The sequence below is a fragment of the Microbacterium sp. B35-30 genome, assembly GCF_010634855.1.
Classification (GTDB): Bacteria; Actinomycetota; Actinomycetes; order Actinomycetales; family Microbacteriaceae; genus Microbacterium.
Genome location: NZ_MWLQ01000011.1, coordinates 342766 through 559761, shown reverse-complemented (window position 1 = coordinate 559761; position 216996 = coordinate 342766). Strand labels below are relative to the sequence as shown.

Genomic DNA, 216996 nt, shown 5'->3' with positions numbered 1-216996 from the left:
CTCGCCAGCTCGGCAGGCAGCGCGTCGTCACCGGGAACACCGGGGGAGGCGAACGCAGGGGTGGCAGACATCACGACTCGCAGACCAGAGCGGAACAGAAAACGGGAGATCCCGGCGCCCCAGCGCCGCGCACCCTGCCACCATCCCCGCGGCTCCGGCCGCACCCACTCCACCGCCCCGATCACTCGGAGCCCACCCGCCTCATCGAATCTCTGAACTACACACTATCGCTGAAGTGAGTAGCAAGCAAGAACAAAGATACGAAGATTCGGACTGATTCAGTCGATCGACTTCTGTTCACGTTCCGGATCGACCTCGTCCACCGGCGTGACCGGGATCACGATCGCTTCGACACTGCCGCCGTTGAACTCTGGCAGCCCGATGGTCCCCAGACCGCCCAGATCGATGGGTGCGGCATCCGGAAGTCTCTCCGCGCCCGACTCCGTGCGCGCCGGCTCGGACGGCAGACCCGCCCATTCGGTGGGTTCTTCGGGACGATGGCTGAACAGACCCATACCGCCATTCTCCCCCCGCGGCGCGGCCACCGGGTCACATGCCGAACCTCCAGAGATACTCCTCGCCGTCGTCGGGACGGAGCCAGGCGATCGTGACGACGGCGCAGCCGGGCTCGGCGTCGCAGAGGCACAGTTCGGCCGTGTCCCCCGGTGGCATCAGCCCCCAGTGCTCGGTCAGGGAGGCCGCACCGGCGTCGACGAAGACACGCACGACATCGAGCGGCAGTCGGCTGGCGTTGGTGACGAGCGGATGCCTGTCGTAGACCTCGTCGACACGCCAGGGCACCCGATAGGCGTGCGGCGGAGGGGGTTCGTCTGAATCGAGCGCGCGAAGCATGACCGTCACGGTAGGAGCCGGCCCCGACGCGCAGGGAGCGATATACCGGCCACGACGGTCTCGCTGTGAAGAACCCTGCGAAGTGCCGCTCGGCGAGGTGCGGGGGAGGAGCCTCAGTCGGCGGAAGGAGGCTCGATCTCGCGCTTCCTGCGCCGGACGACACTTCCGACTGCCGCCGTCGAGCGTGTCACGCCGCCGACCACGACCTCGCCGGCGCGACGGATGCCGCGTCCTGCGATTCGCTCGACGCGGTCAGCGCCCGGTCGAGGCTCCAACTCGGCCGGCAGCTGAAGCGGCGGCAGGCCGAACGCGCGCCGCGATCCGACGAGCACGCGCCGCCCCAGGATGTTGTTGCCCACGCCGCCGATGGCCGCACCGATCCCGAAGGGTAGCGCTTTGCCGATCCAGGACGCCCCGCCGCGAGCTGCGAACTGACGGATGAACGTTGACTTGAGTCGATCGACGAGCGGCCCGACGGCGGCACGCGGGAGGGACGAGGTGATGAGCTCGCCCCAGTAGCCGGAGCGAGTCGGGCCGCGTCCGGCTGCCTGACCGGCGAGCTGCGCGACGAGGTCGACGCCTTCTTTGCCGAGCATGAGGGTCAGCACGAGCGCACGTGCGCGGTCGGGATCCGCGACCGGGATGCCGTGGACCTCCGCGACCGACTGTGCGAACAGCGTCGTCGCCTCGAGGAACGCCACCGTCTCGACACCGCTGAGCGCCAGGGTGACGCCTGTGCCGATCCCCGGCACCACGGCGGTCGCGCCCACAGCAGCGCCGCCGGACGTGACGGCAGCGAGATACCGTCGCTCGAGGATGCGGACGATGTCGGCCGCTGAGGCATCGGGATGCCGCAGCCGGACGCTGCGCAGATGCGCGAGCACGACGGGCCGCTGGATCGAGAGCACCCGATCGAGCGCCCGGATGGTGAACGGGTGCTCGTCCGAGCCCGTGGGCGGCAGACCCCCCTGCCACGGCGAGTCGCCGGGCAGGGAGTGGATGCGGTGAACCTTCTCGCTCATCGCGCCGAGTCTATGCGTCCCCGGCCTGACGTCGGCTCAGGGTTGACACACCTGCGCGCAGGGGTCAGACGTAGAGATTCGCGCGCTCGAGGTCTTCGGCGAAGTCCACCTCGACGGCGTACAGGTCCGAGATGTCGAGCGGCTGGAGCAGCACGCCGTCTTCGGCGATCGCGAGCTCGAGACCGCGCTCGAAGTAGTCCTGATCGTCGACGCGCGTCAGGTGGCGCATGAACGCCTTCTTGTCGCGGCTCGAGATGTAGTTGATGCCGACGGCCTCGCCGATCCCGCCCTTGACGGTCTTCGACAACTCGTTGATGAAGCCCTCAGCCGTGACGGTGTACTTGACCTCTTCGTCGCTGACCTTGGAGGTGTTGACGGTGACGAACGACTGGTCGCGCTCGATGAGTTCGATGGCGCGACCGAGGACACGCGGGTCGAAGACCACGTCGCCGTTCATCCAGAGCACGCCGCCCTTACCGGTCTTCGCGAGGGCGCGCAGCAGGCTCTTGGAGGTGTTGGTCTGGTCGTAGCGGTCGTTGTAGACGTAGTCCACGTCCGGGAAGGCCTCGACCACGGTCTCTGCGCGATAGCCCACCACAGTGGTGATCCTGGCGTCGCTGCCGAAGGCGGCACGAATGTTGTCGTGCTGCTGCTGCATGATGCTGCGGCCGTCGCTCAGCTCAGTGAGCGGTTTGGGAAGGCTGCGGCCGAGGCGCGAGCCCATTCCGGCTGCGAGGATGACGGTCTGAAGGGTCAAAAGTCTTCTCCTGAAGTGCGTGATTCACTGCCGGTTCACCGGCGCGACACCCCTTCGTGCCGGGACCATGCTATCCATGACCCCTGGGAAGGCGCATAATGTCGGGCTCCCGTTGCCGATTCGTGACATAACGCGATTGCCCGCGACGCGGCGACACGAACTGCCCCGGGATCAGACCCGCTTGATACGTTGGTCAGGTGACAGCCTCCCTCCCGGTGCCGAATGACATCGATCCGGATGAGCCGGACCGTCACTCCGATGCGCACGCCGTGCGCCTCGCGGACACGGTACTGCCGGCCACGGACAAGCCCCGCCGCCCGCCCCGCAAGCCGCGCTCGGACAAGGGCACGCCGCGCACGCCGCGCACCCCCGCGCGAAAGGCCGAGCCGCAGACCGATCCGGGTCCGCCGCCGCCCTTGCCGAGCGATCTCGAACTCGCCGCGAGCGCCGCCGCGCGCATCGTCGTCCCGCCGCGCCCGCCCCTCCCGCCGACCACGGACACACCGCCCGCCGACGCAGCTCCCGTACGCCCCCGCGAGACCGACCCCGAACTCGAATCCGGGCCGCCGGAAGCCCGGGGCGCATCCTCCGCAGAACCCGCACGCGACGCTGCCAGCCCGCCGGAGTCCGCGGTCCATCCCGCACCCGGTTCCGAACCGCAGGAAATCTCGAAGATCACGCCTCTTGCCGATTCCGCCGCGGTGGTCGATGCTGAGCCCGTGGTCGAGTCTGCGCCGGTGGCCGAGCCCGCGGCGCCGGTCGAGTCCGCGCCCGAGCGCGTTTCCGCGCCTGCGTCCGAGGCAGCGGCCTCCATCGCGCCCGCACCTACGCCTGCCCCGGACCTCGACCCCGGGACCCGGCGCGGCGTCCCGCCCGTAGCCGCGCCTCAGCCGTCGTCGGTCCCGCCCGTGGTCGAGAGCACCCCGGCCGTGGCGGGCACGGCGGCTGCGGCATCCGTCATTCCCGGCACCGCGGCGCTGCCCGTCACAGGCGGCGATGCGCTCGTGCTGCGCGGCGTCACCAAGCGGTTCGGCAGCACTCACGCGGTCGACGGCATCGATCTCACCGTGCCCGCCGGGACGTTCTACGGCCTGGTCGGCCCGAACGGCGCCGGCAAGACCACGACGCTCTCGATGATCGCCGGCCTCCTCGAACCCGATCGCGGCACGATCCACATCGGCGGGGTGGATGCCGCGGCCAAGCCGCTCGCAGCCAAGCGGCTGATGGGCGTCCTGCCCGATCGGCTGCGCACCTTCGACCGTCTGACGGGGCGCCAGCTGCTCTACTACTACGGAGTGCTGCGCAAGCTCCCTCCGGCCGTCGTCGAGAGTCGAACCGCGGACCTGGCGCGCGCATTCGATCTCGAGGACGCGCTCGGCCGGAGCGTGTCGGACTACTCGGCCGGCATGCTCAAGAAGGTCATGCTCGCCGGGGCGCTCATCCATTCGCCGCGCCTGCTCGTGCTGGACGAGCCGTTCGAGGCGGTCGATCCCGTCTCGAGCTCGATCATCCTCGACATCCTCTCGGCGTACGTGGCGCACGGCGGCACGGTGATCCTGTCGAGTCACGGCATGGACCTCGTCGAGCGGGTCTGCACCCGCGTGGCGGTCATCGTCGCGGGTCAGGTGCTCGCCGAGGGCACCGTCGCCGAGGTGCGGGGCGAGCTCACGCTCGAGCAGCGCTTCGTCGAACTGGCCGGAGGCCTCAGCGACGTGGAGGGCCTCGAGTGGCTGCACACGTTCTCCGACTGAGGATCGCGCTGCTCTTCGGCGCGCTCCGCGGGGACGCGGGGCACGTCGTCCGCGTCGTCGGCGCGCTGGTCCTCCTCCTCGCCGCGACGGTGGCGGCCTGCTGGGGCCTGCTGACGCTGCGGGATGCCGCCACCGAGGAGGTGCTGGCGGTCACCGTGCTCGGCGGCTCCGCGGTCACGCTCGGCTTCGCGCTCGCGCCCCTGTTCGGCGCGGTGGACGATCCGCTGGATCCGCGGCGGTTCGCGCTCTTCGGCCTGCCGCGGGGTGGGCTCGCAGCAGTGCTCGCCGTCGCCGGACTCATCAGCGTGCCGATCATGGTGCTGGTTGCCGTCGCCGTGTGCGCCGCGATCGTCTGGGCCGACCACGGCGTGCCGGTCGCTGTCGGCATCGTAAGCGTGGTCCTGGGAGTCCTGACCTGTGCGCTGCTCGCGCGCCTGTGCATGGCGCTGGCGTCGCTGTTCCTGCGCGAGCGGCGATCGCGCGAGCTGTCGGGGGTGTTCGTGCTCGTGGTGCTGGTGGTGGTGGTGCCGGTGGGCGTGTTCCTGGCATCCCTCGAGTGGCAGGGCGCCGTGCCGCCGCAGCTGCTCGCGGCCGTGGACGCGCTGACCTTGACGCCGCTCGGGGCGGCCTGGGCGCTTCCGGGCGTGGTGGCCGTCCGCGGCGACGCCTGGCTGCCCGCACTCGTCGCCGTGGCGACCATCGTGGTGCTCGCCCTGCTCTGGGCCTGGGCTGTTCGTCGGCTGCTCACGACGACCGAGCGGCCCACGACGGGCCGTGCGCGCGGCGGTCTGGGGTGGTTCGGCGTGGCGCCGGGAACGCCGGGAGGCGCCGTCGCGGCGCGCAGCCTCGTCTACTGGTTCGGCGATCGCCGCTACGTCGTCAACGGTCTGGTGATCCCGTTCGCGGCGGCGATCACGGTGGTGCCGCTGCTCATCGCCGGCGTTCCTCCCGAGCTCGTCGCGCTGGTGCCTGTGCCGTTCGCGGCGCTCTTCCTCGGGTGGCTGCCGCACGACGACCTCGCCTACGACTCCACGGCGGTGTGGATGCACATCGCAAGCGGCGTCCGGGGTGTCTCCGACCGCGTCGGGCGACTGGTGCCGGTGCTCCTCGTCGGCGTGCCGCTGCTGGCGGTGGCAATTCCCGTCGCGACGACGCTTCACGGGCGGTGGGCGGTGCTGCCGGCGCTCACCGGTGTGTGTGCCGCGCTGTTCCTGTCCGGTCTGGGGCTGTCGAGCATCTCGTCGGTGGTCGCGCCCTATGCGGTCTCGCGGCCCGGCGAAAGCCCCTTCCAGCAGCCGCAGCGCACGAGCGCGGTCGGCGCGCTCTCGCAGGGTTCCGTCATGCTCGGCGCGCTCCTCCTGTCGACGCCGGTGCTCTGGTGCGGCTGGCTCGCGCTGCAGGGAGACACGGATGCCGCGGACATGGCGCTGTGGGGCGGCCTCGCCATCGGACTCGGCGTGCTGGTCGTCGGCATCACCATCGGGGCGATCGCGTTCGAGCGTCGCGGCGGGCGCCTGATGGAGTTCGCCGAGTCGACCTGACTCGTCCCGACGGACCCGACACCGGTCGGCCCCGACTACACTGACAGACCATGAGCACCCCGCTGGACAGCCCTGATCAGGGCGGCATCGCGACCCTCGATCGCGAGCTCGAAGAGCTCCTCAAAGAAGAGAACATCGAGCCGGGTGACCACGAGCGCTTCTCGCATTATGTGAAGAAGGACAAGATCCTCGAGTCCGCGATCACCGGCAAGCCGGTGCGTGCGCTGTGTGGCAAGAAGTGGACGCCCGGCCGCGACCCCGAGAAGTTCCCGGTCTGCCCGACCTGCAAAGAGATCTACGAGTCCCTCGGCGCCTGACACCGGCCGTCGGATCGCGCAGGTGCGAGCCCGCGCCGCGCGTGAGCGTCACTCTGCGTCGGCGTAGACCGTCGGGATGGCCGGGTCGGAGCGGCTGAGGGCGAGCGCGCGCACCGGAAGCTCCTCGCGCACGCGCGCGTGATGCGCCCGGGCGGCTTCCACGCCGTCGGTGCCCTCGAACGCGGCATCCGGTGCGCCGTCGGTCACGAGCGGCACCTGCAACGGCCGCGCCCGCGGGTGCGACGCCCCCGTGTCGAGGGCTTCGAAGCCATCGGACACGACGATGAGCTCGCTCGTGGCCGTGCCGTCGTCCAGCGTGCGGAACGCCGCCTTGCGCCCGCCCTTCGAACCCTTGTCGGTCGACGCCTTCGCCACGCCGACCCACCCGGCGTCGCCCTGCCGGGCGACCAGCTTGTACACCATCCCGGCGGTCGGGGTTCCGGACCCGGTCACCACCGAGGTGCCTACCCCGTACGAGTCGACGGGGGATGCCGCGAGGGCAGCGATCGCGTACTCGTCGAGGTCGCTCGTCACCGTGATGCGGGTGCCGGTCGCTCCAAGCTCGTCGAGCTGAGCGCGCACCTCGGCCGCGACGGTGGGAAGGTCTCCGGAATCGATGCGCACGCCCCCGAGCCCGGGGCCGGCGATGCGCACGGCCGTCTCGACGCCGCGGCGGATGTCGTACGTGTCGACGAGCAGCGTGGTGCCCACGCCCAGCGCCTCGATCTGGGCGCGGAAGGCGTCCTCTTCGGTGTCGTGCAGCAGCGTCCACGAGTGCGCGGCGGTGCCCATCGTGGGGATGCCCCACCGCCGGCCGGCTTCGAGGTTGGAGGTCGCGGCGAAGCCGACGATGTATGCCGCGCGTGCGGCGGCGACCGCCGACCCCTCCGCCGCCCGGCGTGAGCCCATCTCGGCGAGGGGCCGGTCGCCCGCCGCCACACTCATGCGCGCGGCCGCGGTCGCGATGGCGGAGTCGTGGTTGAGCACGCTCAGCGCGAGCGTCTCGAGCACGACGGCCTCGGCGAACGTGCCCTCGATGGTCAGGATGGGGGAGCCGGGGAAGTACAGCTCGCCCTCGCGGTAGCCGGTGATCGAGCCGGTGAAGCGGTAACCCTCGAGGAAGTCGAGGGTCGCGGCATCCACCACCTTCTCGTCACGGAGGAACCGCAGCTCTTCGTCGGCGAAGCGGAAGTCGCGGATCAGCGACAGCAGCCGGCCGGTGCCCGCGACCACGCCGAAGCGCCTGCCCGCCGACAGCCGCCGGCCGAACAGCTCGAACACGCAGCGGCGGTCGGCCGTGCCGTCGCGGAGGGCCGCGTCGACCATGGTGAGCTCGTAGCGGTCCGTCAGCAGGGCGGTCGAGGCGCCCTCTCGCGAAGCGTGCCCGTGGGTCATGCGGGCCAGCCTAGTGAGCGGCTGGCGTAGGCTGGGGCATCGTGAACGACGCGCCGATCGGAATCTTCGACTCCGGAGTCGGCGGACTCACCGTCGCGCGGGCCGTCTCGGCCCAGCTGCCGCAGGAGTCGATCCTCTACATCGGCGACACCGCACGTTCGCCTTACGGGCCGAAGCCCATCGCGGATGTGCGCCGCTACGCGCTCGAGGTGCTCGACGACCTGGTGGCGCAGGGCGTCAAGATGCTCGTGATCGCGTGCAACACCGCGTCGGCCGCCATGCTGCGCGACGCGCGAGAGCGCTATGACGTTCCGGTCGTCGAGGTGATCAACCCCGCCGTGCGGACCGCGATGTCGACGACCCGCAACGGGCGCGTCGGCGTCATCGGCACCGCCGGCACCATCAGCTCGGGCGCCTACCAGGACATGCTCGGGGTGAACGAACGGCTCACGGTCTTCGCCCAGGCCTGCCCGCGGTTCGTGGAGTTCGTCGAGGCCGGCATCACCGGCTCGCCCGAGGTGCTCGCGGTCGCCGAGGAGTATCTGGCGCCACTTCGCCACGCCGGCGTCGACACCTTGGTGCTCGGCTGCACGCACTATCCGTTCCTCGAGGGCGCGATCAGCTATGTCATGGGGCCCGAGGTCAGCCTGGTGTCGAGCGATACCGAGACCGCGAAGGATGTCTACCGTCAGCTGGTCTCCCGCGACCTGCTCGCGGGTCCGGATGCCGAACCCCAGCACGTCTACGAAGCCACTGGCGCGTCCGCCGACGAGTTCCTGCGCCTCGCCCACCGGCTCATGGGCCGCGAGGTCAGCTCGGTGCGGCTGGTCCAGACCGGCGCCATCGATCTGCCGACGCGACTCGGCTGAGGCATCCGTGTCCCACAATTCCCGCACCATGTCCCGAAAACCACCGCTCCCGGCATCCGGAAGCGATCGAATTCGGGACATGCGCACCGTCAGAGGAGAGAAATGACCGACATCACCCGCGCCGATGGCCGCACCGTCGACCAGCTGCGTCCCGTCACCATCGAGCGGGGCTGGTCGAGCCAGGCAGAAGGCTCGGCCCTGATTTCGTTCGGCAACACGAAGGTGCTGTGCACCGCGTCGTTCACCAACGGCGTGCCGCGCTGGCTCTCGGGCAAGGGCAAGGGCTGGATCACCGCGGAGTACGCGATGCTGCCGCGCGCGACGAACGAGCGCAACGACCGCGAGAGCGTCAAGGGCAAGATCGGCGGCCGCACGCATGAGATCTCGCGCCTGATCGGCCGGGCACTGCGCGCCGTCGTCGACACCAAGGCGCTGGGTGAGAACACGATCGTGATCGACTGCGACGTGCTGCAGGCCGACGGAGGCACGCGCACGGCGGCCATCACGGGCGCATACGTCGCGCTGGCGGACGCGATCGAGTGGGGCCGGCGCAAGAAGTTCATCGGGCAGAAGGCGCAGGTGCTGTTCGACTCGGTGTCGGCCGTGTCTGTCGGCATCATCGACGGCGAGCCGATGCTCGACCTGGCCTATGTCGAGGACGTCCGCGCCGAGACCGACATGAACATCGTGGTCACCGGTCGCGGTCTGTTCGTCGAGGTGCAGGGCACCGCCGAGGGCGCGCCCTTCGACAAGCGCGAACTCGACGCCCTCCTCGAGCTCGGCGTCAACGGCTGCGTCGACCTGCGCACGCGCCAGCTCGCCGCGCTCGGCGAGGGTGTCGCCGGGGGCGCGGCATGACCGCCCACCCGGACGACATGGCGGATGCCATCGCCGAGGCGGAGGCCCAGACTGCCGCCGATGCGGACGGCGTCGTGCGCCAGATCGTGCTCGCGACCCACAATCGCCACAAGGTCGAGGAGTTCCAGGCGATCGTCGCGATCACGCGGCCGGATCTCGTGGTCGTGGCCTACAACGGCCCTGAGCCGGTCGAGGACGGTGTCACGTTCGCCGAGAACGCGCTGATCAAGGCGCGTGCCGCGGCGGAGTACACCGGCCTGCCTGCTCTCGCGGACGACTCGGGCATCTGCGTCGATGTGCTCGGCGGCGCGCCCGGGGTGTTCTCGGCCTACTGGGCAGGACACGCGAAGGATGCCGCGGCCAACCTGAATCTGCTGCTCGACCAGCTGTCCGACATCCGCGATCCGCACCGCACGGCGCAGTTCGTCTCGACGATCGCGTTCGTGGTGCCGGGGGACGCCTCGCGCGAGAGCGTGGTGGAGGGCGTGTGGCCCGGTCGCCTGGCGGAGGCGGCCGCGGGCGAGGGGGGCTTCGGCTACGATCCCATCTTCATCCCCGACGGGCAGGCGCCCGACGCCGAGCGGACGGTCGGCGAGTGGAACGCCCTCGAGAAGAATGCGGCATCCCATCGCGCTCGCGCCTTCGAGGCGCTCGCACCGCTGCTCGCCGAGCTCTGACCCGTCGCCGGCGGTGCTGCGACTGAAAATCACGATCATTCCCGACTAGCCGGATCGGGCCGTTCCGGGCCGGTCGCGGGCTTAGCCTGGGCGCATGCACGATCACGCGCCGACCGGGATCCGGGGGGCCGGCAACCGCCGCCTCCTCACGATCTCGCTGGCGATCACCGCCACCGTCATGGTGGTGCAGATCGTCGGGGCGGCGCTGTCGGGATCCCTTGCGCTCTTCGCCGACGCGGCGCACATGTTCACGGATGCCGCAGCCCTCGTGATCGCCCTCGTCGCGAGCACGGTCGCCGCGCGGCCGGCCAACGACCGCCGCACCTTCGGCTATCAGCGGGCCGAGGTCTTCGGCGCCCTGGTCAACGGCATCATCCTCATCCTGCTGTCAGCGTGGGTGGCGTATGAAGGCGTCTCGCGGCTGCTGAATCCCGGCGAGGCCGAGGTCGCCGGCGGTCTCATGCTGGTCGTCGCCGTGATCGGACTCGTCGCGAACGCCGTCGCGATGTGGCTGCTCGGCGCGGCGCAGCGGCACAGCATCAACGTGCGTGGTGCGTATCTCGAGGTGCTCGGCGACCTGGTCGGGTCGGCTGCCGTCATCGTCGCGGCGATCGTCGTGCTCACCACGGGGTGGAATCAGGCCGACGCGATCGCGTCGCTCTTCATCGCGGCGATGATCGTGCCGCGCGCGATCGGGCTGCTCCGCGAGGTTGTGTCGGTGCTCGCCGAATCGGCGCCCGAGGGCACGCACGTCACGGAGATCCGCGAACACATCCTCGCCACGCCCGGTGTCGTCGACGTGCACGACGTCCACGTGTGGCAGCTGACCCGCGGCGCACCGGTGTTCACGGCCCACGTCGTCGTCGACGATGCCGCGCTCGCGGACGGCCGGGCAGCCGGCATCCTGAGCGGTCTGCAGACCTGTCTGTCGCAGCACTTCGACGTGGAGCACTCGACCTTCCAGCTCGAGCCCGCCGGCCACGTCGAGCACGAAGCCCACGCCTGAGCACGAACCCCACGCCTGAGCGGGAAGCCGGTCAGTCCTCGCGGCGCACCTCCTCGGGCTGCTTGTCGGGACGCAGCCCCCGCCACCGCGGATGGCGGAGGATGCCGCCCGGCGTGAACTCGCCGTACTCCACCTCTCCGACGAGCTCCGGGCGCACCCACAGGGCGTCGCGGGCGTCGAGCGGAGGCACGCCGGTCAGGGGATTGTCGTCGGTGCGCAGGGGCAGCAGCTTCTTCATGAGCGTCGCGAGCGTCGAGTCGCTGAAGCCGGACCCGACGCGGCCGGCGTACCGCAGGCCCCCCTCGTCCGGGATGCCGAGCAGCAGCGATCCGAAGGTGCTGCTGCGCCCGCCCTTGCCGGGACGGATGCCCGCGATCACCACCTCCTGCGTGCGGGTGATCTTGACCTTCAGCCAGGATTCGGAGCGGCCGCCGCGCAGGTAGCGCGAGCTCGGGTCTTTGACGACGATCCCCTCGAGCCGCAGCTGCACGCTCGTATCGAGGGCCGCGTCGACATCGTCGAACACCGGCGGCACGGCGATCGCATCGACGGTCCCCACGTTCCCTCCACGCGGCGCTGGCACGCCGCGCGGAGCCTCTGAACGCGTGGGCCCAGCCGCCGCCACTGCTTCGAGCACATCGCGCCGTTCGCGCAGCGGGAGGTCGACGAGATCGTCGCCGTCGTGGGCGAGGATGTCGAACAGGTAGTAGCGCACCGGCGTGCGCCGGGCCTCCCGCGCGATGTCGCCGGCCCGCTCGAGGTTCATGCGCGTCTGCAGCAGCGGGAAGCTGGGACGACCATCGGGCTCGAGCGCCACCAGCTCACCGTCCAGCACGGCCGGCTCGCGGCCGAGTCCGGCGTCGACCGCCGTCAGCTCGGGGTACCGGTGAGTCACCTCGTTGCCGCTGCGCGCGAAGAGCCGCAGTCGGCGACCGTCCCACGCGCCGACGGCACGGATGCCGTCCCATTTCATCTCGACCCACGCGGGTGCGCCCCAGCGCTCCGAGGCGGCGCGGGCGACGGCGGGGGTCGCCGTCGTCGACAGCATCGGGCGCAGTTCCTCACCGTGGGGGAGCGGCGCCGCCGACGGTTCGGCCCCTGCGTCGTCGCCCGGATCAGGTCTTCTGCCGACGACAGGACGCTTCACGCCGGTTCGTCCTGTCTGCGCCGGACCTCCTGTTCCGGATGCCGTCGGCCGGAATTCCGCCCCGGGGGACGACGCATGCCGCTCGTGGCCGGTGCGGGCGGCCTGGCGCGGCTCGTCGGCTTGGGGAGTGGGCTCCACGACGGTGCCGTCCGGCTGCGGCCCGCCGTCGGCATCCGTCTTCATCCGGTGCAGCAGCCAGCTCGACTTCTCGCCCTCGCCCTCCGTGCGGATGAGCGCGAGGCGGACGCGGCCGAGCGGCCCACCGGGGCGCCCTTCGAGCGTCGCGATGATCTCGTCGTCGCGCCACTTCTCGAGGTCGTAGCGGCCGTCATCCCAGATGGTCACCGTGCCGCCGCCGTACTCGCCGGCGGGGATCGTGCCCTCGAAGGTCGCGTACTCCATGGGGTGGTCCTCGGTCATGACGGCGAGGTTGTTCCGCTTGTACGAGTGCGGGACGCCGCGCGGCACCGCCCAGCTCACCAGCACGCCGTCGCGCTCGAGTCGGAAATCCCAGTGCAGGCGGCTGGCGTGGTGCTCCTGGATCACGAAGCGCGGCCGCTCGCCCGAAGGGGTCGCGCCCAGCGGGTTCGCCGGCACGGGCTCGGGTGTGCGCTGCGCGCTGCGCTTGGAGATGTAGGCCGACAGCGGTCCGGACTCCGCCTCGCGCCCGCCGGCGTGGAAGCCGAGGGCCGCCATGGGATCGCCGATGGTCTCGATGCGCTCGAGGACCTCGGTGAACTCGAGGTGGCGCAGCTCGGGGTCGTCGAGCTCGTCCCACGTGCGGGGCGCCGCAACCGTCGGATGTGCGCGGCCGCGGAGCGAGTACGGGGCGATCGTCGTCTTCGACCCGTTGTTCTGACTCCAGTCGATGAGCACCTTCCCGTGGCGCTCGCTCTTCTTCATGCTGCTGACGACGAGGTCGCGGTGGTCAGCCTCGATCGCTCGGGCGAGCTCGTTCGCCAACGTGGACGCCTCCTCGGTCGACTGGCCGGGCGGTAGGGCGGTGTAGAGATGGATGCCCTTGCTGCCGCTCGTGACCGGATACGGCTCCAGCCCCATGCCGCGAAGGATGTCGCGCGCCCAGCCCGCGACGACGGCGCACTCCTGCAGACCGGCGCCGGGGCCCGGATCCAGGTCGAGGACGAGCCGGTCGGCGGGGCCGCGACCGCCGTCCGGCGCGAAGCGCCACTGCGGCACATGCAGCTCGAGGCTGGCCACCTGCGCCAGGTAGACGAGCGTCGGGATGTCGCCGACCAGCGGATACTCCTTGGTTCCCGTGGAGTGGGGGATCGGCATCCGTCTCACCCATGACGGTGCACCCCGCTCGAGGTCCTTCGCGAAGAAGACCATGCCCGGGTCGTCCTCGGTGCCGACGCCGTCGGGCCACCTCTTGCGGGTCACGGGACGCCCGATGACGTGGGGGATCAGCACCTCGCCGATGCGCGAGTAGTAGTCGATGACCTCGCCCTTGGTGGTGCCCGACTCGGGGTAGAGCACCTTGTCGAGGTTGGTGATGCGCAGGCGCCGGCCGCCGATGCGCACCAGCTGCTCGTCGCCCGCCATGTGCACAGATTATCGGCGACGTCGCCCGCAAGGGGGTGGTCCGGTGTCGCCGCCCTGGTGTTCACTGGTGTGATGAGGGCGATCTGGAAGGGTGCACTGACGTTCGGGCTCGTCAACGTGCCGGTGAAGGTGTACTCGGCGACCGAGGACCATGACGTGTCGCTGCATCAGGTGCACAACAAGGACGGCGGGCGCATCCGCTACCAGCGGGTGTGCGAGATCGACGGCGAGGTCGTGCCGTACTCCGACATCGACAAGGCGTACGACGACGGCGACAAGACCGTCGTCCTCACCAAAGACGATCTCGGCGCGCTTCCGGCCGAGAAGAGTCGTGAGATCGACGTCGTCGAGTTCGTGCCGAGCGAGCAGATCGATCTGCTGACGCTCGATCGCGCCTACTACCTCGAGCCGGACTCGAGCTCGCCCAAGGCGTACGTGCTGCTGCGCAAGACGCTCGAGCAGACCGACCGCACGGCGATCGTCCGGTTCTCGCTGCGGCAGAAGACGCGGCTGGCCGCCCTCCGCGTGCGCGGCGACGTGCTCGTGCTGCAGACCCTGCTGTGGGCCGACGAGGTGCGCGAAGCAGCGTTCCCGGCGCTGGATGAGAGCGTGCGGATCTCGGCGAAGGAGCTCGAGCTGTCGGCATCCCTCGTCGAGAGCTTCTCGAGCGACTTCGATCCCGAGGAGTTCACCGACGAGTACCAGCAGGAGCTGCGCACCCTGATCGAGGCGAAGCTCGAGCAGGGCGACGCGCTCGACACCTCCGAGACGTTCGGCGAGCAGGAGGAAGAGGCGGCGGGCGGGGAGGTCATCGACCTCATGGCCGCGCTCCGCGCGAGCGTCGAGAAGTCGCGCGCTGCTCGGGAAGGCGGCGGATCGAAGGCGTCGGGCAAGAAGGATGCCGGGGCGGACGAGAAGCCGGCGGCGAAGGCATCCGCCAAGAAGCCCGCGGCGAAGTCGCCGGCCAAGAAGCCCGCCGCCAAGAAGAAGGCCTCCTGACGGCCTGAGCCACGGCTCGCCGTCGGGTCAGGCCATCGGGGCTCAGGCTCGCGGAGCGCCGCCCTCGTGGTGCTCGGGGCCGCGGTCGAACACCTCGGGATCGAGCACGAGCGCCTCGGCCTCACCGTGGTCGGTGACGACATCCTCACCGGCTGCGGCGGCCTTCTTGGCCTTGCTGCGTTCGCGGAAGTAGTGCCACAGCGTCACGAGCGCCGTGCCGCCGACCGCGGCGAGCAGGATCAGGTCGATGTAGTTCTCGACGAAGGTGGCGACCGGCGGGATGAACCCGATGGCGTAGCCGAACATGGTGAGGCCGAAGCCCCACAGGACCGCGCCGATGAAGTTGTAGAGCGTGTACTTCCACTTGTTCATGTGCCCGACGCCCGCCGCCACGGGGGCGAAGGTGCGCACGATCGGCACGAAGCGGGCGAGGATGATCGTCAGTCCGCCAAACCGCTCGAAGAACGCGTTCGTGCGCTCGACGTTCTTCACGCTGAACAGGCCGGATTCCTTCTTCTCGAAGACCGCCGGGCCGCCCTTGTGGCCGATGTAGTAGCCCACCTCCCCGCCGAGGAAGGCGGCGAGACCGATCAACAGCGCCACCCACCACACGCTGATGCCGAACACGCCGTTGGGGGCATACGACTGCGGGTGCGACAGCAGGCCGGAGATGACGAGGAGCGTGTCGCCGGGGAGGAGGAATCCGATGAGCAGGCCCGTCTCGGCGAAGACGATGAAGCACACGGCGACGAGCGCCCAGGGGCCCGCCCATTCGATGATGGCGGCCGGATCCAGCCAGGGGATCAAGGCGGTGGGAACAGCGTGCACGATGGGTTTCCCGTCGTCAGTCGGCGGAGGATGCGAGAACTCGCGTGCGGAAGGTGGGACTTGAACCCACACGCCCGAAGGCACAGGAACCTAAATCCTGCGTGTCTGCCGATTTCACCACTCCCGCAAGTGGCTCTCAGTCTACTGAGGGGACTGGGGGTCGGCGGTGGGGCTGGCCCCCGGCTTCGGGCGCGCGGATCAGCGGCGGATGCCGAACAGGAAGTAGCTCGCCGGGCCGATCCAGTTCACGAGGATCGCTGGGACCCACGCCGCCTTGGGCCCGCGCACCTCGTCGGCCTCGCGGTGGGACAGATCCCAGAACGCCAGGAACGCGAACACGACCTGCACGAGGCCGAGGACGCCGAGGCCTGCCTTCGCCGCCGGCGCCAGTTCCGTCTTCGTCATCATCGTCGTCCTTTCGTCGGTGGCTCCATCCTGCCCCTCGAGGGCGGCGGCCGCATCTGTGGATAACTTTCGGCTGGCTCCGCGACGAATTGCGAGGATGCTGACGTGACCTCCTCCACCGCTCCCGTCGCGACCCTCGTGGCGGAACGGGTGCGCGAGAGGCTGCGTGCCGAGCGGTCGGATCCGACCCGTGATCCCGAGTTCGCGGCGCAGGTGGCCCGGGCCGAGGTGCGCCGTCACAATGACTTCGCCCTGGCTCGTGGGATGGCGCCGGTCGACGACGAGACGGCGTGCGTACGGGAGGTCCTGGCCGCCGTCGCCGGCTTCGGACCGCTGCAGGCCTACCTCGACGATCCGACGGTGGAGGAGGTGTGGATCAATGCTCCCGACCGGATCTTCGTGGCGCGGGCGGGTGTCGCCGAGCGGGTGCCTCTCATGCTCACCGACACCGCCGTGCGAGACCTGGTGGAACGGATGCTGCAGTCCAGCGGCCGTCGCGTCGACCTGAGCCAGCCGTTCGTGGACGCCTCCCTCCCCGATGGCAGCCGGCTCCACGTGGTGATCCCCGACATCACCCGCCGGCACTGGGCTGTCAACATCCGCAAGTTCCTTCCGGCGTACCGTGATCTCGGCCGTCTGGTCGCGGCCGGCTCGATCGCCCCGGAAGCCGCCACTCTGCTGCGCGACGCGATGATCGCCGGGCGGTCGGTACTGGTGTCGGGGGCGACGCACGCGGGCAAGACGACGCTGCTGGGCGCGCTCATCGCGGCGTGCCCGCCCGAGCATCGGATCGTGACGGTGGAGGAGACGTTCGAGCTCGCCGTCGCCGCGGCCGACCTCGTGTCGCTGCAAGGACGACAGCCCAGCCTCGAAGGCACCGGCGAGGTGACGCTGCGACGGCTCGTCAAAGAAGCGCTGCGCATGCGCCCCGACCGCCTGGTCGTCGGTGAGGTGCGCGACGCCGAGGCCCTCGATCTGCTGCTGGCGCTCAACACCGGCGTGCCGGGCGCGGCCACCATCCACGCCAACTCTGCACGCGAGGCTCTCGCCAAGCTCGCGGCGCTGCCGCTCCTTGCCGGGCGCAACATCGACGCGAGCTTCGTGCAGCCGGCGGTGGCGGCATCCGTCCAGCTCGTGGCGCACTGCGAACGAGACGCCTCGGGCGCACGGCGCGTGGTCGAGATCGTCGCGCCGACCGGCGTGGCCGACGGCGTGATCACGGCGCGCACCCTCTACCGGGCGGACGCCCCGTGACCTTCTTGTGGGGTGCCGTGCTCGCGGCGGGGCTGCTGCTGGTGGCGTCGCCGTGGCTGTGGCCAGCCGGCTCCCGTACGAGAGCCGAGTCGGTGCACCGAGGTCGGATCGCCCGGCTGCTCGAAGATGCGGGGATGGCCCGCGTCTCCGTGGCGTCGATGGTGGTCGTCGCGGGCCTCTGTGCCGTGGTGGCGGCAGCGATCGCGTGGCTCGTCGCGCCGGTCGCCGCGCTCGCGCTCGTCGCCGCGGCGGCGGGGGCGATCGCCCCGTTCGCCTGGCTGCGAGCGCGGCGCTCCAAGCTCCTGCGCACCCGCCGAGGACTCTGGCCCGATGTGTGCGACCTGCTCATCGCCTCGGTGCGTGCCGGGATGTCGCTTCCCGACGCGGTGGGGAGCCTCGCCGACTCGGCACCCGCCGAGCTGCGACCGGCGTTCGCCGGGTTCGCGCGCGACGTCGCGGCGTCCGGCCACTTCGACTCCAGCATCCAGCGCCTGAAGACCGCCCTCGCAGACCCCGTGTCCGATCGGATCGTCGAGACACTGCGGATGGCGCGACAGGTCGGGGGCACCGAGCTCACCTCCGTCCTTCGAGCATTGGCCTCGTCGGTGCGCGCGGATGCGGCGCTGCGCGCCGAGGTCGAGTCGCGGCAGTCGTGGGTCCGCGGCGCAGCGGTGCTGGGCGTGGTCGCCCCGTGGGTGATCCTCGCACTGCTTGCGATGCGCCCGGAGGGAGCGAGCGCCTACGCCAGCCCGGGCGGGATCGCCCTGATCCTCGTCGGCGCGGCGGTCTCGCTGGTCGCCTATCGGCTCATGATCCGGCTCGGCCGCCTGCCCGAGCCGCGGCGGTGGTTCGGATGATCGTCACCGGCGTGAGCGACGTCGCCTTCGCCGTCGTGCTCGGCACGGCACTCGGCGTCGGCGTGTGCCTGCTGATCTCGCTCGCGCCGCGCTGGGGTGCACCGAGCCTGGCGCGCCGCATCGCGCCGTACATCCGGGACATCACGGACCCACGCGGCCTCGACGTCGCGGGAGCCGGCGGCGGGGGATCGCCCTTCGCCTGGAGCACCTCCACCTGGTCCCTGCTGGCGCGGGGAAGGCTCGCCCGCCTGGCGGGCGGTGACGCGATCCTCGCACGACGCCTGCACCGCGCGGCATGGACCATCGACCCCGCGAGATTCCGCAGCCGCCAGCTCGGCTGGGCGATCGTGGGCCTCGGCGTCGGCGGGTGCGTCGTCGTCGCGCTCGTGCTCGCCGGGCGCGGATCGCCGGTGCTCGGTCTGCTGCCACCGGTCGCGGCCGTCGCCGCCGGGCTCGCGTACGACGCCTGGCTGACCAACGCCGCCCGCGCTCGCGCGGCGCGGATCGAGGAGGAACTGCCCACGGTGCTGGAGTTCCTCGCGCTGTGCCTGTCTGCCGGCGAGGGCATCCTCGACTCGCTCCGGCGCGTGAGCGAGGTGGGTGCGGGGGAGCTCACGACGGAGCTGAGAGGCGTGATCGTCGCCGTCGGCACCGGTTCGTCGCTGTCGGAGTCGCTCACGCGCCTGGCGGCCGGACTCGAGATTCCGGCTCTGACCCGTTCGATCGATCAGCTCGTCGCCGCGATCGAGCGCGGCGCCCCGCTCGCACATGTGCTGCAGGCACAGGCGCTGGACGCCCGCGAGGACGCCAAGCGCGCCCTCATCGAGCGCGCCGGGCGGAAGGAGATCTACATGCTCTTCCCGCTGGTCTTCCTGATCCTGCCGCTGAGCGTGCTGTTCGCGGTCTTCCCCGGGATCTTCATGCTTCGACTCGGACTCGGCTGACCGGCCGGAAGGAGAAATGATGAGAACACGGATGCAGCGCCTCACGGCTCGGGTTCGCGGTGCCTGGCACGACCTCGCCGACGACGACCGGGGTGACGTGCCCGGCTGGGTCCTGATCACCCTGATGACGGCCGGCCTGGTCGTCGTGATCTGGGCCATGGCGGGGCCGGCGCTCGCCGACCTGTTCGAGCAGGCGATCAGCCGCGTCTCCGGACTCTGACGCCGTGCGCGTCGCCCCGAGCCGCGTGATGTCGGGTCTGCGCGCCCGGCTCGCTGCGGAACACCGCGACGAGACGGGTGCCAGTCCGGTCGAGTTCGTGCTCGTCGGCACGCTGCTCACCGTCCTCACGCTCGGCGTGCTGCAGTTCGGCCTCGCGGTATACGTACGCAACGTCGTGCACGACGCGGCCGTCGAGGGCGCCTACCACGCGGCGCTCGCCGACACGACGCTCGCGGACGGGGCGCAGCGCACCCGCGACATCGTGGGTCGCACGATCGGCCGGGAGTACGCCACCGAAGTCAGCGTGCGGGAGGAGTCATCGCTCGGTCGGGAGACCATCGAGATCCGGGTGGCCGCGACGCTGCCGCTGGTGGGTCTCCTCGGTGCTCCGCGCTCGCTGGAGGTGACGGCGCATGCGCCCGTCGAATCGTTCGACTGAGCTCGTCGCCGCTGCCGGCGAGGGCGACGACGGCGACGGCGACGGCGACGGAGAGCGTGGCTCTGCGGCGCTCGAGTTCATTCTCGTGGGGCTGCTGATGCTGGTGCCCCTGGTTTACCTCATCGTCTCGCTGGGACTCATCCAGGGGCAGAGCCTCGGCGCCGAAGCGGCGGCGCGTCACATCGCCCGCGCCGTGTCGACCGCGACCGACGCGACCGACGCGCGCGGCCGCGCCGACGCGGTGCTCGCTGCGGTGGCGGAGGAGTACGGCCTCGACGACGTCGACCTGGCGATCGGCTGCACCCCGGCGGGAGCGTCCTGCCCGCGGGCTGGAGCGACCCTGCACGTCACGGTGCGCACCGCGGTGACCTTGCCGCTGGTCCCGCCGGTTCTCGGACTCGAGAACATCGCGGCGGTCCCGATCGAGGCGACGGGCGCGCACAAGGTGTCGCGGTTCTGGAGCGGAGAATGAGGTTCCGCCCGCGGGCAGGCGGCGGCGCGCGGCGACCTGTGGTGGAGGCCGATGATGAGGGCAGCGTGCTGATCCTGACGCTCGGCTATGCGGTGCTCGCGATCGCGGTGATCCTCGTGTGCAGCGCGGCGACGAGCCTGTATCTCGCGCAGAAGCAGCTCGATGCGGTGGCGGATGCCGCAGCCCTCGCCGCCGCGGACGGCTTCGAGCTCTCCGTCGCCGCCGGCGAGCCCGTCGCCACGCTCACCGATGCCGGGGTGCGCCGGGAGGCGGTCGCGATGGTGGACGCCATCGGAGACCGGGCACGACTCGTCTCTGCTACGAGCCCCGACGGCGTCTCCGCGCGGGTCACGGTGGCCGGGCAGTGGCATCCGCCGATCGTCACCGTGTTCGTGCCCGACGGTGTGTCGCTCGAATCCACGGCGACGAGCCGCACCGCGCTGCGCTGACCCCGCCCGGGGGCCGTCGCCGAGCGCTGTCGGCGCACAAGGGAGGATTCGGGGTGGCCGCCGCTCCCGTGCCCCGCTACAGTGAAGCGAGTCGGTGCCGCGGCACCCTGACCGGAAGGAGGAACGACGATGGCTGTCTTTGCCACGCCCTGTGTCCTGTTCCCTTCCCTCGAGGTCGCCCGCACCCACTGATCCGGTGACCTCCCATCCTGGAGTGTCCACCCGATGTCATCCGCACGCTTCGACGCGTCCGCATCCCTTCTCTCGCCGGAACTCGAACCCGGCACCGATCAGCGCTGGTCCACCTGGCCGGCGTCTTCTCCCACCCAGCGCGGCCCGCTGCCGCATCCACACTGGCTCGTCACCGCCTCGGCGGCCTTCGACACCGAACTCGGCGTCGTCAAGACCGGCAAGGAGGCAGACGTGCACCTCATCGAGCGCGCCGTCCCCGGCACCGCCGGCGTGCTGCTCGCCGCGAAGCGGTATCGCAACACGCATCACAGCGATTTCCACCGCTCGGGCAGCTACGAAGAGGGCCGCACGATGCGCAACACCCGCGACGCGCGGGCGGTGGGCCGCAAGTCGGCGCACGGCCGCTCCGTGGCCGCCGGGCACTGGGCGCACAGCGAGTTCGCCGCGCTGTGCCGCGCTTGGCAGGCCGGCGTTCCCGTGCCTTATCCGGTGCAGGTGAGCGACACCGAGGTGCTCATGGAGTTCGTCGGTGACGGCCGCGCCGCGGCACCGCGGCTCGCTCAGAGCAGGCTGCACGGCGAGGAGCTGCAGGATGCCTTCGCCCAGGTCGTCGGCATCCTCGAGGCGTTCGCCGGCGCCGGATTCGCGCACGGCGATCTGTCGCCGTACAACCTGCTGGATCACCACGGTCGCATCGTCGTGATCGACCTGCCCCAGATCGTCGACGTCGCCGCCAACCCTCAGGGACTCGACTTCCTGCACCGCGACGTCGTGAACGTGTCGACGTGGTTCGCGCGGCGCGGTCTCGACAACGATCCGGAGGACCTGTTCGCCCACCTGATTGGGATGCTGTGGTGAGCGGTTGCCGCGCTGCAAGAGTCACGGGAACGGATCGCCGACGCGGCGGCGCCGGCATCGCGTCGTCCTGGGTTCAGAGGTGTCAGGTCGACGAACGCACGTTGAGAGTGGGCGTCAGCTGCACGCGCTGGGCCGGCGCGAGGTCCCGTTGCTCCAAGCGCATCAAGCACGTCTCGAGCGCCCGACGCCCGACAGCGAGCTTGGGTGGGGCGATAGCCGTGAGCGGCACATTGGCGAAGGATGCGATCTCGTCGTCGTAGGCGACGATGGCGAAGTCCTCGGGAACCCGGAGCCCGCGTCCTTCGGCGATGCCGAGAAGTCCCACCGCCAGGTCGTCGGGCAAGACGATGGCAGATCGGATGCCGGCGGCCAGGCAGTCGTCCAGGAACTCCCTCAGCACATCCGACGTGGAGCCGTCGCCCCACCTCGGCGACGGTGCCGTGACCACCGGCGCCTGCTTCATCTGCAGTCTGCGGGCGGCGCGGGCGTGTCCGCGCGCGATCCACGGCGCCGTCGCCGTCTCGCGGAGGAGGAGTCCGACGCCGTCGTGGCCGCGTTCGGCGAGGTGATCGACCGCGAGCTCCGCCCCGAATCCGTGGTCTGAGCGCACCGAGTCGATGCGGAGGGTGGTCGGCGCCCCGTCGACGGACCGTTCCACCAGCACGACCGGTGTGCGTATGCCAGCGATCGCCTGCCAGGTCATGGTGTCGTCGACGCCAGGACGGGCGGTGACCAGCATGATCGCGTCCACGCCGCCCGCGTCCAGCCGTGCGAGCTGATGGATCTCCTCGCGCGGGTCGTAGTTCGTCGTGCCGAGGACGATCCGGATCCCTGCGCCGTGGGCTGCGCCGCTCACCCCGCGGATGACGGGCGGGAAGTAGTACGCGGCGTCCGGCACGATGAGCCCGATCGTGGCGACCGGTCGCGACGACGTGCCGATACCGCGTACGCCGACGGCGGGCGCGTCGGCGGACTCGGGGAGCACGGCGCCGCCGTGCACACGACGGACGAGCCCGCGTTCGGCAAGAACGGACAGGTCGCGCCGGATGGTCATGCCGCTCAACTCGGTGCGTTCCGCGAAGTCCGTCACCTCGATACGACCGCGCAGCACGATCTCCCGCAGGATGCGTTCTCGGCGTTCCTCGGCGATCATCGGCTCACCCTAACGTCTCGGTTTTCATCGTGTGCGGTCGCGTCGGAGCGTGCGGCCGGCACCCGGCCCACCGACGGTGGGGGCGGCGCATGCGCACGCCACCACCGTCAGCGCTGCGATCAGCGGCAGTCGATCCCGGTGTACGGCACCGTCGCGGTGGTGCGGGCGCCGTCGCCGCCCGTCGCCACCACGACGGCCTCGCCACCGGCGAGTGCACCCGGAATCTTGAACGAAGAGCGGGTGTCCTTGCCCGGGTCGAGGTTGACTTTCACATCGTCGCCGAGTGCCGTGTCGACCGTCACAGTGATGCGTGAGTAGTGCTCGTTCGCCACGGTGACGTGCACCCACGCAAAGGGTCCCCGGCACTCTGTGAGCACCGTCGTGGCGGTCGGCACGGCGCTGCCCGCGAGCTCCACGGCGAACAGGCTCAGCCCATCGCCGGTGACCGGGCTGCCGTCGGGCAAGGTGACGCTCGCCACCGGCTTGCCGGACAGCCGGATCCGCTGCGCGAAGACGGATCCGGGTGCAGTCACCGTCGAGATCGTGCCGCCGAGATACGGCCTGGTGCGCTGCAGATGCGACGCCGCGCTGCCGAGCAGCACCGTGTCGGCGGAATCCGTCGACCCGTCGCTCCACAGCGGCAGCCGGACTCGCACCTGCTCGCTGGTGCCGTCTTGATAGTGCACCGTCGCGGTCCCATCGGTGACTGTGCCCGCTGAGAAACCGGCGACGATGAGCTCGTCACCCTCTCCCTCGAGCGCGACGTGCTGGCCGGCCGCTTTCACCGCATCGGGCGTGCCGACCGCGGTGGGGTGCCAATCCAGTTCGGCGCCGAACGCCCGGACCTTCGCGCCGACGGCGAGATCCGCACCGGCCAGCGCCTCTGCCGACAGCACGCGGAGGTCTGCAGTGATCGCGCCGTTGCGGGGGTTGGCGGTCGACGCGACGGCGGTCTGGTTCACGAGCGCATCGAACGGCAGCGGGCCTGATTCCACCCCGTCGCCCTGGTATGCACCGATATTGGGCGTGGCGGGGATCGGGTTGCCGAAGAAGTCGCGATCGCCCGCGTCTGCTATCGGCGTGCCCGCTCCGAGCAGAGGCGAGCCGACAGCCAGCTGGTACCCCGGCAGCGCCCGGGTCAGCTGGCCGCTGCCCGCCGCGATGAGCTTCGGGTCGCCGACGACGGCGCCCGTCTCGGCGGCGGGAGGCTGGATGCCGCCGAAGTACGCGTTGTTGGCGTAGACGCCGTTCGCCGTCTTCAGGCTGCCGCCCTGCGCGATGATGATGTTGTTCTTCACCTCGCGCGGTGCCGTCATATCGTCCTCGAACGGCCGGTTGAGGCAGGAGAACGTGTTGTTGTAGATCAAGTGCAGGCCCGGTCCGCCGCTCGCACCGGCGAGACGGCAGTCATCCTGCGAGACGTTGTAGCGCAGGATCGTGTTCGCCGTCGTGGAGGCCGTGCCGCAGCCCGAGATGCAGTCCAGGTAGAACCCGCCGGCGTTGCCGTACGAGTAGTTGTACTGGAAGGTGCAGCTGCCCTTGATCTTCATGTCGCAGTCCCACGCGGTGGAGTCGTAGGTCGAGGCGACGCTGTTGCCCACCACGTTGTACTGGAACAGCGGGTCGGCTGAGTTGTACGGCCACATGCCGGCGAAGTTGCCCTTGAGGAACGGATACTCGCCGTGCCCGAGGTCGATCGCCGAGTTGTATTCGATGACGGGTTTGTCGGAGTTGTGGATCACGATGCCGTCGCCGCCGACCGCGCGGATGTCGTTGCGCGCGACGTAGACGTTCGTGTTGTAGTGGCGAGTGGTGTCGGGAGCGGAGAGTTTGATGCCGCCGGCCGCGGTGTCGTTCACGACGTTGTCGGTGACGGTGATGCCGTCGAACCAGCCGATGCCGTCGCCGAGAACCGAGATGCCCGCCGAGCGTGAGAACGCGTTGCCCAGGCTCGTCTTGTCGGACCAGCCGGCGACCTTCTCGACGTGGTTGCGAGTGAGGACGACTCCGCTGCGCTTGGTGCCGTCGTTGATCTCGTACAGGATGCCAACGCGTCGCTGATCGGGCGCGCCCGGGTTGGTCACGTGCATGCCGTCGACGGTCCAGTTGCTCACGTTGAGGAGATGGATGCCGGCGAGCCGACCGTCGCCGTTGATCGTGGCGGGCGCGTCCCCGTCGCCGTACGGCGACACCGTGATCGGTGCGCTGGCGAGTCCGGAGCCGGTGGGAGCGAACGTGCCGGTGCATTCCACGCCGCGCTTGAAGCGCACGGCCTGCCCGGGCTGGAACGGCTGGACGACCGAGAGCTGCTCGAGCGACGCGAAGGGCGTGGCCTCCGAGCCGTCGCCCGCGGCGGTCGCTGAGCAGTCGACGAAGTACACCGTGTCGGAGACCGCCACCACGTGCGCCGCGATCTGGCCCTCGGCGATCGCGCCGAAGAGCGACTCGGCACGGGCGGTGATGGAGTACTCGCCGGCGGCGATGCCGGCGGGCACGACGAACGTGGCGACCGCCCGACCGTGGTCGTCGGCGTTCACGACGACCTCCGTGCCGGCGAAGCCGACGGTCACCGGCGCCTGCGGGTTCGCGCCGTCGATCGTGACCTCGACAGGCGACCCGGAGGCCAGGAGCGACAAGTCGACATCCATCGGCGTGATGGTGAGCGGCTGCGCGAGGTAGCCGTCCGTGCAGTTGATCCGGAGGTCGGCCCAGTCCGCGTGGTCGTTGCCGTTGCCTTCCGGTCCGGGCTCGGCGATGAGCTCGATGGTGCTCGCGCCGCGGAGGTCCAGGTTGAGTCGACCCGCCGGATCAGTGCCCGTCCGCACCATCCGGAACTGCTCCGTGCCGTCGACCTTCACCACGAAGTCGACACGACCCTTGCCGGACTGGCTGTCGTCGATGCCGACGTAGCCGAGAAGCTGGGTGCATTGCTGCGCGACGTCGTACACGATCCGCGCGGGGGCGTGTGTCCCCAGACCCTTCGGGTACTGCACGCCACGGATCGACTGTATGGCTCGCGACGTGTCGGGCACGCCTCGTGCGCCGTTGTTGTAGTCGCGCTCGACGGGCCCCCAACCGTTGTCGGCCGAGATCCAATCCACATCGCTGGCATAGTGCACGCTGCCGGCCAGGCCGTCGTCGGCCGCGGCAGCCGCGGCAGCCGCGGCAGGGGCGCCGGCGAGGCAGAGCACGCTGATCGTCGCTGCGGCGAGCAGCGTCATCCGTCTTCTGGTCAAGGGATTCCTCCTCGAATCTCACGGTCCGCGAGCCCCGTGGCGGCGGACGCAGGTCATCGTTTCAGCATCCAGGGTGTGCGGACGATCGAACTGAACAGATATGAACATCGCCCGACCGTCGGAGGCGGCTTCGCGCCGCGGGCGCAGCACGAAGGGCTCCGACGCGGGTGCGTCGGAGCCCTTCGTGGTGCGCTGCGCTTAGCGGACGCCCTTGGCCGGGGTGGCCTCGAACGCGCGCTCGATCTCCTGCGAGAACGTGTTGCCCTCGGCATCCGTTGCGGTCACCCGCAGGTCGACCCAGCCGCCCTTGTCGGGCACCGGGATCTGGGCGGAGAGTCCGCTGACCCAGGCGCGGGACTCGACGAAGATGCCACCGTCGTGCTCGACCGCGCCGGTCGGGGCATCCGTCTCAGCAGAGGCCAGGGCCACCGGCGCCCAGTCGCCGCCCGCGGTGCGGGCCTCGAGCGTGGCGTCGGTGATCGCGCCGGCGGGCGAGGTGCCCGCGACGTGGCCGAGCTCCAGGCCCAGCGTGACGCCCGAGCCCTTCTTGCGGCCTTCGCCGACGAGGTTCTGCGCGTTCACGTCGACGTCGTAGTACGCCTGGATCAGGGGGAGCAGCCGGTACTCCCAATCGCCCAGCTTGCCGGTGGCGCGGAACGTCCAGTCGCTGACGGTCTTCGTGGATCCGGCCAGGTGCGATCCGTCGTGGGTCGCGGTGCTCACCACGCGCCAGTCGTGCTCGCCGTCGGGCAGGTCGAACACGTTCGCACCCTGATGCTCGGTCTGGCGGATCAGCTCGCCGTCGAGGTAGACGTCGGTCAGCTGCTGCACCGTCGACGGCTCGCTCCACGTGTCGAACGCGCCGGTGTGCCCGGAGTCGCCGCCGTCCGCCCAGCTCGGGATGTTGATCTGGGCGTAGTCGGATACGAGATTGGGCACCCAGTACCCGGTCCCGACGTACGGGCGCACGATGCCGCCGTAGTACTCTGCCTCGGTGCGCTCGCCCGGCTCGTAGGTGCGCATGATGTCGCGCATCTCCCAGCGGACCGACGAGATCCCCAGGCTCTGGTACCAGCGGAGCCCGTCGGTGTTGACCCACTCAGCCCGCTCGGTCCCGCGCTGCGTGCGCATCGGGAAGCCGCTGCCGTACTCCGCACCGGGCACGAAGTCGTAGCGGAACTCGCCGATCTCCTCCGTCTGGCCGTGGAAGCGCGTGTCGATGCGGGCGAGGTCGTCCCCGGTGTGCACGTACGAGAGGTCCGACGGGATCTCGCCGTCGCCGAACTCGGCGATGTCGTACACGACATCCGAGGTCGGAACCCCGACGGCCGCGATCGTCACCTTCTTGGTCACCAGCTGAGCGAGCAGCTGACGGCCTTCGACGCCGCTGATCCCGGCGACCGGGATGCCGACATCCGTCGTGTAGTCCTCGGATCCCACCCACTCGTTGAACTCGCCGTCGCCGTCGTTCACGACGACAAGCAGCTTCGCTCCAGCGGCGGCGGCGTTGGCTGCCCGCTGGGATGCCGAGACCTCCGCGGACCGGGTCACCACGGCGATCTTGCCGGCGGCACCCGCGGCGGCGAACTCTTCGACGCTGCCCTTGCCCGCGTCCACCGCGGTCGCCTTGAACGAGCCGTCGAGGAGTGTGGACCCGATCTGCTCGATGAGGTCGAGCGGCTGCTTGCCCACCTTGAGCGTCAGCAGCGGCGTCTGCAGGCGCCACCGCGTCGTGAAGCCGAAGCCGGCATCGTCGACGGTCTGCGGCTGCGCCCACATCTCATCCGTCCAGACGGGCATCATCACGCTCGCGCCGAAGTCGTCGACCGTCACGTCCATCCTGCGGAAGACGGGGTCGAGCCCCTCCTGACCGACGTCGACCGTGATCTGCTCGGCGGTACGGGCGTCGAGCGCGACCGAGCGGTTCTGGTCCAGTTCGAGCGTGGGCTCTCCGACCAGCACGGTTGCGATGGTGTCGGGCGTGCGCGCGAGCTCCATGAACGACATGACCGTGTAGTCGCCCTTCATGAGCCGCAGCGTGGTCTCGCCGTCGACGAGCACGGGCTCCGCCCACTGGGTCGCCGGGTCGTACAGCATCGCGTACGCCGTGGTCGGGTTGCCGTCGAAGTCGGTGGCCGTGATCGTGAGGTCGTAGCGCTCCGCCTCCGCGATGGTGCCGAGCGCGGTCCGCGTCACGGGTTCCCCGTCGACGGACCCGATCAGCACGCCCGATAGCTGCGTGCCCGCGGGCACCCTCGCCGGGTCGACCGTCAACGTCGCCGAGCCGGTCTCACCGGCCGGGATCGTGAGCGAGTCTGTGTCGAGCGTCAGCGCGTCGAACGCGATGCCCGCCGACGGGCCGCCGGCGCCCGGCGTGGTGTCGCCGAGCGTCGCGGTGAGGGCGACGGTGATCTCGGCATCCGTCCGGTTCGTGTACTCGACGGTGCGCTCGACCGGGGTCGGCTCCTCGCCCCACATCAGCATGCCGAAGTCGCCCGAGCCCGACGCCACGACGGGCGCCTCGAGCGCGGCATCGACGTCGATGACGCCCGAGCCGCCCTGGTACGCGGTGTAGCCGACGTCGACAGCGGTGCTCGCGATGGCCGCCTTCAGCTGGTCGGTGGTGTAGTCCGGGTTCGCGCCGAGGAGGATCGCGGCGGCTCCCGCCACGTGCGGCGTCGCCATCGACGTGCCGCTCATCCCGATGTATGCGCCCTCGCCACCGGAGTCGGCCGAACGTGCCGCGGTGACGTCGTTGCCCGGACCGGTGACGTCGGGCTTCAGCGCGCCCGAACGGGAGAGCGGTCCCTGGCTCGTGAACCACGACAGTGCGCCGGACGGGTCGTCGACCGAGCCGACGGTGAACGCCTCTTCGGCCGACCCCGGTGCGCCGATCGTCTCGGCCGCACCGGCATTGCCCGCGGCGACGACGAAGAGGGCGCCGGTCTGCTCGGCGATCTGGTCGAGCGACTCGGCCATGAGGTCCTTGCCGTCGGACGGCACGGGGGATCCGAGGCTCATCGACACGATCGGGGCGTTCTGGCCGGCCCACTCCATCGCGTCGATGATCCACGAGTCCTGGCCCCAGCCGCTGGCGTCGAGCACCTTTCCGACCAGCAGCTGCGCGCCGTCGGCGACGCCGCGGTGGGTGCCGTCGCTCGCGGCGCCCGTGCCGGCGATCGTCGAGGCGACGTGGGTGCCGTGGCCGTTCGGATCGGCGGCGACCTCTTCACCGGGTACGAAGCTCTTCGAGCCGTCGAGCACGCGGCCCTCGAGGTCGGGGTGGGTGTCGTCGTAGCCGGTGTCGAGCACCGCCACCGTGACGCCTGCGCCGGTGTAGCCGTCGGCCCATGCCTCGGGTGCGTCGATGTAGCCGACGCTCGAGTCGAGCGTGGCCTGCACCTTGCCGTCGAGGTGGATCGCCTCGATGCCTCCGGCGAGCGCGGGCGGCGCCGAGAAGCTGCGCGCGGTCGGTGCGGTCAATGTCTGCCATGCGGAAGCCGCCGCGTCGTGGCCGATGGTCGCGGCCGAAGCGCCGATGCTCTCGAGCGCCGTCTGCACCTCGAGCCCGGGCACCGGGGCGGCGAAGGAGCGGGCGGATCCGGCATCCTGCTCGACGATGACCGGGGTAGCGTCCACCGACGCGTCGTCGTAGCCGTAGTCGATGAGCAGCGAGACGTTGAACAGGTCCTCGTCGAGCGCGCCCGCTGCCAGGTACGGCATCGCGGCGTCGGGTACGACGTGGAGGTCGCCGGCCGTTTCGTACGTGCGGATACCGGCACCCTCGACGGCGGTGTCGACCGAGACGGCGTGGGTCCCGTCCGACAGGTCCGTGACCGTCACGTGGTCGCCGGTGAGGAGGGTGACGGTGTGGCTGCTGACGGCGGCTGCATCGGGCGTGGCTGAGGCGGGGGAGACCTCAGGGGCGGGCGATGCCGCAGCCGGCAGGGTGGCGAGGCCGACGCCTGCGATCGCGATCGCGATGCCGCTCGTGGCGGCGACGATCGGACGCAGGCGGCGTCCGGAGGGGTGGGGTCGTGACATGCGCGAGCCTCTCGGTTGGGGATTCCGTACTGCCCACCTTCGTCGGCCGTGTGCCTAAAGTGGTGGCGGAGAAATGCCATGGCCACCATCCGCCAGGCTCGGCGGGTGACGATGGTCGACATGGGGAAGGTCACCGTGCTTGACGCGCTGGGTCTCGACGAGGCACACACCGCTGTGTACCGGTGCGTGCTGCAGCAGCCGTCGGCATCGATGGCCGAGATCGCGGCGGCCCTCAGCATGTCGCTGCCGCGCGTGCGCCCGATGGCCGCTGAGCTGGAACGGCTCGGTCTGCTGGCGAGACAGGCATCGAGCAGCGACCGGTTCGTCGCGTCCCCGCCGTCGATCTCCCTGCGCCCGCTGCTGCTCGAGCGGGAGCGGGGGCTGACCCGCGCGCACGAGGCGCTCGTCGAGCTGAGCGACCTGTACCGGCGATCCGTCGAGCGCCGCAGCGTCGCCGACGTGGTCGACGTCGTGATCGGCGACGACGCCGTGCGGCAGCGGGTCGCGCAGCTGCAGGCCGCGTCGATCGAGCAGGTGCGCGTGCTCGTGCTGCACGAGATCGCCCTGCTCAGCGGCGAGGACAACATCGAGGAGGACCGGGCGCTCGCCCGTGGGGTGCGCTACCGCGTGATCGTCGAGAACGCGGTGCTCGAGCGGCCGGGGTTCCTTGCAGCGGCGCGGGAGATGGCCCAGATCGGAGAGGAGATCCGCGTGCTTCCGGCACTGCCCACGCGGATGTTCATCGCCGACGATCAGATGGCGCTGGTGCCCATGCACTCGCAGGGTGAGGACCGCGGTTTCGGTGCGCTGCTCATCCACCCGAGCGGCCTGCTCGACCTCGTGAGCTCGATCTTCGAGGACTACTGGCGCGCCGCCACCGAGTTCCTCCCGACCGCGGCGCCGCCCACGACCGATGACATCGACCACGACCTGCTGCACCTGCTTCTCATGGGCGTGACGGATGCCGCGGCCGCCGCGCAGCTCGGGATCTCGCTGCGGACGGTGCAGCGCCGGATCGCCGAGCTCATGGACACCGCCGGCGTCACCACGCGCATGCAGTTGGGCGCGGAGGCGGTTCGCCGAGCCTGGGTCTGACGCAGGCACAGGAAGACGGCGTCCCTACCAGCCGTGGACGTTGAACCACTCCTGACGGCGCCGGGTCTCGGCATCCGTCTCGCTCTCGTCCGTCGTGTCGTGGCGGACGAGCCGGGCGTCCGCATCGAGCGGGACGAAACGGTGACACACCGGGCACATCGCGCGCCCGTCCGGGAAGCCGTCGGCGAGCGGAGCGGCGGGCGTGCCGGGCTCGCCGGAGCCTGAACAGAGTGCGGGGTCGGCCGCGGCATCCGCCCACATGACCGTGCGATGGCGATGCAGACCCGCGTGGCCCAGGGGGCGCGTGCACCGCCGGCCGCCGTTGCGGCTGCGGCAGAATCGCACCACTTCGGTCATGCCCGCGTCCGCGGCACGTACCTCGGCACCCAGCGCACGAAGGCCAGAGCGCCCAGCAGCCCGACGGCGCCCATCACTCCCGTCGCGACGGCGAGCGAGCCCACCGCGGCGATGGCTGAGACCAGCAGGGGTGCGACTGCGCCGCCGGCGTCCGTGAGCGTGCGCCACGACCCCAGGAAGGCGGCCGGATCCGACTGCGGAGCGACGTCGGCGCCGAGGGTGAGCAGGATGCCGCTCGAGAGGCCGTTGCCCACCCCGAGCACGGCGGCGAACATGGCGAACCACATCGCCGCCTGCGGGAGGTCGTGCGTGAAGGCGAGGGCGATGAACCCCGCGCCCATCAGGATCATCGCGGGCAGGGCCGCCCACAGTCGCCCGAAGCGGTCCATCACCTGGCCGCTCGCGTAGAACAGCGCGAAGTCGATCGCACCCGAGATGCCGACCACGAGCGCGATCGTCTGCGCGTCGAGTCCGATCGACACGCCCCACAGCGGCAGCACGACCTGGCGCGCAGAGCGGACGGCGGAGAGGGATGCCGCGGCCAGCCCGAGCGTCGACAGCACGCGGCGGTGGCGCCACATCGTGCGCACCACGCCTGTGCCGGGGTCCGATCTCGCGCTCGCCGTGGGGGAGCCCGATCGCTGGGACCGTCGCAGCGGGATCGAACCGGTGACAGGCTCGCCCGTGTCTTCGGTGTCGACGTCCGCGCGGGCGGATGCGGAGGGAGCGAGCAGCTGCTTCTCGGGGTCGGGCCCCAGGAGCACCAGCAGGATCGTCGCCACGAGGCAGCCGCCGAAGAACCAGATCGTCGCGTGCTCGTCGCCGAGGAGGGCGAGCAGGGCGGCGGCGACGAAGGGGCCGATGAACATTCCGAGGCGGAAGGTGCCGCCCAGCAGCGACAGCGCGCGGGCGCGGAACGACAGCGGCACGCGCGTGGTCATGAAGGAGTGGCGTGCGAGCCCGAAGGCCGCCGCGCAGAACCCGATGAGGAACACCGCGATGGCGAAGATGCCGAGCGACGGCGCGAATGCCATGCCCACGATGCCACCGAGGGAGAGGAAGCCGGCGATCGCCATCGTGAGGCGTTCGCCGATGCGGGCGACCGCCCAGCCGGCGGGGATGTTGCCGCACAGCTGACCCACGACGAGCGCCGATGCGACGAGAGCGGCCGTCGGGACATCCGCTCCGAGCTGCGCCGCGATGACCGGGATCAACGGGATGACGGCACCCTCGCCGAGAGCGAAGAGCAGGGTGGGGCCGTAGACCATGGGGCCGAACCGCCACAGCACGTCCCGCGCGCTGGCGGAGTCGGCGTGATCGCTCATCGCTTCCACGTTAGTCTGGACTGTCATGCTCGACTTCGATCCCTCCGCCGATATCCAGGCCCTGCGCTCCACGTTCGCCGACATCAAGGCCGTGGTCGACGTCGAGGCACTCACGAAAGACATCGCGCGTCTCAGCGAGGAGGCCGGTGCCCCCAATCTGTGGGACGACGTCGAGAAGGCGCAGAAGGTCACCAGCGCCCTGAGCCATCGCCAGTCCGAGCTCAAGCGCGTGACCGACGTCGAGCAGCGTCTCGACGATCTCGACGTGCTGATCGAGCTGGCCAACGAGATGGACGACGAGGATGCCGCCGAAGAGGCGCGTCGCGAGATCGCCGAGCTGGAAGACATCGTCAGCCAGCTCGAGGTGCAGACGCTCCTCGACGGCGAGTACGACGAGCGCTCCGCCGTCGTCACGATCCGCTCCGGCGCGGGCGGCGACGACGCCACCGACTTCGCCGAGATGCTGCTGCGCATGTACCTGCGCTGGGCAGAGCGGCACAAGTACCCCGTGAAGCTCATGGACACCTCCTATGCGGAGGGCGCGGGCATCAAGTCCGCGACGTTCGAGGTCGACGCCCCGTATGCCTACGGCACGCTCTCGGTCGAGGCCGGCACCCACCGTCTCGCGCGCATCAGCCCGTTCGGCTCCGCCGACAAGCGGCAGACGTCGTTCGCGGCGGTCGAGGTCATCCCGGTGATGGAGGAGGCCGTCGAGGTCGAGATCCCCGAAGGGGATCTGCGGGTCGATGTCTTCCGCTCGTCCGGTCCCGGTGGCCAGTCGGTCAACACGACCGACTCCGCCGTGCGCCTCACGCACATCCCGTCGGGGATCGTCGTGTCGATGCAGAACGAGAAGTCGCAGATCCAGAACCGCGCCGCCGCCATGCGCGTGCTGCAGACGCGTCTGATGCTGCTGCAGCGCGAGGAGGAGGCGGCGAAGAAGAAGGAGCTCGCCGGCGTCATCACCGCGAGCTGGGGCGATCAAATGCGCTCGTACTTCCTCTACGGCCAGCAGCTCGTGAAGGACCTCCGCACCGGCCACGAGGTCGGAAACCCCGCTGTGGTCTTCGACGGTGACCTCGACGGCTTCATCTCGGCCGGCATCCGCTGGCGCAAGCGCAAAGACGTCGACGACTGATCCAGCCGGTCCCTGAGCATGCGAAGGGCGGATGCCGCAGCCGTGAGTGTCGCTGGACACGGTGACGCGGCGGCCGCATAGGCTCGTTAGGCCATGATCCGGTTCGAGAACGTCACGAAGCGCTTTCGAGGCACTTCCAAACCCGCCCTGAGTGATGTCGAATTCGAGGTGTTACGCGGGGAGTTCGTCTTCCTCGTCGGCGCCTCCGGATCCGGCAAGTCGTCGTGTCTGCGGTTGATCCTCCGCGAGGAGACGCCGTCGGAGGGCCGAGTGGTCGTGCTCGGCCGCGACCTACGGACGCTGTCGAACCGCAAGGTGCCGTACTTCCGCCGGCACATCGGCGCCGTCTTCCAGGACTTCCGGCTGCTGCCCACCAAGACGGTCTTCCAGAACGTCGCGTTCACGCTGCAGGTGATCGGCTCCTCCCGTGCGTTCATCCAGCAGGCCGTTCCCGAGGTGCTCGCCCTCGTCGGCCTCGCCGGCAAGGAGAAGAGATTCCCCCACGAGCTTTCGGGTGGTGAGCAGCAGCGCGTCGCCATCGCCCGCGCGCTGGTCAACCGCCCGCAGATCCTCCTCGCCGACGAGCCGACCGGAAACCTCGACCCCGCCACCTCCATCGACATCATGCAGCTGCTCTCGCGCATCAACGCCGGCGGCACGACCGTCGTCATGGCCACGCACGAGGCCGGCTTCGTCGACCAGATGCAGCGACGCGTGATCGAGCTGCGCCACGGTGAGATGGTCCGCGACGAGCGGCGCGGCGGCTACGGCGACCGGTCGGGACTCCCGAGCCTGGCGCCCGAGCCGGAGCGCGGTGCCGCCGCAGTCGCCGCCCTCACCGCGGTGCTCGAGGTGCAGCGCGAAGCCGCGATCGCCGCCGCCGCGGGGCTCGACCCCACGGCCGTGGCCGAAGATGAGTCGATCGCCGGCGAGACGGAGACGGTGTCTCCGGGCGTCGCGGTCGCCGCCGCTGCCGCAGTCGAGGCGGCCACCGTCGCAGCGCTCGCCGCCGACGAGTTCCGGAAGGCCGAGGCACTCGATCAGTCGGCCTCCGAGCCCAGCGTGCCGGCGGTGCCGATCGAGCCGGAGGCCGCGGCATCCGTGCCTCCGCAGCCCGCGCCGCCGCACACGCAGCCGATCCCCGTCGTCGACCTGGTCGAACTGGACGTAGAAGAACTCGGCCTCGCCGACCGGCTGGGCCTCGGTGAGACCGACCCCGACGACGAAGTGGGGCCCACCTCATGAGGTTCGGACTCATCATGTCGGAGGCCTTCACGGGCCTCCGCCGCAACCTGTCGATGGTCGTCTCGGTGGTGCTCGTCACATTCGTGTCGCTGACCTTCGTCGGCGCGGCGATCCTCATGCAGATGCAGATCGGCACGATGCGCGACTTCTGGGTGGAGCGCGCGCAGGTCGCCGTGTACATGTGCACGACCATCTCGACACCGGCGACGTGCTCGAACGGCGAGGCGACGCCCGAGCAGGTGGAAGAGGTGCGCGCCAAGCTCGAGGGCAGCGCGCTCGCACCGCTCATCCGCGAACTGACATTCCTCGATCACCAGCAGGCGTACGACGAGCTGCTGCAGATCGCCGGCGAAGAGAACGCCAGTGTGATCACGGCCGACCAGGTCAACGAGACGTTCCGCATCACGCTCGTCGACCCCGAGCAGTCCGACGTCATCATCGAGGCGTTCAGCGGCATGCAGGGGGTCGAACTGGTGAACGACCAGATGCAGTACCTCGATCCGCTCTTCTCGGCCCTCACCGTCGCGACCTACATCGCCGTCGGCATCGCGGTTCTCATGCTCATCGCCGCCGTACTCCTCATCGCGACGACGATCCGTCTGTCGGCCTACGCGCGAAGACGGGAGCTGGGGATCATGCGGCTGGTCGGGGCATCCAACCGGTTCATCCAGACCCCGTTCATCCTCGAGGGCGTGTTCGCGGCCTTGCTCGGATCGATTCTCGCGAGCGCCGCCGTGATCGCCGGAGTGCATTTCGGCGTCGACCAGTATCTGCGCAACCGCGTCGACTTCGTGACGACCTGGGTGGACATCGGCGACGCGTGGATCGTCGTGCCGGTCCTGATCCTGATCGGTGTGGCACTGGCGGCGCTGTCCGCCGGCTTCGCGATCCGGAGATGGCTGCGCGCGTGAGATCCCGCGCCGTCGCGGGGGTAGACTGACAGGCTGCCGTGCGCCCAGGACCTGCTCACGGACGGGCCGGACGCTCAGGAGCCGGCCGCACGGCTTCGACGAGGAGACATCATGCCCAGGGAACGCGGGGAGAAGGTCGTGGCGACCAATCGTCGCGCGCGCCACGAGTACGCGATCGAGAAGACGTACGAGGCCGGCCTCGTGCTGACCGGCACCGAGGTGAAGTCGCTGCGCGAAGGCCGTGCGAACCTCTCGGACGGCTACGCGTACATCGACAACGGCGAGGCCTACCTCGACGCCGTGCACATCCCCGAGTATTCGCAGGGACACTGGACGAATCACTCGTCCAAGCGCACGCGCAAGCTGCTCCTGCACAAGGAGGAGATCGTCAAGCTCTCGCACGCCATCTCGGCGGGCGGCTACACGCTGATTCCCCTGAAGCTCTACTTCTCGGACGGTCGCGCGAAGGTCGAGATCGCGGTCGCCAAGGGCAAGCGCGAGTTCGAGAAGCGCCAGACGATCCGTGAGCGTGAGGACAAGCGCGAGGCCGAGCGCGCCATGCGCTCGCGCAACCGCCTCGGCGACTAGCCCGATTCAGTCCCCGGCACGCATCGCGCGCGCCCCGACCGGTCGCTGAGCTTGTCGAAGCGCCTTGCGATGCCCGGTCGCTGAGCTTGTCGAAGCGCCCTTCGAGAGGCTCAGGGAACGAGCCTAACGGCGCTCGCTCATCGGGCGGCGAAGCGCGCCTCGACGGCGGCGGAGATGACGATGTCTTCGGGCTGGAGCTGCACCGCGGGTCCCGCGCCCGCCGCGTCGCCCGCGAAGGACGCCTTCGCGACCAGCATGCGCCCCGCCGGCGCCATCTCGGGCCGGTCCTGGCGTGCGAGCAGTCCCAGGTCTGCGAGTTCGAGCGCGGTGACGTCGGTGAGGCCGAGGGCTCCGGCGTACGCCGTCGCGCGAGCTACGGCCACGCCCACGGCCTGAGTCGCGACATCCCGTTCCGTCCGCGCCCGTGTCTCGGGCGTCAGCTTCCACTCGATCCAGCCGAGTTGGACGCCCTCGCGCTCGGCGACCTCACCGGCCCACCACGACAGCACGGCGAAGTCCGCGAAGGTGACGGAGAAATCGACGCTGGCATGGTGCACGGGGGCGAGACGCCTGCCCTCGGGATTCCAGGGTCGCTCCGACCACACCGACACGCGCTGGCTCGTCCACTCGACGATCGTGCCCGCCGACTTGCGGGCGGCGAGGTCATCGCGCACCGGCTCGGTGAACGCGGCCATGCGCTCGACGACAGTGCCGCGCTCGGGACCCTCCGCGCGGATCGTGAGGTGCGCGATGGCGCGTTCGGGGGCGATGCGGGTCTCGTGCTCCCCGCGGACCGTGATGACGACATCGCTCATGACGCCGACTCTACGCACCGCGGGGTCAAGATCAGAGACATCTTCATTCGGGTGCATCCAAATGCACTCCTCGGAGGGAATTACTTTCCGATGGGCGGCGACCGGCCGCCCCGACGAAGGAGGACCACCGTGCGAAACAAGATTCTCGCGGCCATCGCCGCCGGGGCCGTCGCAGGCCTCGGTCTGATGGTCGCGCCCGCCAGTGCCAGCACTGCAGACGGCGCCGTGCTCTCGGTACTACACGGCATCCCAGAGACGCCCGTCGACGTGTACGTCAACGGCGAGCTGACACTCGACGACTTCCAGCCCGGCGATCTCGCCGGCCCGCTCGACCTCCCGGCCGGCGACTACGAGGTCGCGCTCACCGCTCCGGATGCTGCGGATGCCAGCGCCCCGGTGCTCGGACCAGCAACCCTGACGCTCGCCGCCGGCACGAACTACACCGCGGTCGCGCACCTGAACGAGGCGGGCCAGCCGACGCTCACACCGTTCGTCAACGACACCTCGAGCACCGCCGCAGGGGAGGGGCGCCTGACCGTTCGCCACGTCGCGGCGGCCCCCGCCGTCGACGTCCTGGCCGGCGGCACCCCGGTCGTCGAAGACCTCGTCAATCCCAACGAGGCCAGTCTGAACCTCGCCGCGGGGACGATCTCAGCGTCCGTCGCGGCCGCGGGGACGACCGACCCTGTTCTGGGGCCGACCGATGTCACGGTCCAGGAGGGTGCTCTCACCATCGTCTACGCGTGGGGCAGCCTGGAAGAGGAGAGCTTGGCGGTCGCCGTCCAGACGGTCTCGGGGCTGCACTCGGCTCCCGACGGGGTCAACTCGGGCACGGGCGGTCAGCTGGCCGAACGCGACGCGATGATGCAGGCCATGTTCCTGGTCGCCGGGCTGACGCTCGCGACGGCGGTCGCGGCATCCGCTGTCGTCGTCGTCCGGGCGCGGGCGAACCGCTGAGGATCTGCGGCATGGCGAGGACGACCGCAGGGGCGCTGGCCGCCCTTGCGGTCGTGCTCGTGCTGGCGGGGTGCGGCTCGGAGCGACCCGAGAGCAGTCCGTCTGTGACGGCACCGACCACCACGGCGATCCCCACGCCGACCCCCACTCCGGTGGTCGAGGTGCCGGTCGCGGCGGCCACTCCGACACCGGCGCGCACCCCACAGCCGCCGGTGCGGGTGGTCGCCGCCTCGCTCGGTGTCGAGGTTCCGGTGGTGCCCGTCGGGGTCGAGCAGGGCGGATTCATGGAACTGCCCATCGACCCGGCCGTCGCCGGCTGGTACCGGTTCGGGTCCGATCCGACGAGCGCCGACGGCAACGTCGTGATCTCCGCACACGTCGACGCTCCCGGGTATCCGATCGGGCCGTTCAGCCGGCTCCGCGAGCTGGTCGCCGGCGACGTCGTGGAGGTGGCGGATGCCGCCGGCACGACGCACCGCTATGCCATCGCGTCCGTCACCTACTTTCCCAAGGCGGACCTTCCGGTCGCGGAGCTGTTCGCGCGCGCGGGCACGAAGGCCCTCGTGCTCATCACCTGTGGTGGGGCGTTCGACTCCACGACGGGCCGATACGCGGATAACGTGGTCGCCATGGCGACCCCGCTTCCCTGAGCCGGCGACGATGCCGGTCATGGCGAGGACGAGGACGAGAGGACGTAGCGTGGATGACGCGCACGAGCGGGAGCTGAGCGATCGCTTCCGAGGCGGCGACGAACGCGCACTCGAGGAGATCTACCGTCGGTGGTCGCCGGTCGTGTTCACCATGGCGCTGCGTTTCGTGGGCGATCGCGGCGACGCCGAGGATGTCACGCAGAAGACCTTCGTCTCGGCATGGACCTCGCGGGAGCGATTCGACCCGACGAAGGCGAAGCTCTCGACGTGGCTGATCGCCATCACCCGGCGTCGCATCGCCGACACGTTGGAGGCCCGCACGCGGGTGAGGGCGCTGCAGACCGAACTGCAGCGGTTCACCACGCCGGACGATGTCGTGGGCGCGGAGGTCGACCTGGGCGACCGGCTGCTGCTCGCCGACGAGATCGACCGGCTCGAGCCGGACGCCCGGCGCGTGGTACGACTGGCGTTCTACGACGATCTCACTCACGAGCAGATCTCCGAGCGACTGGGCATGCCGCTCGGTACCGTGAAGAGCCACATCAGGCGAAGTCTCACCCGTATGCGCAGCCGATTGGAGGTGGGCCATGCCGCACCTTGATGCCGACCGCCTGTCCCTGATCGCGCTCGGCGAGCCGGCGACCGACGAGGAGCGGGCGCACCTCGACGCGTGCGACGAGTGCGCGCTGGAGCTCGCCGAACTGGAGTACACCGTGATCGTCGGCCGCTCGACGGTCACGGTGGGCGACCTCGAGGCGCCGCCGGAGCGCGTGTGGGCGGGCATCGCCGACGAGCTGGGCCTCGGCGCCACGGGCATGACGTCGACCACGGGCGGGATGCCGACCGCTGGCGGGATGCCGACCGCGGGCGAGACTGAGCGGGCGGAGGCCGCGGCACCCGTCGCGGCCGACGAAGAAGCCCCCGCAGCTGCGGCGCCCGCGCGGAGGAGGCGCGGCATCAGAGTCGTGTTCGCTCTCGCGGCGAGCATCGCGCTGATCGTCGCTGTCGTCGGCACGTGGACGCTGGTGCGTGAGACGCAGCCGGTCGAGATCGCGGCGGCGACCCTGGATGCGTTCCCCGACCATCCCGATGCGTCGGGCACGGCGGTGGTCGTGGAGAAGGCGGACGGCGCGAGGCAGGTCGAGGTCGACCTCGACGACGGGGAGCCGAGCGACGGATTCCGCGAGGTCTGGCTGATCACCGAAGATGCGTCGGCGCTCGTGAGCCTGGGCGTGCTCGAGGGCAGCACCGGGGTCTTTCCCGTGCCCGACGACATCGACCTGAGCGAATACGTGCTCGTCGACGTCTCACAGGAACCCGCCGACGGCGATCCCACGCACTCGGGCGACTCGATCGTCCGCGGCGAACTCGGGTTCGCCTGACCGGAACCGGCAGGCGCCGCAGCGGTGCGCGGCGGGCGAGCCCGTGGCGGTCCTGCCACAGGCCAGGCCTCGACGCAACCCGCTCCAGCACGCCGGGAGCGCGGTCTAGCGTCGAACCCATCGATAGAACCCGAGATCGAGGGGGAGCCCATGTCCCGCAATGTGAGGGTGCTGCACTGCACACCCGAGGACGTGTTCGAGGTGCTGAGCGACGGATGGCTGTATCCGTCGTGGGTCGTCGGGGCGTCTCGTATGCGCGAGGTCGACGAGACGTGGCCGATGGCGGGCGCCGAGCTGCATCACTCGTTCGGAGTCTGGCCGGCGCTCATCGACGACAAGACGGTCGTCGAGGAGTTCATCCCGTCGCGGATGATGGTGATGCGGGCGCGCGGCTGGCCGATCGGCGAGGCCCGCGTGACCCTCGACGTCAAGACGCGCGGAGACGATTGCGTCGTGCGCATCCAGGAGGAGGCGATCGCAGGGCCGGGCCGCTTCATCCCGGCCCAGCTGCTCGACATCCCCCTGCACTGGCGCAACGACGAGACCCTGCACCGGCTCGCGTACCTCGCCGAAGGACGAGCCGCCGACCGCCGCGAGGCGACGACGGCCGAGAAGGAGATGGCCGATACCGGCGAGGAGCATCACACGGATGCCGGGGCTCCCGGCGCTGCGGGCGCTACGGCGAGTATCGACCCGACCGATGCTGCCAAACTGCAGGGAGACGAACTCGCCGACGCCGTGTCCGGCAGCGGCGGAACGGAGGATGCGATGGCCGGCAAAGCCACGGGGTCAGAGCCTGCTCCGGTCACGAGCACCGACGGCGTGGAGCAAGCCGACGCGACAGGACGGCCGCTCGACCTCGAGGACTCCTGGAACCCCCTCGCCGGCGCGGGGGAGTCTGAGCCCCTCGCTGCCGACACTCCGGATCCCGGTGGCGCCGCGGCGGACGCGGCATCCGACACCGCGCCGAAGCCGCCACGCAACGGCGTCGAGCCGACCGGAGCCAAGCCCGCCGGGAGCAAGCCCGCCGGAGCCCAGCCCACCGGGGGCCAGCCCGCGGGGAGCGAAGCCGCCGGAACCGAGGCACCGTCACCGTGAACACACGCCCCAGGCGCGGCGGCGGCGATCTCGATGCCGTCGTGGTGGGAGCAGGCCCCAACGGTCTCGCCGCAGCTGTGACCCTCGCCCGCGCCGGGTTGCGCGTGCGGGTGTACGAACGCGCCGATCAGGCGGGGGGCGGGGCGGCCACGCGGGAGTTGACGCTGCCGGGGTTCCACCACGACGTGTGCTCGGCGGTGCACCCGATGGCGTTCGAGTCGCGGTTCTTCCGCGAGTTCGGTCTGCGCGAGCGCGTGGAGTTCGTGACGCCCGACGTATCGTTCGCGCACCCGCTCGACGAACGCCATGCGGGTGTCGCATACCGGGATCTCGGGCGCACGGCGGAGGCGCTCGGCCCGGACGCGCTCGCCTACGCGCAGCTGATGCGTCCGCTCGTCGATCACTCGACGCGCGTCGCGGAATTCACCGGGTCGTCGCTGGTGCGCGTTCCGAGCGACATCCCGACGGCGCTGTCGTTCGGCCTGCGCGCGCTCGAGCAGGGGAGCCCCGCGTGGAATTTGCGCTTCCGCCAAGACGTCGCTCCCGCCATGCTGACCGGGGTCGCCGCGCACACCATCCTGTCGATGCCGAGCGTCCCCGCCGCCGGCGCGGGACTCGCGCTCACCGCCTATGCCCACGCGCGCGGCTGGCCGATCCCGATCGGCGGCAGCCAGGCGATCATCGAGGCGATGGTCGACGACCTGCGTGCGCACGGCGGCGAACTCGTCGTCGACCACGAGGTGACCTCACTCGCGGCGCTCCCCGACGCCACCGTCACGCTCCTCGACGTGACACCCAAGGCGCTCATCCGGCTGGCCGGCGACACGATCCCTGCCCGCTACCGACGCGCGCTGCAGCGCTTCCGGTACGGCGACGGTGTTGCCAAGGTCGACTTCGCGCTCAGCGACCCCGTCCCGTGGACGCACCCCGAGCTGCGTCGCGCGGGCACAGTCCACCTGGGCGGCACGCGTGCCGAGGTGGCGGATGCCGAGAACCAGGTGAGCCGCGGCCGCCTGCCCGAACGCCCCTACGTGCTGGTCTCGCAGCCCTCGCTGTTCGACACCACTCGAGCCCCGGCCGGCAAGCACACGCTGTGGACGTACACCCACGTGCCCGCCGGAAGTGCCGTCGACCGACGCGAAGCGGTCACCGCGCAGATCGAGAGGTTCGCCCCCGGCTTCCGGGACACGATCCTCGCGGTGAGCTCACGCACCGCGCGCGAGGTCGAGCGGCACAACCCGAACTATCCGGGCGGTGACATCGCGGCCGGCGCTCCCAGCTTGTGGCAGCTCGTTCGTCGCCCGGTGCTGAGCCCCGACCCCTGGCGTACGCCGATTCCCGGCGTCTACCTGGCGTCCGCGTCCGCGGCACCCGGTCCTGGTGTCACGGGCCTGCCCGGCTGGTTCGCCGCGCTGAGCGCGCTGCGCCATCAGTTCGGCATCGGGGCGCTTCCCGACCTGTCGCCGCGTGCGGCGGGCTCCGTGGGTGCAGCGCGGCCGTAGCATCATCGCCACTTGGCCTGCGCGGCGCGGGGATGTCAAGGGGGAGGACCGCAGGAACGGATGCCGCCTACCGTCGCTGCATGGACCCGCAACACGAGAATCCCGACGCCGCGTCATCACGGCCCGCCGAGTCGCGGCTGAGCCCGCTGTCGGAGCAGGAGTCGCTGCGCAAGGACATGAGCTACAGCCCCGCAAGTGAGAGCGAGACGCAGGAGAAGCAGGCCGATCCTCTGCCCGACACGGTCGATGCCGACATCGATCCCGGCGACGTGCGGGCTGTCCCCGGCACGGGCGGCCCTGACGATGCGGGAGACGTCGACGTCGATCCCGACGAGCTCAACCTCCCCGGTCGCTCGTCACCCGAAGCGCCATGAACGGCGCAGCCGCGCCCGTCGTGGTCATCACGGGCGCATCGAGCGGCATCGGCCGCGAGACGGCGCGGATGTACGCCAAGAAGGGCGCGCGGCTCGTGCTCGCGTCCCGCAGCAAGGACGCCCTCGAGACCGTCGCGGAGGAGTGCCGTGCGCTGGGCGCAGTGGCACTGGTCGTGCCGACCGACGTATCGCACGAAGGCCAGGTGCGCGCGCTCGCCGCCGCCGCCCACAGCGAGTACGGTGCATCGCTTCGCGCCGCCCGTCTACGACGGGATGGCGGGGTGGCTGATGGACAACGTGGAGCTGCGTGGCGAGGGCGCCGACGTGACGACGGGCACAGTATTCGACTCTCCGTCGTCGGCGAGCCCCGTGACCGGTGGTTTGGCGATCGCGCCGGGTTCGCGTGGCGCTCGGAGCGACCGCCGTCGGTCTGACGGCGATCATGTTGTCCCAGGGCCGCGGGTCGCCGGCCGCCTCGCTCAGGTCGTGACGCGGCGCCGGATTCAGCGGAAGCCCTCCATCTGCGTGCGCTCGTCCGCCACCCGCACACCGTAGTGATAGGCGAGCTTGCCGCCGAGCCATCCCGACACGCCGAGGGCTGCCAGGCCTGCGATGCTGAGGATGAATCCGACGGTGCTGACCTCGTCGTGGTCGTCGGCCGACAGCCGCACGAGGAGGTTGATGAGGTACAGCACCGTGACGCCGAGGTTCAGCGCCATGTGGATCGTGGCGGTCTTCCGGGCGTCTGTGCCGCGGCCGAGCTGCAGATAGTCGAGGAAGCCCCAGATCGCGGCGAGCACGGCGCCGATGAGGCCGATGACGATGAGCACCCAGGCGCCCTGCACGTACGGCGCGGGGTCGTCATAGACCAGCCCGATGATGTCGAAGACGAGGCTCGCCACCCATGCGCCGATCGGGATGGTCACGAGGATGGGGTGGAAGGGGTGCCCGTAGGGTCCGGCGAGAGCCGACCGGGGCTGCTTGGCGCGCTGCAGGGGGGTGTTCTGCGACATCTCGATCTCACTCCTTAGGTGGGTGGCCTCAGCCGACCACCACCGGCGCGGTCTCGCACGGGCCTTGACAACCAGGCACTGTCCGCCACGTGCCGAGAGGCCACCATCTCCTCCGGGAATGGCGGGGGAGCGGCATCCGTTGTATCCTGATGTGCTCGGATGCTTCGGCGCCCGGGTATTGGCAACTCCACAGTGTGACAGCGGCCCTTCGCGAGAAGGAACCACCTCGATTCGAGGACACGGGGATGATCGGTTTCGACATCGCCTGTGAATCTGCGTGAAGCGGGCCGAGGATGCAGGGTTATCTCGTAAACGCTCCTTGCAAACCAATAACTGCCGAAAAGAAGCAGTCCGCGTTCGCCCTCGCTGCCTGAGCAGCGAGCCCGACGCCGTCAATCCGTGACTGATCCCGTCACGGGTATTGGCGTCATCTAGGGATCTTGCTGCGTGACGTCGCCTGAGCGTCACGCGGGACTCTTATCAGGATGGGCTCGTCGACTTAGGTGTCTGTGACAAAGGTCGGAGCCGAGTAGAACGCTTTCACAGACTGCGCCCGGAGAAACCGCAGTTACTCAGCGATGGACGGGGGTTCGATTCCCCCCATCTCCACGTACCGCTGTCACAGAACAGGGCCCCAGGAACCGCGTAATTACGCGGATCTTGGGGCCTTTGTTCGTTGACTGTGCGGCAGCGGAGAACCTCATCGCCCACAGATCTTGTGCATGGCTGTCGGCCATTGCAGCTTGTGTTGAGCGAGACACTCGGGTGCGACTCTACCGGCGTGCAGCAGCCGCTACCTCTTCACCCCGTTGTCGCGGCGAACGCAAGCCGGTGCCCTCGCGGGCGACGAGCGAAAGCGGCACCGCTCGCGTGCATCGGCCTGCTCATCGGCCGGAGCAGCGCTGGTGACGGCTGGGATAGTCGCTCGGCATCGGCGGATGTATCCGCCTTCGGCGAGAGTACGCCGGCATCAGTTCACGCAGATGGGCTGATGTGTGCGCGGAGGGGTGCGATAGCGTGCGCCTTGGGGACCTGAGGAGGAAGACTATGACTGTCGATCGCCATGCCCGCACGATGATCCCGATTCCTGACCGGCCGCGGCCCGGGTTGACTACCTACGACGCGAAGGACCCCGCCACCTCGTATCCGCCGATCGAGCCGCTTCTTCCACCCGAGGGCGCGCCGAATGTGCTGGTCATCCTTCTGGACGATGTGGGGTTCGGCGCCTCGAGCGTGTTCGGTGGGCCGTGCCGCACGCCGGTCGCGGAGAGACTCGCGACCGGCGGCCTCCGATTCAACCGCTTTCACACGACAGCCCTGTGCGCGCCGACGCGGCAGGCGCTGCTGACCGGCCGCAACCATCACTCGGTGGGGATGGGCAGCATCACCGAGACCGCGACCTCGGCGCCGGGAAACAGCTCGCTGCGACCCAATACGAAGGCGCCGCTCGCGATGACGCTGAAGCTCAACGGCTACTCGACTGCCCAATTCGGGAAGTGCCATGAGGTGCCTGTGTGGCAGTCCTCGCCGATAGGCCCGTTCGACGCGTGGCCGTCGGGGGGTGGCGGGTTTGAGACGTTCTACGGCTTCATCGGCGGCGAGAACAACCAGTGGGAGCCCGCACTGTACGAGGGCACGACGCCCGTCGAACCGCCCGCGACACCGGAGGAGGGCTACCACCTCACCGAGGATCTCGCCGATCGGGCAATCGGCTGGATCCGCACACAGAAGGCACTGGCTCCCGACAAGCCCTTCTTCGTCTACTTCGCGCCGGGGGCCACTCACGCACCACATCACGTGCCGACCGAATGGGCAGACAGCTACAAGGGTGAGTTCGCCGACGGATGGGACGCGCAGCGCGAGAAGACCTTCGCGCGCCAGAAGGAGCTCGGCGTCATCCCGGCCGACGCTGAACTGACCCCGCGGCATGGCGAGATCCCGGCGTGGGCCGACATGCCCGACGATCTGAAGCCCGTGCTCGAGCGCGAGATGGAGGTGTACGCGGGGTTCCTCGAGCACACCGACCATCACGTCGGCAGAGTCCTCGACGCGGTCGAAGATCTCGGGATCCTCGACGACACCCTCGTCTACTACATCATCGGCGACAACGGCGCGTCGGCGGAGGGCACGGTCAACGGCGCCTTCAACGAGATGGCGAACTTCAACGGCATGGCCGCGCTCGAGACACCCGAGTTCATGCGATCCAAGATGGCGGAGTTCGGCTCGCCGACCTCCTACAACCACTACGCCGTCGGCTGGGCGTGGGCGATGGACACCCCGTTCCAGTGGACCAAGCAGGTCGCCTCGCACTGGGGTGGCACCCGCAACGGCACGATCGTGCACTGGCCGCGGGCGATCCACGACAAGGGCGGCATGCGGTCCCAGTTCACCCACGTCATCGACATCGCGCCGACGATTCTCGAGGCGGCCGGGCTTCCCGAGCCGACACAGGTCAACGGCGTGCAGCAGTCGCCCATGGAGGGCCGCAGCATGCTGTACGCCTTCGAGGACGCCGACGCCCCCGAGGCGCACGACCTGCAGTACTTCGAGATGTTCGGCAACCGCGGCATCTACCACCAGGGATGGAGCGCCGTCACCAAGCACCGGACACCCTGGGTCATGGTGGGAGGCGCACTGCCGGCTTTCGACGACGACGTCTGGGAGCTCTACGACGGACGACGGACTACAGCCAGGCACGGGATCTGGCGGGAGAGCACCCCGAGAAACTGCATCAACTGCAACGGCTCTGGCTGATCGAGGCGGTCAAGTACAACGTGCTGCCCCTCGACGACCGCACCGCCGAGCGCCTCGACCCCGGGATGGCGGGGCGACCGACTCTCATCCGCGGCGACTCGCAGCTGTTCTTTCCCGGCATGGGCCGACTTTCGGAGAACAGCGTCGTCAGCATCAAGAATCGATCCTTCTCCATCACCGCCGAGCTCGACGTCCCCGAAGACGGCGGACAGGGTGTCATCATCGCGCAGGGAGGCCGGTTCGGAGGATGGAGCCTGTACCTTCTCGACGGTGCCGCCCGCTTCGTCTACAACACGCTCGGCATCCGCCGCTTCACGATCGCAGCCGACCGTGCGGTCACCCCGGGCACCCACCAGGTGCGGGCGGAGTTCGCATACGACGGCGGCGGTCTCGCGAAAGGCGGTGACGTCACCCTCTACTACGACGGCACCCCGGTCGGCACCGGCCGCGTCGACGTGACCCAACCGATGGTTTTCTCAGCCGACGAGACAACGGACATCGGCTACGAGTCGGGCACACCAGTGAGCGACGACTACACACCGCAGACCAGCCGTTTCCGCGGCCGCATCAACTGGGTGCAGATCGACCTCGGCGGCGACGACCACGATCACCTGATCGACCCGGACGAGCGAGTGCGCATCGCAATGGCCCGCCAATAGCGACGAGCTCCCAGCGTGAGCCTGTGCATAGGCAGCGGACCGTACGTCGCTGACGGTCCAGGAGCCTGCGGACCTCTGAGACGTCGGCCCACGGGCGGTGCGCCGTCATTCACTCAGGACGACAGTTCGGAGTCTCGCTTCGTCGGCACCGTGATGGATGCCACCTCTTCGAGACGCGGATGCAATTCGTCACCGTCCTCGACCACACCCTTGTGCCAGGTCATGGTGAGTCCATCGGGTGCGTCCTGCAGCAGCGCGAGGTTGTTGTCGAACCACGGACCCTTCACTGTCTTCCAGCGGAAGGGCGGGTCGGGAACCTTCGCAGAACGCGCGGCTGCGGCACCCAGCGGCGTCGCTGCGCCGTAAGACATCACCACGGAGAACCAACGCAGGAAGCGGGGCAAGGGGTTCCGCACAGGTGAGCACACTGCCTGCACGATGCGGCTGCCCGTCTGGCGTTCGACCTCGGCCAGGTACGAGAAGTGCACATCACCGGACAGGAACATCACCGTCTGCGGCGACGGACCGCGGGCACCGTCTGCCAGCTCCGTCGCAATCCCGGCAACAGCCTGAAAGCTGTTCTGGAACGCCGCCCAGTGTTCCAGGTCGAAGGCCTGCCGCAGTCGTTCCCCGACCCACGCGGCCAGTCGGCCCCAAGCCCCCTGTGCGATCGCCTCATCCCATGCCTCGACATGGTGCAGACCCAACGGCAAGAGGAACGGGAGCGAGGTGGCGATCAGGACGTCGCGGAATCCACCCTGCATATGGTCGTCGAACCACGCGAGCTCATGACCGTTCAGCAGCCCCCGAGCCGACGGAGTGAGATCTCTCGCGACTCGTGAATCCAGGACGATCAGACGCGTTCCATCGAAGTCTCGGCAGTAGCTCCAGCGGTAGCTGTTCGGGTCCTTGTCGCAGCGGTCGGCGAACTCGTCCAACGCAGCACTGAGGTCGGGCGAACCGGCGTCGTCGCGCCCACTGACCTGCTGCCACATCTTGTCAGCGGCACGTTCGCGGGGGGACAGGTTGCCGAGGTGCTGGTACACCCAGTACGACGCCAAGCCGGCGACGATGCGTTCGTGCCACCAGGTGGTGGCCTCCATCTTCCTCTTCCAATCGAGCGAGGCGTTCCAGTCGTCGCGGATGTCGTGGTCATCGAAGATCATCGCGCTCGGCACACAGGAGAGCAGCCACCGATTCGCGTCATCCGACCATGCCAATCGGTAGAGGTGGGCGTACTCTTCGAAGTCTTTGAGCTCTTTGCCCGGTTCCTCATGAATGTCGCGGCGGCCGCGGATGAATTCCTGCATCTCCTTCGTGGTCGAGTCGGCGTACACCTGATCGCCGAGGAAGAGCAGCAGATCCGGTCGGACCTCGCGGCCGTCGGCCACCGCGAGTGCGAAGGCGCGCAAGGAGTCGACGCCGTGGGTCCGATTGCCTGACCGGTCGTGGGGGACGCTGGTACGGCATGATCCGTAGGCGATCCGCGACCGTTGCCCAGGCGCGCGCGTGGCGATCACCGATGGTGGATATTCGGAGTGTGGTTCCGGCCACACCGACACCCCGTCGATCTCGACCTCGTACGGCGAAACGCTGCCGGGCTCGAGCCGGTCGACTTCGACGAGGGCGAAATGGTGGCCGTGCACGGCGAAGCTGCGGGCCTGCCACGATCGCCCTTCGGCGTGGACGCTCACCAGACAGTCGGCTTGCGTCTCCACCCAGATGCTGGCCGACGTCTCATCGACGTAGCGCAGCATCGGCCCCAACACCAGCGGGGATTCCATGAGCCCGTTCTACCGCGAATGGCGCCACAGCGGCCAGAGGTGTCCGCAGTCCCGACTTTGTGTTATCGGAACGACAAGCTTGACGCCTCAGCCTCCTCGCGCCCAGCGGTCGAGCCGCTTCAGGTAGCGCCGGTGCTCGCCACGAACGTCACCACCAACCAGGTGGGTGCGTCCAGCACCACCGACGCGACTCCAGCGATAGCGGTCACGCCCACGAGGACAGCCGCCCCGACGGTCCACTGCACCCCCAACCATTGCTCAATCGGGAATCGCACAGCTAGACCTTTACACGAGATCGTGCGTCGAGGCGAACTCGGTCCGGGATCCGGGCCGGCGTGCGATCGGGGACGTCTGTCGAACACGAGCGTGCAGTGCGGAATGCGCTGAGCGAGTTCTGACCCGTCGCGCGCCTAAGCTCGCGATGTGGGGTTCATCGGTCGCATCTTCGGCGGAAGCGATAGTTCTCGAAATCGGAATGCCGCCGACGCGCTGTGGCACCCGGATCAGTACAGAGGAGAGAGCGCCGTCGCGGTCACCGCGACCCAGCTCGATCACAAGGTTGCGAGCCCTGGTGAGCGGCGGCGTATCTACGCGGCGTGGATCGACTTCTTCTCGTCACCGACACCGATCACGGTTCTCGACCTCCGCTCACGCGTGCCGCAAGAGCTCCTCGACTCGCTGAGGGGTCAGCCGCAGCTCGAAGCGCTCCACCTCAAGTGGGGGCCGTACCGGGACATCGGAGTGGTCGGGCAGCTACCGGCACTGGCGACTCTCGCATTGGGCGGAGCGACAGCTCTGGAGTCTGTGGAAGCGATCCGTGGCCGCGACGGTCTCATCGCCCTCACCGTCGAACAAGCGCACCGAGTGACCGACCCTTCTCCGATCTCGACCCTTCGAAACCTCCGCGACTTGGCTTACGGCGGCTACGTCGGATCCGACAAGCCGGTCGTCCTTGAGAACGTGCGGTGGATCGAGCCGCTGAAGGAGCTTCGGTCTCTGGACCTTCCTGGCACCCGTCTGCTCGATGCGGATGTGTCGCCGTTGCTCGAGCTGTCCAGCCTGGAGGAGCTCAATCTGCCGCTGCGGCGCACGTACCGCGCTCAAGTGTTCGAGTTCGCGGCGACCAGTCGAGCATTCGCGGGCCTCGCCGCGAAGTACACGGCCTACGACGAGTGGTCCTCGGAGATGAGGCGCGAGTCCTCGTAGGAGTCCCTGAGAGTCGGGGACCTTCAATTGGCGGCGACGCCTCGCCTCCATCGCTCGGGCGCACGCGCGGCGGCGCGATCACAGCGGCACGCGCCGAGGACCTGGCTTCGAGCCGTGACCAGCCCCGGAGTCAGAGCGAGACGTCGTTCTCGATTGCCTCGGCCAGGTCGTCGACCGCTTCGGGTGCCAGCGATACGCCCGCTGCTTCGAGCCGCTGGCCGAGCACGTGGCTCACGTCGTCCGACACCCTGCCGTGATGGATGTCGTCCTCCACATCGGCGACGACGTGCTCGATGGTCTCGACGCGATCGTCGTCGAGCGCGACGTGGAGGTTCTCGTTGTGGATGGCCATGCGCTCACCTTGGTGCGGCGACGATGTCGCGCGCACCCCCTTGACGTGACCGCCGATGTCGTGCGTTGCTCGCGGCGAATCGCCTCGAGGGCGCCCGCGCGAGCTCGGGCCCGCGCGCTGAGAGGATAGGGGAATGACGGCAACACTCGTGGCACGAGGCCTCGCCGGCGGTCACGGCCATCGCACGCTTTTCGACTCGCTCGATCTGACCGTGGCGCCGGGCGATGTCGTCGGGGTGGTCGGTGCCAACGGAGCGGGGAAGTCCACACTGTTGCGACTGCTCGCCGGCATCGACGAACCGCAGGCCGGCACCATCGCGCTCTCACCTTCCGACGCTTTCGTCGGCTGGCTGCCGCAGGAGCACGAACGCGTCGACGGTGAGACCGTCGCCGCCTACATCGCCCGTCGCACCGGCTGTGCACAGGCGACGAGGGACATGGATGCCGCGGCCGCCGCGCTGGGCGACACGTCGTCGTCCGAGTCAGGCGCGGATCCCGCCGACACCTACTCGACGGCACTGGATCGCTGGCTGGCGAGCGGCGCCGCCGACCTCGAGGAACGCATTCCGGTCGTACTTGCCGACCTGGGACTCGACCTCGGCGGGGCACCCGCCGAACAGGCGACCATGACCTCGCTGTCGGGCGGCCAGGCAGCCCGGGTCGGGCTCGCCGCGCTGCTGCTGTCACGGTTCGACATCGCACTGCTGGACGAACCCACGAACGATCTCGATCTCGATGGCCTCGAGCGGCTCGAGGCTTTCGTGCGGGGCCTGCGCGGCGGCGTCGTGCTGGTCAGCCACGACCGCGAGTTCCTCGCGCGCAGCGTGACGCGCGTCCTGGAGCTCGATCTGGCACAGCACTCCCACCGTGTGTACGGCGGCGGCTACGACGCGTACCTCGAGGAGCGGGCGACCGTCCGCCGCCATGCACGGGAGAAGTACGACGAGTTCGCCGAGAAGAAGGCCGATCTGGTCGCCCGGGCACGCAGGCAGCGGGAGTGGTCGAGCCAGGGTGTGCGCAATGCCATGAAGAAGGCGCCCGACAACGACAAGATCCGGCGCAAGGCCGCCACCGAGTCCAGCGAGAAGCAGGCGCAGAAGGTGCGCCAGATGGAGAGCCGGATCGCGCGCCTCGACGAGGTGGAGGAGCCGCGAAAGGAGTGGCAGCTCGAATTCACCATCGGCGCAGCACCGCGCTCGAGCACGGTGGTCTCGACGCTGAGCTCTGCGGTCTTCGAGCAGGGGTCCTTCACGCTCGGGCCGGTGTCTGTGCAGGTGAACGCGGGTGAGCGGATCGGCATCACGGGTCACAACGGCGCCGGCAAGTCGACGCTGCTCCGCGCGCTGCTGGGCAGGCAGGCGCCGAACGAGGGCACCGCCAGTGTCGGCGCGAATGTGGAGATCGGCGAGATCGACCAGGCTCGCTCGCTGCTGGTGGGATCACGGCCCCTCGCCGCAGCCTTCGAGGAACTCGTGCCGGCGATGGAGTCCGGCGAGGTGCGCACTCTGCTCGCCAAGTTCGGTCTGAAGGCCGATCATGTGAGTCGACCGGTGGACGAGCTCTCGCCGGGCGAGCGCACGCGCGCTGCCCTGGCACTGCTCCAGGCGCGCGGCGTGAACGTGCTGGTTCTCGATGAGCCCACCAACCACCTCGATCTTGCGGCGATCGAACAGCTCGAGCAGGCGCTCGAGTCCTATCGGGGCACGCTGCTGCTGGTGACCCATGATCGGCGCATGCTCGACACCGTGCTGCTCGACCGGCACTGGCGTGTCGACGCCGGGCGCGTCACCGAGGTTCACTGACCGGACCTTTGCCACCAGCCGGGACGCGCGCCGACAGGCGAGGGGGTGTATTCCACCGCCCCCGGGTGTATCGTGCGGCTGTCTGCGCCCCTCGTTGCTGACGACCCGGCGTCGGCGGGGAACTGGGGGGGTACGACATGGCTGCGAAATTGCCGTCGTCGGGAGCGCTGCCCGAAGGCCAGCACGCGGGCTGCGACACGTCGGGGTTGATTCTCGTGCACCGCATCCTGCGCTGGCTCTATCGAGAGCTGCCGCTGCTGATCCGCGAGGTGGATGCCGGAGATGTCGAGCGTGCGGCGATCGTAGGCCGGTATGCGCATCTCGACTTCTACGCGCTGCACATGCATCACGAGACCGAGGACATCGCGCTGTGGGACCGGCTCACCTCGCGCGACCCGGGGTGCGCGCTTCACGTCGACCAGATGCGCGCCCAGCATGCCGAGGTCGCGGCACAGCTCACCCGCATCGAGCCGCAGCTGGCGCCTTGGGTCGCCACCGCCGATCCAGGACTGCGAGATGCGCTCGCGGGTGACATCGAGACGCTGCGCGACACCTTGGCGGCGCATCTGCGGCAGGAGGAGGACGACATCATGCCGGTCGCCGGTGTCGTGATGTCGCAGCAGGAGTGGGACTGGATGGAGAAGCACACCCGCGAGACTCTGGCCGCCCATCGCAAGGAACTCGGCAAGGACGTCATGGCGCTGCAGGTCGGCCTGCTGATCGCGAGTGTGCCGGAGGACGAGCGGGAGGAGTGGATGCGCGAGAACATCCCCGCGCCGATCCGGCTTCTGTATCTCCTGCTGATGAAGCGCAAGTACGACCAGGCGATGCGGGAGCTCTACCCCGACCGCCCCGTACCCCAGATGGTGTGACGAAGATGTGGCGGCGCGTGAGCCTGGACGCACGGCTCTCTCATCCTCCGGTGCGGGTGTTTCCGTATCTCGCCGACCCGGCACGCTGGCCGGAGTTCGCACCGGCTGTCGAGTTCCGCCAGCGGATCGGCGAAGGGCTGCCCGGGATCGGGAGCCGCTGGTGGGCGGTCGACCGCATCTTCGGTCCCTTCAAAGTGCGTTTCGCCGACGTGCTCGAGGTCATCGAGCCCGAACGCCGCGTCGTCTGGCACTCCACGTCGCCGTGGAACTCGCGAGTCGAGTACGTGTGCGTGGCGGAAGACGAAGGCACGCGCGTTCTGGCCGACTACGAGGGCGATGTCGCGGGATGGCTCCGGCTGGTGGCTCTGCTGCCCACCTTCGTCCTCCGGCGAATCCTGCTTCGAGACTTCCGCGGACTGGGTCGTGTGCTCGAGGCGGAGGAGCGCGCGGCGGCCGCTGTCCCTCGCCGAGATCAGCTCAGCAGGGCGACGTCCAGCGTGAATCGGTGAGCCCGTAACCGCTCCGCCAGCTTCTCGCCCAAGGCGACCATCGGCGTCAGCACGCCCGCGCGATCGGGCAGTTCGTCGAGCGCGAGGCTCAGCGCCGACTCCGCCAGCATGATGCCGGTTCCGCCGTAGCCGGGATCGAACGGGGCCGCGACGCGAGCCCGCACCGGCTCGCCTTGGACGGGGTAGACGTCGACATCGAGTACGAAGCGCCCGTGGTCGACGGCATCCGCACCGGGGCCGGCGCCCGGTGCGGGGAGCACACGATCGAGGATCGTCCGGGTCGGCGCGAACGACATGCCGCCGACGAAGGCCGCCGTGCCGAGACCGATCGCCCCCGCCGAAACGAAGCCGGCGACGCCGCGTCCCGTCGTCACGACCTCGCGATATCGCATGAGCTGGCCATAGCTCCACCCCGTCAGGTAGCTGCTTCGCTGGACGATCTGCTGGTTGTAGGCCCCCATGATGAACGGCACCTGCCAGATGCCTCGTTCCTTGCCCCATCCGCTGCCGGCGTGACTCGGCAGGCGGACGGACGGCCCGGGCGTGAGGGCAAAGGGGTTCGCGATGAGGCGCCGGACGGAGGCATCCCTCTTCGCCTCTGTCATCTGCTGACGAAGCGAGTCGATCGTCCCACCGCTGATGCCGCCGCGCAGCGACCGCACCCGCAGTGTGGCCGCGACGATCGGCACACCGCCGGCTGCCCGATGGGCGAGCCCGACGCCGAGGTCGGAGGGGATCGAGTCGAAGCCGCACGAATGGACGATTCTGGCGCCGCTCTTCTCCGCGGCGTCGTGATTGCGCTGGATGCTGCGCGCGACGAAGATGCTCTCGCCCGACAAGTCTGCGTACGAGGTGCCCTGGCGTGCGCACGCGGCGGCGACCTCCGCGCCGTAGCGCAGGTAGGGTCCGACCGTCGTCGCGACGACGGATGTCGACGCCGGCAGCCGAGCGACGGCCGTCTCGTCCGTCGTGTCCACTTCGACGATCGGCCAGTCGACGCCCAGCTGCCGGCGCACGTCTTCCAGGCGGGAGCGCGATCGGCCGGCGAGCGCGATCCGCACGCCGTCGGGCGCCGATCGTGCCAGGTGCCGCGCGGTGAACCTGCCGACGAAGCCCGTGGCGCCGAGCAGGACGATGTCGTGGTCGCGGACGTTCTCGCTCATGTCACGCGAGCCTAGGTGCGCTCGAGCAACGCCGACACCGGGTTGTGCACGCGTGACGGACCGCCTACGACGGCGCGACGGGCTGCCGTGCCTGAGGAGTGGGCGTCAACGACCGAAGCGGGAGACCAGCCGGATCACCGTCGGCAGTCCACGAGAGGTCGCCCGCCTGCCGGTGATGCTCTCGAGCGCCGGGGTCGCGTGGCCTTCGCCCTCGACCTTGTTGCGGACGAGTGCCCACCCTGTTCCGGCGTCGACGATGGAGCAGCGATGTTCCGCGGCCCGGCTCACAACACGGGCATCGTGCGGGTCGATGATCGCGCCGCTGTACAGCGTGAGTTCGAATCGGCGCGGTTCCGGCGTGGCGCCGTGCGCGTCGACGACTGCAGCCAGCTCGGACAGCGGGATCCAGAGGATCTCCCGCTCGTGGCCCGACCGCGCCGCGATGGCGTCCGCCGCCTGTTCGACGACCGATGCGGGCTCGTCGGAGTCGAACAGGATGGTGCCGTTGCTCTGGAAGGTTCGGATCTCGGGCCGTCCGGCGTCGGCGAACCCCGCCACGATGTCGCTCGTCGAAGGATGGCCGCGCTGACCCTGGTTGACGTTCCTCATGAAGGCGACGCACCGCATGCCACGAGCCTAGAACCCGGCGGCGGACGGGATCAGGTGCAGGGAAGACGTGTCGACTCGACGGCGTAGATGCCGATCGCGATCAGCACGTCTCAGGGAGTGCCCGCCCCGTCGCCGGGCGGCTCGGCGATGTCGAGGATCGCCTCGGCGAACGCGTGCGGGGCCTCGGCGGGGAGATGGTGCCCGGCGCCGGGAACGCGTCGATGCTGCCGTGGACCGACGAAGAAGCGGTCATGCTGCGATCCGTCCGTGGCGGGGAAGTTGCCGTCGGCGGTCCCGTCGAGGGTGATCGCGGGCACGGTGATCGGCGGCAGCGCGGCGAGGCGTCGTTCGAGGTCGACGTATGCAGGTGCCCCGGGCTCGAGACCGAGACGATGGCGATACGAGTGGATGACCACGTCGACATAGTCGGGGTTGTCGAAGGCGGCGGCGGCACGGTCCAGGGTGGCGGCGTCGTATGCCCACGCGGGGGAGTTGCGGCGCCAGATCACGTCGGCGATGCCGCGCGCGTCGCGCGAGAGGCCGGCGCGGCCGCGCTCGGTCGCGAAGTACCAGAAGTACCAGAATCCGGCTTCGAGGTTCGGAGCGAGTGGGATGCCGGCTGCCGCGATGTCTTGGATCAGGTAGCCGTTGACTGACACGAGCCCTCCGACGCGCTCGGGCCAGAGCGCGGCCACGACGCAGGCGGCACGGGCGCCCCAGTCGTAGCCGGCGAGGATCGGCTGCTCGAGGGCGAGGGCGTCGATGAACGCGAGCAGGTCGGCACCGAGCGCGGCTTGCTGACCGGAGCGGATGCTGCGGGCGTCGCGGAACGACGTGGATCCGTGCCCGCGGAGGGAGGGGACGAGAACGCGGAAGCCGGCATCCGTCAGCAGCGGCAGCACGTCGACGTAGCTGTGGACGTCGTACGGGAATCCGTGGAGGAGCACGACCGGCTCGGCGGCGGGATCGCCCGCGTCGATGTAGGCGACGGACAGTTCGCCGGCGTCGATGGTGCGCAGCGGGGTGGGAAAGGAGGAAATGGGCATCGAGTGCTCCCTGGAACGGGGCGGCGCCCCGGAGATCGGACCGTGGATCCTGCGGTGTTGTGAACTACGACCGGGCGGGCGGCGGTGTTGTGACAGATGTCGGCGAGTCCTCGGCCGGGCCTTCCGCCGCCGGTCTTTTCTCCACCTCTTCGGGATTCGTGTCACAGATCGCTTCGTCATCCGGTCTCAGTTGGTGACGCGCGCGTTCCCGCGCGCGGCGAAGCGGAAAGGGGTCGTCATGCGAATCGCGGTCATCGGGGGAACGGGACTCATCGGCTCGAGGGTCGTGACCGCACTCGCGGCCACAGGGCATGAGGTCGTCGTCGTGGCGCGCGCGGTCGGCGTCGACTCGTTCACCGGGGAAGGACTCGAACGCGCCCTGGAGGCAGTCGAGACCATCGTCGACGTGTCGAACTCGTCGTACACCGACGAGGCAGGCGCCCGCGAGTTCTTCTCCGGCTCGACGCTCAACCTGCTCACGTACGGCGCCGCCGCGGGGGTGCGCCACCACGTCGTGCTGTCGGTCGTCGGCACCGACCGGCTGGCGCGCTCCGAGGGCGGGTACTTCCAGGCCAAAGCGGAGCAGGAGCGCTTGCTGACGACATCCGGTCGACCCTTCTCGATCGTTCATGCCACGCAGTTCTTCGAATTCATCCGCAGCATCACGGATGCCGCCACCCGCAGCGGCATCGCACACGTGGCCGACGCCCTCATCCAGCCGATGGCTGCCGACGACGTGGCCGCCGCTGTCGCGCGCGCCGCTCTTGCGCGCCCCACCGGTGCGACCACGGAGCATGGCGGGCCCGAGGTGTTCGAACTGGGCTTCCTCGCGCAGCGCGAGCTGCGGTTCCGTCGCGACGAGCGCGAGGTCGTCGCCGATCCGCTCGCCACCTACTTCGGGGCGCGGCTCGACCGCTGGGAACTGCTGCCCGCGGCCGACGCCATCATCGCGCCGACCCGCTTCCACGACTGGCAGGTGATGCCGCGCGACGCGGCGCCGATGCCCTCCGCCGCGGGCGTACGCTGAGCGCGGCGAGGGGAGAGGCAGGCGGAATGGGCGACACCACACGGCTCGGGAACGAGCAGGACGACATCACGCTGGCACTCGCCGTCTTCGACGAGCACCGGCGCCGGATCTTCGGCATCGCGTATCGCATGCTCGGCACGGTGGCCGACGCCGAGGACATCGTGCAGGAGACCTGGATCCGCTGGCAGAACGCCGATCGCGCCGACGTCCGCGAACCCGCCGCATTCCTCGCGACGGTCGCCACACGGCTCTCGATCAACGCGACGCAGTCCGCGCACGCGCGCCGCGAGACCTACATCGGCCCATGGCTGCCGGAGCCGGTCAACACCGACGACGACCCGGCTCTGGGCGCCGAGCGCGGCGAAGCGCTGCAGTTCGCCATCCTGCTCGTGCTCGAGAAGCTGACGCCGACCGAGCGCGCCGCGTACATCCTCCGCGAGGCGCTCGACTACCCGTATGAGCGCATCGCCGACGTCATCGGGGCCACCGTGGCGAGCGCGCGCCAGCTCGTCAGCCGCGCGCGCAAGCATCTGGAGTCGGCGCGCAGGGCCGAAGTGGCAGACGCCGCGCAGCGGCGCCTGCTCGAGGCATTCCTCGTCGCCGCGCAGAAGGGCGACGTGAGCGCCCTCGAGCAACTGTTCGCCGAGGACGTCGTGAGCACCACCGACGGCAACGGCGTCAAGCTCGCCGCGCGCATCCCGGTCGCCGGACGCAGTCGCGTCGCCAAGTTCATCGCCGCCTTCTCGAGTCACTTCTGGATCGGGAAGACGATCGACTGGGTCGAGCTCAACGGACAGCCCGCCGCGACGATCTCCGAAGGCGGGGTCGTCACGACCGTCGCGATGATCACGGCGACGGACGACGGCATCCGTCAGATTCACTGGATCATGAGCCCTGACAAGCTCGGCCATGTCGCTCCGGTGGGGGCGTGACCCGGCGGCACCGCGCGTCGTGGCTGCATTTCTCTCCGCGGGGCTCGCAGTCGAGCGCCGTGCAGCATGACCGCGTGGCGAAGGCGCTCGTCGCGGCTGCGGCATCCGCAGATCCGCGCGCCGTGGGGCGGATGCTGCACCCCGGTGTGGAGCTCACCGTCGACGCGGGCGGCAGGGTGCCGGCGCCGCGATCTGCGCTGAATGGTGCGTCGGAGGTGGGTCGGTACCTCTCCGGCGTGCTGCTCGATCCTGCGGCGTCGCTGCGGGTCGCGTCGGTGAACGGGGTGCCGGGCATCGTGGTGTGCCGTGGCGGCGAGGTGACCGGCGTCCTCGGCATTCGTCTGCGGCACCGCCGGATCGTGCAGGCGTGGCTCGTCGTGAACCCCGAGAAGCTCACGGGATGGAGCGTGGAGTGACCGGGGATGAGCGGCACCCGTGCGCGGACGGGGTGTCACAGATCCGGCCGCTGTCCTGTCGTAGCTGGTGAGCGCACCTCCTCGCGCTCCCTGAACGAAAGGCTCATCATGGCAAAGATCGTGGTCATCGGCGGTTCCGGACTGATCGGCTCGAAGGTCGTCGCGAAGCTCACCGAGCACGGGCACGAGGCCGTCCCGGCGTCGCCGAACTCCGGCGTCGACACGATCACCGGCGAGGGCCTCGCGGACGCGTTGCAGGGAGCGGATGTCGTCGTCGACGTGTCGAACTCGCCGTCGTTCGCGCCGGACGACGTGATGGAGTTCTTCACGACGTCGACGAAGAACCTCATCGCCGCTTCGCGCGCCGCCGGCGTGGGGCACTACGTCGCCCTCACCGTGGTCGGCACGAACCGCCCGAACACGATCTCGTACTTCGCGGCGAAGTCGGCGCAGGAGGAGCTGATCCGCGAGTCGGGCATCCCGTACTCGATCGTCCACGCGACGCAGTTCTTCGAGTTCATCACCGGCATCGCGGCGGTCTCGACGAACGGCGACGCGCTGCACCTTCCGGGGAACCTCGTTCAGCCGATCGCGGCGGAGGATGTCGCCACCGCCGTCGCGCGCACCGCGGCCGGTGCTCCGCTCAACGCCGATGTCGAGATCGCCGGCCCTGAGGTCATGGGGCTCGACGAGATGGTGCGGCGCGGGCTGACCTTCCGCGGCGACCAGCGCGAGGTCGTGACCGATCCCGAGGCGCCGTACTTCGGCGCGCGGATGGACGAGCGGACGCTGATGCCGGTGGGCGGCGCGCAGCACTTCGCGACGACGCTGGAGAAGTGGCTTCCGGCGAACCCGCCGCGGGGCTGACGAGCGATGAGGGCCCGGCGGCGCTGCTCGGCGCTCCGGGCCCTCTTGTCATGTGTCGCCGGCGGCTCACCGCTCGACGATCCGGCCGGGGAGGATCGCTTTATGATGGGCCACGTCCCCAGACTCCACCCGGAAGGCCGCGATGACTGCTGGCACGCTCACCCATCTCGACGCCGGCGCCGTCATCCCCTTCGGCGGCGACCGCTTCACCACGGTCCCTGCCGACCTGGCCGCCGCCTTCCAGCCCGGCGATCACCTCCACGTCGTGCAGACCACGGGCGCCCTGCTGCACGTCCCGGCGGCGGTGCGTGACGCCGTCGAACAGCAGGTGGATGCGGCCGTCGGGGCCTTTGAACGGCTCCGCGCGGCCGAGCGCGGGCCGGTGCACGCCTTCTATGTCGCGTTCGCCGACGCGCTGGCCGACGACGGCGTCTGGGCATGCGTCGCCGAGGCGAACGCGGCCGACGTCGCACGCGCGGAGTCGCTGGGCCGGTCGACGACCCGCCTTCGCGTGTCCGACCGCATGCGACAGGACATGATCGACGGACTGCGCGGCTGGGCGACGCACGTTCACAACGCGCCGGAGAGTGACGTCGTGTCCCGCGTCGAGCACGACGACTGGGCCGTCGAGACCGTCACGGCGCCACTCGGCGTGATCGCGTTCGTCTTCGAGGGCCGCCCCAACGTCTTCGCCGACGCCGCCGGCGTGCTCGCGACCGGCAACACGGCCGTCCTGCGCATCGGGGGCGACGCGCTGGGGACCGCTCAGGCCATCGAAGAGCACGCGCTGCGCCCCGCGCTGGAGAGCTCAGGCATGCCTGAGGGCGCCGTCTGCCTGGTTCCGGTCCGCGAACGCTCGGCCGGATGGGCGCTCTTCAGCGATGCGCGGCTGGCGCTCGCCGTCGTGCGCGGTTCCGGCTCGGCGGTGACCGAGTTGAGCAGCGTCGCCCGGCAGAGCGGCATCCCCGTCAGCTCCCATGGCACCGGTGGCGCCTGGCTGGTCGCCGACCGCACCGCCGACCCGCGCCGCCTCGCCGGCGCCGTGCGCAACTCGCTCGATCGCAAGGTGTGCAACACCCTCAACGTCGCCGCCGTGGTCCGCGAGCGAGCCGACGAGTTCGTCCCGCTGGTGCTCGCCGCGGCCGACGAGGCTGCCGCGGCACGCGGCGGCGTCGCCCGCGTCCATGTCGTCAACGGAAGTGAGTCCTGGTTGCCCGGCACCGACTTCGACCGCTCGATCCAGGTGCGGCGCGCGGAGGGAGTGGTCCTCGAGCCACGGGCGACGCTGCTCGACGCCGACCAGCTCGGCACAGAGTGGGAATGGGAGGACACCCCCGAGCTGAGCATCGTCGTGGTCGAGGACGCCGACGAGGCCGTGCGCCTCTTCAACGCCTACAGCCCGCAGTTCGTCGCGGCGCTGATCTCGGGGGACCCGGCTGCCCAGGCGCGCTTCCGCGAGACCGTGAACGCGCCGTTCGCCGGCGACGGCTTCACGCGCTGGGCTGACGGTCAATACGCGCTGCGCCAGCCGGAGCTGGGCCTGTCGAACTGGCAGAACGGGCGTCTCCTCGGCCGCGCGGGCATCCTCACCGGAGCAGACCTCACGACCCGGCGGATCTTCGCCCGACACGCGAACGGCGAGCAGCACCGCTGAGCGGATACACCGCCGCCGGTCACCGCCCCGCCGAGATCTCCTGCGTTCCGATCACCGACAGGAGCTGCAGTCGCTCGTAGCTCTCGGTGCCCGGCGTCGCGGTGAGCACGAGGAGAGTCTGGCCCTGCTCGGGATCGATCAGGAACTGGCACTGCATCTGCATCACACCGACCTCGGGGTGCTGCAGCCGCTTCTCGCGCGAGTGGGTTCCGCGCACCTCGTGCTCCTCCCACAACTCGGCGAACTCCGGGCTCTCGGCCAGCAGCGCGTCGACCATGGCGCCGGCGCGCGAACGTGCGCCGAACTTGGCGTACGCCGTGCGGATGTCTGCGGTGAACGCCCGCGAGTGCAGCGGGTGGTCTTCGGAGGGGTAGACATCGCGCGCCCGGAGATCCATGAACCACCGGTAGCCGACGCTGCGCATGAATCCGTCGAAGCGGGTCTCGTCGCCGAACAGGGCCCGCGCAGCGGGCGTCTGTGCGAGCGTCTCACCGAGCTCGGTCATGACCTGCGCGGGGGTGTCGGCGAGCCGGTCGAGCACCCGCATGAGACCCGGCGAGACGTGCTCGCTGCGCAGCGCGCGCGTCGGCGCCGTGTGTCCGGCGAGCCGGAACAGGTGGTCGCGCTCATCGAGCGTGAGCCGCAGGCCGCGGGCGATCGCGGCGAGCATCTGCTCCGACGGCTGCGGACCGCGGGACTGCTCTAGCCGGCTGTAGTAGTCGACCGACATGTCGCAGAGGGCGGCCACCTCCTCCCGGCGCAGACCCGAGGTGCGGCGCCGAGAGCCACGCCGCAGCCCCACATCCTCCGGCTGCAGCGCGGCTCGGCGGCGGCGCAGGAAGTCGGCCAGCTGAGCTCTGTCCATCACCCGAGTCTGCGGCATCCGTCATTCCTCAGCCAGGGATCCGAGATCCCTCCCTCGACGCACCCGCTCACGCCGGCACGCGTACGCCGGTCAACTGCTCCGAGAGTTCCCAGATCCGCCGGGCATCGGCCTCACTCTGCAGGCGGGAGTACACCGGCTGCTCGGCCGGCAGCCCGCCGAGATGACGAAGGCCCTTCGGTCCATAGAGGTGACCGCCCTGCGCGTCGCGGCTCGTCGCCGCGTACACCGCCGACAGGGCCGCCGACGACGGAGTGCCGACCAGGATGCCGAGCCGCGACATCGTTCGAATCAGCTTGACCGCGGTGGTGTCGTCGGGGCGGCCCATCCCCGGCTGTGCCGACAGCAGGTTGGTGGGAGTGATCCCGGGGTGGGAGAGGTTGCTGCGCATGCCCCAGCCTGCGGCATCCGATCGCCGTTGCAGCTCCATCGCGAAGAGGCCGAAGGCGATCTTCGACGAGCTGTACGCCTTCATCGGGTCGTACCCCTGGGCCCAGTCGAGGTCATCCCAGTTCACCGCGCCCTGATCGGCCGCGATGCTGACCTGGCTGGTCACGTGCGCGCGTCCTTCACGCAGGAGCGGCAGCAGCCGAGCCACGAGCGCGAAATGCCCCAGGTGGTTGGTCGCGAGCTGCAGCTCGAATCCGTCGGCGGAGAGCCGGCGCGTCGGCGGGTTCATCACTCCGGCATTCGCGATGAGGATGTCGATCGGCCGGCCTTCGCCCAAGAGCTGCTCGGCGAGGTTCGACACCGAATCGAGCGACGACAGATCCAGCGGAAGGACACGGATGGCGGCATCCGGAGTCCGCTCACGGATCATCGCAGCAGCGGTCTCGCCCTTCTGCGCATTGCGCACCGGCATGAGGATGTCGGCGCCGGCGCGCGCCAGACGTGCGGCGATCTCGATTCCCACGCCGTCGCTTGCGCCGGTGACGAGGGCGCGCTGTCCGGTGAGGTCGGGAACGGGGATGTCGAGGATCTTCGGCATGAGGGCGGCTCCTTGTTCGAGGGGATGCCTCCATCCTCGGGGGAGCGCGGCGGGGTATTCAGGGCGCGCTCATCCGGGGACCGCGGATCCCTGGATGTCGGGGCTGCGTGGCATCCTCCTCCGCGCCGTCCGATTCACCCCGGCGTTCAACAGGTCAACCGCGGTTCCCCAGGACGATGAAACGATTCGATCTCCTGTGGAAGGCCGGTTGACCTGTGGGCGGGGGGAAAGCGCCGCGCGCGGCGGCTCATGCGTGCGGCCGCAGGCCACCCGAAGCGGTTCGCGGTGGGCCCGGCGTTTCGCTAAGCGGCGGCGCGGGTGTGGTCGGTGACGGCGATGCGACCGCGCAGGAACGGCAGTGCCGGCGCCTTGTACAGGAGTGCGGGCGGATGCCCCGGCTCGAGGGCGAACTCGGCTTGACCGAACCGCCACACGCGATTGAAGAGGAACACCCCGATCACGACCGTCTGGTCGGCCGGAACCTGCCAGGTGCCGAGACCCCACTGCGCGGGCTGGCCACGACCCGCGATCACGAGCGTCGGCCTGATGCGGGCGTAGAGCGCGAACCAGGGCTTGTGCAGCGTCAGCTCGATGCGGCGCGTGGCGGTGCCGGTGGTGCTCATGCGGATCCCGTCGCGAACGCGCCGGCGTGCGTGCTGTCCTGGCTGTCGTACGTGCGCATCCCGGGTTGCCTCTCGTGGTCCGCTCCCAGGCTAACCGCCGGTGGGCCGACCGCAGACCGCGGGGCACCGCACCGACGCCCGATGTGCGAGGGGAATGCGTTCGGGGGATGCTGGGCTGTAACACCGAGTGGCGGCTCTCCCGGCGGCCCATGAATCTTGTGAGGAACACCACTGTGCGCGCACTCATCCACTCCACCTTCGGCGACGCGACCGACGTCCTCGAGGTCGCGGAGCGACCGCTCCCCGCGCCGGCTGCCGGTAAGGTGCGGGTGCGCACGGTGCTCTCGCCCATCCACAACCACGACCTCTGGACGATCCGCGGCACGTACGGCTTCAAGCCCGAGCTGCCGGCCGGATCCGGGACCGAGGCGTACGGCGTCGTCGACGCTCTCGGCGAGGGCGTCGACACGCTGCACGTCGGGCAGCGTGTCGCCACGGGCGGCACGTTCGGCGTGTGGAGCGAGTACTTCGTCACCAAGGCGGCAGGGCTCGTCCCGGTTCCGGACAGCATCGACGACGAGACGGCCGCACAGCTCATCTCCATGCCCTTCAGCGCGTTGAGCCTGCTCGACTTCCTCGATGTGCAGTCGGGCGACTGGATCGTGCAGAACACCGCCAACGGTGCCGTCGGCAAGCTCGTGGCGCAGTTCGCCACCGCCCGCGGCGTGCACGTGCTGGGCCTCGTGCGGCGTGACGCCGGTGTCGCGGAACTGGCCGGGCTCGGCATCCATGATGTCGTCTCGACCGAATCCGACGGCTGGCGCGAGCGCGTCGCGGACATCCTGGGAGAGAACGCGCCGCGCGCAGCCGTGGACTCGGTCGGCGGCACGGCGGCCGGCGACCTGCTGTCGCTCCTCGGAGAGGGCGGAACTCTCGTGTCGTTCGGCTCCATGGCGTCGAGCACCCTCATGCTGTCGGCGGGCGACCTGATCTTCAAACAGGCGACGGTGAAGGGCTTCTGGGGCAGTACAGTGAGCCGGACGATGGATGCCGCCGCCCGCGGTGCGCTGTTCGCCGAGCTGGTACAGCGCATCGGTTCGGGCGAAGTCAAGCTCCCCGTGGACGCGGTCTATCCCTTCGAGGAGGCCAGGGCCGCCGCCGCAGCGAGCGCAGTCCCCGGACGAGCCGGCAAGGTGCTGCTCCGCTTCTGACGTCACGGGCGCTGGGTCCGCAGTATCACCGTCGTCGTCGCGTGCCTCTTCCGGATATCGCCATGCGAAGGCGCACGACGGTCGAGTGACCTTCAGGGGGCTGCCATGACTCAGGTGGATCCGACGTCCGACACCACGACACCGCCCCGGCCGCTCGACATCGACGCGGTGCGGCACCCGGCGGAGCCATCCCGCTTCGCGCTCGCAGTGACCTGCGTCATCGCGGTGCTCATCGCACTGGTCGTGTGGCTGATCGTCGTGGATGTGTCGCTGCTCGTCTACGCGGTGCTCGTCCTCGTGGGGGCGCTTCTCGCGCTCTGGGTGGCGATTCAGTTCTGGCGACTGCGGCTCCTGGGGGATGCCGTCCTCGTGACCTCTCAGTCGCTGCCCGGGTTGCAGAGCGCCGTCGATCGCGTCAGGGCGACGCTCGGCTACCAGCGTCGGGTCGACATCTTCGTGGTTCCGAACCTGTCGCCGCGCATCCAGCTCACGAGCTACTTCGGCGTTCGTGCCCTGCTGATCGAGGGCGGCGCGGTCGCAGACATCACCGCCCCGGCGGCTCAGGGGCAGCTGCTCTTCCTGCTGGGCACCTACCTCGGTGCGTTCAAGGCGAAGCACGATCGCTGGGCGCTCGCGGAGCTCGTGCTCGACAACACCGGCGTCCGCACGCTCCTTGCGCCGTTCGTCGCGCCGTGGCTCCGGACCACGGTCTACACCGGTGATCAGATCGCCTATGCCTGCACCCGTGACTTCCGTCTGAGCCTCGCTGCGGTCTACCGCGTGCTGATCGGCCGTGAGCTCAGCGACCAGCTCGCAGCCCCCGGCCTCGTCTTGCAGTCCGAAAGGGTGGCGAGATCGCGTTATATGAGGATGGCGGAGATGTTCCGCCCGGTGCCCCACACCACCAATCGCTTCCTCAACCTGTTGCGCTTCGCGGACGAGGTCGATCCTGAGGCAGCACGCGCCTTCCGAGCCGAGCTTCCGGATGACGTCGCTCAGGTGCTCGATCGCGCACTCGCGCGGACCGCGCGTGGCGCGCGCCGGACCGCGAGCGTGGTCACCGTGACGGTTGCAGTGCCGGTTCTCAGCCTCGCGCTGCTGCTGGCCGTGACGCAGCCCGCCTTCACCGGGTGGCAGGGTTCGCCCGGTGCCTTCGAAGACCCCGTCGACACGAGCGAGGTCGACACGGTCGATGTCCCTCCGTCTCCGACGGAGGTGCTGACCGCCGCCCTGCCTGCGGAGTTCAGCGATTCCTGTGCGGACCTTTCGACTCCCACCGTAGAGCTGTCCATAGGCCTCGTCGCCGCGGTGGAGTGCTCGAGCACCGCCGTGGGTGGGGCGGATTGGGTCGAGGTCTACGCCTACGACTCGCCGGCGAGCCTGAAGGCCGCGACCGACGACTTCCTGATGTTCGTTTCGTACGGCGACTGCCTCGACGGCGCCCGGAGCGAGTGGCTCGATGGCGACGGTGCCGAACGCGGAGTGCTCGCCTGCTACTACACGGATGGCTATGAAGAGGTCGTCGCCGTGTGGACGTATGACGCCGATGGGGTCATGGTGCTCGCCGCGGATGCCGAGATGCTGCTGGACGAGATGTACGCGTGGTGGCAGACGGCGTCCCCGACGTTCGCATTCCAGTGAGTTCGCCGTGGGACGACCCGGGGTCTACGTCGAAGCAGCCCGGCGAGGCGCGGGCGGCGGGGGCACTTCCTTCGCCGCGATGATCGCGCCGCGCGGGATGCGCTCGACGCCGCGCTTGCCGTCGACGACGACGGTCTCGGCATCCGTACTCAGCAGCTCCCCGAGCGCATCCGTCGCCTGTCCGGTCGGCAGCAGGTACCGCACGACCACCCGGTGACCCGGTTCGGGCAGGTTCACCATGCGCCGGGGGCGTAGTCCTTGAGGAACACGCCGAACAGGTCTTCGCCTGCCTCGCCGCGCACGATCGGGTCGTAGACGCGTGCGGCGCCGTCGACGAGGTCGAGCGGGGCGTGGAAGCCCTCCTCGGCGAGGCGCACCTTGGTCGGGTGCGGGCGCTCGTCGGTGATCCAACCGGTGTCGACGCTCGTCATCAGGATGCGATCGGTCTCGAACAGCTCGCGCGCGCTGGTGCGCGTGAGCATGTTCACGGCGGCCTTGGCCATGTTGGTGTGCGGATGCCCCGGACCCTTGTACCCGCGATTGAAGACGCCCTCCATCGCGCTCACGTTCACGATGTACGTGCGACGGGCGCTGCTCGCGGCCATGGACGGTCGCAGCTTCGAGACGAGCAAGAACGGCGCCGTCGTGTTGGCCAGCTGCACCTCGAGCATCTCCAGTGGGTCGACCTCGTCGACGCTCTGCACCCACGAATTGGAGTGGTCGAGGTCGGGGAGGAGGCCGCCGGCGTCGATCGCCGTGCCCGCCGCGAGGCGCTCGAGCGAGCTGGACCCGGCGGTCATGGCTTGCTCGGTGAGCTCGTCGGCTCGGGCGGCCGCCGCGGCGAGGATCGGGTGGGCGGTCACCGAGCGCTCTAGCGCCTGCGGATGGCGGTCGTTGGTGTGACCGAACGTCACGAGCTCGGGCAGCGGCCCGTCGGGCAGCGGCGCCAGCTCGGCGTCGACGAGCGGCTGGTACGCGCCGGGGGAGCGGCGCACGGTCTGGGTGGCGTTGTTGATGAGGATGTCGAGCGGGCCGGCGGCCGCGACATCCTCCGCCAATCCGATCACCTGTGCGGGATCACGCAGGTCTATGCCGACGACCTTGAGGCGGTCGATCCACGCCGGAGCGTCCGGCAGGCTGCTGAAGCGGCGCACGGCGTCGCGTGGGAACCGGGTGGTGATCGTCGTGTGGGCCCCGTCGCGCAGCAGACGCAGTGCGATGTACATGCCGATCTTGGCGCGACCGCCGGTGAGCAGCGCGCGCTTGCCAGTGAGGTCGGTGCGGGCCTCGCGCTTGGCGTGGCTCATCGCCGCGCAGGTGGGGCACAGCTGGTGGTAGAAGGCATCGACGACGGTGTACGGCTGCTTGCAGATGTAGCAACCGCGCGCCTTGATCAAGGTGCCCGCGGTGGGCGCCGTCGTCGCGGTGGAGATCGGGATGCCGCGCGTCTCGTCGTCGATCCGGTCAGGCGCTCCGGTGGCCGTGGCCGCGACGACAGCGCGGTCCGCCTCGGCGATGGCCTCGCGAATCTCCCGACGGCGAACCTTCTTCACGGCCTTGAACATGGCAGCGGTCGCGCGCCGGACGGCCACGAAGTCGGGGTGCGTCTCGTCGAGCCCCGCCATGTTGTCGAGCACGCGCAGAGTGGTCGCGAGGTCGTCCGGGTCGATGCCGCTCGGCGGCAGGTCGGAGGGGGTGGGGGAATCGGGAAGCACACGTGATTCTACGCCGGGCGGAATGCGCGGCACCTGTTAGCGTGCCATCGTGACCACCTCGGACGCCGCCCCGGCCCGCAGTCGCAGCATCCATGTCTCTGCTGCAGTCATCGTGAACGAGCGGGGCCAGCTGCTGCTCGTGCGCAAGGCCGGCACGACGGCGTTCATGCAGCCAGGCGGCAAGCCCGAACCGGGGGAGTCACCGAGCCAGACGCTGAGCCGGGAGCTGCTCGAGGAGCTGGGCCTCTCGGTCGATGCCGAGGAGCTGCGTCCCCTCGGCTCGTACACCGCCGCTGCCGCGAACGAGCCCGGGTTCCTCGTGGTCGCCGACGTGTTCGCGACCGACATCGGTTCCCAGGAGCCGGTGATCGGGGCAGAGATCGAAGAGCTGCGGTGGATCACGCGGGCGGACGCCGAGCATCTCGAGGTCGCCCCGCTCGCGCGCGAGAACTTCCTGCCAGGCTGAGCCGCGCTACGCCCGGTCGGGTCAGGCGGCGGTCTGCGTGTGGATGTCGGTCTCGAAGCTCGTCGCGTTGAGGTCGAGGTAGATCCGCCGCTCCGTGATCGAGACGGTCATGGTATTCCGGCGAGCCAGTACGGCCGTGGCCGCGTCGACGAAGCCGGGGTCGAAGCTGTTCAGCAGGATCTCGTCGCCGCGGTGGATCCGCTTCCCGGCCCATGGCGCCGCGACCTTTCCCGGATCCCGGTGCGTGTAGACCCGGGTGCGCTCGGCCTGCATGCTTCCGGTGTGCAGCCGCGCGGCATCCGGAGCCCCCACCTCGATCCAGGCGACCAATGCACCCGTCATGTCGCGCACGAGAACGGCCGGCTCGTCGGTCGCCGAGACGCCCTCGCTGAAGGCGATGCCCTCCTCGTACTCGAGGCAGTAGGCGAGCACCCGGGTGAGCATGAAGGCGTCGGTCTCGGACGGATGCTGCGCCACGCGCACCGACAGATCCTCATAGACGCCCCGATCGACGTCGGCCAGCTGGATGTCGAAGGTGTACATCGTCACGCCGATTGCCATAGCGTTCGAGCCTACGCGGTCCGCGCGCGGTTCCTTGCCCTCTGCTCGGTCGCCCACCACCGGCGGACGTTACGCCACCGGTGTTACAGTCGGCGGATGCCGGACTGGGCGATCGCCGTACTGTCGGCGCTCGCCGGCCTCCTGGTGCTGTGGTCGGCGCTGCTCCTGATCCTGTGGGTGCAGGCCCGTCGCGCCGGGCGCGACGTCGACTGGCGTCAGATCATGTGGCTCGTCGCCGATGTCGTGGTGCTGCTGCGCCGACTGGTCGCCGATCCCGAGGTTCCACGGGGCACGCGATGGTGGCTGGGTGGCCTGCTCGTGTACCTGCTGCTGCCGATCGACCTCGTGCCCGACTTCATCCCGGTGCTCGGTTATGCCGACGACGCCATCATCGTCGCGATCGCGCTGCGCTACACGATCCGCACGGCCGGGCGGCCGGCGATCGAGCGGCATTGGCCTGGCGCACCTGAGGGCCTCGAGAGCCTGCTCACGCTCGCGGGCGTGCGGTGAGCCACGAGACAGCGCCGCGCGGCTTGATCGCCCCGGCGCCCGCAGGTCGTGTCAGCTCTTCGGCCACTCGATCAGCAGCAGGCCCTGCTTCGTGTCGGCCACCGTCACCTGCCCGTTCGCGAAGAAGTACGTCATGCCGTAGCCCTCGGCATCCGTCGCGATCGCCGTGTCGGCGCTCTCGGTGATGTAGACACCCTCAGGCGCCTCTTCGGGCACCCAGCCCTGGGCGATGAGTTCCTCCTGGGCGTCGGTGGCCTCGTCTTCCGAGAGCGCCGCCCAGCCGAACATCTGCCCGTGGTCACCGGCAGGACCCTCGAAGTCGGCCCACATGCACTGGAGGCCGTCCTCGATCTCGGTGCTGCCGATGTAGAGGGGTGACGCCTGCGAGGTCCAGCCGAGGCTCTCGAAGTTCGCGACCACCGATTCGCCGATGATCGTCTCGCACGTCGGGTCTTCGGCGGCGGCGGGCTCAGGGTCGGGGGTCGCCGAGGGCTCGGGGGCGGCCGTCGTCGGCGTCGCCGCGTTGCCCGTCTCTTCTGGGGCGGCCTCAGGGGTGCCGGCGCACGCCGACAGGAGAACCGTGAACAGGACGAGGGCGGCAGCGGCGCCGAGGATGCGAGGGGCGGGCATCGGGAGTCTCCGTGGGGGATGGGAGGCGGTCGGGGGGAGGTGGGTGGAGCGGAGCGAAGGTCAGGAGGAGTGGAGCAGGTCGAGATACGCGTCGTGGAGCACGCGGTTCGTCGCCAGTGAGGAGCCCTCCGACAGCGAGTCGCGGCCGTCGAACGACGTGAACCTGCCGCCCGCCTCGGTCACGATGGGCGCGAGCGCGGCGATGTCGTACTCCTTGACGCCGAACTCGGCGACGAATTCGAGGCGCCCCTCGGCCAGCAGCATGTACGGCCAGGCGTCGCCGTAGCCGCGGTCGCGCCACACCGACGACGTCAGGCGCTCGAGGGCGTCGAGCTTGCCGGCATCCCGCCACTGCCCGATGCTCTGGAAGCTCACGCTGGAGTCGGCGATCGCGTCCACGGTCGACACGCGGAGGCGTCGCGTCTCACCCGAGGGTGTGTTGGTCCAGGCGCCGAGGCCCGTGGCGGCCCACCAGCGCCGGCCGATCGCAGGCTGGCTGGCCACGCCGACGCGGGGCACGCCATCGATCGCGAGGGCGATGAGGGTCGTCCACATCGGGATGCCCTTGAGGTAGTTCGCCGTACCGTCGATCGGGTCGATGATCCACTGCCGGTTCGAATCGCCCGTGACGCCGTACTCCTCGCCGAAGATGCCGTCGGCGGGACGCTCGGTCTCGAGCACCGCGCGCAGAGCGCGCTCCGTGGCAAGATCGGCCTCGGTCACGTGAGTGCTGTCGGCCTTCACCTGGATGTCGAGATCCGCCGCATCGAAGCGGGACATGGATGCCGCATCCGCCGCGTCGGCGAGGCGCAGAGCGAGTTCGAGATCGCCGTGAAGGTCTCCCTCGAACGGCGTGTCGAACGTCGCTGCGGGGAGAGGGGTGGTCACACGATCCAGGATAGCGGCGGCGCTCCCGTCTCGATTTCACGAGACGCGATCGTGATGCTAATGTTGGTCCTCGGTTCGCCTCGTTGTGAACTGCGCACCTCTAGCTCAATCGGCAGAGCAACTGACTCTTAATCAGTGGGTTCTGGGTTCAAGTCCCAGGGGGTGCACCGATGAGAAACCCCCGGTCAGCGCTGGCAAGTGCGGCCGGGGGTTTCGTCGTAGGCGGTGACTCGCATGCCCCTCACCAGCTCATCGCCAACTGAGCCCGGAGATTCAGGGCGTCACGCGGTTGTGACGCCCCCTATCCACGGCGGTTAGTGGCGACTGGCGGGTCGCGCTCCACGCGAGCCATTTCGAGTCGGGCTCAGTCAGGTGGTGGAGGGTGGACGAAAACGTCCACGGTGTCCTTGCGGAGGTGGAGGCTGATGACGCTGCGGTCCGCGAGCCAATCACCGAAGCCGTCGGCCGCCTCCGCCACCACCCTCATATGGACGGCGAGCTCGATCCCGGGAGGTAGGCACTGAAACTCGAATCGACCGCCGCCACGGTCCCAGGCGATGAGGCAGATGTCGCCCACGCCGTTCTCGACGGACCAGACCTCTATGTCGCGGTAACGCTCGAAGTGGTGCAGTGTGGACATGTCCGGGTCGCCTACGTTGGCAGTCAGCGCTTGGACATCACTGCTCTCCGGGCCGGCCGCGGTCGCTTGCAGCGACGCCTCCGGGTGCGGTGAGAGGAGCCAGACAGCGGCGTAGATGAGGATCGCGACGACCACGATCGACCCGACCATGAACGATGCGCGGCTTCGCGTGAGCGTCGCACGCTGCCTCAGCGACCGCCCGGAGCCCATGTCCGAGGTCGCCGGGATCATCGGCTCCGCCCTCTGCGCCGTTGGGCTGACCGCGGTGTCTTCGAGGGCGGGAGCGGACGTCGGTGCAGCATCAGCCGTGCGGTGGTCGACAGAAGCGGTGGCGCCGACGGGGGGCCCCGCGGCGACATTGGCCGCTTCGAGTTCGATCAACCTCGCCACGGCGAAAGCGTCGGCCTCGATGTCGGCTTCAGGACCATACGCCCGTGCGCGCAGGTCGTTCAGCTCGCGCTCGACGCCATCAGCTGCAATGTCAGCATCCGGTCCGTATCCGCGTTGCCGCGAGCGCTCGAACTGATCCGATTCCTCGCGCCCGGCCGACCCCCGAGGGGCGTCCATGCTCTCATTATCCGCGCGACCGTGGCACGACGATAGGGACCGAGAGAGCCAAGGCCGAATCGAGATCGCTGCCACCCGACAGCGCCGGCGCCGGCCTCAGGCGGCGTCGCCGACGAGCACGGCTGCGGCCTCGTCGGCGGCATCCGCTTCGCGCTCGTCGATGCGGGCGAGTGCGCGGCGGCCGAAGAGGATCGTCGCGGTGGCGATGACGACGGATGCCGCGGCGAACACGTACGGCACGGTCGGTCCGTAGAGGTGCCACAGTAGAGCGGCGATCGGAGGAGCGGCCGCGCCGCCCAGGAACCGCACCGCGGAATACGACGACGACGCCACCGAGCGGGAGAGGTCGGTGGCTTCCATGACGGATTCGGTCAGCACGGTGTTCATGACGCCGAGCAGCAGTCCGCCGACGATGATGCAGACGACGAGTGCGGTGGCATCCTCGACGACGATGCCCGCGGCGACCAGGTCGATGGCGAGCAGCGGGAGGGTGATCAGCATGACGGTCGTGCGGGCCAGGTAGCGCATCATCAGCGGCGCCACCCATACGCTCGTGATGGCGAGGGCGACGCCCCAGCCGAAGAACGTGAAGCCGATGCCCATCGCGCCGAATCCGAGCGGGAACGGCGAGAACGCCAGCAGCACGAAGAAGCCGATGTTGTAGAACAGCGCGGTGCCGGCCAGCACGGCGAGCGACGGGATCCGAAGCGCCTTGAGAGGCGCTGACAGTGGCACGGGCGCGGGCTTCTCGCTCGGCCCGCGCAGGAGCACGAGCACCGCGAGGAACGCGATCGCCATGAGCACGACGACGCCGAAGAACGGGCCCCGCCAGCTCACCTCGCCGAGAAGCCCGCCGAGAAGGGGACCGATCGCGATGCCCAGGCCGAGAGCCGCCTCGTACAGGACGATGGCGGCGCCGCTCCCACCGGATGCCGCGCCGACGATGGTCGCCAGCGCCGTCGAGATGAACAGCGCATTGCCGAGGCCCCACCCGGCGCGGAAGCCGATGATCGCGTCGACGCTGCCGCTGAGCGCGCACAGCAGCGCGAATACGACAATGAGAGCAAGTCCGATGAGCAGGGTCGCCTTCGCGCCGATGCGGCTCGAGATCCAGCTGGTGACGAGCATCGCGAGGCCGGTGACGAGCAGATAGCTCGTGAACAGCAGTTCGGTCTGCACCGGGCTCGCCTGCAGCGACTCGGCGATCGCCGGGAGGATCGGGTCGACGAGACCGATGCCCATGAAAGCGATTACGCAGGCGAACGCGACCGCCCACACCTGCGCCGGCTGGCGCCAGACCGAGGCCGTGCTGTCGCCGTGCGCGCTCATCGTGTGGCCTCGGCGGTCGCGGTGGCGTCGCTGCGGGTGCGATCGAGCTTGCGGGTGAGGACGGCAGCCGTCGTGCGCAGTGCTTCCCATTCCTCGGGCTCGAGGTCGTGGAAGTGCGGCGCGAGGGCGGCGGTCAGCTGCAGCATCCAGGTCTGGAGTGCCTCGAGGCCCAGTGGGGTCACCTCGACGACCGTCGCACGTGAGTCCCCGGCATCCGTCGTCTTGGCCACCAGGCCGTGGTCGGCCATCTGGCCGACCAGACGCGTCATGCCCGGCTGCGTGACGCGGCTGAGGCGGGCGAGTTCACCGATCCGCAGTGACCCGTTCTCGCGCAGGATCGTGAGCGTGCGCCACTGTGCGGCGGGGGCGTCGTTGGCGGTCTCGAGCGCCGCGAGCCGGGTGAGTGCGTGCGCGGCGACGATGAGAGTCTCGATGTCTCGGTCGTGGGTCATTCGATAAGCATACCGCTAGTATATATCGCAGGTATGCAATCGCGCATCGTCCCGATTGGGTAACGACACTGTGAGGGCCGGCTTCTCGACTTGCGCGGAGGTCGGTGGTTCCTTAGATTGCAAGAACCTGAATCGGATCTCATGTTTGAGACGAAGCGCCGATTTGGGGCACCAGATCCTTCCAATGGGGAAAGGCACGCACATGCGGGTTACGAAGAAGTTGCTCCTGGGCTCCGTGGTCGTCACGGCAGCGCTGGCCCTGGCGGCATGCGCGCCGTCGGCCGAGCCGAGCAGTGAGGCCACCGACGGCGGCGGGCCCGAAGAGGTGACCGTCGGCATCGTCACGAGCGAGTCCGGTCCGCTCGCCGGTTACGGCAAGCAGTACCTCGATGGCTTCGAGGCCGGGCTCGACTACGCCACCGACGGCACAGGCGAGATCGACGGCACGACCATCACCATCGAGAACCGGGACGACGCGGGCGACCCCGACAAGGCGGTCACTGCTGTCAAGGAGCTCATCGGCGAAGGCGTGAACATCATCGCCGGAACGGCATCGTCGGGCGTCGCGCTCGCCGTCGCCGAGCAGGCCGAACAGAACAAGGTGCTCTACATCTCGGGTCCGGCGGCCGCCGACGCCGTCACCGGCATCAACGACTACACGTTCCGCTCCGGGCGCCAGAGCGCGCAGGACGTCGCCACCGCGGGAACCTTCCTCGAGGACATCGAGGGCAAGACCGTGACGGTGTTCGCGCAGGACAACGCCTTCGGCCAGGGCAACGTCGCGGCAGTCGACGCCATCCTCGGCGGCCAGGGCGCCACCGTCAACTCCGTGCTCGTCGCCGAAGACGCCACCGAGTTCACGCCGTTCGCGCAGCAGGTGCTCGCCGGCAGCCCCGACCTCGTCTTCGTGGCGTGGGCCGGCGCCACCTCGGGTGCGATGTGGCAGGCGATGAGCCAGCAGGGCGTGCTCGACGAGATTCCGGTCGTCACCGGGCTCGGCGACTCCGCGACGTTCGGCGCCTACGGCGAGGCATCCGAGAAGATCAACTTCCTCAACCACTACTTCCCGGGCGCGCCCGACAACGACGTGAACACCGCGATGGTCGAGGCGATCGAGGAGACCGGCGGCACCCCTGACCTGTTCAGCCCCGACGGGTTCAACGCGGCCATCATGATCGTCCAGGCCGTCAAGGAGGGCCAAGGCGACGTCGACGCCATGGTCTCGGCGCTCGAAGGCTTCGAGTTCGAGGGGCCGAAGGGCGCCATGACGGTCCGCGCGAGCGACCACGCCCTCATCCAGGAGATGTACCAGACGAAGCTCGTCGCGCAGGACGGCACGTTCGTGCCCGAGCTCGTCGACACGGTTGCGGCGGACGACGTCGCGCCGGCCGAAGTCGAGTAGCACCGGCCGTCCCGCGCAGCGACGGGTGATCGAGCGCAGCGAGACGACACGGCGCGCGACAGCGCGTTCCGTCCGCTCGCTGCGCTCGGCACCCGACCATCAGGCACTACGAGAGGCACTCAGCCCATGAGCACGTCCGTCCCGTCCGCGCCCGCCGCGGATGCCGCCCGCCGCGGCTCGCCGCTGCGCATCGAGGGTCTCGGCCTGCAGATCGGCGGCGCGACGATCCTCAAAGAGGTCGAACTCGACATCGCCGCCGGATCACTGGTGGGCGTCATCGGCCCGAACGGCGCCGGCAAGACCACGCTCTTCAACGTGATCTCGGGGCTGATGAAGCCCGCCGCCGGACGCGTCCTGCTCGACGGCCGCGACATCACGACGGCATCCGTGCCCGCGCGGGCTCGAGCGGGACTCGGGCGCACCTTCCAGACGGCCAGCCTCTTCCCGAAGCTCTCGGTGCTCGAGAACGTGCGTCTGGCGGCACAGGTGTCGCTGGGCGGGTCGGGGTCTCTGCTGCGCTTCCCGAGACGGACGGATGCCGCGACCGAGCTCGCGCTGGCGAAGCTCGACGTCGTCGGGCTCGGGCACATGCGCGACGCGTTCGCGGGCGACATCTCGCACGGCGACAAGCGCAAGCTCGAGATCGCGGTGCTGCTGGCGACGGAGTCGAGCATCGTCCTGCTCGACGAGCCGATGGCGGGCGTCGGCTCGGGCGACGTGCCGGGGCTCGTCGAGAACATCCGGGCGATGCAGCGGGAGAAGGGCTGCACCCTGCTCATGGTCGAGCACCACATCGACGTGCTGATGGGTCTCGTCGAGAAGGTCGCCGTCATGTACTTCGGCACGATCATCGCCTACGACACGCCACAGCGGATCATGGAGGACCCTCTCGTGCAGAGTGCATACCTCGGCACCGGATCGACGGGGACGGAGGCCGCATGAACGCGACACAGCCCGACGGCGCCCGAGCCTCGGCGTCGCCCGTCCTCACCGTGCGGAACCTCCGCTGCACCATCGCCGGTCAGCAGGTGGTCGAAGACGTCTCGTTCGACGTCCCCGCCACCGGCATCACCGCGGTGCTGGGGCGCAACGGCGTCGGCAAGACGTCGACCCTCCGCGGCATCCTTGGTCTCATCGCGCGCCGCGGCGAGGTGCGCCTGGCCGGCGAGCGCATCGACGGGCTGCCCACGCACAAGATCGTGCGCCGCGGCGTCGGCTACGTGCCCGAGGACCGCGAGGTCTTCGCGAAGCTCACCGTCGCCGAGAACCTGGCGCTCGCCGAACGGCAGCGCCAGCCCCGCCGAGACTTCGTGGCCGAACTCTTCCCCGACCTGGTCGCCCGGCGGGACCAGCAGGCGGGCACCCTCTCGGGCGGCCAGCAGCAGATGGTCTCGGTGGCGCGAGCGCTGATCAACGACAACATGCTGCTCCTCGTCGACGAACCCACCAAGGGCCTCGCGCCGAAGATCGTCGCCGAGGTCGCCGACGCGCTGCAGGAGGCGTCCAAGACCGTCCCGATCCTTCTCGTCGAGCAGAACCTCGAGGTCGTGCGACGCCTCGCCGACGATGCCATCGTCATCGCCGGCGGACGCGTGGCGCACGTCGGCCGGGCCCGCGCCATCCTCGACGACGAAGACCTCACCCGCCGTCTTCTCGGCGTCCACGTGGAGCACGCCGCATGAGCACCCTCGTCCTCACCCTCATCACCGGCGTCGGCCTCGGCGCCCTCTACTTCCTCGTCGCGAGCGGCCTCAGCCTCATCTACGGCCTGATGCACGTCCTGAACTTCGCGCACGGCGCCTTCCTCACGCTGAGCGCGTTCATGGGCTGGATGGTCGCGCAGGCGCTGGGCACGGATTCGTGGGGCTCGTTCCTGCTGTCGGTGCTCGCCGGCGCCGGTGTCGGCGCCGTCTTCGCGACGCTGACCGAGCTCGTGCTCATCCGCCCGCTGTACGAGCGGCACATCGAGCAGGTGCTGGTCACCGTCGGCCTGTCGTTCGCGGCCGTCGCGCTCTTCGAGGGGATCTGGGGCACCGATCCCATCCACATCGCAGGGCCGCCCTGGCTGAAGCAGACGACCGAGGTGCTCGGCGCCCGCATCCCGAACACCTACTGGGTGCTGATGATCGCCGCGGTGCTCGTGCTCGCCGCCCTCGTGCTGTTCCTGCAGAAGACGCGCTACGGCATGATCATCCGGGCGGGCGTCGAGAACCGCTCGATGGTGACGGCTCTCGGCATCGATGTGAGGCGCTCGTTCACCCTCGTCTTCGCGATCGGCGGTGCGGCTGCCGGCATCGGCGGGGTGCTGGCCATGCACTACTCCACGTTCGTCTCCGCCCACCTGGGGCAGACGCTCCTCATCTTCGCGTTCATCGTGACGGTCGTCGGCGGCCTCGGCTCGCTCACCGGCGCCGCCGTCGCGTCGGTGCTCGTGGCGGTGCTGCAGCAGTTCGCCAATTTCTACCTCGGCGGCACCGGCGACTTCATCGTCGTGATCCTCCTGGCGCTCGTGCTGCTGGTGCGCCCGGCCGGACTTCTCGGGAGGAAGGCGTGATGCGTCGCTACGTCCCTGCCATCGTCGGCGTGGCACTGGTGGTCTTCATGGCCGTGCTGCCGCTGCTGAACCTGTCGCTGCCGGGCATCCTCCCGACCCCGACGTACATGCCGGGCACGCTGGCGCTGCTGTCGCTCTGCATGGTGTTCGCCGCCCTCGCGCTGTCGTACAACCTGCTGCTCGGATCGGGCGGGATGCTGTCATTCGGCCATGCCCTCTACTTCGGGGCCGGCGCGTACGGGCTCGGGATCGCGCTCGAGCATTTCGGGGTGCCGCTGTGGCCGGGGGTCTTCATCGCCCTGATCGGCGGCATGGTGATCGCACTGGTCACGGGGGCGGTGTCCATGCGGGTCTCGGGCATCCCCTTCGCGATGGTCACGTTGGCGTTCGCGCAGGCCGGTTCCGTGCTCGTGCGCCGCAACTCGCAGGTCACCGGCGGTGAGGAGGGATTGAGCCTCAACACCGATCAGGTGCCGGACTTCCTCATCGGCGTCGTGAACACCCGCAATCTGTACTGGTTCGCCCTGGCGGTGCTCGTCGTCGTGTACCTCGTGACGCTGTGGGTCGACACCTCGCGGCTCGGCCACCTGGCCCGCGCGACGCGCGAGAACGAGCAGCGCGTCCGCGTGCTCGGCCTCTCGCCCTACCGCGTGCGGCTCATCGTCTTCGTCATCGCCGCCGGCCTGGCGAGCCTCGCCGGCGTCGCCTACATGCTGCTGCAGTCCGGCACGGTGCCGCGGTCGGTGTCGGCCGACCTGACGATCACCGTGCTCGTGATGGTCGTGCTGGGTGGCGTCGGATTCCGCTGGGGTGCGATCGTGGGCGGTGTGCTCTACACGCTGCTCGATCAGCGACTCACCGTGCTCGCCGGCTCCGATGCCATCGCCGGGCTTCCCGACTGGCTGCGCGTGCCGCTGTCGGAGCCGCTCTTCCTCTTCGGCGTGCTGTTCATCGTGGTGGTGATGTTCCTCCCCGGCGGGATCGCCGGCACGATCGACGCCGCCGCGCGCCGCCGTCGCGGCGAGAAGGTGCGCGGCGCGCTGCGGCAGCTCGACGACGCGGGCGAGACCCCCGAGGCGGCCGCCGCTGATGCCGCCGCGTCCGACAGGGTCCGCGCATGACCTGGAACGCCGACCCCGACATCGACGACGGACCCCACACGATCGGCCGCTGGATCGTCGACCGTGCGGCGCGCTCGCCGGAGCGCATCGCGATCGACGACCGCGGCGTGACGACCGACTACGCGACTCTCGCCGCCCGCGCGACCGAGCTCGCGGACGCACTGCGTCGGGCGGGCTACGGTCCGGGTGATCGCATCGCGACCGTGTCGGGCAACTCGACCGACCATGTCCTCGCCTTCTTCGCGTGCGCCATCGCGGGCATCGCGTTCGTGCCGCTGTCGTGGCGGCTCACGCCGCGCGAGCTGGCCGACGTGCTGACCCGTTCCGCGCCCGCGCTGGTGCTCATCGAAGACGAGCACGCCGCGCTTGCCGGCGAGGCCCTGCGCGTCGCCGACGGCCTCGCCGGCGCCCCTGTCGCCGTTCTCGGCACCACAGGCGTCGAGGTCGCCGTCCCCAGCGCTGCCCACCCACGGCCGCGGCGGCCGGTGCGCGACGACGACCCGCTGCTCGTGATCTTCACGTCCGGCAGCGAGGCGGCGCCGAAGGGCGTCGTGCTCACCCACGCGAACTGCTTCTGGAACAACCTCGCCCTCGCGCAGGCGCTGCCGCTCGGCCAGGACGACGTCGTGCTCGCGATGCTCCCGCAGTTCCATGTCGCTGCCTGGAACTGCCAGCCGCTGCTCGCCTGGTGGGTCGGTGCGACCGTGGTGCTCGAGCGGTCCTTCCACCCGACGCGCGTACTGCAGCTGATCGCCGACCGGCGGGTCACCGCGATGATGGGCGTGCCGACGCAGTACCGGATGCTCGCGGACGACCGCGAATGGGCGACGACCGATACGGCGTCCCTGCGGCTCGCGCTCGTCGGCGGCGCCACAATGCCCGTCGCGCTGCAGGACGCGTGGACGGCGCGAGGCATCGCGCTGACGCAGGGCTACGGGCTCACCGAGGCGGCGCCGAACGTGCTGCATCTTCCGGCGGCCGAGGCGGCGGGAGCGCCCGGCGCCGTGGGACGGCCCTACCCGCACGTGGCGGTGCGTGTCGTCGACCCCTCCTCGGAGCTCCCGCTCGAGGGCGAGGTCACCGGCGAGCTCTGGGTGCGCGGGCCCAGCGTGTTCGCCGGATACCTCGGTGACGACGCCGCGACGGCGCGGGCGATGAGCGGTGAGTGGCTGCGCACCGGCGACCTCGTGTCGCGCGACGCGGACGGCGTCTTCCGTGTGGTGGACCGTCTCAAGGACATCTTCATCTCCGGTGGTGAGAACGTCGCACCGGCGGAGGTCGAGTACGCGCTCTGCCTGCACCCGCTCGTGGAGGCAGCCGCGGTGGTCGGCGTGCCCGACGAGGTGTGGGGTGAGCGCGGTGTCGCGTTCGTCGTCCCCGTAGCCGGAGCTGCGCTGTCGGTGGACGAGCTGCTCGCGCACGCGCGCCGCAACCTCGCGGCGTTCAAGATCCCGGTGCACATCGAGCAGGTCGATGCGCTCCCGCGCTCGACGATCGAGAAGCTCGCCCGCTCGCGCCTGCGCGAGCGCGCCCGGAATCTGGTGAGCCGCTCGCCGCAGAGCGCGCACGGGGAGAGCGGTCGCGCCGTCAGCGGCGCACCCACGAAGGGGGAATCTCGATGAGCATGTCCGACGAACTTGTCGAACACGAGGAGGAGCTGGTCTCGTCCGCGACCGGGCGGCCACTCACCAAGCGCGGTGAGGCGACCCGGCGGCGCCTGCTCGAGGCAGCGGAGCTCGTGTTCGCAGAACAGGGCTACCACGAGGCATCCATCGTCAAGATCACCGAGCGAGCAGGCATCGGCCTCGGCACGTTCTACCTGTACTTCGACAGCAAGCAGGCGATCTTCGAAGCGCTCGTGCTCGATCTCAACCGCCGCGTGCGGCACTCGATGTCGGAGGCGATGACCGGAGCCTCGTCGCGGCTGGAGGCCGAACGGGCCGGCTTCGCGGGGTTCTTCCGGTTCACCGCGGAGCACCCGGCGCTGTATCGGGTGGTGCGCGAGGCCGAATTCGTCTCACCCGAGGTGCTGCGCACCCACTACACCCGCATCGTCGAGGGCTACGAAGCGGGGCTGCGCGCGGCGCAGTCGGCCGGCGACGTCGACCGCGGCCTCGATCCGGAGACGACGGCGTGGGCGCTCATGGGCATGGGCGAGCTCATCGGCATGAGGTTCCTGCTGTGGGAGCGCGACGCCGAGGGCAAGCCGCCGGCGCAGCTCGACCCGGTGGTGTTCGCCGGTATGACGCGGTTCATCGACAACGCGCTCGCACCGCGGGCGGGGGAGGACGACTGATGGCAGAGCAGGACCTCGCAGGCAGGCGCGCGCTGATCACGGGCGGTGCCAGCGGCATCGGGCTCGCCTGTGCTCACGAGTTCGCGGCCCGCGGCGCGCACGTCACCATCGCCGACCTGAACGCGGATGCCGCGACGGATGCCGCCACCGCGGTCGGCGGCGAGTCCTGGGTCGTCGACCTCGCCGACACCCGCGCGCTCGACGAGCTCACGCTCGATGTCGACATCCTCGTGAACAACGCCGGCATCCAGCGGGTGTCGCCGATCACGGAGTTCGATCCCGAGGCATTCCGGCTGCTGGTGCGCCTCATGCTCGAGTCGCCGTTCCTGTTGATCCGCGCGGCGCTGCCGGCGATGTACGAGCGGGGGTGGGGAAGGGTCATCAACATCTCGAGCGCCCACGGGCTGCGCGCGAGCGCGTTCAAGTCCGCCTACGTGTCGGCGAAGCACGGCCTCGAGGGACTGTCGAAGGTGACGGCGCTCGAGGGTGCTCCGCACGGCGTGACGAGCAATTGCATCAACCCCGCCTATGTGCGGACGCCCCTGGTCGAGAAGCAGATCGCCGACCAGGCGAAGGTGCACGGCATTCCGGAGAGTGAGGTGGTCGAGAAGATCATGCTCACCGAGAGCGCCGTCAAACGCCTCGTCGAGGCGGACGAGGTGGCGTCGCTCGCCGGGTGGCTGGCGTCGGAGAAGGCCGGCATGGTCACCGGCGCCTCGTACACGATGGACGGCGGATGGACGGCCCGATGAGCGACGGCAACGCAGGGCACCGCTATCGCGAGATCGACGTCCCCGTCCAGGGCGGCATGCTGCGTGCCGGTGTGTGGGAGCCTGCGGATGCCCAGGGCGAGGTGCCCACCGCGCTGGTGGTGCACGGGGTCACCGCCTCGCACCTCGCGTGGCCTTTCGTCGTGGACCGCCTGCCTGGAGTGCGCGTCGTGGCGCCCGACCTGCGGGGCCGCGGGCGGAGCAACGGCATCGCGGGTCCGGCAGGGATGGCCGCGCACGCCGACGACCTCGCCGCGCTGCTCGATGCGCTCGGGATCGAGCGGACCCTCGTGGTGGGGCACTCGATGGGTGGCTTCGTCTCCGTAGTCTTCGCCCACCGGCACCCGGAGCGCGTGTCGCGTCTGCTGCTCGTCGACGGCGGGCTGCCGCTCGACGTTCCGGCGGGGCTCAGTACCGACCAGCTTGTCGCCGGCATCCTCGGACCGACCGCCGCGCGGCTGTCCATGAGGTTCGCGAACGCGGGGGAGTACCTCGACTTCTGGCGGCGGCATCCCGCCTTCGAAGGCGCGTGGACCCCCGAGCTGGAGCGGTATCTCGCCTACGACCTCGTCGAGGACGGCTCGGGGGCATTCCGGCCCGCGACGAGCTACGAGACCACCGCCGACGACACCCTCGACATGAATGGCGGTACGGCGCTGCCCGATGCGTTGACCGGGCTGCAGCATCCTGCCCGTCTCCTCACGGTTCCCCGCGGACTGCAGAACGAGCCCCCCGGGCTGTACGCCCCCGCACACCTCGAGCGGCTGCTCGCCACCTACCCCGGCGTGCAGCACGAGCGGGTCGACGGCTTCAACCACTACACGATCGTGATGTCGCCGTCCGGCGCGGATGTCGTCGCCGCCGCCGCCCGCGAGGAGCTCGCTGCGGCGACCACGCCCACCAGGCCGTGAGTCGCTGCGGCGGATCGCTGCCCGCGATCCGCCGCAGCGGCGGACGATACCGCTACTTGATCTTGAACTGCGCGCTCAGCTGCGACCCGTCGGCGGTCGTCATCACGACCGTGTAGCACTTGCCGGCTGTCTTCGGGGTCTGCCAGTTCTGGATCCACTGATGCGCTGATGCGTCGTATCGCAGGGTGGTTCCACCGGTGGTGGCGAGCAGGTCGTCACTCGTGGCATCCGTGGGATCGCAACTGACGCCCTTCACGACGAAGCTCGCGTTGAGCGTCGCGAGGTCGGTGACCTCGGTGGTCCCCGCCAGCACCGTGAACTTGAGCGGCACCGTGGACCCGCCCTTCACGATGTTGATGACCGCACTTCCCATGTCGACCGGCTTGTAGAAGCCGTTCAGCGTCCACGCCTCGATCGCGAAGGTCGCCGAGCCGTTGCTGCCCAGGTGGTTCGCGTCCCCCGGATAGACGGCGGAAGCCGTCGCGGTGCCCACCGACGTGTTGTTCGCGTACACGACCGGGGTCACCGCCTGGTCGAGCCCACCAGCGCCGGTCACGCGCGCGGTGCACGGGGTGATCGCCGAACCGGTGAACGGGATCGCTGCTGTCGGGCACGTCACCACCGTGACCGAGGGTGCCCTGGCGATCTGGAAGCCACCGGAGACATTGCTTCCCACGTGGTTCTGGTCACCCGCCCACGCTGCGGAGGCAGAGGCGCTTCCGGCGTCCGTGTTGTCCGTGTAGCTCACGTCGGCCGCGAAGTCCGCGAGGCCGACCGCCGAGACGGTGGCCGTGCAGGGCGTGTGCGGCGCACCGGTGTACACGACCGACGCCGGGCAGGTGAGCGTGATCGACGAGGACGCCTTGTCGATCACGAAGGTCGTCGCGTCCTGGCTCGGCTCGTGATTGGCGTCGCCGGCGTACTGGAACGACACCGACGCGTTCCCCGCCCCGACGTTGTTCGCGTACGACGGCTGGAAGCTGGCGTCCAACCCGCCCGCACCCGTCACGCGGGCCGTGCACGGAGTGATCTCGCTGCCGGTGTAGGCGTTGGGCTCGGTGCACGTGATCTTCGTGGTGGTCGCCGCCTTCGCGATCTCGAACGTGGTGGATGCCTCGCTCGCCTTGTGGTTGATGTCGCCGCCGTAGATCGCCTTCGCGGTCGCGGTGCCCGCATCCGTGTTGGCGGTGTAGGTCACAACGACGTCCTCCGACAGCCCGCCGGCCCCGGTGACGGTCGCCGAGCACGTCTCCTGCGCGGCGCCGGTGTAGACGGTGTCGGAGCACAGGAGCGAGACGGAGGACGCGGCCTGGTCGATGCCGATCGTGACCGATCCCGACTGCGAGGCGTAGTTCGACAGGCCGAACGACCAGTAGGCGGTGCCGCCCGGCACGTCCGTGAAGGACGCGCCGAGGTCGAGCCCGGCGCTGACGTCTGCCCCGCCGATGCCGGTGCACGATCCGGTGGCCCCGTGGGCGTCACCGTCGTACTCCGCGGCGTAGCCCGTGACCTCGCAGCTCGCCGAGGCGGCCAGGATCTCGAACGTCGTCTCGTCTGTCGAGCCGGCGTGGTTCTCGTCGCCGCCGTAGATCGCCGAGGCCGTCGCCGTGCCGGCGTTCGTGTTGGCGATGTACGTCGGCGCGAGTTCCTGTGCCAGGGATGCGCCGGTCACGGTCGCGGTGCAGGGTGTGAGGGCCGAGCCGGTGTAGGTGACGGACGCCGGACACTCCACCGTCGTCCTGGACGACGCCTTGGTGATCTGGAATGTCGCATCCCCGCTACTCGGTTTGTGGGTCGCGTCACCGGCGAATGCGGCTGCCGCGCTGGCGGTGCCCACATTCGTGTTCGCGGCGTGCGTCACCGCGAGTGTCTGCGAGAACCCTCCCTCACCGGTCACGGTCGCCGTGCAGGGTGTGAGGGCAGAACCGGTGTAGACGATCGAGGCCGGACAAGAGACGGTCGTCGTGGTGGCGGTAGCGACGTTGCAGGGACCGACCTTCCAGCGGACGGTGAGCAGGACGGGACCGACCGAGATGCCGTTGCCGCCGCCGTTGACGCCTGTTCCGGAGAACGACACCGTGCCGGTGAAGTCGCCGGAGACGGAGGTGTTCGGTGCCAGGGTGGCAGTCGCACCGGTCGGCGTCAGGGTGTTGTTGGGATACGCCACCGTGCCTTGCCAGTTCGTCGGCACCTTTATGTCGCCGGCCGTGCCGGGGGCAACGGTCACCGACACCGGGGCGGAAGTGGTCGCGCCCACGTCCACGAAGCTGTCGTTCATGAAGACCTGTTGACCGGAGCCGGTGTGGCCGCTGCTCTTGACGTAGAGCGCCACTTGTCTCGTCGCGGTCGCGCCACAGGCGAGAGTGCCGAAGTCGATATCGGTCTGCGTCCCGATCGCTATGGTGTCGCCGTCGACCACGATGTCGTCCGCGAGCGCGGCTCCTCCGATCGACACGAGTATCGCGGTCACCGCTACAGCGACGGCGGACAGCACCGTTGAGCGCATTTTCATTTGTATCCCTCCCCAGGGGTACTGCAAGTGCCCGGCGCATCCCCATGAGCGACGGATGTCGCTCACCATAGCTGAGAGATGCCTCCGTCCAACAGGGAAACGGCATCCGAGTTCTGCGCGAGCGAGACGACTCAGCGACCCGCGGCGATGCGCGTGGTCAGCTGGTGGGCGTGGGCCAGGAGGGTGCGGCCGAGCTCGGGGAGGCGCTCGGGACCGAACCGGAACTCCACCCCTGTCAGGCTCAGCGCCCACTGGGGGTGGCCCTCGCGGGTGAAGACCGCGGCGCCGATGCCGTACGAGCCCTCGACGATGAGGCCGGGGTTGACGGCGTAGCCGCGTTCCTGCGTGTCGCGCAGCCGCGTCCGCAGCCGCCCTTCGCTGTGCGCGGCCCCCCATTCACGGGGCAGCTCCGGATGACGCTCGAAGTACGCGTCCACATCGTGGGGCGGCAGGAACGCGAGGATCGCGAGCCCGGCCGAGGCGACGCCGAGCGGGAAGCGCACGCCCTCGGACAGCACGAACGAACGGATCGGGAAGCTGCCCTCTTCGCGCAGCAGGCACACGGTTTCGTCGCCCCGGCGCACCGAGAGGAACGCGCTCTCCTCCGTCCGCACCGCGAGGGAGCGCACGATGTCGCGGGCGATCCCGGTCACGTCGTAGCGGGATGCCGCCACGGTGCCCATCAGGAACAGCTCTGGTCCCGGCATCCAGCGTCCGGTGCGGTCGTCCTGATCGACGAGTCCCTCGTGACGGAGGGCGGTGAGGAGCCGGTGCGTGGTGGGTCGAGTGAGGTCGGCGCGACGCGCGAGCTCGGCCGCCGGCATCCCGTCGCTCCCCGCCGACGTCACCAGCCGCAGCAACTGCGCGGCCCGCGCGATCGACTGGGCGCCCGGAACGGTGCGGTTGGCTGCAGTGTCCACAATATGGACGGTACGTCGCACAGTGGCCACATGGCAAGCGACGCCCTGGCGGGACGAGGGGATCGAGCGGAGGATCGTCTGCAGAACTCCACGCTCAGCGCGTCATTCGACGGCGATCACGCCAACTCGGTCACGTGGCGCGACGATCCCGTGGAGTTCTGCAGACGTCATCACGGCCGGTTCATGCGAAGGAGCAGAATGATCGACAAGACCTGGGGCTCGGCGGCCGAAGCGGTCGCCGACATCCCCGACGGGGCGTCTCTCGCGGTGGGAGGGTTCGGGCTCTCGGGCAACCCCATCGCGCTCATCGAGGCGCTGCTCGCGCAGGGCACGAGCGACCTCAGCATCGTGAGCAACAACTGCGGCGTGGATGACTGGGGCCTCGGCGTCCTGCTGAACGCCCAGCGGATCCGCAAGATGACGTCGTCGTACGTGGGCGAGAACAAGGAGTTCGAGCGGCAGTTCCTCTCCGGCGAGCTCGAGCTCGAGCTGACGCCGCAGGGCACCCTCGCTGAGAAGCTGCGGGCCGGCGGCGCGGGCATCGCGGCCTTTTACACGCAGACCGGCGTGGGCACCCAGGTCGCCGAGGGAGGGCTTCCCCGGCGCTACGCCGCGGACGGCAGCATCGCCGTCGCCTCACCCGTGAAGGACGTCCGCACCTTCGACGTCGCGGGCACGAGTCGCCCGTACGTCCTCGAAGAGGCGATCGTCACCGACTTCGCGCTCGTCCACGCGCTCAAGGGCGACCGCCACGGCAACCTCGTCTTCAACAAGGCGGCGCGCAACTTCAACCCGCTCGCCGCGATGGCGGGCCGCGTCTGCATCGCCCAGGTCGAGGAGCTCGTGGAACCGGGCGAACTCGACCCCGACAGCATCCACCTCCCCGGCATCTACGTGCACCGCATCGTGGAGGTCGGATCCGACATCGAGAAGCGCATCGAACGACGGACGGTCTCCGTGGCCCAGGCCGCCGCCCGCGAGATGCCCGAAGGAGCCTGACATGCCGCTCACCCGCAACGAGATGGCGGCGCGCGCCGCGCAGGAGCTCGCCGACGGCGCCTACGTGAACCTGGGCATCGGGCTGCCGACGCTGGTGCCCAACTTCGTGCCCGACGGCGTCACGGTGGTGCTGCAGTCCGAGAACGGCATACTCGGCGTCGGTCCGTACCCGACCGAGGAGAACGTCGACGCCGACCTCATCAACGCCGGCAAAGAGACCGTGACCACGCTCCCGGGCGCTGCGTTCTTCGACTCGGCCACGAGCTTCGGCATGATCCGCGGCGGCAAGATCGACGCCGCGATCCTCGGCGCCATGCAGGTCTCGGCGTCCGGCGACCTCGCCAACTGGATGATCCCCGGAAAGATGGTGAAGGGCCCGGGAGGCGCCATGGACCTCGTGCACGGCGCCGCGAAGGTGATCGTGCTCATGGAGCACGTCGCGAAGGACGGCTCCGCCAAGATCGTGAACGAGTGCTCGCTGCCCCTCACCGGCCGCGGTGTGGTCGACCGCATCATCACGGATCTCGCGGTCATCGATGTGACGGATGCCGGACTCGTGCTGGTCGAGACGGCTCCCGGTGTGACCGTGGCAGAGGTCGTCGCGGCGACCGAGCCGGAGCTTCTCGGCACACTCGAACTCAGCGACGAACTTAAGGTGGAAGCATGAACCACGACGACGTCGTCATCGTCGCCGCCGCGCGGACTCCGCAGGGGCGGCTGAAGGGCCAGCTGGCTTCGCTCACCGCGGTGCAGCTCGGCAGCGCCGCCATCCACGGCGCACTCGAGCAGGGCGGAATCCCGGCCGATGCCGTGGATGCGGTGCTCGTCGGCCAGGTGCTCGCCGCGGGCAGCGGGCAGAACCCCGCGCGCCAGGCGGCGGTCGGTGCCGGCATCCCGTGGGAGGTCCATTCCGGATCGGTCAACAAGGTCTGCCTCTCGGGCCTCACGGCGATCATCGACGGAGCGCGCATGCTCGCTGTCGGCGACGCGACCGTCGTTGTGGCCGCCGGCATGGAGTCGATGACCCGCTCGCCCCACCTCCTGATGGGCTCGCGCGACGGCTGGGCGTACGGCTCGATCGAGGTGCTCGACCACATGGCGTTCGACGGACTCACCGACGCCTACGACCGGGAGAGCATGGGCGCTTCGACCGAGCGGCACAACGAGCGGTTCGAGATCAGCCGCGAGGCACAGGATGCCGTGGCCGCACGTTCGCACCAGCGGGCCGCCGCGGCGCAGGCTGACGGTGTGTTCGACGCCGAGATCGTGCCCGTCGAGACCCCGCAGCGCAAGGGCGACCCGATCGTCGTGACGAAGGACGAGGGCGTCCGGCCCGAGACGACGGTCGAGACCCTCGCCGGCCTGCGGCCGGCCTTCTCGCAGGGCGGCTCGATCACGGCGGGCAACTCGTCGCAGATCTCGGACGGCGCCTCGGCCGTCGTGCTCACGACGCGGTCCCACGCCGACGAGAACGGCTGGAACGTCCTCGCCGTCGTCGGAGCGTCTGGTCAGGTCGCCGGCCCCGACAACTCGCTGCACGCGCAGCCGGCACGGGCGATCGAGAAGGCGCTGACGAAGCAGGGGATCGCGGCTTCCGACCTGGACCTCGTCGAGATCAACGAGGCCTTCGGCGCCGTGGTCGCGCGCTCTCAGGCCGAGCTCGGACTCTCCGACGACATCGTCAACCCGCATGGCGGCGGCATCGCGATCGGGCACCCGATCGGGGCATCCGGCAACCGCCTCGTCGTCCACGCGGTGCACGAGCTCGTCCGTCGGGGCGGGGGTACGGCCGCGGTCGCGCTCTGCGGCGGCGGCGGTCAGGGCGACGCGCTGATCCTCACCCGCTGACCCGAGGTCTCGGTCGTTGAGTGAGCTTGCGAGTCGAAACGCAGTTCACACGGCGCACCTGGGTGGCTCGAGCGCTTCGTCTCGGTCGCTGGCGCTCCCTCGCTCAACGACCGGAACTTTGCTCGCGGGGCGCTGACTGCGAGCGCGGGTCAGCGGTCGAGGCGGCGCTTGAGGAGCTTCTTCTCGCGGCCGTGGACGGGGGAGTCGTTCGCGATGACCCCGCCACGTGATGCCCGTCGCACGTCGACGATCGCGCCGATCGCGAGGGCCAGCGTGATGCCCCAGCTGAGCCACCCGAGTGCCATGCGCCAGGTGAAGGGCTCGTTCTCGCGGAGACCCCTCAACAGCGTCAGCCCGCCGGTGAACGCGGTGAGGATGCCGGTGCCGAAGACGTACTTGCGCATGAGGCCACGTTAGCGCGGCAGCCGTGGCGGGCGCGCCCCTTGACATGGGCACGCCTCGCACGTCAAGGGCGCTCGGGCCGGAGGGCGCGCTGTTAGCCTGGGCCCGTTGCCGAGTCCACGAACCGTCAGGAGCCCGCGTGACAGACCCCCACCCTCCGGCCGCGCCCGAACGCATCGCCGAACTGGTCGTCGTCGCCAACCGCCTTCCCGTCGATCGAGTCGTGGACGGCGACGGCGAGGCGGGATGGCGGCGCTCGCCCGGCGGGCTCGTGACCGCGCTCGAGCCGGTCATGCGACGTGCGGACGGCGCGTGGGTGGGATGGCCGGGCCAGCCCGACATCGAGGTCGGCCCGTTCGAGTTCGAGGGCACGCATCTCGTGCCGGTGATGCTCACTTCCGAGGACGTCGAGCTCTACTACGAGGGCATGTCGAACGACACCATCTGGCCGCTCTACCACGACGTCATCGCCGAGCCGCGGTATCGCCGGGTCTGGTGGGATGCGTACGTCAAGGTGAACCGGCGCTTCGCCGAAGCCGCCGCCGCGGTGGCCGCGGACGGCGCCACCGTGTGGGTGCAGGACTATCAGCTGCAGCTCGTCCCGCAGATGCTTCGCGAAGCGCGCCCCGACCTCACCATCGGCTACTTCCACCACATTCCCTTCCCGGCATACGGGCTGTACTCCCAGCTGCCGTGGCGCCGCCAGGTGCTCGAGGGGCTGCTGGGCGCGGACGTCATCGGGTTCCAGCGTGTCGCGGATGCCGGCAACTTCGCCCGCGCCGTGCGTCGTCAGCTGCGCTACGACACCAAGGCATCGGGCATCACCGTCCCCCGCCCGGACGGCACCAGCCGACGCGCGCTGGCGAAGGCGTTCCCCATCTCGATCGACGCCTCTTCGTACATCGAGCTCGCCCGGCGCGACGATGTGCGGGCGCGGGCGAAGGAGATCCGCGAGAGCCTGGGAAACCCGAGGAAGATCCTGCTGGGCGTCGACCGGCTCGACTACACCAAGGGCATCCGCCACCGGATGAAGGCCTTCGGCGAACTGCTGGAGGACGGCAAGATCGCCGTCGAGGACGTGACGCTCGTGCAGGTCGCGAGCCCGAGCCGGGAGCGCGTCGCGGCCTACATGCAGCTCCGCGACGAGATCGAGCTCACCGTCGGCCGCATCAACGGCGACCACGACACCATGGGCCACACCGCGATCCGCTACCTCCACCAGGCCTACCCCCGTGAAGAGATGGTGGCGCTGTTCCTCGCGGCCGACGTCATGCTGGTCACCGCGCTCCGCGACGGCATGAACCTCGTCGCCAAAGAGTACGTCGCCTCCCGCATCGACAACCGCGGCGTGCTGGTGCTGAGCGAGTTCGCCGGCGCCGCCGACGAGCTCCCGAGCGCGGTGCGCATCAATCCTCACGACATCGACGGCATGAAGGACGCGATCATGCGCGCCATCGAGATGCCGTCCGCGGAACAGGGCCGCCGCATGCGGGCACTGCGCCGGAAGGTGGTCGAGAACGACGTCGCCCGCTGGTCGCGGTCCTTCCTCGACGCCCTCGACGGCGCCCGCGAGCGCAACAGGTTCCCCGCCCTCAACCGGGCGGCGGAGGCGAACGCATGACGGTCGATCTCGCCGACGACGTGCGCGAAGCGATCACCGGCATTGCGGCATCCGATCTTCTGCTCGTCGCGCTGGACTTCGACGGCACCCTGTCACCGCTCGCGGACGACCCGATGGCGGCACGGATGCTGCCTGCCGCGCGCGACGCGGTGAGGGCCGTGGTCGCCGCACCCGACACCGTCGTGGCGCTGGTCTCGGGGCGCAGCCTCGTCGACCTGCGGGTGATCGCCGAGCACGACGACACGTCGCGCGTGCTGCTCGCGGGATCCCATGGTGCGGAGTTCTGGAGCCCGGACGAGGGGCTGCGGACCCATGGCGAGGACGAGGCCGATGTGGCGCTGCGCGACGCGATGCGGGCGCATGCCGAGGCTGCGACCGCGCACCTGGACGGCGTCTGGATCGAGCCGAAGACCTTCGGGTTCGGCGTGCACACCCGACGCGCCACCGCCGAGGCCGCCGCAGAGGCGAATCGCCTGGCCGATGAGATCGTCGCGGCGGAGGCCCCGCACTGGCGCCGGCGCACCGGACACAACATCGTCGAGTTCGCCTTCCGTCACGAGGGCAAGGACTCCGCGATCGCGGAACTGCGGGAGCTGATGGGCGCCACGGCCGTGCTCTTCGCCGGTGACGACGTCACAGATGAGGATGCCCTGGCGAGCCTGGGCGCCGATGATCTGGGCGTGCGGGTCGGTGACGGCCCGACAGCCGCCGCCGTGCGCGTGCCCGACATCGCCGCACTCGCCGACCTCCTGACGCTGCTCGCGTCAGAGCGTGTCCGCTTGCGCAGCTGAGCCTCGCGGCCAGCTGTCCCTCGGCCCGAGGCGGCGTGCACCCGGGAATCCGAAACCTCGGGAGGGCGATCCGCCGCGCGGCATAGAATCAGACAATGGCCCAGCCCCCTTCGCCCGCTGACAACACCATCGATATCAAGCCCCGCAGCCGCGTCGTCACCGACGGCATCGAAGCCACGACGTCGCGCGGCATGCTCCGCGCCGTCGGCATGGGGGATGCGGACTGGGACAAGCCGCAGATCGGCATCGCGTCGAGCTGGAACGAGATCACCCCCTGCAACCTGAGCCTCGACCGGCTCGCACAGGGCGCCAAGGAGGGTGTGCACGCCGGCGGCGGGTACCCGCTGCAGTTCGGCACGATCTCGGTGTCGGACGGCATCTCGATGGGCCACGAGGGCATGCACTTCTCGCTCGTCTCGCGTGAGGTCATCGCCGACTCGGTCGAGACGGTCATCATGGCCGAGCGCCTCGACGGCTCGGTGCTCCTCGCCGGCTGCGACAAGTCGATCCCCGGCATGCTGATGGCATCCGCCCGGCTGGACCTGTCGAGCGTCTTCCTCTACGCCGGCTCGATCGCGCCCGGCTGGGTCAAGCTGTCGGACGGCACCGAGAAGGACGTCACGATCATCGACTCGTTCGAGGCCGTCGGCGCCTGTCTCGCGGGCAAGATGAGCGAGGCCGACCTCAAGCGCATCGAGTGCGCGATCGCGCCGGGCGAGGGCGCGTGCGGTGGCATGTACACCGCGAACACGATGGCCTCGGTCGCCGAGGCGCTGGGCCTCAGCCTCCCCGGCTCCGCAGCGCCGCCCTCGGCGGACCGCCGCCGCGACTACTTCGCCCACCGGTCGGGCGAGGCCGTCGTCAACCTGCTGCGTCAGGGCATCACCACGCGCGACATCCTCACCAAGGAGGCGTTCGAGAACGCCATCGCCCTCGCGATGGCGCTCGGCGGCTCCACCAACGTGGTGCTGCACCTCCTCGCCATTGCCCGCGAGGCCGACGTCGACCTGAGCCTGCACGACTTCAACCGCATCGGCGACAAGGTCCCGCACGTGGCCGACATGAAGCCGTTCGGCAAGTACGTCATGAACGACGTCGACCGCCACGGCGGCATCCCGGTGATCATGAAGGCCATGCTCGACGAGGGCCTGCTGCACGGCGACGCGCTCACCGTCACCGGCAAAACCCTCGCCGAGAACCTCGCCGACCTCAACCCCGACCCGGTCGACGGCACCGTCATCCACACGTTCGACAACCCGATCCACGCGAGCGGCGGCATCACGATCCTGCACGGCTCGATCGCGCCGGAAGGCGCCGTCGTGAAGTCGGCCGGCTTCGACGCCGACGTGTTCGAGGGCCCCGCGCGTGTGTTCGAGCGCGAGCGCGCCGCCATGGACGCCCTGGAGGCCGGAGCCATCCAGGCGGGCGACGTCGTGGTGATCCGCTACGAGGGTCCCAAGGGCGGCCCCGGCATGCGCGAGATGCTCGCCATCACCGCCGCCATCAAGGGCGCTGGGCTCGGAAAAGATGTACTACTCTTGACGGACGGACGATTCTCAGGCGGCACAACCGGCCTGTGCATCGGCCACATAGCACCCGAAGCGGTGGACGCTGGTCCCATCGCCTTCGTGCGCGATGGTGATCTGATACGGGTCGATATCGCGGCTCGCACTCTCGACCTACTCGTCGACGAGGCTGAGCTTGACTCCCGCCGCTCTGGCTGGGAGCCGCTTCCTCCGCGCTATACCCGTGGCGTTCTTGCCAAGTACTCCCGACTCGTGCGCTCCGCTGCGGAGGGCGCGACCACCGGTTGAGCCTGGTTTCCGGCATCCCGTCCGACCCATCTGTGAGGAATCTCACCATGTCAGCCGACACCGCCGCGGCCGTTCCCCGGCCGCCCGCCCGCACCGCCTCGACGCCCGTGCTCACGGGCGCCGAAGCGGTCGTCCGCTCCCTCGACCTGTTGGGGGTGACCGACGTCTTCGGTCTTCCCGGCGGGGCGATCATGCCCGTCTACGACCCCCTGATGGACGACGAGTCGGTGCGTCACATCCTCGTCCGCCACGAGCAGGGCGCCGGTCACGCCGCCGAGGGCTATGCCGCGGCATCCGGTCGCGTCGGCGTCGCCATCGCGACCTCCGGCCCGGGTGCCACCAACCTCGTCACCGCGATCGCCGACGCCTACATGGACTCCGTGCCGATCGTCTGCATCACCGGGCAGGTGTTCTCGACCCTCATGGGGACGGATGCCTTCCAGGAGGCCGACATCGTCGGCATCACGATGCCGATCACCAAGCACTCGTTCCTGGTGAAGCGCGCCGCGGACATCCCCGGCGCGATCGCTGCGGCGTTCGAGATCGCGTCGACCGGTCGCCCCGGTCCCGTGCTCGTCGACATCACGAAGGACGCCCAGCAGGCCGAGGCGCCCTTCGTGTGGCCGCCGCAGATCGACCTCCCCGGCTACCGGCCGGTGACCAAGGCGCACGGCAAGCAGATCCAGGCGGCGGCGCAGTTGATCGCCGACGCCAAGAAGCCCGTGCTGTATGTCGGCGGCGGTGTGATCCGCTCGCGAGCGTCCGCCGAGCTGCGCTCGCTGGCCGAGACGACCGGCGCTCCCGTCGTGACCACGCTCATGGCGCGCGGCGCGTTCCCGGACTCGCACCCGCAGCACCTCGGCATGCCCGGCATGCACGGCACCGTCCCCGCGGTGCTCGCGCTGCAGGAGGCCGACCTGCTCGTCGCCCTCGGCGCGCGGTTCGACGACCGCGTCACCGGTAAGGCGGCGCTGTTCGCACCGAACGCCAAGGTCGTGCACGTCGACATCGACCCGGCCGAGATCTCGAAGATCCGCACCGCCGACGTCCCGATCGTCGGCGACCTGAAGGACGTGCTCGTCGACCTGGATGCCGCCTTCCGTGCGGTGAGCGACGGCTCCGCTCCCGACATCGGCGAGTGGTGGTCGTTCCTCGACGGCCTGCGCGACGAGTTCCCGCTCGGCTACACGCAGCCGACCGACGGACTCATGTCGCCGCAGTACGTGATCAAGCGCATCGGCGAGCTGACCGGGCCCGAGGGCATCTACGCCGCGGGCGTCGGTCAGCACCAGATGTGGGCTGCGCAGTTCATCAAGTACGAACGTCCGAACGCCTGGCTGAACTCGGGCGGCGCCGGCACCATGGGGTACTCGGTGCCCGCCGCCATGGGCGCGAAGGTCGCCGAGCCCGACCGCCACGTGTGGGCGATCGACGGCGACGGCTGCTTCCAGATGACCAATCAGGAGCTCGCCACCTGCGCGATCAACAAGATCCCGATCAAGGTCGCGATCATCAACAACTCGTCGCTGGGCATGGTGCGTCAGTGGCAGACGCTGTTCTACGACGGCCGCCACTCGCACACCGACCTCAACACGGGTCACGGCACCGTGCGCATCCCCGACTTCGTGAAGCTGGCCGAGGCCTACGGGTGCCTCGCGATCCGCGTCGAGAAGGAGGAGGACGTGGATGCCGCGATCCAGACCGCCCTCGAGACCAACGACCGCCCCGTCGTCATCGACTTCGTCGTGAGCGCCGACGCGATGGTGTGGCCGATGGTGCCCCAGGGCGTCAGCAACAGCTACGTCCAGTACGCGCGGGATCACTCGCCCGCCTTCGACGAGCAGGAGGACTGAGGCCATGACGAGTCACGTGCTGAGCCTCCTCGTGGAGGACAAGCCGGGTCTGCTGACCCGCGTCGCCGGGCTGTTCGCACGGCGCGGCTTCAACATCGAGTCCCTCGCGGTGGGCGTCACCGAGGTCCCCGGCCTCTCCCGCATCACCGTGGTGGTCGACGTCGACGAGCTGCCGCTCGAGCAGGTCACCAAGCAGCTCAACAAGCTCATCAACGTCATCAAGATCGTCGAGCTCGACCCTGTGGCATCCGTCCAGCGTGAGCACATGCTCGTGAAGGTGCGCGCCGACAACCAGACGCGCTCGAACGTGCTCGAAGTCGTGAACCTCTTCCGTGGACAGATCGTCGACTACGCGCCCGACGCGCTCGTCGTCGAGGTGACCGGCGACAAGGGCAAGGTCGACGCCTTCCTGCGGGCTCTCGAGCCGTTCGGCGTCAAGGAGCTGGCGCAGTCCGGCCTCGTCGCCATCGGCCGCGGCGGCAAGAGCATCACCGAGCGCGTCCTGCGCGGCTGACACAGACCACAACGACCACAACATCAAGGAGAAACACGAAGATGGCTGAGATCTTCTACGACGCCGATGCCGACCTGAGCATCGTCCAGGGCAAGAAGGTGGCGATCGTGGGCTACGGCTCGCAGGGCCACGCGCACGCCCAGAACCTTCGCGACTCGGGTGTCGAGGTCGTCATCGCGCTCAAGGACGGCTCGAAGTCGACCGAGAAGGCGCAGGACGAGGGCTTCGAGGTCAAGTCGGTCGCCGATGCGGCCGAGTGGGCCGACCTCATCATGATCCTGGCACCCGACCAGCACCAGCGCTCGATCTACAGCGAGAGCATCAAGGACAAGCTGACGCCGGGCAAGACGCTGGCCTTCGCGCACGGCTTCAACATCCGCTTCGGCTACATCGAGGCGCCCGAGGGCGTCGATGTGATCCTCGTCGCCCCGAAGGCCCCCGGCCACACCGTGCGTCGCGAGTACGTCGCCGGTCGCGGCATCCCCGACATCATCGCGGTGGAGCGGGATGCGTCGGGCAACGCGTGGGCGACCGCGCTCTCGTACGCGAAGGCCATCGGCGGCACGCGCGCGGGCGTCATCAAGACGACGTTCACCGAAGAGACCGAGACCGACCTGTTCGGTGAGCAGGCCGTCCTCTGCGGCGGTGTGTCGCAGCTCGTCCAGTACGGCTTCGAGACCCTGACCGAGGCGGGCTACCAGCCGCAGATCGCGTACTTCGAGGTGCTGCACGAGCTCAAGCTCATCGTCGACCTCATGTGGGAGGGCGGCATCGCCAAGCAGCGCTGGTCGGTGTCCGACACCGCCGAGTACGGCGACTACGTGTCTGGCCCGCGCGTGATCGACCCGCACGTCAAGGAGAACATGCAGGCCGTGCTCGCCGACATCCAGTCGGGCGCGTTCGCGCAGCGCTTCATCGACGACCAGGACAACGGTGCCGTCGAGTTCCTCGAGCTGCGCGAGAAGGCCGCCGCCCACCCGATCGAGACCGTCGGCCGGGACCTGCGCTCGCTCTTCGCCTGGAAGCAGCAGGACGAGGACTACGTCGAGGGCAACGCCGCGCGCTGACCCGAGGCGGAAGACCCGGCCCCCTTCGTCGGGGCCGGGTCTTCGGCGTCTGCGCCGCCTTCCACGGAAGCTGAGAGTTTCCTCATGAGCCGCTCCTTGTCGCAGGAGGCACGCGCGTGATGTGATCCTCGCCATGGCACAACACATGGCTGATCACGAACCCGACCACGACATGCCCCCTCTGGCGGACACCCCGCCACGGTCCGGCCTCAGCCGTCGGAACTTCCTCGTCGGCGCCTCGGCAGCCGGCGTGCTCGCCGCGGCGGGCTGGGTGCAGACGCCGCGGGCAGTGGCGGCCGGCGGAGGGAAGTCCGTCACCATCACGATCATGGGCACCTCCGACATCCATGCCAACGTGCTCAACTGGGACTACTACAAAGACGCGGCCTACGGCGACAGCGCCGGCAACACCATCGGCCTGGCGCGCGTGTCCAGCCTCGTCAACCAGATCCGCGCCGATCGCGGCCGCGAGCGCACGCTGCTTTTCGACGCCGGCGACACGATCCAGGGCTCTCCGCTCGGGTTCTACTACGCGACCGTCGACCCGGTGACCGAATCCGGCGCCGTCCACCCGGTCGCAGCGGGGTTCAACGCGATCGGGTACGACGCCGTGGCGCTCGGCAACCACGAGTTCAACTACGGGCTCGACTTCCTCGACTACTGGATCTCGCAGCTGGATGCCCCGGCGCTGGCCGCCAACGCCGTGCGTGCGGGCACCACCGAGCCGGCGTTCCAGCCCTACATCGTCAAGAAGATGCACGTGCCCGGGTACAAGCCGATCCGCGTCGGCGTCCTGGGGCTCACCAACCCCGGCGTGGTGATCTGGGACAAGAGCAACGTGAGCGGCCGGATCGACGTGCTCGACGTCGTCGAGACGGCGGCACGCTGGGTCGCCGTCATGCGCGCCGAGGGCGTGGACGTCGTGGTCGTGAGCGTGCATGCGGGCGACAGCGGTCTGTCGTCCTACGGCAGCGACATCCCGGTCGAGAATGCTGCGCGCATGCTGGCCGAGGAGGTGCCGGGCATCGATGCGATCCTGTTCGGGCATGCGCACGCCGACAAGCCCGAAGTGCGGGTGACGAACAAGGTCACCGGCAAAGAGGTCGTCATGAGTGAGCCGAAGAACTGGGGCCAGCGGCTCAGCGTGTTCGATCTGGAGCTCACGATGGAGCGGGGCCAGTGGGCGGTCACCACCGCGAGGTCGCTCACGCTGAACACCAACACCGTCGCCGACGATCCGGCACTGGTGCAGGTCGTCCAGGCGCAGCACGACGCCGTCGTCGCGTACGTGAACACGCCCGTCGCGACGTCCTCTGAGACGCTCGCGGCGGCCGAGTCCTGTTGGAAGGACACCGCGATCCTCGACTACGTGAACCACGTGCAGATCGACGTGGTCTCGAAGGCGATCGCGGGGACGGCCGAGGCATCGCTTCCGATCATCTCGCTCGCGGCGCCGTTCAACCGTGCGGCGACCTTCCCCGCGGGGCAGGTGACGATCAAGGATGTCGCGGGACTGTACATCTACGACAACACGCTGCTCGGATCGGTGCTGACCGGAGCCCAGATCAAGGATTACCTCGAGTACTCCGCGAAGTACTTCCTGACCGTCGCGCCGGGCGCGCCGGTGGCCCCGGCCACCTGGACCAACGCGCAGGGAACCCCGGACTACAACTTCGACCAGTTCTCGGGTGTGACCTACGACATCGACATCTCGCAGCCGCAGGGCTCGCGCATCGCGAACCTGGCGTGGGAGGGCACACCTGTGGCCGCCGACCAGCGGTTCGTGGTCGCCGTCAACAACTACCGGCAGTCCGGCGGTGGCGGCTTCCCGCACATCGCCGCCGCGCCGGTCGTGTACAACGCCCAGGTCGCCATCCGCGAGGCGATCGTGGCCTACGCGTCGGCGACGGGGGTGATCGACCCCGCGGACTTCCACGTCGTGAACTGGAGGCTCGTGCGGGCCGGTACGCCGGTCTTCTGACCCGGCGATGGCCCGGCTCCCTCGGGCGGGAGCCGGGCCATGGGGGTACCTCCCCGGCGGTGCACGGATAGGCTCGCGGCATGCGCGCACGTCGTCCGGTCGAGATCGCCGTCCAAGACCCCGCCGGCGCCCGCGCCGCCATCGGCGCGGGGGCGGCGCGACTCGAACTGTGCCAGGCGCTCGACGTCGGCGGGCTCACCCCGTCACTGGCGACCCTCGAGGGGGTCCTGGCCGCGGTCGACCCGTCGGCGGTGAACGTCCTCGTGCGTCCCCGGGGTGGCGGCTTCGTGTACAGCCCCGAGGAGGTCGCTCTGGTGGCCGCCGACATCCGCGCCTGCGTCGATCGCGGTGCGGGCGGCGTGGTCGTCGGCGCCCTGACGCCGGCCGGAGGCCTCGACGTCGACGCACTCCGCAGATGGCGGGATGCCGCGGGCCCCGCCACGCTCGTCTTCCACCGCGCCGTCGACGCCGCAGCCGACCCGGCCGCGGTCTTCGACGCGCTCGTGGCGGAGGGCGTGGACCGTGTGCTGACTTCCGGCGGCGCACCCCGGTCCATCGACGGCCTCGCCGCGCTCGCCGCGTTCAGCGCCCGGTCAGGGGCTGTCGAGGTCATGGCCGGCGGTGGTGTGCAGCCCGCCGACATCTCCGCGCTCTTCGCCGCCGGCGTCGACGCCGTGCACCTGTCGGCGCGTTCCCGCGCAGGCCGCGACGCGCCATCGGGACCAGGCGGCGGCTCGGCCGGACACGACGTCACCGACCCCGGGATCGTCGCAGAGGCTGTCGCAGCCGCCGGCTGAGCTTCCGTCCCGGCTTTTCGGGGCGGACGTATCACGGCGCGTCTGCGGCACCTCGGAATCGAGTGGGGCGCAAGCCCCGCATCGGACACCGATCAGAGGAGCCGTCATGAACGTCGAACCGTGGAGCACCGTCGGAGTGGGATCGTCTGCCGCGATCGTCCCCGGCATCCAGTACCTGCTGAGGGCACACGGCCATGCTGTGGCCGTGGACGGCGCGTACGGGCCTGCGACAGCCGCCGCCGTCAGCGCCTTCCAGACGGCGCAGGGTGTGCCGTCCGACGGCATCGTCGGGCCCATCACGTGGCCCCGCCTCGTCATCGCCGTGCAGCAGGGGTCGACCGGCGACGCCGTCCGGGCCGTCCAGCAGTTCGGGCTGCTGCGCTCGCCGGGGGAGGACCCGCTCGTCGTCGACGGCGACTTCGGCCCCATGACGAAGGAGCGGGTCGAGTTCTTCCAGGAGTCGTGGGGCCTCTCGCTCGACGGCGTCGCAGGACGCGAGACCTGGTCGTTCTTCAGCACTTTCGTGCCGGGCGAGCGTCCGTGGGCGCTCGTGAAGCAGGGATCGTCGCAGGCGACGAACTGGCGCGTGCTGGCGGCGCAGCATCTGCTGCGCGCGCACGGGGCGACGATCGCCGCGGACGGTGCATTCGGGCCGCTGAGCGGCCAGGCCGCGCGCGCCTTCCAGCAGACGCTGCGTGCCGTGGAGATCTCGACCACCCTCGGCCAGCTGGATTGGCCGAGCCTCATCATCACCGTGAAGCAGGGCGACGGTCCGGCGGGGGCGAAGGGCGAGGCGGTTCGTGCCGTGCAGACGCTGCTGGCCGGAGTGACCGTCGACGGGGACTTCGGCCCGCAGACCGACGCCGCGGTGCGGGAGTTCCAGGGCGTCTTCCTGCCGCCCGCCGACGGCATCGTCGGTCATGAGACCTGGCACACGCTGATGATGCGCCTGTTCGACTGAGCTCGGGATGCCGAGAGCCCGCCGCAGCGCCGGTCGGCTCTCGGCCGCCCCGCGCGGCGCACTACTCTGAGACCGTGACGACCGGACGCGACGACGACGCCCTCACCTGGGACGGTGACGACGACCCCACGCTCGATGTCGGAGCGGCTGCTGGAACCGACGTCGCGCCCGAGCACGCAGCTCCAGCCCCGGCGCCGGCCTCGGGGCAGGGGCTTCCGAAGGGCTACACCGCCGTCGGCAAGGGGAGTGACACGCTGGGCTCAGCGGCTGCGCCGCGTGCGGCATCCGTCGAAGAACCCGTGCCTGCCGACGGCGACACGATCGTGACTGAGCGGCGGCACCTCGGCAACGGCGCGCTCGTCGCCCTGGGCGTGCTGGGCGGCGTGTACGCGCTCTACGCGGTCGGCTGGATCATCGGCGGCCTGCGGCTGCAGGGCCGGGCGCAGTACCTCGTGCTCGACGTGATGTACCAGGGGAGCCTGTGGCTCGCCGTACTCGCACCGGTGCTGTGGTTCGTGACGACCCTGCTCCTCACCCGCCGCTCGCGCGCGTGGGTCAGATTCGCGTGGCTGGCGGTCGGCGCGGTCCTGCTGCTGCCCTGGCCCTTCGTGATGATCGGGGCGATCGGACAATGAGCGACGACGTCACGGCTGCCACGCCGTCTCCAGATGATGCCGGCCGGTCGCGCGAAGCCTCTGGCCGCGCAGTCCTCCCCGACGCGCCCGCGGCGCGGAGGGGAAAGACACCCACCTGGCTCGTGGCCGCGATCGCGGGCATCGTCGGTCTGTTCTACGCGTACGCCGTCTGGAATGCGATCGGCAACCTCGTCGCCACTCTCCAGGTGTTCGCCGGAGCGGGACTCACGCTCAACGCGTTCGGGTGGTTCATCTGGATCTTCGCTGCGCTGTTCCCGCTGATCGTGTGGGGCGCCGCCTTCGCGATCGGGTACCAGCGCGCGCCGCACGAGCTGCTGCTCGTGATGCTCACCGGCCTCGCGCTCGTCGCGGTGTTCTGGCTGAACGTCGTCGCCTACACGACGCTCAACTCGGCATCCTTCCTGGGCTGAGGCTCCCGCGGCTCGAGGCCACCGGGTCGAGCCCGACGGCCGTCACACGGTCGGGCGGGTCGCCGCACGGGCGGTAGGCTGTCACAGGCCTCGCCCCCGACGGCGTGCGGCGCGGCATCCGGTCTGCCCTGCTCCGCGCGCTCGCGCACCGCCCCCAAAGGAACCACCCGTGCCGAAGCCTGTCGTCCTCATCGCCGAAGAACTGTCTCCCGCCACGATCGACGCCCTGGGCCCCGATTTCGACGTGCGCCACGTCGACGGCACCGACCGCCCCGCGCTTCTGGCGGCCCTCGCCGACGCGAACGCGGTGCTGATCCGCTCGGCGACGAAGGTCGACGCCGAGGCGATCGCGGCCGCTCCCGTGCTCAAGGTCGTGGCCCGCGCCGGCGTCGGCCTCGACAACGTCGACATCAAGACCGCCACCACCGCGGGTGTCATGGTCGTGAACGCGCCGACCTCGAACATCATCTCGGCGGCCGAGCTCACCGTGGGGCACATCCTCAGCCTCTCCCGCCGCATCCCGGCCGCTCATGCGTCGCTCTCGGGCGGCGCCTGGAAGCGCAGCTCCTACACCGGCACCGAGCTGTTCGAGAAGACCGTCGGCATCATCGGCCTCGGCCGCATCGGCGCCCTCATCGCGGCGCGTCTGCAGGCGTTCGGCGTCTCGGTCGTCGCGTACGACCCCTACGTCACTCCGACCCGGGCGCAGCAGCTCGGCGTGCAGCTGCTCGAGCTCGACGAGCTGCTCGCGCAGAGCGATTTCGTCACGATCCACATGCCGAAGACGCCTGAGACGACCGGCATGATCGGCACCGAGCAGTTCCGCCTCATGAAGAAGACGGCGTTCGTCGTCAACGTCGCGCGCGGCGGCCTCATCGACGAAGCGGCGCTGTACACCGCACTGACCGAGGGCGAGATCGCGGGCGCCGGCCTCGACGTGTTCACGAGCGAGCCGCCGGCAGCCGACGGCACGGCCTTCCCGCTGCTGAGCCTGCCGAACGTCGTCGTCACGCCGCACCTCGGCGCCTCGACCGACGAGGCGCAGGAGAAGGCGGGCGTCTCGGTCGCGAAGTCGGTCAAGCTCGCCCTCGAGGGCGACCTCGTGCCCGACGCGGTCAACGTCGCCGGCGGTATCATCGACCCGTTCGTGCGCCCGGGGATCTCGCTCGTCGAGCAGCTCGGGCAGTTCTTCACCGGCCTCGCCCACAGCGCCCTCACGAGTCTCGACATCGAGGTGCGCGGCGAGCTCGCGGCGTACGACGTCAGCGTCTACCGCCTTGCGGCGCTCAAGGGCATCCTCGCCAACGTCGTCAGCGAGAACGTCTCGTACGTCAACGCGCCGCTGTTCGCCGAGCAGCGCGGCATCGAGACGCGACTGATCGTCGAGGCCGAGAGCCCGCTGTACCGCAACATCACGATCCTCCGCGGCACCCTCGCCGACGGGTCCGTGCTCACGATCGCCGGCACGCTCGCCGGCACGCGCATGGTGCCGAAGGTCGTCGGCATCAACGGCTACGAGATCGAGGTGCCGATCGAGCGGCACCACCTCGTGATGCGGTACGCCGACCGTCCCGGCATCGTCGCGATCTACGGCCAGAAGCTCGGCAGCGCCGGCATCAACATCGCCGGGCTGCAGGTGGCGCAGGCCGACGCCAGCGGCCGCGCCCTCTCGGTGCTCACGGTCGACTCGCCGGTGCCCGAGGACCTTCTCGACGAGATGCGCGAAGCGGTGGGCGCCGACCTGTTCCGCCGCATCGAGGTCACCGAGGACTGAGCGATGGCACCGGGGGAGGCATCCGTGCAGGCTGCCGCTCCCGTGCCCGCATCCGGCGGGAGCCCCGGCTTCCGCAGCCTCGCGTTCGAAGGTCTGTCGCGCTTCGACTACGGCGACGTGATCCTGGTGTCGAAGCCGCCGCGCAGCACCGACGACCCGCGCGTCTGGGCCGAGACCCTGTTCCGGCCGTCGTCCGCCCCCGCGTGGGTGAAGGTCGCGATGGGTATGCGCATGGCGCTCGCCCCGCTGCTCGCACTCGAGGCCGCGCCGCGCGGCGTCTTCGACGTGCGCCGGGTGGTCGGCGACGAGGCGCTCATCGAGTACGCCGACAAGCACCTGACCTTCCGCTGCGGAGTGGGGGTGGATACCGCGGCCGCCGTCGTGCGCGTCACCACGGTGGTCACCTTCAACGACTGGCGCGGCCGCGTGTACTTCACTCCGGTCTCGCTGGCGCACCCGCTCGTCGTCCACGCCATGCTGCGGCGTGCGCGCCGTGTCCTCGCCCGGCGCGGCTGAGAGACGGGCGCCAGCGCTGCACTTTCGTGCGAGCGCGGCGTCGCGCCGGCACGCGGTCGCCGCAATGTGCTGCGCTCGGAGGGTCTAGACCCGCGTCGCGCCCTCGACGAGGGCGATGAGCGCGTCGAGCGCAGGGCCGCGGGGGACCGGCCCCGGGATCGAGCCGCCCGAGAGCGCGTTGTTGAAGTAAAGCCCGTCGCTGACGAGCATGACCAGGTCGAGCGCCACCCCGTCTTTCGTGTGCGGTCGGAGGGCCGCGGCCCACTGCTCGCGCACGTCGCGCAGTGCGTCGCTGGCCACGGCGTCGCCGCCCTGCGCGAGGCGAGACGTGGCGAGGATGGCGCGGTCGATGGGGTCGTTCGCCATCACCGATGTGCGCAGGAAGTACGCGATCGGCCCCTCCGGGGCGGCGGACATCACAGCGACGTCGTCGGCCACCAGGGTCCGCAGGCGGTCGATGATCGCCGATTCGAGGGCCTCTTTGGTGCCGAAGTGGTAGAGCAGACCGCCCTTGGACACCCCGGCCGCCTTCGCGGTGGCATCCATCGTCGCAGCGCGCTCGCCCTCTTCGATGAGGATCTGCTCGAAGGCGTCGAGCACCTTCTCGCGGGCGAGGGGAGGGCGACTCATGGCGTCGATCGTATCGACAGGCGAGGCCGCATCCTGATACTATACCGGCTGGACGGTATAGAAATGATGACTCTCACTCAAGAACTCTCGCTCGCCGACGCCCAGGGACGGAAGGTCGGCTGGCGCGGCTGGGCCGCGCTCGTCGTGCTCATGCTGCCGGTGCTGCTCGTCTCGGTCGACAACACGGTGCTGAGCTTCGCGCTGCCGTCGATCGCGCTCGAGCTCGGGCCCTCGAGCGCCCAGCAGCTCTGGATCATCGACGCCTACCCGCTCGTGCTGGCGGGCCTGCTCGTCACCATGGGGACGCTGGGCGACCGGTTCGGGCGGCGACGGATGCTGCTCATCGGCGCCACCGGCTTCGCGGCGGTCTCCGTGCTCGCCGCCTTCGCCCCGAGCGCGGGGTGGCTCATCGTCGCGCGCGCCGCCATGGGCGTGTTCGGCGCGATGCTGATGCCCTCGACGCTGTCGCTGCTGCGGAGCATCTTCACCGACCGCGATCAGCGCCGTCTCGCGATCGCCGTGTGGGCGGCGATGTTCTCGGCCGGCGCGGCGCTCGGCCCGATCGTCGGGGGACTCCTGCTCGAGCACTTCTCGTGGGGATCCGTGTTCCTGCTGTCGGTGCCCGTGCTCATCCCGCTCCTGGTGCTGGCGCCCCTGCTCGTGCCCGAGAGCCGCGATCCGAAGCCGGGCCGCATCGACCCGCTCAGCATCGCGCTCTCGATGGCGACGATGATCCCCATCGTCTACGGCATCAAGGAGCTCGCGGTGCACGGGTTCGCGGTCGCGGCGTGGCTGCCGATGCTCGCCGGGCTGGCCTTCGGCGTGCTCTTCGTGCGGCGCCAGCTGAGCGCCCGCACGCCGATGCTCGACATGCGCCTGTTCCGCCGGGGAAGCTTCAGCGGCGCGCTCATGGTCAACCTCCTCAGCGTCATCGCGCTCGTCGGGTTCCTGTTCTTCGTCGCGCAGCACCTGCAGCTCATCGTCGGCCTCTCGCCGATGCAGGCGGGTCTCGCGCTCGTGCCGGGTCTTGCGATGATGATCGTGGCCGGACTCGTGGTAGTGCCGATCTCGAAGAGGTGGCCTGCTCGCGTCGTGGTGCCGGTGGCCTTGGTGTTCTCCGTCGCGGGGTACATCACGGTGGCGTACGCCACCGGACCCGAGAGCATCGCAGCACTGGTGGCGGCCTTCGTCTCGCTCGGCATCGGCATCGGCGCCGCCGAGACCGTCTCGAACGAGCTCGTGCTGTCCAGCGCGCCGCCGGCGAAGGCCGGAGCCGCCAGCGCGGTCTCCGAGACCGCGTACGAGCTAGGCGCGGTGCTCGGCACGACCGTGCTGGGCGGCATCCTCACGGCGCTCTATCGCACGAATCTCATCGTCCCCGAAGGGATTCCGGATGCCGCGGCCGCGGCCGCGTCCGAGACCCTGGCCGGTGCGGTGCACGCGGCCGGAGAGATCGGGGGCACCGCGGGCGACGCGCTCTTCGAGGCGGCCGCGACGGCGTTCGACGCCGGCGTGACCGTCACCGCGCTCATCGGCGCCGCCCTGGTCGTCGTCGCGGGGGTCATCGCGGCCACTACCCTGGGAGGGTCCCGCCAGAAGTCGTAGGAGCACTATGTCGCGCGTCGTGAAGCTGGCCGTCATCCCGGGTGACGGCATCGGTCCGGAGGTCATCGCCGAGGCGGAGAAGGTGATGGATGCCGCGGTTGCGGGCAGCGGCATCCGCTTCGAGAAGACGCGCTTCTCGCTGGGCGCCGGCCGTTTCCTCGACACCGGCGACACGCTGACCGGCGACGACCTCGCCGCGATCAAGGACCACGACGCGATCCTGCTCGGTGCGGTCGGCGGTGTCCCCGGCGATCCGCGCCTCAAGAACGCCAACATCGAGCGCGGAATGCTGCTGAAGCTGCGGTTCGAGCTCGACCACTACGTCAACCTGCGGCCGTCGAAGCTGTACTCGGGCGTGCCCGGCCCGCTCGCCGAGCCCGGTGACATCGACTTCGTAGTGGTCCGGGAGGGAACCGAAGGGCCGTACGTCGGCAACGGCGGGTCGATCCGCACGGGAACGCCGCACGAGGTCGCCAACGAGACATCCGTGAACACCGCGTTCGGGGTCGAACGGGTCGTGCGCTACGCGTTCGATCTGGCCGAGCGTCGTGGCAAGAAGCTCACGCTCGTGCACAAGACTAACGTGCTCGTCCATGCCGGTGGCATCTGGAAGCGCCTCGTCGACGAGGTCGCGCTCGAGCACCCCGACGTGACCGTAGACTATGTGCACGTCGACGCGGCCACCATCTACCTGGTCACGAACCCGAGCCGCTTCGACGTGATCGTCACCGACAACCTCTTCGGCGACATCCTCACCGACTTGGCCGGCGCCGTCACCGGTGGCATCGGCCTCGCCGCCTCGGGCAACATCAATCCCGACGGCGCGTTCCCTTCGATGTTCGAGCCCGTGCACGGATCGGCGCCCGACATCGCGGGCCAGCAGAAGGCCGATCCCACGGCCGCGATCCTCTCCGTCTCACTGCTGCTCGATCATCTCGGGCTCCAGGACGAGTCCCGCCGCGTCACGACCGCGGTCGAGGAGGATCTGGCCGCACGCGGCTCCGACGCGGGCGCGACCCGCACGACGACGCAGATCGGCGACGCGATCGTCGCCCGGCTCCAGGCGTAATCTGAGATCACGTCGTCCTACCGACAGAGGATTCCACCCATGACCATCGACCTTCCCCTCCAGGCGCCCTCGGCCGCAGGCCTCGTCTGGAACGTCACGCGGAACACCGACGCGACTCCGGATGCCGCGCGCGAGGCGATCCTCGCCGACCCGGGCTTCGGGCAGCACTTCACCGACCACATGGTCGACATCTGCTGGTCCGAGAAGGGCGGATGGCACCGCCCCCGCGTCCAGCCCTACGGCCCGATCCCGCTGGACCCGGCGGCGGCCGTGCTGCACTACTCGCAGGAGATCTTCGAGGGCCTCAAGGCCTACCGTCACGCCGACGGGTCCATCTGGACCTTCCGCCCCGATCGCAACGCGGCCCGCCTGCAGCGCTCGGCACAGCGGCTGGCGCTGCCGGAGCTGCCCACCGAGTACTTCCTCGAGTCGCTCCGCGAGCTGATCGCGGTCGACGGCGCGTGGGTGCCGACCGCCGGTGAGACGAGCCTGTACCTGCGCCCCTTCATGTTCGCGAAAGAGGCCTTCCTCGGCGTCCGGGCCGCGAAGAAGGTCGGCTACTACCTCATCGCGAGCCCGGCCGCCGCGTACTTCCCGGGCGGCGTCCAGCCCGTCAACATCGCACTGTCGACGCGCTACGCGCGCGCGGGCCGCGGTGGCACCGGCGCGGCGAAGACCGGCGGCAACTACGCGTCCAGCCTGCTGCCGCAGGCCGAGGCGTACGAGAAGGGCTGCCAGCAGGTGCTCTTCCTCGACGACGGTTACATCGAGGAGCTCGGAGGCATGAACCTCGTGCTCGTCACGAACGACGGGCGGCTGATCACGCCCCAGTCCGAGTCGATCCTCGAGGGCATCACGCTCGCCTCGGTGCTGCAGCTCGCGCAGGACCGCGGGCTCGTCGTCGAGCAGCGCAAGGTCTCGATCGACGAGTGGCGCGAGGGCGCGGCATCCGGCTCCATCGTCGGCGCGTTCGCGTGCGGCACGGCGGCGGTCATCGTGCCGATCGGCAAGCTCGTCGCCGATGACTACGAGATCGTGCACGAGGGCGACGCGGCGTCCGAGCTGGCGCTGTCGCTGCGCGAGGAGCTCACCGGCATCCAGTACGGGCGTGTGGCCGATCGCCACGGCTGGCTGGTGCGTCTCGACGGCTGATCCGTCGTTTTCCGGAAGCCCCGGGCCCGGCGCGCTGCGCGGGCCCGGGGCTGTCCGTGTCGGGCCTGGTGGTGTCGGGCGGGATGGCTAGGCTGATCCGGTGAGGATCGCGCGCTTCAGCCACAACGACGCCATCAAGTTCGGAATCGTCGACGAGGGAGAACTCGTCGTCCTCGCCGGCGACCCGATGTTCGCCGGGTACGACACGACCGGGGAGCGCGTGCCGCTCGCCGATGTCGCGCTGCTCGCCCCGGTCATCCCGCGCTCGAAGCTCGTCTGCGTCGGCCGCAACTACCGCGACCATGCCGCAGAGCTCGGCAACGACGTTCCCACCGCGCCGATGCTGTTCTTCAAGCCCAACACCACCGTGGTCGGCCCGGGCGACGCCGTCGTGCTGCCGAAGGGCTCGGACTTCATCAGCTTCGAGGGCGAGCTCGCCGCCGTCATCGGCCGCATCGCGAAGAACGTGCCGGCCGCTGACGCGCTCGACTACGTCTTCGGCTACACGATCGCCAACGACCTGACCGCCCGCGACTGGCAGAAGTCCGACGGCCAGTGGGCGCGCGCGAAGGGCTTCGACACGTCCTGCCCCCTCGGCCCCGCCATCGAGACGGACTTCGACGTCGCCGGTCCCGCCGTCATCACGACGCGGCTGAACGGCGAAGTCCGCCAGCAGGGACCGATCAGCGACATGATCTTCTCGCTTGCCGACGTGATCGCCTACGCATCCGCGGCCTTCACGCTGCTGCCCGGCGACGTGATCCTCACCGGCACCCCGGCAGGCGTCGGTCAGATCGTCGCGGGCGACACGGTCGAGGTCGAGATCACCGGCCTCGGCATCCTGCGCAACACCGCCCGTGATGCGTGACAGGGCTCGAGATGCGTGACAGGGCCCGTGGCGCCTGACGAGGATGGCAGCGCACCTCACGCCGACGCCGTCGGTGTGAGGACCGACAGCGGTACCACCGCCGAAGAGGTGGCCGCGGTTCAGCGGCGCACCGTCTGGGTGCTCTCGCTCGGCCAGGTACTCGGCGGGCTTGCCTTCGGTGCGACGCTGTCGCTCGGTGCGGTGCTCGCGGCAGACATCTCGGGGGAGGACGCCTTCTCGGGACTCGCCGCGGCCGCCGTGACCTTCGGCACCGCGCTGACGGCGGTGCCACTGGCGGCGATCGCGCGCCGGCATGGCCGACGACTGTCGCTCACCACCGGAATGGCGGTCGCCCTCGTCGGCGTCGGACTGGTGATCGTCGCTGTCGCCCTGGCCGCGTTCCCGCTGCTGCTCGTCGGCTTCTTCATCATCGGGGCGGGCCAGGCGGCCAATCTGCAGTCGCGCTTCGCCGCGGCGGATCTGGCGACGGATGCCTCGCGCGGCCGCGATCTCTCGATCGTCGTGTGGGCGACCACGGTGGGCGCCGTTCTCGGACCGAATCTCACCGGGCCCGGCGAGGTGCTCGGCGGTGCGATCGGCATGCCCCCGCTGACCGGGGCCTATCTGTTCACCCTCGTCGCGCAGGGGCTCGCGATCGTGCTGTACCTCGTGGCGATGCGACCCGACCCGCTGCTTCTGGCGCAGCGGGTGGTCGCCTCGGCGCGGTCAGGCAGCCGCGTGATCGCGAAGGCCGATCGCCCGGTCGCGGCTCGGTACGCGATCTTCGCCGTGGCCGCCGCCCACGGCACGATGGTGTCGGTGATGGCGATGACGCCCGTGCATCTGGCGCATCTGACCCACGGGGCGTCCGAGGCTGCCACCCTGTCGATCATCGGCTTGACGATCAGTCTGCACATCGCCGGCATGTACATGCTCTCGCCGGTCTTCGGCATCCTCTCCGACAAGGTCGGGCGTGTGCCGACGATCCTGGTCGGTCAGGTGCTCCTCGTCGCGGCGCTGCTCACCGCCTCGTTCGGCCAGACGTCGACGACGGCGGTGACCGTCGCGCTCGTGCTGCTGGGCCTGGGATGGAGCGCGTCGACGGTGGCGGGCTCGACGCTGCTCACCGAGTCGTCCTCCGAAGAGCTGCGCACGCGACGCCAGGGCTTCAGCGACTTCACGATGAGCATCGTGGGTGGTCTCGGCGCGATCGCCGCCGGCGCCGTGCTCGGCTGGATCGGCTACGGCGGTCTCGCCCTGGTCGTGCTGGTGCTCGTCGCCGCCTCGGTGCTGCTCGCCCCGCTCGGCTGGCGCGCCTCCCGCGCCCGCACCGCCGGTCAGCCGGGCTGAGGCTCAGAACCGCGTCTCGACGAGGTCGGTGACGATCGCGTTCAGCGGGTCGTCCAGCGTGTCCACGACGGGCACCAGGCGCCACTTGTCGAACATCGTGCACGGGTGGGAGAGTCCGAACACGACGAGGTCGCCTACCCCAAGCGGTGAGTCGCCCGCGATGCGCACGAAGCCGTGCTGATCGCTGAGCTTCGTCGTCACCCCGCCGGGAAGCGGCATCCGCTCGCCCGCGGCGCCGATCGCGTACAGGGGCTCGGGCAGCCCCTCATCGAACGGGAAGTCGCGCTTGCCCGCATCGACGATCGCGGTGCTCGCATCGAGGCGCGACACCACCCGGGCAAGCCCCCGCGCCGCGGGGCGCAGCCCTGCACCGTCGAACGGCGAGTTCTGCCGGTAGTAGCCGTGGTCGTGCACGAGGTACGCACCGGACCGCAGCACGAACCGCGTGCGGTCGCCGCCGACGGTCCCCACGCCTACTCCACGCACCGCTGGCGCGTTGCGCGGAGCCTCTCGGCGCGTGGGCCCAGCCGCGGCGAACGCGGCGCCGACGACGTCGGGGTACGCGCTGCCACCGGCCGACACCAGCACGTCGCGGCCGTCGTACAGCGGTGTCAGCGCCTGGTGGACGGCGAGAAGCTCGTCGACGTAGGCGCGCGCGGACGCCAGTGCCTCGGCGTCGCGGCCGTGGGCGACGGCGCCCTCGTAGCCGGTCACACCCGCGAGCCGGACGGCGGGCGACGCAGCGGCACGCCGCGCGACGGCGACCGCCGCCTCCAGCGAGCGGGCGCCGGTACGGCCGCCCGGGCGCCCGACGTCGACCAGCACCTCGAGCGGCTGCGCCGCCGAGTCGCCCAGCGCGTGCTCGATGGCGTCGATGCCCGCGACGTCGTCGACCCAGCTCCACACGCGGGTGCCCGCCGCCACGGCCGCCGCGGTCCAGCGGATGGCGTCCGGCTGCACCAGCTGGTTGGCGAGCATGACGGCGGGGATGCCGGCATCCACGGCCACGCGCAGCTGCGACGGCGTCGCCACCGTGATGCCCGTCGCGCCCGCGTCGAGCTGCCGCCACCACAGCTGCGGCGCCATCGTGGTCTTGCCGTGCGGCATCAACTCGAGTCCGCGCTCGGCCACCCACCCGGCGAGGAAGGCGATGTTGTCATCGAGCGCGCCGTCGTCGATCACGAGGAGAGGGGTCCAGAGGTCGGTCAGAGAGGGTTTTCGGGCCAGGAACTCGGCGACGGTGAGGCCCGCGGCGTCGGCGGGGAGCCCCTTGTCGCCTGCCCCGAGCAGGCGGCTCGCCGAACCCCGGTGCGCGGCGGCAGTCATTCGGCGGGCAGGACCGCGACGACGTCGATCTCGACGAGGATGTCGTACAGGTCCGAGCCGACGGTGGTGCGCACGGGGTAGGGCTCGCGGAAGAACTCGGCGTAGGCGCGGTTGTACTCGGCGAAGTCGCGCTTGAGGTGCTGCAGGTGTGCGGTGACCTTCACGACGTCGTCGAACGAGGCGCCCTTGGCGGCGAGCACGCTGCCGACGTTGCGCAGCACCTGCTGCGTCTGCTCGTAGACGCCGCCGGCCACGACCTCTCCGGTTGCCGGATCCTGCGGGCCGAAGCCGGCCGTGAACAGCAGGCCCGCAGCCGCCACGCCGTGGCTGTAGGGCCCGGCAGGTCGGGGGGCGTTCTCGATGAGCACGGCGTGCTTGGTCATGGGGTTCCTTTCGTCGGGTTCTGACTGTCCGCCTGTCGCGGGTCGGCGGCCGCAGCGGAGGTTCGTGACGGCGGAGCGGGGGAGCGGCGCAGGCCACGGCCGGCGCGGGTGCCCGTGAGCTCGCCGCTGCGCAGCACCTGCCGGCCGTTGACGAACACGTCGTCGATACCGTGGGCCGGCCGCCGTGGCGCGTCGTACGTTGCGGCATCCGCGGCCGTCGAGGGATCGACGACGGCGATGTCGGCCACGTTACCGGGGCGCAGGATGCCGCGCTCATGCAGTCCGAACCGCTCGGCGGTGCGCGCCGAGAGGTGAACGGCCGCGTCCTCCCACGAGAAGGACCGGCCGACGTACGTGCCGAGGAAGCGGGCGAAGGCGCCCCACGCGCGGGGGTGGGGGACGGCGCCGACGAAGATGCCGTCCGAGCCCCCGGTGTGCGCGGGATGCGCGAACAGTCGCGCGAGATTCTCGACGGACCGCTCCTCGCGGACCGCCATCACCGCGCTGACCTCGAGGCGCCCCGCGATCAGGAGGTCCAGCGTCGCGTCCTCGACGGAGCTGGCGCGCCGAGCAGCGATCTCCGCCAGTGTGAGGCCGGCCGCCCACGCCCAATCCTCGGCGGGGGTGTGGGCGACGCGGATCATCGTCGGCCAGTCGGGCCCGAGGCTGGGCTTGTGCGCGACGGCGGGAAACCACTCCTCCCGCAGCTGCGCGCGCTGCACCGGGTCCGACAGTCGGGCGATGGCGTCGTCGAGGTCGAGGGCGCTGTACTCCGGCGGGAGCACCGCCATCGACACCAGCGTGCAGCCGCGTGTGTACGGGTACATGTCGAACGAGAGGTCGGCTCCGGATGCCGCGGCCTCGGCGAGAAGCCGCTCGGCGTCGGCGGCATCCACGTGCAGGTGAGAAACGTGGCCGCGTACGCCGTCGTGCGCCTCGCCCGGAGCGCAGATCGCGACGACTTCGCGGAGGCCGGCCGCCGTGTTCGTCTCGTAGCCGCCCCGCATGTGCGTGACATACAGGGCGCCCGCTGCGGCCACCGGGGCGCAGAGCCCGGCGAGCTCGGCGGTGTCGGCGAAGATCCCGGGGACGTAGTCCAGTCCGCTCGACAGCCCGAGCGCCCCGGCGGCGAGCCCCTCTGCCACGAGCAGCTGCATGCGGGTGAGCTGCGCGGCATCCGCTCGTCCGCGGTCCATTCCCATCACCTCGTGCCGCACCGTCCCTGCGGGGACGAGGTAGCCGACGTTGACAGGCGTGGTGGCGTCGTACGAGTGCAGCAGCTCGGCGACGCCGCCGCCGGCGTAGTTCGGATGCGGGCCGTTGATCGCCGCGAAGTAGCGGGTCGCCCACTTCCCGGAGCCGGGTGCGTACGAGACGCCGTCCTGGCCGCCCACGACCGTCGTGACGCCCTGGCGCAGCAGCGCGAGCTGTACCTCGCTCTGGAACACGGCGCCGTCGGCGTGCGCGTGGGCGTCGATGAAGCCGGGCATCACGAGGCGGCCGCGACAGTCGACGGTGTGGTCGTCTGCTCGAGGATCGACCTCGCCGATGTGACCGAGCCGGTCACCGACGATCACGACATCGGCGTCGTACCTCGGTGCGCCCGTTCCGTCGATCACCGTTCCACCGCGCAGCACCGTGCGGTCGGGGTGGGCGGTCATCGCGGCCTCCGTGGGAGCGCGGGCCCCGGCTGACCCGCGGGGGAATTCTACGCAGTCTGCGGAGTCGTCGGCGTCAGTGTCCGAGCGCTGCGAGCGCGAGGTCGACGTCGTCCTCGTCGTTGAAGACGTGGAATGCGACGCGCGCCCGCCCCGACCGTCCGGACGCCCTGATCCCCGCGCTGGTGAGCCGTGCGAGCCGGCTGCCGTCCAGGTCGTCCCACGTGACGATCGCCGACGCGCGCTCGGGCTCGGCGATGCCCAGCCCGGCGCGGAACGCGGCCGCGAGACCCGTGGAGTGGGCGTGCAGCTCGAACGGGTCGAGCGCCGCGAACAGCTCGAGCGCCGGTGCGGCACCGACGAACGCCTGCCAGGCGGGCGACACATCGAACCGGCGCGCGTCGGGGGCAAGCTCGACCTCGCGGCCGTAGCACGACGCCCAAGGGTCGTCGCCGGCGTACCACCCGGCGTTGAGCGGGGTCATGCGCGCGGCGAGCCTGTCCGAGACGGTCAGGAACGACACGCCCCGCGGCGCGCAGAGCCACTTGTAGGCGTGACACACGACGGCATCGAAGTCGGATGCCTCGACCGGGAGCCAGCCGACGGCCTGGGTCGCGTCGCACAGGGTGAGCGCACCGTGCTGCGCGGCGGCGGCCACGATAGCCGCGGCATCCGCCACCTCGCCGGTGGCGGACTGCACGACCGAGAAGGCGACGAGCGCCGTGCTGGGGCGGACATGTGCGGCGAGGTCGCGCAGGGGAGCGCTCCGCACCACGAGACCGCGGCCCGAGTGCACGAACGGCAGCACCATCGACGAGAACTCGCCGTCTGGGACGAGCACCTCGGCCCCGTGGGGCAGCGCCGATGCCACCAGCCCCGCGGCGACAGAGGTCTGCGAGCCGATCGCGACGCGCTCGGCGCCGACGTCGACCAGTGACGCGAACAGTCCGCGCGAGCGCTCGACCGCCGCGCAGTATGCGGCGAGGTCGGGTCGGCCGGATCCAGCGGCATCCAGGTCTGCGATGACGGCGCGTCGCGTCGCACGGCTGGGCAGGCCCACCGTGCACGCGGCCAGGTAGTCGCGGCCACCGTCGAACTCGCGGCGCGCGGCGGCGAGCGCGGCGGAGTCGGCGAGGGCGGGCATGCATCCAGAGTGAACCCGCAGATTGCTCATGTCTACGGCAGGTGTCCCATGCGACACATAACAGCGACTTATGATTGGCCGGTGACCGACGTTCTGGACGACGAACCCGCGTTCGATGCGCGCGAACTGCGGGTCGTGAAGGCCGTCGCCGATGCGGGGTCCATCACCGGCGCCGCCCTCGCTCTCGGCTACAGCCAGCCCGCGGTCAGCCAGCAGCTCAAGCGCCTCGAGCAGCGCCTCGGCGTGGCCATCGTCGAACGGGTCGGGCGGAGCGTCCGCCTCACCGACGCGGGCCGGATTCTCGCACGGCACGCCCCCGCCGTGACGACGGCGCTGGATGCCGCGGCCGGCGAGCTCGCCGAGCTCCGAGGGCTGCGCGCCGCGCGCGTCCGGCTGGTGGCCTTTCCGTCGGCGTCGCCCACGATCGTCCCGCGCCTGCTCGCGGACCTCGCCCAGCGGCATCCGGGGATCTCGCTCACATACGTCGAGGCCGAGCCGCCCGAGGCGGTCGAAGCGGTACGTGAGGATCGCACCGACATCGCCCTCACCTTCAGCTACCCGGGGGACCGCGACGACCCGCACGGATCCAGTGCCCGCGGGCTCGCGGTGAACACCGTCGGCGCCGACGAGCTGCTCGCCGTGCTGCCCGCCGGCCACCCCGCGGCGACCGCCGACGCGCTCGACGTGCGAGTGCTCGCCGACGAGGACTGGATCGCCGGGTGCCCGCGCTGCCGCGGTCACCTGCTCGAGCTGTGCGGTCGCGCGGGCTTCGCACCGCGCATCGCCTTCGAGACCGACAACTTCGTGGCCGTCGAGGGCCTGGTCGCGCAGGGCATCGGCGTGGCGACCCTGCCGAGGATGGCGATCGAGTCGTTCCCGCAGCTGCCGGGGGTCGCGGTCGTGCCGCTGCCGGCCGGCGAGCAGCGGCGCATCCACACCGTCACGGCGCGCGGGGCCGACCGCGTGCCCGCGGTCCGCGCGACGCTGGAGGCGCTCGCGCGCCTGATCGCCACGTCCGGCGGCCGACCCGAGGCGGCTGCCTCCCGCAACCCGGGGCTGCCGACCGTCGCGGCTTCGCCAACTACACTCTGACGCGATGCCTTCTTCGCCTGATCCCCGCACCACGACCGCCACCGGCGCCGACGTCCGCGTCCGGTTCTGCCCGTCACCGACGGGTCTGCCGCACGTCGGACTCATCCGCACCGTCCTGTTCAACTGGGCGTACGCGCGCCACAACGGCGGCAAGCTCGTGTTCCGCATCGAAGACACGGATGCCGCGCGCGACAGCGAGGAGAGCTACCTGCAGCTGCTCGACGCGCTGCGGTGGCTCGAGATCGACTGGGACGAGGGCGTCGAGGTCGGCGGGCCGCACGCGCCGTACCGGCAGTCGGAGCGCCACGGCATCTATCGCGAGGTGCTCGACCGGCTCATCGCCGCCGGCGCCGTGTACGAGAGCTACTCGACGGCCGAAGAGATCGACGCGCGCAACGAGGCCAACGGCCGCGCCAAGCAGCTCGGCTACGACAACTTCGACCGCGGCCTCACTGACGAGCAGAAGGCGGCGTTCCGCTCCGAAGGGCGCGAGCCCGCCTGGCGCCTGCGCGTCCCCGACGAGGACTTGACCTACGTCGACCTCATCCGCGGCGAGGTGACCTTCCCCGCCGGGTCGTTCCCCGACTTCGTGCTGGTGCGCGCCGGGGGAGTGCCGCTCTACCCGTTCGTGAACCCCGTCGACGACGCACTCATGGGTATCACCCACGTCATCCGCGGCGAAGACCTCATGCCGTCCACGGCCCGCCAGCTCGCGCTGTACCGGGCGCTCGTCGACGCGGGCGTGACGACATTCATCCCGCGGTTCGCGCACATGCCGCTCGTGCTCGGCGAAGTGGGCAACAAGAAGCTCTCGAAGCGCGACCCGAAAGCCGACCTCTTCCTCCAGCGCGAAAAGGGCTTCATCCACGAGGGGCTGCTGAACTACCTCGCACTCCTCGGCTGGTCGATCGCTCCCGACCGCGACGTGTTCTCGCTCGAGGAGCTCGTCGCCGCGTTCGACATCGTCGATGTGAACCCCAACCCCGCGCGCTTCGACCAGAAGAAGGCCGAATCCATCAACGGCGACCACATCCGGATGCTGCCGCCCGCCGAGTTCGCCGAGCGCCTGGTGCCGTATCTCACGGCCGCCGGTGTCATCGACGAGAACCCGACACCCGCGCAGGAGGCGATGCTCGCGGCATCCGCCCCCCTCGTACAGGAGCGGATGCAGCTTCTCGGCGACGCGCCCGGCCTGGTGGGCTTCCTCTTCACCGATGTCGTCGCCTACCAGGACGACGCCCTCGCGTCGCTGCCCGCGAACGCGAGCGAGGTGGTCGTCGCCTCGGTCGGTGCCCTCGAAGGGGTGCCCGACACCGAGTTCAGCGCCGCTGCGGTGCAGGATGCCCTGGCCGGCGCGCTGATCTCGCCCGTCGCGGACGGCGGGCTGGGCCTCAAGCCGCGCGTCGCATACGGCCCGCTGCGTGTCGCTCTGAGCGGCCGCCGCATCTCGCCGCCGCTGTTCGAGTCGATGGAGCTCCTCGGCAAGTCGGAGTCGATCCGCCGGCTCGAGGCGCTGTTGGCGTTCCGGCTCGGGTAGGCCGCTTGCGCGTGACTCGCCCGGGATGCGCAGCAGGCCGTGTCGGTTTGGAGGAGCCGCCGAAGTCGCGTAGACTTATTCCTCGGCACGGCTTCGGCTGACAGCCTTGGGGTATGGTGTAATTGGCAACACGGAGGTTTCTGGTACCTTTGTTCTTGGTTCGAGTCCAGGTACCCCAGCCAACGAGAAAACCCCCGCTCAGCGGGGGTTTTTCGTTTGCCCTGGCGCGGTGAGCAGCTGAAGGCGCATGGTCGGTACGGCGCTCCGGATCAGGCCGGGGTCGCTCCGCAGCGAATGCCGTCGGGCGACGGTGCCTTCCGGTGACAGACGGGCGATTCGGCGAGATGTCGGCAGCGGATCGGCGATGACTTCGCTGCTTCCACAAGGAGCCGCCCGGCGCAACCCCCTCTGACAACGCTGCAGGCGGCGTAGCCTTCACGGGAGGTTCGAGGGGCGGCACACCCATGAGTACTCCTACCGCCCTCGTCGCCGACCGCTACCGGCTCGTAAAGATGCTGGGTGCGGGCGGGATGGGCATCGTATGGCAGGCCTGGGACTCCCGCCTGCGTCGACCGGTCGCACTCAAGATGCTGCGCACCCAGCCGGAGCTCACCGACGGCGAGCGCCAGCTCGCGACAGACCGGGCGATGCGCGAAGCCCGGATCACCGCCGGCCTCCACCATCCCCACGCGGTCACCGTCTTCGACGTGGTGGAGCACGACGGGCAGCCCTGCATCGTGATGCAGCTCATCGAGTCCACGCCGCTCTCCGAGCTCCTGCGCGAACACGGCCCGTTCACGCCGGCCGAGGCGGCGCACATCGGGGCGGAGGTCGCGTCTGCGCTGGCCGCCGCACACGCCCTCAAGATCGTCCACCGCGACGTGAAGCCCGGGAACATCCTCATCGCTGGCGACGGCTCGGCGCTGATCAGCGACTTCGGCATCTCGCATGCCCTGGGTAACGCGTCTCTCACCGCGACGGGGATGGTCCACGGCACCCCGGCCTACCTCGCACCCGAAGTGGCGCGCGGACTGCCGACGAGCTTCGCCTCCGATGTCTTCTCGCTCGGGTCCACCCTCTATGCGATGGTCGAAGGTCAGCCGCCGTTCGGCACCGACAAGAACCCCATCGCCCTCCTCCACAGAGTGGCGAGAGGCGGGTACGCGGCGCCGAAGCACGCCGGCCCGCTCGCGCCGCTGCTGCGCAAGATGCTCGCCTCCCAGCCCAAGCGGCGCCCGACCATGGCGTCGGTCGCCGATGCGCTGAGCTCGCTGCATCGCGAGAGCGCCGCCGACCGAGAGGTCACGGCGGGGCTTGTCGCCCTCGGATTCGACGCGGCCACCGTCGGTGCGATCGGTGAGGCCGACGCTGCGACGGTGGCGCAGGACCCTGCCACGCTGTCGACGATCGCGCCTGATGCCGCCACGCCGCCGACGGTCGCGCTCGCGGACGCGGAGGTCGAGGACCCGGATCCCGGCTCGCCCACACCGCCGACGATGGCGCTCGAGGGCGCCGGGGTCGAGGAGCAGGATCCCAGCGCGCCCACGCCGCCGATGATCCCCGCGGATCCCGGCGCTCGGCCAGGGCCGCCGCGCGTTCCTCTCGTGCCCGCCGATTCGTCGACCGCTCGGCTGCCGACCGGGAAGACCGTCCGCGTCGACCAGCCGACCAGGTACGAGGCGCCCACGGCCGAGACGGAGCCGCTGCGGCCGGCCGCGAGCGCAGGCGTGGCGGCGGGAGCGATCGGCACGTTGCCGTCGTGGACGACTGCGGCGCCTCCCGCCCAGCCCGTCCGCGCTCCGCACCGCCGTCGAAGGGGCCTCATCGCCGGCGCGCTGATCCTGCTGGGCGCGGTGGGGATCGGCGCCGCCCTGCTGTTCAGCCTGGTGTGGCCGGGCGTCCAGCCGGAGGCCGATCCGACGCCCGCACCGACCCCGGTGGCGACCTCGGTCGAGGAGACGAGTCCGGCCGGAGAGACGCCCGCACCCGAGGTGGTCGCGCCGGCGCCCGGCGCTTCCGCGCCGCCCGAAGCGGAGCCCTCGCCGGTGCCGCCCGAGCAGCGTGTGGTCGAAACGATCTCGGGGTACTACGCGATGATGCCGGAGAATCGCGACAGCGCCTGGCCCTTGATGACAGCCGACTACCAGGAGAATCACGCCGGCGGCCGCGGCGGGTACGAGGCCTTCTGGTCGGGGATCTCCGACATCTCGATCGCGGACGTCCGCGCCACCGGACCTGACAGCGGGCAGGCGACGCTGACGTACTATTTCCGCGACGGCCGCGTGGCGGAAGAGGTCACCGCTTACCGGTTCGCGGACGAGGGCGGCGTGCTCAAGATCGCGGCGACCGAGGTGCTGAGCAGCCGGTGAGCCGGCCGCGCGGGCGTCGCGCCAGCTGGGGATCGCCTCACACGGCGTCCGCGATCACCTCGGCGGCGGCATCCTGTCCCAGCGCGAGGTAGTCCGGGTTGTCGTCGCTGTGGCCGAGCAGCATGAGCACGACGGCGGCAGCCCACGCCCGGGCGCGGGTCCAGATGTCGGCGTCGTATCGTGACCCTGAGGCGGCGATGAATCGCTCGCGCCCGGGGGCGTCGAAGGCGAGCCAGGCGATCGCGAGGTCGTACGCCGGATCGCCGGCTGTCACGTCGCCGAAGTCGATGATCCCGGTGAGTGCGCCCTCGTGTGTCACGAGGTTGCCGGGGTGCATGTCGCCATGGATCCACACCGGCGGATGATCCCAGGGAGCGGCCGCGAGGCCAGCCCGCCACACCGCCTCGAGGCCGGTGACGGATGCCGCGCCCAGCGTGCCGGCATCGCGGACGGTCCGCAGGCGCTCCGCAACGGCATCGGCGCGCGTCGCGAGCGGGACGCCGCGGAACGGGTTGACCGGATACTCTTCCGGCGCGTCGACGTGGAGCGCGTCGAGCGCGCGCGCGAGCACCGGCGCCCATGCCCCGCGTGCGGCGCGTGACTCATCCATGGCCCGCTTACCCTCTATCCACGGCACGACCGACCACGCCCAGGGATAGCCCGCGGCGGCGACGCCGTTCACGAGGGGCGCGGGCACTCGCAGGCCCGTCGGGGCGAGCCGCACGGCGACGCCCGGCAGCACCGCCTGCTCGTGCCGCACGAGCGGGGCGGCGAGTGCGCGACGAGGAAGGCGCACGGCGTAGGCGTGACCGAGGCGCCACACCTCGCTGTCCCAGCCCTCGGCGACCTTCTCGAGGGGGAGCTCCGAGGCATCCGGGATCGCGTCGGTGGCCTGGGCGGCCAGCAGTCTGCGGACGAGGGGACTGTCGATCAGGATCTCAGCGGCGGGCTTGACTGGCACCGTACGAAGATACCGGGTGAAGCAGGAGGGGTTGTGTTTGTGTGGGAATACGTTGTATTGTGTGGGAATCCAACGGAGGGTTGACACATGTACGCGACGGAGCGCCACGAGCAGATCGAGTTGCTGCTGGCTGCGCAGGGGCGGGTCGGCGTGGTCGAGCTCGCCGAGCGGTTCGACGTCACCACCGAGACCATCCGTCGAGACCTCGATCACCTCGAGTCCACGGGCGCGCTGCGTCGCGTGCACGGCGGCGCGGTCGGGCGGGAGCGTGCCAGCACGCGTGAGCCTTCGCTCGCCGAGCGCCTCGAGCACCACGGCCGCGCCAAAGAGGCCATCGGCCGGCGCGCGCTCGATGCGCTCGGCCCGGACTTCACCGGCTCGGTCTTCCTCGACGCCGGCACGACCACCGCTGCCGTGGCCACGGCGCTCGTGCCGCGCGTCGCACGCGGGCGCATGGAGGTCGTCACCCATTCGCTCACCCTCGGTCACGCGCTCGCGGCGGTCCCCGGCGCCTCGCTCTCGTTGGTGGGCGGGCGGGTGCGCGGTCTCACGGCCGCGGCCGTCGGCGCCGACACGGTGCGGACGGTCGCGGGCCTGCGCCCCGACGTGGCGTTCGTCGGCACCAACGGCGTGTCGGCGACTTTCGGCCTCAGCACGCCCGACCCCGACGAGGCGGCGGTGAAACGCGCGATCGTCGCGTCGGCGCGGAGAGTCGTCGTGGTCGCCGACGCCGAGAAGCTCGGCGCCGAGCTTCTCGTCGGGTTCGCCTCGCTGTCGGACATCGACGTGCTCGTCACGGATGCCGCACCCGATGCCGAACTCGCCGACGCGCTGGCGGCGGCCGATGTGGAGGTCTGGCTCGCATGATCGTGACACTCACCGCCCATCCGTCCCTCGACCGGACGCTCACGCTGCCGGCGCCGCTGCAGGTCGGCGAGGTGCAGGGCGCGGACTCTGCCCGGGAGGACGCCGGGGGCAAGGGCATCAACGTCGCCCGCGCGGTCGCGGCCGCGGGGGAGGAGTGCACCGCCGTGGTGCCCCTCGCCGCCGGTGACCCGTTCGAGCCCCTGATCCGAGATGCGGCGCTCCTCGAGCCCGCACTCCACACCTGTCCCGTGCCCGTCCGAGGCCGGGTCCGCGCGAATCTGGCGATCACGGATCCCGCGGGGGTCACGACGAAGCTCAACCTGCCGGGCGCCAGGCTCTCGCCCGACGAAGTCGCGGCAGTCGTGCATGCGACGGTGGCGGCATCCGCCCATGCGGCCTGGCTCGTCCTGGCAGGCTCGCTGCCTCCCGGCGTGTCCGACGATTTCTACGTCCGGGTGATCCGTGCCGTGCGAGACGCGCACGGCGCCGCAGCCCCGCTCATCGCCGTGGACACCTCGGGCCGGGCCCTCGCGGCCGTCGTGGCCGAAGGTGCGCCCGACCTGATCAAGCCCAACGACGACGAGCTCGCAGAACTCGCCGGCACCCGGCTCGAGGGCACAGACCCCGCCGCGGTCCTCGATGTGGCGCGCTCGCTCGTGCCGACACGCGTCGGGGCCGCGCTGGTCACCCTCGGCGCGCGCGGAGCCGTGCTCGTCACCGCCGACGGCGCCTGGACGGCGGGGCCGCCGCCCATCCAGGTGGTGAGCACCGTCGGTGCGGGCGACAGCTCGCTGGCCGGCTACGTGCTCGCCGCGACGCGACAAGCAGGACCCGAGGAGCGACTGCGCCACGCGATCCGGTACGGGGCGGCCGCGGCATCCCTTCCCGGCACGCAGGCGCCGACTCCCGCAGACGTTCCCGCGGGCGACGTGACCGTCACCCGCCTTCTCTAGCACCACCCCACTCGACGACCGCAGGAGGTCACCGTGTCCGACACCATCACCCCAGGCCTGGTCAGCCTCGACGCCACCCTGGGCGCCGACAAGTCCGAGGTCATCCGCTCCCTCGCCGCACGCGTGGTCGCAGAGGGTCGCGCAACCGACGCGCAGGCCCTCTTCGACGACGCCTGGGCGCGCGAAGAGAAGGACGAGACCGGGCTTCCCGGCGGCATCGCGATCCCGCACGCCAAGAGTGCAGCGGTGACGACGCCGTCGCTCGCCTTCGCGCGACTGAAGCCGGGCGTCGACTTCGGCGCCCCTGATGGCGACGCCGACCTGGTCTTCCTCATCGCCGCGCCCGCCGATGCCGCCGAGGCGCACCTCGCCGTGCTCTCCAAGCTCGCGCGCAGCCTCATGCAGGCGGACTTCACCGCGGGCCTCCGCGCGGCGACGACCGACGACGAGGTGGTGGCGATCGTGCAGGCGGCGATCGGGGAAGGCACTCCCGCCCCGGCGGTGGCGCCGGCAGCGTCGTCGACGACGGCTGCCACGACGGATGCCGCGCCCGCCGCCGCGGCGGGCCTCGCCGTCGACGGCCGCCCTGCCCGCATCGTCGCCGTCACGGCGTGCGCGACCGGCATCGCCCACACGTTCATGGCGGCCGACGCACTGACCGCGGCCGGCAAGAAGGCGGGGATCGACCTCGTCGTCGAACCGCAGGGCTCGAGCGGCTACCAGGCACTGCCCGCGGACGTCATCCAGGGGGCGGACGCCGTCATCTTCGCGACCGACGTCGATGTGCGCGAACCGCAGCGGTTCGCCGGCAAGCCCGTCGTCCGCTCCGGCGTCAAGCGCGGCATCGAGCAGCCCGGTCAGCTCATCGCCGAGGCGGTGGCCGCAGCGAAGAACCCGTCGGCCACGCGCGTCGGCGGCGAGGCGGCCGCGGTCGCATCCGCCCCCGCCGAGAAGCTGTCCTGGGGTGCCCGCATCCAGCGCATCCTGCTCACCGGTGTGAGCTACATGATCCCGTTCGTCGCCGGCGGCGGCCTCCTCATCGCCCTGGGCTTCCTGTTCTTCGGCGATGACTACACCGCCCCCGACAATGCGACCACGGTGATCGTCCAGAACTCGCTGTGGGACCTGCCCGAAGGTGGACTCGGCATCTATCTCGGCTCGGTCGCCTTCGCCATCGGCGCCGCGTCGATGGGCTTCCTCGTCTCGGCCCTCGCCGGCTACATCTCGTTCGCCATCGCGGATCGGCCGGGCATCGCGCCGGGCTTCGTCGCCGGCGCGATCGCGGTGACGATGAACGCCGGCTTCATCGGCGGCATCGTGGGCGGCCTGCTCGCAGGCGTCACGGCGTGGTGGATCGGAACGTGGCGCGTTCCGCGCTGGCTGCGCGGCCTGATGCCCGTCGCGATCATCCCGCTGCTGGCCTCCATCGTGGCCTCCGGGCTCATGGTGCTCTTCCTCGGCCGTCCGATCGCGACGTTGATGGTGTGGCTGACGGATTGGCTGAACGAGCTCGCAGGCACGTCGGGGATCGTCGTCGTGGGGATCGTGCTGGGCCTGATGATGTGCTTCGACCTGGGCGGCCCCGTGAACAAGGTCGCGTACGCCTTCGCGGTGGCGGGGCTGGCCACCGCATCTCCGGAGAACACCACGCCCTACTTGATCATGGCCGCGGTGATGGCTGCGGGAATGGTGCCGCCGCTCGCGATGGCCCTCGCATCGACGGTCCTCGCGCGCAACCTCTTCCCGCCTGTCGAACGGGAGAACGGCAAGGCCGCGTGGCTGCTGGGCGCCGCCTTCATCAGCGAGGGTGCCATCCCGTTCGCTGCTGCGGATCCGCTGCGGGTCATCCCGGCCTCGCTCGTCGGTGGCGCGGTGACCGGCGCCCTCAGCATGGCGTTCGCGGTCGAATCGCTCGCACCCCACGGCGGCATCTTCGTGTTCTTCGCCATCGACCCCGTCTGGGGCTTCCTGGTGGCGATCGCAGCCGGCACCGTCGTCTCCGCCCTCGCCGTCATCGCCCTGAAGAAGTGGGTCGGCCGCAAGGAGCTCGAGCAGGCGGAAGCTGTCGAGTCGGCCGTGCCCGTGGCGGCCTGACGCCCTCGTCCGACAGAATCGGAAGCGTCGACCGCAGAGGTTCGACGCAGACAGGAGAGAACCATGGCAGAACGTCAGGCGACCATCGCCAGCAGCTCGGGACTACACGCGCGCCCCGCGAAGCTCTTCGTGCAGGCCGTGCAGGCGCAGTCGGTCCCCGTGACCATCGCCGTCGACGGTGGCGCAGATCTCAACGCCGGCAGCATCCTGTCGCTGATGGGCCTCGGCGCCTCGCAGGGGACCGTCGTGACGCTGAAGGCCGAGGGGGACGGCGCCGAGGAGGCCCTCGACGCACTGGTCGCGCTCCTCGAGACCGACCTCGACGCGCAGTAGTCCTGCGTTCCACGCTCCGGGCGCTCGCGCCGTCGACAACGCGTGAACGAAGGCCCCAACGCCCACTCCAGGCGCCGCTGGCGCGGGTCGGAGTCACGGGCGCGGGGGCCTTCGTCTGCGTTTCCGCGGACGCCGGGCTCAGCTTTCGGTGGAATCCCCGGGGTTCAGGACCACGAGTTCTCCGCCGTGCTGCTCGGCGGCCCAGCCGAGACGGGCCCGGCCCATGTCACGCCCCGAGACGGACAGGGTCATGTCGTGGGTGGCGAACACGCGCCGGGGCGCGACGGCGAGCACGAAGTCCATCGCCTCGCCGATCTTGAGCCAGGGTGCGCCGACGGGCGCGGCGAGGAGCTTCACGGAGCGGCCCTCGGGAACCGCGTACGAGTCGCCCGGGTAGTAGAAGTCATCGTTCACGAGGACGCCGACGTTGTCGACCACGGGAATGGACTCGTGGATCACCGCGTGGCGACCGCCGAAGAACTCGAGACGGAACGGGTCGACCTCGACGACGTCGCCGGGGTGGACGACGGTGATGTCATACGCGCCGGCCGCCTTGCCCACGCCCTCGGGGGCGAAGATCGGCGTGCCCGGGAACAGGCCGAGGATGCGATCGAGGTGGTCCGCGGTCCAATGATCGGCGTGCTCGTGCGTCAGCACGATCGCCACGACCTCCTCGAGCTCGCCCAGCGGGGCGGTGAAGGATCCAGGGTCGATGATCAGCGTCCTGCCCATGTCGACGATGGTGAGGGTCGCATGCTCGAACTTCGTGACTCGCATGTCCACGAGTCAACCGCCCCGGTGCCGTACGAGCAAGCCGCGTCCGCAGTCGGGCTGCATGACCCGCGGCGATTTGGAGCGGGCATGGACGACGTGGCATAATCGAACGGTTGCCTGAACGGCCCCATCGTATAGCGGCCTAGTACGCCGCCCTCTCACGGCGGTAACGCGGGTTCGAATCCCGCTGGGGTCACCAGTCAGGCAACACGTCGCAGCTTCTGCTGGCGACAGGCTATGCGGCCCCATCGTATAGCGGCCTAGTACGCCGCCCTCTCACGGCGGTAACGCGGGTTCGAATCCCGCTGGGGTCACAAATGGCTCGAGGCCCCCGAATCCGCCAGGATCCGGGGGCCTCGAGCCATTTCTGCGCCAGCGGCGTGCGAGAACTGCTCTCAGGTGGCGGCGACCACGACGAGGATCACGGCCGAGACCACGCCGCAGCCCACGACGAAGAGCGTCAGCGTCATGAGCAGGCGCGCGTCGGGCAGGTCGGCAGGCCGGTCGTCGAGAAGCGCGCGGTTGACGGCACGGTGCCGCGCTCGCGCGCCCGCCCAGAGCGCGATCGCGAAAGCGACGCCGGCGATCCCCGGTGCGAGCAGGAGCTGCTGCGCGGCCGGCGCGGTGGCGAGCGACGGCAGGACGCGCAGCGCAAGCAGGGATCCCACGCCGATCGCGAGGGCCGTGCGCCGCCACGCGAGCTCTGTGCGCTCCGGTTGCAGGCCGGGGTCGAAGAGCCGCCGCTCGCTCATCGCAGGATCACGCCGAGGAGGACGAGCACGCCGACCACGACGATGGTGGCGGCCAGCGCGATGCTCGTGGCAGAACCGGGCAGCGGTGTCGCTGCGCGCAGGGCGCGCTCGGTGCGCCCCCACTCCACCCACGCGAGGACCGGCACGGCGAGACCCGCGGCGATGAGGATCACGGATGCCGCCAGCCGCAGTGACGGCTGCAGGTCCAGGCCGAGCGCCTCCAGCGCCACGCCGCCGGCGATGAGGGCGAGGGCGGTGCGGTTCCACGCGAGGAAGGTCCGCTCGTTGGCCAGGCTGAACCGAGGATCCGGCTCGGTGCCCGTGCGGTAGACCGAGCCGGGGAATCTGCTGCGCGCCACCGCTTCACAGTATTCGACCCTTCAGGACGGATCGACGGTTCTCGACGGATCAGGTCGCGCCGGCTCCTCACCGGACGTCGCGGCCGAGGGAGCGGCATCCGCTCGACGATGGCGCCGCCCGCGCACGAGCCGTACGACGCCCCACACGATAAGTGCGACGACGGCGGCCACGGCGAGCCAGGGGAGAAGGAAGCCGAGCGCGACGACGATGCCGTTGAGTGTCGCGATGAGCCCGTTCCAGCCTGCGGCGAGGCCGTCGCCGAATCCGGCAGGATCGGCGGTGACCGGCTCGATGTTCGGCACCACCGTGACAGACAGCGTCGACATCGCGACCTGATCGTCGAGCATCTCCAGCTGCTGCTGGTAGGACTCCAGCATGGCCTGCCGTTCCGACAGCGCCGCTTCGGCCGAGATGAGGTCGGCGACGGACTGCGCCTGGGCCATGAGTGCGGTGAGACGGTCGACGGATGCCTGCGCGGCGTCGATGCGTGCCTCGAGGTCGATGGTCTGCCCGGTCACGTCCTGCCGCGAGAGGTTCGTCGCGGTCACCTCGCCGACGTCGTCGAGCTCCTCGACGACGTCCTGCAGCTGGTCGGCGGGCACCCGGACGGTGATCCACGCGCCGTCCGTCGGCGAGGGGTAGGGCATGGTGTCGTAGACGATGCCGCCGTCGGTCGGCGCGACGGGATAGACGGTGCCGTCGCTGCCGACGGTCATCGCCTCGACGTAGCCGCCGTGCGCCACGGCCGAGTTGGCGATGGAACGCGTCGCTGCACCGACGTCGTCGACGGACACGGTGGCCGAAGCGGTCGTGATGATGTCGCGATCCGCGGCGAGCCCGCTGTCCCCCTGCCCGCCGGCCGCCTCGTCTCCTGCGGCGGCATCGGGAGCGATGGTCAGCGGTGCGGACTCGGTCGTCTGATCGGCGGCCGAGTCCCGGGCGCCGTCGGAGTCAACGCCCGGATCGGCGGGCGCGACAGCGGACTCCTCGGACGTTCCGCCCGCCGTTCCGACGAGCGAGCCGACCGAGGGGGCGATGACGGCGGCCACCGCGATGACCGCGGCGGCGGCGCCGCCCGCGATCCACAGCCGGCCCCGGCGCGTGCGCCGGGCGGACCGACGCGTGCGCTCCCGCGCGATGTCGGCGAAGAGGGCGTCCTCCATCTCGTCGATGCGCTGCGCGCTGAGCTCGGGCAGGGGTGCCGATGTCTCGGGCACCGGGGACTGCGTGTTCATGTGCTCTCCTTCACGACGGTCCGCAACCGGGTGCGGATACGGGAGAGACGGTTGCGGACGACGCCGTGTGCGACGCCGAGCTCGTCAGCGGCGGCCTGGTAGGCGTAGCCCTCGGTGGCGCACAGCCGGAAGATGGCGCGATCGAGTTCGCCGAGGCCGGCGACCTCCCGCAGGATCGCGTCGGCGAGCCGCTCGTCGATCACCTGCTGTTCGACGTCGACCGTCGACGGGAGCTCCTCGTCGGCCGCCGCCGCGGTGTGCACGCGGTCGCGTCGCTGCCGGCGCACGCGGTTGGCGGATTGGAACCGGCAGATCGTCGCCAGCCACGGGAGGAGCGAGTCACCGGCGAGCTCGAGGTCGGGGAGCTTTCGCCAGGCGACGAGGAACGTCTCCTGGGTGACCTCCTCGGCGTCGGCCGGGTTGCCGACCAGCCCGTGCGCCATCCAGTACACCGGGCGCACATAAGCCCGGTAAAGCGTGCGGAAGGCGTGCTCGCTCCCGCCCGCGGCCAGCACCACGAGCTCGGCGTCGCCGGTGGCGCCGTGCGGCAGGTCGTCGTCGGGCATGCCCATCCTCCGAATTGTCTCTCACCGTGTCAGTGTCCGCACTGGCGGGATCGTCTCACGGCACGCGGACCCGGCATCCCCACCCTGTATTCTGTTGCGAGCGAGAGGGAGTATCCCGATACCGCGCATCCGTCATCACGGGTCCCGACAGAGCGACCCCGGGTGTGCACCGCAGGCCGCTCGGCCGGCGGGGGAGAGACTTTCGGCTTCGACCGACCCCGCTTGTACGCCCCCTTCGAAAGGCCCTGAATGGACCTCGAACTCCCGCTGTGGTTCGAAATCGGATCCCTGGTGATCCTCTCCCTGATCCTCCTGGCTGATCTGCTGATCATCCTGAAACGCCCGCACATCCCCTCCACCAAGGAGTCGACCCTGTGGGTCGTCTTCTACGTGTGTCTGGCGCTGCTCTTCGCGGGGCTGATGTGGATAATCGCCGGCCCGGAGTATGCCGGCCAGTTCGTCGCCGGGTGGCTCACCGAGTACAGCCTGTCCATCGACAACCTGTTCGTCTTCGTGCTGATCATGTCGCAGTTCGCGGTGCCGCGCCGCTACCAGCAGGAGGTGCTGATGGTGGGCATCATCATCGCGCTCGTGCTGCGCGGCCTGTTCATCCTCGCGGGAGCGGCGATCATCGAGCAGTTCAGCTGGGTCTTCTACATCTTCGGCGCGTTCCTGGTGTGGACGGCGTGGCGGCAGGCGTTCCCGGGCGGCGACCACGACTCCGACGTCAAGCAGGAGAACTTCGTGGTGCGGCTGCTCCGTCGCACGATCGACATCAGCGATCACTACGACGGCGCGAAGGTCCGCACGGTCGTGGACGGCAAGAAGATGTGGACGCCGATGATCATCGTGTTCGCGGCGATCGGCGTGACCGACCTGCTGTTCGCGATCGACTCCATCCCGGCGATCTTCGGCATCACCCAGAGCGCGTTCATCGTCTTCACGGCGAACATCTTCGCTCTCATGGGCCTGCGCCAGCTCTACTTCCTGCTGGGCGACCTGCTCGACCGCCTGCGCTACCTCCACTACGGGATCGCGTTCATCCTCGCCTTCATCGGCCTGAAGCTCGTCTTCCACGCGATGCACGTGAACGAGCTGCCGTTCATCAACAACGGCGAGCCCATCGAGTGGGCGCCCGAGATCTCCACCTGGATGTCGCTCGGCGTCATCGTGGTCTCGATGGCGGTGGCGACGATCGCGAGCGTCATCGCGTCCTCGCGCGAGAAGAAGGCGGCGAACGCGGATGCCGCGGCCGCCCTCGTGGCCGACGAGAAGGGCACGCCGCCGACGGTCGAGCAGCCGCGGGACGACGTCCGCTGATTGCGCGCACCGGGTCGCGCCGGACGTCCACCGACGTCGGGCGCGACCCGGTGTCGTCCGCGCGAGTGGTAATCTGGGCCCGTGCGGATCGCTCGCCTTCTCCTTAGCGGCCGCGACGAGTCCTAGTTTCCAGGCCTCTCTCGTCGCGGAGTTCGTCGCGGGCCCCACCCCATGCGGGCACAGTCCCACAGAGGAGAACGACAAGCAATGAGCATCACCGACGCGTCCGGCATCCCCGACCGCCCCCGCACTCTGGCAGAGAAGGTCTGGGACGACCATGTCGTCGTCCACGGCGAGAACGGCCAGCCGGACCTCATCTACATCGACCTGCATCTGGTGCACGAGGTGACGAGCCCCCAGGCCTTCGACGGCCTGCGCGCCGAGGGCCGTCCGGTGCGCCGGCTCGACCTCACGATCGCCACCGAGGACCACAACACCCCGACGCTCGACATCGACAAGCCGATCGCGGATCTGACGAGCCGCACGCAGATCGAGACGCTGCGCCGCAACGCCGAGGAGTTCGGCGTGCGCCTGCACTCGCTGGGCGACAAGGAGCAGGGGATCGTCCACGTCGTGGGTCCCCAGCTGGGCCTGACCATGCCCGGCATCACCGTCGTGTGCGGCGACAGCCACACCTCGACGCACGGCGCGTTCGGCGCGATGGCCTTCGGCATCGGCACCAGCGAGGTCGAGCACGTGATGGCCACTCAGACGCTGCCGCTCAAGCCCTTCAAGACCATGGCGATCACGGTCGAGGGCGAGCTGAAGCCGGGCGTGACCGCCAAGGACGTCATCCTCGCGATCATCGCCAAGATCGGCGCCAACGGCGGGCAGGGGTACGTGCTCGAGTTCCGCGGCTCCGCGATCCGCTCCCTCTCGATGGAGGGGCGCATGACGATGTGCAACATGTCGATCGAGGCCGGTGCCCGCGCCGGCATGATCGCGCCCGACGACATCACCTTCGACTACGTCAAGGGCCGCCCGCACGCGCCGCAGGGTCAGGACTGGGAGGATGCCGTCGCCTATTGGCGCACGCTGCCCAGCGACGAGGGCGCGGCGTACGACGCCGAGGTGTTCCTGGATGCGAACGAGCTCGAGCCCTTCGTCACGTGGGGCACCAACCCCGGGCAGGGCGTGTCGCTGTCGGGCGCCGTGCCGTCGCCCGCCGACTTCGCCGACGCCAACGAGCGGGCCGCGGCCGAGCGTGCCCTCGAGTACATGGACCTCGCCCCCGGCACCCCGCTCAAGGAGGTGCCCGTCGACGCCGTCTTCATGGGTTCGTGCACCAACAGCCGCATCGAGGATCTCCGGGCGTTCGCGTCGGTGATCCAGGGCCACCGCAAGGCCGACGGGGTGCGCGTCATGGTCGTCCCCGGATCCGCGCGCGTCCGCCTCGAGGCGGAGGCCGAGGGTCTCGACAAGGTGTTCCAGGAGTTCGGCGCCGAGTGGCGCTTCGCCGGCTGCTCGATGTGCCTCGGCATGAACCCCGACCAGCTCGCGCCGGGCGAGCGCTGCGCCTCGACGAGCAACCGCAACTTCGAGGGCCGGCAGGGCAAGGGCGGGCGCACGCACCTCGTGTCGCCCCTTGTCGCCGCGGCGACCGCCGTCATGGGCCGTCTGGCCAGCCCCAGCGATCTTCCCACGGCTGTCGCAGCCGCTGCCCAGGGTTCGGAGGCCTGACATGGACGCGTTCACGACGCACACCGGCATCGCCGCCCCGCTGAAGCGGTCCGCGGTCGACACGGACCAGATCATCCCCGCGGTGTACCTCAAGCGGGTCACCAAGACCGGCTTCGAGGACGCGCTGTTCGCCAGCTGGCGCCAGGACCCCGAATTCGTCCTCAACCAGCCGGTCTACGCGGGAGCGAGCATCCTCGTCGCCGGGCCGGACTTCGGCACGGGCTCGAGCCGCGAGCACGCCGTCTGGGCGCTGCGCGACTTCGGCTTCAAGGTCGTGCTGAGCCCGCGGTTCGCCGACATCTTCCGTGGCAACGCGGGCAAGCAGGGGCTCGTGGCCGGTGTGATCTCCGAGGCGGACCTGCAAGCCGCGTGGGCGGCGATCGAAGCGAACCCCGGCGTGGCCATGACGGTGGACCTCTCGGCGCGCACCGCGACGATCGGGGACCCGGCGTCGAGTTCCGCGGAGCGCCTGGAATTCGCTTTCGAGATCGATGATTACACTAGGTGGCGGCTTCTCGAAGGGCTCGACGACATCGGGCTCACGCTGCGTGACGAAGACAAGATCGCGCAGTTCGAGGCTCGCCGAGAGGCGTGGCGGCCGCGGACACTCCCCGTCCCGTAAGCCGGGCCGTGCGCCCACAACCCGGGCGCGCGACCCTCTCAAGCCCCCTCGTGCACACCAAGTGAGGACCACCCGGATGAAGCCACTTCTGAATGTCGCCGCCGGCGAGAGCAAAGCCGCCGAAGCGGAGGAACAGGAAGTGACCGGAGAAGTCCTCGCGATCAGAGGCGGGCGGCCGCTCACCGGTCGGGTCGAGGTCAAGGGTGCGAAGAACCTCGTCACCAAGGCGATGGTCGCGGCCCTTCTCGGCGAGACCGCGAGCACCCTCCGCGATGTCCCCGACATCAGCGACGTGCATGTGGTGCGCTCGCTGCTCGAAGTGCACGGCGTCCGGGTCGACGAGGGTGACGAGGAGGGCACGTTCCACTTCGACCCCAGCGGCGCCGTGTCGGCCCACTTCGAAGAGATCGACGCGCACGCCGGAGCGTCGCGCATCCCGATCCTCTTCTGCGGACCGCTGCTGCACCTGCTCGGCGAGGCGCTCATCCCGGACCTCGGCGGCTGCCGCATCGGCGACCGGCCTATCAACTTCCACATGGACGCGCTGCGCGCGTTCGGCGCGGTCGTCGACAAGAGCTACGAGGGCATTCGCATCACCGCCCCGAACGGTCTGCACGGCGCGAACATCGAGCTGCCGTACCCGAGTGTCGGCGCGACGGAGCAGGTGCTGCTCACGGCGGTCAAGGCCAAGGGCACGACGGAGCTGCGCAACGCCGCGATCGAGCCCGAGATCATGGATCTCATCGCGGTGCTGCAGAAGATGGGCGCGATCATCTCGTACGAGCCCAACCGCGTGATACTCATCGAGGGCGTCGACACCCTGCAGGGCTACGACCACCGCGCGATCTTCGACCGCAACGAGGCCGCGTCCTGGGCCTGCGCCGCTCTCGCCACCGACGGTGACATCTTCGTCGGCGGGGCGAAGCAGCAGGAGATGCTGACCTTCCTCAATGTGTTCCGCAAGGCCGGAGGCTGGTTCGACGTCCGGGAGGACGGCATCCAGTTCCGCCGCGGCGGCGCGCTCAAGCCCGTCGTCGTCGAGACCGACGTGCACCCCGGCTTCATGACCGACTGGCAGCAGCCCCTGATCGTGGCGCTGACGCAGGCCGAGGGCACCTCGACCGTCCACGAGACGGTGTACGAGAACCGTCTGGGCTTCACCGACGCGCTCAACCAGATGGGCGCCGACATCGTGGTGCACCCTCAGGGTCTCGACACCGCCGGACGCCGCGTTCCCCGCCGCGCTCTCGAGCAGGCCGCCGTGATCAACGGCCCGACCGCGCTCCACGGCGCCGACGTCGTCGTCCCCGACCTGCGCGGCGGGTACAGCTATGTGATCGCGGCACTCGCGGCCGAGGGGCAGTCGATCGTGCGCAACGTCGGCATCATCCGCCGCGGCTACGAGAAGTTCCTCGCCAAGCTCGACATGCTCGGCGCCGACTTCGACGTCATCGGATAGCCCGGTGGCGACGGAACGCCGGCGCGCATCCGCGGAGAAGACGCGTCCGAGCGTCTTCTGGCCGCTCGCGGCCATCGTGGTGCCCCTGCTCAGCCTGCTCTTCAAGCTCGAGATCGACGGTCGGGAGAAGCTCCCGCGCGACGGGGCCTACGTGCTCGCACCGAACCACCTCAGTGAGGTCGACCCTCTCGTCGTCGCACTGGCGGTGTGGCGCAGCGGCCGGGCGCCCCGGTTCATGGCGAAGGAGAGCCTGTTCCGCGTGCCCGTGCTGGGCTGGGCCCTGAGGGCGACCGGCATGGTGCCCGTCGCGCGCGCCGCCTCGGCCGCCTCGGCCCGCGCGACGCTCGAGGCGTCCGAGACCCTGGCGCGGCACGGTCGCGGCGTGATCGTCTACCCCGAGGGCTCGCTCACGCGCGAGCCGGACCTGTGGCCGATGCGCGGCAAGACCGGCGCCGTCCGTCTTGCGCTGGCCGGCGGCATCCCCGTCATCCCGATGGCTCACTGGGGCGCGCAGCAGGTGCTGCCGCGCTACGGAAAGCTCAAGCTCTGGCCGCTGCGCCGCCGCGTGCGCGTGGTCATCGGCGACCCGGTCGACCTGTCGGCCTACGTCGGCCGGGCGTCCTCGCAGTCGGCGCTCGTCGAGGCGACCGACGTGGTGATGGCCGACATCGCCGGGCTGCTCTCGCAGCTGCGCGGGGAGCCGGCGCCGCCCGAGCGATGGAACCCGGCCGATCACGGCCAGAAGGAGACGGGGCGCCTTGAGCCGTAGGCAGGATGCCGCGCGCCCGCGCGTCGCCGTGGTCGGCGCGGGCAGCTGGGGAACGACGTTCGGCAAGATCCTCGCCGACGGCGGTGCGCACGTGACCATGTGGGCGCGTCGCCCGGAGCTGGCGAGCGAGATCCAGGAGGGCAAGCGCAACAGCGAGTACCTCCCGGGCATCAATCTGCCGCGCGACATGCACGCCACCCACCACCTCTCCGAGGCGCTCGAGGGCGCCGAACAGGTCTACCTGTCGATCCCGAGCCAGGCGGTGCGGCAGAACCTCAAGGCCGTGCGGCCGCTCATCGCGCAGAGCGACGCGCCCATCGTCTCGCTGATGAAGGGCGTCGAGCGGCGCACCGGCCTGCGCATGAGCCAGGTGATCGAGCAGGAGCTGCACTGCGATCCCGCGCGCATCGCGGTCGCCTCCGGACCGAACCTCGCCCTCGAGATCGCGCGTGAGCAGCCGACCGCCGCTGTAATCTCGTCGACCAGCCAGGAGACCGCGGAGGCCGTCGCCCGCCGCGCCCGCAACCAGTACTTCCGCACGTTCGTGAACACCGACGTGATCGGCACCGAGTTCGGCGGCGTGCTCAAGAACCTGATCGCGGTCGCCATCGGCATCGTCGACGGCGTGGGCTACGGCGAGAACACGAAGGCGTCGATCATCACGCGCGGTCTCGTCGAGATGACCGACTTCGCGGTCGCGTTCGGCGCCCAGCCCGAGACCCTCCAGGGTCTTGCCGGCCTCGGCGACCTCATCGCGACGTGTCAGTCGCCGCTCAGCCGCAACAACACTGCGGGACGCCTGCTCGGCCAGGGATATCGTTTCGACGATGTGGTCAAGCAGATGAACCAGACGGCGGAGGGACTCGCGTCCGTCGCGCCCATTCTGCAGCTGGCACGTGAAGTGGGCGTGCAGATGCCCATCGTCGAGCAGGTCAAGATGGTGCTCGACGGCACGATGAATCCGCGCGACATCGCGCCGCATCTCACAACAGACGACGACACCCCCCAGGGTGAGAGGACGACGAATGGACAAGCCGGCGGTGGCGGTGCTCTTTGGCGGTCGATCCAGCGAGCACTCGATCAGTTCCGCAACGGCGGGCGGGGTGCTCCGGGCGATCGACCGTGACCGTTACCGGGTGATACCGATCGGAATCACCCGCGACGGCGTGTTCGTCCTCGAAGACGACGATCCCGACAAGTTCGCGCTCGACGCCGACCGGCTTCCCGAAGTCGTCGACAACGGCACGCGCGTCGTGTGGCCCGAAGGTGGCGCCGACCGGACGCTGCGGGTGCGTCGTGCCGACGGCTCCGTGGACGAGCTCGGCCGCCTGGACGTGGTCCTGCCGATCCTCCACGGGCTGCACGGTGAGGACGGCACCGTCCAGGGCTTCTTCGACACGCTCGGCATCCCGTATGCGGGCGGCGGCGTCCTGGACTCCGCGCTGTGCATGGACAAGCACTTCATGAAGATCGTGCTCGCCGCGGCCGGCGTGCCGGTGTCGCCGTGGGTGACGGTCACGCGTGCGCGCTGGGAGAGCGATCCCGAGGGTGTGCGAGCGGATGCCGCGCCCCTGGGTGAGCCCACGTTCGTCAAGCCTGCGCGTGCGGGGTCGAGCGTCGGCGTCTCGAAGGTGCACGATTCCTCCGAGCTGGCGGGAGCCCTGGAACTGGCATTCGCCGAGGACGACAAGGTGCTCATCGAGTCGGCCATCGTCGGTCGCGAGGTCGAGGTGGCGATCCTCGAGGGCCGCGGGGGCGCGATTGCCCGCGCGTCTCTGCCCGGCGAGATCGTGCTGACCACACGGGAGTTCTACGACTTCGAGGGCAAGTACCTGGGGGGTGAGGGGGCCGAGGTCGTCTGCCCGGCCGACCTGACGGACGCCGAGATCTCGGCGATCCAGGAGCTCGGCATCCGCGCGTTCCAGGCGGTGGACGGCAAGGGACTCGCCCGCGTCGACTTCTTCCTGACGGCCGACGGCCTGTATGTCAACGAGCTGAACACCATGCCGGGATTCACCCCGATCTCGATGTTCCCGAAGTGCTGGATCGCCTCGGGTGTGTCGTACCCGCAGCTGATCACCGAACTCGTCGACACGGCGCTCGAGCGCACCACCCGAGTGGCGGCGACCGCGAACGCGCGCTGAGGCGCGCGTCCGGCGTTCGGCCGAGCCGTGCGTCGGTGTGCGCTGCGTCGTCCCGAAGCGCCGGCGTGTCAGGGGACGGGCGTCGCGTCGTCGCGTTCGAGGCACTGCCCGTCGACCGGCAGCACGCTCACGATCGGCGACAGCGCGTCGAGGACATCGCGGCTGGACGCCCCCTCGCCGTTCTCATCGGCGGTGGTGTCGAGGTAGATCTCGACGGCCGGAGTGCGGCCGAACGTCGTGAGCCGGAAGCGCGGCGCATCGGAGTCGTCGACGATCCAGTCGACGCCTGCCACGCTCTCGCAGCGCAGGGTCGTGGGCCCCGGAGGCTCGACGCCGCATGTCAGCAGCACCTTCGCGGGCTCGCCCCACGCACCCGTGGCCTGGGCGTCCGTCCACCGGCGCGGCTGTTCGCTGACCGTGCCGGGCAGGTTCGACGTGATCTCCGCACACAGCGGGTCGTTCGCGGACTCGGCAGGATCGAGGTCGACGGTCGAGGTGCACCCCGTCAAGCCGATCGCGGCGACCGCGGCCATTCCGATCGCGACGAGCCTGATCGCGACCGGCCTGATCGCGACCGGGGAGGGAAGAACACGCACCGCTCCAGGCTAACCCGGCGCGGCAGGCTGCTTCGCCGACCGCGGTAGCGTGGTGAGGTGGATGGCGCGCACGGGGATCCGACGGTGGGGGAGCTCAGCGAGGGGACCATTCTTCGCAGCATCCTGGAGCGGCTCGGTGAGTCGAACGCCCTCGTCGGTCCCGGTGACGACGCCGCCGTGATCGCGACCGCCGACGGGCGCGTGGTCGCGACCGTCGACACGCTCGTCCACGGCCCTGATTTCCGGCTCGCCTGGTCGAGCGCCTTCGACCTCGGCTACAAGGCGGCCGCCGTCAACCTCGCCGACATCGCCGCGATGGGTGCGACGCCGACCGCATTGCTGGTGGCGCTGGCGATGCCCGACGCGACGCGACTGTCGTTCGTCACCGGCATCGCCGACGGACTGCGAGCAGCGTGTCGCGATCTGGCGCCCGGCTGCCGGGTCGAGGGCGGCGACCTCACCGTGTCGGACACGCTCACCGTCGCGGTGACAGCGCTCGGCGCCTTGGCGGGACGCGCGCCCGTGCTCCGCTCAGGTGCGCGGGTGGGTGACGTCGTGGCGGTCGCGGGTGAGCTCGGCAGAGCGGCGCGTGGCCTGCGCATCCTTTTCGAGCGCTTCACGGATGCCGCGGGGACGCCGACTGCGGTCGACGAGCGCGTGCTCGAACCGGAGGAGCTCACCGATCTCGTCGCACAGCTCCGGCCGTCGCCTCCGGTCTGGCTCGGTCCCGAGGCCGCGGACGCGGGGGCCACCGCGATGATGGATGTCTCGGACGGCCTCGTGCTGGACGCCTCACGGCTGGCGGCGGCATCCGGTGTCACCCTCGCGCTGGAATCGTCGCTTCTCGGCGCGGATCCCGCATCGGCGCTCGGAGGGGGCGAGGACCACGCGCTGCTGGCGGCGTTCCCTGGTGGCCGGGCCCTGCCGCACGGGTTCGTGCGCGTCGGCACGGTGCGGGCGCGCGGCGAGCACGCCGTCCTGATCGACGGCGGGCCGTTCGAAGGCCGCGGCGGCTGGGATCCCTATCGCGACTGGGACGCCCGCACGGGCTGAGCACCACCCGGTGCGTCGATGTCGGGCTCGCCGCTACTGTGGGCTCGATGACCGACCTGCTGCCGCGATCGCGGCCCGAAGACCAGGGTGTTCCCACCGCGGCACTAGCGCGTCTCGTGTCGGCCCTCGACGCGATCGAGCACGTCCACACGGTGACCGTGATCAGGCACGGCCATGTCGTGCTCGCGGCGACGTGGGCGCCGTATGAACGGGATGCTCCGCACGCGATGTACTCGGTGAGCAAGAGCTTCACGTCGACGGCCGTGGGTCTCGCTATCGACGAGCGACTGTTGGCGCTGGACGATCTCGTCGTGCATCTGCTGCCCGATCTCGTGCCCGAGGAGCCGTCGCCGCAGCTCGGCGCCCTGAGCGTCCGCCACCTGCTGACGATGTCGACAGGGCACGCCGCAGAGCCGGAGTGGCACGCCTCCGACCAGTGGGCCCGCGCGATCCTCGCCGCCGAACTGGAGTTCGCGCCCGGAACGCACTGGCTGTACAACACCGCCGCCACCTACCTCCTGTCCGAGATCGTGCAGCGACGCACCGGCGAGCGCCTGCTCGACTACCTCACGCCGCGCCTGTTCGCGCCGCTCGGCTTCCAGGAGCCGTGGTGGCTGCAGAGCCCTACCGGCGTGGACGCGGGCGGCTACGGGCTCATGATCCGCGCCGAGGAGCTCGCCGCGTTCGGGCAGCTGCTGCTGCAGCGCGGTGAATGGCACGGCGACCAGCTGGTGCCCGCGCAGTGGATCGACCTCGCCACGAGTGCGCAGATCGCCAACGGCGACGAGGCGAGCGGGCACTGGGACCAGCAGGGGTACGGCTTCCAGTTCTGGCGGTGCCCCGACGGTGCCTACCGCGGCGATGGTGCGTTCGGCCAGTACGTCATTGTGCTGCCCGAGCAGGACGCGGTCGTGGCGATCACCGGGGGATTGGAGAACATGCACCTGCCGCCCGCTGCCATCTGGAGCGAGCTGTTGCCGGCGTTCGACACCACCGAAGCCGAGGCTTCGCTCCCGTCGCCCCTCGTGATCCCACCGGCGGGTGGCGCGCAGCGCGACACGGAGCTCGAGTACGCCTACACGGCAGGACCGATCGCGCGACTGCGGATCGGGCCGGAGTCCCTGGCGATCAATGGGGTCGAGCTCGCCTGCGCGCCGGACGAGTGGGCCGTCGGCGAACTCGTACTCGACGGAGAACGCGAATGGTTCGGCGACCGGGTCGCGGTATCCGGCGGGTGGCGGGGAGGCGACTTCATCGCGCTGCTGCGCGTACTCAAAGACCCGGTGACCTTCCGCATCCGGCTGTCTCCGAGTGGTGAGCTGACGATCACCCGCGATGTCGGCTTCGACGGCCCGGATGTCTGGAGCGGCCCGCCCGCCACTGCCCCCATCCGCGAGGCACCGTCGTCAGCCGGCTGATCCGCTGATCGTGTCGCCGCCGGCGCCCGCCTCGGCCTCGCGGGTGGTCGCCCACCACAGCGTCGTGTCGCCGTAGCGCTTGGAACGGGTCGCGACCAGCCCGGCCGGGAGCGCGGGCTCGGGTGAGCGCGATGCCCGCTCGACGATCACCTCGGCGCTGTCCGCGAGAAGCGGGACGAGCAGCGCGAGAGTCGCGGCGAGCTCGGACTCGCCCACGTCGTAGGGCGGATCGAGGAAGACGATGTCGAACGGGCCGCGGGCCGTCCGCAGGAACGCGTCGGCGGCGGTGCGGTGCACGCGCAGGGCGACCTGGGTGCCGACGGCTTTGGCCACGCGGCCGGCGTTGCGCTGCGCGACCGCCGCCGCTCGCGGTGACTTCTCGACGAGATCCGCGGATGCCGCGCCCCGACTGACCGCCTCCAGCCCGAGCGCGCCCGAGCCGGCGTAGAGGTCGAGCACTGCCGCACCGTGCAGCACACCGGCCGACTGCAGCGCACCGAAGAGCGATTCGCGCACGCGGTCGCTCGTGGGCCGCGTGCCCGCGTCGGGGACGTCGAGCACGATCGAGCCGGCTCGCCCGGAGATGATGCGTGTCACAGCTTCACGATATCGAGGCGAGTCCGCTCGGAGCGGCGCTCACGCGATCGCGGCGTCCTCTTCGCGCAGGCGCGGTTCGGTGCGCAGCTCCGGGTGGAGGCCGGACTTGTCGGCGTAGAACGCGCGGATGACATCCATGTCGGCGCCGACGTCCCCGGTGAGCTCGATCGTGGGGCCGAGACCCGTCGTCATCGTGGTGCGGTCCACGTAGCCGAGCGTGACCGGCAGCCCCGCCGCGCGGGCGATGCGATAGAAGCCGGACTTCCAGTAGGAGCTGGAGCCGCGTGTGCCCTCGGGGGTGACGACGAGGCCGAACACCTCGCCCGCGTGGATCCGTGCGACGACGTCGCCGACGACGCGGGAGGGGTCGGCGCGGTCGACGGGGATGCCGCCGAGGCCGCGCATGATCGGTCCCTTCCAGCCGCGGAACAGACTCGCCTTGCCGAGCCAGCGCACCGGCATGCGCAGCCGCCACGCGATGCCGAGCATGAGCACGAAGTCCCAGTTCGAGGTGTGCGGCGCGCCCAGCAGGACGGTGGGGCGATCCGGGGCCGGTTCGGTGGACAGCGTCCAGCGACTGCAGGCCCAGTAGACACGGGAGAGGAGTCGTCGGAGCATCCCGCAACCATACGATTTCCCGCTGTGCTTCGGCCGACAGTGGCCGCCGTGGCTCCCCGACCTGCGCGCTGTGGGTTCGCCGACGGTCGTCGGCGGCGGATCCTAGACTCGACTCATGGCGTCCTTCACCCTCGACTCGAGCCTCGGCGGCGCGGTCGGCGGCAAGACCGCGGCGGCGCTCGAGCGTGCCTTCGGCATGACGACGGTCGGCGACCTGATGGCGCACTATCCCCGCCGGTACGCGCGTCGAGGCGAGCTGACGCAGATCTCCTCGCTTCCGGTGGGCGAGCCGGTGACGATCGTGGCCGAGGTCCGGCGGGCGAGCGAACGGCGCATGAAGAACCGGAACGGGTCGCTGCTCGAGGTGGTGATCAGCGACGGCAACGGCGAGCTGTCGCTGACGTTCTTCAACCAGGCCTGGCGCGTCAAGGACCTCAAGCCTGGCCGGCGCGGCATCTTCGCCGGAAAGGTGGGGGAGTATCGCGGCGCGAAGCAGCTCGCCCACCCCGACTACGAGCTGTTCGACGACGAGGAGCAGGCCCGCCTTCAGGCCGAGGCGAACGTGAACCTGCCCATCCCCATCTACCCGGCGACGAGCACGATCGCCAGCTGGCAGCTGCAGAAGATCGTCGACCTCGTGCTCGATGGGCTCGGCGATGTCCCGGACCCGCTCACCGACGAGCTTCGCGCGCGGCACGGGCTGCTCGACGCCCGCACGGCGATCGAGCGCATCCACCGGCCGAAGGCCCTGGAGGAGATCGAGCCGGCGCGCGCGACGCTGCGCATGCAGGAGGCCTTCGTCCTGCAGGTCGCACTCCTGCAGCAGCGACAGTTCGTCCGGGCGCTGTCTGCGACACGCCGGGCTCCCGGGGCGCTGCTGGAGCGGTTCGACGCAGCATTGCCGTTCCCCCGCACGCCCGACCAGGTCAGTGTCGGCGATGACGTGGCCCGCGATCTCCAGGGCGACTGGCCGATGAACCGCCTGGTGCAGGGTGAGGTCGGCTCGGGCAAGACGCTCGTCGCTCTGCGCGCGATGCTGCAGGTCGCCGAGTCCGGCGGCCAGTCGGCGCTCATCGCCCCGACAGAGGTGCTGGCGGGGCAGCACGTGCGCTCCATCGCCCGGATGCTGGGCCCGCAGCTCGCCCCCGAGCTGATGCCCACCCTGCTCACCGGGCAGCTGCCCGCGGCAGAGCGGCGCAAGGCCGCGCTGCGCGCCGCATCCGGCCAGGCGCGCATCGTCGTCGGCACCCATGCCCTCCTCAGCGAGAGCACCACGTTCGCCGACCTCGGTCTGGTCGTGGTCGACGAGCAGCACCGCTTCGGCGTCGAGCAGCGCGAGTCGCTGCGCGCGAAGGGCTCGTCGCCGCATGCGCTGGTGCTGACCGCGACGCCCATCCCGCGCACCGTGGCGATGACGGTCTTCGGCGACCTGGACGTCTCGACCATCCGCACGATGCCGGCCGGGCGCGCGGGTATCGAGACGTTCGTCGCTCCGCTGGCCGAGCATCCCGGCTGGTTCGGGCGGGTGTGGGAGCGCATCGCCGAGGAGGTCGGCCAGGGGCGCCAGGGGTTCGTCGTCTGCGCCGCCATCGACGCCGAGGCGCTCACCAAGGACGACACCGCCGACGAGCCGCCCGGAGACGTCGGCGGTGAGACGGCCCGCACGCGCTGGGGAGTCGTGCAGGTCGCAGACCTGCTGTCGCGGCATTCGTCGTTCTCCGACATCCGTGTCGAGATGCTGCACGGCAAGATGCCCTCTGACGAGAAGGATGCCGTCATGCAGGCGTTCGCCCGCGGTGACATCGACGTGCTGGTGGCGACGACAGTGGTCGAGGTCGGCGTGGACGTGCCGAACGCGTCGACGATGGCGATCCTCGAGGCCGACCGGTTCGGCGTGTCGCAGCTTCATCAGCTGCGCGGTCGCGTCGGTCGTGGCGGCATCCCGGGCCTCTGCCTGCTGGTCACCGAGGCGCCCCGCGGCACCCCGGCGCGCGATCGCGTCGAAGCCGTCGCTTCGACTCTGGACGGCTTCGCGCTGGCCGAGGTCGATCTCGAGCTGCGGGGGGAGGGCGACGTCCTGGGCGACGCGCAGTCCGGCGCGCGGTCGTCGCTGCGCCTCCTGCGGGTGGTGAAGGATGCCGACATCATCGCCGAGGCGCGGATCGCGGCCGAGCAGGTGCTGGCCGACGACCCCGCGCTGCAGCGGCATCCTGGTCTGTCCGCCGCGCTCGAACGCAACGTCGGAATGGCCGAGCGCGCGGCCCTCGCGAAGAACTGACGCGCGGCGGATTCGACCTCGAGGCGCCCAGTAGGCTGGTCGGCATGAGCAGCCGGATCGCCGTCGTCCCTGGTTCGTTCGATCCGCCGACGCTCGGTCATCTCGACGTGATCCGCCGCGCCGCGTCGCTTTACGACGAGCTCCACGTGCTCGTCGTGCACAACCCCGGTAAAGAGGCCATGCTGCCGATCGCGCAGCGTCAGGCGCTACTCGAGCAGTCCATCGCCGAGAGCGACATCGACGGCGAGGTCGTCGTGGCCTCGTGGAGCATGGGCCTGCTGGTCGACTACGCGACGGATGTCGGGGCGAGCGTCCTGGTGAAGGGCATCCGCTCGCAGATCGACGTGGCGTACGAGACGCCGATGGCGATCGTGAACCGCCACCTCGCGCACGTCGAGACGGTGTTCCTCCTGCCCGACCCCGCGCACGCGCTCGTGTCGAGCTCGCTGGTGCGTCAGGTCGCCGCGCTCGGCGGCGACGTCTCGCCGTACGTGCCGTCGGCGGTGGCGCGGTTCCTCGACACCGGCGCGCGGGGCATCTGACCAGGAACCGCGGCTAGGCTGGAGTCGTGGCCAGAAAGCATGTGACGGGTCCGTTCGTCCTTCCGATCCGCGACATCATCCACCGCTCCGGCGAGATGCGCGAGCACACCATCGAGGTCCCGGCACCCGCGAAGTGGGGAGAGGGCCTGGTATCCATCCCCGAGGGGGAGCCGGTCGTCGTCGAGGTGCGGCTCGAGTCCGTGCACGAGGGCATTCTCGCCTCCGGCGACATCGACACCGAGTACTCCGGCGTCTGCAGCCGGTGCCTCACCGACATCACCGAGGGGCTCCAAGTCGAGTTTCAGGAGCTTTTCGCGTATCCTGGGGAGGAAGAAGCTGACTTCGAGGTTCAAGACGATCACGTGGATCTTGAAACTCTGGTCAGGGAAGCGGTCGTCCTGTCGCTTCCGTTTCAGCCGGTGTGCCAGCCGGATTGCCCCGGCCTCGATCCGGTCACGGGCGAGCGACTGGCCGATAGCGCCGGATCGCAGCTGAGCGAGCCCCTCGATCCACGTTGGGCCGCGCTCCAGGACTACACCACAGACCACGACGACGAAGCACCGCGCCCCCGCGGTTGATTCCCGGCGTCGAGAACACAGAAGAGAGCAAGTCATGGCAGGTAACCCCCCGAAGCGGAAGGTCTCCCGCTCCAACACTCGTTCGCGTCGCGCTCAGTGGAAGGCGGCGCCCATCACGCTGACGACCACGATCGAGAACGGCAAGAAGGTCTACAGCCGTCCTCACCAGGCGAAGGTCGTCACCGACTCGCAGGGCACTGAGCTGTTCCTCGAGTACAAGGGCCGCAAGGTCGCCGACGTCTGATCATCGCGCACTGACGTGACAGACGTCGCTGCCGAGAGCATCGCGCACGCTGACCTCACACAGAAGCTCGGAGTCGTCATCGACCCCGAGCTTCTGTCGCTGGCGCTCACGCATCGGTCGTGGGCGTACGAGCACGGGCAGGGGCCGAACAACGAGCGTCTCGAGTTCCTCGGCGACTCGGTGCTGGGTCTCGCCGTGACGGTGCGACTGTTCACCGGACACCCCGACCTCGAAGAGGGCGCACTCGCTAAGCGACGTGCCGGTGTCGTCTCCACCGTCGCCCTCGCCGAGATCGCCCGCGGCATCGGCCTGGGGGAGCACCTCCTGCTCGGCCGGGGCGAGATCCTCACCGGCGGTCGCGACAAGGACTCGATCCTCGCCGACACGATGGAGGCGATCTTCGGGGCCGCCTACCTGTCAGCCGGCACGGATGCCGCCACCGGCCTGGTGCTGCGGCTCGTCGAGCCGCTGCTCGCAGATCCCGAGCGCTACGGCGCGGCGATGGATCCGAAGACCGCGCTGCAGGAGCTCGCCGCGCACAGCGGCTTGCAGCCCCCGATGTACGCGGTGACCTCGACCGGACCCGACCACGATCGTCGCTTCACGGCGGCCGTCACCGTCGGCGACCTCATCGCCGAGGGTGCGGGGACGAGCAAGAAGCACGCCGAGATGGCCGCCGCGCTCACCGCGTGGCGCGACCTCAGCGGGCGTGCCTGAGCTTCCCGAGGTCGAGGTCGTGCGCGCAGGCCTCGCGCCCGCGGTCAGCGGCGCCCTGGTGCTCGGCGTCACGGTGCTCGACGAGCGAGCGCTGACGCGGCACTCCGGCGACGCGACGGACTTCGAGGCTCGGCTCACCGGGCGGGTCCTGCTCTCCGCCGCCCGGCGCGGCAAGTTCCTGTGGCTGCCGCTGCATCCCGACGCCGGCGGCGGCACGGCCGCCGATGCCGTCGTGGGCCACCTGGGAATGAGCGGCCAGATGCTGCTGCGAGCCCCGGGGGCGGCTGCCGAGCGGCACGAGCGCGTTCGCATCGACCTGGCGCACCCGCTGCACGGGGAGCTGTCCGTCGTGTTCGCGGACCAGCGGACGTTCGGATCGCTGGCGATCGACGACCTGATCCCGACCGCTGACGGCGCACCCGGCGGACGGGGGTGGGCCGAGGCATCCGTCCCGGCACAGGTCGCCCACATCGCTCGGGATCCGCTGGATCCCGCATTCTCGGATTCCGCCGTCCGACTCATCCTCCGGCGCAAGGACTCGGCGATCAAACGGGTGCTGCTCGACCAGACGATCGTCAGCGGTGTCGGCAACATCTACGCCGACGAGTCCCTGTGGGCTGCGCGCATCCACCCGGAGACGCCGGCACGGGTCCTGTCGACGCGCGCGGTGAACCGCCTGCTGGGCGAGGTGCGGCACGTGCTCGACAAGGCGCTGGCCGAGGGCGGCACGAGCTTCGACGCGCAGTACGTCAACGTGAACGGCCAGGCAGGCTACTTCGCCCACTCGCTCAACGCGTACGGCCGCACCGGGGAACCGTGTCCCCGATGCGGCCGTCCGATCGTGCGCGTGTCGTTCACGAATCGCTCGAGTCACTTCTGCGCGCACTGCCAGCGGATGCCGCGCTCGGTGCCCGGACCCCGTGACGGCGTCTGAAGCGCGCGCCGTTCGTCGGCGAGATCAGAGCTCGAGCACCTTCTTCCACGCACCCGCGTATGAGGCGGGCACGAAGCCGATGGCTTCATTGATGTCGAGCATGTGGCGGTTCTCCTCGGCGTTGAAGGTCGAGACCCGCGGCGACTCGGGAACCAGGTCGCGCCAGCGCAGCAGGTTCGCGCACTTCACGATGGTTCCGAGGCGATGCCCGCGGTGCTCCTTCACGACCAGCGTGCCGAACTGCTGGGTCGCGCCGGAGCGGTCCTCCGCGATGGCGAGTTCGTTGTACGCCGCGATCCGGCCCGTCGGCACGTGCAGCACGACGGCTACCGAGACGGTGAGGCCCTGCGCCTTCAGCCGGGCGTCGCGACGCTGGACGCGTGCGGCATCCCAATGCTGCTCGTCGATGACCAGACCGCCGGCGGGCGCATCTGTCGACATGCGCGAGATCGCGTACGCGAACCCATCGAGGTACTCGGGCGGCGTCGGCGACGTCCACTGGATCGAGCGGTAGTCCTCACCGGCGGTCGCCACCGCCTCGGCGAGCATGCGCTCGACGGTGCCGAAGTCGCCGGTGAGGTCGAAGACGCTGTTGCGCTCCACCTGCTCGAGCGTGAAGCCGCTCGCCAGCTGGAATCGCGTCTGCGGATCGTCGGCGGGGATCGAGCCCCATCCGGTCGGCGGCTCCAGGCGCGGGCCCTCCGTCTGGGGCCGGTGCAGCGTCCAGGTCTGGATGGTGGCGAGTCCTCGTTCACGCGCCTCACGCTCGACTTCGGCGAGCAGCAGCCCCTCGACGCCCTGGCTGCGATGCGGCGGGTCGACCATGAGATCGAACTCCACGGTGCTGGTATCGGCCTGGTTCGAGACCATCAGCTTCACGGCGCCGAGCACCACGTCGCCGCGCAGCGCGGCGAAGCCGAGCTGGGTCCAGTCGGTCTGGTCCTGCCAGAAGCCGAGGACCTCGTCGGCATCCTCGTTCAGATAGTCGTGACCCGCATCTTCGAGGCAGACCGCGTTGGCGATCCGCACCATCTCGAGGAAGATGCGGGCGTCCGGCGCATCCACCGCTGCGGGAACGGCGATCCGCTGGACGGTCACGACCGCGGTGACGGCGAAATCAGTCATCGAGCACCTTCTTCCAGGCCCCCACGTACGCGATCGGCGCGAAGCCGATCGCCTCATTGATGTCCAGCATCGGCCGGTTCTCCTCTGCGTTGTAGGTGATGACGCGCGCGGATGCGGGCGCCACGTCGCGCCAGGACAGGAGTCCGGCGCACTTGACGAGCGTGCCGAGCTTGTGGCCCCGGTGCTCCTTGAGCACGAGCGTGTCCTCCTGGTGGGACGGCTCGGTGCGGTCCTTGCCGATCACGAGCTCGTTGAACGCGCACAGCTCACCGGTCTCGATGTGCTGCGCAGCAGTCACCTGGATCGTGCGACCGGACGACGTGTAGCGCGCGTCGTGCTCGGCGATGCGCGCGGCGTCCCACGCCTCTTCGGCGAACTCGAGGGCTGCCGAGGGCGCGTCGGTCGACATCCGCGACTTCATCCAGGCGTATCCGGCCACGTACTCCTCAGGGGTGGGGGCGAACCACTGCACCAAGCGGTAACCGGGTGAGGCTGTCTGCGCCTCGGCCAGCAGTCGCTCCACCTCGGCGAACGAGCCTGTGAGGTCGAACGCGCTGTTGCGCTCGACCTGTTCCAGCGCGTAGCCGTGGCGCAGGTAGAACCGGGCGATGTGGTCGTGGGGGATCTGTCCGAAGCCGGTCGGCGGAGCCAGCCGCGGGCCGGCAGTGGCAGGATGCTCCGCCCAGGACTGCAGCACGGTGCGGCCGTGGGCACGCGCGGTCTGCTCGACGAGCTCGTACGCCGCCGAGCCGATGCCGCGACCCCAGGAATCGCGCAGCAGCTCGATCAGCCAGAAGGCCTCCTTCGAACCCGCCTCCTGGGGGATGTCGACGCCGACGCGGCCGATGCACCGCCCGTTGTCCACGATCACCCACGACAGCCGGGTCTGGTACTCGGTCGGGCGGTAGTGGGGGAGCAGCTCGTCCGCGGTGATCCGATGGTCGTCGTGACCGGAGATCTCGCGGTAGATGATGTTGCGCACCCTGACCATCTCGACGAAGTCGGCGGCGTCCGGTGCGTCGATCGAAGCGGGAACGACGAGGGGTCGGAGTTCGAGCCCGGTGATGGTGGTCATGTCGATGCGTCCTTGCGATGTCGATGCGTGTTGCGAGGGGGTGGGGTCCGCCGCCCGGGTGCGGGCGGCGGACCCGGTGGCCGTCACGGCCGGGGCGCGAGGCTGGCCTCGCGGAGGTAGGCGCGTTCACGCTGCGCGGTGGCCTCCTGGTGCTGGAACGCGTGAGCGTGCCGGCGGCGGTCGTCCGCGAGTCGCGGTGCGCGGGTGCTCCACAGCAGGAGACGCAGGCCTACATGGAGGGCGAGGCGGTCCAGGAGCGGGATGCGGGTGTCGCGGCTCGGGAGCCGCAGCGTATCGGGAAGGCCCGATCGGCGCTGCGGCGCAAGGAGAGTGTTCATGATTGCTCTTTCCGGTTGTGAAAGGATGCCTCGGCGGGCGCCGGAGGCGGAGATGTCATGCCGCAGCACGACGGAACGAAGGCAGGGGGTGCGCGCTCAGCGCCGCGAAGCGGAGCCGGCGCAGTAGACGAGCAGCGCCCGGAAGCGGGCAGACTCGTCCCCTGCGGGGGTCAGATGGCGGCGGGGAAGCGGCCGCTCAGCACAGCGCCGAAGGAGTAGGTCCCCGACGCGACGGCACGAATCGCTCCGCCATCACGGGCGGCGATTCCAGTGGGGTTCATCAGCATCATCGGGGGACCTCCTTTCTCGACTTCAGACGCGAAGAGTGACGCTACCGCCTCCGGAATACCCGCGTCAAGCTTTCTCCCAGATTCGGCGAACGTATCGCGTGTCGCGGCCCGGCACGCGCTGGGCGTTCGAACGGCGCCGGGCCGCGGACGACAGATACGCAGACGGCTCGTCCTGCGGCCGGTCTACCGGGCGCGACCGCTTCGCTCGGGTAGCGTAGGCGGGTAATCGACCGGGGCGGGGGCGAATCCATGCACCTGAAGAGCCTGACGCTCAAAGGGTTCAAGTCGTTCGCCCAGCCGACGACGTTCGCGCTCGAGCCGGGCGTGACCTGCATCGTCGGCCCGAACGGCTCGGGCAAGTCGAACGTGGTCGACGCCCTCGCCTGGGTGATGGGCGAACAGGGTGCCAAGACCCTCCGCGGCGGGAAGATGGAGGACGTCATCTTCGCCGGCACGGCGACGCGCGGCCCGCTCGGCCGTGCGGAGGTGCAGCTGACGATCGACAACAGCGACGGCGCGCTGCCCATCGAGTACGCCGAGGTCACGATCAGCCGCACGCTCTTCCGCAACGGCTCGAGCGAGTACGCGATCAACGGCGACTCCTGCCGGCTGCTCGACGTCCAAGAGCTGTTGAGCGACTCCGGACTCGGCCGCGAGATGCACGTGATCGTCGGTCAAGGGCGACTCGACAGCGTGCTGCAGGCGACTCCGGAGGACCGTCGGGGCTTCATCGAAGAGGCCGCCGGCATCCTCAAGCACCGGCGGCGCAAGGAGAAGACGCTCCGCAAGCTCGACGCGATGGAAGCAAACCTCACGCGCCTGAGCGATCTCGCCGGCGAGCTGCGCCGGCAGCTGAAGCCGCTCGGGCGGCAGGCTCAGATCGCCCGGGAGGCCGCGACCATCGCGGCCGTGGTGCGCGACGCGAAGGCCCGGCTGTTCGCCGACGAGATCTCGGGGCTCCGGGCCGAGCTCGCATCGCACGCGCAGAGCGAGCAGGAGCGTCACGCCGAACGGATGGTGCTGCAGGACCGACTCGACAACTCCCGGGTCCGCATCGAGCAGCTCGAGAACGACCAGCGCTCGGAGAACGTGGACCGCGCCCGTCGCATCGCCTTCGGGCTGGAGCGCGTTCAGGAGCGCCTCCGTGGCCTCTACGCGCTCGCAGGCCAGCGACTGGCGCTGCTCGGCGACGCCGAGGACGAGGAGCGGATCGAGTTCACCACCGTGTCGCAGGCGATGATCGACGAGGCGCGTGCCGAGATCGACGACGTCTCGGACGGAATGGGGGCCTCGCAGGACGCTGCCGCGGCGGCCGCCCGCGATGTCGTGCGGGCCCGCGCCGAGCTCGACGCCCTCGATGTCGACATCGCCGCGCAGAGCGCGCTCGTCTCGGAGCACGACATGCGCATCACGGCCCTGCGGGGGACCGCCGAGGCCGCGGCATCTGCTCTCGCCGCCGTCCGCACGGCCGTCGAGCGGCAGCAGAAGGCGCTGGATGCCGCGCTCGCACGCCGCGCGGAGGCCGAGGAGGTCCTCGCCGGGGTCGACCCCGACGTCGTGCCCGATGCGTCAACGGCCGATCACGCCGCCGCGTATGAGCGCGCGCAGCGCGACGCCGCCGAGGCGGAGGCCGCGGTGTCGGCGCTGCGCGAGCGTCTGCATGCGGCGGAGCGGGAGCGTGAGGCGCTGACGGCGCAGACGGCCGCGCTGAGCAGGGCGCTGGATGTGAAGAACGGCGCCTCTGCGCTCATCGCGCAGGGTCGCGATGGCGTGCGCGGTCTCGTCGGCGACGCGGTGCAGGTGAAGTCGGGGTTCGAGGCGGCGATCGCAGCCGTGCTGGGCCCGATCGCGGAAGGCGTGCTCGTGGAGGACCGCGCGAGCGCATTCGCGGTGGCGGAGGCGGCACGCGATGCCGAGGCGGGCATGGTCGACATCGTCATCGCGGAGGCGGGCACGATGCGGCCCGCGTTCCCCGAGCTGCGCGGCGTCGTCCCCGCAGGTGAGGTGGTGACCGCACCCGAGGGTGTGCTCGGGCTGCTCTCGTACGTCGTGGTCGTCGACGACCTCGAGGTCGCGCGCGAAGCCGGTCCCGCCCTGGCGGACGCCGAACTCGGCGGCCCGCTGACCCTGGTGACCCGACGCGGAGAGGTCTACACGGAGTACTCGCTCCGCGCCGGTGCCGGCTCGTCCCGCTCCCGGCTGGAGCTCGCCGCGGAACGGGATGCCGCAGCCGAACGCCGCGACGAGATCACCGTCGTGGCGGAATCGCTGCGGGAGGCGCTCGGCGACGCGACCCGCGAGCTCGAGTCCGCGCGTCAGCGCACCAGGACGACGCTCGCCACCCTCCGAGAGCACGATGCGGCCCTCGCCGCCCATGCCGAGCAGGTCAATCGCGCGACTGTCCGCCACGAGGCCGCTGTCGCCGAGTGCGACCGGCTCGCCGCCGGCGTTGCCCAGGCCGCCGCGGCGGTCGAAGAGGCCGAGGACTCGGCTCGCTCGGCCGAGGACCAGCTGACCGCGGCCCTCGAAGCCCCGCGGCCGATCCTCGACGCGTCGGCGCGCGAGGGCATGCTCGCCGAGCTCGAAGCGGCGCGTGACGCCGAGATGCGCGCGCGGCTGGACGTCGAGACCCTGCGCGAGCGCATCCGTGCCGGAGAGGCGCGTGTCGTCGCACTCGAACGGCAGCGCGAACGCGAACGCGAGGCCGCCGCGGAGGCGGCGCGACGGGCAGTCGTGCGCCGTGCGCAGCGCGAGATCGCCGCCGGCGTCGCGGGGCAGCTGCCCGCCGTCATCGACTCCGTCGACCGCTCGCTGGCGCAGGCGCGGGCGGACCTCGCCGCCGCGGAGTCCGAGCGCACGGCTGTGACCACCGAACTCGGGCAGCTCCGCACCCAGGAGAGCGCGCTGCGCGAGCGCCTGGCAGGCCTCACCGAGAGCGTCCACAGCCTGGAGCTGCAGATTCACGAGAAGCGCCTGCACGTGGGTGGTCTGCTCGAACGCGTGCAGTCCGAGCTCGGGCTCGACGAAGACATTCTGATTTCGGAATATGGACCCGATCAGCCTGTTCCTGTCGCCGCAGACGCCGATCCCGCGCAGCCGGACGTGGGAGCCGATGCCGATGACGACGGAGACGACGTCGCGTCGCGCACCGTTCCCTTCGACCGTGCACAGCAGCGCAGGCGACTTCAGGAGGCCGAGCGCAAGCTCACCCAGCTGGGGCGGGTGAATCCCCTCGCACTGGAGGAGTTCGAAGCCCTCGAGCAGCGTCACAAGTTCATGACCGAGCAGCTCGCCGACCTCACCCAGACCCGCAAGGACCTGCTCACGATCATCGAGGAGCTCGACGAACGGATGCAGTCGATCTTCCTCGCCGCGTTCGAAGACACGAAGGTCGCGTTCGGCGAGGTGTTCCCGATCCTGTTCCCGGGAGGAACGGGATCGATCGCGTTGACCGACCCCGACTCACCACTCACGACGGGGATCGAGGTCGCCGTGCGCCCGGTCGGCAAGAAGATCGAGCGGCTGTCCCTGCTCTCGGGCGGCGAGCGTTCGCTCGCAGCGGTGGCGCTGCTCACCGCCATCTTCAAGGCGCGGCCGAGCCCTTTCTACATCCTCGACGAGGTCGAGGCGGCGCTCGACGACGCGAACCTCGGTCGTCTGCTCGGCGTCTTCGAGCAGCTGCGCGCCTCGAGCCAGCTCATCGTCATCACGCACCAGAAGCGCACCATGGAGATCGCCGACGCGCTCTACGGGGTGTCGATGCGCCAGGACGGCGTCTCGGCCGTCGTGGGTCAGCGCATCGTGGAGCGTGTGGCCTCCTGACGGACTCGGCCACTCGGCCATGGCAACCGCCGCAGCAGCGGCGGAGTAGCGTTCCCGTATGCACACCTCAGCGCGGGCGGCGGGCCTGGTTCTCGCGGCATTCCTGTTGACCGCGTGCACTCCGGACGTGTCCGGTGCCCGGCGCGCGACGCCCGAGCCCACGGGGTCGGCGTCAGCCGAGGCGACCGCGACGCCGGAGGCCGGCGAGGACGCGGCCATGCCTCCCACCGACATCACCTTCGAGGCGGGCGCAGAGCTGGACCCGGGATCCTGGCGGGTGGGCTGGGACGACCGGCTGATGGCCGCAGACGAACGCTTCGCGGTGTCTTCACCCGACGACGGCAACGGCAGCTGGGCGTACCTCGATGGGCAGACGCAGTGCACGATCGCGTTCTATCAGGGCGCGATCACCGACCTGGAGCTCGGGGCGGACGACCGCGCCAGCACCGACAACATGCTCGCCGCGGTGCTCAGCACGCAGATCCCGGGCGTGACGGCCGCGGATGTGACGGCGAACGCGTCGGACGACTACGTGGCGCAGACGACGCAGGAGGGCACGGTCGACATCCGCCTGGTCGGCGGCAGCGGCGGCGGTGGCGGCAGCGAGGCCGGCTGGAGCGAGTTCGGACGAACGTTCGGCGCGCTGGGCACGTCGCTCGTCGTCAATGTGGAGTGCCCCGCGGGGCACGACGTCGGCACCGAGGTGACCGCCCTCCTCAACGAGTACGTCGGGATCGCGATCGCACCCGCGTCGGACTGATCGGCGGCGGCCCTAGGCTGGAGGAATGGCAGAGAGCTCCTGGTCGCTGGGCCGTGCGCTGCGCGGCATGTTCGTCAAGCCCACGATCGACGAGACCACCTGGGAAGACCTCGAGACCGCGCTGCTGACGGCGGACTTCGGCCCCGACATCACCGAACGCATCGTCGACGAGCTGCGCGAGAAGGTCGAGCGCTACCGCACGACCGACCCACGCGATCTGCAGCGGATGCTGAAGGAGACGCTCGAGGAGCACTTCGCGAAGTTCGACACCACCCTCCGCCTCACCGAGCGGCCGGCCGTCGTGCTCGTCGTCGGGGTCAACGGCGTCGGCAAGACCACGACGATCGGCAAGTTCGCGAAGTTCCTGCAGCGCTACGGGCGGTCCGTGGTGGTCGGCGCGGCCGACACCTTCCGCGCGGCGGCCGTCGACCAGCTCGCGACCTGGGCCGAGCGGGGCGGGGCGACGATCGTCCGGCCGCAGCAGGAGGGGCAGGATCCGGCATCGGTGGCCTTCCAGACCGTCGAGTACGCGAAGAGCACCGGCACCGAGATCGTGCTGATCGACACGGCGGGACGCCTGCACACCAAGGGCGGGCTGATGGACGAGCTCAGCAAGATCCGCCGCGTCATCGAGAAGCAGGCGCCGATCAGCGAGGTGCTGCTGGTGCTCGACGCGACGACCGGTCAGAACGGCGTCATGCAGGCGCAGGCGTTCCTCGAGCACGCGGGTGTGACCGGCCTCGTGCTGACGAAGCTGGACGGCTCGGCGAAGGGCGGATTCGTGCTCGCCGTACAGGAGCGCACCGGGATTCCGGTGAAGCTGCTGGGCCAGGGCGAGGGCATCGGCGACCTCACCGGCTTCACTCCGCACGTCTTCGCGGCATCCCTCGTCGACTGAATCCGCCGTCGCGGCAGACCGAATCCGCGCCATGCCGTGTCCGGGCTATCGCGGACGCGCTGGTTGCTGTTTCATTGGGACATGGCGATCGAGCACGACTACTTCGGACTCCTCGAATCGGGGCCTGACGGATCGATCTTCTGGTCGGAGAACGTCGACCTGGGCGACCAGTCCGTCACGGTCGATCTGACCGCGCCCGATCAGGACGATGTGTCGGAGGCTGCCCTCGACGTCGCCGCGGCCCTCATCTCGTCGATCGAAGACATCGACGGGAGTGCCCGCAACGCCATGGTGAACGAGCTGAACGATCGCACCAGCGAAGTCACCGAGTACATCCTGCAGCAGCAGGAGGCGCTGGGAGAGGCCCTTGAAGACGCGCTCGTCGACATCTCGGGCGACATCCAGATCGACGTGATCCGCTCGCTGCAGCTCATGAGCATGACGATCCTCGCCGACGAGCACGGCGGCTCCGACCCGTTCGCCGTGCTGGAGTACGCGCTCGATCCGGACGCCACCGACGACGTGCTGCTGGTCAACCTGGATTCCGCCGGCGCGGTGCTGTCGGTCACGAGCGCAGACTGACCCGCTCGATGCTGCTGCTCCGCTGAGCCGTCCGGTGTCGTCTCACCTCTCTGAGTGAGGGGGTCGGATGCCGGCGGTCGGGCCTCTCTCTGTCAGACCGCCTGCGCGAATCCGCGTTCGACGTGCACGTCCTCGGCGATGTGCGCCAGGTGCGGCGGAATCTCGCGGCCCTTCGAGAGCATCGACTGCGCCCACAGGCGCCCCGCCCGATACGACGAGCGCACCAGTGGCCCCGCGAGCACTCCGAGGAATCCGATTCGCTCGGCCTCGTCTTTGAACTCGACGAACTCCTGCGGCTTGACCCAACGTGCGACGGGAAGATGCCGGGGCGACGGCCGCAGATACTGGGTGATCGTGATGATGTCGGTGCCGGCGGCGTGGAGGTCTTCGAGCGCCTGCACGACCTCCTCGGGCTCTTCGCCCATGCCGAGGATGAGGTTCGACTTGGTGATGAGGCCGGCATCGCGGGCCTGGGTCAAGACGTCGAGCGACCGCTCGTAGCGGAAGGCGGGCCGGATGCGCTTGAAGATGCGCGGCACCGTCTCGACGTTGTGCGCGAAGACCTCGGGGCGGCTCTCGAACACCTCGCGCAGGAGCGCCGGGTCGCCGTTGAAGTCGGTCGCGAGGATCTCTACGCCCGTGTTCGGGTTCATCGCGTGGATCTGCCGCACCGTCTCGGCGTGGAGCCATGCGCCGCCATCCGGCAGATCGTCGCGTGCGACCCCCGTCACGGTGGCGTAGCGCAGGTTCATGCGCACCACACTCTCGGCGACACGGCGCGGCTCGTCGATGTCGTAGTCCGCCGGCTTGCCGGTGTCGATCTGGCAGAAGTCGCACCGGCGCGTGCACTGCGAGCCGCCGATGAGGAAGGTCGCCTCGCGGTCCTCCCAGCACTCGTAGATGTTGGGGCAGCCGGCCTCCTGGCAGACCGTGTGCAGCTCTTCGCTCTTCACCAGCGAGTGCAGCGCCTGGTACTCCGGGCCCATCTTCGCCTTGGTCTTGATCCATTCCGGCTTGCGCTCGATGGGCGTCTGCGCGTTGCGCACCTCGAGGCGCAGGAGCTTGCGCCCCTCCGGGCCCGAGGCAGCGGCACCCGCCGTGCCCGGAGCGCCTGCAGCCCCGCCAGGAGCACTGCCGCACGCACTCATGCCGGCACCCCCGCGAAGTCGGCGGCGAACACGCGGCTCACCGTGTCGATCACGTCGCTCGGGCCGATCTCGGCGCCGGCGACTTCGCTGATCGTCGTGACTCCGGCATCCGAGATGCCGCACGGGATGATGCCGCGGAAGCCGGCGAGGGAGTTGTCGCAGTTGAGCGCGAAGCCGTGCATCGTCACGCCGCGCTGCACCCGCACGCCGATCGCCGCCACCTTGTCTTCGCCGAGGGGGCGCCGCACCCAGACGCCGCTGCGACCCTCGACCCGGTAGCCCGCGATGTCGAACTCGCGCAGCGCCTCTATGAGGAGGTGCTCGATGCGTCGCACGTGCGCGACGACGTCCACCGGCTCGGCGAGCCGCACGATCGGGTATCCGACGAGCTGCCCGGGCCCGTGCCACGTGATCTTGCCGCCGCGGTCGACATCCACGACGGGCGTGCCGTCTGTCGGACGCTCGTGCCGCGCCGTGCGCGCGCCCGCGGTGTAGACGGCCTCGTGCTCGAGCAGCAGCAGCGTGTCGGGCCGGGCGTCCGCCACGACCTCGGCGTGGATGCTGCGCTGGAGCGCCCACCCGTCGAGATACGGCACGTAGTCGGGGGACAGACCGACGGTTTGGATGTCGAGCATCGCACTCCTTCACTCGATCGCTCGTGGCGATTGATGAACTGCGTCCAACAATACATCCGGATTCTCCTGGACATGTTCCCCCTTCTTCTGATGGCTGTTCGGACAGGAAGGTGAGTGATTCAGGACACTCTGTCGTCGGGGTGGGAAGCGCTCGGTGCGACGGCCTGGGCGTAGCGGTGGGCGAGTTCACGGACCTTGTCCACGAGTTCGGGTGGCTCGGTGACCTCGAATCCCACGCCGAGCAGGCTCAGGTGCACGGCGATGGTGTCGAGTGAGTCCGCTCCCGTGCGGAAGAGGCACGTGCGCTCATCGCGTGCCTCGACTGTTCCTGCCGCCGGCGGAATACGTTCGGCGATGACGGGGGCTGGGGCATGGACCACGACGGTCGTGTGATACCGCCAGGCGGCTGCTGAGGCTCTCGCGGAGACGTAGGCACCGACGTCTTCCGGCGGCGGACGAGGGACGAAACGCGGGCCGGTCGGCACTCGCGGTGTGATCCGGTCTATGCGGAAGGTGCGCCAGTCCTGGCGGTCGAGATCCCATGCGAGCAGGTACCACCGGCGGCCCCAGTTGATGAGCCGGTGGGGTTCGACGTCGCGTCGTGATCCGTGACCTGGGTGCGATTCATAGTCGAAGCGCAGTCGTTCAGTGTCCCGACAGCACGCGGCGATCGTGCTGAGAAGCTCGGCATCCACCACCGGGTAGGGGTCGTCGGTGGGTACGGTCACGGCATACGCGTTCAGTGCCGCAACCCGGCGACGTAACCGGTGCGGAAGCACCTGCTCGAGTTTTGTCAGTGCTCGCAACGAGGTTTCCTCGACACCGTCCAGTCCAGTGGCCGCGCGCAGGCCGAGCACGATCGCAACAGCCTCGTCGTCATCGAGGAGCAGCGGGGGGAGCTGCCCGCCGACCCCCAGACGGTAGCCGCCCGCGGCGCCGCGAGTGGCGTCGATGGGGTAGCCGATGGTGCGCAGCCGCTCCACGTCATTGCGCACGGTGCGTTCACTCACGTCAAGTCGCTGCGCGAGCTGGGGACCGGTCCAATCGCGACGAGCTTGGAGCAGCGACAGCATCCTGAGCAGTCGTGCAGATGTTTCCAACATTCTTCGATTCTCTCTTTGATCAGGAACGAGGTGTGCCTGATTGCGCTCTAGCGTTGCCTCATGAACATCACACCGTTTCGCATCGATGTCCCCCAGACGGATCTCGACGATCTTGCTGACCGTCTCGCGCGCACCCGCTTCGCCGGCGAACTGTCCCCGGATGCCGGCGACTACGGCGTGCGAGTCGATCCGGTGCGCGATCTGGTGCTCCGCTGGCGCGAAGATTTCGACTGGCGCCTCGTCGAGCAGCGACTCAATGAGATCCCGCAATTCACGACCACGATCGACGGACAGAACATCCATTTCCTGCACGTGCGGTCTCCCGAGGCGGGAGCCTTCCCGCTGATCCTCACTCATGGTTGGCCCGGCTCGTTCGTGGAATTCCTCGACGTCATCGGCCCGCTGACCGATCCGCGCGCCCACGGCGGCGATCCCGCACAGGCATTCCACGTCGTCATCCCGTCGCTGCCCGGATTCGCTTTCTCCGGTCCCACGACGGAACCAGGCTGGAATCGTTATCGCACGGCACGAGCGTGGGCGGAGCTGATGGCGGGATTGGGTTACACCCGGTACGGCGCGCACGGCAACGACGCCGGCGCGCTCGTCACGCCCGAAGTCGGACGCCATGACGGCGCGCATGTGGCCGGCGTGCATGTCGACCAGGTCTATTCCTTTCCCTCTGGTGACCCCGCTGAGTTCGCCGGCATGACCGAAGCTGACCTGGCCCAGCTGCGGACTCTGCAGAGTTTCAGCGCCGACAAGCTGGCTTACAACGAACTGCAGGCGACCCAGCCGCAGAACCTCGCTCACGCTCTCGCTGATTCCCCGACCGGGCAACTCGCATGGAGCTACCAGTTGTTCGGCGATGCGGTCGATCCGGACTTCGTGCTCACCAACGTGGCCCTGTATTGGCTGACCGGAACCACGGCTTCGTCGATGCGGCTCTACTGGGAAGATCGGCATACCCCCGATGAGGAAAAGCCGCAGGGACCCACGACGGCTCCGATGGCCGTGGCCTCGTTCGCGGGAGACTTCTCCGGCATCCGCCAGTTCGCAGAACGCGACCATGCCAGCATCACCTCGTGGAACGAGTTCGACCGAGGCGGGCACTACCCGGCGCATCAGGCCCCCGACCTGCTGGTCGGAGACCTGCGGCAGTTCTTCGACGGACTGCGGGGCTGACCTCATGGTGAAGGTGCTGAGCCAGCGGGCGCTCAACCGCGCCACGCTGGCTCGGCAGCTGCTGATGCAGAGATCCGACATGTCGGTAATTGACGCGGTGGAGCACCTGGTGGGACTGCAGGCCCAGACGCCCCACAGCTGGTACATCGGTCTATGGAGCCGACTCACCGACTTTCAGGCGGACGACGCAGCCGAACTGCTCATCGACCGGAGTCTGGTGCGCATCGCACTGATGCGGTCCACGATCCATCTGGTCACCGCCGCAGACGCCGGCGCACTGCGGGCCGTGGTGCAACCCGTCCTCGATCGAGATCTGTATGCCAACGCCACGCACGGACGCCCGATCCATGGAGTCGACATGAAGGTGCTGACCGCTGCCGGACGGGATCTGCTCGCGGAGCGGCCGATGACGGCCAAAGAGCTGGGCGAGCGTCTGCATGCCCAGGGTTTCGACGTTCCGCCCGCCACGCTCGCCTACGCGATCCGCAATCTGGTCCCGTTGGTGCAAGTCCCTCCTCGCGGAGTATGGGGTCGCAGCGGACCGATCGCGCACACCACTGCGGACGACTGGGTGGGTCCTCTCTCGGCACCCGCACCGACGATGCAGGACCTGGTGCTGCGCTACCTCGCCGCCTTCGGGCCCGCCACGATCGCCGACATGCAGCGATGGTCAGGGTTGACCCGTCTACGTGAAGTCGTCGACCCGTTGAGGTCGCAGCTGCTCACCTTCCGCGGCGAGGAGGGGCAGGAACTCTTCGACCTGCCTGACGGACCGCGGCCCGACGCGCCCGCGCCGCCGCGCTTCCTGTATGACTTCGACAACCTCCTGCTCTCGTACGCCGACCGCAGCAGAGTCATCACAGACGACTTCCACAGGCACTCCTTCCGCCCACATGGACCCGTGCCCTCCGTCGTGCTCATTGACGGCTTCACCGCAGCCGATTGGACCATCACACAGAGCGGCGATACGTCCACTCTGAAGATCCGAACCTACGCGCCCGTGTCCGAAGCAGTTGCCGGCGAGCTGATCGACGAAGGTCGACGCCTGCTCGCCTTCACTCATCCACAATCCGCATCCCGTCACGTCGACCTCGTCACGGACCTGTTCCCGTGAAGACTCGACCGGTGACCCGACCCCAGCCGTGCGTCCGAAGCAATTGCCTGTGAAGGTGGGCCAGGATGTGGCGGGACGGTCGGTTGTGTAGCGATCCCCGAACGGACTTGTGCGGTCACCTCGCCCCAACACAACTGTCGGCGGCGGCGGCGCGACGCACGCTGCGCAGCAGACAGCGCCGATGCCGGATGGACCACCGGTCATAAGGTGGCTTCATGTCCACCGAGCCGCGCGCGGGGCGACCGAAGGCGTCGTCGCGCGAAACCATCGCCGAAGCGGCGTGCGAGCTGTTCCTCGAGCAGGGCTACGAGCAGACCTCGATCGCCGACATCACCAGCCGCGCCGGCGTCAGCCGGTCGAGCTTCTTCAACTACTTCTCCTCCAAGTCCGATGTGCTGTGGGCGGGTCTCGACGAGCGGCTCGCCGCATTCGAGCGGCACCTGAGCTCGGACGGGGAGACGGCTGCCGTCGCCGACGTCCGTGCGGCGACCCTCGCCGTCGCGGAGGGCTTCGCGCCCGACAGCCTCGCGCTGGGCATCGTCAACGCGAAGGCGATGGGACTCGAGGCCGAGTACGAGCGCGACGCCGCCCTCCGCCGGGCGCGCGTGGCGAGGGCGGTCTCGACGCGGTTCGTCCGCGCCGGGTCGGATCGCGTGCACGCCGAGGTCGGCGGCGCCGCGTGGGGCGGGGCGGTGCTCGCCGCCGTCGAGGCGTGGGCCCACGACGGTGCCGGTCGCACCTCGCTCGAGCGCTTCCTGGCTCGTGCGGCGGACGCCGCCGAGGCCGTCGGACCTGCGCGTGCCGGGGAGGTGCGACAGCTGCGCGTGGTCGTCGAGGCGCCCGACTTCGAGGGCGCCCTCCGGTTCTACCGCGACGTCGTCGGGATGCCGCAGGTCAAGGCGTACGAGGCCGAGGGCGGTGCCCGCGTGGCGATCCTCGACGCCGGGCGCGCGACCCTGGAGCTGTCGAACCCGGCGCAGGTCGCGTTCATCGACCGCGTCGAGACCGACGGCGACGCCCCGAGCGACCGGATCCGGCTCGCGCTCGAGGTGGACGACAGCGCTGCCGCCGCCGAGCGCCTGGCGCACCGCGGCGCCGAGGTGCAGGCATCCGCCCGCGTCACACCCTGGCGCTCCCGCAACGCGCGTCTGCGGGGTCCTGCGGGTCTGCAGCTGACCCTGTTCCAGGAGCTCGGACCCGAGAGCTGAATCGCCCGCGGCGGCCGGCGCCGGGACGCGGCATCCGCTCGCGTAGAATCGGGGGATCATGGCGACTTTCGGCACCCTCTCCGACCGGCTCACCGAGACCTTCCGCAACCTCCGCAAGAAGGGGCAGCTCACGCCCGCGGACGTCGACGGCACCGTCCGTGAGATCCGGCGCGCCCTGCTCGACGCCGACGTGGCGCTGCCCGTCGTCAAGGACTTCACCGCCAGGGTGCGCGAGCGCGCACTCGGCGACGAGGTGAGCAAGGCGCTGAACCCGGCGCAGCAGGTCGTGCAGATCGTCAACGAGGAGCTCGTGGCGATCCTCGGCGGCGAGCAGCGCCGCCTGCAGTTCGCCAAGAATCCGCCGACGGTCATCATGCTCGCGGGCCTCCAGGGCTCGGGCAAGACGACCTTCGCGGGCAAGCTCGCCAAGATGCTCGAGAAGGACGGCCACACGCCGCTCCTCATCGCCGCCGACCTCCAGCGTCCGAACGCGGTCAACCAGCTCCAGGTCGTTGCTGAGCGCGCCGGTGCCGCCATCTACGCGCCGGAGCCCGGCAACGGCGTCGGCGATCCGGTGCGCGTCGCGCGCGACGGCGTCGAGGTCGCGCGCCGGCAGCAGCACGACGTCGTGATCATCGACACCGCCGGCCGCCTCGGCGTCGACGCGGAGCTCATGAAGCAGGCGGCCGACATCCGCAAAGCGACGGACCCGGACGAGGTGCTGTTCGTCATCGACGCGATGATCGGACAGGATGCCGTCAACACGGCGAAGGCGTTCCAGGACGGCGTCGACTTCACCGGCGTCGTGCTCTCGAAGCTCGACGGCGACGCCCGCGGTGGTGCCGCCCTCTCCGTGGCCTCGGTCACGGGCCGTCCCATCATCTTCGCTTCCACGGGAGAGGGGCTCGACGACCTCGAGGCGTTCCACCCCGACCGCATGGCGTCGCGCATCCTCGACCTGGGCGACATCCTCACCCTCATCGAGCAGGCCCAGCAGGCGTTCGACGAAGAGGAGGCGCTCAAGGTCGCGGAGAAGCTCGCGACCGAGCAGTTCACCCTCGAGGACTTCCTCGCCCAGATGCAGCAGATGCGCAAGATGGGCTCGATGAAGAAGATGCTCGGGATGCTCCCGGGCATGGGGTCCATGAAGGACCAGCTCGAGAACTTCGACGAGCGCGAGATCGACCGGACCGAGGCGATCATCCGCTCGATGACCCCCTCGGAGCGCCGCAACACCAAGCTCCTCAACGGCTCCCGGCGCCTGCGCATCGCGCGCGGCTCGGGTATGACCGTCACCGACGTCAACCAGCTCGTGCAGCGGTTCGAGCAGGCCGCCAAGATGATGAAGACCGTCGCCCGCGGCGGCGTTCCCAACATCCCGGGCATGGGGCCGATCCCCGGTGCCGGCCGGACCGGCGCCTCGTCCAAGCGCGGCAAGCAGCAGAAGTCCAAGGGCTCACGGTCGGGCAACCCGGCCAAGCGCGCAGCCGAGAACGCCGGCATGGCGGCTCAGGCCAGCGAGACGCCGACGGGCTCGGGCTTCGGGCTCGGCGCCGGCGGCGCGAAGGGCGCTCCGACCGAGGCGGACCTCGCCGAGCTGCAGAAGATGCTCGGTCGCGGCTGAGCCGGCGAGCCGTCCGCCGTGGGTAGCGGCATCCGTCCCCTCCGCGACGAGTTCAGGCGATGTCACCGGTGCAGGCCGCTGACGCGGCAGATAGCCTGCGCCCATGACGTCACCTGATGCGGTGGCGGTGCAGCTGCTGGGCGACGGCCATCAGGATCGTCTCGACGATGTAATCCCATTCGAAGTTGACCTGGTGGAAGTCGAAGCGCAAGACCGTGAACCCACGGAGCCGCAGGCGCGCGTCCGCCTCGATGTCGCGTCGGCGGTCCCGCGCGGAGCTGTGGAAGGCGAACCCGTCCAGTTGAACGACGAGTGAATCGCCGATCAAACCGTCGACGGGGCGACCATCGATCCTCACCTGCTGGCGCACCACGACACCGTGCCTTCTCATCCCCGCGACGAATCGGGTCTCCAGCTCGGAATCCGAGAGGTCTCTCGCGGCCGCGGCGAGGGTTGCAGCCCGGGCGCTGCGCCACGAGACGCGCGCGAGCGTCGAGCGGTCGACCCTCTTCATCCTGATAGCCGACTCCCAGACGCCGAGGGCATCGCGCGGTGAGAGGCAACGGGCCGCATGGAAGAGCATGTTGACGATCGGCTCTTCGGCCATCGTTCTGCTGACGGGTGCCGGCCCGCTCGCCCAATGCAGCCGAACGCCTTCGACGCGGTTGCGAGACGCCGTCGCCTGAACGGCGACATGGACCTCCGAGTGTTCGGGCACCCAGATCCCGAGGAGCGCCGCGGCGCTCACGCACGTCGGCCGGCCGCCTGCCTCGGCTGCTCTGACACGGCGCTCGTCGGCGTCCGCAGCGACCAGCCAGCAACGACGCACACGACGCACCGACGCGTCGGCGACTGCGCGCGCCATCTCCCGGTGGCTGTAGCCGGCGAGTAGCAGTTCCGAGGTGTGGGACACGCCGTTTCGCGCCGCGATCCACTCGGCGACGGTCTTGCGCGCCCGAGCTTGTGGGACTCGTGTGCTGTGCATGGACACCAAGGCTTCCCGCCCGCACGCCGACAAGGCGCCCGCACGCCGCGATCTGGGGACAGTTCGAGCCCGTCCGCGATGGGGGAGGAAGGGCGAAGGCCGCATCGCGCGGCCCGGGCGTTGCAAGGTCAGTCGATGTCGCCGACGCAGGCGGGGGCGGGGCGGGCTGGATCCTCCTGATGTGGTCACATCACCTGATGCGATGGCGCTTCATCGGGGCAACACGCGCGACGTGGCGCCCTGGCGAGTGGTGGCGGGACGGGTGCCCGGGCAGGTCGCACGTGAACCCGGGCAGTCGGAGCTTCATTGGCGCGGCATCCGCTCGCTCGGGGTGGGATGAGCTCAGGTGATCTCACCGGCGTAGGACGGTGTGGACCGGAGCGTCCTGGCACCGTGACATCACCTGACCCGGTGACGTCAGACCCGTCAGGTGATGGCACCGGTGCAGGCTGCGAGCGCCGAGGATCGCCTGCGACGAGCGGCGTCGATCAGCGGCCGAGCGTGGCGAGGTGCTCGCGCAGGGTGGGACCGGAGCGGAACTCGCCGACCAGGTGTCGCACGACCGCTCGGAGGTCGCCGTCTGATGCATCCGCGACGGCGAGCTGGCGCGAGTAGCTCGCGCCATCGGTGAGGATCGTCTCGATGCCGCCCAGTTCGCGGGCGCACTTGAGGTCGTCGGCGATCCCGCCGATCTCTGCCAGTGTCTCGCGCAGATGGTCGGTGACCAGCCGCTGGGTGCCGAGGTGGTCGACGATCACGCGTGCGTCGAGTCCGTAGCGGGCCGCCCGCCATTTGTTCTCGCGGATGAACCACGGCTGGATCGTCTCGAGCGGCAGCCCCTCGTCGAGCCGGCGCGAGAAGTGCTCCACCAGCACCTGGACGAGGGCGGCGAGGGCGGCGAGCTCGGGAAGAGTCGACATCCCGTCGCACGCGCGCACCTCGATCGTGCCCCAGCGGGGCGCCGGGCGGATATCCCATCGCACCTCGGTGGCATCCTCCATCACTCCGGTGGCGACCATGTCGTCGAGGTAGCCCTCGAACTCGCTCCAGTCCTGGAGCGGCCAGGGCAGCCCGGCCGTGGGCAGCTGCTGGAAGACGAGGGCGCGGTTCGAGGCGTAGCCGGTGCGCTCGCCCGCCCAGAACGGGCTCGATGCGGACAGCGCCTGCAGGTGCGGCAGGTACACCGCGAGGGCGTTGATGATCGGGAACACCTTGTTGACATCGTCGACGCCCACGTGGATGTGGATGCCCCAGATCATCATGTTCCGCCCCCACCACTGGGTTCGCTCGATCAGCTTGTGGTAGCGGGTCTTGTCGGTGACGCTCTGGTTGTACCACTGGGCGAACGGGTGGCTTCCCGCGCAGAGCAGGTCGATGCCGTGCGGGTCGGTGTAGGTGCGCACTTCGGCGATCGCGTCGGCGATGTCGTCGACGGCGGCCGCGACCGTGTCGCCGATGCCGCTCGTCACCTCGACGGTGTTCGTCAGCAGCTCGCCGGTGACCGTGTATCGCTCGAGGCTGGAACGCTCCTCGAGAGCGGCGAGCAGGTCCGGAGCGCGGGGGATGAGGTCTCCCGTCGCGGTGTCGGCGAGCATGACCTCCCACTCCATGCCGACGGACGAGCGGGCGGATGTCGCGAAGGGCACCGTCATGGGCACAGTCTGGCATGTGGATGCCGCCATCCGGCCGGTTCGCGAGGTGCTGCGTCATCTGGCAGAATAGAGGGCTGGACCACACGCTCGACCCTCTATCCAGCGTGGCGGTCCTCCTTCTGAGCTTCCGCCGGGTGTGCACCCCACTCCCCAGGCGACCAGTTCGTTCACTTCCCACACATTCAGGAGAATCGTGGCTGTCAAGATCCGTCTCAAGCGCCTCGGCAAGATCCGTGCGCCCTACTACCGCATCGTCGTGGCCGACTCGCGCACCAAGCGCGACGGCCGTGTCATCGAAGAGATCGGCAAGTACCACCCCACCGAGGAGCCCTCGTTCATCGAGGTCGACTCGGAGCGCGCGCAGTACTGGCTGAGCGTCGGCGCGCAGCCGACCGAGCAGGTCGCGGCGCTCCTCAAGCTCACGGGCGACTGGGGCAAGTTCAAGGGCGACAAGGACGCGGTCTCGACCGTGAAGACCCGCGAGGAGAAGCCCGCGTTCGAGATCGACTCCGCAAAGAAGTCGGTCGTCAAGCCGAAGGCTGAGAAGAAGGCGGAGCCCGCCGAGGCTCCCGCCGACGAGGCCGCCGCCGAGTCCGCAGAGTAATCCGTTGCTCGCCGCCGCGCTCGAACACGTCATCAAGGGGATCGTCGATCACCCCGATGACGTCCGCATCGACTCGTCCACGTCGCCTCGCGGCGACGTGCTCGAAGTGCACGTCCACCCCGATGACCGGGGTCGCGTGATCGGGCGCGGCGGCCGCACGGCCAAAGCCCTGCGCACCCTCATCAGTGCCCTCGCCGACGGACGCCGTGTGCGCGTCGACGTCGCGGACGACTGAGGTGGCAGGCGAAGACACCACGGGATCGGGCGCAGACGCCCGCAAGCCCGTGAACGCTGTTCCCCCCGCAGGCAAGACGCAGCTGCGGGTCGGCCGCCTCGTCAAGGCGCACGGACTCAAGGGCGCCATCAAGCTCGAGCTCTACACCGACGACCCCGAGGGGCGCTTCGTCCCCGGGGCGACCTTCACACTCCAGGTTCCGGAGTCGTCGCCGTGGCACGGCAAGCCGCTCACGGTGCGCGAGTTCCGCTGGATGAACAGCCACCCGGTCGCGTTCTTCGACGGGGTGGAGGACCGTGACGCCGCCGAAGGGCTGCTCCGGGCGATCCTCTGGGTCGACGAGGATCTGCAGGCCTCGCCCGCCGAGGACGACGCGTGGTTCGATCACCAGCTCGTCGGACTCGACGTGGTGCGCGACGGCCAGGTCGTCGGCAAGGTCGCGCGGGTGGATCACTTCCCCGCGCAGGATCTGCTCATCGTGAAGGTGCGCGACGACGAGGTTCTGGTGCCGTTCGTCAAGGCGATCGTGCCCGAGGTCGACATCGCCGCCGGGCGGGTCATCGTGACCCCGCCGGCCGGCCTCTTCGAGGAGCTGCCCGACGACGGCGACGAGGCGCCCGCGAACCCTTCTTCGGATGACGCCGGCACAGCCGACTGACCCGTCCTCACGTGGTGCCGCCGGCGCCCGTGCGTCAGATGTGATCTGCGGGTAACACCCCGGGAAACGTCCCGGAACCTCCATCCCGGATCATCGAGGCATGGGCGAAGTTCGCACCGTGTGCTCTTACTGCGGCGTCGGCTGCGGTATCTCGGTGACGACCTCGGACGCGGGGGCGGGGCATCCGCTCACCATCGCCAGGGTCGCGGGCGACCGCGCCCACCCGACGAACGCCGGGCGCCTGTGCACCAAGGGCGCCACCCATGCCGAGCTGATGCAGGCTCCGGGCCGCATGACCACCGCGCACGTGCGCCCCGCGCGAGGGGAGCCGGCCGAGCCGGTCGCGCTGGCTGATGCCGTGACGGATGCCGCGACCCGCCTGCGCGGGATCCTCGATGAGCACGGGCCCGACGCCATCGCGATGTATGTTTCGGGCCAGATGAGCATGGAGGCGCAGTACCTCTCGAACAAGCTCGTGAAGGGGTACCTGCGGGGCATCCACATCGAGTCGAACTCGCGCCTGTGCATGGCATCCGCCGGGACGGGATACAAGCAGTCGCTCGGCGCCGACGGCCCGCCCGGCTCGTACGAGGACTTCGACCACGCCGACCTGTTCTTCGTGATCGGGTCGAACACGGCGGACTGCCATCCGATCCTGTTCCTGCGGATGGCGGACCGCCTCAAGCAGGGCGCGCGGCTCATCGTCGTCGATCCGCGCCGGACGACGACGGCGGACCGCGCCGACCTCTTCCTGCAGATCGCCCCCGGCACCGACCTCGCGCTCCTCAACGGCCTGCTGCACCTGCTCGTGGAGGCGGGCGACATCGACGAGGAGTTCATCGCCGCCCACACCGACGGGTGGGAGCACATGGCGGAGGTCCTCGCCGAGTACCCGCCCGGGCGGGTCGCGGAGCTGACCGGACTCGCCGAGGACGACATCCGCACCGCCGCGCGCTGGATCGGCGAGGCCGACGAGTGGATGACGCTGTGGACGATGGGACTGAACCAGTCCACCCACGGCACGTGGTCGACCAACGCCATCTGCAACCTCCACCTCGCCACGGGTGCCATCTGCCGGCCGGGAAGCGGGCCGTTCTCGCTCACCGGCCAGCCGAACGCGATGGGCGGGCGCGAGATGGGCTACATGGGGCCTGGGCTTCCGGGGCAGCGCGCGGTGTTCAGCGCGCCGGACCGCGCCTTCGTCGAAGAGGTCTGGGGACTCGAGCCTGGGTCCATCCGTGGCGAGTCCGGCGCCGGCACCATCGACATGTTCCGCCGCGCCGCCGACGGCGAGATCAAAGCGGTGTGGATCATCTGCAGCAATCCGGTCGCCTCGGTCGCGAACCGCAAGACGGTGATCGAGGCACTCGAGAGCGCCGAGCTCGTGATCGCCCAGGACGTCTACACCGAGACCGCCACCACCGCGTACGCCGACATCCTGCTGCCCGCCACGCTGTGGGTGGAGGCGGACGGAGTGACCGTCAACAGCGACCGCACGCTCACGCTCGTCCGTGACGTGCTTCCCGCCCCGGGCGAGGCACAGCCCGACTGGCTGATCATCTGCCAGGTGGCACGCGCGATGGGGTTCCCCGGCTTCGACTTCGCCTCCAGCGACGAGGTGTTCGACGAGATCCGCCGTTTCTGGAACCCGCAGACCGGATGGGACCTGCGCGGCGTCACGTACGAGCGGCTGCGCGAGACACCGGTGCAATGGCCCGCGCCGCCGGACGACGCCGGGACGCGGCATCCGATCCGCTACCTCAACGACGGGGTGAGCCAGACGCTGCACGTCGAGGACGACGGGACGGTGCCGCGCCTCGCGTTCGCGACGCCGTCGCGACGGGCGCAGTTCCTCGCGCGCCCGCACCTGCCCCCCGCGGAGCTGCCCGACGACGACTACCCCTGGGTGCTCAACACCGGGCGACTGCCGCACCACTGGCACACGCTGACGAAGACCGGCCGGGTCGCGAAGCTCTCAAAGCTGCACCCCGGTCCTTTCGTCGAGGTGCACCCCGTGGACGCTGAGCGCCAAGGGATCGCCGAGGGCGACCTCGTCGAGGTCGCCTCGCGCCGCGGCCGCTTCGTCGTGCCGGCGGTGCTGACCGACCGGGTGCAGCCCGGGGGTCTGTTCGCGCCGTTCCACTGGAACGACGAGCACGGCGAGTACGTGACGGTCAACGCGGTGACCAATGACGCCGTGGACCCGCTGTCGGCCCAGCCGGAGTTCAAGTTCGCGGCCGTGACGCTGCGGCGCGTGGGGCCGCCGCCGGGCGGCGCGGCGACCGGTTCGGCCGACGAGGCGCTGGCCGCCGCCGGCGTCGACGTCACGCCGCCGGCGCTCAGCGACCTCGAGGGCGCGTACCTGGCGGGCTTCCTCTCGACCGTGCGCTCGGCGGTGCTCGCGCCGGGCGAGGTGCCGGTGCTTCCGGCAGAGGCGCCCCTCGGCGCGCGTGCGCGCGCCTGGTTCGACGGCGTGCTCGCCGGCGCCTTCTCGCGCACCACGGTCGGGGGCGGGATGCCGGCGGCCGCGGCCCAGGACGAGGTCGTGGTGCTGTGGGGGTCGCAGACCGGCAATGCCGAGGAGTTCGCGACGGCGGCGACCGCGGCACTCGGTGCCCGTGGCATCCCGGCGCGTGCCCGCAGCATGGCGGAGCTGCGCGCGTCGGACCTGACCGCCGTCCGCCGGCTGCTGGTCGTCACGTCGACGTTCGGCGACGGAGGTCCGCCCGACAACGCGGCGTCGCTGTGGCACGAGCTGAAGGCCGATGGCGCCCCCGAACTGTCGGGGCTGCGCTACGCCGTCCTTGCGCTGGGCGACTCGAGCTACGACGACTTCTGCGGCCATGGTCGACGGCTCGATGCGCGGCTCGGCGAGCTCGGCGCGACGGCGCTCCTCGAGCGCGTCGACCTCGAGCCGGATGCCGAGGAGCCGCGCGCGGCGTGGCTCGCTCAGATCCTCGAGACGCTGGTGGCAGAGGGTCCTGATGCCTCGGCGCTCGGCGCAGGTCATGGGGGAGCAGCCGTCGGCTTGCCGGCGCCGCCCGCCCGCCGGTTCTTCAGCCGCTCGAACCCGGTGGGTGCGTCGCTCGTGCGCAACGACCTGCTCAGCGGACCGGGCTCCCAGAAGGAAGTGCGGCGGATCGCCTTCGATCTCTCCGACACCGGCGCGCAGTACGAGGCCGGCGACTCGCTCGGCGTCGTCTGCGCCAATTCGCCCGGCGTCGTCGCGGAGTGGCTCGAGGCCACCGGGATCGCGCCGCACACGATCGTGGAGCTCGACGGCCAGGAGCGCACGTTCGTCGATGCTCTCCGCAATCGGCTCGACATCACCAAGACCCCGCTCGACCTGGTCAGGTTCATCGCGGAGCGCAGCGGCGACGGCACGCTGTCGGCGCTGCTCCGGCGCGAGAACAAGGGCCGCCTCGAACAGTTCCTGTGGAGCCAGCAGGCGGTCGACCTCGCGCGCGACTTCCCGGTGACGGCCACCGCCGCGGACTGGGTCGGCGTGCTGAAGCGCCTGCAGCCGCGGCAGTACTCGATCTCGTCGAGCCCGAAGAGCAACCCCGACACCGTCGAGCTGACGGTCTCGGTCGTGCGCTTCGAGACGGAGTCGGGGCGCGCTCGTGGCGGCGTCTGCTCGACGTTCCTCGCCGACGGCGATGCGGCCTCGGCGCCCGTCTACCTGCAGCGATCGCCCGCCTTCCGGCCGCCCGCGGCCGGCGACACGCCGATGATCATGATCGGCCCGGGCACCGGTATCGCGCCGTTCCGCGGGTTCCTGCACGACCGCCGCGCAGACGGGCACACCGGCCGCAACTGGCTCTTCTTCGGCGAGCAGCACGCTGCGACCGACTTCTACTATCGCGAGGAGCTCGAGGAGATGCGTCAGGACGGCTTCCTCACGCGCCTCGACCTCGCCTTCTCGCGCGACCAGCGGCAGAAGATCTACGTCCAGGACCGCATGATCGAGCACGGCGCCCGCCTGTGGCGCTGGCTCGAGGAGGGCGCTCACGTCTACGTGTGCGGCGACGCGACCCGCATGGCCAAGGACGTCGACGCGACCCTCGTCGCCATCGCGCAGCAGCACGGCAAGCTCTCGGAAGAGGCCGCGGCGGAGTACACGCGCGCCCTCGCCGCCGAGGAGCGCTACGTCCGCGACGTGTACTGACCCCAGGTTCGTCGCGCTGCCCTGCATGTCCCGTTGTTCCGTGTGCGTGTCCCGATCTCGGTCGCAAGAGGTGGTCCTTGCGCACGAAAGTGCGACACGCTCACGCCCGGGAGGTCGACAGGAGGTCCATCGGGTCGCGAGGGCGCGAAGAGAAGCGGATGCTCCCCACGTCAAACGCCCCGGTCCAGCGATCGTGCGGGAAACGGCTGCCCGATTCCCCTGCACACACGGAAGAGCGGATGCCTCGAGTCGAGGCATCCGCTCTTCCGGCGAAGACGTGCGGTCAGATGCGCTGCTTCGCCAGCGACGGTCGCGGAAGAACGTAGACGAAGAACGTCAGGAGGAGCAGCCCGACGTAGACGGCGACGAAGCCCACGAACGCCGCCGAGTATCCGCCGGTCGCCAGCTGCGACGCGTTCAGCACCTGCGGCACCAGGAAGCCGCCGTACGCGCCGATCGCCGAGATGAGGCCGAGAGCCGCAGCCGACTTGCGCTGCATCTTGGCGGCATCCGGTGTGCCCGGCGCGAAGCCGCGGGCGAGCGCGCGGCCTGCGAAGATGCTGGGGATCATGCGGTAGGTGGAGCCGTTCCCCATTCCGGTCGCGGCGAAGAGCACCAGGAAGCACGCCAGGAACACCGCGAAGTTCTGCATGGGCAGTGTCCAGACCAGGGCGAGTGCGCCGAGCGCCATCACCGCGAAGGCCCCGACGGTGACCCGCGCGCCTCCGAAGCGATCGGCCAGACGGCCGCCGTACGGGCGGGCGAGCGAGCCGACGAGTGCCCCGAGGAACGCCAGTGAGACGGCCGCCTGCCCGACCTGGATCGTCGAGAACTCCGGGAACTGGTCGGCGATGAGTTTCGGGAACACGCTGGCGAAGCCGATGAATGAGCCGAAGGTGCCGATGTAGAGCACAGCCATGATCCACAGGTGCGGTTCGCGAAGGGCCGCCGCCGAGCTGCCGAAGTCGGCCTTCGCGGACGACAGGTTGTCCATGTAGCGCCACGCGCCGAACATCGCGAGCAGGATCAGCGGGATCCACATCCATCCGGCGAGTGCGATGTTGAGCGTCGCACCGGCGCCGATCGTGACGGCGATCGGGACGGCGAACTGGGCGACCGAGGTGCCCAGGTTGCCACCGGCGGCGTTGAGGCCGAGTGCCCAGCCCTTCTCCTTCTGCGGGAAGAAGTAGGTGATGTTCGCCATCGAGCTGGCGAAGTTTCCGCCGCCGACGCCACCGAGTGCGGCGACGAGCAGCAGCACGCCGAACGGCGTCTCCGGGTTCGAGACGACGATGCCGAGCAGCACCGCGGGAATCAGGAGCAGCCCCGCCGAGACGATCGTCCAGTTGCGACCGCCGAAGATCGCGACCATGAACGTGTACGGGAAGCGCAGGGTCGCGCCGACGAGGCTCGGGAGCGAGATGAGCCAGAACGACTCCGAGCTGGTCAGCTGGAAGCCGGCGGCCGGGAGCATCACGACGACGATGCTCCACAGCTGCCAGATGATGAAGCCGAGGAACTCCGCGAAGATCGACCAGCCGAGGTTGCGCCGCGCGATCGCACGACCCTCCCCGAGCCAGAACGTCGCGTTCTCGGCGTTCCACCCGTCGATCCAGCGGCCCGAGCGGTGGTTGAGGACGACCGGCGCGTCGGCCGGCGAGGTGGTGCGGGGCGAAGCAGCGGTATCCGTCAACGACGGCGAATCGGTCGTGGTCATGGCGCCTCCCTGAGGTGAGCAGACACGTGAGTGAGTGTGTCTCCACGCTAGGAACACGGTGTTTCGGCCCGGCAGCCCGCGCGGTTACTTCTCGATCACTTCTGCGTCACCGGCTCCCGGCCGCCATGGTGGACGTACCGACACACATCGGAAACACGGGGGGCTCCTAGACTCGGAGGCATGCGCGTCGACATCGTCACGATCTTTCCGACGTTCTTCGACGTGCTCGGCGTCTCGCTGATCGGCAAGGCCCGTGACCGCGGCATCCTCGACATGCACGTCCACGACCTCCGCGACTGGACGCACGACCGTCACCGCACCGTCGACGACACCCCGTACGGCGGCGGCGCCGGGATGGTCATGAAGCCGGAGCCCTGGGGCGAGGCGCTCGACGCGCTGTTGAGCGACGACGCCGTGCTGCTGGTGCCTTCGCCCGCCGGGGAGCTGTTCTCGCAGCCGATGGCGCGGGAGCTGGCCGAGGAGAAGCACCTCGTGTTCGCGTGCGGACGCTACGAGGGCATCGACCAGCGGGTCGTCGACCACTACGCCGCGCGCGGCCGGGTGCGGCTCGTCAGCTTGGGGGACTACGTGCTCAACGGCGGCGAGGTGGCTGCGATGGCGGTCATCGAAGCGGTGTCCCGCCTCATCCCCGGCGTCGTCGGAAACCCGGAGAGTCTCGTGGAGGAGTCGCACGAGCTGGGCATGCTCGAGTACCCGAGCTATACCAAGCCCTCCGAATGGCGCGGCCTGGAGGTGCCTCCGGTCCTGCTCAGCGGCAACCACGGGGCGATCGCCGCGTGGCGGCGCGAGCAGAGCCTGGAGCGCACCCGGGCGCACCGTCCCGACCTGCTGCGGGAGCCCGAACCCGAGTCCGCGCCCTGACGCGGTTCAGACGGGGTCGACCACGTTGAGCCGGTAGCCCCGCTTGACGACCGTCTTCACGAGGTCGGGGACCCCCAGTGCTTCACGCAGGCGTGCGACGGCCATCTCGACCGCGTGGGTGTTCTCTCCGGACCGGGGGAGCGCCGCCTGCAGACGCGGCCGTGAGACGACGCCGCCCTGTGCGTCGAACAGGGTCGTGACGATGTCGGTGGCGCTTCGTGAGAGCGCGATGTGGCGACCGTCCAGCACGATCCCGCCGCTGCGCAGCTCGAGCCGGCCCGCGGATGTCGGGAGGGATGCCGCGCCCCCGCCGCCGAAGTGCGTCACCACCGCCCGGACGAGAGAGCCGAGGCGTCCGCGCTCGGCGATCAGCGGGTGCAGCCCCGCCTCCTGCAGCGGACCTGCCGTGATCGGACCGACCGCGGCCATGAGCACGCGTCGCTCGGTCTCGCGCTCGACGATCGCCTCGAGCGCGCCTTCGTGGCGAGCCGCGGTGACCCATTCGGCGGCGCCGGGTGCGGAGGTGAACAGCACGGCGTCGACCTCGCCGGCCGCAGATGCGATGACCGAGCGGGAGACGGCCGCGGGATCCGGCGGCGGGCCCCAGCGATACACGGTGAGGCTCACCACGTCAGCGCCGGCACGCGTGAACAGCTCGTCGAGCCCGTCGGCTCCGGAGCCGTGGTGCTGCACGGCGACGCGCCTGCCGGCGACTCCCTCGGCGAGGAGGAACTCGCCGAGCTCGACGGATGTCTCGGACTCCGCGACCCAGTCGGCCGTGAGTCCCGCCTGCTGGATCGCGCCACGGGCCTTGGGGCCGCGAGCGACGATCTGCGCGCGCGTGAGCGCCGCGTGCAGGTCGTCCAGCAGGCCAGCCTCGTCGGCCGCCTCCATCCAGCCCCGGAATCCGACGCCGGTCGTCGCGACCACCACGTCGGGCTGACGCGCGATGAGCTCTCGCGTCGCAGCGATCAGGGCGTCGTCGTCGATGTGGGGGACGATCGTCAGCGCCGGCGCGTGACGGACCTGCGCGCCGTGGCGTTCGAGGGCAGCGGCGAGCTCCGACGACCGACGGTCGACGGCGATGACGATCGTGCAGCCTTCGAGTGCGGCCGAGAGGGCGGGACGGGTGGTGGAGCTCAAAGGACGGTGTCACCTGCCAGCTGGTGTTCGGGCTGCAGCAGCCCGGCACGGGCGACGTCGCCCACGACGATGACGGCGGGGTTCCGGACACCGGCACGGCCGGCATCCACCACCACCGTGCCCAGCGTACTGCGCGTCGTCCGCTGATCGCGATGGTGTCCGCGCTCGACGATCGCGACCGGGCGGTCGGCCGGTACGCCGGCGTGCAGTGCGTCGGAGACGATGCGCGGCAGTGCGCCGACGCCCATCAGGATCACGGTGGTCACGCTGTCGTCGCGGAGCGCGGCGAGCGTGGCGTCGGTGACCTCGGATGGACCGTTGACGATGTGGACGGCGCCTGCGACACCGCGATGGGTGACCGGGATGCCGGCAGCCTGCGGCACCGCGATGGCGCTCGAGATGCCGGGCACCACGTCGACGGGGATGCCCGCAGCCAGACAGGCGGCGACCTCTTCGCCGCCGCGGCCGAAGACGAACGGATCGCCGCCTTTGAGGCGCACCACACGCTTGCCGTCCAGGGCGCGGGCGACGAGGAGGTCGTTGATCGCCTCCTGCGGCACGGGATGGTGCCCGGGGTGCTTGCCGACGTCGATGACCTCGACGCCAGGCCCCACGTGGTCGCGGATGTCGGTCGGACCCAGCCGGTCCATCACGACGACCTCAGCGCGCTGCAGCAGACGCCACGCCCGCAGGGTGAGCAGGTCGATCGGACCCGGACCGCCGCCGATCAGGTCGACGCGGCCGACCGTGTTCTTCTCCCGCCCGGTCATCCCTCTCCCTCCCAGCGGACCAGCACGTGTCCGTCGTCCACCGCGACGGGCCAGACGTGCAGGCTCAGGGGTTCCTTGCCCTGCGTGTCGAGGCACACGCCCGTCCGCAGATCGAAGACCTGCTTGTACATGGGGGACGCCACCGTCGGGACGTCCTGCCGTGTTCCGACGATGCCGCGCGAGATGACGTGGGCGTGACTGTAGGGGTCGAGGTTCGAGACCGCGTGTACGCGGCCGCCCGACCCGTCCGGTCCGTGGAGCAGGAACAAGGCGATCTGGGTGCCGCCCAAGAGGGCGGCCCGGCCGCGCTCCACCTCGAGGTCGTCGAGGTCGCACACACGCACCCAGCCGTCGGGAGCGGTGTACTCGGCCGTCTGCGGGTCGACGAGGGTCATCGGCGCACCTCCAGGGTCGTTCCGGCGATGAGCACGCGCGAATCGGTGCGCTCATCCTCGGTCGCGGGTCGGGGCTGTCCGCGCTCTGCCGTGTAGGCGAGCGAGGGGTCGGGGGTGGTCGGCGCGTTCACGAAGGACGCGAAGCGACGCAGCTTCTCGGGATCCTCGAGCGTGGCCTTCCACTCGTCCTCGTAGGAGTCCACGTGCGCGGCCATGGCGGCATCGAGGTCGGCGCAGATGCCCAGACTGTCGTCGAAGATCACGGCTCGGAGGCCCTCGATGCCGCCCTCGAGGTCCTCGAACCAGGGCGCCGTCCGCTGCAGGCGGTCGGCGGTGAAGATGTAGTACATCAGGAAGCGGTCGATCGCGGTGAGCAGCTCTTCGTCGCTGAGCCCCTCGGCCAGCAGCACCGCGTGGCGGGGCGTGAAGCCGCCGTTGCCACCGACGTACATGTTCCAGCCCGCCTCGGTCGCGATGACTCCGACATCCTTGCCGCGCGCCTCGGCGCACTCGCGGGCACAGCCCGAGACGCCGAGCTTGATCTTGTGCGGGGAACGCAGTCCCCGGTAGCGCAGCTCGAGCTGCACGGCCATGCCGACGGAGTCCTGCACGCCGTACCGGCACCACGTGGATCCGACGCACGACTTCACGGTGCGCAGCGACTTGCCGTAGGCGTGCCCGGACTCGAAGCCCGCCTCGACCAAGCGCTGCCAGATGTCGGGCAGCTGCTCGAGGCGCGCGCCGAACATGTCGATCCGCTGCCCGCCGGTGATCTTGGTGTACAGCCCGAAGTCCTGCGCCACCTTGCCGATCACGACGAGTCCCTCGGGCGTGATCTCTCCACCCGGGATGCGGGGGACCACCGAGTAGCTGCCGTCCTTCTGCAAGTTGGCCATCACGTGGTCGTTGGTGTCCTGCAGTGTCGCGTTCTCGCCGTCGAGGACGTGTCCGCGCACCAGCGTCGAGAGGATGCTCGCCAGCGCGGGCTTGCAGATGTCGCAGCCGCGGCCGGTGCCGAACCGCTCGATCACGGCGCTGAAGGTGGTCAGCCCCGACACGCGGACCGCGTCGAACAGCTGGCGGCGCGACAGATCGAAGTGCTCGCAGATGGCGTTGCTGAGCGCCGCGCCGGTCTTGGCGAGCTCGGTGCCGACGATCTTCTTGATCATCATCACGCACGAGCCGCAGGCGGCTCCCGCCTTGGTGCACGCCTTGATGCCGGCGACATCGGTGCAGCCCTCGTCATGGACAGCACCGCGGATCCGCCCGGCGGTGACGCTGTTGCACGAGCACACCAGCGCCTCGTCGGGCAGATCACCGGTCGGGGCCGCGACGCCGCCCTCGGGCATGAGGTACGCTGCCGGGTCGCCGCCGAGCGCGCCGCCGACGAGGGGACGCAGCGAGCCGTAGGCCGAGGCGTCGCCGACGAGGATGCCGCCGAGCAGGGTCTTCGCGTCGTCCGACAGCACGAGCTTCTTGTAGACGCCGGCCACCGGGTCGGCGTACGTGACGTCGAGCGCGCCCGGGGTCTCGGCGAAGGCATCGCCGAAGCTCGCCACGTCGACCCCGGAGAGCTTGAGCTTCGTCGACAGGTCGTACCCGGGGAAGGTTGCCTCGCCGCCGAGCAGCCGCGTCGCGGCGACCTCCGCCATCGCGTAGCCGGGGGCCACCAGGCCCACGCACATCCCGTCGAAGTTGGCGACCTCGCCGATCGCGAGCACCCGTGGGTCGGAGGTCTGGCAGCCGCCGTCGATCAGCACGCCGCCGCGGTCGTGCACATCCAGGCCCGCCGCGCGGGCGAGCTCGTCGCGCGGCCGCACGCCCACCGTGAAGACCACCACGTCGGTCCGTTCATAAGAGCCGTCGCGGAACTCGAGGCCGGTCACCTGCCCCGATCGATCAGGGTCCAGGCGCGTGGTGACCGTCTCGGTCTTGACCGCGATGCCGCGGGACTCGATGAGGCGCCGCAGCGCGTTGCCCGCCGGAAGATCCAGCTGCGCCGACATCAGCCGGTCGGAGGACTGCACCACCGTGCAGGCGACGTCGAGCCCCTGGAGCGCGCCCGCTGCCTCGAGGCCGAGCAGGCCACCGCCGATCACCGTGCCGACGAGCGGGCGACCGAGCTCGGCCGAACGTCGCTGCACGAACTCCTCGAGCTTCTCGACGTCGTCCAGGGTGCGGTAGACGAAGCAGCCTTCGAGGCCGAAGCCGTCCACGGCGAGGCGGGCGGCATAGGAGCCGGTCGCGAGGACGAGCCGGTCATACGCGGCGCTCGTGCCGCTGCGCATCGTCACGCGGCGCGCCGAGCGATCGATACGGGTGACGGCGTCGCCTCGCACGAATCGCACGCGGCTGTCTTCGAGGATCGCGCGCTCGAGCTCGAGATCCTCGGCGGATGCTCCGGCGAAGAATCCGGTCAACCCCACGCGGTCATAGGGGTGACGCTCTTCCTCGCCTATCAGCGTGATGCGCCACTGCTCGCCGGCCCGGCTCAGCAGGCTCTCGACGAAACGATGCGCGACCATGCCCGCGCCGACGACCACCACATGGGTGCCGAGGGCGGGCATCTCGCTCATGTCGTCACCGTACGCGGCTGATGTTGCGGCAGCGTCAGCGTCATGTTTCCGGCTGTCGACGGGGTCCCGGTGGGCCATGGCTCCTCCTCAGGGGGGAAGGTCTCGGTGACGGCGACGCTACGAGCGTGGTGTTTCACCCCCCGACCACCCGCCGTTACCCCGAGCGAACTTTTCTCTCACAGGCCCCCGCGCCGCGGTGTGAGAACCGGGGGAGCCGAGCGCATATCGTCCCGGTGCGGCAAGCGCCACCCCGCGCCGCCGTTCGCTCACGCCCGCTAGGGTGAAGGCCCCGCCGAATGGAGGTCGCATGCAGGTCTGGCCAGGTTCCCCGTACCCGTTGGGGGCGACGTTCGATGGCAGCGGCACCAACTTCGCGCTGTTCAGCGAGGGCGCCGAGCGCGTGGAGCTCTGCCTCTTCGACGACGACGGCACCGAGACACGCGTGGATCTCGTCGATGTCGACGCGTTCGTCCACCACGGTTACCTGCCGACGATCCAGCCGGGGCAGCGCTACGGATATCGGGTCCACGGCGAGTACGACCCCGCCGGCGGCAAGCGGTTCAACGCGAGCAAACTGGTGCTCGACCCGTACGCGAAGGCCGTGGAGGGACAGGTGCAGTGGGGTCAGCCGGTGTTCGGCTACAACTTCGGAGAGCCCGACTCGCGCAATGACGAGGACTCCGCGTCCCACCAGATGATGGGTGTCGTCGTGAACCCGTACTTCGACTGGAGCGGCGACCGCCAGCCCAAGACGCCGTACGCGGAATCCTTCATCTACGAGGCCCACGTGCGAGGCCTGACGAAGCTGCACCCCGCCATCCCGGAAGAGATTCGCGGCACCTACAGCGCGATCGCGCACCCGGCGATCATCGAGCATCTCGAGAAGCTGGGCGTGACGGCGATCGAGCTCATGCCGGTGCACCAGTTCGTCAACGACTCGGGCCTCGAGGAGAAGGGCCTCGCGAACTACTGGGGCTACAACACCGTCGCCTTCCTCGCCCCGCAGAACACCTACTCCTCCAGCGGGCAGCGCGGCCAGCAGGTGCAGGAGTTCAAGGCGATGGTCAAGACCCTGCACGCGGCCGGCATCGAGGTGATCCTCGACGTGGTCTACAACCACACCGCCGAGGGCAGCCATCTCGGTCCGACACTGTCGATGCGGGGCATCGACAACGAGGCGTACTACCGGCTCGAGGATGACGACAAGCGCTACTACACCGACTACACGGGCACCGGCAACAGCCTGAACGTCGGCAACCCGCACACGCTGCAGCTCATCATGGATTCGCTGCGGTACTGGGTGCTCGAGATGCACGTAGACGGCTTCCGCTTCGATCTGGCGTCGACGCTCGCGCGCGAGTTCTACGAGGTCGACCGCCTTGCCGCCTTCTTCGAGCTGGTGCAGCAGGACCCGGTGGTCTCGCAGGTGAAGCTGATCGCAGAGCCCTGGGATGTGGGGCCGGGCGGCTACCAGGTCGGCAACTTCCCGCCCCAGTGGACGGAGTGGAACGGTCAGTACCGCGACACGGTGCGCGACTTCTGGCGCGGCGAACCTGCGACCCTCGGCGAGTTCGCGTCCCGGCTCACGGGCTCGGCGGACCTCTACGAGCACTCGGGTCGCAGGCCCGTGGCATCCATCAACTTCGTCACCGCTCATGACGGCTTCACGCTGCGTGATCTCGTGTCGTACAACGAGAAGCACAACGAGGCCAACGGCGAGGACAACAGGGACGGTGCCGACGACAACCGCTCGTGGAACGCCGGCGTCGAAGGACCGACCGACGATCCTGACGTGCTGGCGCTGCGCGCCCGCCAGCAGCGCAACTTCATCGCCACGCTGCTGCTGTCGCAGGGTGTCCCGATGCTGCTGCATGGTGACGAGCTCGGCCGCACCCAGGGTGGGAACAACAACGGCTACGCGCAGGACAACGAGGTCACCTGGGTCGACTGGTCGGCACCGGATCAGCCGCTCCTGGAGTTCACCGCAGCCCTGGCGCGGCTGCGCCGCGAGCACCCGACCTTCCGTCGCCGGCGCTTCTTCGACGGCCGACCCGTGCGCCGCGAAGAGGGTGCGCCGATCCCCGACATCGGGTGGGCGCGTCCGGACGGATCGCAGATGCAGCCGGAGGACTGGGACTCCGGATTCGGACGTGCCGTCGCCGTGTTCCTCAACGGGGACGGCATCCGTGAGCGCGACCGCCGGGGCGAGCCGATCTCGGACGCCCACTTCATCGTGCTGTTCAATGCAGGTGAAGGTACGGTGGACTTCCTCATCCCGGCCGTGGAGTTCAGTCCGGAGTGGGACGTCATCGTCGACACCGCGGGGGTCCATGCCGACAGCGACCCGATCGAGCCCGGTTCGACGCTGTCGGTGCCGGGCCGCTCCCTGATGGTGCTGCGCGAACACGAGCTTCCCGAAACGCCGGTCGACCACTCCGTCGCCGCGTCGCTCGCGGCCGCGAACCCCGTCGGAATCGACGAGGTGCCAGGCGCCGCACCGCGCGCAGAGCTGCGTCACTGAGGGGGAACAGGCATGCCCGGCACGCGTCCCGCCTCCACGTACCGTCTGCAGATCCGCCCGTCCTTCACCCTCGACGACGCCGTCGCGCTGCGCGGCTACCTGAGCTCCCTCGGGGTGGACTGGGTGTATCTCTCGCCCCTCTTGACCGCGGCCGCGGGCTCCGACCACGGCTACGACGTCGTGGATCCGACCTCTGTGGACCCGGCTCGTGGCGGTAAGGCGGCGCTCGAGCGCGCCTCCCGTGGCTTCCACGACGCAGGGCTCGGCATCCTGGTCGATATCGTCCCGAACCACGTCGGTGTCGCACGCGCCGACGAGAACCCGTGGTGGTGGGATCTGCTGACCCATGGGCGGGGTTCCCGCTGGGCTGCGGCGTTCGACATCGACTGGGACTTCGGCGGCGGCAAGGTACGGTTGCCGGTCCTCGGCGAAGACATCGAGCAGGCGGCGACGACCGGCGCACTGCGCGTCGACAGTGGTGAACTCCGGTATTACGAGCACCGGTTCCCGCTCGCGCCCGGGAGCGCACCGTCGGAGCACGAGGATGTCCTCGCCGTGCATGCGCGGCAGCACTACGAGCTGATGTCGTGGCGGCGGGAGGCGTACGACCTGAACTACCGCCGGTTCTTCGGCGTCTCGAGTCTCGCGGCCGTGCGCGTGGAAGACCCGGTGGTGTTCGAGGCGAGCCACGGCGAGATCGGCCGCTGGTTCGCCGACGGCATCGTGGACGGCCTGCGGGTGGATCACCCCGACGGACTGCAGGCTCCGGTGGAGTACCTCGAGCGCCTGGATGCGCTGACCGGGAGCGCGTACGTCGTGGTCGAGAAGATCCTCGAGCACGGTGAGAACCTGCCCCAGTTCTTCGCGGCCGACGGCACGACCGGCTACGAGGTTCTGGCCGCCATCGACCGCGTGCTGATCGATCCCGATGGCGGGGCGGAGCTCGACGTGCTCGATGCCCGGCTGCGCGAACGCTCCGGCCTTCCCTCGACGCGGCCGTGGCCCGAGGTCATCGCGGGCACGAAACGAGCGATCGGTGAGGGGATCCTGCGCTCGGAGGTGCGCCGGCTCACCCGCGACCTCGGCGCGCCCGACGACGCCGCGACCGAGGACGCGGTCGTCGAGCTGCTCGCGCGCTTCCCGGTGTACCGGTCCTATCTGCCTGCCGGACGTGAGCACCTCGACCGCGCGGCGGCTGAGGTCCGCGCCCACCGTCCCGACCTCGGGGGAGCGCTCGACGGTGTGCTGACCGCACTCGCCGACCCCGGGCATCCCGCCGCCCTCCGCTTCCAGCAGACGAGCGGCATGGTGATGGCGAAGGGCGTCGAGGACACCGCCTTCTACCGGGCGACGCGGCTGGGCACGCTCACCGAGGTGGGCGCCGATCCGTCGGTGTTCGCACTCTCGGTCGACGGGTTCCACGCCGCCCAGGCCGCGCGGCACGCGGCCTGGCCGCACGCCATGACCACGCTGTCTACCCACGACACGAAGCGAGGCGAAGACGTGCGGGCCCGGCTGGCGGTGCTGTCCGAGATCCCCGAGCGATGGGGCGAGGTGCTGTACGAGCTGACGGATGCCGCCTCCACCGGCCACGGACCCTTCGACGCCCTGCTCTGGCAGGCCCTCGTCGGTGCGTGGCCCGCGTCTCGCGAGCGCCTGCATGCGTATGCCGAGAAGGCCGCCCGCGAGGCGGGCGAGGCGACGACCTGGCTGGAGCCGGATGCGGCGTTCGAGCGTCGCTTGCACGCGGCGGTGGACGCGGCCTTCGACGATCCCGCGGTGGCGGCGCGGCTCGAGTCGTTCGTCGCGGAGATCGAGGGCGCCGGATGGTCGAATGCCCTGGCGGCGAAGCTGCTGCAGCTGACCGGGCCCGGCGTTCCCGACGTGTACCAGGGGAGCGAGCTGTGGGAGCAGAGCCTGGTCGATCCCGACAATCGCCGTCCCGTCGACTTCGAGGAGCGGCGGCGTCTGCTCGAGCGGATCGACGCCGGCGAGCACCCGATCGTCGATCGGACCGGCGCCGCGAAGCTGCTCATGACGTCGCGCGCGCTGCGGCTCCGTCGCGATCGCCCCGAGCTGTTCACGCGCTACACGCCCATGACGGTGGTCGGAGCGGCGGCGGAGCACGCGATCGCGGTCGATCGCGGCGGCGCCGTGGCGGTGGCGACGCGCCTCCCCGTCGCACTGGCGCGGCGAGGCGAGCTCACCGGATCGCCGTGGGGCGACACGACCCTGCTGCGCCACGAGGGGCCGACCGTCGACGTCCTCACCGGTCGGGAGTTCACCGGTCACATCGCGCTGGCGGAGCTGCTCGACGTCTATCCGGTCGCGCTGCTCGTCGCGGGTGAGCCGTCGTGATCCCCGAGGTCTGGGCGCCTCGGGCATCGAAGGTCGCGCTGCGCGCACCAGCGCGCGGCGAAGACGCCCCGATGACCCGCGAGGACGGCGGCTGGTGGCGCGGCCGGCTCGAGCTGGCCGGCGGTGAGGAGTACGGCTTCGTCATCGACGACGCCGTCGTCGCGCGACCCGATCCGCGGTCACGGCGTCAGCCGCGCGGGGTGCACGGACTCAGCGCCGTCTTCGACGCCGCGGCCCACGAGTGGTCCGACTCCTCTTGGACGGGGCGGCAGCTCGCCGGCGGGGTCGTCTACGAGCTTCACATCGGCACCTTCACCCCCGAGGGAACATTGGATGCCGCCGCCCGGCGCCTCGGGCACCTGGTCGACCTCGGCATCGACTTCGTCGAGCTGCTGCCGGTCAACGCCTTCAACGGCGTCCACAACTGGGGCTACGACGGCGTGCTCTGGTACGCCGTGCACGAGCCGTACGGCGGCCCGGCGGCGTATCAGCGCTTCGTCGACGCCTGTCATGCGGTGGGGCTCGGCGTGATCCAGGACGTCGTCTACAACCACCTCGGCCCGAGCGGAAACTACCTGCCCGAGTTCGGACCGTACCTCCGCGACGCCGATTCGAACGCCTGGGGCTCCTCGGTGGACCTCGACGAGTCCGAAGTGCGGCGTTACATCGTCGAGAACGCCCAGATGTGGCTGCGCGACTACCACGTCGACGGGCTGCGGCTCGATGCCGTCCATGCGCTGAAGGACAGCGGGCCGGTGCACATCCTGCAGGAGCTGGCGGAGTCCGTCGATGCGCTCAGCACGCACCTCGGCCGGCCGCTCACCCTCATCGCGGAGTCGGATCTCAACGACGCCCGGCTCATCTCGGCGCGTGAGGCCGGCGGCTACGGGCTCACCGCGCAGTGGAACGACGACTATCACCACGCTCTGCATGTCGCGCTCACGGGGGAGACCACCGGGTACTACGCCGACTTCGCCTCGCTCGCCTCGCTCGCGAAGGCCTCCACCCGCGGCTTCTTCCACGACGGGACGTGGTCGTCGTTCCGCGGTCGCGCGCATGGGCATCCCATCGATCCGCGCATCCCCGTCTGGCGGCTCGTGACCTTCTCGCAGGATCACGATCAGATCGGCAACCGGGCGGCGGGCGACCGCTTGTCGCAGACCCTCGACGAGGGCGGCATCGCGATCGCCGCCGTGCTGACCGTGCTCTCACCGTTCACGCCGATGCTGTTCATGGGCGAGGAGTGGGCGGCGTCCACGCCGTGGCAGTTCTTCACGTCGCACCCCGAATCAGAGCTGGGCGCAGCGACCGCGCGCGGGCGCAAGGCCGAGTTCGCACGGATGGGCTGGGACGAGTCGCTCGTGCCAGACCCGCAGGATCCCGAGACGTTCCTGCGGTCGAAGCTGCGCTGGGACGAGAAGGATGCCGGCACCCACGCCCGCATCCTGGGGCTCTACCGCGATCTCCTCGCGCTGCGACGCGCACGCCGCGAACTCACCGACCCGGACTTCCACGCGCTCACCGCGACCGCCGACGACGGCGCGCGATGGTTCCGGATGCGGCGTGGCGGCACCGAGATCCTGGTGAACTTCTCGGCCGACCTCGCACGTCTGCCCGTGGACGGCTCGCGGCGGCTGCTGCTGTCGACCGACGCCGCCGCCACGTCGGACGACGGCTTCGTGACGCTGCCGCCGCGCTCAGCGGTGGTTGTCGCGTCCCCGGCCGACTGAGCTCAGCGGACGCCGAGGAACGAGCGGTCCGAGAGGATGAGCGGACCGTCCTCGGTGATGGCGACAGTGTGCTCGGAGTGGGCGCCGCGGGAGCCATCGGCCGAGCGAAGCGTCCAGCCGTCGGGATCGGTCACGAGCTGGTCGGTGGTCTGAAGGAACCACGGCTCGAGTGCGAGCACGAGCCCCGCCCGCAGCGGATAGCCGCGCCCGGCCTTCCCGTCGTTGGCGACGTGCGGGTCCCCGTGCATCTCCCGGCCCACGCCGTGGCCGCCGAAGTCGGTGTTGATCGAGTAGCCGTCGCCGTGGGCGACGGCGGCGATCGCGGCGGAGATGTCGCCGATGCGGTTGCCGACCGTGGCGGCCGCGATCGCGGCTTCCAGCGCCCGCTCGGTCGTGTCGATCAGCGCGATGTCCTCGTCTCGCGGAGTGCCCACGACGAACGAGACGGCGGAGTCGGCGACCCAGCCGTCGATCGACACCGCGAAGTCGAGCGACACCAGATCTCCGTCGCGGAGGGCGTAGTCGAAGGGGAGGCCGTGCAGCACCGCGTCGTTCACCGATGTGCAGATGACCTTGCCGAACGGGCTGGCGCCGAACGACGGGTGGTAGTCGATGTAGCACGACTCGGCTCCGGCCCGGCGGATCAGTTCATGCGCGCGACGATCGATCGCCAGGAGGTTCGTGCCGACCTTGGTCTCGTCGCGCAGCGTCGCGAGCGTCTCGGCGACGAATCGCCCGGCGGGCTTCATCGCCTCGATCTCGGCAGGTGTGCGCAACTCGATCATGTGGAGTTTCCTCTCGTTCCCCGTCCATTCTGTCGGACGCGGCGGCTCCGGGCTGGGAGGATGCCCCGTGGCCCGCGCATGCGTGCCACCACCCGCCTCCGCGGCGTACCATCAGAGGCATGTGGCTGCGTCGCGCGTTCTTCGGCTGGCTCATCCCGGCGGCCTTCCTGCTGCCGCTCTGGCTCTTCGTCGGATGGGCCGTCTTCAATGCCGGCGGGTGGGCGTTCCTCTGGGTGCTGTTCCTCGCGATCCCCGGCGTGTTCGTCTGGCAGCTGATCCTCACGCTGCTGGTCCGGGCGCGCGGGACAGTGCGCGCGCACCGCGCGGTCTCGTGGTGGGACGTCCTCGGGTTCACCGTCTGGCACGGTCTGGTCATCTCCCTCGGCTTCTTCGACGAGGCCTGGTGGGCGCCCCTGATGGTGGTGACGATCCTCGCCGGCGTCGGGCTGTTCTGGCTCGAGCTCTGGCAGCTGTGGAGTGAGGCGCGGCCCACGAGGATCGTGCTCCGCACGTCCGACGGGCTGGCCTACATCCCCGCGCAGGCGGATGCGCCGGAGGCCGCGGAACGCGAGGTCATCGTCATCACCGAGAAGCAGACGCCGCCCGCGAGCTGACGTGTTTTGGCGGGGTGCGGCATCCATGGCAGAATGGATGTTTGTGCCCTGACCGGTTCTGCCTCAGGGGAATCAGCTGTACGGCGTCACGCCGGAGGCCTGCGGCACTTCACATCCTTCTACAACCCTTCCCGTGGTCGACCTGTGGCGGCCGCAGAGAGAGACGATCATGCAGATCCTCGACGCCGTCGATGCGGCTTCACTCCGCTCCGACATCCCCGACTTCAACGCCGGCGACACCGTGAAGGTGCACGTCAACATCACCGAGGGCAACCGCTCGCGTATCCAGGTCTTCCAGGGCGTCGTCATCGGCCGCTCCGGCGACGGCGTTCGCGAGACCTTCACGGTCCGCAAGATCAGCTTCCAGGTCGGCGTCGAGCGCACCTTCCCGGTGCACTCCCCGGTCATCGACCACATCGAGGTCGTGACCCGCGGTGACGTGCGTCGCGCGAAGCTCTACTACCTGCGCAACCTCCGTGGCAAGAAGGCCAAGATCAAGGAGAAGCGCGGCTGACGCCCGCTGCCTGCAGCATTTTCTCGAAGCCCCGGACCCTCTGGCGTCCGGGGCTTCGTCCGTTCTCCGTGCGGGCCGGAATGTGCGACCCTTGAAGACGGGTCGCCGCGACCGCCGGCATCCGCGAAGGAACTCCATGACGACCGAGAAGTCGGCTCCCGCCGAGCCGGCGCCCGGGCCCCAGCCTGAGGCGACCATTCAGCCGCGTCGTCGGGGCTGGGTCGTGTTCCTGCGCGACGTGATCGTGATCATCCTGATCGCCGTGCTGGTCTCGCTCGTGGTGAAGACCTTCCTCGTCCGATCGTTCTACATCCCCTCCGGTTCGATGGAGGACACCCTCCACATCAAGGACCGGATCCTCGTCGACGAGATCACCCCCGACTTCGGCGGGTACGACCGCGGCGACATCGTGGTCTTCCAAGATCCCGGCGGCTGGCTGCCGCCGAGCACCGAGCCCGCGCGGCCACCGATCGTCGAGGGCGTGGAATGGGTGCTGTCGCTCGTCGGCCTCGCCGCTCCTGACAGTGACGATCACCTCGTCAAGCGGATCGTCGGGCTCCCCGGCGATCACGTCGTCTGCTGCAACGCCCTCGGCCAGATCACAGTGAACGACGTGCCGATCGACGAGAGCGCCTACATCAAGCTCCCGGCGGGGGAGTCCGCGGCATCCGGCGATGCGTTCGACATCGTGGTCCCCGACGGCAGCCTCTGGGTGCTCGGCGACAACCGCTACCGCTCGAAGGACTCGCGGTACAACACGGACCAGCCCGGAAAGGGCTTCGTGCCCCTCGACAACCTCGTCGGGCGCGCCTTCCTGGTGACGTGGCCGTTCGATCGCTTCGGGCTCCTCGACTTCCATCACGACGTCTTCGCCGGCATTCCCGATCCGGAGCCGGAGGGCGGCGAGCAGTGACCGTCGCCGAGCCTCGCCTCACCCTCGAGCGCCGTCTCCTGCGGGAGCACACGCTCGTGATCGCGTGCGACGAGGTCGGCCGGGGCGCACTGGCCGGACCGGTGGCCGTAGGCGCCGCCGTTGTGGATGCTCCGCGCTCGCGCAAGCGCATCCCCCAGGGGCTGCGCGACTCGAAACTCGTCCCCGAGCCGAAACGCGCAGACGTGGCCGCCCGTGCCGCCTCCTGGGTCGCGGCGAGCGCTGTGGGCTGGGCGAGCTCCGAGGAGATCGACGAGATCGGCATCATGCGCGCCCTCGGTCTGGCGGCGATCCGCGCGATCGCCGATCTCCGCGCCCACGGGGTCGTGCCCGAGGACGCGATCGTGATCCTCGACGGCAACTACGACTACATCCGCCCCGCAGGCGCGTGGGGGCTGACCGTCCAGCCGGTCATCAAGGCCGACCGCGACTGCGCGTCGGCGGCTGCGGCATCCGTCATCGCCAAGGTCGCACGCGACCGGCTCATGACCGAACTGCATGACGAGCTGCCGGCGTACGAGTGGGCGCGCAACAAGGGGTACGCGAGCCCAGATCACCGCGAGGCCATCCGCACGCACGGCATCAGCCGGCACCACCGCGCGTCGTGGTCGATCGCCGACGCACCGACGCTCTTCTAGCGTTCGCCACGCGCGGACCCGGATCGCCGCGCTTGTCCGCGCCCATAGGATGGAACCACCATGGATGACGAGGTCTTCGAAGACTACGACCGCGAACTCGAGCTCGCACTGTACCGCGAGTACCGCGATGTCGTTTCGCAGTTCCAGTACGTGATCGAGACGGAACGGCGCTTCTACCTCGCGAACGAGGTGAACGTCGTGCGCCGCGACACCGAGCACGACTTCTACTTCGAGATCTCGATGACCGACGTCTGGGTGTGGGACATCTATCGTGCCGATCGCTTCGTGAAGGCCGTGCGCGTGCTCACCTTCAAGGACGTCAACGTCGAAGAGCTGTCGCGCCGCGACTTCCACCTTCCCGAAGAGCTGTCGCTCGACACCTGAGCCGCCGGCTCCTCCCCAGCCGTCGCGATTCCGGGACCCGTTCCGAGTTCTGAACGGATGCCGCAGCCGCGCGTCCGCGCGCGTATCCTGGCGCGCGACGATGCCGGAATGGCAGACAAAGACGTGCTCGGCCGCGCGGGCGAAGACCGAGCCGCGCGGTACTTCGAGCAGCAGGGTTTCACCGTCCTCGATCGCAACTGGCGGTGCCGCGAGGGGGAACTGGATCTGGTGGTCGCCGATCGCGCCGCGGTGGTCGTGGTCGAGGTCAAGACGCGCAGGGGCGAAGGGTTCGGGCATCCGTTCGAAGCGATCGATGCCCGCAAGCGCGTGCGGCTCTGGCGCCTCGCGATCGCCTGGGTGGGCGCGCACCGCGACCTGGTGCAGGGGCGCCGGCTGCGCATCGACGCGATCGGGCTGACCGGCACGGAGCCGGCGACAGCTCGGCTCGAGCACCTCGTCGACGTGGAGGTGCCGTGAGCGTCGCGCGCACGTGGGCCGTCGCGCTCGTCGGTGCCGAGGGCGAATGCGTCGAAGTCGAGGCCGATCTGTCGCAGCAGACGCCGGAGTTCAAGATCATCGGGCTCCCCGACAAGGCGCTCGGCGAGGCCGTGCAGCGGGTGCACAACGCGTGCGCCAACAGCGGCACGCCGATGCCGCGGCGGCGGCTCACGGTGAACCTGTCGCCGGCCAGCCTGCCGAAGCAGGGCTCCGGCTTCGACGTCGCGATCGCGGTGGCGTCGCTCGCGACGGAATCGTCGATGAACCCGTCGTCGGTGGCGTCGGCGGTGCATATCGGCGAGCTCGGCCTCGACGGCCGGCTGCGTCCGGTGCCGGGGGTCCTGCCCGCTGTGGTCGCGGCCCGACGCGCGGGGCATCGCCGCGTGGTGGTGCCGCACGCCAACGGGGCCGAGGCTGCGCTCGTCGGGGGGATCGAGGTGCTCGCCGCGGTCAATCTCGCCCAAGTGGTGTCGTGGCACGGCGGCGACGTCGAGGTCCCCGACGAGGAGCCCGTCGCCCTGCCGGACGACGAGCCGGAACCCGGGTCCACCGTGGATCTTTCGGAGGTGATCGGCCAGCGCGACGCGGTCGAGGCGCTCATCGTGGCCGCGGCGGGCGGCCACCACCTGCTGATGTGCGGGCCGCCCGGCGCGGGGAAGACCATGCTCGCGCGTCGGCTCCCCGGCATCCTGCCGGCACTCGACGACGGCGCCGCGCTCGCGAGCGCCTCGATCCGCAGCCTCGCCGGATCCCGCGTGGTCGAGCTGTCGCGCACCCCGCCGTTCGAGGCGCCGCACCACAGCGCGAGCGTCGCCGCACTGGTGGGCGGCGGCACGCGCTTCATCCGCCCCGGGGCGATCGCGCGGGCGAGCGAGGGTGTGCTGTTCCTCGACGAAGCCGGCGAGTTCGCGTCGAGCGCGCTCGACGCGCTGCGGCAGCCACTGGAGTCCGGCTCCATCACGATTCACCGGGCGGGTGCGCAGGCACAGTATCCGGCACGCTTCCAGCTGGTGCTCGCGACGAACCCGTGTCCCTGCGGGGACTACGGCATCCGGGGTGGCACCTGCACCTGTCCGCCTGCCGCGATCCGCCGCTACCTCGGCCGGCTGTCCGGGCCGCTGCTGGACCGTATGGACATCGAGCTGACGCTGACCAGGGTGTCCGTGGCGCAGCGCGACAGCGGGCCGTCGATCTCGACCGCCGCCGCGCGTGACCGTGTCGCCGACGCGCGGGCGCGCGCCCGCCACCGGCTGGCCGGTACGCCCTGGCGGGTGAACGCCGACGTGCCGGGATCGTGGCTGCGCGAAGGACCCGGTGCGCCGGCGCCGGTGGTTCGACGTCCGCTGGATGCCGCCCTGCACCGCGGCGCGCTCACGCTGCGCGGCTACGACCGCGTGCTGCGTGTCGCCTGGTCCATCGCCGACATCGAGGGGCGCGCGCAGCTCAGCGCCGAGCACATCGGCCGCGCGCTCTACCTGAAGAAGGGACTCGCCCTGTGACCGCGTTCGATCTCAGCGCCGGCGCCGCGCGGCGCGCCCTGGCGCCGACAGGGGCAGACGACGACCGCGACGACGCCCGCGAGCGATATGCGACAGCGGTGTGGTGCCAGCTGATCGAGCCGGGGGACTCGGTGGCGGGTCGCCTCATCGCCGCTCGTGGCGCCGCGCCCGCGCTCGAAGCCGTCCTGGCCGAGGGGACGCTGCCCGACGTCACCCCGCGAGAGCTGGCGGAGGGGCGCAAGCGCTGGCTGCCGCGCCTGTCCGCACGCGCGGTCGCCGACTCCCTCACGACGGCCGCGGCGCGAGGCGTCACGCTGGTGACGCGGAGCGACCCGCAGTGGCCGAATCAACTGGACGACCTCGACGCGCACGCGCCGGTGTGCTTGTGGGTGCGCGGCGATGTCGCTGCGCTGCGCCGGCTCGAGGCTTCCGTCGCGATCGTCGGCGCCAGGGCCGCATCGCGCTATGGCGACCACGTGGCGATGGAGCTCTCGGCCGAACTCGCCGGTCGCGGCATCGGCGTGGTGTCGGGCGGCGCGTACGGCATCGACGGCGCCGCGCATCGCGCGGCGCTGTCCGCGGGCGGGCTCACGGTCGCTCTGCTCGCCGGTGGCGCGGACCGCTCATACCCCGCCGGTCACACCCAGCTGATCGACGACATCGCAGAGCGCGGTGTCGTGGCGAGCGAGGTGGCGTGCGGCTCCGCGCCGACGAAGTGGCGATTCCTGCAGCGCAACCGGCTGATCGCCGCCCTTTCGGCGGCGACGGTGGTCGTCGAAGCCGGGTGGCGCAGCGGCTCGCTCAACACCGCCGGCCACGCGGCCGCGCTGTCGCGGCCGCTCGGCGCCGTCCCCGGTCCCATCACCTCCGCGACTTCGGCGGGTACGCATCGCCTCATCCGCGAGTACGGCGCGCAGTGCATCACCGGCGCCGACGATGTGCGCGAACTGCTGGGGATGGGTTCCGGGATGGATGACCATGCCGGCGTCCAGACCGGGTACACCGGTGAGTCGACGCGCGTGATGGACGCGCTGAGCACGCGCGCGTGGCGGGAGTCCGCCGACATCGCACGGCGCGCCGGAATGGCGGCGGATGCGGTCGAGGGCCTTCTCGGGCTGCTGCGCCTCGATGGCTCCGTCGAGGCGGGTGCCGACGGCTGGAGGCTGACGCGGAGGGTGGGTGGCTGACGCGGAAAGGCCTCCGGACGGCTGGGCGGCTGACGCTGCGGGTGGCTGGCGCGGCGGCGTCCGCGCGCGGCGTCGGCACGCGGCGGAGGCGCGTGCTCGGGCGGGTCGCAGCGTCGTACACCGGGGATGCGGGAGCAAGCTGGAGCCGTGGAGATCATCGAGGGAGCAGAGGCGTACCTCCGCCATCTGAGCGAGGTGCGCCGGCTGTCACCGGCCACGGTGAGGGCGTACCGCGCCGACCTCGCCGGACTCGCCCTCGCGTGCGGAGACATCGACCTCGCCGTGGTCGACCTCGACAACCTTCGCGAGTGGCTGTGGCAAGCGGTGCAGCGCGGCGACAGCCGCGCCACCATCGCGCGCCGCACCGCCGCCGTGCGCGGCTTCTTCGCGTGGGCGACCGAAACCGGGGTCGTGCCGACGGACCCCAGCCTGCGGCTCGTCGCCCCCAAACGCGGCCGGACGCTGCCGAAGGTCGCCACAGCGGACGCCCTGGACAGCGTGCTCGAACGGCTCGAGGCGGCGGCCGCCGAGGGCGACCCGCTCGCCCTGCGCGACCATGCGATGCTCGAGATGCTCTACGGCGCCGCGCTGCGCGTGTCGGAGCTGTGCGGGCTGGACGTCGACGACCTCGATCGTGACCGGCGCACGGCCCGTGTGCTCGGAAAGGGTTCGAAGGAGCGGGTCGTCCCGTTCGGAGTCCCGGCGCTGCGCGCCATCGACGCCTATCTGGTGCGCGGCCGACCGGCGCTCCTCGCCCGGCGGACCGGCGACCCCGTCGCACCGGCGCTCTTCCTCGGCGCGCGAGGCGGCCGCATCGGGCCGCGGGCGGTGTACGACCTCGTCTCGCGCGAGCTGGGTCCCGAGCTCGGAGCTCACGTCGGACCGCACGCGCTTCGCCATTCGGCAGCGACGCACCTGCTCGACGGCGGCGCCGACCTTCGCGCCGTCCAGGAGATCCTCGGCCACGCGAGCCTCGGCACGACGCAGATCTACACCCATGTCTCGAGCGAGCGTCTGGCCGCCTCCTACCGTCTCGCGCATCCCCGAGCCTGAGCCTGTGGTCAGCAGCAGGTCAGCAGCACCGCTCGCGGGACGCCGCCCAGAAGCACGAGCGGATTGATGTAGGAGCCGTCCAGGCGCACCCCGAAATGCAGGGCGCCCAGGGCGGTGTGGCCGCCGGTGGACACGGTCCCCGCCTCAGCGCCGGCGGCGATCGGCGTGCCGGCGAGAAGGGCGGAGTCGACCGGCTCGAGGGTTGAGACGAGCCCCCCGCCGTGATCGATCGTGAGGATGCCGCGCCCGGCGACCTGCCCCGAGAACGCGACGACGCCCTCGGCCGGCGCGCGCACGATGTTCTCGCCCAGCACCGTCAGGTCGATTCCCCTGTGGCCGGGGCCGTACTCGTGAGGCGGTGCCACGAACGGGCGCTCGAGGCGGAACGGCTGCACCGGCCACAGCCACCGCTCCGCCCTGGAGACCGGTCCGCCGCCCGCCGCCGCCATTGCCTCATCGGCCCGCCCGTCCGCCCGCGCGGTCTCTGGCGACCAGGCGGCGGCAAGGCACAGTGCCAGGGCGCACGAGGCGACCGCGCGAGCGCCCCGGCCGATGATGCCTGCGGACCTCGTCATGATCCGACCATCCCGTACGGCGAGGGCGCGTTGCTCGGCGCGACGCGGACCCGTGGAGAACCGTGGCCGCACACCGGCGGGGGAGGAGGGTCGGCCCGGTCCGCCTGCTGATACACTGGATGCGCACTCCGCATGTCGGGGTGACTCCGCGTGCCCACAGCGCCGCACATCCTGAGTCTGACGAAGGATGCGGCGCGGCATCCACTCCCTACGGTCTCTGCGAACGCTCACGAGCGGGCGCGGGGTGGGAATGTGCCGGGCACCAGGCTCGCCGGCCCCACGCCGGCGCGAGAACAACCGCAACAGGCGCACACGCGCCGGAACAGGAGAACGGCCATGGCCGTCGTCACCATTCGCCAGCTGCTCGACAGCGGCGTGCACTTCGGACACCAGACCCGCCGGTGGAACCCGAAGGTCAAGCGCTTCATCCTCACGGAGCGCAGCGGCATCCACATCATCGACCTGCAGCAGTCGCTCACGTACATCGACAAGGCGTACGAGTTCGTCAAGGAGACGGTCGCCCACGGCGGCACCATCCTCTTCGTCGGCACCAAGAAGCAGGCGCAGGAAGTCATCGCCGAGCAGGCGACCCGCGTGGGCCAGCCCTACGTCAACCAGCGCTGGCTCGGCGGTCTGCTCACCAACTTCTCGACGGTGTCGAAGCGTCTCGCTCGCATGAAGGAGCTCGAGGAGCTCGACTTCGAGAACCCGGCTGAGAGCGGCTTCACCAAGAAGGAGCTGCTCCTCAAGAAGCGCGAGCTCGACAAGCTGCACAAGTCGCTCGGCGGCATCCGCAACCTCCAGAAGACCCCGTCGGCCATCTGGGTCGTGGACGCCAAGCGCGAGCACCTCGCGATCAACGAGGCATCCAAGCTCGGCATCCCCGTGATCGGCATCCTCGACACGAACGCCGACCCGGACGAGTTCCAGTACCCGATCCCCGGCAACGACGACGCGATCCGCTCGGTGGGCCTGCTCACCCGCATCATCGCCGACGCCGCCGCGGAGGGCCTGATCCAGCGTCACCAGCCCACCGACGAGGCCGCTGACGCGGAGCCCCTCGCCGACTGGGAGCGCGAACTGCTCGAGCAGGGCGCCGCAGCCGCTGAGAGCGACGCCGTCGAGCTCGCCACCGAGGCCCTCGTGGTCGAGGCCATCGCCGAGGAGCTCGCCGCCGAGGGCGACGTCGCCGACGCCGTCGTGGCCGAGGCCATCGCCGAGGAGCTCGCCGCTGAGGCCGTCGTGGCCGAGGTCATCGCCGAGGAGCTCGAGGCTGAGGCCGAGGCCGGCAAGGCCGACGCGTAATCGCATCTTCCCGCCCGGCGGAGTCGTCTCCGGACGACTCCGCCGCGGCATCCACAGAACTCTCACAATCAAGGAGCCGCCACCCATGGCAAACTTCACGATCGCCGACATCAAGACCCTGCGCGAGCAGCTGGGCACCGGCATGGTCGACACCAAGAAGGCGCTCGAGGAGGCCGACGGCGACCTCGAGAAGGCCGTCGAGATCCTGCGCCTGAAGGGCGCGAAGGGCAACGCCAAGCGCGCCGACCGCTCCACGAGCGAGGGACTGGTCGCGGCGAAGGAGGTCGATGGTCAGGTCACGATCATCGAGCTCAACACCGAGACCGACTTCGTCGCGAAGAACGAGCGCTTCATCGCCCTCGCCGACAAGGTGCTCGACGCCGCAGCTGCCGCTCACGCGGACTCGGCCGAGTCCGCCCTCGCCGCGCTCGCCGGTTCTCAGACGGTCGCCGAGCTGATCGCGGACGAGGCCGCCATCATCGGCGAGAAGGTCGAGCTGCGCCGCGTGAGCACCCTCACGGGCGACAAGTTCGAGATCTACCTCCACAAGACCAGCAAGGACCTGCCGCCGCAGGTCGGTGTCGTGCTCGCCTACTCGGGCGACGACGCCGAGACGGCGCGCAGCCTCGCGCAGCACATCTCGTTCGCGAACCCGTCGTATCTGTCCCGCGACGAGGTCCCCGAGGCGGATGTCGACAAGGAGCGCGAGATCGTCACCGAGATCTCGCGCAACGAGGGCAAGCCCGAGGCCGCCCTCCCGAAGATCGTCGAGGGCCGCGTCAACGCGTTCTTCAAGCAGGTCTCGCTTCTCGACCAGGACTACGCGAAGGACAACAAGCAGTCCGTCGCGCAGGTCGCGAAGGACGCCGGTCTGACCCTGACGGGCTTCGCCCGCTACAAGGTCGGCGCCTGATCCATTGAGAAGGCCCGCATCGGCAATCCGATGCGGGCCTTTTCTCATGCCCTTCGGTAGTTTGTCCCCGCCGGATAGTTTGTCGTCATCGAGAGGACCACTGTGATCAACGAGAACACCGGGCGCCGGCGCGTCCTTCTGAAGCTGTCCGGCGAGGCGTTCGGCGGCGGACAGCTGGGCGTCAACCCCGACGTGGTCAGCCAGATGGCACGCGAGATCGCCGCGGCGGTCGACCGCGTCGAGATCGCGGTGGTCGTGGGAGGCGGCAACTTCTTCCGCGGTGCCGAGCTCAGCCAGCGCGGCATGGACCGCGGCCGGGCCGACTACATGGGCATGCTGGGCACCGTGATGAACGCCCTCGCTCTGCAGGACTTCCTCGAGCAGGCCGGCGCAGCGACGCGCGTGCAGTCCGCGATCTCGATGACGCAGGTCGCAGAGCCGTACATCCCCCGCCGGGCCGAGCGCCACATGGAGAAGGGACGCGTCGTCATCTTCGGTGCCGGCGCCGGCCTGCCGTACTTCTCCACCGACACCGTCGCAGCTCAGCGCGCCCTCGAGATCGACGCGCAGGAGGTCCTCGTCGCGAAGAACGGCGTCGACGGCGTCTACACGGCAGATCCGAAGAAGGATGCCTCGGCCACCCTGATCGATCGCATCACGTACCTCGACGCGCTGCAGCGGGGGCTCAAGGTCGTGGACTCGACCGCGTTCAGTCTCTGCATGGACAACCGCATGGACATGAGGGTGTTCGGCATGGAGCCGGCCGGCAACGTGACGAAGGCGCTCCTCGGCGAGACCATCGGCACGCTCGTCACGGCGTGAGCCCGCTGCCGCCGATACACTTGACCAGCCCCATCTACCTGAAGGAGACACTGTGATCGCGGACGTCTTGGCCGATGCCGGAGTGCGCATGGACCGCGCTGTCGAGGCTGCGAAGGAGGATTTCGCCACGGTGCGCACCGGACGCGCGAACCCGCAGCTGTTCCAGAAGGTCCTCGTCGACTACTACGGCAGCCCGACGCCGCTCGCGCAGCTCGCGTCGATCAACAACCCCGAGGCCCGCACCCTCATCATCACGCCGTACGACAAGTCGGCGCTGAAGGCGATCGAGCAGGCGATCCGCGACATCCCTAACCTCGGCGTGAACCCCACGAACGACGGCAATCTCGTGCGCATCACGATGCCGGAGCTCACCGAGGAGCGCCGCAAGGAGTACGTCAAGCTGACGCGTGGCAAGGGCGAGGACGCCAAGGTGCACGTGCGCGGCATCCGCCGCAAGGCCAAGGACGACATCGACGCGCTGAAGGGCGAGGTCGGAGAAGACGAGCTCGGCCGTGCCGAGAAGGAGCTCGACGCGCTCACGCGCGCCCACGTCGACGCGATCGACGAGGCGCTCAAGCGCAAAGAGGCCGAGCTCCTCGAGGTCTGAAGTCTGCCCATGACCGACGCATCGGACCCGCCGCGCGGCGACGAAACCGCCTCCCCGCAGACGCGGCGTGAAGCGGGCGACGCGCGGCGTGCCGCCGAGGTCCACGAAAGCGGCCCGGCGCTGCAGGCCCACCTGCGCGCCGCGCGCAGCGAGCTGGAGAATCAGGTCGCGCAGGCGAAGGCCGACTTCGAAGAGGCGAACGAGCGGATCAAAGAGCGCACGGGACGCGATCTCATCGTCGCCACCCTGATCGGACTGGCCATCGGCGTGGCGCTCCTCGGCTCGCTGATCTTCGTTAAGTGGGCGTTCGTACCGTTCGCCCTGGCCGCCGCGCTGCTGGCGATGTTCGAGTTCTCCCGCGCGCTCATCGCGAGCGGGCGCCGTGTCGACCTTGTTCCGCAGCTCATCGCGGGTGCCGTCGTCGTGCTGTCCGCCTACTTCGTCGACGCGTGGCTGCACTGGGTGCTGCTGTTCGTGGCACTCGCGTTCCTCGTCGTCTGGCGGCTCGTCGCGCAGATGGCGTCCCATGATGGACGCACATACGCGACGGTGCTCGGCGATGTCCTCCTCGCCGCGTTCCTGCAGCTCTATGTGGCCTTCCTCGGGAGTCTGTGCCTCGTGCTGCTCAGCAAGGACGGCGGCGAGTGGTGGGTGCTGTCGTTCATCATCGTCGCGGTCGGCGTCGACACCGGCGCCTACGTGGCCGGCATCACGCTCGGCAAGCACCCGATGGCTCCGCGCATCAGTCCCAAGAAGACCTGGGAGGGCTTCGCCGGAGCTGCGGCCGCCGCCATCATCGCCGGTGTTCTCGTCGGCATCTTCATGCTGGGCCTCGCGTGGTGGATGGGCGCCGTGTTCGGCATCCTGATCCTCGCCACGGCGACGGTCGGCGACCTGGGCGAGTCCATGATCAAGCGCGATCTCGGGATCAAGGACATGAGTTCGTGGCTTCCCGGCCATGGCGGAGTGCTCGATCGACTGGACTCGATCCTGCTGTCGGTCGTGGCGGCGCTGACCCTGTATTACCTCTTCACCCCGATGGTGGCATCATGACGGCTTCCGAGACGACGTCCCGGACTTCCTTCCCCGAGGCGCGGGGCCGCGAGAAGGGCTATGACAAGCAGCCCGTGGACGAGTTCCTCGCCCGGGCGCGGGCGTCGTTCGAGCAGGGCGCGGAGTCGCTCACCGCGGCCGACATCCGCCAGGTCGCCTTCCCGCTCGTGAAGCACGGGTACGCGATCGCGTCGGTCGATGCCGCGCTCGGGCGTATCGAAGACGCCTTCGCGGCGCGCGAGCGCTCCTCGGCGATGGCCGCCGCCGGCGCGAGCGCGTGGGTCGGCCACACCCGGGAGCTGGCACAGGAGGTGCTGGACCGCCTGTCGCGCCCGACCGGCCGCCGCTTCGACCGGGTGTCGCGGCTGAGGTACGGGTACCGCGTCGCCGAAGTGGATCTCGTCACGGACAAGCTGGCACGCTTTCTCGAGACCGGAGACGCGGTGACCGTCGAACAGGTGCGCGCCGTCGCGTTCCGCATGCAGCGCGGCGGTTATCGCGAAACGCAGGTGGATGCCGTGCTCGATGCCGTCGTCGAGGTGATGCTCGCCGTCAAGTAGGACGCGCGGCCTCTCGGATGGCACGTCGTCGTGACGGTATGCGAGAATCGGGGCACTGTGACTTCTGGAAACGAGCTGTACCCGACCAGACGCGCCCGTCGTCACGAGGTATCGACGCGGACCGCGGGTCGCGTCGTCTCGTCCCCACCCGCAGCGGCCGCTCCGGCGCCCGCCGCACGGGCGGGCAGGCCCGCACCTCGGTGGTCTCGACGCCGCGGAGTGCTGGGTGCGTTCGCCGCATTCGCCGTGCTCGGGTTCGTCGTCGCCTACATCGGTCCGACGGGCTTCGCGCTGGCGCAGGCCAGCGCCGAGGGTGAGCCGCAGGTGTCGCTGTACGCCAGCTCGCTGGACGACGTCCAGTCGATCGCCGGCGACGACAGCGCTGCCGCGGCGGAGCCTGCAGCACTCGATCGAGGCAGCTACTCCGTCTACGTCAAGCCGAAGCCCACCCCGACCGTCCAGGCGCCCGCGGCCACATCCGGCGGTGGCTGGCGGCCGCCGTTCGCGACGCCCGATCCGGGCACCGCACAGGCCATCGCCTACGACATGGTGCTGGCCCGGGGCTGGGGCGACGACCAGTTCGCGTGCCTGGTGGCGCTGTGGAAGAAGGAGTCCGGCTGGCGGGTCAACGCCTACAACGCGGGCAGCGGCGCCTACGGCATCCCGCAGGCGCTGCCGGGCAGCAAGATGGCCACCGCCGGCGCCGACTGGGAGACCAATCCCGCGACGCAGATCACGTGGGGCCTCGGCTACATCGGCGGACGCTACGGCACGCCGTGCGGTGCGTGGGACCACTCGCAGCGCACGGGCTGGTATTGAGCCGTGCCGAGGTCGAACCGCCGCCGTCCTGACCCGAGCGGCGACGGGTCCTTCGAGCGACTCCTCGCGGGCTGGAAGCGCACGGAGGTGCGCCGCGGTGTCGAGTGGCTGGTGCAGCCGGTCTCGGCCCTCCAGGCCCAGAAGCCGTACACGTGCCCGGGATGCGGTCGGCAGATCGATATCGGCGTCGCGCACCTCGTGGCGTGGCGCGCGGACGGCGTCCTGGGCGATGCGGCGGATCTCGCCGCACGTCGGCACTGGCATCAGCACTGCTGGAAGGTGGCATGACATGGAGATCCGCGGACCGATGCAGCTTCCCGCTCGGCGGGAAGACATCGAGCTCGAGACGCTCGACGGCCTGACGCTGGTCGGTGAGCTCGCGCTTCCCGAGACCCGCGAGCCGGTAGCGACGCTCGTGACGCTGCATCCGCTTCCCACGGCGGGCGGGTTCATGGACTCGCACATCCTCCGCAAGGCGTCGGGGCGTCTTCCCGCCCTCGCCGATCTCGCGGTGCTCCGGTTCAACACGCGTGGCACCACCTCGCCGCGGGGCACGAGCGAGGGCGCGTTCGACGGCGGCCGGGCCGAAGCATTCGATGTCGCTGCCGCGATGGACTTCGTGCATGCCCGCGGGCTGCCGCGGCCGTGGCTGCTGGGATGGTCCTTCGGCACGGAGCTCGCCCTCAAGTACGGGCGCGATCACCTGATCGAGGGCGCCGTGCTGCTGTCGCCGCCGCTGCACCGGGCGACCGCCGAGGAGGTCGCAGCGTGGGCGGGCGACGACCGGCGCCTGATCGTGCTGGTTCCCGAGTTCGACGACTACCTGCGACCGGATGCCGCGGCCCAGCGCTTCGCCGGCGTGCCGGACGCGGTGCTGATCCCCGTCGAAGGCGGGAAGCACCTGTGGGTGGGCGAGAACCAGACCCGCCGGGTGCTCACCGAGATCGTGGCTGCGGTCAACCCTGACGCGCTGCCGCTGCCGCTGGAGTGGAACGGGTCCCTCGACCCAGAGGCATGACGCGACTGTAGCGACGTCGTGTGCCGGCGCCGGGTCACCTCTCGTTCTGGCGCGGGATCACGACCTGGCGGTAGAGGATCAGGATGCTGGCGGCCACCGGAATCGCGACCAGCGCGCCGAGCAGGCCCAGCAGCGAGCCGCCCGCGAGCGCGGCGATCACGACCACTGCTCCGGGCACCGAGACGGCCCGCCCCATGATGCGCGGGGAGATGACATACGCCTCGATCTGCATGTAGATCAGGTAGTAGATGCCGGCGATCAGCGCGATGGTGGGGGAGCCCACCACGAGGCATGTCAGCACGATGATGATCGAGCCGGTGAGCGTGCCGACGAGCGGAATGAGCGAGAAGAAGAACGCGATCACGGCGAGCACGGCGGGGAACGGCGCGTTGATGATCGACAGGAAGATCGCGCTCAACACGCCGTTGATGAGACCGAGCGTCACCTGCCCGATGACGTAGTAGCCGACCGAATCGGTGATCTGCTCGCCGAGATCCATGAAGCGGGCGCGCTTGGATGCGGGCACCAACTGGTAGACGGAGCGCTTCAGGCTCGGGGTGGACGCGGTGAAGTAGATGGTGAGGATCAGCACGATGAACGCGCCGGCGAAGCCCGCGATGAGCGCGCCGATGATCGTGATGATGCTGCCGCCGACCTCGCTGCCGATCGCGCCGACATCGAGGGACGCGTACCAGTCCTCGATATAGCCCCAGACCTCGTCGACGTTGAGCGCGGGGAAGACCGTCTGCAGCCAGTCCTGGATCGCGCCGACCGGGTCGTCGAACATCCCGTCCTCGGCCAGCGTCTGGATGGCCACGACGAGCTGTCCGATCTGCTGCACGATGATCGGCACCACCATGAGGATGATGCCGGCGAAGACGGCGAGCACCCCGAGGATCGTGACGAGGACGGCCGCCCAGCGGGGCAGCTTGCGGCGTTCGAGCCACGCGACGATCGGATCCAGGCCGAGCGAGAGGAACAGCGCGGTCCCGACGTAGAGCAGGATCGTCTGAAGGTTCTGGATGCTGCCGATGAGGAGCAGTCCGAGACCGACACCCAGCGTCGCAAGAAGCGCGGTGCGGAACGGGCTGTGCAGCTTCATCGAGGTCCCCCTGCCGATCGACGCCGCGTCGATCGTTCTGTCCGCCAAGGATACGCATGCGGGGCGTCCAGTCCGTGGAATGATCCCTCCCACGCGCCTCCCAGGTCATCCCCGCTAGTCTGAAATGTCGAATCGAAGGGTCGCGCTGCGTCTGCGCGTCCGGGAAAGGTGTTCTTCGTGCGTTTCGTGTGGGCCGTGGCGGCGTTCGTGCTCGCCACCGTGATGATCGGTGCGGGGATCGCCCAGCGGACGATCTTCCAGGGACCCAGGACTGAGACCACGGCGATCTCCGTCGAGGAGGAGACCCCGTATCTCCTGATCGACGGCGCCGTACTCAACCAGATGCCGGGGACGCAGACACTGCGCGCCCAGGCCGAGGGCGACATCTTCGCCTCCTACGGCCGGACGGCAGATATGGAGTTCTGGCTGTCCGACACGACGTACACGCATGTCACGTCGACCGGCGACGGCGAGGTCGAGATCGTCGTCGTCGAGCCCGAGGTCGACGCGATCGCCGGCGCCACGCCGGAGGCCCCCGCCGAGGGCGCCGCGCCCGAAGAGGCGGCCGCCGACGCCGACGCCGCCGCCGATGCGCCCGGCCGCAGCCCCGTCGGGTCGGACCTCTGGCTCGACGAATACCAGCAGAAGGACCTTCTCATCGCGCCGCTGCAGCTGCCCGCGGAGATGAGCGTGCTCGTCGCGGCTGACGGCACCGCACCCGCCCCGAGCAGGGTGACGGTGACATGGCCGCTGCAGACCTCGACGCCGTGGGCGGGTCCGCTCATCGTCGGCGGCGCCATCCTCATGGCGATCGGCGTGTTCCTCTACATCCTCGGCATCCGTCACGCCCGCCGGAAGCGCGGGCCGCGCCGCAAGGGGCTGCCACTGCCGGTCACGGAGCCCATCGACATCGCGATCGACGGCGACGACAAGGGCGTCATCAGCAGCTCGCCCGCGTCACGTCGCGCCGTGGCGAGCGGTCGGCGTGCGTTCGCCGTGCTGCCGGTCGTCGCCGTCTCGGCGTTGTTGTTCACGGGCTGCTCCGCCGACGCCTGGCCCCAGCTCGCCCCCTCGCCGACGCCGTCCCCGACGGCGACGGTCATCGCTCCGGAAGGCCAGCAGGCCCCGGCGGTCACCAAGGCGCAGGCCGAGCGGATCCTGACCCGCGTCGCCTCGACGGTCGCCGAAGCCGACGCGGCGCTCGACGGCAACCTCGCCGAGACGCGCCTCGAGGGCGCGGCGCTCGCCGCCCGCGACACGTACTACAAGCTGCGCGCCACGCTCCCGGAGTACCCGGCTCCGGCCCCCATCCTCTCCAAGCCGCTCGAGATCGTCCTCCCGCAGGCCTACGACGGCTGGCCACGCTCGGTGATCGCGGTCGCCGACGACGAGGAGTCGAAGACGTCGAGCATCATGGTGCTGACGCAGAAGGACCAGTGGGCGGACTACAAGCTCGCCTACGTCGGAAGCCTCGAAGCATCGACCTCGCTGCCGGACCTGGCACCCTCGTACATCGGTGCGCCGGCGGTCGAGCCCGACTCTCCCTTCCTCGTCATGCAACCCGACCAGGTCGCCGCCGCGTACGCGGACATCATCAACCAGGGTGAGGCGAGCATCTACTACGACCTCTTCGAGGTCGAGAGCGACCAGCTGCGGACGAGCATCGCCGCGGACCGGGATCGGCGGCTCGCAGACTTCAACAAGACCGCCGCCTCGACCGGAAAACTCGAGTTCTCCTCCGCGGCAGGACCCCAGGCGCCGTTCGCCCTGCAGACGGTCGAGAGCGGGGCGATCGTCGCGGTGAACATCAACGAGATCGACACCGCCACGCCCACGGTGGTGGAAGCGGTGATCAAGGTCGCCGACAACCCGCCCGTGAAGACGTTGGCGGGCGCCGACCAGTCCCCGACGGGGTTCGAGACCACGTACAGCGATCAGGTGTTCTTCTACGTCCCCGGGCCCGGGTCGAACGAGAAGATCCGCCTGCTCGGTTACTCATCCGACATTCTCGATGCGAGGGTTCTTCCGTGACCGATCCCACTCTGGGCGCCTCGCTGCGCGGTGCCGTCGACCTGTCCACCCTTCGGAACCGGCCCGCCTCCACCGCGGCGGCCGCCCCGGGTGAGGAAGCTCCTGCGGGCAACGCCGTCGTGGTGCCGTCGCTCGTGCTGGACGTCACCGATGAGACGTTCCCGCAGGTTCTGGAGCTCTCGCGGACCGTCCCCGTGGTCGTCGACCTGTGGGCCGAGTGGTGCGGCCCGTGCAAGCAGCTGAGCCCGGTCCTCGAGAAGGTCGTGCTCGAGCTCGGGGGACGACTGGTCCTTGCGAAAGTCGACGTCGACGCCAACCCGCAGCTCTCGCAGGCGTTCCGCGCCCAGTCGATCCCGATGGTCGTCGCCCTCGTGGCCGGGCAGCCCGTGCAGATGTTCACCGGCGCAGTGCCCGAGCAGCAGGTGCGCGAGGTGTTCGCCCAGCTCCTCCAGCTCGCGGCGCAGAACGGCGTGACAGGCTCGGCAGCCGTCGACGGACAGGCGCCGGACGAGGCGCCCGCCGAACCCGCGCTCCCCCCGCTGCACGCCGAGGCATTCGAGGCGATCGAAGAGGGCGACTACGCCCGTGCGGTCGTCGCATACGAGACGGCCCTCGCCGAGAACCCTCGCGACGCCGAGGCTCGCGCCGGGCTCGGTCAGGTGCGTCTGCTGCTGCGCGTGCAGAACGTGGATCTCCAGGCGGCGCGTGCGGCTGCGGCATCCGCTCCGCAGGACATCGAGGCGCAGTTCACCGTCGCCGATCTCGACATCTCGGGCGGGCACGTCGAGGACGCCTTCGGTCGTCTGCTCGATCTGTTCGCGGCACTGCCCGACGAGGAGCGCACGCCGGTGCGCGAGCGTCTGCTGGAGCTTTTCGCGCTCGTCGGCGACGCCGATCCGCGCGTCATCGCTGCGCGCAGCCGCCTCGCTTCGCTGCTGTTCTGACCACGAACGCCCGCTCACCCCTGGGTGGGTGAGGGGATGTGCGCGCTCGTCTCGTGACGCAGCCACAGCACACCCAGCGGCGGCAGCACGAGGGAGGCACGTCCACCCGCACCGGCGTGGACGACGCCGAGGTTTCCGACGCCCGATCCGCCGTACGCCTGCGCGTCGGTATTGAGGATCTCGTGCCAGACACCGCTCTCGGGCAGGTCCAGTTCGTACGAGGTGAGCGGCTGGCCGGAGAAGTTCGCGGCGACCACGATCGTGTTGCCGTGCCAGTCGCGCCGTGCGAAGGCGACGACGTTCGGATTCCACTTCGGCGCCCCGAGCCGGTTGAACGCCGCGCCGTCGCTGTCGCGTGACCACAGCGCGGACTGGTCTCGGTACACGCGGTTGAGCACACCCACGAACTGCTGCAGCTGCGCGTGCGTCGGCTGGTCGAGCAGCCACCAGTCCAGCGAGCGACCCTCGGACCACTCCGACAGCTGGCCGAACTCCTGACCCATGAACAGCAGCTGCTTGCCCGGGTGCCCCCACATGTACGCCAGGAAGGCCCGCATGTTGGCCAGCTTCTGCCAGTGGTCGCCCGGCATCCGTGCGAAGAGGCTGCCCTTTCCGTGGACGACCTCGTCGTGGCTGATGGGCAGCACGTAGTTCTCGCTGAAGGCGTAGACGAACGAGAACGAGAGCTCGCCCTCGTGATGCGATCGGTAGATCGGATCGCGCTTGATGTACTGGAGCGAGTCGTTCATCCAGCCCATGTTCCACTTGAACCCGAAGCCGAGACCCGCCTGACTCGTCGGCGCCGTCACTCCCGGGAAGCTCGTCGATTCCTCGGCGATCATCGCGATGCCGGGGTAGCGCTTGTACGCCGTGGCGTTGACCTCCTGAAGGAACCGGATGGCCTCCAGGTTCTCGCGACCGCCGTGCACGTTGGGCGACCACTCGCCGTCTTCGCGGGAGTAGTCGAGGTAGAGCATGGACGCCACCGCGTCCACCCGGAGGCCGTCGACGTGGAACTCCTCGAACCAGTAGAGCGCGTTCGCCACGAGGAAGTTCCGCACTTCGCTGCGGCCGTAATCGAAGATGTACGTGCCCCATTCGCGGTGCTCGCCGCGCCGGGGATCCGCGTGCTCGTACAGCGGCTCGCCGTCGAACCGGGCCAGCGCGAAGGCATCCTTGGGGAAGTGGCCGGGAACCCAGTCCATGATCACGCCGATGCCGGCCTGGTGGAGTCTGTCGATGAGGTAGCGCAGATCGTCGGGGTGCCCGAAGCGGCTGGTCGGCGCGTAGTAGCCGGTGACCTGGTAGCCCCACGACCCACCGAACGGGTGCTCGGCGAGCGGGAGGAACTCGATGTGGGTGAACCCCTGGCCGGTGACGTAGTCGATGAGCTCATCCGCGGCGTCGCGATACGACAGCCCCTGCCGCCATGATCCGAAATGCAGCTCGTACACCGACATCGGCCGCGACACGGGCGTCGAGCGAGCGCGCTCGGCGAGCCAGGCGGCGTCGCCCCAGGAATACGACGAGCCGACGACGACGGATGCCGTGGCGGGAGGCACCTCGGCGAACCGGGCCATCGGGTCGGCCTTGAGCGCCCAGTCGCCGCCGCGCCCGCGAATCTCGAACTTGTAGGACGTGCCCTGGCCGATGCCGGGGACGAAGAGCTCCCACACTCCGGTGCCGCCCATGGAGCGCATGGCGTGCCCTTGACCGTCCCACCCGTTGAAGTCGCCGACCACGCGCACGGCGCGCGCATTCGGCGCCCACACCGTGAAGGCGGTGCCCATCGACCCGTCGTGCGCGCGCTCATGCGCGCCGAGCGCGCGCCACAGCTCTTCGTGGCGGCCCTCGCCGATCAGGTGCAGGTCGAGCTCGCCGATCGTCGGGGAGTGGCGGTAGGGGTCGTCGGCGATGTAGTCCGGCCCCTGTGCGTAGGCCGCGTGCAGCTCGTACCGCGTGAGGGCGCCGGCGCGCGTGCCCTCCCAGATTCCTGCGCGCACGTGCTCGAGGGGGACGCGTGTGCCGTCGGCGAAGACAGCGGTCACGCTGCGTGCGAGCGGCCGGCGGGCACGCACGATCCAGGTCCTGTTGCCCTCGGCATCCGTGTCGGGATGGATGCCGAGCACGGTGTGCGGGTCGTGGTAGGAGCCCGTCGCGACGGCATCGAGGATCTGGTCGGTGAGCGTCATCGGGGTTCCTTCACGTGGAGGATGTGGACCGGCTCGGTGAACGCGTCCAGCATCACGTAGTTGTGATCCGACCACGTCCAGCGGGCGCCGGTGACGAGGTCCTCGACCTCGAACGGCGAACCGGGCTCGACGCCCCAGGCGCGGGTGTCGAGGTGGACCATCGTCTGGCGCACCGAGTGGGGGTCGGTGTTGACCACGACGATGACGGTGTCGCTGCGACCGTCGGGCGAGAGCGCGGCGTCGAGGTGCTTGGCGTACACCAGGATCGCGTCGTCGTCGCTCCAGTGGACGCTGAGGTTGCGCAGCTGGCGGAGGGCGGGGTGCGCGCGCCGGATGTCGTTGAGTCGGGCGAGGAACGGCGCCAGCGAGTCGCCGTGCTCCTCGGCGCCGGCCCAATCGCGGAACTTGTACTCGTACTTCTCGTTGTCGATGTTCTCTTCGGATCCCGGGCGCGCCACGTTCTCGTAGAGCTCGTAGCCGGCATACACGCCGTAGCTCGGGGCTGCGGTGGCGGCGATGGCCGCACGGATGCGGTACGCGGCGCGGCCGCCGAACTGCAGGTACTCGGTGAGGATGTCGGGGGTGTTGACGAAGAGGTTGGGCCGCACGAAGTCATCGGTCTCGTGCGCGAGCGCCGAGAGGAACTCCTCCAGCTCCGCCTTGGTGTTGCGCCACGCGAAGTACGTGTAGCTCTGCTGGAAGCCGGCGGAGGCGAGGCTCTGCAGCGGTGCGGGGCGCGTGAAGGCCTCGGCGAGGAACACGACGCCCGGGTCTTCCGCGGTCACCGTCCCGACGAGCCACTCCCAGAACTGCAGCGGCTTGGTGTGCGGGTTGTCGACGCGGAAGATGCGCACGCCCTGCGCGATCCAGTGGCGGACGATTCGGAGCACCTCGGCACGGATGCCGGCCGGGTCGTTGTCGAAGTTGACCGGGTAGATGTCCTGGTACTTCTTCGGCGGGTTCTCGGCGTAGGCGATGGAGCCGTCGGGAAGCGTCGTGAACCATTCGGGGTGGGCGGTGACCCAGGGGTGATCGGGAGCCGCCTGGAGCGCCAGATCCAGGGCGATCTCGAGGCCCGCGGCGCGCGCGCTGCGCACGAACGCGCGGAAGTCGGCGAGCGTGCCGAGGTCGGGGTGGACGGTGTCGTGTCCGCCGGCCGCCGAGCCGATCGCCCAGGGCGAGCCCGGATCGCCCGGTCCCGCCTCGAGCGTGTTGTTCGGGCCCTTGCGGTTCACCGTGCCGATCGGGTGGATCGGCGGCAGGTACAGCACGTCGAAGCCCATCTCGGCCACCGCCGGCAGTCGCTTCGCCGCCGTGCGGAAGGTGCCGCTCTTCACCGTGCCGTCCTTGAGGCGGCGCGCGCCCTCCGAGCGGGGGAAGAACTCGTACCACGCCCCGACGCCGGCGCGTTCGCGCTCGACGAGGAGCTCGAGGTCGTCCCCGACCGTTGCGAGCGACATGAGCGGGCGCTGACGGAAGTATCCGGCCAGCGTCGGGTCCTCGACGATGACGAGCGCGGCCGCGTCGTCGACGGCGCTGTCGCGGAGGGATGCCGCAGCCGCGGCGAGCGTGCGCCGCTCGGCCACCGGGCGGCCCTTCTCGGCCGTGGCACGGTCGAACAGCAGCGCTCCGAGTTCGCGCATGAGCGCGGCATCCACTCCCGCGGCGATCTTGAGCGAGGCGGCGTGCTCCCAGGTGGCGAAGTCGTCGCCGAACGACTCGAAGCGGAAACGCCAGATGCCCTGCTCGAGCAGCGCGACCTCGGTCTGCCAGCGATCGAAGCCGTCGTCGAGCGAACGCAGGCGATGCAGGGACTCGTCGCCGCTGGGCGAGAAGAGGCGCAGATGGACGCCGATGCGGTCGTGGCCCTCGCGGAACGCCGTCACACGGAACGGCACCACCTCGCCGTCGAAAGCCTTGGGACGGTAATCGCCCCAGGGCACCGCCGGTGAGGGCTGGGCGAGGGGAACGCGCCGCGCTGCGGTGTCGCGTTCAGCCTGCCAGGCACGGATATCGCGGACAGGGAGGGCCGAGGCGCTCCGCCACGGGCGGGAGCGCGCGGAGCGCGTCGTCGTGACCACGTGTCGAACCTATCGCGCGCCGAACCGGGATGACAGCGACGTGACGTCGCTCGTCCTCCGGATGTCGGCTGAGCTATTCGGCACGGAAGAGGCGCATCGTCGTGCCCGGGAGGGCGATCGTGTCGCCGGGGGGGAAGGCGGGTGTCAGCTCGGACGGCCTCTCGTCTGCGCTCGACCACAGTGAGATGTACCGGGTCACGCCGTCGATGTCGGGGAGCGTGACTCTGATCGGCCGCTCGTTGCCGTGGACCATGAGAAGCACCCGGTTGAACCCCTCGAACTCCGGAGTGGAGGCCGCGACGTACTGGAGCGTGCGGTGAGCCGGATCGGTCCACCGCTCGAGAGACATGGTCTCGCCGTGCTCGTCATACCACTCCATGACGGATGCCGAGGGTGTGCGCTCGCCGAGCCGCGCGAAGCGGCTGGGGCGCAGCGCCGGGTTCTCGCGTCGCAGGCGCAGCAGGTGACGCACGTGCGCGTACAGGTCTCGCTGCCAGGGCGCGTGCTCCCACGACAGCCACGTGAGCACCGAGTCGTGGCAGTATGCGTTGTTGTTGCCCCGCTGCGTGCGGGCGAACTCGTCGCCCGCCGTCATCATGGGCACGCCGGCCGAGAGCAGGAGCGTGCCCAGCAGGTTGCGCATGGCCTTGCGGCGGGTGGCGAGGATTCCCGCATCGTCCGTCGGGCCTTCGGCGCCGTGGTTGAAGGAGCGGTTCGTGTCGGCGCCGTCCCGGTTGTGCTCGCCGTTGCCGAAGTTGTGCTTCACGTCGTACGAGACGAGATCGCGCAGGGTGAAGCCGTCGTGAGCGGTCACGAAGTTCACGCTCGCGAGCGGCCCGCGCTCGTCTGCGAAGGTGTTCGCCGAGCCGGCGAGCCGGTTCGCGAAACCGCCGATGCCGACAGGGGAGGTGGACGCGCGGCGCGCGTAGTCCACGTCGCTCAGCCAGAAGTTGCGGACACGGTCGCGGTAGCGGTCGTTCCACTCGCTCCATCCGTCGCCGAAGTTCCCGGTCTGCCAGCCGCCCATGCCGACGTCCCACGGCTCGGCGATCTTCTTGACGCCGGCGAGAGCCGGATCGTCGAGGATCGCGCGCAGCAGCGGATGCTCCGGCGTGAAGTGGTGGGCCGAGTCCCGGCCGAGCGTCGCGGCGAGGTCGAACCGGAACCCGTCGACCTGCACGTCGTTCGCCCAGTACCGCAGCGAATCGAGGACCAGGCGGGCGGCGGCATCCGTCGACGTGTCCAGGGAATTGCCGCAGCCGGTGACGTCGATGTACGCGCCGTCGTCCTCCTGGCGGTAGTACGCGCGGTTGTCGATACCGCGCAGGCTCGAGCGCGGTCCGCCGATGCCCTCTTCGGCCGTGTGGTTGTACACGACGTCGAGGATCACCTCCAGCCCGGCCTCGTGCAGCAGCCTCACCATGCCCTTGAACTCGCGGAGGACCGCCTCGGGGCCCTGCCGGCGAGCATCCTCGGTGGCATAGGCGGCGTGCGGGGCGAAGAAGCCCAGGGAGTTGTAGCCCCAGTAGTTCGTGAGACCGTGCTGGAGCAGCCGCGGCTCAGTGGTGAAGGCGTGGACGGGCAGCAGCTCGATGCTCGTGACGCCCAGATCGAGGAAGTGCTGGACCATCGCCGGATGGGCGAGTCCGGCGTAGGTGCCGCGCAGTGCTCCCGGGACGTCGGGATGCCGCTTCGACAGGCCCTTCAGATGACCTTCGTACAGCACCGTGCGATCCATGGGCACCGCGGGCTTGTGCACACCTCCCCAGTCGAAGGAGCCTTCGACCACGGCGGAGCGCCAGCCGTCGTAACCGGTGCGGACGACGCCGCGCGTGTACGGATCGAGCAGGAGCGTGCCGCGGTTGAAGGTGTTGCCGGGCGCCTGCGGTCCATCGACGCGGATCGCGTATCGGGCGCCCGGGCGCAGGAGCGGTGTCGTGATCTCCCACACGCCGCCGCCGATCGGGCTGAGCGGCTCGGTCGCGGTGATCCAGTCGAGGTCGGTGTCGTCGAAGACGACGAGGTCGACGGCATCCGCCGCGCCCGACCACACCCGCAGCCGACCGCCGTGGGGGAGCAGCACGACGCCCAGCCCATCGAGCTGCGGGCTGAGCAAGCCCGCAGCCGGGGGCGAGAGGACGGACTCCGGGCTGACCATGCGGACTACCATAACCATGGTCGGAGTCGGACTTGTTACGAGACCCGGTGCCGTGCCTCACGGGACTCGGGCGCAGTCGTCGGCAACGCGATCGAGAGGGGAGCGGGTGCGCATGAGCGACCAGCAGATCTACCTCGACCACGCCGCCACCGCGCCGCTGCGTCCCGAGGCGCGCGACGCCTGGATCGACGCGGCCACGGTGGCGGGCAACGCCTCGTCGATTCACGGGGCCGGGCAGCACGCGCGCCGGGTGCTCGAAGAGGCGCGCGAGCGCCTTGCCGCAGTGATCGACGCGGACCCGATCGAGGTCGTCTTCACATCGGGCGGCACCGAGGCCGTCAACCTCGCCGTGAAGGGACTCTGGTGGGCAAGACCCGCCGACGCGGACGCCGTGGTGCTGCCGGACGGCGAGCACCACGCGACGCTCGACGCTGTGGAATGGCTCGAGGCGCAGGGCGCCCACGTGCGGCACGTCGGCATCGATGCCGCTGCCCGCATCCGCCTCGACGCCTTCTCGGCCGCGCTGCCGGACGCCGCCTTCGCCACCGCCCTCGTCGCCAACAACGAAGCCGGGACGATCAACGACGCCGCGGCGCTCGCCGCGGCGGCCGCGGCGGCCGAGGTGCCGCTGCACCTCGACGCCGTCGCCGCTTTCGGGCACGTGCCCGTGTCGTTCCGCGGCTGGCGAGGGGATGCCCGCGGCCGCGCCGGGCTGGCGGCGCTGAGCGTGTCGGCCCACAAGATCGGCGGGCCGACCGGCGTCGGCGCGCTCGTGGTCGCGCGCGGCGCCGACCTCACGGCGCTCCAGCACGGCGGCGGTCAGCAGCGGCGGCTGCGCGCCGGCACGCAGGACGTGGCCGGGGCGGTGGCGTTCGCCGTGGCCGCCGAGGCGGCCGAGGCGGAGCGCGAGGCCGAGGCGGTGCGGCTCGGGGCTCTGCGTGAGCGGCTGGTGAGCGGCATCCGGCACACGATCCCCGGTGCCGAGCTGCTCGGCGATCCCGTGGACCGTGTGCCGGGGAACGCGCACGTGCTCTTCCCCGGTGCGGCGGGCGAGACCCTGCTCTTCCTGCTCGACCGTGCCGGCATCGCGGTGTCGACCGGGTCGGCGTGCCAGGCCGGGGTGCCCGAGCCGTCGCACGTCGTGATCGCGATGGGACGGACGGAGGCCGAGGCCCGGCAGGTGCTCCGGCTCACGCTCGGACGCACCACCGTCGACGCCGACGTGGACGCGGTGCTGGCGGTGCTGCCGGAAGCGGTCGAGCGCGCGCGGGCGGCATCCGGGCCACGGTCAGGTGCGGGTTCGTAGACTGGACCCATGCGAATCCTTGCGGCCATGAGCGGCGGAGTGGACTCCGCGGTGGCGGCCGCGCGGGCCGTCGACGCCGGCCACGACGTCGTCGGCGTGCATCTGGCCCTCTCGAGGGCCGGCGGCACGCTCCGCACCGGCAGCCGCGGCTGCTGCACCATCGAGGACGCCATGGACGCCCGGCGCGCGGCCGATCGCCTGGGCATCCCGTTCTACGTGTGGGACTTCTCGGAGCGCTTCCGCGATGACGTCATCGACGACTTCGTGGCCGAGTACCGCGCCGGCCGGACGCCCAACCCCTGCATGCGCTGCAACGAGAAGATCAAGTTCGCCGCGCTCCTCGAGCGCGCGCTCGAGCTGGGCTTCGACGCCGTCTGCACCGGCCACTACGCGACGCTGGTCGACGGACCCCAGGGTCTCGAGCTGCACCGCGCGTCGGACGCTGCGAAGGACCAGTCCTATGTGTTGGGAGTGCTGAACGCCGAGCAGCTGGCCCACACCTACTTCCCGCTCGGTGCGACGCCGTCCAAGGCGCTCGTGCGGGCCGAGGCCGAGGAGCGCGGCCTCACGGTGGCGCACAAGCCCGACAGTCACGACATCTGCTTCATCCCCGACGGAGACACCCGCGGCTGGCTCGCCGACAAGGTCGGCGCCGAGCGCGGCGACATCCTCGACCGCACCGGCGCCGTCGTCGGCTCGCACGAGGGAGCCCATGCGTTCACGGTCGGCCAGCGCCGCGGCCTCCAGCTCGGCGTGCCGGCACCCGACGGCAAGCCCCGGTTCGTGCTCGAGGTGCGGCCGGTCTCGAACACCGTCGTCGTCGGGCCCAAGGAGGCCCTCGCCACCGCCGAGATCGCGGGGGAGCGGTACTCGTGGGCCGGCCGACCGCAACAGGCGGGGGAGTTCGCCTGCCACGTGCAGATCCGTGCCCACGCCGACCCGGTGCCCGCGTCGGCCACGCTCGCCGCGGGACTGTTGACAGTGGTGCCCGAGACGCCCTTCGACGGCGTCGCCCCGGGGCAGACGGCGGTACTGTACGACGGCACGCGTGTGATCGGGCAGTTCACGATCGATCGCACCGTCTCGGCCGTGCCGGTGGAGGCATAGAGGCGGGACGGATGCCGCGCCGCGGCGCTCACCCGCCGGGTTGGCCGTCGGGCGGTGTATCGCTCCGGCGCCTGGGTGCTGTCGGAGCCCGCTCCTAGACTGGCGGGGTGACGGATGCCGTACTTCCCGCAGACGCCGGTCTCGAGGCCGCGCGAGTCGAAGCCCAGGATCTGACCGAGCGCATCCTCGGCGCGCGTGACGCGTACTACGGGCGCAACGCGGAGATCGTCGACGACGCCACCTACGACGGATGGATGCGGCGGCTCGAAGAGATCGAGCACATGCACCCCGAGCTGCAGGGGCAGGACTCGCCCACCCAGACGGTGGGAGCCGCCGAGAGCTCGATGTTCGCGCCGATCGAGCACGCCGAGCGCATGCTCAGCCTCGACAACGTGTTCAGCGCCGAAGAGCTGCGGGAGTGGTGCGTCAAGGCCGAGGCGGCCGCGGGCAGGAAGGTGCGGTGGCTGACCGAGCTCAAGATCGACGGCCTCGCGATCAGCCTGCGTTACGAGCGCGGGGTGCTCACGTCGGCGGCGACACGCGGCGACGGCCGCG

The 216996-nt window shown here is 70.1% G+C and carries 200 protein-coding genes, 5 tRNA genes, 1 other RNA gene and 1 pseudogene (1 of these 207 only partly in view); 139 read left to right on the top strand and 68 right to left on the bottom strand.

Features of this window, described 5'->3' with window-relative positions:
• Positions 1-278: 278 nt before the first annotated feature.
• From B2K11_RS06985 to B2K11_RS06970, 4 genes are all read right to left on the bottom strand, one after another.
• Positions 279-515: a hypothetical protein gene (locus B2K11_RS06985; protein WP_163617492.1), complete on the bottom strand. Its 237-nt coding sequence runs from the start codon at positions 513-515 to the stop codon at positions 279-281.
• Between the two features lie 34 nt (positions 516-549).
• Complete coding sequence (locus B2K11_RS06980; protein ID WP_163617491.1) at positions 550-852, bottom strand: hypothetical protein; 303 nt, start codon at positions 850-852, stop codon at positions 550-552.
• Positions 853-965: 113 nt separating this feature from the next.
• Positions 966-1874: a hypothetical protein gene (locus tag B2K11_RS06975; protein ID WP_163617490.1), complete on the bottom strand. Its 909-nt coding sequence runs from the start codon at positions 1872-1874 to the stop codon at positions 966-968.
• A 64-nt stretch (positions 1875-1938) separates the two neighbouring features.
• Positions 1939-2631 (bottom strand): phosphocholine cytidylyltransferase family protein, encoded by a 693-nt coding sequence (locus tag B2K11_RS06970; RefSeq protein ID WP_163617489.1) that lies wholly within the window; start codon positions 2629-2631, stop codon positions 1939-1941.
• A gap of 908 nt (positions 2632-3539) precedes the next feature.
• Between B2K11_RS06970 and B2K11_RS20585 the strand changes: the two genes are divergently transcribed.
• The 3 genes from B2K11_RS20585 to B2K11_RS06955 are packed head-to-tail and all read left to right on the top strand — an operon-like array spanning position 3540 to position 6240.
• Complete coding sequence (locus B2K11_RS20585) at positions 3540-4382, top strand: ABC transporter ATP-binding protein (protein ID WP_239525796.1); 843 nt, start codon at positions 3540-3542, stop codon at positions 4380-4382.
• Positions 4358-5923 (top strand): hypothetical protein, encoded by a 1566-nt coding sequence (locus tag B2K11_RS06960; protein WP_163617488.1) that lies wholly within the window; start codon positions 4358-4360, stop codon positions 5921-5923. Before B2K11_RS20585 ends, B2K11_RS06960 begins: the two co-directional genes overlap by 25 nt.
• Positions 5924-5973: 50 nt before the next feature.
• On the top strand, positions 5974-6240 hold the full coding sequence (locus B2K11_RS06955; protein WP_163617487.1) for a DUF3039 domain-containing protein: 267 nt from the start codon (positions 5974-5976) through the stop codon (positions 6238-6240).
• A gap of 48 nt (positions 6241-6288) precedes the next feature.
• On the opposite strand, the gene B2K11_RS06950 is transcribed toward B2K11_RS06955, so the two are convergent.
• On the bottom strand, positions 6289-7635 hold the full coding sequence (locus B2K11_RS06950) for a nicotinate phosphoribosyltransferase (RefSeq protein ID WP_163617486.1): 1347 nt from the start codon (positions 7633-7635) through the stop codon (positions 6289-6291).
• Between the two features lie 41 nt (positions 7636-7676).
• Between B2K11_RS06950 and murI the strand changes: the two genes are divergently transcribed.
• The 4 genes from murI to B2K11_RS06930 all read left to right on the top strand — a co-directional run bounded on the left by murI (position 7677) and on the right by B2K11_RS06930 (position 11045).
• On the top strand, positions 7677-8504 hold the full coding sequence (murI, locus tag B2K11_RS06945; RefSeq protein WP_163617485.1) for a glutamate racemase: 828 nt from the start codon (positions 7677-7679) through the stop codon (positions 8502-8504).
• Positions 8505-8606: 102 nt separating this feature from the next.
• Positions 8607-9362, top strand: coding sequence for a ribonuclease PH (rph, locus tag B2K11_RS06940; RefSeq protein WP_163617484.1), 756 nt, complete (start codon positions 8607-8609; stop codon positions 9360-9362).
• A 17-nt stretch (positions 9363-9379) separates the two neighbouring features.
• The gene (gene rdgB / locus B2K11_RS06935; RefSeq protein WP_163617551.1) at positions 9380-10039 is read left to right on the top strand and encodes an RdgB/HAM1 family non-canonical purine NTP pyrophosphatase; all 660 of its coding nucleotides are present in this window, start codon (positions 9380-9382) and stop codon (positions 10037-10039) included.
• A 94-nt stretch (positions 10040-10133) separates the two neighbouring features.
• Positions 10134-11045 carry a cation diffusion facilitator family transporter gene (locus tag B2K11_RS06930; protein ID WP_163617483.1) on the top strand — a complete coding sequence of 304 codons (912 nt, stop codon included), beginning with the start codon at positions 10134-10136 and terminating at the stop codon, positions 11043-11045.
• A gap of 31 nt (positions 11046-11076) precedes the next feature.
• On the opposite strand, the gene B2K11_RS06925 is transcribed toward B2K11_RS06930, so the two are convergent.
• The gene (locus B2K11_RS06925; RefSeq protein ID WP_163617482.1) at positions 11077-13755 is read right to left on the bottom strand and encodes an ATP-dependent DNA ligase; all 2679 of its coding nucleotides are present in this window, start codon (positions 13753-13755) and stop codon (positions 11077-11079) included.
• Between the two features lie 72 nt (positions 13756-13827).
• On the opposite strand from B2K11_RS06925, the gene B2K11_RS06920 reads away from it, so the two are divergent.
• Positions 13828-14754 carry a Ku protein gene (locus B2K11_RS06920; RefSeq protein WP_163617481.1) on the top strand — a complete coding sequence of 309 codons (927 nt, stop codon included), beginning with the start codon at positions 13828-13830 and terminating at the stop codon, positions 14752-14754.
• A gap of 42 nt (positions 14755-14796) precedes the next feature.
• On the opposite strand, the gene B2K11_RS06915 is transcribed toward B2K11_RS06920, so the two are convergent.
• From B2K11_RS06915 to B2K11_RS06905, 3 genes are all read right to left on the bottom strand, one after another.
• Positions 14797-15582 (bottom strand): VTT domain-containing protein, encoded by a 786-nt coding sequence (locus B2K11_RS06915; RefSeq protein WP_163617480.1) that lies wholly within the window; start codon positions 15580-15582, stop codon positions 14797-14799.
• 45 nt (positions 15583-15627) lie between these two features.
• Positions 15628-15709: transfer RNA gene (locus tag B2K11_RS06910), tRNA-Leu, on the bottom strand.
• A gap of 71 nt (positions 15710-15780) precedes the next feature.
• On the bottom strand, positions 15781-15987 hold the full coding sequence (locus B2K11_RS06905) for a PLDc N-terminal domain-containing protein (RefSeq protein WP_239525795.1): 207 nt from the start codon (positions 15985-15987) through the stop codon (positions 15781-15783).
• A 105-nt stretch (positions 15988-16092) separates the two neighbouring features.
• Between B2K11_RS06905 and B2K11_RS06900 the strand changes: the two genes are divergently transcribed.
• From B2K11_RS06900 to B2K11_RS06865, 8 genes are all read left to right on the top strand, one after another.
• A complete protein-coding gene (locus B2K11_RS06900; protein ID WP_163617478.1) occupies positions 16093-17241 on the top strand; it encodes an ATPase, T2SS/T4P/T4SS family in 1149 nt (382 codons plus the stop codon).
• Positions 17238-18098 (top strand): type II secretion system F family protein, encoded by an 861-nt coding sequence (locus B2K11_RS06895; protein ID WP_163617477.1) that lies wholly within the window; start codon positions 17238-17240, stop codon positions 18096-18098. The genes B2K11_RS06900 and B2K11_RS06895 overlap by 4 nt, the downstream gene beginning before the upstream one ends.
• A gap of 11 nt (positions 18099-18109) precedes the next feature.
• Entirely contained in the window at positions 18110-19042 is a 933-nt protein-coding gene (locus B2K11_RS06890; protein ID WP_239525794.1) for a type II secretion system F family protein, read from the top strand.
• A gap of 31 nt (positions 19043-19073) precedes the next feature.
• Positions 19074-19262: a hypothetical protein gene (locus tag B2K11_RS06885; RefSeq protein WP_239525806.1), complete on the top strand. Its 189-nt coding sequence runs from the start codon at positions 19074-19076 to the stop codon at positions 19260-19262.
• 28 nt (positions 19263-19290) lie between these two features.
• Positions 19291-19701 carry a TadE/TadG family type IV pilus assembly protein gene (locus B2K11_RS06880; RefSeq protein WP_163617550.1) on the top strand — a complete coding sequence of 137 codons (411 nt, stop codon included), beginning with the start codon at positions 19291-19293 and terminating at the stop codon, positions 19699-19701.
• Positions 19676-20173, top strand: a complete 498-nt coding sequence (locus B2K11_RS06875; RefSeq protein WP_163617474.1) for a pilus assembly protein — start codon at positions 19676-19678, stop codon at positions 20171-20173. The genes B2K11_RS06880 and B2K11_RS06875 overlap by 26 nt, the downstream gene beginning before the upstream one ends.
• A 65-nt stretch (positions 20174-20238) precedes the next feature.
• Positions 20239-20622 (top strand): pilus assembly protein TadG-related protein, encoded by a 384-nt coding sequence (locus tag B2K11_RS06870; RefSeq protein ID WP_345770760.1) that lies wholly within the window; start codon positions 20239-20241, stop codon positions 20620-20622.
• Positions 20623-20847: 225 nt separating this feature from the next.
• The gene (locus tag B2K11_RS06865) at positions 20848-21672 is read left to right on the top strand and encodes an RIO1 family regulatory kinase/ATPase (RefSeq protein WP_163617472.1); all 825 of its coding nucleotides are present in this window, start codon (positions 20848-20850) and stop codon (positions 21670-21672) included.
• An 82-nt stretch (positions 21673-21754) separates the two neighbouring features.
• Here the strand turns inward: B2K11_RS06865 and B2K11_RS06860 are convergent, their stop codons facing one another.
• The 3 genes from B2K11_RS06860 to B2K11_RS06850 all read right to left on the bottom strand — a co-directional run bounded on the left by B2K11_RS06860 (position 21755) and on the right by B2K11_RS06850 (position 30105).
• On the bottom strand, positions 21755-22825 hold the full coding sequence (locus B2K11_RS06860) for a LacI family DNA-binding transcriptional regulator (protein ID WP_163617471.1): 1071 nt from the start codon (positions 22823-22825) through the stop codon (positions 21755-21757).
• A gap of 119 nt (positions 22826-22944) precedes the next feature.
• On the bottom strand, positions 22945-26061 hold the full coding sequence (locus tag B2K11_RS06855) for an NPCBM/NEW2 domain-containing protein (RefSeq protein ID WP_163617470.1): 3117 nt from the start codon (positions 26059-26061) through the stop codon (positions 22945-22947).
• A gap of 198 nt (positions 26062-26259) precedes the next feature.
• Entirely contained in the window at positions 26260-30105 is a 3846-nt protein-coding gene (locus B2K11_RS06850) for a S8 family serine peptidase (RefSeq protein WP_163617469.1), read from the bottom strand.
• A gap of 78 nt (positions 30106-30183) precedes the next feature.
• Between B2K11_RS06850 and B2K11_RS06845 the strand changes: the two genes are divergently transcribed.
• Positions 30184-31200 carry a MarR family transcriptional regulator gene (locus B2K11_RS06845; RefSeq protein ID WP_239525792.1) on the top strand — a complete coding sequence of 339 codons (1017 nt, stop codon included), beginning with the start codon at positions 30184-30186 and terminating at the stop codon, positions 31198-31200.
• A 24-nt stretch (positions 31201-31224) separates the two neighbouring features.
• On the opposite strand, the gene B2K11_RS06840 is transcribed toward B2K11_RS06845, so the two are convergent.
• Both B2K11_RS06840 and B2K11_RS06835 read right to left on the bottom strand, forming a co-directional pair.
• Entirely contained in the window at positions 31225-31557 is a 333-nt protein-coding gene (locus tag B2K11_RS06840; protein ID WP_163617468.1) for a hypothetical protein, read from the bottom strand.
• Positions 31554-32882 (bottom strand): MFS transporter, encoded by a 1329-nt coding sequence (locus B2K11_RS06835; RefSeq protein ID WP_163617467.1) that lies wholly within the window; start codon positions 32880-32882, stop codon positions 31554-31556. The genes B2K11_RS06840 and B2K11_RS06835 overlap by 4 nt, the downstream gene beginning before the upstream one ends.
• 25 nt (positions 32883-32907) lie before the next feature.
• Here B2K11_RS06835 and prfB point away from each other — a divergent pair, with 25 nt between their 5' ends.
• The 4 genes from prfB to smpB all read left to right on the top strand — a co-directional run bounded on the left by prfB (position 32908) and on the right by smpB (position 36764).
• Entirely contained in the window at positions 32908-34020 is a 1113-nt protein-coding gene (prfB, locus tag B2K11_RS06830) for a peptide chain release factor 2 (RefSeq protein ID WP_163617466.1), read from the top strand.
• 93 nt (positions 34021-34113) lie between these two features.
• Positions 34114-35265, top strand: coding sequence for a cell division ATP-binding protein FtsE (gene ftsE, locus B2K11_RS06825; RefSeq protein WP_163617465.1), 1152 nt, complete (start codon positions 34114-34116; stop codon positions 35263-35265).
• Positions 35262-36176: a permease-like cell division protein FtsX gene (gene ftsX / locus B2K11_RS06820; protein ID WP_163617464.1), complete on the top strand. Its 915-nt coding sequence runs from the start codon at positions 35262-35264 to the stop codon at positions 36174-36176. Before ftsE ends, ftsX begins: the two co-directional genes overlap by 4 nt.
• Before the next feature lie 111 nt (positions 36177-36287).
• Complete coding sequence (gene smpB / locus B2K11_RS06815; RefSeq protein WP_163617463.1) at positions 36288-36764, top strand: SsrA-binding protein SmpB; 477 nt, start codon at positions 36288-36290, stop codon at positions 36762-36764.
• A 137-nt stretch (positions 36765-36901) separates the two neighbouring features.
• Here smpB and B2K11_RS06810 read toward each other — a convergent pair whose 3' ends face one another.
• Entirely contained in the window at positions 36902-37579 is a 678-nt protein-coding gene (locus B2K11_RS06810; RefSeq protein ID WP_163617462.1) for an SIMPL domain-containing protein, read from the bottom strand.
• A 129-nt stretch (positions 37580-37708) separates the two neighbouring features.
• Here B2K11_RS06810 and B2K11_RS06805 point away from each other — a divergent pair, with 129 nt between their 5' ends.
• The 8 genes from B2K11_RS06805 (at position 37709) to B2K11_RS06770 (ending at position 43976) form a co-directional block, all read left to right on the top strand.
• A complete protein-coding gene (locus tag B2K11_RS06805) occupies positions 37709-38536 on the top strand; it encodes a DUF4397 domain-containing protein (protein WP_239525790.1) in 828 nt (275 codons plus the stop codon).
• 11 nt (positions 38537-38547) lie between these two features.
• Positions 38548-39186, top strand: coding sequence for a class F sortase (locus B2K11_RS06800; protein ID WP_163617461.1), 639 nt, complete (start codon positions 38548-38550; stop codon positions 39184-39186).
• Between the two features lie 49 nt (positions 39187-39235).
• Positions 39236-39787: a sigma-70 family RNA polymerase sigma factor gene (locus B2K11_RS06795; protein ID WP_239525780.1), complete on the top strand. Its 552-nt coding sequence runs from the start codon at positions 39236-39238 to the stop codon at positions 39785-39787.
• Positions 39774-40568 carry an anti-sigma factor gene (locus B2K11_RS06790; RefSeq protein WP_163617459.1) on the top strand — a complete coding sequence of 265 codons (795 nt, stop codon included), beginning with the start codon at positions 39774-39776 and terminating at the stop codon, positions 40566-40568. Before B2K11_RS06795 ends, B2K11_RS06790 begins: the two co-directional genes overlap by 14 nt.
• Before the next feature lie 150 nt (positions 40569-40718).
• On the top strand, positions 40719-41666 hold the full coding sequence (locus B2K11_RS20815) for an SRPBCC family protein (protein WP_345770759.1): 948 nt from the start codon (positions 40719-40721) through the stop codon (positions 41664-41666).
• A complete protein-coding gene (locus B2K11_RS06780) occupies positions 41663-43168 on the top strand; it encodes an NAD(P)/FAD-dependent oxidoreductase (RefSeq protein WP_163617458.1) in 1506 nt (501 codons plus the stop codon). Before B2K11_RS20815 ends, B2K11_RS06780 begins: the two co-directional genes overlap by 4 nt.
• Positions 43169-43248: 80 nt before the next feature.
• Positions 43249-43542, top strand: a complete 294-nt coding sequence (locus tag B2K11_RS06775; RefSeq protein ID WP_163617457.1) for a hypothetical protein — start codon at positions 43249-43251, stop codon at positions 43540-43542.
• On the top strand, positions 43539-43976 hold the full coding sequence (locus B2K11_RS06770) for an SDR family NAD(P)-dependent oxidoreductase (RefSeq protein WP_163617456.1): 438 nt from the start codon (positions 43539-43541) through the stop codon (positions 43974-43976). The genes B2K11_RS06775 and B2K11_RS06770 overlap by 4 nt, the downstream gene beginning before the upstream one ends.
• Positions 43977-44045: 69 nt before the next feature.
• On the opposite strand, the gene B2K11_RS06765 is transcribed toward B2K11_RS06770, so the two are convergent.
• Positions 44046-44555, bottom strand: a complete 510-nt coding sequence (locus B2K11_RS06765; RefSeq protein WP_163617455.1) for a DUF2231 domain-containing protein — start codon at positions 44553-44555, stop codon at positions 44046-44048.
• Positions 44556-44796: 241 nt separating this feature from the next.
• Here B2K11_RS06765 and ssrA point away from each other — a divergent pair.
• Both ssrA and B2K11_RS06755 read left to right on the top strand, forming a co-directional pair.
• Positions 44797-45167: a transfer-messenger RNA gene (gene ssrA, locus B2K11_RS06760) on the top strand.
• Positions 45168-45602: 435 nt separating this feature from the next.
• A pseudogene (locus B2K11_RS06755) lies at positions 45603-47968 on the top strand (arylsulfatase).
• 113 nt (positions 47969-48081) lie between these two features.
• On the opposite strand, the gene B2K11_RS06750 reads toward B2K11_RS06755, so the two are convergent.
• Positions 48082-49359 carry an alkaline phosphatase D family protein gene (locus B2K11_RS06750; protein WP_345770758.1) on the bottom strand — a complete coding sequence of 426 codons (1278 nt, stop codon included), beginning with the start codon at positions 49357-49359 and terminating at the stop codon, positions 48082-48084.
• 816 nt (positions 49360-50175) lie between these two features.
• Between B2K11_RS06750 and B2K11_RS06745 the strand changes: the two genes are divergently transcribed.
• On the top strand, positions 50176-50958 hold the full coding sequence (locus tag B2K11_RS06745; protein WP_163617453.1) for a hypothetical protein: 783 nt from the start codon (positions 50176-50178) through the stop codon (positions 50956-50958).
• Between the two features lie 130 nt (positions 50959-51088).
• On the opposite strand, the gene B2K11_RS06740 is transcribed toward B2K11_RS06745, so the two are convergent.
• Complete coding sequence (locus B2K11_RS06740; protein WP_163617452.1) at positions 51089-51310, bottom strand: hypothetical protein; 222 nt, start codon at positions 51308-51310, stop codon at positions 51089-51091.
• Positions 51311-51443: 133 nt separating this feature from the next.
• On the opposite strand from B2K11_RS06740, the gene B2K11_RS06735 reads away from it, so the two are divergent.
• The 3 genes from B2K11_RS06735 (at position 51444) to B2K11_RS06725 (ending at position 54492) form a co-directional block, all read left to right on the top strand.
• Positions 51444-53111 carry an ABC-F family ATP-binding cassette domain-containing protein gene (locus tag B2K11_RS06735; protein WP_163617451.1) on the top strand — a complete coding sequence of 556 codons (1668 nt, stop codon included), beginning with the start codon at positions 51444-51446 and terminating at the stop codon, positions 53109-53111.
• A gap of 137 nt (positions 53112-53248) precedes the next feature.
• Positions 53249-53983, top strand: coding sequence for a hemerythrin domain-containing protein (locus tag B2K11_RS06730; protein WP_163617450.1), 735 nt, complete (start codon positions 53249-53251; stop codon positions 53981-53983).
• Positions 53984-53988: 5 nt separating this feature from the next.
• On the top strand, positions 53989-54492 hold the full coding sequence (locus tag B2K11_RS06725) for an SRPBCC family protein (protein WP_239525805.1): 504 nt from the start codon (positions 53989-53991) through the stop codon (positions 54490-54492).
• Here B2K11_RS06725 and B2K11_RS06720 read toward each other — a convergent pair.
• From B2K11_RS06720 to B2K11_RS06710, 3 genes are all read right to left on the bottom strand, one after another.
• On the bottom strand, positions 54456-55655 hold the full coding sequence (locus tag B2K11_RS06720) for a saccharopine dehydrogenase NADP-binding domain-containing protein (RefSeq protein ID WP_163617448.1): 1200 nt from the start codon (positions 55653-55655) through the stop codon (positions 54456-54458). The two genes, B2K11_RS06725 and B2K11_RS06720, sit on opposite strands and share 37 nt — an antisense overlap.
• A gap of 105 nt (positions 55656-55760) precedes the next feature.
• Positions 55761-56282: a DUF1697 domain-containing protein gene (locus B2K11_RS06715; RefSeq protein ID WP_163632537.1), complete on the bottom strand. Its 522-nt coding sequence runs from the start codon at positions 56280-56282 to the stop codon at positions 55761-55763.
• A gap of 92 nt (positions 56283-56374) precedes the next feature.
• Positions 56375-57310, bottom strand: a complete 936-nt coding sequence (locus B2K11_RS06710) for an alpha/beta hydrolase (protein WP_163617446.1) — start codon at positions 57308-57310, stop codon at positions 56375-56377.
• A gap of 238 nt (positions 57311-57548) precedes the next feature.
• Between B2K11_RS06710 and B2K11_RS06705 the strand changes: the two genes are divergently transcribed.
• The 5 genes from B2K11_RS06705 to B2K11_RS06685 all read left to right on the top strand — a co-directional run bounded on the left by B2K11_RS06705 (position 57549) and on the right by B2K11_RS06685 (position 62206).
• The gene (locus B2K11_RS06705; RefSeq protein ID WP_163617445.1) at positions 57549-58337 is read left to right on the top strand and encodes an NmrA family NAD(P)-binding protein; all 789 of its coding nucleotides are present in this window, start codon (positions 57549-57551) and stop codon (positions 58335-58337) included.
• A gap of 26 nt (positions 58338-58363) precedes the next feature.
• Positions 58364-59269: an RNA polymerase sigma-70 factor gene (locus tag B2K11_RS06700; RefSeq protein ID WP_163617444.1), complete on the top strand. Its 906-nt coding sequence runs from the start codon at positions 58364-58366 to the stop codon at positions 59267-59269.
• Entirely contained in the window at positions 59266-59685 is a 420-nt protein-coding gene (locus tag B2K11_RS06695; protein WP_163617443.1) for a hypothetical protein, read from the top strand. Before B2K11_RS06700 ends, B2K11_RS06695 begins: the two co-directional genes overlap by 4 nt.
• A 108-nt stretch (positions 59686-59793) precedes the next feature.
• Positions 59794-60552, top strand: coding sequence for an NmrA family NAD(P)-binding protein (locus B2K11_RS06690; RefSeq protein ID WP_163617442.1), 759 nt, complete (start codon positions 59794-59796; stop codon positions 60550-60552).
• A 142-nt stretch (positions 60553-60694) separates the two neighbouring features.
• Positions 60695-62206: an aldehyde dehydrogenase family protein gene (locus B2K11_RS06685; RefSeq protein ID WP_163617441.1), complete on the top strand. Its 1512-nt coding sequence runs from the start codon at positions 60695-60697 to the stop codon at positions 62204-62206.
• A gap of 19 nt (positions 62207-62225) precedes the next feature.
• On the opposite strand, the gene B2K11_RS06680 is transcribed toward B2K11_RS06685, so the two are convergent.
• From B2K11_RS06680 to B2K11_RS06670, 3 genes are all read right to left on the bottom strand, one after another.
• Entirely contained in the window at positions 62226-63071 is an 846-nt protein-coding gene (locus B2K11_RS06680) for a helix-turn-helix transcriptional regulator (RefSeq protein WP_163617440.1), read from the bottom strand.
• A 67-nt stretch (positions 63072-63138) separates the two neighbouring features.
• Complete coding sequence (locus B2K11_RS06675) at positions 63139-64077, bottom strand: SDR family oxidoreductase (protein WP_163617439.1); 939 nt, start codon at positions 64075-64077, stop codon at positions 63139-63141.
• A gap of 302 nt (positions 64078-64379) precedes the next feature.
• Entirely contained in the window at positions 64380-64700 is a 321-nt protein-coding gene (locus B2K11_RS06670) for a hypothetical protein (RefSeq protein ID WP_163617438.1), read from the bottom strand.
• A gap of 233 nt (positions 64701-64933) precedes the next feature.
• Here B2K11_RS06670 and B2K11_RS06665 point away from each other — a divergent pair, with 233 nt between their 5' ends.
• Entirely contained in the window at positions 64934-65911 is a 978-nt protein-coding gene (locus tag B2K11_RS06665) for a zinc-binding dehydrogenase (protein WP_163617437.1), read from the top strand.
• 105 nt (positions 65912-66016) lie between these two features.
• Positions 66017-67552 (top strand): hypothetical protein, encoded by a 1536-nt coding sequence (locus tag B2K11_RS06660; protein WP_163617436.1) that lies wholly within the window; start codon positions 66017-66019, stop codon positions 67550-67552.
• 24 nt (positions 67553-67576) lie between these two features.
• Here the strand turns inward: B2K11_RS06660 and B2K11_RS06655 are convergent, their stop codons facing one another.
• On the bottom strand, positions 67577-67792 hold the full coding sequence (locus B2K11_RS06655) for a hypothetical protein (protein ID WP_163617435.1): 216 nt from the start codon (positions 67790-67792) through the stop codon (positions 67577-67579).
• The gene (locus B2K11_RS06650) at positions 67786-69267 is read right to left on the bottom strand and encodes an SDR family oxidoreductase (protein WP_163617434.1); all 1482 of its coding nucleotides are present in this window, start codon (positions 69265-69267) and stop codon (positions 67786-67788) included. Before B2K11_RS06650 ends, B2K11_RS06655 begins: the two co-directional genes overlap by 7 nt.
• Before the next feature lie 49 nt (positions 69268-69316).
• Between B2K11_RS06650 and B2K11_RS06645 the strand changes: the two genes are divergently transcribed.
• Positions 69317-69733 (top strand): NUDIX domain-containing protein, encoded by a 417-nt coding sequence (locus B2K11_RS06645; RefSeq protein WP_163617433.1) that lies wholly within the window; start codon positions 69317-69319, stop codon positions 69731-69733.
• Positions 69734-69754: 21 nt separating this feature from the next.
• Here B2K11_RS06645 and B2K11_RS06640 read toward each other — a convergent pair whose 3' ends face one another.
• Positions 69755-70294: a YaeQ family protein gene (locus B2K11_RS06640; RefSeq protein ID WP_163617432.1), complete on the bottom strand. Its 540-nt coding sequence runs from the start codon at positions 70292-70294 to the stop codon at positions 69755-69757.
• A 96-nt stretch (positions 70295-70390) separates the two neighbouring features.
• Here B2K11_RS06640 and B2K11_RS06635 point away from each other — a divergent pair, with 96 nt between their 5' ends.
• A complete protein-coding gene (locus tag B2K11_RS06635; protein WP_163617431.1) occupies positions 70391-70804 on the top strand; it encodes a DUF1232 domain-containing protein in 414 nt (137 codons plus the stop codon).
• A gap of 51 nt (positions 70805-70855) precedes the next feature.
• Here the strand turns inward: B2K11_RS06635 and B2K11_RS06630 are convergent, their stop codons facing one another.
• Positions 70856-71434 (bottom strand): hypothetical protein, encoded by a 579-nt coding sequence (locus tag B2K11_RS06630; RefSeq protein ID WP_163617430.1) that lies wholly within the window; start codon positions 71432-71434, stop codon positions 70856-70858.
• A gap of 60 nt (positions 71435-71494) precedes the next feature.
• A complete protein-coding gene (locus B2K11_RS06625; protein ID WP_163617429.1) occupies positions 71495-72322 on the bottom strand; it encodes an inositol monophosphatase family protein in 828 nt (275 codons plus the stop codon).
• Between the two features lie 94 nt (positions 72323-72416).
• Between B2K11_RS06625 and B2K11_RS06620 the strand changes: the two genes are divergently transcribed.
• Positions 72417-72489, top strand: a tRNA-Lys gene (locus tag B2K11_RS06620).
• Between the two features lie 197 nt (positions 72490-72686).
• Here the strand turns inward: B2K11_RS06620 and B2K11_RS06615 are convergent.
• From B2K11_RS06615 to B2K11_RS06605, 3 genes are read right to left on the bottom strand one after another with little or no spacing between them, the layout of a single operon-like run.
• Entirely contained in the window at positions 72687-73604 is a 918-nt protein-coding gene (locus B2K11_RS06615) for a hypothetical protein (protein WP_163617428.1), read from the bottom strand.
• A 21-nt stretch (positions 73605-73625) separates the two neighbouring features.
• Positions 73626-74858 (bottom strand): MFS transporter, encoded by a 1233-nt coding sequence (locus B2K11_RS06610; protein ID WP_163617427.1) that lies wholly within the window; start codon positions 74856-74858, stop codon positions 73626-73628.
• Positions 74855-75310, bottom strand: coding sequence for a MarR family transcriptional regulator (locus B2K11_RS06605; RefSeq protein ID WP_163617426.1), 456 nt, complete (start codon positions 75308-75310; stop codon positions 74855-74857). The genes B2K11_RS06610 and B2K11_RS06605 overlap by 4 nt, the downstream gene beginning before the upstream one ends.
• A 202-nt stretch (positions 75311-75512) precedes the next feature.
• Between B2K11_RS06605 and B2K11_RS06600 the strand changes: the two genes are divergently transcribed.
• The 9 genes from B2K11_RS06600 (at position 75513) to B2K11_RS06560 (ending at position 84364) form a co-directional block, all read left to right on the top strand.
• Positions 75513-76712 (top strand): substrate-binding domain-containing protein, encoded by a 1200-nt coding sequence (locus B2K11_RS06600; RefSeq protein WP_163617425.1) that lies wholly within the window; start codon positions 75513-75515, stop codon positions 76710-76712.
• A 126-nt stretch (positions 76713-76838) separates the two neighbouring features.
• Entirely contained in the window at positions 76839-77654 is an 816-nt protein-coding gene (locus B2K11_RS06595; protein ID WP_204260026.1) for an ABC transporter ATP-binding protein, read from the top strand.
• Entirely contained in the window at positions 77651-78394 is a 744-nt protein-coding gene (locus B2K11_RS06590; protein ID WP_163617424.1) for an ABC transporter ATP-binding protein, read from the top strand. The genes B2K11_RS06595 and B2K11_RS06590 overlap by 4 nt, the downstream gene beginning before the upstream one ends.
• Complete coding sequence (locus B2K11_RS06585; protein WP_163617423.1) at positions 78391-79266, top strand: branched-chain amino acid ABC transporter permease; 876 nt, start codon at positions 78391-78393, stop codon at positions 79264-79266. The genes B2K11_RS06590 and B2K11_RS06585 overlap by 4 nt, the downstream gene beginning before the upstream one ends.
• The gene (locus B2K11_RS06580; protein WP_163617422.1) at positions 79266-80387 is read left to right on the top strand and encodes a branched-chain amino acid ABC transporter permease; all 1122 of its coding nucleotides are present in this window, start codon (positions 79266-79268) and stop codon (positions 80385-80387) included. Before B2K11_RS06585 ends, B2K11_RS06580 begins: the two co-directional genes overlap by 1 nt.
• Entirely contained in the window at positions 80384-82009 is a 1626-nt protein-coding gene (locus B2K11_RS06575) for an AMP-binding protein (protein WP_163617421.1), read from the top strand. The genes B2K11_RS06580 and B2K11_RS06575 overlap by 4 nt, the downstream gene beginning before the upstream one ends.
• Positions 82010-82011: 2 nt before the next feature.
• A complete protein-coding gene (locus tag B2K11_RS06570; protein WP_239525804.1) occupies positions 82012-82683 on the top strand; it encodes a TetR/AcrR family transcriptional regulator in 672 nt (223 codons plus the stop codon).
• On the top strand, positions 82683-83435 hold the full coding sequence (locus tag B2K11_RS06565; protein ID WP_163617419.1) for a 3-hydroxybutyrate dehydrogenase: 753 nt from the start codon (positions 82683-82685) through the stop codon (positions 83433-83435). The genes B2K11_RS06570 and B2K11_RS06565 overlap by 1 nt, the downstream gene beginning before the upstream one ends.
• Positions 83432-84364: an alpha/beta fold hydrolase gene (locus tag B2K11_RS06560; protein WP_239525779.1), complete on the top strand. Its 933-nt coding sequence runs from the start codon at positions 83432-83434 to the stop codon at positions 84362-84364. The genes B2K11_RS06565 and B2K11_RS06560 overlap by 4 nt, the downstream gene beginning before the upstream one ends.
• A 52-nt stretch (positions 84365-84416) precedes the next feature.
• Here B2K11_RS06560 and B2K11_RS06555 read toward each other — a convergent pair whose 3' ends face one another.
• Positions 84417-86834 carry a PxKF domain-containing protein gene (locus tag B2K11_RS06555; RefSeq protein WP_163617417.1) on the bottom strand — a complete coding sequence of 806 codons (2418 nt, stop codon included), beginning with the start codon at positions 86832-86834 and terminating at the stop codon, positions 84417-84419.
• Positions 86835-87007: 173 nt separating this feature from the next.
• Complete coding sequence (locus B2K11_RS06550) at positions 87008-87796, bottom strand: IclR family transcriptional regulator (RefSeq protein ID WP_163617416.1); 789 nt, start codon at positions 87794-87796, stop codon at positions 87008-87010.
• Between the two features lie 198 nt (positions 87797-87994).
• On the opposite strand from B2K11_RS06550, the gene B2K11_RS06545 reads away from it, so the two are divergent.
• Genes B2K11_RS06545 through B2K11_RS06535 form a run of 3 tightly spaced genes read left to right on the top strand, consistent with a single transcriptional unit; the run spans position 87995 to position 90643 of the window.
• Positions 87995-88795, top strand: a complete 801-nt coding sequence (locus B2K11_RS06545; protein ID WP_163617415.1) for a CoA transferase subunit A — start codon at positions 87995-87997, stop codon at positions 88793-88795.
• A gap of 1 nt (position 88796) precedes the next feature.
• Positions 88797-89462: a CoA transferase subunit B gene (locus B2K11_RS06540; RefSeq protein ID WP_204260025.1), complete on the top strand. Its 666-nt coding sequence runs from the start codon at positions 88797-88799 to the stop codon at positions 89460-89462.
• Complete coding sequence (locus B2K11_RS06535; protein WP_163617414.1) at positions 89459-90643, top strand: acetyl-CoA C-acetyltransferase; 1185 nt, start codon at positions 89459-89461, stop codon at positions 90641-90643. Before B2K11_RS06540 ends, B2K11_RS06535 begins: the two co-directional genes overlap by 4 nt.
• A gap of 149 nt (positions 90644-90792) precedes the next feature.
• On the opposite strand, the gene B2K11_RS06530 is transcribed toward B2K11_RS06535, so the two are convergent.
• The gene (locus B2K11_RS06530) at positions 90793-91047 is read right to left on the bottom strand and encodes a hypothetical protein (protein WP_163617413.1); all 255 of its coding nucleotides are present in this window, start codon (positions 91045-91047) and stop codon (positions 90793-90795) included.
• A 137-nt stretch (positions 91048-91184) separates the two neighbouring features.
• On the opposite strand from B2K11_RS06530, the gene B2K11_RS06525 reads away from it, so the two are divergent.
• From B2K11_RS06525 to B2K11_RS06465, 13 genes are all read left to right on the top strand, one after another.
• Complete coding sequence (locus tag B2K11_RS06525) at positions 91185-92666, top strand: trehalose-6-phosphate synthase (RefSeq protein ID WP_204260024.1); 1482 nt, start codon at positions 91185-91187, stop codon at positions 92664-92666.
• Positions 92663-93457, top strand: a complete 795-nt coding sequence (gene otsB, locus B2K11_RS06520; RefSeq protein ID WP_163617412.1) for a trehalose-phosphatase — start codon at positions 92663-92665, stop codon at positions 93455-93457. Before B2K11_RS06525 ends, otsB begins: the two co-directional genes overlap by 4 nt.
• A 95-nt stretch (positions 93458-93552) precedes the next feature.
• Positions 93553-95271, top strand: a complete 1719-nt coding sequence (gene ilvD / locus B2K11_RS06515) for a dihydroxy-acid dehydratase (RefSeq protein WP_163617411.1) — start codon at positions 93553-93555, stop codon at positions 95269-95271.
• A gap of 47 nt (positions 95272-95318) precedes the next feature.
• A complete protein-coding gene (locus B2K11_RS06510; RefSeq protein ID WP_163617410.1) occupies positions 95319-97124 on the top strand; it encodes an acetolactate synthase large subunit in 1806 nt (601 codons plus the stop codon).
• 4 nt (positions 97125-97128) lie between these two features.
• Positions 97129-97638: an acetolactate synthase small subunit gene (ilvN, locus tag B2K11_RS06505; RefSeq protein WP_163617409.1), complete on the top strand. Its 510-nt coding sequence runs from the start codon at positions 97129-97131 to the stop codon at positions 97636-97638.
• Positions 97639-97679: 41 nt separating this feature from the next.
• Positions 97680-98705, top strand: coding sequence for a ketol-acid reductoisomerase (gene ilvC / locus B2K11_RS06500; RefSeq protein ID WP_163617408.1), 1026 nt, complete (start codon positions 97680-97682; stop codon positions 98703-98705).
• A gap of 145 nt (positions 98706-98850) precedes the next feature.
• Entirely contained in the window at positions 98851-100686 is a 1836-nt protein-coding gene (locus B2K11_RS06495) for a 5'-nucleotidase C-terminal domain-containing protein (RefSeq protein ID WP_239525778.1), read from the top strand.
• Between the two features lie 80 nt (positions 100687-100766).
• Complete coding sequence (locus B2K11_RS06490; protein WP_163617407.1) at positions 100767-101483, top strand: copper homeostasis protein CutC; 717 nt, start codon at positions 100767-100769, stop codon at positions 101481-101483.
• A gap of 106 nt (positions 101484-101589) precedes the next feature.
• On the top strand, positions 101590-102444 hold the full coding sequence (locus B2K11_RS06485) for a peptidoglycan-binding protein (protein WP_163617406.1): 855 nt from the start codon (positions 101590-101592) through the stop codon (positions 102442-102444).
• A gap of 74 nt (positions 102445-102518) precedes the next feature.
• Positions 102519-103079 (top strand): DNA polymerase III subunit gamma/tau, encoded by a 561-nt coding sequence (locus B2K11_RS06480; protein WP_163617405.1) that lies wholly within the window; start codon positions 102519-102521, stop codon positions 103077-103079.
• Complete coding sequence (locus B2K11_RS06475) at positions 103076-103510, top strand: bacitracin resistance protein (protein ID WP_239525777.1); 435 nt, start codon at positions 103076-103078, stop codon at positions 103508-103510. Before B2K11_RS06480 ends, B2K11_RS06475 begins: the two co-directional genes overlap by 4 nt.
• Positions 103511-103679: 169 nt before the next feature.
• Complete coding sequence (gene serA / locus B2K11_RS06470; RefSeq protein ID WP_163617404.1) at positions 103680-105284, top strand: phosphoglycerate dehydrogenase; 1605 nt, start codon at positions 103680-103682, stop codon at positions 105282-105284.
• Positions 105285-105287: 3 nt separating this feature from the next.
• A complete protein-coding gene (locus B2K11_RS06465; protein WP_163617403.1) occupies positions 105288-105800 on the top strand; it encodes a DUF2867 domain-containing protein in 513 nt (170 codons plus the stop codon).
• Positions 105801-105884: 84 nt separating this feature from the next.
• Here the strand turns inward: B2K11_RS06465 and B2K11_RS06460 are convergent, their stop codons facing one another.
• Positions 105885-106430 (bottom strand): TetR/AcrR family transcriptional regulator, encoded by a 546-nt coding sequence (locus B2K11_RS06460; RefSeq protein ID WP_163617402.1) that lies wholly within the window; start codon positions 106428-106430, stop codon positions 105885-105887.
• Between the two features lie 66 nt (positions 106431-106496).
• Between B2K11_RS06460 and B2K11_RS06455 the strand changes: the two genes are divergently transcribed.
• The 5 genes from B2K11_RS06455 to B2K11_RS06435 all read left to right on the top strand — a co-directional run bounded on the left by B2K11_RS06455 (position 106497) and on the right by B2K11_RS06435 (position 112474).
• Positions 106497-108035 carry an MFS transporter gene (locus B2K11_RS06455; RefSeq protein WP_204260037.1) on the top strand — a complete coding sequence of 513 codons (1539 nt, stop codon included), beginning with the start codon at positions 106497-106499 and terminating at the stop codon, positions 108033-108035.
• 7 nt (positions 108036-108042) lie between these two features.
• Positions 108043-109104, top strand: coding sequence for a 3-isopropylmalate dehydrogenase (locus B2K11_RS06450; protein ID WP_163617400.1), 1062 nt, complete (start codon positions 108043-108045; stop codon positions 109102-109104).
• 39 nt (positions 109105-109143) lie between these two features.
• Complete coding sequence (locus tag B2K11_RS06445) at positions 109144-110256, top strand: branched-chain amino acid aminotransferase (protein WP_163617399.1); 1113 nt, start codon at positions 109144-109146, stop codon at positions 110254-110256.
• Positions 110257-110356: 100 nt separating this feature from the next.
• Positions 110357-111124 (top strand): fumarylacetoacetate hydrolase family protein, encoded by a 768-nt coding sequence (locus B2K11_RS06440; protein WP_163617398.1) that lies wholly within the window; start codon positions 110357-110359, stop codon positions 111122-111124.
• A gap of 75 nt (positions 111125-111199) precedes the next feature.
• Positions 111200-112474 carry an MFS transporter gene (locus tag B2K11_RS06435; protein ID WP_163617397.1) on the top strand — a complete coding sequence of 425 codons (1275 nt, stop codon included), beginning with the start codon at positions 111200-111202 and terminating at the stop codon, positions 112472-112474.
• Between the two features lie 3 nt (positions 112475-112477).
• Here the strand turns inward: B2K11_RS06435 and B2K11_RS06430 are convergent, their stop codons facing one another.
• From B2K11_RS06430 to B2K11_RS06415, 4 genes are all read right to left on the bottom strand, one after another.
• Positions 112478-113800, bottom strand: coding sequence for an alanine racemase (locus B2K11_RS06430; protein WP_163617396.1), 1323 nt, complete (start codon positions 113798-113800; stop codon positions 112478-112480).
• Positions 113797-114183, bottom strand: a complete 387-nt coding sequence (locus B2K11_RS06425) for a Rid family hydrolase (RefSeq protein WP_163617395.1) — start codon at positions 114181-114183, stop codon at positions 113797-113799. Before B2K11_RS06425 ends, B2K11_RS06430 begins: the two co-directional genes overlap by 4 nt.
• A complete protein-coding gene (locus tag B2K11_RS06420) occupies positions 114180-115844 on the bottom strand; it encodes an amidohydrolase family protein (RefSeq protein WP_163617394.1) in 1665 nt (554 codons plus the stop codon). Before B2K11_RS06420 ends, B2K11_RS06425 begins: the two co-directional genes overlap by 4 nt.
• A gap of 73 nt (positions 115845-115917) precedes the next feature.
• On the bottom strand, positions 115918-116985 hold the full coding sequence (locus B2K11_RS06415; protein WP_163617393.1) for an aminotransferase class V-fold PLP-dependent enzyme: 1068 nt from the start codon (positions 116983-116985) through the stop codon (positions 115918-115920).
• A gap of 48 nt (positions 116986-117033) precedes the next feature.
• Here B2K11_RS06415 and B2K11_RS06410 point away from each other — a divergent pair, with 48 nt between their 5' ends.
• The 4 genes from B2K11_RS06410 (at position 117034) to B2K11_RS06395 (ending at position 121983) form a co-directional block, all read left to right on the top strand.
• Complete coding sequence (locus B2K11_RS06410; RefSeq protein ID WP_239525775.1) at positions 117034-118077, top strand: LysR family transcriptional regulator; 1044 nt, start codon at positions 117034-117036, stop codon at positions 118075-118077.
• A gap of 4 nt (positions 118078-118081) precedes the next feature.
• Complete coding sequence (gltX, locus tag B2K11_RS06405) at positions 118082-119614, top strand: glutamate--tRNA ligase (protein WP_163617392.1); 1533 nt, start codon at positions 118082-118084, stop codon at positions 119612-119614.
• A 107-nt stretch (positions 119615-119721) separates the two neighbouring features.
• Positions 119722-119796: transfer RNA gene (locus tag B2K11_RS06400), tRNA-Gln, on the top strand.
• 282 nt (positions 119797-120078) lie between these two features.
• Complete coding sequence (locus tag B2K11_RS06395; protein ID WP_163617391.1) at positions 120079-121983, top strand: serine/threonine-protein kinase; 1905 nt, start codon at positions 120079-120081, stop codon at positions 121981-121983.
• 37 nt (positions 121984-122020) lie between these two features.
• On the opposite strand, the gene B2K11_RS06390 is transcribed toward B2K11_RS06395, so the two are convergent.
• Positions 122021-122944 (bottom strand): aminoglycoside phosphotransferase family protein, encoded by a 924-nt coding sequence (locus B2K11_RS06390; protein WP_163617390.1) that lies wholly within the window; start codon positions 122942-122944, stop codon positions 122021-122023.
• A gap of 87 nt (positions 122945-123031) precedes the next feature.
• Between B2K11_RS06390 and B2K11_RS06385 the strand changes: the two genes are divergently transcribed.
• The 4 genes from B2K11_RS06385 (at position 123032) to B2K11_RS06370 (ending at position 127191) form a co-directional block, all read left to right on the top strand.
• Positions 123032-123811 (top strand): DeoR/GlpR family DNA-binding transcription regulator, encoded by a 780-nt coding sequence (locus B2K11_RS06385; protein ID WP_163617389.1) that lies wholly within the window; start codon positions 123032-123034, stop codon positions 123809-123811.
• A complete protein-coding gene (locus B2K11_RS06380) occupies positions 123808-124764 on the top strand; it encodes a 1-phosphofructokinase family hexose kinase (protein ID WP_163617388.1) in 957 nt (318 codons plus the stop codon). Before B2K11_RS06385 ends, B2K11_RS06380 begins: the two co-directional genes overlap by 4 nt.
• 33 nt (positions 124765-124797) lie before the next feature.
• Positions 124798-126858, top strand: coding sequence for a fructose-specific PTS transporter subunit EIIC (locus B2K11_RS06375; RefSeq protein ID WP_163617387.1), 2061 nt, complete (start codon positions 124798-124800; stop codon positions 126856-126858).
• Positions 126859-126921: 63 nt separating this feature from the next.
• The gene (locus B2K11_RS06370) at positions 126922-127191 is read left to right on the top strand and encodes an HPr family phosphocarrier protein (RefSeq protein WP_163617386.1); all 270 of its coding nucleotides are present in this window, start codon (positions 126922-126924) and stop codon (positions 127189-127191) included.
• Between the two features lie 138 nt (positions 127192-127329).
• Here the strand turns inward: B2K11_RS06370 and B2K11_RS06365 are convergent, their stop codons facing one another.
• A complete protein-coding gene (locus B2K11_RS06365) occupies positions 127330-127968 on the bottom strand; it encodes an MBL fold metallo-hydrolase (protein ID WP_163617385.1) in 639 nt (212 codons plus the stop codon).
• A 120-nt stretch (positions 127969-128088) separates the two neighbouring features.
• On the opposite strand from B2K11_RS06365, the gene B2K11_RS06360 reads away from it, so the two are divergent.
• A tRNA-Glu gene (locus tag B2K11_RS06360) sits at positions 128089-128164 on the top strand.
• Between the two features lie 42 nt (positions 128165-128206).
• A tRNA-Glu gene (locus B2K11_RS06355) sits at positions 128207-128279 on the top strand.
• A gap of 81 nt (positions 128280-128360) precedes the next feature.
• Here the strand turns inward: B2K11_RS06355 and B2K11_RS06350 are convergent.
• From B2K11_RS06350 to B2K11_RS06335, 4 genes are read right to left on the bottom strand one after another with little or no spacing between them, the layout of a single operon-like run.
• Positions 128361-128717, bottom strand: coding sequence for a DUF202 domain-containing protein (locus tag B2K11_RS06350; RefSeq protein WP_163617384.1), 357 nt, complete (start codon positions 128715-128717; stop codon positions 128361-128363).
• Positions 128714-129076 (bottom strand): DUF202 domain-containing protein, encoded by a 363-nt coding sequence (locus tag B2K11_RS06345; protein ID WP_163617383.1) that lies wholly within the window; start codon positions 129074-129076, stop codon positions 128714-128716. The genes B2K11_RS06350 and B2K11_RS06345 overlap by 4 nt, the downstream gene beginning before the upstream one ends.
• A gap of 21 nt (positions 129077-129097) precedes the next feature.
• On the bottom strand, positions 129098-130312 hold the full coding sequence (locus B2K11_RS06340) for a DUF4349 domain-containing protein (protein ID WP_163617382.1): 1215 nt from the start codon (positions 130310-130312) through the stop codon (positions 129098-129100).
• Positions 130309-130878, bottom strand: coding sequence for a sigma-70 family RNA polymerase sigma factor (locus tag B2K11_RS06335; protein WP_163617381.1), 570 nt, complete (start codon positions 130876-130878; stop codon positions 130309-130311). Before B2K11_RS06335 ends, B2K11_RS06340 begins: the two co-directional genes overlap by 4 nt.
• A gap of 249 nt (positions 130879-131127) precedes the next feature.
• On the opposite strand from B2K11_RS06335, the gene B2K11_RS06330 reads away from it, so the two are divergent.
• The 7 genes from B2K11_RS06330 (at position 131128) to B2K11_RS06300 (ending at position 138872) form a co-directional block, all read left to right on the top strand.
• On the top strand, positions 131128-132198 hold the full coding sequence (locus B2K11_RS06330; RefSeq protein ID WP_163617380.1) for a TerC family protein: 1071 nt from the start codon (positions 131128-131130) through the stop codon (positions 132196-132198).
• Positions 132199-132405: 207 nt separating this feature from the next.
• Positions 132406-133878 carry a 3-isopropylmalate dehydratase large subunit gene (leuC, locus tag B2K11_RS06325; protein WP_163617379.1) on the top strand — a complete coding sequence of 491 codons (1473 nt, stop codon included), beginning with the start codon at positions 132406-132408 and terminating at the stop codon, positions 133876-133878.
• Position 133879: 1 nt separating this feature from the next.
• Positions 133880-134500, top strand: coding sequence for a 3-isopropylmalate dehydratase small subunit (gene leuD / locus B2K11_RS06320; RefSeq protein ID WP_163617378.1), 621 nt, complete (start codon positions 133880-133882; stop codon positions 134498-134500).
• 76 nt (positions 134501-134576) lie between these two features.
• Positions 134577-135959, top strand: a complete 1383-nt coding sequence (gene murA, locus B2K11_RS06315; RefSeq protein WP_239525773.1) for a UDP-N-acetylglucosamine 1-carboxyvinyltransferase — start codon at positions 134577-134579, stop codon at positions 135957-135959.
• A 4-nt stretch (positions 135960-135963) separates the two neighbouring features.
• On the top strand, positions 135964-136728 hold the full coding sequence (locus tag B2K11_RS06310; RefSeq protein ID WP_163617377.1) for a lysophospholipid acyltransferase family protein: 765 nt from the start codon (positions 135964-135966) through the stop codon (positions 136726-136728).
• Entirely contained in the window at positions 136718-137854 is a 1137-nt protein-coding gene (locus B2K11_RS06305; protein ID WP_163617376.1) for an NAD(P)H-dependent glycerol-3-phosphate dehydrogenase, read from the top strand. The genes B2K11_RS06310 and B2K11_RS06305 overlap by 11 nt, the downstream gene beginning before the upstream one ends.
• Positions 137754-138872, top strand: coding sequence for a D-alanine--D-alanine ligase family protein (locus B2K11_RS06300; RefSeq protein ID WP_163617375.1), 1119 nt, complete (start codon positions 137754-137756; stop codon positions 138870-138872). Before B2K11_RS06305 ends, B2K11_RS06300 begins: the two co-directional genes overlap by 101 nt.
• 68 nt (positions 138873-138940) lie before the next feature.
• Here the strand turns inward: B2K11_RS06300 and B2K11_RS06295 are convergent, their stop codons facing one another.
• Entirely contained in the window at positions 138941-139468 is a 528-nt protein-coding gene (locus tag B2K11_RS06295) for a DUF3515 family protein (protein ID WP_239525772.1), read from the bottom strand.
• A gap of 57 nt (positions 139469-139525) precedes the next feature.
• Between B2K11_RS06295 and thiL the strand changes: the two genes are divergently transcribed.
• Both thiL and B2K11_RS06285 read left to right on the top strand, forming a co-directional pair.
• Positions 139526-140521, top strand: coding sequence for a thiamine-phosphate kinase (gene thiL / locus B2K11_RS06290; protein ID WP_163617374.1), 996 nt, complete (start codon positions 139526-139528; stop codon positions 140519-140521).
• Between the two features lie 47 nt (positions 140522-140568).
• A complete protein-coding gene (locus tag B2K11_RS06285) occupies positions 140569-141939 on the top strand; it encodes a serine hydrolase domain-containing protein (RefSeq protein WP_163617373.1) in 1371 nt (456 codons plus the stop codon).
• Here B2K11_RS06285 and rsmD read toward each other — a convergent pair.
• Positions 141928-142536 (bottom strand): 16S rRNA (guanine(966)-N(2))-methyltransferase RsmD, encoded by a 609-nt coding sequence (gene rsmD / locus B2K11_RS06280; RefSeq protein ID WP_163617372.1) that lies wholly within the window; start codon positions 142534-142536, stop codon positions 141928-141930. The two genes, B2K11_RS06285 and rsmD, sit on opposite strands and share 12 nt — an antisense overlap.
• Before the next feature lie 39 nt (positions 142537-142575).
• Positions 142576-143154: a 1-acyl-sn-glycerol-3-phosphate acyltransferase gene (locus tag B2K11_RS06275; protein ID WP_163617371.1), complete on the bottom strand. Its 579-nt coding sequence runs from the start codon at positions 143152-143154 to the stop codon at positions 142576-142578.
• 115 nt (positions 143155-143269) lie between these two features.
• On the opposite strand from B2K11_RS06275, the gene B2K11_RS06270 reads away from it, so the two are divergent.
• Genes B2K11_RS06270 through mutM form a run of 6 tightly spaced genes read left to right on the top strand, consistent with a single transcriptional unit; the run spans position 143270 to position 148447 of the window.
• Positions 143270-145432 (top strand): ATP-dependent DNA helicase RecG, encoded by a 2163-nt coding sequence (locus B2K11_RS06270; protein ID WP_163617370.1) that lies wholly within the window; start codon positions 143270-143272, stop codon positions 145430-145432.
• 44 nt (positions 145433-145476) lie between these two features.
• Positions 145477-145974, top strand: a complete 498-nt coding sequence (gene coaD / locus B2K11_RS06265) for a pantetheine-phosphate adenylyltransferase (RefSeq protein WP_163617369.1) — start codon at positions 145477-145479, stop codon at positions 145972-145974.
• 41 nt (positions 145975-146015) lie between these two features.
• A complete protein-coding gene (locus B2K11_RS06260; protein WP_163617540.1) occupies positions 146016-146552 on the top strand; it encodes a DUF177 domain-containing protein in 537 nt (178 codons plus the stop codon).
• Between the two features lie 34 nt (positions 146553-146586).
• A complete protein-coding gene (rpmF, locus tag B2K11_RS06255; RefSeq protein ID WP_163617368.1) occupies positions 146587-146796 on the top strand; it encodes a 50S ribosomal protein L32 in 210 nt (69 codons plus the stop codon).
• A gap of 15 nt (positions 146797-146811) precedes the next feature.
• Complete coding sequence (gene rnc / locus B2K11_RS06250) at positions 146812-147513, top strand: ribonuclease III (protein ID WP_163617367.1); 702 nt, start codon at positions 146812-146814, stop codon at positions 147511-147513.
• Positions 147506-148447 carry a bifunctional DNA-formamidopyrimidine glycosylase/DNA-(apurinic or apyrimidinic site) lyase gene (mutM, locus tag B2K11_RS06245; protein ID WP_163617366.1) on the top strand — a complete coding sequence of 314 codons (942 nt, stop codon included), beginning with the start codon at positions 147506-147508 and terminating at the stop codon, positions 148445-148447. The genes rnc and mutM overlap by 8 nt, the downstream gene beginning before the upstream one ends.
• Before the next feature lie 24 nt (positions 148448-148471).
• Here the strand turns inward: mutM and B2K11_RS06240 are convergent, their stop codons facing one another.
• The 3 genes from B2K11_RS06240 to B2K11_RS06230 all read right to left on the bottom strand — a co-directional run bounded on the left by B2K11_RS06240 (position 148472) and on the right by B2K11_RS06230 (position 150985).
• A complete protein-coding gene (locus B2K11_RS06240; RefSeq protein ID WP_163617365.1) occupies positions 148472-149572 on the bottom strand; it encodes a GNAT family N-acetyltransferase in 1101 nt (366 codons plus the stop codon).
• Complete coding sequence (locus tag B2K11_RS06235) at positions 149565-150647, bottom strand: GNAT family N-acetyltransferase (protein ID WP_163617364.1); 1083 nt, start codon at positions 150645-150647, stop codon at positions 149565-149567. The genes B2K11_RS06240 and B2K11_RS06235 overlap by 8 nt, the downstream gene beginning before the upstream one ends.
• Positions 150648-150730: 83 nt before the next feature.
• Positions 150731-150985 (bottom strand): hypothetical protein, encoded by a 255-nt coding sequence (locus B2K11_RS06230; RefSeq protein WP_163617363.1) that lies wholly within the window; start codon positions 150983-150985, stop codon positions 150731-150733.
• Between the two features lie 539 nt (positions 150986-151524).
• Here B2K11_RS06230 and smc point away from each other — a divergent pair.
• From smc to B2K11_RS06210, 4 genes are all read left to right on the top strand, one after another.
• Positions 151525-155097 carry a chromosome segregation protein SMC gene (smc, locus tag B2K11_RS06225; RefSeq protein WP_163617362.1) on the top strand — a complete coding sequence of 1191 codons (3573 nt, stop codon included), beginning with the start codon at positions 151525-151527 and terminating at the stop codon, positions 155095-155097.
• A 58-nt stretch (positions 155098-155155) separates the two neighbouring features.
• On the top strand, positions 155156-155857 hold the full coding sequence (locus B2K11_RS06220; protein WP_163617361.1) for a hypothetical protein: 702 nt from the start codon (positions 155156-155158) through the stop codon (positions 155855-155857).
• A 25-nt stretch (positions 155858-155882) separates the two neighbouring features.
• Entirely contained in the window at positions 155883-156755 is an 873-nt protein-coding gene (gene ftsY / locus B2K11_RS06215; RefSeq protein ID WP_163617360.1) for a signal recognition particle-docking protein FtsY, read from the top strand.
• A gap of 81 nt (positions 156756-156836) precedes the next feature.
• On the top strand, positions 156837-157337 hold the full coding sequence (locus B2K11_RS06210; protein WP_163617359.1) for a DUF2004 domain-containing protein: 501 nt from the start codon (positions 156837-156839) through the stop codon (positions 157335-157337).
• A gap of 92 nt (positions 157338-157429) precedes the next feature.
• On the opposite strand, the gene lipA is transcribed toward B2K11_RS06210, so the two are convergent.
• The 3 genes from lipA to B2K11_RS06195 form a co-directional block, all read right to left on the bottom strand.
• Complete coding sequence (gene lipA / locus B2K11_RS06205; RefSeq protein WP_239525771.1) at positions 157430-158485, bottom strand: lipoyl synthase; 1056 nt, start codon at positions 158483-158485, stop codon at positions 157430-157432.
• Positions 158482-159120, bottom strand: a complete 639-nt coding sequence (lipB, locus tag B2K11_RS06200) for a lipoyl(octanoyl) transferase LipB (RefSeq protein ID WP_163617358.1) — start codon at positions 159118-159120, stop codon at positions 158482-158484. The genes lipA and lipB overlap by 4 nt, the downstream gene beginning before the upstream one ends.
• 119 nt (positions 159121-159239) lie before the next feature.
• Entirely contained in the window at positions 159240-160223 is a 984-nt protein-coding gene (locus tag B2K11_RS06195; protein WP_163617357.1) for a YafY family protein, read from the bottom strand.
• A gap of 60 nt (positions 160224-160283) precedes the next feature.
• On the opposite strand from B2K11_RS06195, the gene B2K11_RS06190 reads away from it, so the two are divergent.
• The 4 genes from B2K11_RS06190 (at position 160284) to ffh (ending at position 165351) form a co-directional block, all read left to right on the top strand.
• Entirely contained in the window at positions 160284-161405 is a 1122-nt protein-coding gene (locus B2K11_RS06190; RefSeq protein ID WP_163617356.1) for an epoxide hydrolase family protein, read from the top strand.
• A 4-nt stretch (positions 161406-161409) separates the two neighbouring features.
• Positions 161410-162519 (top strand): winged helix DNA-binding domain-containing protein, encoded by a 1110-nt coding sequence (locus B2K11_RS06185; RefSeq protein ID WP_163617355.1) that lies wholly within the window; start codon positions 161410-161412, stop codon positions 162517-162519.
• A gap of 215 nt (positions 162520-162734) precedes the next feature.
• Positions 162735-163727: a TetR family transcriptional regulator gene (locus tag B2K11_RS06180; protein WP_163617354.1), complete on the top strand. Its 993-nt coding sequence runs from the start codon at positions 162735-162737 to the stop codon at positions 163725-163727.
• Between the two features lie 58 nt (positions 163728-163785).
• Positions 163786-165351 carry a signal recognition particle protein gene (gene ffh / locus B2K11_RS06175; protein WP_163617353.1) on the top strand — a complete coding sequence of 522 codons (1566 nt, stop codon included), beginning with the start codon at positions 163786-163788 and terminating at the stop codon, positions 165349-165351.
• A 109-nt stretch (positions 165352-165460) separates the two neighbouring features.
• Here the strand turns inward: ffh and B2K11_RS06170 are convergent, their stop codons facing one another.
• Together B2K11_RS06170 and B2K11_RS06165 are read right to left on the bottom strand one after the other, a co-directional pair.
• On the bottom strand, positions 165461-166099 hold the full coding sequence (locus tag B2K11_RS06170; RefSeq protein ID WP_239525770.1) for a DUF559 domain-containing protein: 639 nt from the start codon (positions 166097-166099) through the stop codon (positions 165461-165463).
• A gap of 725 nt (positions 166100-166824) precedes the next feature.
• Positions 166825-167988 (bottom strand): glutamate--cysteine ligase, encoded by a 1164-nt coding sequence (locus tag B2K11_RS06165; protein WP_163617352.1) that lies wholly within the window; start codon positions 167986-167988, stop codon positions 166825-166827.
• Between the two features lie 193 nt (positions 167989-168181).
• Here B2K11_RS06165 and rpsP point away from each other — a divergent pair, with 193 nt between their 5' ends.
• The 4 genes from rpsP to B2K11_RS06145 all read left to right on the top strand — a co-directional run bounded on the left by rpsP (position 168182) and on the right by B2K11_RS06145 (position 173653).
• Entirely contained in the window at positions 168182-168592 is a 411-nt protein-coding gene (gene rpsP / locus B2K11_RS06160; protein ID WP_163617351.1) for a 30S ribosomal protein S16, read from the top strand.
• A 4-nt stretch (positions 168593-168596) separates the two neighbouring features.
• Positions 168597-168827, top strand: coding sequence for an RNA-binding protein (locus B2K11_RS06155; RefSeq protein ID WP_163617350.1), 231 nt, complete (start codon positions 168597-168599; stop codon positions 168825-168827).
• Between the two features lie 49 nt (positions 168828-168876).
• Positions 168877-169485: a ribosome maturation factor RimM gene (rimM, locus tag B2K11_RS06150; RefSeq protein ID WP_163617537.1), complete on the top strand. Its 609-nt coding sequence runs from the start codon at positions 168877-168879 to the stop codon at positions 169483-169485.
• Between the two features lie 100 nt (positions 169486-169585).
• A complete protein-coding gene (locus tag B2K11_RS06145; protein WP_163617349.1) occupies positions 169586-173653 on the top strand; it encodes a bifunctional nitrate reductase/sulfite reductase flavoprotein subunit alpha in 4068 nt (1355 codons plus the stop codon).
• Positions 173654-173936: 283 nt separating this feature from the next.
• Here B2K11_RS06145 and B2K11_RS06140 read toward each other — a convergent pair whose 3' ends face one another.
• Positions 173937-175370 (bottom strand): MFS transporter, encoded by a 1434-nt coding sequence (locus tag B2K11_RS06140; protein ID WP_163617348.1) that lies wholly within the window; start codon positions 175368-175370, stop codon positions 173937-173939.
• Positions 175371-175550: 180 nt separating this feature from the next.
• Here B2K11_RS06140 and trmD point away from each other — a divergent pair, with 180 nt between their 5' ends.
• A complete protein-coding gene (trmD, locus tag B2K11_RS06135) occupies positions 175551-176252 on the top strand; it encodes a tRNA (guanosine(37)-N1)-methyltransferase TrmD (protein ID WP_163617347.1) in 702 nt (233 codons plus the stop codon).
• A gap of 6 nt (positions 176253-176258) precedes the next feature.
• Here trmD and B2K11_RS06130 read toward each other — a convergent pair whose 3' ends face one another.
• The 4 genes from B2K11_RS06130 to nirB are packed head-to-tail and all read right to left on the bottom strand — an operon-like array spanning position 176259 to position 181136.
• The gene (locus tag B2K11_RS06130; RefSeq protein WP_163617346.1) at positions 176259-177395 is read right to left on the bottom strand and encodes a uroporphyrinogen-III synthase; all 1137 of its coding nucleotides are present in this window, start codon (positions 177393-177395) and stop codon (positions 176259-176261) included.
• Positions 177392-178165, bottom strand: a complete 774-nt coding sequence (cobA, locus tag B2K11_RS06125; protein WP_163617345.1) for a uroporphyrinogen-III C-methyltransferase — start codon at positions 178163-178165, stop codon at positions 177392-177394. Before cobA ends, B2K11_RS06130 begins: the two co-directional genes overlap by 4 nt.
• Positions 178162-178560: a nitrite reductase small subunit NirD gene (gene nirD / locus B2K11_RS06120; protein WP_163617344.1), complete on the bottom strand. Its 399-nt coding sequence runs from the start codon at positions 178558-178560 to the stop codon at positions 178162-178164. Before nirD ends, cobA begins: the two co-directional genes overlap by 4 nt.
• Complete coding sequence (gene nirB, locus B2K11_RS06115) at positions 178557-181136, bottom strand: nitrite reductase large subunit NirB (RefSeq protein WP_239525769.1); 2580 nt, start codon at positions 181134-181136, stop codon at positions 178557-178559. The genes nirD and nirB overlap by 4 nt, the downstream gene beginning before the upstream one ends.
• Positions 181137-181443: 307 nt before the next feature.
• On the opposite strand from nirB, the gene glgX (B2K11_RS06110) reads away from it, so the two are divergent.
• The 3 genes from glgX (B2K11_RS06110) to treZ are packed head-to-tail and all read left to right on the top strand — an operon-like array spanning position 181444 to position 187745.
• Positions 181444-183657 carry a glycogen debranching protein GlgX gene (gene glgX, locus B2K11_RS06110; protein ID WP_163617343.1) on the top strand — a complete coding sequence of 738 codons (2214 nt, stop codon included), beginning with the start codon at positions 181444-181446 and terminating at the stop codon, positions 183655-183657.
• A 12-nt stretch (positions 183658-183669) separates the two neighbouring features.
• Positions 183670-186015, top strand: coding sequence for a malto-oligosyltrehalose synthase (gene treY / locus B2K11_RS06105; protein WP_163617342.1), 2346 nt, complete (start codon positions 183670-183672; stop codon positions 186013-186015).
• On the top strand, positions 186012-187745 hold the full coding sequence (gene treZ / locus B2K11_RS06100; RefSeq protein ID WP_204260022.1) for a malto-oligosyltrehalose trehalohydrolase: 1734 nt from the start codon (positions 186012-186014) through the stop codon (positions 187743-187745). The genes treY and treZ overlap by 4 nt, the downstream gene beginning before the upstream one ends.
• Before the next feature lie 2 nt (positions 187746-187747).
• Here treZ and map read toward each other — a convergent pair whose 3' ends face one another.
• Positions 187748-188530 carry a type I methionyl aminopeptidase gene (gene map, locus B2K11_RS06095; RefSeq protein ID WP_163617341.1) on the bottom strand — a complete coding sequence of 261 codons (783 nt, stop codon included), beginning with the start codon at positions 188528-188530 and terminating at the stop codon, positions 187748-187750.
• A gap of 119 nt (positions 188531-188649) precedes the next feature.
• Between map and B2K11_RS06090 the strand changes: the two genes are divergently transcribed.
• The 9 genes from B2K11_RS06090 (at position 188650) to B2K11_RS06050 (ending at position 195848) form a co-directional block, all read left to right on the top strand.
• On the top strand, positions 188650-189144 hold the full coding sequence (locus B2K11_RS06090; protein WP_163617340.1) for an MFS transporter permease: 495 nt from the start codon (positions 188650-188652) through the stop codon (positions 189142-189144).
• Between the two features lie 169 nt (positions 189145-189313).
• Entirely contained in the window at positions 189314-189658 is a 345-nt protein-coding gene (rplS, locus tag B2K11_RS06085; protein ID WP_163617534.1) for a 50S ribosomal protein L19, read from the top strand.
• A 136-nt stretch (positions 189659-189794) separates the two neighbouring features.
• Positions 189795-190571: a signal peptidase I gene (lepB, locus tag B2K11_RS06080; RefSeq protein ID WP_163617339.1), complete on the top strand. Its 777-nt coding sequence runs from the start codon at positions 189795-189797 to the stop codon at positions 190569-190571.
• Positions 190568-191227 (top strand): ribonuclease HII, encoded by a 660-nt coding sequence (locus tag B2K11_RS06075; protein ID WP_163617338.1) that lies wholly within the window; start codon positions 190568-190570, stop codon positions 191225-191227. Before lepB ends, B2K11_RS06075 begins: the two co-directional genes overlap by 4 nt.
• Positions 191228-191287: 60 nt before the next feature.
• Positions 191288-191611: a DUF2469 family protein gene (locus tag B2K11_RS06070; RefSeq protein WP_163617337.1), complete on the top strand. Its 324-nt coding sequence runs from the start codon at positions 191288-191290 to the stop codon at positions 191609-191611.
• A 108-nt stretch (positions 191612-191719) separates the two neighbouring features.
• Positions 191720-192088 carry a YraN family protein gene (locus tag B2K11_RS06065; protein ID WP_163617336.1) on the top strand — a complete coding sequence of 123 codons (369 nt, stop codon included), beginning with the start codon at positions 191720-191722 and terminating at the stop codon, positions 192086-192088.
• On the top strand, positions 192085-193608 hold the full coding sequence (locus tag B2K11_RS06060) for a YifB family Mg chelatase-like AAA ATPase (RefSeq protein ID WP_163617335.1): 1524 nt from the start codon (positions 192085-192087) through the stop codon (positions 193606-193608). Before B2K11_RS06065 ends, B2K11_RS06060 begins: the two co-directional genes overlap by 4 nt.
• On the top strand, positions 193605-194795 hold the full coding sequence (gene dprA / locus B2K11_RS06055; RefSeq protein ID WP_163617334.1) for a DNA-processing protein DprA: 1191 nt from the start codon (positions 193605-193607) through the stop codon (positions 194793-194795). The genes B2K11_RS06060 and dprA overlap by 4 nt, the downstream gene beginning before the upstream one ends.
• A 147-nt stretch (positions 194796-194942) precedes the next feature.
• Positions 194943-195848: a tyrosine recombinase XerC gene (locus B2K11_RS06050; protein ID WP_239525767.1), complete on the top strand. Its 906-nt coding sequence runs from the start codon at positions 194943-194945 to the stop codon at positions 195846-195848.
• 8 nt (positions 195849-195856) lie between these two features.
• On the opposite strand, the gene B2K11_RS06045 is transcribed toward B2K11_RS06050, so the two are convergent.
• Positions 195857-196423: a M23 family metallopeptidase gene (locus B2K11_RS06045; RefSeq protein WP_163617332.1), complete on the bottom strand. Its 567-nt coding sequence runs from the start codon at positions 196421-196423 to the stop codon at positions 195857-195859.
• A gap of 336 nt (positions 196424-196759) precedes the next feature.
• Here B2K11_RS06045 and rpsB point away from each other — a divergent pair, with 336 nt between their 5' ends.
• From rpsB to B2K11_RS06000, 9 genes are all read left to right on the top strand, one after another.
• Positions 196760-197728: a 30S ribosomal protein S2 gene (rpsB, locus tag B2K11_RS06040; protein ID WP_163617331.1), complete on the top strand. Its 969-nt coding sequence runs from the start codon at positions 196760-196762 to the stop codon at positions 197726-197728.
• Between the two features lie 85 nt (positions 197729-197813).
• Complete coding sequence (tsf, locus tag B2K11_RS06035; RefSeq protein WP_163617330.1) at positions 197814-198641, top strand: translation elongation factor Ts; 828 nt, start codon at positions 197814-197816, stop codon at positions 198639-198641.
• A gap of 102 nt (positions 198642-198743) precedes the next feature.
• Entirely contained in the window at positions 198744-199463 is a 720-nt protein-coding gene (gene pyrH / locus B2K11_RS06030; RefSeq protein ID WP_163617329.1) for a UMP kinase, read from the top strand.
• Between the two features lie 52 nt (positions 199464-199515).
• Complete coding sequence (gene frr / locus B2K11_RS06025; RefSeq protein WP_163617328.1) at positions 199516-200070, top strand: ribosome recycling factor; 555 nt, start codon at positions 199516-199518, stop codon at positions 200068-200070.
• Between the two features lie 9 nt (positions 200071-200079).
• Positions 200080-201123, top strand: coding sequence for a phosphatidate cytidylyltransferase (locus B2K11_RS06020; protein ID WP_163617327.1), 1044 nt, complete (start codon positions 200080-200082; stop codon positions 201121-201123).
• Positions 201120-201683, top strand: coding sequence for a DivIVA domain-containing protein (locus B2K11_RS06015; protein ID WP_163617326.1), 564 nt, complete (start codon positions 201120-201122; stop codon positions 201681-201683). Before B2K11_RS06020 ends, B2K11_RS06015 begins: the two co-directional genes overlap by 4 nt.
• A gap of 222 nt (positions 201684-201905) precedes the next feature.
• On the top strand, positions 201906-202502 hold the full coding sequence (locus B2K11_RS06010; protein ID WP_163617533.1) for a lytic transglycosylase domain-containing protein: 597 nt from the start codon (positions 201906-201908) through the stop codon (positions 202500-202502).
• A 3-nt stretch (positions 202503-202505) separates the two neighbouring features.
• Positions 202506-202790 carry a hypothetical protein gene (locus B2K11_RS06005; protein WP_163617325.1) on the top strand — a complete coding sequence of 95 codons (285 nt, stop codon included), beginning with the start codon at positions 202506-202508 and terminating at the stop codon, positions 202788-202790.
• A 1-nt stretch (position 202791) separates the two neighbouring features.
• Positions 202792-203520 (top strand): alpha/beta hydrolase, encoded by a 729-nt coding sequence (locus tag B2K11_RS06000; protein WP_163617324.1) that lies wholly within the window; start codon positions 202792-202794, stop codon positions 203518-203520.
• Positions 203521-203554: 34 nt separating this feature from the next.
• On the opposite strand, the gene B2K11_RS05995 is transcribed toward B2K11_RS06000, so the two are convergent.
• A complete protein-coding gene (locus B2K11_RS05995) occupies positions 203555-204622 on the bottom strand; it encodes an AI-2E family transporter (protein WP_163617323.1) in 1068 nt (355 codons plus the stop codon).
• Between the two features lie 177 nt (positions 204623-204799).
• On the opposite strand from B2K11_RS05995, the gene B2K11_RS05990 reads away from it, so the two are divergent.
• Together B2K11_RS05990 and B2K11_RS05985 are read left to right on the top strand one after the other, a co-directional pair.
• Positions 204800-206653: a glycosyl transferase gene (locus tag B2K11_RS05990; RefSeq protein WP_163617322.1), complete on the top strand. Its 1854-nt coding sequence runs from the start codon at positions 204800-204802 to the stop codon at positions 206651-206653.
• On the top strand, positions 206650-207597 hold the full coding sequence (locus B2K11_RS05985) for a tetratricopeptide repeat protein (RefSeq protein WP_163617321.1): 948 nt from the start codon (positions 206650-206652) through the stop codon (positions 207595-207597). The genes B2K11_RS05990 and B2K11_RS05985 overlap by 4 nt, the downstream gene beginning before the upstream one ends.
• A 14-nt stretch (positions 207598-207611) precedes the next feature.
• Here B2K11_RS05985 and glgB read toward each other — a convergent pair whose 3' ends face one another.
• The 3 genes from glgB to glgX (B2K11_RS05970) all read right to left on the bottom strand — a co-directional run bounded on the left by glgB (position 207612) and on the right by glgX (B2K11_RS05970) (position 214028).
• Positions 207612-209789, bottom strand: a complete 2178-nt coding sequence (gene glgB, locus B2K11_RS05980; protein ID WP_163617320.1) for a 1,4-alpha-glucan branching protein GlgB — start codon at positions 209787-209789, stop codon at positions 207612-207614.
• A complete protein-coding gene (locus B2K11_RS05975) occupies positions 209786-211870 on the bottom strand; it encodes a maltotransferase domain-containing protein (protein ID WP_163617319.1) in 2085 nt (694 codons plus the stop codon). Before B2K11_RS05975 ends, glgB begins: the two co-directional genes overlap by 4 nt.
• A gap of 73 nt (positions 211871-211943) precedes the next feature.
• Entirely contained in the window at positions 211944-214028 is a 2085-nt protein-coding gene (gene glgX, locus B2K11_RS05970; RefSeq protein ID WP_163617318.1) for a glycogen debranching protein GlgX, read from the bottom strand.
• 112 nt (positions 214029-214140) lie between these two features.
• Between glgX (B2K11_RS05970) and B2K11_RS05965 the strand changes: the two genes are divergently transcribed.
• The 3 genes from B2K11_RS05965 to ligA form a co-directional block, all read left to right on the top strand.
• Complete coding sequence (locus B2K11_RS05965; protein WP_163617317.1) at positions 214141-215334, top strand: cysteine desulfurase family protein; 1194 nt, start codon at positions 214141-214143, stop codon at positions 215332-215334.
• 9 nt (positions 215335-215343) lie between these two features.
• The gene (gene mnmA, locus B2K11_RS05960; RefSeq protein ID WP_163617316.1) at positions 215344-216441 is read left to right on the top strand and encodes a tRNA 2-thiouridine(34) synthase MnmA; all 1098 of its coding nucleotides are present in this window, start codon (positions 215344-215346) and stop codon (positions 216439-216441) included.
• A gap of 107 nt (positions 216442-216548) precedes the next feature.
• Positions 216549-216996 carry the beginning of an NAD-dependent DNA ligase LigA gene (gene ligA / locus B2K11_RS05955; protein ID WP_163617315.1) on the top strand. Its footprint extends 1886 nt past the window's final position, so only the first 448 of its 2334 coding nucleotides appear in the window; its start codon is at positions 216549-216551; the stop codon falls past the right edge of the window.

Excerpts from the sequence above, each read along its gene's own strand:
- B2K11_RS06985 (WP_163617492.1), bottom strand. The coding sequence starts at position 515 with ATGGGTCTGTTCAGCCATCGTCCCGAAGAACCCACCGAATGGGCGGGT.
- B2K11_RS06980 (WP_163617491.1), bottom strand. The coding sequence starts at position 852 with ATGCTTCGCGCGCTCGATTCAGACGAACCCCCTCCGCCGCACGCCTAT.
- B2K11_RS06975 (WP_163617490.1), bottom strand. The coding sequence starts at position 1,874 with ATGAGCGAGAAGGTTCACCGCATCCACTCCCTGCCCGGCGACTCGCCG.
- B2K11_RS06955 (WP_163617487.1), top strand. The coding sequence starts at position 5,974 with ATGAGCACCCCGCTGGACAGCCCTGATCAGGGCGGCATCGCGACCCTC.
- B2K11_RS06950 (WP_163617486.1), bottom strand. The coding sequence starts at position 7,635 with ATGACCCACGGGCACGCTTCGCGAGAGGGCGCCTCGACCGCCCTGCTG.
- rph (WP_163617484.1), top strand. The coding sequence starts at position 8,607 with ATGACCGACATCACCCGCGCCGATGGCCGCACCGTCGACCAGCTGCGT.
- rdgB (WP_163617551.1), top strand. The coding sequence starts at position 9,380 with ATGGCGGATGCCATCGCCGAGGCGGAGGCCCAGACTGCCGCCGATGCG.
- B2K11_RS06930 (WP_163617483.1), top strand. The coding sequence starts at position 10,134 with ATGCACGATCACGCGCCGACCGGGATCCGGGGGGCCGGCAACCGCCGC.
- B2K11_RS06925 (WP_163617482.1), bottom strand. The coding sequence starts at position 13,755 with ATGGCGGGCGACGAGCAGCTGGTGCGCATCGGCGGCCGGCGCCTGCGC.
- B2K11_RS06920 (WP_163617481.1), top strand. The coding sequence starts at position 13,828 with ATGAGGGCGATCTGGAAGGGTGCACTGACGTTCGGGCTCGTCAACGTG.
- B2K11_RS06905 (WP_239525795.1), bottom strand. The coding sequence starts at position 15,987 with ATGACGAAGACGGAACTGGCGCCGGCGGCGAAGGCAGGCCTCGGCGTC.
- B2K11_RS06885 (WP_239525806.1), top strand. The coding sequence starts at position 19,074 with ATGCAGCGCCTCACGGCTCGGGTTCGCGGTGCCTGGCACGACCTCGCC.
- B2K11_RS06880 (WP_163617550.1), top strand. The coding sequence starts at position 19,291 with ATGTCGGGTCTGCGCGCCCGGCTCGCTGCGGAACACCGCGACGAGACG.
- B2K11_RS06875 (WP_163617474.1), top strand. The coding sequence starts at position 19,676 with ATGCGCCCGTCGAATCGTTCGACTGAGCTCGTCGCCGCTGCCGGCGAG.
- B2K11_RS06865 (WP_163617472.1), top strand. The coding sequence starts at position 20,848 with ATGTCATCCGCACGCTTCGACGCGTCCGCATCCCTTCTCTCGCCGGAA.
- B2K11_RS06860 (WP_163617471.1), bottom strand. The coding sequence starts at position 22,825 with ATGATCGCCGAGGAACGCCGAGAACGCATCCTGCGGGAGATCGTGCTG.
- B2K11_RS06850 (WP_163617469.1), bottom strand. The coding sequence starts at position 30,105 with ATGTCACGACCCCACCCCTCCGGACGCCGCCTGCGTCCGATCGTCGCC.
- B2K11_RS06845 (WP_239525792.1), top strand. The coding sequence starts at position 30,184 with ATGGCCACCATCCGCCAGGCTCGGCGGGTGACGATGGTCGACATGGGG.
- B2K11_RS06840 (WP_163617468.1), bottom strand. The coding sequence starts at position 31,557 with ATGACCGAAGTGGTGCGATTCTGCCGCAGCCGCAACGGCGGCCGGCGG.
- B2K11_RS06835 (WP_163617467.1), bottom strand. The coding sequence starts at position 32,882 with ATGAGCGATCACGCCGACTCCGCCAGCGCGCGGGACGTGCTGTGGCGG.
- prfB (WP_163617466.1), top strand. The coding sequence starts at position 32,908 with ATGCTCGACTTCGATCCCTCCGCCGATATCCAGGCCCTGCGCTCCACG.
- ftsE (WP_163617465.1), top strand. The coding sequence starts at position 34,114 with ATGATCCGGTTCGAGAACGTCACGAAGCGCTTTCGAGGCACTTCCAAA.
- ftsX (WP_163617464.1), top strand. The coding sequence starts at position 35,262 with ATGAGGTTCGGACTCATCATGTCGGAGGCCTTCACGGGCCTCCGCCGC.
- smpB (WP_163617463.1), top strand. The coding sequence starts at position 36,288 with ATGCCCAGGGAACGCGGGGAGAAGGTCGTGGCGACCAATCGTCGCGCG.
- B2K11_RS06810 (WP_163617462.1), bottom strand. The coding sequence starts at position 37,579 with ATGAGCGATGTCGTCATCACGGTCCGCGGGGAGCACGAGACCCGCATC.
- B2K11_RS06800 (WP_163617461.1), top strand. The coding sequence starts at position 38,548 with ATGGCGAGGACGACCGCAGGGGCGCTGGCCGCCCTTGCGGTCGTGCTC.
- B2K11_RS06790 (WP_163617459.1), top strand. The coding sequence starts at position 39,774 with ATGCCGCACCTTGATGCCGACCGCCTGTCCCTGATCGCGCTCGGCGAG.
- B2K11_RS20815 (WP_345770759.1), top strand. The coding sequence starts at position 40,719 with ATGTCCCGCAATGTGAGGGTGCTGCACTGCACACCCGAGGACGTGTTC.
- B2K11_RS06775 (WP_163617457.1), top strand. The coding sequence starts at position 43,249 with ATGGACCCGCAACACGAGAATCCCGACGCCGCGTCATCACGGCCCGCC.
- B2K11_RS06770 (WP_163617456.1), top strand. The coding sequence starts at position 43,539 with ATGAACGGCGCAGCCGCGCCCGTCGTGGTCATCACGGGCGCATCGAGC.
- B2K11_RS06765 (WP_163617455.1), bottom strand. The coding sequence starts at position 44,555 with ATGTCGCAGAACACCCCCCTGCAGCGCGCCAAGCAGCCCCGGTCGGCT.
- B2K11_RS06740 (WP_163617452.1), bottom strand. The coding sequence starts at position 51,310 with ATGGCCATCCACAACGAGAACCTCCACGTCGCGCTCGACGACGATCGC.
- B2K11_RS06735 (WP_163617451.1), top strand. The coding sequence starts at position 51,444 with ATGACGGCAACACTCGTGGCACGAGGCCTCGCCGGCGGTCACGGCCAT.
- B2K11_RS06730 (WP_163617450.1), top strand. The coding sequence starts at position 53,249 with ATGGCTGCGAAATTGCCGTCGTCGGGAGCGCTGCCCGAAGGCCAGCAC.
- B2K11_RS06725 (WP_239525805.1), top strand. The coding sequence starts at position 53,989 with ATGTGGCGGCGCGTGAGCCTGGACGCACGGCTCTCTCATCCTCCGGTG.
- B2K11_RS06720 (WP_163617448.1), bottom strand. The coding sequence starts at position 55,655 with ATGAGCGAGAACGTCCGCGACCACGACATCGTCCTGCTCGGCGCCACG.
- B2K11_RS06715 (WP_163632537.1), bottom strand. The coding sequence starts at position 56,282 with ATGCGGTGCGTCGCCTTCATGAGGAACGTCAACCAGGGTCAGCGCGGC.
- B2K11_RS06710 (WP_163617446.1), bottom strand. The coding sequence starts at position 57,310 with ATGCCCATTTCCTCCTTTCCCACCCCGCTGCGCACCATCGACGCCGGC.
- B2K11_RS06705 (WP_163617445.1), top strand. The coding sequence starts at position 57,549 with ATGCGAATCGCGGTCATCGGGGGAACGGGACTCATCGGCTCGAGGGTC.
- B2K11_RS06700 (WP_163617444.1), top strand. The coding sequence starts at position 58,364 with ATGGGCGACACCACACGGCTCGGGAACGAGCAGGACGACATCACGCTG.
- B2K11_RS06690 (WP_163617442.1), top strand. The coding sequence starts at position 59,794 with ATGGCAAAGATCGTGGTCATCGGCGGTTCCGGACTGATCGGCTCGAAG.
- B2K11_RS06685 (WP_163617441.1), top strand. The coding sequence starts at position 60,695 with ATGACTGCTGGCACGCTCACCCATCTCGACGCCGGCGCCGTCATCCCC.
- B2K11_RS06680 (WP_163617440.1), bottom strand. The coding sequence starts at position 63,071 with ATGGACAGAGCTCAGCTGGCCGACTTCCTGCGCCGCCGCCGAGCCGCG.
- B2K11_RS06675 (WP_163617439.1), bottom strand. The coding sequence starts at position 64,077 with ATGCCGAAGATCCTCGACATCCCCGTTCCCGACCTCACCGGACAGCGC.
- B2K11_RS06670 (WP_163617438.1), bottom strand. The coding sequence starts at position 64,700 with ATGAGCACCACCGGCACCGCCACGCGCCGCATCGAGCTGACGCTGCAC.
- B2K11_RS06660 (WP_163617436.1), top strand. The coding sequence starts at position 66,017 with ATGACTCAGGTGGATCCGACGTCCGACACCACGACACCGCCCCGGCCG.
- B2K11_RS06655 (WP_163617435.1), bottom strand. The coding sequence starts at position 67,792 with ATGGTGAACCTGCCCGAACCGGGTCACCGGGTGGTCGTGCGGTACCTG.
- B2K11_RS06640 (WP_163617432.1), bottom strand. The coding sequence starts at position 70,294 with ATGGCAATCGGCGTGACGATGTACACCTTCGACATCCAGCTGGCCGAC.
- B2K11_RS06635 (WP_163617431.1), top strand. The coding sequence starts at position 70,391 with ATGCCGGACTGGGCGATCGCCGTACTGTCGGCGCTCGCCGGCCTCCTG.
- B2K11_RS06630 (WP_163617430.1), bottom strand. The coding sequence starts at position 71,434 with ATGCCCGCCCCTCGCATCCTCGGCGCCGCTGCCGCCCTCGTCCTGTTC.
- B2K11_RS06610 (WP_163617427.1), bottom strand. The coding sequence starts at position 74,858 with ATGAGCGCGCACGGCGACAGCACGGCCTCGGTCTGGCGCCAGCCGGCG.
- B2K11_RS06605 (WP_163617426.1), bottom strand. The coding sequence starts at position 75,310 with ATGACCCACGACCGAGACATCGAGACTCTCATCGTCGCCGCGCACGCA.
- B2K11_RS06600 (WP_163617425.1), top strand. The coding sequence starts at position 75,513 with ATGCGGGTTACGAAGAAGTTGCTCCTGGGCTCCGTGGTCGTCACGGCA.
- B2K11_RS06595 (WP_204260026.1), top strand. The coding sequence starts at position 76,839 with ATGAGCACGTCCGTCCCGTCCGCGCCCGCCGCGGATGCCGCCCGCCGC.
- B2K11_RS06590 (WP_163617424.1), top strand. The coding sequence starts at position 77,651 with ATGAACGCGACACAGCCCGACGGCGCCCGAGCCTCGGCGTCGCCCGTC.
- B2K11_RS06585 (WP_163617423.1), top strand. The coding sequence starts at position 78,391 with ATGAGCACCCTCGTCCTCACCCTCATCACCGGCGTCGGCCTCGGCGCC.
- B2K11_RS06580 (WP_163617422.1), top strand. The coding sequence starts at position 79,266 with ATGCGTCGCTACGTCCCTGCCATCGTCGGCGTGGCACTGGTGGTCTTC.
- B2K11_RS06575 (WP_163617421.1), top strand. The coding sequence starts at position 80,384 with ATGACCTGGAACGCCGACCCCGACATCGACGACGGACCCCACACGATC.
- B2K11_RS06570 (WP_239525804.1), top strand. The coding sequence starts at position 82,012 with ATGTCCGACGAACTTGTCGAACACGAGGAGGAGCTGGTCTCGTCCGCG.
- B2K11_RS06565 (WP_163617419.1), top strand. The coding sequence starts at position 82,683 with ATGGCAGAGCAGGACCTCGCAGGCAGGCGCGCGCTGATCACGGGCGGT.
- B2K11_RS06560 (WP_239525779.1), top strand. The coding sequence starts at position 83,432 with ATGAGCGACGGCAACGCAGGGCACCGCTATCGCGAGATCGACGTCCCC.
- B2K11_RS06545 (WP_163617415.1), top strand. The coding sequence starts at position 87,995 with ATGATCGACAAGACCTGGGGCTCGGCGGCCGAAGCGGTCGCCGACATC.
- B2K11_RS06540 (WP_204260025.1), top strand. The coding sequence starts at position 88,797 with ATGCCGCTCACCCGCAACGAGATGGCGGCGCGCGCCGCGCAGGAGCTC.
- B2K11_RS06535 (WP_163617414.1), top strand. The coding sequence starts at position 89,459 with ATGAACCACGACGACGTCGTCATCGTCGCCGCCGCGCGGACTCCGCAG.
- B2K11_RS06530 (WP_163617413.1), bottom strand. The coding sequence starts at position 91,047 with ATGCGCAAGTACGTCTTCGGCACCGGCATCCTCACCGCGTTCACCGGC.
- otsB (WP_163617412.1), top strand. The coding sequence starts at position 92,663 with ATGACGGTCGATCTCGCCGACGACGTGCGCGAAGCGATCACCGGCATT.
- ilvD (WP_163617411.1), top strand. The coding sequence starts at position 93,553 with ATGGCCCAGCCCCCTTCGCCCGCTGACAACACCATCGATATCAAGCCC.
- B2K11_RS06510 (WP_163617410.1), top strand. The coding sequence starts at position 95,319 with ATGTCAGCCGACACCGCCGCGGCCGTTCCCCGGCCGCCCGCCCGCACC.
- ilvN (WP_163617409.1), top strand. The coding sequence starts at position 97,129 with ATGACGAGTCACGTGCTGAGCCTCCTCGTGGAGGACAAGCCGGGTCTG.
- ilvC (WP_163617408.1), top strand. The coding sequence starts at position 97,680 with ATGGCTGAGATCTTCTACGACGCCGATGCCGACCTGAGCATCGTCCAG.
- B2K11_RS06495 (WP_239525778.1), top strand. The coding sequence starts at position 98,851 with ATGGCTGATCACGAACCCGACCACGACATGCCCCCTCTGGCGGACACC.
- B2K11_RS06490 (WP_163617407.1), top strand. The coding sequence starts at position 100,767 with ATGCGCGCACGTCGTCCGGTCGAGATCGCCGTCCAAGACCCCGCCGGC.
- B2K11_RS06485 (WP_163617406.1), top strand. The coding sequence starts at position 101,590 with ATGAACGTCGAACCGTGGAGCACCGTCGGAGTGGGATCGTCTGCCGCG.
- B2K11_RS06475 (WP_239525777.1), top strand. The coding sequence starts at position 103,076 with ATGAGCGACGACGTCACGGCTGCCACGCCGTCTCCAGATGATGCCGGC.
- B2K11_RS06465 (WP_163617403.1), top strand. The coding sequence starts at position 105,288 with ATGGCACCGGGGGAGGCATCCGTGCAGGCTGCCGCTCCCGTGCCCGCA.
- B2K11_RS06460 (WP_163617402.1), bottom strand. The coding sequence starts at position 106,430 with ATGAGTCGCCCTCCCCTCGCCCGCGAGAAGGTGCTCGACGCCTTCGAG.
- B2K11_RS06455 (WP_204260037.1), top strand. The coding sequence starts at position 106,497 with ATGACTCTCACTCAAGAACTCTCGCTCGCCGACGCCCAGGGACGGAAG.
- B2K11_RS06450 (WP_163617400.1), top strand. The coding sequence starts at position 108,043 with ATGTCGCGCGTCGTGAAGCTGGCCGTCATCCCGGGTGACGGCATCGGT.
- B2K11_RS06445 (WP_163617399.1), top strand. The coding sequence starts at position 109,144 with ATGACCATCGACCTTCCCCTCCAGGCGCCCTCGGCCGCAGGCCTCGTC.
- B2K11_RS06430 (WP_163617396.1), bottom strand. The coding sequence starts at position 113,800 with ATGACTGCCGCCGCGCACCGGGGTTCGGCGAGCCGCCTGCTCGGGGCA.
- B2K11_RS06425 (WP_163617395.1), bottom strand. The coding sequence starts at position 114,183 with ATGACCAAGCACGCCGTGCTCATCGAGAACGCCCCCCGACCTGCCGGG.
- B2K11_RS06420 (WP_163617394.1), bottom strand. The coding sequence starts at position 115,844 with ATGACCGCCCACCCCGACCGCACGGTGCTGCGCGGTGGAACGGTGATC.
- B2K11_RS06415 (WP_163617393.1), bottom strand. The coding sequence starts at position 116,985 with ATGCCCGCCCTCGCCGACTCCGCCGCGCTCGCCGCCGCGCGCCGCGAG.
- B2K11_RS06410 (WP_239525775.1), top strand. The coding sequence starts at position 117,034 with ATGCGACACATAACAGCGACTTATGATTGGCCGGTGACCGACGTTCTG.
- gltX (WP_163617392.1), top strand. The coding sequence starts at position 118,082 with ATGCCTTCTTCGCCTGATCCCCGCACCACGACCGCCACCGGCGCCGAC.
- B2K11_RS06395 (WP_163617391.1), top strand. The coding sequence starts at position 120,079 with ATGAGTACTCCTACCGCCCTCGTCGCCGACCGCTACCGGCTCGTAAAG.
- B2K11_RS06385 (WP_163617389.1), top strand. The coding sequence starts at position 123,032 with ATGTACGCGACGGAGCGCCACGAGCAGATCGAGTTGCTGCTGGCTGCG.
- B2K11_RS06380 (WP_163617388.1), top strand. The coding sequence starts at position 123,808 with ATGATCGTGACACTCACCGCCCATCCGTCCCTCGACCGGACGCTCACG.
- B2K11_RS06370 (WP_163617386.1), top strand. The coding sequence starts at position 126,922 with ATGGCAGAACGTCAGGCGACCATCGCCAGCAGCTCGGGACTACACGCG.
- B2K11_RS06365 (WP_163617385.1), bottom strand. The coding sequence starts at position 127,968 with ATGCGAGTCACGAAGTTCGAGCATGCGACCCTCACCATCGTCGACATG.
- B2K11_RS06350 (WP_163617384.1), bottom strand. The coding sequence starts at position 128,717 with ATGAGCGAGCGGCGGCTCTTCGACCCCGGCCTGCAACCGGAGCGCACA.
- B2K11_RS06340 (WP_163617382.1), bottom strand. The coding sequence starts at position 130,312 with ATGAACACGCAGTCCCCGGTGCCCGAGACATCGGCACCCCTGCCCGAG.
- B2K11_RS06335 (WP_163617381.1), bottom strand. The coding sequence starts at position 130,878 with ATGCCCGACGACGACCTGCCGCACGGCGCCACCGGCGACGCCGAGCTC.
- B2K11_RS06330 (WP_163617380.1), top strand. The coding sequence starts at position 131,128 with ATGGACCTCGAACTCCCGCTGTGGTTCGAAATCGGATCCCTGGTGATC.
- leuC (WP_163617379.1), top strand. The coding sequence starts at position 132,406 with ATGAGCATCACCGACGCGTCCGGCATCCCCGACCGCCCCCGCACTCTG.
- leuD (WP_163617378.1), top strand. The coding sequence starts at position 133,880 with ATGGACGCGTTCACGACGCACACCGGCATCGCCGCCCCGCTGAAGCGG.
- murA (WP_239525773.1), top strand. The coding sequence starts at position 134,577 with ATGAAGCCACTTCTGAATGTCGCCGCCGGCGAGAGCAAAGCCGCCGAA.
- B2K11_RS06300 (WP_163617375.1), top strand. The coding sequence starts at position 137,754 with ATGGACAAGCCGGCGGTGGCGGTGCTCTTTGGCGGTCGATCCAGCGAG.
- B2K11_RS06285 (WP_163617373.1), top strand. The coding sequence starts at position 140,569 with ATGACCGACCTGCTGCCGCGATCGCGGCCCGAAGACCAGGGTGTTCCC.
- B2K11_RS06275 (WP_163617371.1), bottom strand. The coding sequence starts at position 143,154 with ATGCTCCGACGACTCCTCTCCCGTGTCTACTGGGCCTGCAGTCGCTGG.
- B2K11_RS06270 (WP_163617370.1), top strand. The coding sequence starts at position 143,270 with ATGGCGTCCTTCACCCTCGACTCGAGCCTCGGCGGCGCGGTCGGCGGC.
- coaD (WP_163617369.1), top strand. The coding sequence starts at position 145,477 with ATGAGCAGCCGGATCGCCGTCGTCCCTGGTTCGTTCGATCCGCCGACG.
- rpmF (WP_163617368.1), top strand. The coding sequence starts at position 146,587 with ATGGCAGGTAACCCCCCGAAGCGGAAGGTCTCCCGCTCCAACACTCGT.
- B2K11_RS06240 (WP_163617365.1), bottom strand. The coding sequence starts at position 149,572 with ATGACTGATTTCGCCGTCACCGCGGTCGTGACCGTCCAGCGGATCGCC.
- B2K11_RS06235 (WP_163617364.1), bottom strand. The coding sequence starts at position 150,647 with ATGACCACCATCACCGGGCTCGAACTCCGACCCCTCGTCGTTCCCGCT.
- B2K11_RS06230 (WP_163617363.1), bottom strand. The coding sequence starts at position 150,985 with ATGAACACTCTCCTTGCGCCGCAGCGCCGATCGGGCCTTCCCGATACG.
- smc (WP_163617362.1), top strand. The coding sequence starts at position 151,525 with ATGCACCTGAAGAGCCTGACGCTCAAAGGGTTCAAGTCGTTCGCCCAG.
- B2K11_RS06220 (WP_163617361.1), top strand. The coding sequence starts at position 155,156 with ATGCACACCTCAGCGCGGGCGGCGGGCCTGGTTCTCGCGGCATTCCTG.
- ftsY (WP_163617360.1), top strand. The coding sequence starts at position 155,883 with ATGGCAGAGAGCTCCTGGTCGCTGGGCCGTGCGCTGCGCGGCATGTTC.
- B2K11_RS06210 (WP_163617359.1), top strand. The coding sequence starts at position 156,837 with ATGGCGATCGAGCACGACTACTTCGGACTCCTCGAATCGGGGCCTGAC.
- lipA (WP_239525771.1), bottom strand. The coding sequence starts at position 158,485 with ATGAGTGCGTGCGGCAGTGCTCCTGGCGGGGCTGCAGGCGCTCCGGGC.
- lipB (WP_163617358.1), bottom strand. The coding sequence starts at position 159,120 with ATGCTCGACATCCAAACCGTCGGTCTGTCCCCCGACTACGTGCCGTAT.
- B2K11_RS06195 (WP_163617357.1), bottom strand. The coding sequence starts at position 160,223 with ATGTTGGAAACATCTGCACGACTGCTCAGGATGCTGTCGCTGCTCCAA.
- B2K11_RS06190 (WP_163617356.1), top strand. The coding sequence starts at position 160,284 with ATGAACATCACACCGTTTCGCATCGATGTCCCCCAGACGGATCTCGAC.
- B2K11_RS06185 (WP_163617355.1), top strand. The coding sequence starts at position 161,410 with ATGGTGAAGGTGCTGAGCCAGCGGGCGCTCAACCGCGCCACGCTGGCT.
- B2K11_RS06180 (WP_163617354.1), top strand. The coding sequence starts at position 162,735 with ATGTCCACCGAGCCGCGCGCGGGGCGACCGAAGGCGTCGTCGCGCGAA.
- ffh (WP_163617353.1), top strand. The coding sequence starts at position 163,786 with ATGGCGACTTTCGGCACCCTCTCCGACCGGCTCACCGAGACCTTCCGC.
- B2K11_RS06165 (WP_163617352.1), bottom strand. The coding sequence starts at position 167,988 with ATGACGGTGCCCTTCGCGACATCCGCCCGCTCGTCCGTCGGCATGGAG.
- B2K11_RS06145 (WP_163617349.1), top strand. The coding sequence starts at position 169,586 with ATGGGCGAAGTTCGCACCGTGTGCTCTTACTGCGGCGTCGGCTGCGGT.
- B2K11_RS06140 (WP_163617348.1), bottom strand. The coding sequence starts at position 175,370 with ATGACCACGACCGATTCGCCGTCGTTGACGGATACCGCTGCTTCGCCC.
- trmD (WP_163617347.1), top strand. The coding sequence starts at position 175,551 with ATGCGCGTCGACATCGTCACGATCTTTCCGACGTTCTTCGACGTGCTC.
- cobA (WP_163617345.1), bottom strand. The coding sequence starts at position 178,165 with ATGACCGGGCGGGAGAAGAACACGGTCGGCCGCGTCGACCTGATCGGC.
- nirD (WP_163617344.1), bottom strand. The coding sequence starts at position 178,560 with ATGACCCTCGTCGACCCGCAGACGGCCGAGTACACCGCTCCCGACGGC.
- nirB (WP_239525769.1), bottom strand. The coding sequence starts at position 181,136 with ATGAGCGAGATGCCCGCCCTCGGCACCCATGTGGTGGTCGTCGGCGCG.
- glgX (WP_163617343.1), top strand. The coding sequence starts at position 181,444 with ATGCAGGTCTGGCCAGGTTCCCCGTACCCGTTGGGGGCGACGTTCGAT.
- treY (WP_163617342.1), top strand. The coding sequence starts at position 183,670 with ATGCCCGGCACGCGTCCCGCCTCCACGTACCGTCTGCAGATCCGCCCG.
- map (WP_163617341.1), bottom strand. The coding sequence starts at position 188,530 with ATGATCGAGTTGCGCACACCTGCCGAGATCGAGGCGATGAAGCCCGCC.
- B2K11_RS06090 (WP_163617340.1), top strand. The coding sequence starts at position 188,650 with ATGTGGCTGCGTCGCGCGTTCTTCGGCTGGCTCATCCCGGCGGCCTTC.
- rplS (WP_163617534.1), top strand. The coding sequence starts at position 189,314 with ATGCAGATCCTCGACGCCGTCGATGCGGCTTCACTCCGCTCCGACATC.
- lepB (WP_163617339.1), top strand. The coding sequence starts at position 189,795 with ATGACGACCGAGAAGTCGGCTCCCGCCGAGCCGGCGCCCGGGCCCCAG.
- B2K11_RS06070 (WP_163617337.1), top strand. The coding sequence starts at position 191,288 with ATGGATGACGAGGTCTTCGAAGACTACGACCGCGAACTCGAGCTCGCA.
- B2K11_RS06065 (WP_163617336.1), top strand. The coding sequence starts at position 191,720 with ATGGCAGACAAAGACGTGCTCGGCCGCGCGGGCGAAGACCGAGCCGCG.
- B2K11_RS06045 (WP_163617332.1), bottom strand. The coding sequence starts at position 196,423 with ATGACGAGGTCCGCAGGCATCATCGGCCGGGGCGCTCGCGCGGTCGCC.
- rpsB (WP_163617331.1), top strand. The coding sequence starts at position 196,760 with ATGGCCGTCGTCACCATTCGCCAGCTGCTCGACAGCGGCGTGCACTTC.
- tsf (WP_163617330.1), top strand. The coding sequence starts at position 197,814 with ATGGCAAACTTCACGATCGCCGACATCAAGACCCTGCGCGAGCAGCTG.
- B2K11_RS06020 (WP_163617327.1), top strand. The coding sequence starts at position 200,080 with ATGACCGACGCATCGGACCCGCCGCGCGGCGACGAAACCGCCTCCCCG.
- B2K11_RS06015 (WP_163617326.1), top strand. The coding sequence starts at position 201,120 with ATGACGGCTTCCGAGACGACGTCCCGGACTTCCTTCCCCGAGGCGCGG.
- B2K11_RS06000 (WP_163617324.1), top strand. The coding sequence starts at position 202,792 with ATGGAGATCCGCGGACCGATGCAGCTTCCCGCTCGGCGGGAAGACATC.
- B2K11_RS05995 (WP_163617323.1), bottom strand. The coding sequence starts at position 204,622 with ATGAAGCTGCACAGCCCGTTCCGCACCGCGCTTCTTGCGACGCTGGGT.
- glgB (WP_163617320.1), bottom strand. The coding sequence starts at position 209,789 with ATGACGCTCACCGACCAGATCCTCGATGCCGTCGCGACGGGCTCCTAC.
- glgX (WP_163617318.1), bottom strand. The coding sequence starts at position 214,028 with ATGGTCAGCCCGGAGTCCGTCCTCTCGCCCCCGGCTGCGGGCTTGCTC.
- B2K11_RS05965 (WP_163617317.1), top strand. The coding sequence starts at position 214,141 with ATGAGCGACCAGCAGATCTACCTCGACCACGCCGCCACCGCGCCGCTG.
- mnmA (WP_163617316.1), top strand. The coding sequence starts at position 215,344 with ATGCGAATCCTTGCGGCCATGAGCGGCGGAGTGGACTCCGCGGTGGCG.